Source organism: Mesorhizobium sp. B2-1-3A (assembly GCF_006442655.1).
Taxonomy (GTDB): domain Bacteria; phylum Pseudomonadota; class Alphaproteobacteria; order Rhizobiales; family Rhizobiaceae; genus Mesorhizobium.
On record NZ_VFWK01000005.1, the window covers coordinates 673,184 to 865,271 of the forward strand.

Below are 192,088 nucleotides of genomic sequence, written 5' to 3' on the forward strand. Positions count from 1 at the left end.
CCAGAGTTTCGAACGTGAGCCAGATGCCTTCGCCTTCGCCTTCGCCGAGATCTGCGTTTGCGTCTGGGATTGCAAGTTCTGACGCCCCGACTAGCCGCCTCGTGAGGAGTGACGCCAAGCGCCGCCGCCGCCATGCCGGTAATGCCCAAGGCGCCGAGCCCCATCAGCATCCATCGGGTCACTTCAGCAGTCACTTCCTTGACGCTGGTCAGGTCTGCATTGAGCTTGCTGACCGCGCTTTCGGCGGCGATGACGCGCTCCGCCAACTCGTCGGTATCTGGTACATTTTCGCCCGTCTGGCGGCAGCGCGCTGCTCTGATTGTTCGTAGCGGAGCGCGGCGCGGGATCGCTGTCCTTGATGCAGCTTAGCTGGCACCGGGTTGTTGACACCTGCCTATGAACGGCGTACGTCGCAGGTCGCACCCCACGTCCAGGGCGCGCTGTTACCCGTTGAGGTGCCAAAATGGACGACAATTATACCAATGCCCGTGAACACTTCTTCGTTGCGATCCGGGCGCTAGCAGCCTCCACAGATAGCATTCAGGCCAGGCTGATTGAGGCGAACGAAAACATTCTGAACGTCACGATCGATGAATTCGACGGCGACCGCGAACTCAAAATAAAATTTGCAAAATTGCTGGATCTCCTGGCGATCGATCAGGATGATTTGGAGACGGTCGCTGTCGAAAACGCGGCCCACATGACGGACTTCGAAGCTGTGAAAGTCGCCGATCTGATCTGCGATTTCTACTATGAGATTACCTAGTTTCGGTGGGTGGCTAGCCACCTCGTAGACCCCACCAGATACGCGCAGAACATGCTGTCACTAGGGGACGTAACCGCAGCCGCAACCATGCGCCTACGGTCCAATCCCAGGAACTCCAGCGGGGTCATAACCTGGATTACGCCTGCCATGACTACTCTCGCCCGGAACCTCGTCGCGCGTTGGACGTTGCAGCAAATCTCATTGTCAGGGATATGTCAGATGGTAATGTTCCGCGATCCGATGCACCGCCATACGGCCGAAGACGGAAAGCTGTCGATCGACGAGAAGCTGTCGGTGCTTATTCCTGCCATCCATCACCTCGATCGGCGCCGGCACAGCACCGCGTCGATCTTGTCCGCCAGCTCCTCGATACTGTCATGGATCGTTGCCTGGTTCCTGTTCAAATCACTGAAACGGCATCTCGCGGTGCGCTACGGAGCCAGTCCGGACGGATACCGCGAGAAATGGGGATTGAAGCCGGATTACCCGATGATCGCACCGACCTACGCGGCTCAAAGATCAACGCTCGCTAAAGCTGCGGGGCTCGGACGCAAACCGCAGCCCATCTTCGCCAACAACGGTTCTGCAAACCGCAGGCCGAAGGCCTAATGGCGACAAACCTCTGAGGCGCCTGACCGCGGACGTTCTGTTGTCGACCGGGCGCCGTCGGCGTACCGGCCGCACGCTATCTTGTGCTTGGGATCCTCGGCGAGCTTTGCTATCGACTGAGCTCCTCCGATAGCGAAAAAGCGCTTCTTCAATAGTTGGTTTCACGAGGTGGCGGTCTCCCGCTCGGACGCCCACATAATAGCTTCGATCAAAGTCACAACACTGCGGATCCAAACCGTCAATTTTTCATCAGCGCCCAAAATACAGCGACGGTCAGAAAGCAGAAGTTCGAAAAAGCTAACCTCGGTAGGCGCCGTAAAAGAACAGAAGTTAATTATCTAACTAAATTATGCAAACCATCAAATAGTTGCATTATTATAATATATGTTATGCCAAATCATCATTATAATTTAGATTTTCAAGACCATGCTGAAAAATTCAGCAATAATACTACTTCGCCGGCGTGATCGGTAACATCCATTTGCCATTCTACGCCAGGTTCCAGAGACCCATTCAGATCGCGGATCATATGGTCGCTCGTCTGCGTGGCTTGATCCATGCCATGGCGGCATCAATGACGGTCGAGTACCTCAGCCATACGAGACAATGGTTCAGGGTCGGCGACAAACGGCATCCGTGTCCCCCCGAATTAAAACGGGAGGGTTCCAGTGATGGCGAGCCCTGACAACATCATGCGTTACGAAGAGAGGATTTGATGTCGGGAACTACACACGGATCCTAAAGTTTCTCTTCAGACGACGGAGCGGGACGATGAAGAATCCCAAGTGGAACGCCACCGTACTAGGTCCATGCGGCAACTTACCCCGGGGCCAAGCATGCAAAGAAGCGTTGGTGCCCCACGTCGTGCGTCTCCGTGAACTGGCCCTTCAGTCTGGGTGGACGCCGACCGAGATTGGCATGGGACTTCTAGCAGTAGCGGCGGAGCAGTTGAAGGAATTGGGGTACGGGGAAACGATCAACTAGACCGGGCTGTCCCATCCATAGCCCCACTCAACCAATCCATCGAGAAGTCAAAACCAGAGAACCCTCGAAGATTAGCGAGCCGGCTGAACTTCGCATCCGGACGACGAGTTTGGCAAACGCCTGATCGCTAATTTCGTCGCGGGCGACATCACAAAGGATCCGCATCGCCTCGGCTCGTGCAACCTCTGCGGACATGAAGAGTTGGCCCTCCTGGTCGAGAACCGCTCCTTCGTTGTTGTATACGTCGAAAAAATAGCGGTTCATCGCGGGCGTGCCTTGTCGAGTCCTCAATCTCCGGCTTCACACGCAGTTCCTCTCGTCTGGCTTTTTAGTATCAGTTAGGCCAAAGTCGACATCCTCGTGCGGTTCGCAACCACCGCAGGCGGCTTAGAGGAACCATGCTTGAGCCCTTGTTTTTGCAGCTTGAACAACACGATGTTGTTCTAGAGGCCGAGAGGGCCATCTTGGCCGAAACCGTAGTGGTGGGGCGAGATTTCAAGGTTGGGCAAGACTTGGTCTCGGCTGGTTCGAGGCCGACCTTCAGCACATTGCTGCTGGACGGGATTGCGGCCCGATATAAGGTCTTGGAGGACGGCGGCCGGCAGTTTACCGCCCTGCAGGTCCCCGGCGATTTTGTTGACCTTCACGCCTTCCTGCTGAAGACCATGGATCACGGGATTGTTGCCTTGACACCATGCCGCGTCGCCGTCGCAGAGCACGCGAGGTTGCGAAGGATCACGGAAACGGCACCCCACCTGACCCGTCTCCTCTGGCTCGATACACTCGTTGACGGTGCCATCCACCGGGAATGGATTGTAGCGATGGGAAGAAGGTCGAAAACCGCACATCTCGCGCACCTGATCTGTGAATTGTTCGTGCGCCTGGAGGTCGTGAAAAGAACACAGGGGCGTAGCTTCCGCCTTCCCCTGACCCAAGCTGAACTCGCAGATGTCTTGGGGCTGTCCGTCGTCCATATGAACAGGATTGTCGGAGAACTCCGCAAGATCGGTGTCGTCAGTTGGGTTGACCATATCCTCACCATCATCGATTGGGATCGGCTGCGCGAAATCGCGGAATTTGATCCCACCTATCTCAGCATGGTCCGCGAGCCGCGATAGCCCGCCGAAGTCGACGAAAGCTGGCGGGACGCGGGAACGCGAGGAAAATGATCGTGACCGGAACCGCTCCCCACACGCGACGTTGCCTTCACACCACCGAATAACCGATGGAGCATATGGGCTGAGCAGGCCTAATGCGCAATTTCTCGAAAGGACCTACCGATGGGCTTGTTTTCAAAAGACATCCAGACGCTCAATGACCTGTTCCTGCACACCCTGCAGGACATCTACTATGCCGAACAGCAGATCGAAAAAAACCTGCCGACTATGGTTGAGAAAGCCACGGCTCCAGATCTTAAGGCCGGATTTGAAGAGCACCTCGAGCAGACCAGGGGTCATATTGCCAAGCTTGAACAGGTCTTCGAGCTGATCGGCGAGTCGGTCAAGGGTGTGGATTGCCCGGCAATCGATGGCATCCTTGAAGAGGCCGATGACGTCAGCGGCGATGTCGATGACAAGCAGGTCCTCGACGCTGCCCTGATAGCTTCGGCGCAGGCTGTCGAGCACTATGAGATGACGCGTTACGGCACGCTCATCGCGTGGGCGAAGCAGCTCGGCAACGAGGAGGCGGCTACGCTCCTGGCCGAAACCTTGGAAGAAGAGCGGGAAACCGACCAGAAGCTGACGGAGCTGGCGGAGAGCAGCGTCAACCAGCAGGCCGCATAACTACGCCAAACGGGGTCGCGACAGGGTCGAGGCCCCGTTGGTTATTCTCGACGGGACCCCACGGCTGTGTTTTGTGCGAGCTCGATAATCCGGTACTGATTGTTCGCGGACGCCTCCACCAGCCGGAATTCGCCAACGAGCCCGTCGACAACCAGATCAAGGAACGCGTTGCAGGCGGCCATCCAATCAGCCTCCTTATAAGTATGAAATCCGAAAGTCGCGCCATCGCTATAGTGGGCATGCAAAACCGGAGCGGGCCCGGCTTCTACTGAGATTTCCACCCATGCTCGCTCCCCTGCCCGTTCGTGCGCTGCCTGGGCGGTAAGGCGTCTCCGGCTGCAGCACTCTGCAAGGCTGGATAGCACACGGCCAAATCCGCGCATTTGAATGGTGGGCGTGGCGGCCCCGGACCGTGACGGCGGGCGCCACCAGCCGGTCTGCGCGAGCACCGGATGGTCGTACGGTTGTCCACGCGCAAGCGCGGCGATGGCATCGGCAATAACCGTCCGACGGGGCGGATCCGCGCGGGCGTCGAACACGCCGCATTCGTAGTAGCCATCCGATTGGCGCATCATCGAATTCCAGTCAAACGCGCCGAACAGCGACCAGGCTGTCACAGCCCGGATGTCGGCGCCCGCGCGATTGCAGTCCTCAGCCGCGCGCCAGCCCTCAAGGAACCAACGAAGTTGCTCTTCGCGCGTGCAGCCATTGTGCAGTTCGCCGACCACCAAAGGAATTCGATAGCGGTTCCAGACCTCGTGAAGCCTGGGCCGCAGGCCCAGTTCATCAGCAGGACCATCGCCGCGAAAGGCTGCGATATCGACGTAGGGCTCAACTCCGTTGCCACCCATTGGCTCGTTGGGATGCCGTTCGACAGAGTGGTCGAGGTAGCGGTCACTGGTTAGGTAATAATCGACGCCAAGAAGGTCGGGAGGACACGGTTTTGCGCTGAGGTCAGCGAGATGATCCGCGTCAACGCCCGCCGCGAGGAGCCGGTCGTAAAAATTGTGGGTTTCATCGATGCGCCCGCAGAGCAAATCAAGCGACAGCCAGCGTCGCTCGTTTTCATAATCGGCCTGATACTGAAGCGGCGGCGTCGCGAAGATCTTTCCAACGTCTTCTGTCTGCAGCAATTGGGCCTGCGGGGTGATGCGGCGGATAGCTACCATGGCCTTCGCAATGGCCCGGCATTGCGCAACCAGCAACCGAAAGCAGGTCGCCTCATCGGTGCCGTGAGGTTGCCAGATCCCGTAAAGTCCCGACAGACGTGCCGTCGCGAGTGGCTCGTTGACGGGCGTGAACACCGTAAGCCATGGGTAGCGATGCGCCAGTCGACCCGCGAAATCGGCAAGAGAGTCAGTGAAATCTGGTGCCAGTATGTGCGTCCAGCTCGGGCCGCTTCCATGATGCAGCAGTCCGACCAGAGGCGTGATGCCCAAGGATTGCAATCGGCCTAGCCGTTCGTCCAGCCAGTCCCAATGATACTGTCCCCTGACGGCTTCGACATTCTCCCATAATGCCGGGTAGCGCAGCGTACGAATCCCCAGCGCGGCAATACGATCGAGATCGTCGATGCGATCGGCATGACCGGTTTCAGCAACCTGGTCGCGGACGGTGTCACCGATCCTGACCAAGCTGCATTCGATACCGCCCCAGACGTCGACCATCAGGACCCCGCAGCGCGGCGTGAAGGGGCGTCCTCCGCGTCGCATTTTTGAATGCGCGCGAACGTGGCCAAAGCCTGTCCGATCACCTGATCCATGTTGTAATACCGGTAAGTGGCCAGCCGGCCGACAAAAAGCGTTTCACTTTGCGATGCCAACGCCTCGTATTGCTTGTACAGCGCTTCGTTCTCCGGCCGCGGAACCGGATAATAGGGATCGCCCTCATCTGTGGGGTATTCGTAGCTCAGGCTGGTCTTCGGGTGGTCCTGCCCGGTCAGATGCTTGTATTCGGTAATCCGGGTGAATGCCTCGGTCTGGGGATAGTTGACGACTGCCACCGGCTGGAAATGCGGCCGGTCCAGCGTGACATGCTCGAAACGCAACGACCGATAGGGCAGTTTCCCAAGCCGAAAATCGAAGAATTCATCAATGGGACCGGTGTAGATAAGACGGCGATGCGGGATGACGTCGCGGATTTCACGGTAATCGGTCTGCAGCATCACCTTGATCTTGGAATTCGCCAGCATCCGCTCGAACATGCGCGTGTAACCGCCCGCGGGCATACTCTGGAAGCTATCGCTGAAATACCGGTCATCGCGATCGGTCCGCGTCGGGACCCGTGCCGTCACCGATTTGCTGAGCTGCGAGGGATCAACGCCCCATTGCTTGCGGGTGTAGCCCCGGAAGAACTTTTCATAGAGTTCTCGCCCCACCGTACCGACCACGACGTCCTCGGCCGTGCGCACCTCCGCGATATTCTCGCGCCGCGCGGCGAGGAACGCCTCCATCTGCGAGGAGGTGAGATCCAGCCCATAGAGCCGATTGATCGTATCCAGATTGATCGGAATGGGCAGTAGCTGACTGTCGACATTGGCGAGGACACGGTGCTCGTAGGGCCGCCAGTCGGTGAACTGGGATAGATAGCTAACGATAGAGGCGGCATTGGTGTGGAAAATGTGCGGGCCGTACCGGTGCACGAGAATGCCGGCCTCGTCATACCAGTCAAAGGCATTACCGCCGATATGGCTTCGGCGATCCACCAGCAGGACGGTTTCACCCCGCTGGCTTGCCAGACGCTCCGCCAGCACACTCCCGGCAAAGCCGGCTCCGACGATCAGCCAATCAAACATAGCCGGGCACCGCGCCGGCCGGCGCCGGCGTTGTGATCGTGGCCGTCTCAATGAGGTCCACCATCGCGTTCCACGTCGAATCCCATGATGAGCGGGCCAGGAACGCATCAGCGGCAGCGAGCCCCCGTCCCCGTGTGCCTATTGCCGAGCGCAGGGCGCTGCTCATGGACTCGGCGTCCGCGATCCGGACTAACCCGCGCCGCCCATAGGTCTGGACGACGTCGACGATTGCGGTAGACACAACCGGCAGGCCGCCGGCGAGAAATTCAGGGGTCTTTGTGGGGCTGATGAACCTTGTAGACTCATTCAACGCGAAAGGCATCCAGCCGACGTCCCAGCCCGCCATGTAGGAAGGCAATTCTGCGTAGCGCTTGGGGCCAAGCCAGTGGAGGTTGGGCCGGCGCGGGAGCGAGGCGGGATCAATTTTGACCACGGGCCCAATCGTGATGAACTGCACGTCGGGCATCGCCTCGGCCGTTCGCGCCACCAGATCTGTGTCGAAGCGTTCGTCGACCACGCCCATGAACCCGACGCGCGGCCGCGCGATCGACTGCTGGTCCGCCGGATCAGGCTGCGCACGCCGCGCCTTTTGAAAATGGGCGGTATCGATGCTGCTCGGAAAAGCGTGGACCAACGGATGCTGGCTGCGCTTGGCCTGATAAAGGCTATTGCCACCCGTGAACACGACGTCAGCCCGCGCAAACAGGTCGTGCTCAAGCCTCGTCAGCTCTGGCGGTGCGTTCTTGAACGCCGAGAGCTCATCCATGCAATCATAAACACAGACATCTTCTTGCAGGCCAGCGCTGAATTTCAGTGCCATTGGTGTGTAGTACCAGGTCACGAGCTGGTCGTGATCGATGCCGGCGACTAACGCCTCCACCAGGTCGGTGAGGGCTCGATCGGTCGCCGAAGACGGGTATCCGATCGGCAGGATCGGCGTGACAACCTCGAGGTTCGACGCCACGGAGCGCCTGCGCAAAGCGGGCGTTGTCACGAGCTCGAATAGCGGCTCCTCGAAAAACACCACGCGAAACGCAGCCGCCGCGCGCGTCATGAGATGCTGCGGGCGTTGAAAGACGAAGTCCCACCGCAGGTGCGAAAGACAGAGGAGCAGAGGGGTGCGATGCGACAATAGTAAAGGGTTGGATACAGTCTGATCCATTGAACTCATCCGCATTGAGGGTGGGTGGTCTTCTTGGGCAGGAAGCTCCGTGTAAGTGTCCGGTTCCAACCTCACAGTCATTTTTCGGTTCGTTAGCCGGCGAGTCCCCCGGATGGTGCGATTTCACGCTAAGGCGGGAACCGCCTTGGCCGGCGCAAGTTGAGCGGGCGGAGAGCGCCCATGATCATTGATGCCCACTTGCACACGTCCGGCCAGGAGACGACTGATGGCGTTCTGCAGTCCTTGGATGAAGCAGGCGTTGATATCGCCTTTTTGCTCGCCCCGTTCCTGACTGCCCCCTATTCGCTGGACGACAGGGCGTCCTTGCGGGCCGGCAATCGGTATCTTTCCGAGCTGGTCAAGCACCACCCTGAACGCCTCGTGGGATTTGCGGTCGTCAATCCGCTGCACCCGCAGGCGGCGGAGGATCTCGAGGAAGCCGCAGCCCTCCCGGGAATCCGGGCCCTGAAGATGGTGCCGACCGGGTGGTACCCCTATGATGATTGCGCTCACCGCGTCTATGAAGTGGCTGCTCGGCTTGAACTGCCGATCCTCTTCCACAGCGGGATCTTTATCGACGGACGTTCAGGCCGCTACTGCCGCCCATCTTTTTATGAAGCTGTGCGCGACCACCCCGGCCTTCGTGTCACCTTGGCCCACTTGGGATGGCCTTGGTGCGATGAAGCCAACGCTGTTGGGGTCATTGACCGCATTAACGGCGTTCCTCCAGCCGAAAGCCAGTTCCGGTTCGACCTGTCGTTTGGGCCGCCTCCGATCTACCGGGCGGAGGTATTTCGCAAAGCCTTGGATGTCATCGGGCCACGATCTCTGCAATTCGGCAGCGACCGGTTTTTACCCTGTCCCGGGGCTCATATTCGGAGTGCCATGGATGAGGTGACCGAGCTCCTCGACGAGCTCGGTGTGACACATAATGACCGGGAAGCGATCATGGGCGGGACGGCTGCCGAGTGGCTGCGACTTCCCACAGCAAAGGAAAGTGCTTGATGGGACGGACTCCACGTGTGCTCAGCGGCGGGCAGCCCGACGAGCGACTCCACATCCTTGAGGTCCTTGGCAACGCGATTATCGGCGGTATGGAAAACTACGTACGCAACCTTGCCGCCAACCTGTCGGCCGACGAATTCAGGGTTTCGGTTGTCTGTCCCTTTGAAAGCGCGCTGACCGATAGTCTGCGCGCCGCCGGCCGCGACGTTTACATCGCCCCGCTGCGCGATGATCCGCCGTGGCGATCGATCGAGCTCATCTGTACCCTGGTGCGGGAGACCGGAGTGGATTTGATCCACGCCCATCTCATGAATGCGCACACTGTTGCGGCGATCGCGGGCAGGCTGAGCGGTATTCCGGTGGTGGCGACCCTTCACGGCATGAGCCTCCAGCCCCAGGAAATAAGCGTTGCCCGCACCACGGGAAGTCACACCATTGTGGTGTGCCGCGAAGCCTGGTCACAGGCGCTCGCCGTCGGGCTGCCCTTCGAATCTGTCAGCCTTGTTCCCAATGGGATTGACCTCAGCGTGTATCATCCCCTCTCGGCCGAGCCTGGGGAATTTCGACAGTCGATTGGTGTGGGGCCTACCGACAAGCTTGTCGGCTTTGTCGGTCGGCTGGCGTGGGAAAAGGGGCCCGACAAGTTTATCAAAGCCGCAGAGTTCATCCTTCAACAGAGGCCGGAAGTCCATTTTGCTGTCATAGGCACTGGTTCGATGGAACAAAATCTTCTCGCCCTGGTGCGCCAGCATGGACTTGCGGCGCGTATCCACATGGTCGGGCTCGTGCGCGATCCAAGCCGGATCTATCCGGCGCTCGATGTGCTGCTGCATACGTCGCGCGCCGATGCCATGCCCTTGACCATTCTGGAAGCGATGGCGTCGGGCGTGCCGGTGGTGGCGATCGGGGTTGGCGGTATCCCCGAGATCGTTGCGGCCGGCGAGACAGGCATTCTTGTCGGCACAGCTGAGTGGCCGGGGATCGTGTCCGAATATCCCGGCGACTGGGAGGGGGTCGCCCACGCTCGGATCCCAGTAATCACGGGATAGAGTGGATCGACGATGTCCAGTTTCGCGGGGTCCATTTCTTCAAAGGCAAGACCTTGCAAAAATGCCGTCGCCGCCAGCACATTACCGTACTGAAACACCTGGACGTTCGAGGCCCCGAACTGCTCGGCGAATAGGCGCCGGGCCGCCGACTGGGTCATCGCCCAGAACCACTTCTCAGGACCGTCATAGGCATCAATCGACGTGATCCCGGGTACCGTTGCAAGCAAAGTCCCGCCGGGAGCCAACGCACGGTGGACCGAGCCCAGAGCCCCGCGCAGGTCGTAAATCATATGCAACGTCTGTGTGACGATCAGACAGTCAAAGCCACATCCCGCCAGAGAGTCTTCTGCTTGAAGATCGATCCTGAGGGTTGCATGCGGATTGGAACTCCCGGGAACGTCGATAACGTCGGAGCGTGTCACCTTGTTCGCGCCGAAACGGCGGGTGTAAGCATCGTCGCCGATCTCGGCGACGTGGCCCTTAACGTCTGCGGAGAACTGATCCAGGAAGGCTTCAATGTAGTACCGGTCAACCGGCGCGCCGCGGTCACCGCCGAACGCCCGGCTGATCGGCTCGACCTCATCTAGATCCCCCCAGCGCACCGTGCCCGGCTTCGGAAGGTGGCGACGACCGACAGGCGCGGCACTCATGACCGCCATAGCTCGATGAGCGGTCCCTTGGTCCCAAACACCGGATCGGTCTCGGCAGGAGGCAAAGCTGCGATCGAATGGAGGGCCGCCTCGTGCTGTTTAGGCTTCGTGCACTCGTCATAAGTGCCAAACGGCGGATAAGCGCCGACCACCAGGAAATCGTCTGAAGCCGCTTGACATTGATGACCGGTCCCAGCAGGCAAGACCGCAACGTCGCCGGCCTTAAGGAGGATTGTGCGCCCTTTTTCGCCGCCAAAGCGCACGCTGGCTTTACCTCGCGCCACACCGAGAACCTCGTGAATACGCGAATGGTAATGGACATAGGGATAAATGCCGTTCCGCCAGCTGTCGCCCCATCCGTTGGTTTCAAACACGGCTTCCATTACGGCGGCCGGATCCAGGGATTTCGACAGCGCTACCGGGGTGCGATAGATCAGCAGCGGCCATGCCGGGTGATTGGGAATGAGTCCGTCATCGGCGAAGCGCATAGTGTTGGCTTTGCGGGGCGTCACGAAAGCGGTCACATCGCCGGGCCTTCCCCCGGTAAGTCGCCCCTTCAGAGCTTTGACAGCCTGCACCGTTCTCCTCCTTCCCGCATTTAGTTGTCTTTGGGACGCTTTTTTCTGTTTTGAAGAGGGAACGTCGCATCCCCCTCTTCGTCGCCCGAGATCACCCGAGGCTCGGCGCTTGAAACGCCGTTGTTGTCGCCGCCCTCGTGATTCTTTTCGGATTGCCCTCGAGCATCAGACTCAGCGGACGGTTGGGCGGGAGATTTTCGATTGGCCATGGTTCCAAACTCCGTTTGAAACGAGAACTTAAGACCAACGGCTAGGTTCCGCTGGACCGCACAACGATGATCAGCCGCCTGCCAGATTTCTCTGCCGCGAGCCGGAACTGTCCCTGACACGAGAAGTTGACAGCGAGTCCGTTCCAGCGGGCACAATCACCAACAGGGAGAATCCACATGGCCGCCACGAAGAAAGCGACTGCCAGCACGAAAGGCCTCGAGGATCTGTTCCTCGACGGCCTCAAGGACATCTACTACGCCGAGAAGAAGATCCTGAAGGCCTTACCGAAGATGGCCAAGGGCGCCGACGACGAGCAGCTGACCGCTGCGTTTGAGAAACACCGCGCCGAAACCGAAGGCCAGGTCGAACGTCTGGAAGAGATCTTCGATATCATCGGTGCACCGGCGCGCGGCAAAACCTGCCCGGCGATCGACGGCATTCTCGAAGAGGGCACCGAAATCCTCGAGGAGTACAAGGGCTCACCATCGCTGGATGCCGGGCTCGTCGGCGCCGCCCAAGCCGTCGAGCACTACGAGATCGCCCGCTACGGCACGTTGATCGCCTGGGCCACATCCCTCGGCAAGGATGACGTGGTCGAGCTTCTCAACGCTACCTTGGAAGAGGAAAAGGCCACCGACGAGGCTCTGACGTCGCTCGGTGAGGCTGGTGTCAACGACCGCGCCGCAGAACAAAAGGCAGCCTAAGTACACGGGTCCCGCCCCTTGGGTCGGGACCTTCTCTCCTCCCGGGCGCAGCTTCTGCACCGCGTTTGGGCCACCTTCCCCCGTGCCCGCCATACAGGTAGGATCGCCTGATGCGCTTCTGGATGGAGGGATGTGCTCATGCAAGGCAAGAAAACAGCTTCAGGCGACCTCCCCTATGATGTGTTGGAGTTTGCCGCCAAACATGGCTTGACAGCCAAGGCTGCAGAAGTGGTCCTGACGATCAACGGCCCGTCCAAACATCGCTGCGATGCCGCCGCAGTTGCGTTTCAGGACGCTCTGCGCCAGCGCGCGCAGCGCCGGCCATCAAGTCTTTCGAAGCCGACCGACTGATAGCCGGCAACGGAACCCTTCTGGGTATCGCACATTACCCATTGTTATACCCATTGGAGCAGTGGCTTACTTAATGACGTCGGTTGTCACCAACGCGTCCCGGCGTTCGCTATCGCCGATTGATTATGCGGACTTTTTTGAAAACGGCGGCGTTTGTCTGCATGTGGTCGATGCCGAAGGGCGTATCCTTCATGCCAACAATGCAGAACTCGACCTGCTTGGGGTCACCGCGGACGAATATATCGGCTCGAATATCGTCGCGTACCACGCTGATGAGGCGTCCATTCGGGATATCCTGGATCGACTGAACCGCGGCGAGGCCGTAACCAGGCACCCGGCGACGCTGCGTGCCCGTGATGGATCCCTACGGCAGGTCGAGGTTAGTTCCAGCGGCTCTTATCAGGACGGAAAGCTGGAGCATACGCGTTGCTTCACGATCGACGTCACCCGTTTCAAAGCGGTCGAGGAGGCGATGACGGGACAAAAGTCCCGCTTTCATCAAGTCTTGGACGCTCTTCCGATGGCGGTATACACAACTGATGTTGCTGGCAAAATCACCTATTATAATAGGGCCGCAGCGAATCTTGCGGGTCGCGAACCGGTCATTGGAGTAGATGAATGGTGCGTGACCCTACGCCTGTACACGGCTGAGGGTGAGGAACTGCCACGCGACGAATGTCCGATGGCAATCGCGCTCAAGGAAAATCGCCCCGTCCGCGACGTCGAGGCCATCGGGCAGCGGCCTGACGGGTCGTTCTTTCCGTTTCTGCCGTTTCCGACACCGCTGCATGATGCTGAGGGAAATCTGACCGGTGGCGTCAATATGCTTCTCGACCTCTCCGACCGCAAAGCCGGCGAGGAGGCCGCCCAGCGGCTGTCTGCCATCGTAGAATCCTCTTTCGATGCGATCGTGAGCAAAGACCTGAACGGCGTCATCCAGACCTGGAACAGCGGCGCACAGCGTCTGTTCGGATACCCGCCGGAGGAGGCTATCGGCCAAAATATCACCATGCTCATCCCTCCCGATCATCAGGACGAGGAGCCTCGGATCATCGAGCAGATTCGGGCAGGTGTCCGGGTGGAAAGTTTTGAAACCATCCGCAGACGAAAAAACGGTGAACTGGTCCCGGTTTCCCTTACGATCTCGCCGGTGCGCAATGCCGCCGGGCGCATCGTCGGCGCCTCGAAAATTGCACGGGACGTCAGCGCTGCGAAGGAGAGCGAGCATCGCATCCGCATGCTGATGCGCGAGGTCAATCACCGGGTCAAAAACCAGTATGCGGTCATCTTGTCGATGATCCGGGAAACCAACAAACGCTCGCAGAGCCCGGACGAGTTTGAACGACAGGTCCGGGAGCGGATTATGGCCCTCTCCCGTTCTCACGATTTGCTTGTTTCGGTCGATTGGAAAGGCGCAACACTAAAGGATCTTCTTGAGGTGCAGGCCAAGCCTTTCCCCCGCGGCGAACTGATCACAACAGCGGGTCCTGAGCTCGTTCTCAGTCCTAACGCCGTTCAGTACCTGGGTATTGCCTTCCATGAACTGTGCACGAACTCTGCCAAGTACGGTGTTTTGGCAGGGCATGAAGGGTCTTTGCATGTGACGTGGACCGTGACCGACCAAGGCAGATTCACCTTGGAATGGGTTGAGCGCGATGGGCCCGCCGTGCAGTCGATCAATAAGCCCGGCTTTGGAAGCGTGGTGTTGCGACGTGTGGCCCCGCAAGCCTTGGGCGGAACCGGAGAGCTGGAACACAGCGATCGGAAAATAGTCTGGCGCCTTGAGGCGCCTCTGGCGTTCGTGGGCGCCAACGCACAGAAAGCGCCTTAAGCCAAGTGCTAGGCCAAAGCGTTGGGAGCCCAACGCTCCAGGATGTCTTCTGTCGAAGCCGTCTCGATGTGTTGTCCATACCGGTTGCTGAAAAGGCTCAGCATCGCCTCGTGCGCTTCATCGGAGGCGCTGCACAGCGCGTCGCGAACCACTATGGTGCGCAGCCCGTAGTCTACAGCCCCTAGCACCGTCGACAGCACGCACATGTCGGTCTCACCGCCGGTGACGATGATGGTGTCGCAGCTTCGGGCGGCGAGCCTTGCGCGAAGATCCGAGCCGAGCCACGGGGAGTATATCGGCTTGTCCACGACCAGCGCCGGCGGGACGAATTGCCTGAGTTCAGGTACAAGACGCACCTGGTCGGCAGTCAAGTGGTCCAACGTCATGGTCGCCCAACGCTCATAGTAGCGCTTCCACGTCCCCTGCCCTGCACCGGGCCGTCGTGCCGGGATGAAGCGCGTGAACAAAAGCTGGTTCGGGTGTGCCCTGCAGAGCTCCACCACATTTGGCAGCACGCGCTCCATCCACGGTAGTGCCCAAGGCGTATCCGCGAGGAACATGCCTTGCATGTCGACGCAGATGTGAACGGCCGTCGAGCCGATAGGCTCATCCCGGAGTGTCGAACGGCTCATGCAGCGCCTAGGCGGCAGGAGCCTCGAAGGCGACAGCAAGTCCATGAGCCAATGCCTTAGCCGCCACCAAGGTGTCGAACGCCTTCCCATCCAGCGGGCAGTCCGGCATGACCGTTCGGATCGCTTTCTCCGCCTGTCTTGCGGACACCACGCTGGAACGCTTCTTCTTCACTTCGATGTAATGCTCGACCAGGTCGTCCAGTTGCGGCTGCTTGGTTTGAGGGATCATTGTCCTCCTCCTCTTCTGTCGGCCGCCCGTATCCAACTCAAGCGGGCGGTAGCTTAATTTGCGATGGCGCGGGGTGTTCCCCGCAAGCGACGCATTTGTCGTGGCAAACTGCGCACCTAGGCGCAGACGGCAGGCTCGGGGACTGCTGCGGCCGGGCCTCCATGCCCCGACGGACGTGGTGCAATGAGCGCCGGGCTTGGCGGTGGGTTATCGTCGTCGTCACGGCGGAAGCGTCGCGACCACCAACGCCAACCAGGTGGGGGCGACGAGATCCGGCGGCGCGCGGTGCCCTGTGACGCGCCGCGCAGCTTTGCCGACGGCGCCGCGGTAAAGTCGGCCTCCATGGTCTTCAAGGCCTCGAGGATCGTCTCGACAGGGACTAAGGTTCCTCCCTCAATCTGTCGCAGCGTCGGACAACCAGGTACGGCCTTCGCATCTGATGCCCAGGAGGCCAGCTTTGCCCGTTTATCGGCGAGGCTGATGTCCGGGTTCGATAGCACGTGAGCGACCGCGTTTCCGGCCAAGGGAGAGGTTAAACTTTCCGATAAGAGGTGTTTCGGGTTCATCTCCGTTCTCCGCAATCAGGCCTCCCGGCAAAGCCGGGAGGGACCGCAGGGTTGAAGGTAGGGTTAAGCAGCTTTGCGCGGACGTTCGCGGTCCTGCGCAAGCGACGCTGGCTCGGGACTGGCGATGGAAATACGCCTTGGCTTCATCTGCTCTGGGACCTCCCGGACGATATCGATTGCCAGCATGCCGTTGTCGAGCGTAGCTCCGACGACGTTCATGTAGTCAGCGAGCCTGAAGGCCTGCTGGAAATTGCGGATCGCCAGGCCTTTGTGCAGAAACTGGCGTTCCTCCGCGTCGGGCGCCTTCTGGCCCGAGACGATCAGTTCAGGACCGTGCTGGGAGAGCTCGACCTCCCCAGGGCCGAAGCCGGCGATCGCCATGGTAATGCGGTAGTCGTTATCCGCCTTCTTTTCGATATTGTAGGGCGGCCAGTCGGGCCTGCTGCTGGTGTCGAGCATGTCAAACAGACGGTCAAAACCGACGGTCGAACGGTAGAGCGAGTCGAAGTTTCTCATAGCCATATCCTCTGTTAAGCAACATGGGTACAAGACGCGCCGCGTAGCGACGCAGCCTGGGTGTGCCGAGCCATCTGGCCTCGACGCCCAACGATCTGGGGAATGTGATTTTTGCCGTCAAGAGCCGGCCGAAAAAAATGTGCACCGGAATTCCGGTGCACATTCTCGCTGGCTGGCGGCATCAAATTTAGAGCTTCACGGCCGCCTCTCTGGCCCACAAGCGCAGCTTGCGACAAGCCTCGACGAATGCCACTGCCGCCGCTTCATCTGTGAGAGGGATGAGCCCTTCATCCGCCCCCGGTTCGACGCCGGCCTTGGCGAGAAGCGGCACCGCGCCCGGCGTAAAGGCGATGAACTTGCAATGGGCGAAAGCATCCGCAACGAAATCGCGCGCGGCAGCCTCACCCTTCAAAAGTTCGGCGCCTTCTTCTGTCAGCAGCAGAGCCACCGCATCGAACAGGACTGATGGTCCACCGTCGATCATATGGTGCGCCGGGATTTTGTCGCCATTAGCGGCCGTGGCGCCGCCGACCTTTAAGGCAACGACCTCCATTGTGGCGCCCTCGGCTTCGATGGCCGCCCGCAAAGCTTTGAACAGACCCGCGTCGATGCCATTGCTGACCAGCACGCCGACCTTGCGGCCTTCGAAACTTTCAGGCCCGTTTTTAATGATGCTCAAGGCCGGCGATGGATCGAGGTCCTTGCGCGGCGCGACGGCAGCATCCGCCGGTTCAGGCAGGTCGGCAATGCCGAGCTTGTCGGCGACCGTCGTGGCCAGTTCCTCATCGATGTTCAAGAGATGGGCGATCATCCGCTCGCGGATGACAGGTGTCTCAACCTTGCTCAACTCGAACGTCAGGGCCATAGCGATATGACGTTGTTCGGTCGCGGTCTGGCTTTGGAAAAACTGGGTCGCCTGGCTGTAGTGATCGGCAAAGCTCTCCGGCCGTAGCCTGACCTTTTGGCCGTCCTCGGGATCGGCAAACGACCGAAAGCCGCGCTCCGGTGACTCCCGCGGCCCCGCCCCGAACGAATTGGGCTGGTAATTTGCGCGGCCCGTCGGGTTGCGCATGGCCATGTGGCCATCCTGCTGGAAATGATGGAACGGACACTTCGGGGCATTGATCGGCAAGTGAGTGAAATTCGGGCTGCCGAGGCGCTTCAGCTGGGTGTCGAGGTACGAGAAGTTGCGCCCCTGCAGCAAAGGGTCATTGCTGAAGTCGATGCCAGGCGGGACGTTCTGCGTCATGAACGCCACCTGTTCGGTTTCGGCGAAAAAATTGTCAGGCATGCGATCGAGTACCAGGCGACCGACCGGGATCGGCGGCAGAATTTCTTCCGGTATGAGCTTGGTCGCATCGAGCACGTCGAAATCGAAGCTGTCTGCGAACTCTTGGTCGAAGAGCTGCACGTTCAACTCCCATTCCGGGAAGTTGCCTGCCTGGATGGCGTTCCAGAGGTCACGGCGATGGAAGTCGGGGTCGGCCCCGTTTATCTTGACCGCCTCGTTCCAGACCACCGACTGCATGCCTAGCTTGGGCTTCCAGATGAATTTGACGAAGGTCGACTCGTCGCTGGCGTTCACCAGGCGGAACGTGTGAACGCCGAAACCCTGCATGAACCGGAAAGAGCGCGGGATGGCCCGGTCGGACATGACCCACATCACCATGTGCATGGATTCGGGCGTCAAGCTAATGAAATCCCAAAACGTATCATGAGCCGATTGCGCTTGCGGAAAAGCGCGGTCCGGCTCGGGCTTGACGGCGTGGATGATGTCCGGAAACTTGATGGCGTCCTGGATGAAAAACACCGGGATGTTGTTGCCGACCAGATCCCAGTTGCCCTCCTTGGTGTAGAGCTTCACCGCAAAGCCGCGCACATCGCGGGCCAGGTCGAAAGAACCCTTGCTGCCGGCGACGGTCGAGAAGCGCACGAATGCGGGGGTCTTTTCGCCGGCGCGTTGAAAGATGTCGGCCCGGGTATATTTGGCAAGAGACTCATAGGTCTCGAAGAACCCGTGTGCGCCATAGCCGCGCGCGTGGACGACCCGTTCGGGGATGCGTTCGTGGTCGAAGTGGAAGATCTTCTCTCGAAAATGAAAATCTTCGATCAGGGTTGGACCGCGGGCGCCGATCTTGAGGGTGTTCTGGTCGTCTGCGACAGGGCCGCCTTGTGCGGTGGTCAGGACTTCGGTTTTGCCCTCGGCGACTTGGTGAAGCTCGCCTCCCTGCCCGCGCGACAGGCTCTGATCATGAATGGTTGCAACGGGCGCATTGCCTTGCTTGCTCGATGGTTTACGCGCCATGGCGTCCTCCTAGGGTTCGTTGAATGAAAAGCAGCTGGCGCAGGCCAGTCACAGGTCGAAATGACTAGAGAGTCGAGGGAACAGGTTCGCTGTCAGCAGTGTTCGCTTCGTGCATCTTCCGGACATCTTCGTAGTCAACGCTGGCCACGATCTCGCCCGTTGCATCCCGTGCCCGTACAGCCCAGCCCACCGGCGCTTCACTGCGCGAAAGTGCGTCTTGCCACAGATCGTCGGCTGAACGCCGACATTCTTCCAGAACGGCATCCAGCGTTGGAAACGTGAGGCCTGCGAGGTCGCGAACCTGCCCGTTATCCCGATACTCGAGCGTATAGGAGGAATCGCGTACGGGTTCCGGCCGGTCGGCGGATGGGCCAGCTTCTGCTCCTTCAAAATTCGCCGCGTGCAAGAGGAACACTTTCGCCTTGGCAACGAGTTGCGCGTCGTCCAGCGACGCCTCGAACGCGAGAGAGACCGAAACTGCCTCACCACCCTCCCCCTCAAAACGCACTGTCGGAAACGGTCCGTTATCGACGATCGTCTCTAGAATCTGCATGTTCCGCCTCCCCGCGCAGCTCGGTTAGGAGCGGTCTTTGACATAGGCACCCGGCTGGCGGCCGCCCTTGGGAGCCTTGGCATCCTTGGAGTGCTCGGAAAGGGCAGGCCCGGCACCAGAGACTTTCTCGGTGGCAGGCGACGGCGTCGCGGGCTTTGGTGCAGAGGCGGCCTTGGGGGCCTGGGCATTCTTGTCCGACGAGGTCATGGCGCTATCTCCCATCTCATGAGTCAGGGGGGAACTAGCGACGTGCGCGGAGGTTCCAGCGGCTTGGCGTTTCGTCAGAAACCTCCTATTTGGCCAGCGCGAACCGTCGGCAATGGTCGAGATAAGCCAGTTCATGACTGGCAAGCAGGTCAACTACGCTGGCCCATAGCCAGGTGGGAGCGTCAGCCTTGGCGTCGGCCGTGCGGCGCAAGTCTTTTGTCCAACTTTGCCAGGCCGCGTCCTCCATCTGTTGACGATGCGACAACCCGACGATCGCGCCCAGGTGGTGCGCAATCGTCTGCGTTTGTTCCCCGGTGAGGCTGTCGATTTCGAGCTTCATGTCCTGTGGCGAAATCGCTCTGACAAAGACTGGTTTTCCGTCGAGCAGGCCGCATGCCATGCGGTCGCCGAGATTCGGCGAGATCGCCTTTGCGCCGGCAATTACACGCTCGGCATGGTTTTTGGGCATGGAGGTGTGCGGCGCGGCCGGCGCGGCCGCTGCGGTAGCTTCCTTGACGTCGAGGAGCGCCATGCGGTGGTGCTTGCCGCGCAACAACGCCGCGACGCGAAGATGACCGAGGGAACTGCACCCTTTGATCCAGTAGGCGGCGTCAACGACCTTCCATGTGGCCTTCCCGTGGTGCGCCGTATCGGGGGTCAACGCCAACATATTGAGATTATGACAAAAGGACAGGACCTTGCCCCGCTCCCCGCGATGCAATGGCCAGAACCGGCGGTTTCGCGGCAACGCTCCGTCGCTGCCCTCGAAACGTTCCGTGGCGAGGTTATGCCATCGACGCCGCACGGCGCGCTTGATCAGCTTCTTCAAATCGTCCGATCGGCCCGCCGCCCCGGAAGGGACGGCACGCGCCTCGATATAGCCGGCGAGAAGGTTGTCGAGCATGTGCGCCGTGGTCACGCCTGGCAGATCGGAACTGCGGATGGCGGATGCCAGCGACAAGCCCAGGCGCACGAGGTCGTGAGCCGGGTTTCCGATGACGGTCTGGTCGAAATCCCTGATCTGGATGGCAACGCCACCCTCGAGGTCCGCCAGCGCCCCCAGATTGCCGAGGTGGCAGTCACCGCAAATCCAGATCGCAGGACCTTGCGGCAACCCTTGATCATGCTTTTGAAGCCATTCGTAGAACAGCGACGTGCTGCCGCGCACGAATGCATGCGGTGACTCGGCCATCTTGCGATTGCGCACGCGTTCCAGATACCCTGCCCGATCGGAAAACTTCATGGCTGCAGCCCCCGGCGGCGGCGCTGAAACATCGGCCAGACGTGCCATAGGCCGACCAGCGTCATCATCGAGATAGCGCCGGCGACAATGCCCGCGAAAGGTGAGCCGGTGATTTTGCCGACCACGACATACATCTCGACAGCAAGCCCGATCGCCAGAAAAGCTGTGGCCGCCAAAACCAGCCGGCTCGCCACATCGTAGAAGGCCGGTACTGCCTCTCCGGCATAGACAATCCTGTGGTAGGCTGCGGGCGTCATCAGCAGGACGGTCGAGATTGCAATGCTTGCCAGGGCGACACCATGGAGAGCTTTGTCGAGCTGTGACATGGCCGCGAAGCTTTGGGTGACCACGATCGCCAACTGAATGCCCAGCAAGGCCTGTGCCCCAGGCAGGACTATGCGACTTTCGGTCATCGCAAACTCGATTTTGGTTTCCGTCGACGTGTCATGCATCGTTGCACCTTGATTGTTTTTCTTTGTCATGAAGAGCATTGGCCCGTACCAAAATCCCAGAGCCAGGACGAACCCCAAGATCCCAGCGCCCACCGCGGCCAACATCCCGCCGATGACCTGAGCCGCGATCGCGAGATCGAGGGCCATCGCCGTGGCAAACGGCGCGAGCGTGATTTCGGCAGCCCTCGTAATGATCCGGTCGATGCGTGGTCCTGCAGCCCCGCGCTCAACGATCCGGTGATAAGCGCTCGGCGCGATCAGCAGACCAACCACGACCACCATCAGACACAGCGCCATTGTGTATATGAGCTTGGCAGCGAGCGGCAGCGATGAAAACGCGGTCTGGAACGGGCCTTGAAACTCGAACCCAAGAAGGATTTGCGCGCCCAGCATTAAGGTTCGGGACTCGTCGAGCGCAAGCTTGGTCCGTTTGTCGGGCGTCATGACCTAGACCACGACAATCTGCCCAATCATGACGACCGCTGCGCCGGCCATAACGACAGTAGCGATCCAGCCGATGGCCCGTAGAAAAAGAGGAACAGTTGCCGCTCCCATGATGTCCTGTCTTCCCGCCATCGCCATCATCACGGCCATGACGGGAACAGCGACGACACCGTTGACGACCGCGCTCCAGAACAGAGCCTTGATCGGATTGACTGGCGTAAAATTGAGGCACGCGCCGACGACTGTCGCGACGGCGATCGTGGCGTAAAACGCTTTGGCTTCCAGCGGCTTGCGGTCGAGGCCGATCGGCCACTTGCGGGCCTCTCCCAGGGCGTAGCCGGCCGAGCCGGCAAGCACAGGTATCGCCAGCAGACCTGTGCCTATAACGCCAACCGCGAAAATCGCGAACGCAAAGTTCCCGGCAACCGGTTTGAGCGCCTCCGCTGCTTGGCTGGTCGACTGGATGTCGGTAACACCGTTGGCATGCAGTGTGGCGCCTGCGGTGATCATGATGGCAAGAGCCACGATGTTCGAAAATGCCATGCCGACATAGGTATCGAGGCGAATCCGCTCCACCGCGCTCTGCGTCTGCTGCGGCGCGTCTTTGAGGGGTTGACGCTCCGGCTTCGCTTTCTCGTCTTCGACTTCCTGGGAGGCCTGCCAGAAAAACAGATAAGGACTGATGGTCGTGCCGAGGATTGCCACCACCGAGGTCCAGAAATTAGCATCGGCAGTAAATTTCGGGAGCAGGAGGCCCCGCGCCACCTCAGCCCAGGGTACGGATACGAAAAGCACGGTACCGAAGTAGGCGAACAGCGAGAGCGTCAGCCACTTCAGCACCGAGACGTACCGCGTATAGTTAAGGAAGACTTGCAGAACGACCGAGATGGCACCGAAGGCTACGACATAGAGCAGCGACGGTCCGCCGATGATCAACTTGAGCGCGTCGCCCATGGCGCCGAGATCGGCGCCGATGTTGATGGTGTTTGCGACGAGCAGCAGCACGACCACTGATTGAAGCAGCCAGTTCGGATAATATTTGCGCATGTTGCCGGCAATGCCCCGGCCGGTCGTGCGCCCGATCCTGGCGCTGATTTCCTGGACCACCGACATCAGCGGGTAGCTGAACAGCATCGTCCAGGTCAGTCCAAATCCGAACTGCGCCCCGGCTTGAGAGTAGGTCGCAATACCGCTTGGGTCATCGTCGGACGCGCCGGTGATGAGCCCAGGCCCCAGCACGCCGAGCAATCGTGGTTTAGATGGCCCGACAACCGGGTTCCTGTTCTTGGTTTTTTGCATCTGACCCTCCGCCGGTCTCTTAACGCGCCGCCGTGCACAAAGGTCCGTACTCCCAGCGGCTTATGTATTCATTCGCAAAAGATGCACCGAGGTCTTTAGCTGGGCACACATCCCTGACCTATGAGACGAGTGAAGCCGCAACAGTTGTGGCGGCTGAACTACCCGTGACAGCACTCGTCTGATGATTTGGATAAGCTTGTTGCCGCGTTCGCGCCGGGCCATGCTCCTGAGAGGTTGTCCCAATCCAACGGAGCTCCAGGATGACAGAAGCATCGAGACTGAACATTGCTGCGGTATGGCAGGATCGGGGTTTTCCGATGAGCCAGGCCGTCGTAGAGCCGGATGGTCGGCGGGTCCATCTCACCGGACAAGTAGCCTGGACACCCGAGTTTGAAGTACTCGGGATTGACGACCCGGCCCGACAGGCGCACGTGGCCATCGACAATATCGAACGAGTCCTCCACGAGCTCGGAGGGACGATCGAGGATGTCGTGGCGACCACCATGTATTACGTGCGAGATATCGATCTGGAAGCAATTCAGGCGGCTCGGCGGACCCGCTTTTCCTTGGTAGCCGGGCCCGCTGTCACCGGCGTGAAAGTGGCGGGGCTCGTCGACCCGAGGCTCCTGGTCGAACTCACCGTTGTGGCCGTAATCCCCCACTATCGGTTTCAGGCGCCTACGGCCTAGGTCTCGCTCGGGCAGTGGCTGAGCCACGAGGCTGGTTGAACGATCGGCTTGCCAGTGGAACCGCACGGCTGCGTAACGCTTATGTCGGCATGAGCAAGCGCGGCGCTGAATTTCTCAAAAAGTGGCTGACCAACAACATCCCTGTGCGGGGCACAGGCAGATCCCGACCTGTTATCGGTTGCCGAACTGACCCAAAAGCTCTTTGCCGATGCGAGAGCCATTGGCATTGGGGCTGGCGAGATCGAAGACCAGTTCGGCAGCGCCTACGAGGTCATTCTCAACGCCATTGCTCCTGACGCAAGGGAGGCTGAGTAGTCATCGGTGAGACGGATTTCGCGGGAACTGTTGGGCGGTGCGAAAGTTGATCTGTTTGCTCCCAGAAGGAGCAAACGCACATACGAAGTCACGAGAAACAGGAGAGTGAACAATGCCCCGCGGCGATAAATCCAAGTACACCGACAAGCAAGAGCGGAAAGCCGACCACATTGCAGAAGGCTATGAAAAGCGTGGCGTTTCGGAAAAGGAAGCCGAACGGCGTGCCTGGGCGACCGTGAACAAGGACGATGGCGGCGGGAAGAAGGAAGGCGGCTCCGGACGCGGCAAACACACCGGCCACCCCGCTTCGCATAAGGGCGGTGAAGCAGGCGGGTCAGCGTCGGCCAACCGCTCCTCCGCAGAGAAATCCGCATCTGCCCGCAAGGCCGCTAAAACGAGAGCCCGCCATGAGCATGCCTCTCACTGAACGATCGGGCTGGCCCGGGCCGTCCGACATTCCAACCGCTGCTGTGACCGCAGTACTCGAGGAGCGGCAGCGGTGCATCATGTTGCTGAGGCGGCGTGCGCGTTTTTACGAACAGCGAAAGCTCTTCCCTCTCTCGCGCGCTTTGGCTGAAATCGCGCAGGAGATAGACGCGCAGCCGTCCGCGGACGAAAGCTCCTAGACCTTCTGCCCAAATAGCCAGGGGACGACCATGCCAACGAAACCGGTTTCGAGCAACGCGGAAAGCAAGCAGCGCAGCGTCCAACGTGAAGTTGACGCGACAGATCGGGCCAAACCTAAGACCAAAGTGCCGGCCGCCATGCAGGCCGGTGCGCGCAGATACCCGGCCCCGCCATTTCCGAAGCAGCATCACCACAAACCTGGCGATGAATGGACGATAGAGCCGCGTCCACTCTACGATGCGCCGTTCTGGCAGGGGTCGGGCAAGCTCGCTGGTAAAGTCGCCCTGATCACCGGCGGCGACTCCGGCATCGGCCGTTCGGTGGCGGTATTGTTCGCGCGCGAAGGCGCCGACGTTGCCATCGTCTATCTCAGTGAGGACCGCGACGCCGCAGCGACCAAAGAGGCGGTCGAAGCCGAGGGCAGGCGCTGCATCGTTTTGCGCGGTGACGTCACTAAGCGCGCTTTCTGCCGCAAGGCGGTTGAACAGACGCTGAAGGCTTTCGGCGCCCTCGACGTTCTGGTCAATAATGCAGCTTTTCAGGTGCATTCGACCGAGTTTGCCGATCTTACCGAAAAGCATTTCGACACCACGCTGAAGACCAATCTCTACGGCTATTTCCATATGGCGCAGGAGGCCGTGCCGCACATGAAGCCGGGCTCGGCGATCGTCAACACCGGCTCAATCACTGGCATCGACGGCTCGAAAGAACTGATCGACTATTCGATGACCAAGGGCGGAATCCACGCCTTCACCCGGGCGCTCTCCGGCAACCTCATCAGTAAAGGCATTCGGGTCAACGCCGTGGCGCCTGGCCCGGTGTGGACGCCGCTCAATCCGTCTGAGAAGAGAGCCGAGGATGTTGCGCAGTTTGGGGCTGATACACCCATGAAACGGCCCGCACAGCCGGAAGAGATCGCGCCGGCCTATGTGTTTTTGGCTTCTCCGCAATGCTCGAGCTACATCACCGGTGAGATTTTGCCGATCATCGGAGGGTATTGAGCGGGGCGGCCAAGATGAGAGACGCGTGGCGTAGGATTCGTCCGGGCTCGCACCACAGTAAGCGTCCCAACGTGTCCTGATAACGACCGATAACCGTACGTCGCCGTAGGTGGCGCGCGATTCGCGGTCCGAGAATGGCTTCGTGTACGGAAACCGTGCGCGGAATTCTATTGTGCGGACAACGCTCAGCAAGCCAAACCTCATATGACGTTGATTCATCCTCGGCGGTATTCGTCCGGCGCCTTACTGGGCCATGCCGGCAATCCCAAGCTGCGATATCTAGTCGAATTTTTGTCTAAAGCCGATATTCGAATTACTACCGTAAGCGCATTTAGTTCGGCCTGAGACGCGACCTAATAAGTTCGAAAAAGAAAGGAGGCAGAACTAGCTGTTAGGCGGCATGCCGACGATAGCGAGAGAGTGCCTCTTCAATAGCGGGTATTGCGAGGTAGCGGTCTCCCGACATGAACCCTAAACGCACACAACCGTCCTATTTATACGCTGTGACCACAATTTACCGTAGGGCTTGATCGGCGCCTTCCCGGCAGAGGTTGAGACAATCTAGATCCCGATCTCTGACAGTCCGTGCACCGAAGCGGACTCAGGCCGGCGGCGAGATCATGAAAAGCGACCCTATCTCCTATCCTCCTCGCGGCCTCTCACGCGAAGAAGCCGCCCGATATGTGGGCGTTGGCATAACCAAATTCGACCAGATGGTTGCTGACCGGCGCATGCCGAAGCCGAAGAAAGTTGACGGCCGCGTGATTTGGGATCGCCTCAAACTCGAAGCGGCGTTTGCCGAACTACCTGGAGACGATGACGAGAATATCGTCGACTTTCTGTTGCAAGGGAATCATCGCAAGGAATAGACTCATTCTGCCATGACCGACAAATATCCTGGCCTATCCTCCTACACCGATCGCCATGGAAAACTTCGCTGGCGCTATCGGACGAAAGAGCGCGTAGTCAGTCTGCCAGCGCCCAATCAACCCGGATTCAAGGAGGCGTACCAGGCGGCGGTCGAGGGCCGGAAAGTTTCCAAGGCTCCCGTCGTCCGTATGCCTGGAGCCGCCCTGCCCGGCACATTTGGAGCGGCCTTTCAACGGTTAAAGATCTCAGTCAAGTGGCTGGCGCTGGACGAAGCCACCAAGCGCAAGAACACGCGGCTGATCGAAGAATTTCTGAAACTGCGGGTGGTCGCAGATCACCCGCTCATCTGGCGCGACGTAGCGGTTAAGAATCTCAGACGTATCCATGTCGAAGAGCTGCTTGGCCGCTTCATTGCCACACCTCACAAAGCCAAGCACCTGTTGGTGGGCATACGTAAGCTGGTCTATGTCGCGCTAAGGCAAGACTGGATCGAAATCGATCCCACAGCGGCGGTCGAGTGGCGGCCTGCATATGCCGGTTGGAAAGCCTGGTCGCGCGAAGCGATGGCGCAATTCGAAAACCGTTGGCCGCTGGGCACGGCGGCGCGCACTTGTTATGGTTTGGCACTTTGGCTCGGCAACCGGCGCGGCGACGTCGCGGGCCTGCGCTGGGACCAGAGGGTCACCCGCCGCGTCTTCATCGACGGTGTCGAGCGTCACTTCGACGGGTTTGATATCGTTCAGGCCAAGAACAAGGGACGAACAGGTGGCAAACGGCTTTTTGTGCCAATCACGCCGATGCTGTCTGAGATCCTGGATGCGGCCGACAGGCGCGGCGAGACTGTCCTGGTCAACGGTTACGGCGACCCATTCTCCGCCAAGTCGCTGACTGGAATGATGGCGCACTGGTGCAAGCTTGCGGGCCTGCCGAAGGGCCTGACCCTCCATGGCTTAAGGAAGTCTCTTGGTGTTTATCTGGCGGAGGCCGAAGCCTCGACCCGGCAGCTCATGGACGTGCTCGGTCACGACGATATCGATCATGCCGAGCTCTATTCGCGCGAGGCATCGCAGGTTCGGCTGGCGGTCCAGGGGATGGATCGAGTCGTACGCCTCGTGACGCGCAAGCCGATGCTTGGCGAACCTATTGGCGAACCTCGTGGCGAACCACCCCATACAGCATTGATAAATAACGATAATGGTGGGCCCGGAGGGACTCGAACCCCCAACCAAGCGGTTATGAGCCGCCGGCTCTAACCATTGAGCTACAGGCCCCACGCCGGCTGGATTAATGTTTTTCGCATCGCGGCACAAGGCTTTCGCGACGGGCTTTCGCTGATCGCCCAAATCAACCCATAATCGCGCTCTACGCGACGCTTGCGACCTGATCGCATACCACGGAGATTTTCATGACCAGACATCTTTTGCCCCTCGCGCTCGCCGCTGCAATCGCTTTTCCGGCGATGGCTGGAGCCGCCGATTCGCCGACTCCCGCCCGCATCATCGTATCGGGCGAAGGCGAAGCGACCACGCCTCCCGACCTGGCGTTGCTGTCGCTCAGCGTCATGCGCGAGGCCAAGACGGCGCGCGCGGCGCTCGATGCCAACAACGACGCCATGGCCGCGGTGATCGCGGCGATGAAGGCGGCCGGCATCAAGGATCGCGACCTACAGACCGCCGGCATCCAGATCAATCCGCGCTACAACTTCACCAACAAGCCCGACGGCAGCCAGGAGGCCGAGCTCGTCGCCTACCAGGTCACCAACACGCTGGCGGTTCGCGTGCGCGACATCGACAAGACGGGCGAGATCCTCGACAAGGCTGTGTCTCTCGGCGTCAACCAGGGCGGCGGCATCTCCTTCACCAACGACAATCCTGATGCCACCATCACCGAAGCCCGCAAGAAGGCGGTTGCCAACGCCATCGCCAAGGCCAAGACGCTGGCCGAGGCCGCCGGCGTCAGCATCGGCCGGGTGCTGGAAATCTCCGATCAGAACATCGCTCCGGCGCCGATGGCGATCAACGCCAAGGCATTCGACGCGGCCCGGTCGGCGGTGCCGACCCAGGCCGGCGAAAACGCCTACAATGTCCAGGTGACCGTCACCTTCGAGCTGAAATGACAGCCGGCTGAAGCAACGATCATCCGTCGCCGGCGGTGCCGGGGACGGATGACCTGCAGTCGATACGATGCAAGGAAAAACCCCGCGGGATCGCTCCCGCGGGTTTTTTCGAGCCGCGCCCGTCCGATCGGACGGGGGCTCCGCCATCAAGAGGCTTCAGCGGTTGATGATCGGGCAGCCGCGCTCATTGGCGAAGACGATGACGACGCGATCGCCATACTGGCGGCCCATCACCTTCACCACGCGGCGGTTGGCGTCGACGATGCGGGCACGGCGCAGCCCCATGCGCTCGGCCTTGTCGAGGGCGCGGTCGGGCGAGCAGCCACGGCGCCAGTCGTCGCGGCGCTCGTCACGGCGGTGGCGATAGCCGTCATCACCGGCATAGACGCCGAAGCGCGGATCCTGGTTGTTGCCGAAGCCGAGATAGAGGCTGTCGGCATGGGCGGGAATGGCGGCCAGCGTGCCGAGGCCGACCAGCGCCGAAAGGGCTGCCGTCTTGATCTTGGTGTACATGCTTCTCTCTCCTTGTTGCGGGCTTGCGCCCGTCCTCGTGAAACCGATGGCGGGACAATGCACTGGTCTGTCTGAACTATTTACGAACTCGCCGTTCATCTGCGGTTCATGTGGCGGCAAGAAAAACCTCCGCCGGTCTTCGAACAACAACAATATGGCCCCGATGCCCCGATTCCTGGCGGACACCAGCCTCAAGGCTCGTCGTCGAGTATATAGTCAAAGTAATCTTCGGGCTCGGCCAGTTCAGTCTCGCTCGCCTTGACCCGGCCGCGCATCGAGATACCGGCCTCGTGCACGGTGTCGGCACTGCCCGACACCAGCCGGTGCCACCAATAGAGATCACGGCCCTCGGCCACCAGCCGATAGGCGCAGGTGCTGGGCAGCCAGCTGATGGTGCGCACATTCTGCGGCGTCAGGCCGACGCAATCGGGAACGCGCGCCAGCCGGTTGGCATAGTCGGCGCAGCGGCAACTCTGCGCATCGAACAGCCTGCAGCCGACACTTGTCCAATAGATATCGCCGGTATCCTCGTCCTCGAGCTTCGACAGGCAGCATTTGCCGCAGCCGTCGCACAGCGATTCCCACTCGGCCGGGCTCATCGCTTCCAGCGTCTTTGTTTTCCAGAATGGCGTTTCCATCTCGCGGATGTGGCCCCGGCCGCCGCCGAGGTCAAGCGCGGTAAGGGCTGGAATCGGACCTTAGGCTGGCCTAATGACACGAAGTTGCCTTCAAAAGGCCGGCCAATCGCCCTGTACGGCATCTATCCCCACCAAACTGGAACCAATCGGTCCAAGATCGGTTTCGGCAAGGATGGGACCCCACAAGGAGAGTTTTCGATGAAACGCCAACCACGGATTCTGGCAGGCACAGCACTTGGCCTGCTGATGGCATCCGCGCCGTTGGGCGCGTTCCCGCTTCAGGGAAGTGCCGCGTTCGACCCCATGCAGCGCGGTGGAACGCCGCTGATCCTGGCCCAGGACGCACCCGCCGACGAGGGACAACAGAGCGACCAGGAGCAGCGGCGCAAGAAGAAGCGCGATCAGCAGCAGACCGAGCAGGCCCCCGCCGAGAAGGCAGCGCCGGCAGCCGAGCAGGCAGCTCCAGCCGCTGAGGAACAGCAGCCGCGCAAGAAGAGGCGTGACCAGCAGCAACAGGCCGAACAGGCTCCCGCCGAACAGGCCGCACCGGCCGCCGAGGAACAGCAGCCGCGCAGGAAGAAGCGCGACCAGCAGCAACAGACCGAGCAGGCGCCGGCCGAACAGACCGCACCGGCCGCCGAGGAACAGCAGCCGCGCAAGAAGAAGCGCGACCAGCAGCAGCAGACCGAGCAGGCGCCGGCCGAACAGGCCGCACCAGCCGCCGAGGAGCAGCAGCCGCGCAAGAAGAAGCGCGACCAGCAGCAACAGACCGAGCAGGCGCCGGCCGAACAGGCCGCCCCAGCCGCCCAGGAGCAGCAGCCGCGCAAGAAGAAGCGCGACCAGCAGCAGCAGACCGAGCAGGCGCCGGCCGAACAGGCTCCCGCGGGGCAGGCAGAGCCCGCCAACGACAACCAGCCGACAAAGCCCGGCAGGAAACACAAGGCGGACCAGCAGAAAGAGGCGCCCGCCGTCCCGGCAGTGACGCCGGAAGCCGCTCCGACGCCGAAGGAAGCTCCGGCCGGCGAAGCGACGACGCCCAAGGCTGAAACGGCTCCGGCCGGCGAACAGCCGGCGACACAGGGCGAGCAGCCCCAGGACAAGACAAAGAAGCACGGCAAGAAGCCGACGGGCGAACAGCCCGCGAATGGCGAACAGCCGGCCACGGGCGCACAGCCAGCCACTGGCGAACAGCCGGTCAATGGCGAACAGCCGGCAAATGGCGGCAAGGCCGCGCCTGTCCAGGGCGAAAATCCCGTACAGGGCGAAGCTCCCGCCGACAAGAACGCTGCCCCCCTCCTCGACAGCCAGAAGGACGCCGAACGCAAGGGCGGCGGCCGCAAGCATGGCGACAAGAACGGCCAGCAGAATGGCGAGCAGCAGAATGGTGGCCAGAACGCCCAGCAAGGCGGTGATCAGGGGCAGAAGCCGGTGGTCGCTCCCGTCGACCAGGGGCCGCCTCCAACCGACGACAAGGCAGCCCAGCAGGAGATCAAGCCCGAAAAGTTTGTCCCGGTGACGGAAGAGAAGGGCAAACGCCGCGACCGTGCGCCCGATGAGAACATCCGCGACCGCCGCCGCCCCCAGGGCGTTGACGTGCTCAAGGAGATCGGCAACCGCGTCATCATCCAGCTCGGCGGCCAGACGATCGTCCAGAGCAATGACGGTCCGCGTATGAATCGCGGTGCGAGGGACGTCTACTACGAGGACCTGCCGCAGAACCGTACGCGCGAGACGGTCGAGCGCGACAACGGCATCCGGATCGTCACCATCCGCAACCGCTATGGCGATGTCATCCAGCGTTCACGCATCACGCCTGACGGGCGCGAATATGTTCTGAGCTATGTCGACGAGCAGGACTATCAGGATGAGGGCGACTGGCGCGATCCCGGCGATGACCTGCCGCCGATGCGGCTGACCATCCCGCGCCGTGACTACATCCTCGATTCCGAGGACGTGGAAAGCCCTGACGACTATTACACCTTCCTCGAACAGCCGCCGGTGGAAAGGGTCCAGCGCCTCTATTCGATCGACGAGGTCAAGCGCTCGGCCCGTGTGCGCGACATTGCGCGCCGCGTCGACCTCGACACGCTGAACTTCGAATTCGGCTCGTCCTCGATCTCCGACACCGAGGTGCAGAAGCTTGAGGGCGTCGCCAACGCCATGGAGAAGCTGTTGAAGAAGAACCCGGCCGAGACCTTCCTGATCGAGGGCCACACCGACGCCGTCGGCACGCCGGAGGCAAACCTTGCTCTGTCGGATCGCCGTGCCGAAGCGGTTGCCGAAGCGCTGACCAATGCCTTCGGCATCCCGCCGGAGAACCTGACGACGCAGGGCTATGGCGAGGAGTATCTGAAGGTAAACACCTCGGCGCCCAACCGTGAGAACCGGCGTGTCGCCATCCGCCGTATCACGTCGCTGGTAGCACCCGTTGCCAGCAACAATTAGATCATGATTTCAAAATCATGACCTGATTTGCGGACTCAACGCTGGAAGCGCCCATCCCCGGCTCGGCCGGGGATGGGAAAGGTTCGGATCCGGAGCTTCGGCTCAAGAAGATTTGTCCCGGCATTAAAGCCGGCTCATTGAATCGCGGGCCCGCTCACCCCAGATTCAGGACTGGGCGTTCCCTGCCCCGTCCCGACTCCAGCGGGACGCATTGAGCCCCGCCGGCCCTCTCCGGCGGGGTTTTTTGCTATCTTGCAAAAAGCGTTCGCGTGGTCGAAATACGGCCTGATCACCGACCCGAGAACAACTGGAACCACTCTATGAAGCGTCTCGAACTCGCCATCGAATCGATCATCCTCGCCTCGCGCTGGCTTCTGGTCGCCTTCTATATCGGTCTTGGCCTGGCATTGGCCGTCTATGCGCTGTCGTTCGCCAAGAAGCTCTACGAGTTCATCACCATGGTGTTCCTGCTCGGCGACACCGACACAATCCTGAAGATGCTCGGCCTGATCGACGCCGCCCTCGTCGCCTCGCTGGTGGTGATGGTCATCATCTCCGGCTACGAGAACTTCGTCAGCCGCTTCGACGACCCGGATGGCAGCGGCGTGCATTGGCTGGGCACGATCGATGTCGGATCGCTCAAGGTCAAGGTCGCTTCGACCATCGTCGCCATCTCCTCCATCCACCTCTTGCAGGTGTTCCTCAACTCGTCTTCCTATTCGACCGACCAGTTGATGTGGCTCACCATCATCCACCTCACCTTCGTCGTGTCGGCGCTGATGCTGGCCTATATCGACCGGCTGATGGGCCTGAGCAAAGGCAAGAAGGACGAGATAGGCTGATACTCGACGCGGACTGGCCAAAGCCTCCCCAACTTCGTCATCCCAGAGCCGGGGGTCTGCGCCGCGTCGCTGCGCTCCTTGCTTCGCTCTAGGATGACGAAGCTACGCCTGTTGGAGCCGATCTCGAAATGAAGTGCTCTGCGTCGAAGGGCTAGTAGATATTCTTGATCTTGCTGTCCGTCCGCGCAAAAACCTCGTCCGGCACGAAAAAGTCGCCAGCCAGCGGTCCGGTCGCATCGGGCGCATAGACCGAAAAGTCGCTGACGCCCTCGGCGCGCAGCACTTCCTCGTCGATGTAGAAATTGCCTGATGCCTCGCGCGACGGCCGCATGAAGATGGCATGCGCGGCGTCGGCCATGATGTCGGGCGACCGGCTCATTGCCGCCACCGTGGCGCCACCCAGCAGATTGCGCACCGCCGCCGTATCGATGGTCGAGATAGGCCACAGCGAATTGACCGCGATACCGTCCTTGGCGAATTCGGCGCTCATGCCCAGCGTGCACATCGACATGCCGAACTTGGCCATGGTGTAGGCGGCATGGTTCTTGAACCACTTGGCCTTCATGTCGAGCGGCGGCGCCAGATTCAGGATGTGAGGATTGTTGGCTAACTTCAGGTGCGGAATGCACATTTTGGAGACCAGGAAGGTGCCCCGCGTGTTGATCTGGTGCATCAGATCATAGCGCTTCATGTCGGTCTCCAGCGTGCCGGTGAGCTGGATGGCGCTGGCGTTGTTGACGCAGATGTCGATGCCGCCGAATTTTTCGACGGTCCTTGCAACCGCCTCGGCGACCTGCGCCTCCTCGCGGATGTCGCACAGCACGGGTAGCGCCTTGCCGCCGGCCTGCTCGATCTCTTCGGCGGCGGTATAGATCGTGCCGGGCAGCTTCGGATGCGGCTCGGCGGTCTTGGCCGCGATCGTCACATTGGCGCCGTCGCGCGCCGCGCGCAGCGCGATCGCCAGTCCGATGCCGCGCGATCCGCCGGAGATGAACAGCGTCTTTCCCTTGAGCGACATTCCTTGCGCCTCCCTTGCAACATGGCAGGCGCGAACCTTTGCGCGGCGGGCGACCACAGCGCAAGGCCCGAGATGCCCGCATGTGGGTTACGCAGCGGAGGCTAAACCAGCACCAGCCCCTGCCGCATCGCAATGGCGATGGCATCGGTGCGGTTGGCGGCGCCGAGCTTGATCAGGATCGCGGCGACGTGGAACTTCGCCGTGTGCACGGAGATATTGAGCCGCCGCGCGATCACCTTGTTGGGCGCGCCTTCGGCGAGCAGCGCCAGCACTTCCGCCTCGCGCGGCGAAAGTGCCGGGCGAACGGCATGGTCGTCGGCCGGTTCATCCTCGAACGGCGCACCCTCGCCCGTGTGGAAATCCTCATCGCGTCCGTGGCCGCCATCGCCGGTGACGCGATAGCCGGCCGCCGCCAGCCGCGCCGCCGCGGCGATCAGCAGATCATCGGCGCCAGCGGGCATCATGGCGAACACCTCGCCGGCGGGCCGCTCGCCGCCAGCACGTCCCAGCAACACCCGTGGAACCGAGGCCGGCACGGCATCTCCGCTCCTGTCGTCGATGATGGCGACGTCGGCCCTGCCGCCGCCGGCCACCACCGGCAGCAGGTCATCGCTCGCGGCAAGCGTGGCGGCCAGGCGCTCGGCGCGCGCGGCATCGCCAAGCGCGATCAGCACCACAAGCCGCCGCGAAGCGGCGCCATCACTCATGATCCGGTCGCTGGAGAGCGCTTCCATCAATCCTCTCAGCTCAGCGGCTTTTCGCCGATGGTCAATGTCACATCGCGCTGTTCACCGCCGCGCACCACGCCAAGCGTCACGGAAACCCCGGCGCTGTCAGGGCCGAGCCTGCGGATCAGGTCGCGCGGGCCATGCACCGCCTCGCCATTCCAGGCCACGATGATATCGCCGAGGGAAAGGCCAGCGGCCTTGGCCGGGCCATTGTCGTCGAGGCTCATCACCATCGCGCCCTTCGCGTCACGGTCGCGCACCGGATGCAGGCCCGCACCGAGGTAACCGCGGGCGACGTGCCCCTTCTCGCGCAGGGTCGCGACCGCGCGTTCGATCGTCTCATAGGGCATGACCAGCGCCCGGCCGCGCGGCCCGAACAGAAGCATGCCGATCAGCCCGCCCTTGGCGTCGAGCACCGGACCGCCCTCGAAACGGCCGCCGGCGCCGACGGCCAGATTGATGCGCCGGTCGATCGTGCCGCCGCGCATCGAGCGCCAGGCCGGGCCGACTTCGCCGACCGAGCCCGACACGGCCAGCGCCGAGCCCTGGCTGTTGCCGATGGCAATGGCGACATTGCCGGGCCGTACCGCGTCGGCCTTGGCCAGCGGCGCGGCATTCACGGCAGTGGCCGGCTTCAGCAGGGCAACGCCCGTCGAAGGATCGCGGCCGGTGAGTTCGGCCTTCACCGTCTCGCCCGAAGCCAGCGTCAGCTCGATCTCCTCGCCGGCCTCGACCGCCTCCTCGGCGGTGACGAAATAGCCGTCGCTCCAGTGGAAGGCGCTTGCCGTGCGGTGATGATGGGTCGTGAAGCTCGCGGTCGCCGGCGCCGCTTGTGCCGCAAGGTCGGCAACGGCTTGCGAAAACGCATTCAGATTGAAGTCACTCATGATGGTCTCCTGGGTTCGTCATGTCCCAGATATCGCCCGACGGCGCCCCTGGAGGTACTCGCCTGACGGCTAGTTGGCGGTTTGACTGGCCATCTGGTCAGGTCGCGGCGGTTCCGGCCGCTCCGCACATATAGTGCGTGTTGCCCAAAAGTGCTCAGCGGTTTTGGGACAACGATATGCACAAGACAAAAGGCGTCGTTACGCCTGAAAACACGGAGCCCGCCCATGGCCCTCGCCGCCGCCAAATTCCAATCCGATGACACGCTGCTCGACGCCTACTCCATGACGGTCGCCGACGCTGTCGACCGCATCGGCCCGGCCGTCTGCCGCATCGAACGCATTGGTGGCCAGGGCGGCCATGGTTCCGGCTTCGTGATTGCGCCGGACGGGCTGGTCGTCACCAACTTCCATGTCGTGGGTGACGCGAAAACAGTGCGCGTGTCGATGCCCGACGGCGCCTCCAGCGAGGGCCGCGTGCTCGGCCGCGACCCCGACACCGATATCGCCCTGGTGCGGGCCGACGGCAGCTTTGCCGATGTCGCGCCGCTGGGCGATTCCAAGCGGCTCAGGCGCGGCCAGATCGCCATTGCCATCGGCAATCCGCTCGGCTTCGAATGGACGGTCACGTCAGGCGTCGTCTCCGCACTTGGCCGCTCGATGCGCGCCTCGACCGGCCGGCTGATCGACGACGTCATCCAGACCGATGCGGCACTCAATCCCGGCAATTCCGGCGGGCCGCTGGTGTCGTCGGCGGGCGAAGTCATCGGCGTCAACACCGCCATGATCCACGGCGCGCAAGGCATCGCCTTCGCGGTCGCCTCCAACACGGCCAATTTCGTCATCTCGGAGATCATTCGCTTCGGCCGCGTGCGACGCGCCTTCATCGGCATCTCGGCCGATACCACCAATCTGCCGCGCCGCGCCGCCCTTCTGTCGCAGGTGTCGACCAGCACGGCAGTGCGGTTGCGCAGCGTCGAGAAGAATGGCCCGGCGGACAAGGCCGGCCTCAAGGAGGGCGACATCATCGCGGCAATAGACGGGCGCCCGGTCACCGGCGTCGACGACCTCGTGCGCATGCTCGACGCCGAGCGCATCGGCCGCGAGACGCTGTGCACGGTGGTGCGCCGCACCGGCGTCAGCCAGGTGACGGTGACGCCGGTGGCACGGGCTGGGTGAGACCGTCGCTCACACCCCCGCGGCGCCCTCGGCGTACTGCGCCAGAAATTCCTCGCTGGGCGGGATCGGTTTGATGACGTCGATCAGCACGCCGTTGGGATCCCTGGTGATGAAATGGCGCTGGCCGAAGGGTTCGTCGCGCAGTGTTCGCAGAACCGGCAGGCCGGCGGCCAGGACCCGCTCGTAGACCTCATCGGGATCGCGAACCTCGAAATTGATCAGCAGGCCCGAGGTGCGCCCTCGCCCCTCTTCCGGGATGGTTTCGTGGTCGCCCTGGACGATGCCCAGATTGACCCGCTTGTTCTCGGCGGATTGCAGATGCACGTACCAGTCGCTTTCAAACAGCGGCTGGAAGCCGAAATGCTTGACGTAGAAGGCCGCCGTGCCGGCAACGTCGCCGGTCATCAGCACCGGGTAATAGCTGGTGGTCTTCATCTTTCCTTCTCCCTGGGCATAACATACAGTCTGTATGTAAGTCGAATTAACATACAGGCTGTATGTATGCAACAGGATTTCGGACGCCGTTCCAACCGCGACCGCACCGAGGCAACGCGCGCCGATTTGATCGCGGCGGCGCGGAAGCTGTTCACCGAGAAATCCTATGCCGAGACCGGCACGCCGGAGATCGTCGTCGCGGCCGGCGTGACGCGCGGCGCGCTCTACCACCACTTCGCCGACAAGCAGGCTCTGTTTGCCGCCGTGGTCGAGCAGGAGGCGCAGGCGGTGGCGGACGAGATCGACCGAGCCTCGCCACCCTCGCTCGAAGCCCGCGATGCGCTCATCGCCGGCTCCGACGCCTATCTCGCCGCCATGCGCCTGCCCGGCCGCACGCGGCTGTTGCTGCTCGACGGCCCGGCCGTGCTCGGCCGCGCCGCCATGGATGCGGTCGACAACCGCCACGGCAACCGCTCGCTGCGCGAAGGCCTGGTCGCGGCGATGCGGGCCAACATGGTGGCGAGATTGCCTGTGGATGCACTGACCGCGATGCTTGCCTCCGCCTTCGACCGCGCCGCGCTCGCCATCGAGGCCGGCGCTTCAGCCGAGGATTATCGCGCCGTGCTCATGGCGCTGATTGACGGATTGTCTCCAGCTCCTCGTCAGGCAGCTCGCCCGGCTCGAACTCGTTGAAGCAGCCGAGTTCTCGCTTGAACTGCTCGATCAGCCAGGCGGCGGCGGGCTTCGGGCTGCGATCGGTGCGGTGCATGGCAAACAGCGGCGAATTCACTTCCTTGTAGGGTTCGAGATCAAGTTCAACGAGGCGGCCGGCAGCCAGGTCGTCGGCGATCAGCCAACGCGGCAGCCCGCCCCAGCCCAGCCCCTCGCGCATCAGCATGTGTTTGGTGCGCACGTCCGTCAGCCGCCATGTCCGGTAGGCAAAGACGCCATAGTCGCGCCCCTTGGTGCGTTCGGACTGGTCGGTGACGACAAGCTGGATATGCTCGCGCACATCCTCGATCGCCACAGGCTTCGGCAATTGTGCCAGCGGGTGGCTGGGCGCAGCGGCCGGAACCAGTGTCATGAAGCCAATGCGAATGAGATGCACGTCGACCTCGCCGAGAAGGCCACCAATGCCAAGATCGGCTTGTCCGCTGACGACGTGATCTGGAATCACGCCGAGCGTGCCGATATGCAGGCGCAGCATCACGGTCGGAAACTGCGCCTCGAATGCCTTCAGCACGCGCACCAGCACCGGTGCGGGCAACTGCACATCGACCGACAGCGCGACTTCCGCCTCCAGCCCATGATGGTGGCCGTCGACCCGAGAGCGCATGCGCTGCAGCACGCCGATCATGCGCCTTGCATCCTCCAGCATCGCCCGGCCTATCTCGGTCAGCTGCGGCTCGCGGGTGCCCTCGCGTTCGAAAAGCTTCAGCCCAAGCTGCGCCTCGAGATTGGCGATGCCATAGCTGATGACCGATTGGGCCCGGTTGAGCTTGCGGCCGGCGGCCGAGAAGCTTCCGGTATCGGCGACGGCGACAAGGATCTGAAGCTGATCGAGGGTCGGATTTGGCTGCATCACTGTATCCATTTTGTGGATGGATCGTATAGAAAATATACCAGTTTATCTGATGGGTTAATAGCCCCATATGTGGCGGGACAATTCATTCCACTGGAGAGACCCGCTATGTCCATTCTTCTTGTAACCTCGAGCCCGCGCGGCGCTGCCTCGCACTCAACCCGCATCGCCACCGAATTCGCCGAGAAACTCCTCGCCGCCGATCCGTCGAACACGCTTGTCGTGCGCGACCTCGTCGCCAACCCGCTGCCCCATATCGATGCCGACTATTCAACCGGCATCTACACGCCCGCCGAAGCGCGCACGCCGCGCCAGGCTGAAGTCGTCGGCGTCTCCGACGTCGTGCTCGACGAACTGTTCGCCGCCGACACGGTGATCCTCGCCACCGGCTTCATCAACTTCAACATCTCCTCGACGCTGAAGTCCTGGGTCGATCACATCGCCCGTTCCGGCAGGAGCTTTGCCTATGGCGAGAACGGCCCCAAGGGTCTCGTCACCGGCAAGAAGGTCTATATCGTGCTGGCTTCGGGCGGCATCTATTCGGAAGGCGCTGCCGTCCAGTTCGATCACGCGGTTCCCTATCTGCGCGGCGTGCTCGGCTTCCTCGGCATGACCGATGTCGACGTCATCCGCATCGAAGGCGTCGGCATGGGCCCTGACGCGGTGACATCAGCGCTCGCCAAGGCGACCGCCAAGGTCGACGCCGTGGTGGCTGGCCAGCAGGTTGCCGCGGCTGCCTAAAGCGCCGTGCATCTGAACTCGAAGGCAGGCGCCCGCGCCTGCCTTTCTTTTTTCAGGCGTCCCTTGCCTGAGCGACCATCGCGTCCTGCGTCACTTCGGACCGCGGCGGCAACACAACAGCCGGATGGCGGCCTTCGCGCAGCATCAGCCCAAGGCTGTAATCGACGGCCAGCTTCATCGCGCCGAGCGCCGTGCCGCCGTCTTCGAGCGAGCTGACGGCGATCCGCGTCGGCCATGCGAGTTCCGCCGCGACATGCGCGACATTGTCCGTCATCAGCGGGTTTCTGCCGACACCGCCGCCAAGCACGATCAGCCCGGGGTCGAGCATACCGATGCAGCCCGCCGCCAACCTGCCGATATCGGCGGCATGGCGCGCCACGGCCGCCACCGCCGGCGGCGAGCCCTCCAGGGCACGCGCGAACAGATCCTTGGCCGAGTCCGGCGGTGCTCCTTCCTGTGCTGGCCAGTCGACACGACAGCGCTCGATCAGCGCCCGCGAGCCGAGATAGTGTTCCAGCCCCTCACGATAGGGCGTCTCGCTGGTCGACCACGGAAACGGCATGCGGCCGATTTCGCCGGCCGCACCGCCGGCGCCGCGAAACAGGCGCCCCTCGGTGATGAAGCCGAGGCCGACCCGCACGCCAACCTGCAGGAAGGCGAAGGTCTGGTGGCCTTGCGCGGCGCCAAAATGCATTTCGCCAATGGCCGCGCAGTTGACGTTGTTTTCCAGGATGATCGGCACCTCGATGTTGCGGCGCAGCAGGCCAAGCACGGCCGACGGCCCACCAGGGCGGTCAAAACGATCGTTGGACACGATGCGCGGCACGGCCACCGCAATGGCGCGCAGCGCGCGAAAACTCTTGGCCACCCCAGCCATTGTGGCACGCGCCACCGACAGCACGACGGCACCGACCTCGTCGGCATCGCCGGCTATCGTTTCCGGGATGGGCTGTTCCGCGGACGCCAGCTTCTGTGCGTCCATCGAATAGGCGACGGCGCGCACCTGCGCAGCGCCGACATCGATGCCGATCGCATAGCCCGCACCCGGGCCGATGCCGTAGATCGTCGCCGTGCGGCCGATGGCGCCGCGCTCCAGCCCGCGCGAGGCAACGAGGCCGAGCGCGCTCAGCTCCGAGACCGCCGCCGACATGGTCGGCTTCGACAGGTCGAGCATGGCGCCGAGCTTCGGCCGTGTCACCGGCCCGTGCGAAGCGAGCAGGCGCAGCACGGCGCGGGCGCTGTCGGTCAGATTGGGGATTTCCACAGCCGCCATCTCAGCCGTTCGACCTTTGCCCGAAATCCTGCCTCCAGTCGGTGAAAGCGAGATTGCCGCCCCGACTCGAAAGCCGCATCCCTCCCTCAATGCCCTATTGCCAGCCGGTTTGGCAATTTCCACGCCATCCGAGCAGAGACGTCAGACTTCCGTCGGCGACCACGGCTTCAGCTTGGTGTCGGTCTGACGATAGCGGAAGGTGATGTCGGTGAGCCCGGCCGCATCCTGCATGTCGCCAACGACAAGCTGGATGGCGATGATTTCCAATATCGCGTCCGCCATCGCGTTGCCGAGGGTTGGGATGGAGATCACCACCAGCCTTTCGGCATCGGCGACATCCGTGCGCCTCGTCACCAGCACGCAAGGACAGCCGAAGCCCGCCATGTCCTGCGCGATCTTGACCTCGCGGCCGTCGCCGATGGCGATCACGCCGGTGGCCGCATCCTGCGATTCCATCGGCCCATGCAGATAGTTCAGCGTATCCCATCCCGAGGCAGGCACCCGAACGGCTTCGCGGATCAGCATCGCTGCCTCGCCGGCATTGGCGAAGCCGACACCGGCGCCGACAATATCGATTGACGTGCTGCCCTGCAGCAGCCGCGCCGCTTGCCCGGCCGCCCGCTGCGCGCCGGAGAGGACGGTGGCGACCGCACCGGGCAAACGCGTCCAGTCGAAACTGTTGCCGGCAAGCCTGTCGATCAGCATGCCGAGTGCCAGCAAGGTCCCTGTGTAGCCCGTCGAACTGGCCCCATTGTCGGCGCCCGAATCCGCGGCCAGCACCGCGCCGGTCAGACCAGCCAGCGGATTGTCGCTGCCCCGGCAGACCGCCAGGCGCGGCGCCGCTGATGCCTCGCGCATGACATCGTAGATTTCGCGGCTCTGCCCCGAAGCCGAGAGCGCGATGAAGGCGTCGGCGGCTTCATCCGTGCGGCCATAGAGATCGGTCGGCGTGTAGGCGAAAGCCCTGATGCCGGAAGCGCGCAGGTACAGCGCGCCGGCCAGCGCCGACTGATAGCTGGCGCCGATGCCTGCAAGCCCGATCGTCTTGCCGGCAAAAGCACTGAGATCGAGCCCCTCGAGCGCCGCAGCCACCGAACCCCGGCCGACCTCGAGACTTTCCGTCTGGCGCGCCACCGCCTGGCGATAACCGATACGCTTCTGCATTCAAATGGCTCCAATTTGTGAGGACAACCCTTGGCCGACGAGCAGTCGCCTGGCCAAGGCGACCGCGCCAAGCACCGGCGGCTCGCGCAACAGCAGCACCTGGCTCGACGGCGACACTTTTGCCATGGCCTCGACGAATGCCGTCATCAGCATCGGCTGCTCTGAAATGACACCGCCACCGGCCACGACAAGGGCGGGATTGGCGCCGCGTTCGATCAACAGCTCGACCAGCGCGGCAAGCCCTGCCCCGCCTTCCCGGATGACGCGGGTTGCCAGCGCCGAGCCGGCGATCGCCGCATCGAACACGGCGTTGGCATAGCGACCCCAGACCGCCGCGCCACGCGTTTCGTTGAGCAGGATACCGAGTTTGGTCTGGTCGTCGGTGTTGAGTTCGCGCATCAGCGCGGCAATCAGCGGATCGCCCTGCTGACCCCGATCGAGGCTGTGCCGGATCGCCTTCGCGGCCTCGCGCACCAGGGCCGGCGCGCTGCCCTCGTCGCCGAGGATCCAGCCCCAGCCGCCGGCCGCCAGCATCTTGCCATCGACTGTCCGCGCCACCGCGATGGAGCCGGTGCCGGAGACGACACCGATGCCATCGACATGGCCAGCGGCCGGCACCATCAGCTCGGCGTCGTTGACCACCTGCACCGCGCCGCCGGTCCTGTCTGCCAGCAGCGCCTGGAAGCGCAGGCATTGTTCCCCCGTGTCGCAGCCATGGGCGCCGACCGCCAACGCGGCGGGCGCGACGCCGCCGCACAGATTGGTGACGATGCCGGCCAATGTCGTCGCATCGGTCTCCATCTGGCGAATGCGCCAGCTCTCCGTCACCAGCACCTCGTCGGCGATCATGCGCTCGCCCAGATACGCCATGATGCGCGTCTTGGTGCCGCCGATATCCACGCCTGCAATGATTTTCTGGGTCACCGATATCCACCGCGCACGCCGGACGAAGCGGGCTGCCGCGTCCAATTCACATTAGTTAGGAAACTTTACAAACTATCTTTCCAGACGGCAAGAACTATGATTTGATAATCGTCGTAAAAAGCGCATCAAGCGCGATTGGGAGATTGCAACATGAGCAGGAGAAGGATTGGGCTGGCCCTCGCGGCCGCGTCTTTCGCATGGGGATTGGCAGCCAGTGTGGCGCATGCAACCGACATCTCGTTCTGGACCTGGCGCCAGGAAGACAAGGCCGCCTACAACGAACTTTTCGCCGATTTCACCAAGGAGAACCCGGACATCCATGTGAAGTTCGAGTCGTTCCCGGATGAGAACTATCCGACCATCGTCTCGACGGCGCTGGCCGCCGGCAAGGGCGGCGACGTCATCCACACCCATGCTTACGGTTGGCTGGAGCAGTTCGTGAAGGCCGGCTATTTCGAGCCGCAGGATCTGACCACGGTGCCCTCGCTCGCCAACCAGCCCGCCGATGCGCTGGTGGCCGGCACCTACCGCGCCGACAAGAAGGTCTATTCGCTGCCCTTCGCTTCGCAGACGCTCGGCCTGTTCATCAACAAGGACGTCTTTGCCAAGGCCGGGCTGACACCGCCGACCACATGGGATGAGTTCATTACCGTCAGCAGGGCGCTGAAGGACAAGGGTATTTATCCCCTCGCCAATGGCATGGGCACCAGCTGGTTCAACGAGATGTTCGTGGCCATCTTTACCAACCCGTTCCTCGGCCAGGATTTCGTCAGCGACCTGACGTCGGGCAAGACCACCTTCAAGGACCCCCGCTATGTCGCGGCACTCGGCAAGCTGCTCGAACTGCGCGACTACATGCCTCCCGGTTTCGAAGGCATTGACTACGACACCGCGGGCCAGCTGTTCATCAGCGGCAAGGCGGCGATGCTGGCCGGCGGCAGCTTCGACATCGCCACCTACAGGAGCCAGAGCCCGGCCATCAACATGGACTTCGTCGCCCCGCCCATGGCCAAGGCCGGCGATACGCCGCAGGTGACCAAGTTCTTCGATGGCGGCTATGCGGTCAACGCCAAGTCGGCCAACAAGGAGGCGGCGCTCAAGCTGGTCAACTGGATGGGCACCAAGGAGTTCGGCGACAAGTTCTCCGCCCTTCTCGGCAACATTTCGCCCATCAAGGGCGTCGTCATCAAGGACGAGCTGCTCGCCCACGTCGCCAAGTTGAACGAAACCGCCATGCCGCATATCAATGTCGTCTACTTCCGTTTCGAGAAGCCGACGGGATCGGAACTGCTGCAGGGCGACATCACCAAGATGATGTCGGGTTCGATCACCCCGGACCAGCTGGCCGCCGACCTGACCGACGGCCTCGCCAAATGGTACAAGCCTTTCCAGGGCAAGTGACATGAACATCGGCCGGCGCCACACCACAAAAGCCTTTCCGTGGCGCCGGTCACTCTGGATCGCGTCCCTGCTGACACCGGCGTTGGTGGTCATGGTGCTGTTCGTGCTGTGGCCTCTGCTCTCGGCCTTCCGCCTTGCCTTCTATGAGTTCAACGGCTTGCAGCCGACCGGATTCATCGGCTTTGAAAACTTCCGCAAGGTGCTGTTTGAACAGCCTTATAGCGGCTGGACCTACAATGCGCTGAAGCACAACATCATCGTTTTCGTGGCGCTGATGGTGTTCGAGAACGGCACCGCCTTCCTGCTCGCCTATTCGCTGCTGAAGGCGCTGCCCGGTCACCGCATCCACCAGGTCATCGTCTTTCTTCCGGTCGTGCTGTCGGCGGTCATCGTCGGCTTCCTGTGGAAGCTGTTCCTGCATCCGCTGTTCGGTCTGGTGAATCAGACGCTGGCGCTTGTCGGCATCGGCGCCGTCCCCTGGCTCGGCAATGAATCGACGGCGCTGGGCAGCGTCCTGTTCGCTAACATCTGGCACTGGCTCGGCTTCCCGACACTGGTGCTGCTCGCCGGCATGCAGCGCATCAGCAAGGAAGTGATCGAGGCCGCCCGCCTCGACGGCGCCGGCGACTATGTGCTGATGACCCGCATCATCTGGCCGCTGATCGCGCCGAGCGTCACCATCGTCACCATCCTGACCTTCATCGGCAGCTTCAACTGGTTCGAGATCCCCTATGTCATGGCCGGCCTCACCGGTTCGCCCGGCGGCGCGACGGACGTGCTCGGCCTCTATTTCTACCGCACCGCCTTCGGCTCGACGACGACAGGCATCCAGGATTTCGGCCAGGGCAGCGCGCTGGCGGTGATGATGTTCATCATCGTTGCCGGCGTCACCGCAATCGCGCTTCGCTACCTGCGCCGTCGTGAGATCGAACTGTGAGCACAGCGGTCGGCACCAGGGAACCCGGCGAGCTGTTGAAGAACGGCGCCATCCAGCTGATGCTGGCGATCAACGCCGTCATCATGATCTATCCGCTGTTCATCATGGTGATGTCGTCCTTCAAGACCAATGCCGAGATCTTCAGCTCGCCCTTCGCTTTGCCGGCGCACTTCTCGCTGGCCAATGCCGAGCGGGTGTGGAGCGAAACCAATTTCGTGCGCTACCTCGCCAATTCCGTCGGCATCACGGCGGCCGCGGTGGCGCTGATCCTGGTGTTCAGCACCATGGCCGCCTATGCGATCGCCCGCTACCAGTTCCGGCTGAGCGCGCTGGTGCTGATGTTCTTCCTGAGCGGCATGACCGTGCCGCTGAAGCTGGCGATCATTCCACTGTTCATCCAGCTGGATTCGCTTGGCCTCGTCGACAGCTATGCCGGCCTGGTGCTGGTCTATGTCGCCATGGGCATTCCCTCGGCGGTGTTCATCATGACCGGCTTCCTCAGGACCTTGCCGCGCGAACTGGAAGAGTCCGCGCGCATGGACGGCGCCAGCGAATTCCGCATCATGCGTTCCATCATGCTGCCGCTGGCGCGCCCGGCACTGGTCATCGTCGCGATCCAGAACGCGGTTCCGATCTGGAACGACTTCTTCTTTCCGCTGGTGCTGATCACCTCGGACAATCTCAAGACGCTGCCGCAGGGCCTCACCGTCTTCGTCGGCGAGTTCACCACTGACTGGGGCGTGCTGTTCACCGGGCTGACGCTTGCCGCACTGCCGATCACCCTGCTCTATATCGTGCTGTCGAAGCAGTTCATCTCGGGCATCACCCAGGGCGCGGTGAAATAGGCGCGGTCAAACAAACGAGGATCCTTTCAAGTGGCGAACCAGAACAAGATCATCATCACCTGCGCGGTTACCGGCTCGATCCACACGCCGTCCATGTCGCCGCATCTGCCGGTGAGCGCGCAAGAGATCGCCGACGCCGCGATCGGGGCGGCCGAGGCCGGTGCGGCCATCGTCCATCTGCATGCGCGCAATCCCGCCGATGGCCGGCCCGACCAGTCGACCGAGGCCTTCGCGCCCTTCCTGAAAGTGATCAAGCAGCGCTCCAACTGCGTGGTCAACATCACCACCGGTGGCGCCGCGACGATGAGCGTCGAGGAACGGGTCAAGCCGGCGGCGACCTTTGCGCCGGAAGTTGCCTCGCTCAACATGGGCTCGATGAATTTCGGCCTCTATCCCATGCTCGGACGCTTCAAGACCTTCGAGCACGACTGGGAACGGCCCTATCTCGAAGGCTCGCGCGACCGCATCTTCCGCAACACCTTTGGCGACATCGAACACATCCTGCGCACCTGCGCGGAAAACGGCACGCGCTTTGAAATCGAGTGTTACGACATCGGCCATCTCTACACGCTGGCCCATTTCGTCGAGCGCGGCCTGGTCAAGGCGCCGTTCTTCGTCCAGAGCGTGTTCGGCATATTGGGCGGCATCGGCACCCATCCGGAGGATGTCGCGCATATGAAGCGCACCGCCGACCGCCTGTTCGGCCAGGACTACCGATGGTCGGTGCTTGGCGCCGGCCGCAGCCAGTTGCCGATCGCCACCCAGGCGATTGCGCTCGGCGGCAATGTGCGCGTCGGCCTGGAGGACTCGCTGTGGATCGGCAAGGGCCAGCTGGCGAAATCCAACGCCGAGCAGGTGAAGAAGGTGCGCCAGATCATCGAGGGGCTCGGCGCCTCGGTGGCCACCCCTGACGAGGCGCGGCAGATCTTGCAGCTCAAGGGCGGCGACAAGGTCTCTTTCTGAGGAACAACATATGAGTGCGGTCACCATATCCGATGTCGAGAAGGCCTATGGCAAGGCGCGGGTTATCCACTGCGTGTCGGTCGACATCGCGTCGGGCGAATTCGTCATCCTTGTCGGCCCGTCCGGCTGCGGCAAGTCGACCTTGCTCAGGATGATCGCCGGGCTTGAGGACGTCAGCGCCGGCGAAATCGCGCTCGACGGCAAGGTCATCAACGACGTCGCGCCGAAGTCGCGCGACATCGCCATGGTGTTCCAGAACTACGCGCTCTACCCACATATGACGGTGCGCGAGAACATGGCTTTCGCGCTCACCCTGAAGAAGACAGACAAGAGCGAGACCGACGCCAAGATCACGCGCGCCGCGACGATCCTCGGCCTGCAGGATCTGCTGGACCGCTACCCGCGCCAGCTTTCCGGCGGCCAGCGCCAGCGTGTCGCAATGGGCCGCGCCATCGTGCGCGATCCCAAGGTCTTCCTGTTCGACGAGCCGCTCTCCAACCTCGACGCCAAGCTGCGTGTGCAGATGCGCACCGAAATCAAGGCGCTGCACCAGCGCCTGGGAACCACCATCGTCTATGTTACCCACGACCAGGTCGAGGCCATGACCATGGCCGACAAGATCGTCGTCATGAATGGCGGCATCGTCGAACAGGTCGGCGCCCCGCTCGATCTGTATGACCGGCCGGCCAATCTGTTCGTTGCCCAGTTCATCGGCTCGCCGTCGATGAACATCCTGCAGGGCCGCACGACCGCGGACGGCTTCACGGCCAGCGACGGCACCGTGTTTCCCTTGCCGGCGCTCGAGCAGGGCGAAAGCGCTTCGGCCTGGGGCATCCGCCCCGAACATCTCAGGCTCGCCGATAGCGGCGTGCCGGCCGTAGTCGAAGTGGTCGAGCCGACCGGATCTGAAACGCTGGTCATGGCCAGGGCCGGCAACAACACGCTGAGCGCGCTGTTGCGCGAGCGGATTCCCGTAATGCCTGGCCAGCAGGTTTTCCTGGCGCCGGACCTGACCCAATTGCATCTGTTCAACACCAAGGGTCGGCGCATCACATCCACCATTCAGTGAACGCAGGCGCTGGCCTGGCTGCCGGGGGCTTAGCCTATGAAGTGCCGCAGCAGACCCGCCGAAGCGACCCCGATCAACACGGTCGGCAGCATGGACAACCGCGTCGCGGCGACGAAAGTGATCGCCAGCGCCAGAAGATCGGCCGGGTTCCGCGACACGAAGGCCGGCGCGATGACCGAGATCAGCACGCAGCCGGGAGCCGCCTCCATCACCGCCGTGGCGCGCGCGCTGAGCACCCGATTGCGCAGCACGACATAGCCGCCGATCCGCGTGAGATAGGTGACGCCGGCCATCAGCACGATGGTGAGCAGGGTTGCCATGTCGATCATGCGTCACCTGTCATCAGCCAGGCAGCAAGCAGCCCCGACACCGCGCCCGCCGCGACATACCAGGCGCCGGGAACGAAGAGATAGACAAGGGCGGCAACGACCAGGCTGACCAGCCAGGGCCGCGCCGCCGAAACACTTTTCCACATGCCGCGCATAAGCACCAGGAAAACGGCCGGAAACGCCATGTCGAAACCATAGGTCTCGACATGGCCGAGCATCGGGCCGAGCAAGGCGCCAAGCGTGGTGAAGGCCACCCAGGTCAGATACATCGCCAGGGCCGCGCCCATGTAATAGCGGGGGCTGAAGGCTGGCGTGATGCCAGCCGCCGCACGCCGTTTGGCGTCGGCCAGGCCCAGCGCCCAGCTTTCGTCGCACAGGAAGAACAGCGCCGGAAACACCTTGCTTCGCGGCAGGTCGCGCAGGAATGGCGCGAGCGCCGCGCCCATCAGCAAATGCCGGCTGTTGACCAGCAAGGTGATGGCGACGATGAGCAGGATACGCGGCGGCGACGTCCACAACTGGATCGCCGCGAATTCCGAGCCGCCGGCGAAATTCAGCCCCGTCATCATGGACAATTCGACTGGGCTCAGTCCTTTCTGGGTCGCCTGGGCGCCAAGCACCAGAGCATAGGGAATGGTGCCGAACAGCACCGGCGCGCAGGACGCCACGCCTCGGCGGAACTCTGACCCCGAGCCATTGCCCGCCGCTTCGACTGCCTGTGAAATGCTCATGGCTTGCCACCGGCCAGCCTCGCGGCCGCCGCTTCCCTGCGTTTGAACTCTCGTGATACAGGCGGCAAATATACCCACACTTCTCCGCAATTTGGTTGCGAAGATTGTTGAATCTCGTTCAATTTTGGCATCTGATGTCACGTATGGCCAATAAAATGGAATTGTGAGCCATGAAGCTGGACGACATCGACAAACGCATCCTGCGCGCGCTGCAGCGCGACGGCCGCATGGCCAACAACGATCTGGCCAACGAGGTCGGCCTGTCGCCCTCGCCTTGCCTGCGGCGCGTCAAGCTGCTGGAGGAAGCCGGCGTAATCGACCGCTATGTCGCCGTGCTCAACCCGGCCAGCATCGGCAAGGGCCTCACCTTCTTCACCCGCATCTGGCTGAAGGCGCAGGACGAGGACACGATCGAGCATTTCGCCACCGAGGTCGCCAAACTGCCCCAGGTCATGGAATGCTATCTGATGCTGGGTGACTGCGATGCCATGGTGCGCATCGTGGCGGCCAGCATCGACGACTACCGCCGCTTCCAGTCGGAGCATCTGAGCCGCATCAAGGGCGTCCAGAACGTCAAGACCGACGTCCCCAGCCAGACGATCAAATACACGCTGGAACTGCCGATCTGACGGGTGCCCGCAAGGCGCAGGGGCGCCTGGAAACAGCGCGATTCCAAACTGGATAAAAAATGCAACCAGATTGTAGGATCGGCCCCGACGGAAGCGTCCTTCGGACGCAAGCAGCGCTCGGCGCTGCGCTCTGGCATGGGAGATTTGCATGAACCTTTCCTATCGTTGGGTCATCGTCGCGGCAGGCGCGCTGATGTCCTGTGTCGCCATCGGCACGATGTTTTCGCTGGCGATTTTTCTTGAACCGATGGCACTCGACACACAGTGGTCGCGCGCCGGCATTTCGAGCGCCATGACGCTCAACTTCCTGGTCATGGGCCTTGGCGGCTTCGCCTGGGGTGCCCTTTCGGATCGCTTCGGCGCCCGCGTCGTCGTGACGATCGGTGCGGTGCTGCTCGGGCTGGCGCTGGTGCTGGCCAGCCGCGCCGGCTCGCTCCTGACCTTCCAGATCACCTACGGTGTCCTCGTCGGACTTGCGGCCAGCGCCTTCTTCGCGCCGATGATCGCGCTGACCACGGGTTGGTTCGATACCCACCGCGGCCTCGCGGTTTCGCTGGTCTCGGCCGGCATGGGGGTTGCCCCGATGACGATCTCGCCCTTCGCCCGCTGGCTCATCTCGGCCTATGAATGGCGCGCCGCCATGTTCGACATCGGCATCATGGCCTGGGTGCTGCTGCTGCCGGCGGTACTGTTGGTGCGCCAGCCGCCCAAGCCCGCTGTTGCCGATGCGGCTTCCGCGCCGGCCGCCGAGGGTGCGGGCATGAGCGTCGGCCAGGCGTTGCGCTCGCCGCAGTTCATCGTACTCGGGCTGACCTTTTTCGCCTGCTGCGCGGCCCATTCCGGCCCGATCTTCCATATGGTGAGCTACGCCATGCTGTGCGGTGTCGCGCCCATGGCGGCGGTCACGATCTACAGTGTCGAGGGTCTCGCCGGCCTGGGTGGTAGGCTTCTCTACGGCGTGCTGGCCGACCGGCTCGGCGTCAAGCCGGTGCTGGTCGCCGGCCTCGCGATCCAGGCGATCGTCATCGCCGCCTATCTCTCGATCAGCCAGCTCGACCAGTTCTATATGCTTGCCGTCATCTTCGGCGCCACCTATGGCGGCGTCATGCCGCTCTATGCCGTGCTGGCGCGCGAATATTTCGGCCAGCGCATCCTCGGCACCGTATTCGGCGCCGCCACCATGCTGTCCAGCCTCGGCATGGCCTAGGGACCATTGGCCGGCGGCATGATATTCGACGCCTACGCCAGCTATCAATGGCTGTTCATCGGCTCGGCCCTGATCGGGCTCGGAGCGGCGGGCATAGCAATCGCCTTCCCGCCGCTGCCGCGACGGGAATTGCAGATGGCCTGAAGCAACGGGACGGGCGGAGGTGACAAGTCATCGGCGGCCCGCCTTTGTCGAAGGTCCCCGCCTTTGTCGAAGGTCCCCTTTGTCAAAGGTCAATGCCCGAACCAGCGGGCCTTGCGGCTGGAGCCGAAATTCACCTTGTCGACCCGCAAGGCCTCCGATGGTTCGTAGAAAGCACCGGTGGGTTTTGGACCAGAGAAGAAATCCACATCCACCCTGGCGATCCGGTTGGCACCGAACTCGATGTAGCAGGATCCCGCGCCCGGGTTCCTTGCCGTCGGTTCCTCATGGCGGAGCCTGGCGATCAGGTTCGCCGCAACGGTTCGCGCGGCGCCCTCGGCGAAGACGCCCGCCTTCGGCGCGCCCGTATTGGCCAGATCCCCCAGCGCGTAGACGCCGGGAAAGCGGGTTTCGAGTGTGCGCGGATCGATGGTGACCCAGCCGCCCTCGGTGATACCGGCCTCGACGACGACATCGGGCGCGCGGTTCCGGGGCACGCCCAGGAACAGATCGCAGGGCAGTTCGCCGCCATTGTCGAGCGTCACGACCTTGCGGTCCTCGTCCACGGAAACCACGCGGGTGCTGGGGATGAAGGTGATGCCGCGCTCGGCGAAGGCGGCCAGAAGCGCCTTCGACGTTTCGGGAGAAGGCGGCACCGGGCTCGACATCGAGTTCACATAGGTGATCTGGCAGTCGCCCCGGACGCCCCTCTCGGTCAGGTAATCATGCAGCATCAAGGCGCATTCGCTGGGCGCGGGCGGGCATTTGTAAGGCGCGCCGCAAACACCGATCACGGCATGGCCGTGGGTGAAACCGGGCAGGACCTTGGCCATGTGGGCGGCGCCCGGAACCGAGTAGAATTCGTTGCGGCCGAGCGTGATGCCGGGTGTGGCCGAGACGTCATAGTCGGCGCCGAGAGCGATCACCAATATGTCCGCCTCGTGCACGCCTTTGTCCGTCGTCACGCGCCGCCGTTCCGGGTCGATGGCGGTGACGGTCTCGCGCTTCAACGTGACGCCGGCCTTGGCATAGTCGGCGTAAGGCAGCCGCACGGCCGCTTCGGTTGCGCGGCCGAACATCAGATCAAGCTTGGCAAAGCCGAACACGAAGGAATCCGACTTGTCGATCAGGGTGACAGCAATGCTGTCACCCAAAGCTTCGGACAAGGACGTGCTGAGCTCGAGCCCGCCGAAACCTGCGCCAAGGATAAGGATACGGGGTTTCATAGGTAACCTCCTGTTGCCTGGGTCTTGAGCAAAGCTCAGGCGTTGCCGCGAGGCTGCGGGACGATACGGATATATGGCTTGGGTTGCTTCCAGCCTTCGGGATAGAGCACCTTGGCCTCATCGTTCGAAACCGAACCCGCGATGATCACGTCGTCGCCCTGCCGCCAGTTCACCGGCGTGGCGACGCGATGCTTGGCGGTCAGTTGCATGGAGTCGACCACACGCAGGATCTCGTCGAAGTTTCGCCCGGTGGTCATCGGATAGGCGATCATCAGCTTGATCTTCTTGTCGGGCCCGATGACGTAGACATGGCGCACCGTCTGGTTGTCGGCCGCCGTACGTCCCTCGGCGCTGTCGCCGGCCGTGGCGGGCAGCATATCGTAGAGCTTGGCAACGGCCAGCATCGGGTCGCCTATCATCGGGAAATTCGGCGCGTGTCCCTGGGTCTCGGCAATGTCATCAGCCCATCCGGCATGACGTTCGACCGGATCGACGGAGAGCCCGATGATCTTGACGCCACGCTTGTCGAACTCCGGCTTCAGCTTGGCCATGTAGCCGAGTTCGGTCGTGCAGACCGGGGTAAAGTCCTTGGGGTGGGAAAACAGGATTCCCCAGGATGTACCCAGCCATTCGTGGAAGTTGATCGGGCCCTGTGTGGTCTCGGCGGTGAAATCGGGCGCGGTGTCGGCGATACGAAGAGACATTTGATCCTCCTGTGAGTGGTCGGAATTGACTACGGGTGCAGCTTAGGCAACCTATGTTCCGCCAGCGTTCCCCGCCCCACAGGTGCTTGTGACGGCCGATTTCGGGCGTGCGGGCCTCGCATCCTGGAGGGGGCTTTCGATTGCGTGTCCGAATTCAATTGCTTGGCGGCTTCAGCGTCAGTCTGGGCGATCAGCTCATCCCGGCCACGGCGTGGCGGCGGGACCGTGGCGCGGCACTGGTGAAGCTGCTGGCCGTCACCCGCTCCCACCGCATTCACCGCGAACAGGTGATGGAGGCGTTCTGGCCGGATCTCGATCCCGAGGCCGCGGGTGCCAACCTGCGCAAGGCCATCCATTTTGCCCGCCGCGCGCTTGGCGCCAATGACCTCATCGAGCAGACGGCCGATGTCATCGCGCTCGCCCCCGCTGGCGATCTCGAAATCGACGTCGATGCATTCGAGGCCGCCGCCAGGCTTGCCTTGCGCGGCGAAGATCCCGCCGCCTGCGAAGCTGCCGCCGATCTCTATTTGGGAGACCTGCTGCCGGACGATCCCTATGTCGACTGGTTCGAAACGCCCCGCCAGGCCCTGCGTCAGCGCTATGCCGAGGTACTGCGGGCCGGCAAGCTCTGGCAGCGCCTGATCGGGCTGGACCCGGCCGACGAGCAGGCGCAATGCGCCCTGATGCAGGCGGCGCTCGACGCCGGCAACCGGGCCGAAGCGATCAGGCTGTTCAATCAGCTGAGCGAGTTCCTGCGGATCGACCTCGGCGTCGGCCCCGGCGCGCAGACTGTGAAGCTCTACGAAAAGGCGCTTGCCGTGCCCTCTATCGACCCTGTCGGCCTGAGCGACCGCATCCGCGCCTCGCTGGCCTGGGGCCTGCTGCACCTGCAAAGCGGCGACTTCGCCAAGGCCGGCCAGGTTGGCCGGGAAACTCGCGAACTGGCCATGGGCGCGGGGTTGGCCCGCGAGGTTGGCGAGGCCAGCGCCCTGATCGGCCTGGTGGCCCACATGCAGGGCCAGTGGCGCGAACTGTTCAGGGCGGAGTTCATCGAATGGGTCCGCTCCAAGCCAGCCTTCGTCTCCAACGTTTTTGACGGGCATCTGTGCCTGGCCGAATTCTGCCTCTGCAGTGCCAACGGCCACCACGACATCGCCGCCTCGGCCCGAGAACTCCTGTCGGTGGCCGAGGGCGCCGGCTCGGTCGCCGGGCGCGGCCTCGCCTCGCTCGTGCTGGGCGAAGCAGCGCTCTTCTCGGGCCAGTTGGCCGAGGCCGAACGCATGTTGACCGAGGCCGAGAGACTCTACGCGCAGGTGGGAGCCGTGGCCGGCCGCGTGCTGGCGCTCCAGCGCCTGACGGAACTCGCGCTTGCCCGCCGCCAGAAATGGCAGGCGGGACGGTTGATCCACCGCGCCACCACCCTTGCCCAGTCTTCCTGGCTGGCGCCGCACCTGCTGATCAGCCTGAAAGGGCTTGACGTGCGCGCCGCCACCACCTCCCAGAGGATCGCCGAGACCATTCGCGAAGGCGACCGCATGCTGTCATCGGGCTGCAATTGCCAGCCTTGCTCGATGACGTTTCGCACCGCGGCCGCGATGGCCCTGGCCGAGGCTGGCGAGATCGAACAGGTCAACCGCCGGCTCGACGAGGCTGAGCGGGTCGCCGGCATGTGGAACGGCGGCCCCTGGGTGGCTGCCGTGTGGGAAGCGCGCGGCGTGCAGCGCCGGGCCGAGCGTAACGAAACCAGGGCCGTGGCGGCATTTGAAGAAGCGGCCTCGCGCTTTGCCGCTCTCGGCAGGCCCATCGATGAGGTGCGCTGTCGGGCACGGATGGCAAATCCGGGCTAGCACCGCCCAGAAGCACGAGTCCGCCTTAAAAAAGCGAACAGTGCCAGCTGCTTAACCGGGATTATTCATTCGCGAAAAATAACTTTGCAGCACCGCGCGAAACTTCTGCATCGTCTTTTCGGTGGTCTGCGCATCGGCCGCCGCGAAGCCCATGACAAGACCGTTCTGCTCCGTGCCATGGCGGTACTGGATCGACAGCGCCGAGACGTTGATGCCTTGCTGGAGGGCTGCCTCGGCAACCGCCCTGTCGCTGCATCTGCCGCGGAAAATCCCGACGACCTGGATGCCGGATTCGGTGGTGTGGAAATCCAGCCATTCCCCGAGATGCCGTTGCGCGCTTTCCAGGAAGAACTGGCGCCTCTCCGCGTAGAGGCGCCGCATGCGCCTGAGATGGCGGGTGAAATGCCCCTCATTCATGAAATCCGCGAGCGCGGCCTGGGTTAGCAAGGGGGCGAACTGGCCGCTGACGCTCAGCGCCGAGACGATCGTGTGATCGATCGCCTTGGGCGCCACCATGAAGCCGAGGCGCATGGCCGGGAAGAGGATCTTGGCGAAGGTCCCGACATACACCACGCGGTTTGACGCGCCGATGCCTTGCAGGGCCGGGATAGGCTGTCCCTGAAACCGGTACTCGCCGTCATAGTCGTCCTCGATGATCCACGAGCGCCAGGTCTCGGCCATGTGCAGCAGATTGAGCCGCTGTTCCATCGGCATGGTCATGCCGAGCGGGTGATGGCATGAGGGTGTCACGAAAATCATGCGCGGAATGACAGGCGGCGGATCGAGATTCCAGCCTGCATTGCTGACGCGCAGCGGCGCCAGTTTCGCCCCGGCCGAGACAAAGGCCGAACCGGCGCCATAATATCCCGGCTCCTCCATCCATACCGTGTCGCCCTCATCGATCAGCAACCGGGCCAGCAGATCGAAAGCCGACTGGGCGCCATTGGTCACCACGATCTGCTCGGCGGTGCACTTCACGCCCCGCGAGGCGGTAAGGTAGCGCGCTATCGCCTCGCAAAGCGGCGGATAGCCTTTGACGTGATAGGTGCCGAAAAGATCGATATGCGCGAACTTGGCGCGGCGGCTGAGCAGTTTCGACCAGGTGTTGAACGGAAAATTATCCGGATCCGGCATGCCGGGATGAAAGGCGAGCATTCCCGGCCGGCCATGATGATAGGGTTGGGCGAGCATCGTCTGCCCGCGCAACGATAACGGATTGGCATCCTCGACAGACACATGTTCCGCTGCCACTGAACGGGTCGGCAGGTCCATGACCACCGAAGGCCTGCGTGGCCGTATGGCGAGGTAGCCCTCCAGCGCGAGCTGGTCGCAAGCGGCAATCACCGTGTTGCGTCCCACATTCAGGTCCCGCGCCATGACCCGTGTCGAGGGCAGTGCATGGCCGCTCGGCAGCACGCGCCGTTCGATCAGGCCGCGCAACTGGACATAGAGCTGCCGGTGCAGATTTGCGGGACTGTCGCGATCGAGCGCAATGCCGTCGATGGGAAAACTGGTCTTCATCTGGTTCCCAAAAATCAATGGAATCTGGTTCTAACAATGGAACCAAAGGCGTCCTAGGCTCAAGAAAAAAAGCGTTCGGATTCAGATGGGGCTGGCCGATGCAGTGCATGAAAGTGGGAGTGATCGGGGCGGGTGGCGTCGCCCAGGTCGAGCACATACCGAACCTGCTCAAGCTGCACCGGCAGTTCAAGATCGTTGGCGTCTACGATCCGTCGCGCAAGGTCCGTGCCTTCGTCGGCGAGGAATTCGGCCTCGCGACATTCCCCGATCTCGACGCGCTTCTCGCGATGCCGCTCGATGCCGTGGTCATCGCCTCGCCGGACGCGCTGCACCGCGAACAGAGTCTCGCCGCCTTCGCCCGGGGGCTGCATGTCTTCTGCGAAAAGCCGCTTTGCTACAGCGCCGCGGACATCGACGAATTGATCGCCGCCAGGGATCGCGCCGGAAAGGTGCTCCAGGTCGGCTACATGAAGCGTTTCGACCCGAGCTACGAGACGGCGCTGAAAATGCTGCCGGGCACGGCGCGGACGCTTCGCTACATTTCGGTCGAGGTTAACGATCCCGACGCCTGGCCCTTCATCCGGCACACCTCCACTTGCCGGGGTGACGACGTCGCGGAGGGGTTGGTTGCCTCGACCGAAGCCAGGCAGCGTGAGCAGGTGGACCGCGCGGTGGCCGGCATCGATGATCCCGACGCCTTTCGAGGCTTTGTCGGCGCCTATTGTTCCTCGATCGTCCATGACGTGAACGCCGTCCATGGGCTGCTCGATGCGCTCGGCGTCGCCGACGGCGAAATTGTCGGCGCCTCGCTTTTCGCCAGAGGCGAAGGCGGCCAGGGCACTGTCCGGCTGCTCGACGGCCAGGCGCTGTGGACCATGGTGCATGTCGCCATTCCGAGGCTGCCCGACTATCGCGAGCGCATCACGCTCTACTTCGACGACGCCTCGCTCGAACTGGAATTCCCCTCGCCCTATCTCAACCACCAGCCGACGCGGCTGACGGTTCGCACTGGCAGCGGGCATACGCTTTCCAGCGCGGACATCCGCAGCGGCTACCAGGAGGCGTTCGTCGAGGAGTTGAAAGGCTTCTGGTCGGCGATCGTCGAAGGCACGCCCGTGCGCAACACCGCCGAACATGCCCGTCGCGACATGACGCTGCTGGCCGGCCTCGCCCGCCATCACCTTGCCCAGTCGAAGCAATCAGGAGTTCGCCCGTGAAGGTTCGCATCGGCATCAATCCGATCACCTGGACCAATGACGACGTGCCGGAACTCGGCGGCGACACGCCGCTCGAGGTGTGTCTCGCCGAAACCAGGCAGGCCGGCTATTCCGGCACCGAACTTGGCGGCAAGTTTCCGCGCCGGTCGGCCGAGCTGAAGCCGATCATGCAGCGCTATGGCCTTGCGGTGATTTCCGGCTGGTATGACGGCCGCTGCGACGAGAAGGATGTCAGCGCGGAGATGGATGCCATCACGCCGCATCTCCAGCTCTTGAGGGACATGGGCGCCACCCATGTCGTCTATGCCGACACCTCGCGCGGACGCCACAACGCCATCTGGGGGCCGATCTCGCAGCGCCCTGCGCTCAGCCCGGACGAATGGCCGGCCTATGGCCGCAAGCTGACTGTACTCGCTGAAAGAATGGCGGATTTCGGCGTGCGCATGGCCTTTCACCACCATATGGGAACCATCGTCGAGACCGATGCCGAGGTCGGCCTGTTGATGCGCCACACCGGCGAAGCGGTTGGCCTGCTCTACGACACCGGCCATTCCATCTTTTCGGGCGGCGACCCAGTGGCCCTGATCAAGGCCCATGTCAAACGCGTCGTGCATGTGCATTGCAAGGATGCGCGCAAACCCGTGCTTGATCGTGCCCGCGCCGAGGATATGAGTTTCATGGGTGCGGTCATGGAAGGGATCTTCACCGTTCCCGGCGACGGCTCCATCGACTATCCCGCCATTTTGCGCGTGCTGGCCGACAATGATTATAGCGGCTGGCTGGTCGTCGAGGCTGAGCAGGATCCCAGCAAGGCCAATCCGCTGACTTATGCGACAATGGGCTTCCAGAACCTGTCGCGCATGGCGAAGGGAGCCGGATTTACCGTCATCGAATGATTGGGGCCGCGTGCGGCCCCCAGGGAACCAGTGCTGAGGAATGGAACTGGAATAAAGGGGCAACTGGAACCGTCGACCGTAATTGCGGCGGCGGAAAACAAACAGGAGGTTCTATGTTTTCGCTTGCGAAATTAATAAAGCCTGCGCTCGGCCTGATGGCCGGCTTCACGATGATGGCGGCGGCCACGACCCTTGCGGCCGCCGACGAGACGCGCGTGGTGTTCGTCACCCATGGCCAGAGCGGCGACCCCTACTGGTCGGTGGTCAAGAACGGCATGGACGATGCCGCCAAGACCCTGGGCGTCAAGGCCGAATACCTGGCGCCCGAAACCTTCGACATGGCCAAGATGGCGCAGATGATCGACGCCATCACGGCCTCCAAGCCTGACGGCATGGTTGTCTCGATCCCCGACGCGGCCGCCCTTTCGACGCCGGTCAAGAACGCGGTCGCCGCCGGCATCCCGGTGATCGTCATCGATTCCGGCGGCTCGAAGCTGACCCATGACCTTGGCGGCCTGCTGTTCATGGGGCAGGATGAATTCCAGGCGGGCGTCATGGCCGGCGAGCGCATCAAGGCGCTCGGCCTCACCAAGGCGGTCTGCGCCAACCACGAGGTCGGCAATTCGAGCCTTGACGATCGCTGCGCCGGCTTTGCCAAGGGTCTGGGCGTCGACGTTCCGGTGATGAACGGCGTCATCGACCCGACCGAAATGAAGAACCGCGTGATCGCCTACATGACCGCTCATGCCGACACACAGTTCATCCTCGCCGTCGGCGCCAGCGGTGCCGAACCGACACTGGCCGCCCTTGATGAAATGGGCCTCTCGGGCAAGGTGAAGACCGGCACGTTCGATCTCTCGCCCACGATCCTGCAGGCGGTCGTCGCCGGCAAGATGGAATGGGGCATCGACGCCCAGCAATATGCCATGGGCTATATCCCGGTCGCGATGTTCGACCTCTGGAAGAAGTACAAGATCATGCCGATCGCCGACTATCCGACCGGCCCAGGCTTCGTCACCAAGGACACCGCCGCCTCGGTTGTCGAGCTGTCGAAACTCGGCAAGCGCTGACACTGGCGGCCGGGGCTCCGCTCCGGCCGCTTCATCAGAGCAATTCCAGGAAAGTGTGAGCCGTTTTCCGTCCGGAATTGCGTCAAGGCAGGGAGATAGAGCCGTTCAGCGTTTCCGTGAAACGATGAACGGCTCTATGTGAAGGGTAACGCAGCCATGGTTTCAGAGATTCGCGACGAGCGGGTCCGGTCCGTGTCACGCCTGAGCCGCCTGTTGAGCAGGCCGGAACTTGGCGCGGCGGCCGGCACCGTGCTGGTCTTCGTGTTCTTCGCCGTCACGGCGGGAAGCTCGGGACTTTTCAGTGCCAAGGGCATCGTCAACTTCCTCGAAGTCTCGGCCCAGCTTGGCATTCTCGCCGCCCCCGTGGCCCTGCTGATGATCGCCGGCGAGTTCGACCTGTCGGTCGGCTCGATGATCGGCTTTGCCGGCATCCTCATCGCTATCCCTTCGGTGTTCTGGGGCTGGCCGATCTGGCTTTCGCTGCTGTTCACCTTCGCCGTCTGCGGCGGCATCGGCGCGCTCAACGGGCTCGCCGTCGTCAGGACCGGCCTGCCCTCCTTCATCGTGACACTCGGCAGCCTGTTCATGCTGCGCGGCCTCACGCTTGGCCTCACGCGCGGCATTTCAGGGCGAACCCAGGTCTCCGGAGTGCATGAGCTGGCGTTGCACGATCCGCTCAACAGCCTGTTCTCGGGACAGGTGTTCTCCGGCCTGATCGCCTGGCTTTCCGACATCGGCCTGATCGGCAAGCGGGCCGACGGCCTGCCCTCGATATCAGGCATTCCAGTGTCGATCGTGTGGTGGATCGTGCTGACACTGGCCTGCACCTGGCTCTTGACGCGCAGCCGCTTCGGCAACTGGATCTTCGCCGCCGGCGGGGAAGCCAATGCCGCGCGCAATCTCGGCGTGCCGGTGGCGCGCACCAAGATCACGCTGTTCGTCATGACGGCACTCGCGGCGGCCCTGTTCGCGGCGATCCAGGTGCTGGTCACGGGCTCGGCCGACACGCTGCGCGGCACGCAGAAGGAATTCGAGGCAATCATTGCCGTCGTCATCGGCGGCACGCTGCTCACCGGCGGCTATGGATCGGCCATCGGCGCCATGTTCGGCGCCCTGATCTTCGGCGTGGTGCAGATGGGCATCTTCTACACCGGCATCGATACGGACTGGTTCAAGCTGTTCATGGGCGCCATGATGGTCATCGCGGTGCTGTTCAACAGCTATGTGCGCAACCGCGCCATGAGGAGCCGGTGATGGCCGAGCCCTATGTCGAACTGAAATCTGTCAGCAAATATTTCGGCTCGGTCGTGGCGCTGAAGGACGTGTCCTTCGATGTCTGCCCTGGCGAGGTGCATTGCCTGCTCGGCGACAATGGCGCCGGCAAGTCGACGCTGATCAAGACGCTGTTGGGCGTCTACACGCCGGACGAAGGCGAGATCCGCGTGCAGGGCAAGCCGACACGGTTCGCCTCGCCCGCCGATACGCGCGACAGCGGCATCGCAACGGTCTACCAGGACCTGGCGCTGGTGCCGCTGATGAGCGTGGCGCGCAACTTCTTCCTCGGGCGCGAACCAATGCGCAAGTTCGGGCCGATCAGCCAGTTCGACGCCGACTTCGCCAACCGCACGGCCTATGACGAGATGTCGGCCATGGGGATCCAGCTGCGCGATCCCGAACAGCCCGTCGGCACGCTGTCGGGCGGCGAACGGCAATGCCTGGCCATTGCGCGTGCCGTCTATTTCGGCGCCAAGGTTCTGATCCTCGACGAGCCGACATCGGCGCTGGGGGTCCATCAGGCATCCGTGGTCCTGAAGCTCATCGTGCAGTCCAAGGCACGCGGCATCGGCGTCATCTTCATTTCCCACAACGTCCATCACGCCTATGTCGTGGGCGACCGCTTCACGCTCTTGAAGCGTGGCCGGAGCACCGGCACCTACGCCAAGGGCGAAATCAACCGCGACCAGCTGCTCAACCTGATGGCCGGCGGCAAGGAACTGGTGGACCTGGAACAGGAACTGGCAAAGTCGGCCAAGAACGGTACGGCTTGAGGCGCGGCGCGCCTTTGCAGACAACGAAATGGCGCATGACTGCCCAGCGGCTCGAAGCCATTGGCGCCAGCCGTCACGCGCGGATGCGACGAAAAAGCGTTTCCACAATCACATCGAAGCGTTCCGGGTCATCAAACGCCCGGGCCGCAAGCATGGCTCCGTATACGGTCGCCATGAATGCTTGTGCCTCGACGTCGGGGGATGCCTCGAGACGCACCGCCCCCTGCTCCACACCGAGTTCGAACAGCCGCTCCAGCCATCTGCCGAGATCGGTGAAATGGCCGCGAACGGAAAGCGCCACCTCTTCGGGTAGACCCGGCAATTCGGCGGCCAGCACGGCAGCCAGGCAGAAGGGAGCGGACTGGTCCTTGATACAGCGTTCCCAATACCCGGTGTAAAACCGCAGCTGATCCATCGCCACCGGCGAGCCTTCGTCCAGCGCCGCAAGCTGAGCCCGGATACCGGCGCGCGCTTGTTCGACAACGGCCACCACCAGACCAACTTTCGACGGAAAGTGATGGTGAATGCTGGCCTTGCGGATGCCAAAGCGCTCCGAAAGATCGGCGTAGCTGAAGCCGTTGTAGCCAACACGCATGATGAGCTGGGCGGCTCCGCCAACCAACTTGCCCGCGGTGTCACTGAGTGCGATGTTCATTGTCTACCTTCCAATAGGTCGAGGTAGGAAATTTTGCCGACCCTTGCAAGATTTGTCCGATTGGCGGGCCAAGGGCGCGCCAATCCTTTCGACAGGAAATGCGCCGCCTCTCATGAAGACGGCGCATAACCGGTCAGTGGGAAAAGCAGGGCAGGATGTCGAACGGCTCCTTCAAGGGCGCACCTTAGCTGGCGGTTCGCGGTGACTTGCGAAGGATGTCGCTGACCGTCAGCCATACCGCCGACACCAGGAAGTAGAATGCGCCAAACGCGGCATAGGGTGCGACATTCGTGATGCCGATATCTTCAATGCCCCCGGCCATCTTGACGAAAAAGAGGCCCGCCAACGCCGATTGGGCGCCGCTCAGGATCATCGCCCATTGCGCGCCATTGGTCTTCCAGCGCCGCACCGCGGTAATCAGTTGAAACACGCCGGACAGCACGGCCCAGACGCCATAGACCGCGAGCACTGTGTTCATGCTCCTGGTGAGCGCGACAGCGACCGCCAGGGTGGTAAGCGCGCTGATGACAAAGTTCAGCAACTGGGACTTGTTGCGGCTCAGCCCGCCCGTGCGCTGGGCATCGAGGAAGTTCGCCAGGGCGTCCCAGGCGGGATACGCTACCAGCATGATCGCGGCCAGCGGCGGCATGGTCCTGGCGACGGTGAAGGCCAGTGCGACCCATGCCGCGGAGACGGCGAACCGCACAAAATAATAGCTTTTGAGCCATGTGTTCGAAGCTTGAGCGAGGGTGTCGGGTTTTTGAGAAGGCATGCTTGTTTGTCCAATGCTGGTTGATGATGCCTACCTACTAGAAGGTAGACAGACCGGAGTCAACAAGCAAGATCGGCTGAATGCGAGCCATGTCGGCAGCGGCAACCGCCTCCTGGTCAGGCTCCGTATGTGGCGATCGGCTGGCCGAACATGCCGGGCTCGGGCTTCACGCCGAGGCCCGACCGCTGTGGCACGGCGATATACCCTTCGCGAATGACGACCGGATTGCCGGGGTCGAAATGCCCGTCGATATACTCCTGGGCGATCCATGCGCCTTCCATGCGGCGCGGCTCGACGGTCGCCGCAAGATGAACGCAGGCCGCCGCGATGATGTCGCCTCCCCAGGCATCGTCGCAGCTGTGCGGCAGCGAGCGGATGGCGCAAAGGTCGCGCACGGTGGTCATCTTGGTGAGGCCGCCAAGGCGGGTGACCTTGAAGCCGAAACCATCCGCAATGCCCAGCGAGATCGCGCGCAGCACCGCGTTCTGGTCCTCGGTGCTCTCGTCGAGATAGACCGGATGTGTCACGCGGCCCTTCAGCGTCGCGACCTCGTCCATCGTGTTGCAGGGCTGTTCGAGGACGAACGGGATCGCCTGGCAGAGCCTGTCGAGATGGATTGCCGCGGCCGCCGTCAGGCCTCTGTTGCCGTCCACCGCGATGCGCGCCTTGTAGCCGACCGCTTCCCAGACCTTGTGGACAGTGGCCACGTCCTCTTCGAGATTACGCCCGGAAATCTTGACCTGCAGACGCGGATAGCCTGCCCTCACCTTGTCGGCCGCGATCCTGGCCGTTTCATCCGGCGGGCCGACGATCAGCGAATAGTAGGCCGGCACGCGATCCGTCAGCGCGCCGCCCAGAAGCGTCGACACCGGCACGCCGAGCTTCTGGCCGAGGAGGTCGAGAAAGGCCATGTCGAACGCGGCCTTAGCGTAGCCGTGTCCGTTCAGGCGCTCATCCATCCGCTTCGCCAGAAGCCTGATCGAGGCAATCTCCGCACCGATCAGGCCTGGGGCAATTTCGGCGATCGCGGCGCGGGCGCCGAGCGCGTGATGCGGCTGGTAGACCGGTCCGATCGGACAGGTCTCGCCCCAGCCGGTCAGGCCGTCATCCGTCACGATCTCGACCAGGGTACTGTCCAGCGACTTTACGTCGTCGCTGGCCATCCGGTAGGCGCCGCCCTTGACGGGCAATTGCGTCGTGTAGACGTTGATCCGGTCGATGCGCATCTTCGCTCAACCCTTGCCGATCAACTGCGCGCCCTGGCCGAGCTGGGGTCGTAGGGCGAGTCCGCGATCACCTCGGCGACCTTCCATTCGCCCAGGATCGCCACGTCGAGCTTGGTGCCGGGCTTGCCGACGCGCTCGGGCAACAGCGCCAGCGCCACATCATGCCCTAGCGTATAGCCATAGCCGCCCGATGTGATGCGCCCGACGAGTTCGCCATCGATGTAGAGACCCTCGTTGGCGAGCGTGCTGGCGCCGTCGGTCTCTATTCTGAGCGTCACCGATCGGCGCTGGTCGTTACGATCCTTGTATTTCAGCACCGCCTCGCGGCCGACGAAATCGCCCTTGTCGAGGCGGATGAACCGCTCGAGCCCGCTCTCCAGCGCGTTGAGCTCGGGATTCATGTCGCGGTACATGGCGCGGTAGGATTTCTCCAGCCGCAGCGATTCCAGCGCATGCAGCCCGACGAGCCGCATGCCGTGTTTCTCGCCCTCACTCAGGATCGCATCGAGCAATTGCCGCTGGTAGGCCATGGGATGATAGAGCTCCCATCCGAGCTCGCCTTCGTAGTTGACGCGCAGCATCCGCACGTCGCTGGCAAGCGCCACGCTGCCGGTCTTCACGCCGAACCAAGGAAAGGCGGCGTTCGACAGGTCGATCTCGGTGAGCGCCTGCAGCACGTCTCGCGCCTTCGGCCCGACGACAGTGAAACAACCGCGCTCATTGGTGACGTTCTTCAGGCTGACACCGCCGTCGGCGGGAAGCAGCTTTGAGAGATCGTCGAAATTCCAGCGCTCCGCGCGCGGCGTCGAGATGAGATAGAAGCCGTCATCGGTGAGGCGCGCCACCATGTATTCCGCCTGCACGCCGCCCCCAGGGGTGAGGTGATGCGCCAGGACAGCCTTGCCGACTGCTGGCAGGCGGTTGGCAAGGATCCCGTCGAGCCAGGCGGCCGCGTTTGGTCCCGAGACCTCGAACTTGGTCATCGGCGTCATCTCGACCAGGCCGACGGCATTGCGCACGGCCTGCACTTCCTCGCCGACGAAAACGCCCTTGGCGGTCCAGCGCCAGCTATACTGGTCCTTGGCCTCGACGCCCTTGGGCGCGAACCAGTTGGGCATCTCCCAGCCGTTGAGCACGCCCCAGACCGCGCCCAACTCGCTCAGCCGCGCGTAGGATGGCGCTGTCTTCTGCGGCCGGGCGGCAGGCATGTCCTGCCCGGGATATTTCTGCTCCGCATGCGTGCCCCAGGCCTCGCGGACTTTCTCGCGCGTCCAGGCCTTGTTGGCGTAGTCGCCGAAGCGGCGAGGATCCAGATCCGAGGTGTCGAGACTGTTGCCGCCCTCGACGATCCGCTCCGACAGATAGTAGCCGATCGTGCCGCCCCACAGTATGCCGCCCGGCACGCCCTCGGCCAGCCACACATTGGGCAAGCCCCAGGCCGGTCCCATCAGCGGAAGCTCGTCCGCCGTCATCTGGAAGGGACCGCGGACATTGGCCTTGATGCCAGCGCGTCCCAGTGACGGCACAAGTTGCGTTGCCTGCTCCCAGTTCCATGACACCGCCTCGAAATCCTCTTCGACGAGGTCGGCGCCGAACCAGGCGGGAACGCCATCCTCGGCAAACAGCTTGAGGTGTTCGGTCCGCTCATAGGGCCCGAACATGAAGCCGTCGCCCTCCTCGCGCAGATAGCCCTCAAAACCTTCGTCGCGCAGGATCGGCATTTCCGCCCGTCCCTGCTTTTTGCGCTCCACGACCTCCGGCACCGGCTCGGTGATCCAGTACTGGTGCAGGATCGGGATGGCGGGGATCTCGAGGCCGAGCAGCGCGCCGGTCTGGCGCGCGTAATTGCCGGTCGCGCAGACCACATGCTCGCAGGTGATGTCGCCTTTGTTCGTCTGGACCCGCCATTCGCCGCCCGCGGTCCGCTGAAAGCCGGTGACCTCCGTGTTCAGGTAGATCTTGGCGCCCAGATCCCGCGCGCCCTTGGCCATGGCATGGGTCACGTCGGCCGGCGCGATATGGCCGTCATCGGGATGATAGAGCGCGCCGAGCATATGCTTGTTGTCGAGAAGCGGGCACAGCGCCCTCGCCTCCGCCGGCGACAGCAGATGCGCCCGCATGCCCTGAACGTCGGCGACGCTCATATAGCTCTTGTATTCGTCGAGCCGGTCCCTGGAATTGGCGATGCGCAGCTGGCCGCATTTGTGCCATCCGACAGGCTGCCCGGTCTCGGCCTCCAGCCCTTCATAGATCTCGATGGTCTTGTTGATCATCCGGCCGATATTGATGTTGCGGGCGTAGGATGGGACGAGGCCCGCCGCATGCCAGGTCGAGCCGGCCGTCAGCTGGGTGCGTTCGAGCAGGGCGACGTCGGTCCAGCCGCGCTTTGCCAGGCCATAAAGGATGCCCGCGCCGACGCACCCGCCGCCAACAATCACCACTCGCGCATGTGTCTGCATCGATCCACCAAATCCCTGGCATTTTCAAAGAACCATCGTCGAGGCTACAGGCGGCGAAAGCCCCTGTAACGTCTTCAAAAACTGGGGATCATGATAAGCTGGATTTATGCAGCTGGGTCCTTTCGATAGTGCATATGCACCATCGCTAAAGTCCTTGCCCATGCGTTGCCGCTGCCGGCTGGTAACACTATAGATGTACCATCGTGCGCGAAGACATTCATACGAAGGGCATTCCTGTTCTCTGCGTTTCATGCGAAGCGCGGCATCGCGGCATTTGCGGCGCCCTCACCCCCGACCAGCTTGTCGTCCTGTCCAGGTCGACGAAACGGCACAAGGCGGAGACCGGCAAGGAATTGATGAGCGACGCCGGAAGCGTCGACCGGTTCTCCAACGTTCTTTCCGGTGTCGTGAAACTCACCAAGACGCTGTCCGACGGCCGCCAGCAGATCGTCGGTCTGCAGTTCGCTCCTGATTTCCTGGGCAGGCCGTTCCAGGCCGAGAGCACATTGACCGCGGAAGCCGCGACCAATGTCGAGCTGTGCTCTTTTCCGCGCCAGACGCTGGAGCGGATGATGAAAGAACAACCCGACCTCGAGCATCGGCTGCTCGAACAGAAATTGCGCGAACTCGACCAGGCGCGCGACTGGATGGTGGCACTCGGCCGCAAGACCGCCGCCGAGAAGATCGCGAGCTTCCTGTTGATGATCGCGCGCAACATCGATCCGGCCGCTGGCCCGGAACACCGCGCCGCCGCTTTCGACCTGCCGCTGTCGCGCGCGGAGATCGCGGATTTCCTCGGCCTGACCATCGAAACGGTGAGCCGGCAATTGACCAGGCTGCGGGGCGACAACGTCATTCGCATCGACAACAACCGTCACATTGTCGTCGGCGACCTCGCGCGCCTGGCAGCGCGTTCCGGGGACTGATCGCCAACCAGACGCGATGCGATGAAGCGCTCAGCGCTGCCCGAGAATCCCCGGCAGCACATGGTCGCGCTCGAAGGCGATATGGCGCCGCATGGATTCGAACAGCGCGCGCAGCATGTAGCCGAGCGCCTCGGGGTTCTCGATAGGCCTCCCGTGGCCATGCGCAAGCAGGACCTCACTAAGATCAGCCGCCGCGCAGTCGTCCTCCAGATGCTCCATCTTGAGCCGCGCGACGATGTCTTCCCCGCCCTGGAGCCGCGCGAAGGCGGGGAAGACAGTCTCTTCCTCGAAGCGATGGCACTCTCGCAGCACCGGCAACAGATCGGCCGCCACGGCAAGGCACTGGAAGCGGTCAACCCGCGACGGCAGGTCGTCGGCGATACCTTCAAGCATGTGACAGAGCGCAAGCATCCGCACATGCGCCCGCTTCATGTCCGCCGGCCCGCGCAGCGGCCCGAGATAAGACTCGCTCATGATGCCTCCTCCACCACGGCGGGCTCAAGGCGTGGGCAGGGCGACGGTGTCCTTGGCGGGCTCCTCGCGGACGGTGCGCAGCTCATACCAGAGCGCATTGAGGATGCCGACGGAAGCGGCCAGTCCGAGGCCGAGGATCCAGGCAAAATACCACATGGTCAAAACTCCGGTTGAATCAGTAGGCCGAAGAGCCGGCCTTCTCGACGCTCTTCTCGCCGACCTTGCCCCACAGCACGCTGTAGACCCACCCTGTGTAGGCAAGGATCAGCGGCAGGAAGATCACCGTGGCGATCAGCATGTTGCGCAGCGTGGCGCGGCTCGAAGAGGCATCGAACACGGTCAGCGAATGGCTGGGATTGCTGCTCGACGGCAGAAGGATGGGGAACATGGCAAGCCCCACCGTCGCGATGATCATCGCGACGCCGAACTGCGAGGCAAGGAAGGTCCAGCCTTCACGGCGGGTCCGGAAGCCGATGGCCGCCAGCAGCGGTGCGACGACACCGAGCGCCGGCACGACCCAGAGCAGCGGATGAGCATGGAAATTCGCCAGCCAGGCACCGCTGTCCGCCGACACCGTCTTGAGCAGCGGATTGGACGGCCCGTCCCACACAATCGGCGAGGTCACGCGGTAGCCGCCGAGCAGGCCGAGCCAGACCAGCACGCCACCGCCGGCGAAGAGCAGCGAAGTGATGACAGCGGACCTGGCGCCGATCGCACGCGCACGGTCCTCGACAATGCCTTCCGCCTTGAACGCGAGCCAAGCCGCGCCGTGGGTTATCAGCATGGCGACCGAGACGAGGCCGCAATAGAGCGCGAGCGGGTTGAGCAGGCCGAACAGGCTGCCTTCATAGATGGGACGCAGATCCGGCGTGAAATGGAACGGCACGCCCTGCAGTGTATTGCCAAGGGCAACGCCGAAGATGAGCGCCGGCACCGCGCCGCCCACGAAGAGCGCCCAGTCCCAGCGCCTGCGCCAGGCGGGATCGGGCCGCTTCGAGCGATACTTGAAGGCAACGGGTCGCAGGATCAGCGCCAGAAGCACCAGGAACATGGCAAGGTAGAAACCGGAGAAGCTCAGCGCGTAGAGCGCCGGCCACGCCGCGAAGATGGCGCCGCCGCCGAGGATGAACCACACCTGGTTGCCTTCCCAGACCGGGCCGATCGTGTTGATCGCCACACGCCGTTCGGCATCGGTCCTGGCGACGAAGGGCAGCAGCGCGCCCACGCCCATGTCGAAGCCGTCGGTCGCGGCGAAGCCGATCAGTAGGATGCCGAGCAGGATCCACCAGATCACGCGCAGCGTTTCATAGTCGAAGAGAAAGTCGATCATCGTCGTGATCCTTTTTCACTCTGCGGGTTGCAGTGCGGGGTCGGCGTTCGGGCGCAGTTCGTCGATGACGCTGGCGATCTCGGGCCCCTTGCGGATGGCGGCCAGCATCAGCTTGACCTCGATGAGGGCGAGCACGCCGTAGACGAGCGTGAAGCCTGAGATGGTGAGCGCCAGGTCGGTGACGCCGAGCTCGGACGTGGCGAGGAAGGTCGGCAGCACGCCATCGATGATCCAGGGCTGGCGTCCGAACTCCGCCACGAACCAGCCGACCTCGATGGCGATCCAGGGCAGAGGCATGGCGATGAGCGCGGCCCGAAACAGCCAGCGCGGCGCCTCGGTCTCCCGTGTCGTGTGCCACAGCGACACCGCGAACAGCGCGGCGAGCACGAAACCGCAGGCCACCATCAGCCGGAAGCCGAAGAAGAGCAGCGGCACGTAGGGCACGGTCGACCAGGCGGCATCCTTGATCTGCTGCTCGCTCGCCTGCCTCGGATCCGGGAGGTACCGCTTGAGCAGCAGCGCATAGCCGAGATCCTTGGAGCTGGCATCGAAGGCGGCGCGGGCGGCGGTATCGCTGCGATCCGCCTTGATCTTCTCCAGCGCGTCATAGGCGGCGATGCCGTTGCGGATGCGCATTTCGGCATGGGCGACAAGTTCGTCGATGCCGGCGATCTGCCTGTCGATCGAGCGCGTGCCGATGATGCCCATCACCCAAGGGATGCGGATGGCGAAATGCGTCTGGCGGTCGCTTTGGCTGGGAATGCCGAATGCCGTGAAGGACGCCGGCGCGGGCTCCGTCTCCCACATGGCCTCGATGGCCGCGAGCTTCATTTTCTGGTTGTCGGTCAGCGCATAGCCGCTTTCGTCGCCGAGCACGATCACCGAGAGTGACGACGCCAGGCCGAAGGCCGAGGCGATGACGAAAGAGCGCTTGGCGAGTTCGACATGGCGTCCGCGCAGCATGTACCAGGCCGAAACGCCGAGCACGAAGGTGGCGGCGCAGACATAGCCGGCCGAAACGGTGTGCACGAACTTCGCCTGCGCCACCGGATTGAAGATCACCGCCATGAAGTCGGTGACCTCCATGCGCATCGTGTCCGGGTTGAAGGCCGAGCCGACCGGGTTCTGCATCCAGCCGTTTGCGATCAGGATCCAGAGCGCGGAGAAATTGGTGCCAAGCGCCATCAACCACGTCACGATCATATGCGCGCGCGCCGACAGCCTGTCCCAGCCGAAGAAGAACAGCCCGACAAAGGTGGCCTCCAGGAAGAAGGCCATCAGGCCCTCGATGGCGAGCGGCGCGCCGAACACGTCGCCGACATAGTGCGAGTAGTAGGCCCAGTTCATGCCGAACTGGAATTCCATGGTGATGCCGGTGGCGACGCCGAGGGCGAAATTGATGCCGAACAGCACGCCCCAGAACTTGGTCATGTCGCGCCAGATGGTGCGGCGGGTCATGACATAGACGGTCTCCATCATGGCGATCAGGATGGAGAGGCCCAGCGTCAGCGGCACGAACAGGAAATGGTACAGGGCCGTCAGCGCGAACTGCAGCCGGGACAGGTCGACGAGGAGAAAGTCGGGCATGAGAGCATCCTTTCTGGATACCCGCTCATAACGCGCCGCAAAGATCCGCGGCTTGATCTGGATCAATTCGTTTCATCATTGCGCGTGCGAGAACCGGGGCATGAAAACGTCAGCCGCTACCGCTCCGGATCCGAAGGTCGCCCCCTCCGGCCCCGCCCTTTTCCAGGCACTGTCGACCGGCGAACGGCTGGCAAGGCGCGGCTTGCGTCGGCTGCTCATCCTGCAAGTCGCGCGCACCGGGTTGCGCCTCGGCTTCGCCGCGTCGGCGGCGATCGCCACCGGACGGCTGGTGATGGGCGATCCCGTCTATCCATGGCTGGTCGCGGCTGTGGTCGTGCTTCTCGCTTCTTCCTGCCTCGCCGGGCTCGCGTCCGACAGGGCGCAGGCGTCGGCCGAAACCGCCGTCTCGGCGGGGTTGCGCGGGCATGCGGGCGAGCGCCTGAACGACATGCCGGCGCGGCAACTGCAATCGCTGTCGGTCGGCGGCGTCATCGTCTCGATGCAGCGACATCCCGAGGCGGTGGCCGGCCTTGTCGTCGGCCATCGCGCGGCCAGCACGATGATGGGTGCCGGACCGCTGCTTGCGGCCACCGCACTCTTCCTCGTCTCCTGGCAGGCGGCGCTGCTGGTCATCTGCCTGACGCCGGTGATGATCCTGTTCCTCGCTCTGGTGGGCAATGCCATCCGCCGGCGCGCCGACGCCCAGGAACGCGCCTTCGGCCGGTTGGCGGGCCAGTTCGCCGACCGCATCCGCACGCTGCCCACGATCCTCGCCAACCACGCGATGGCCAGCGAGGACGCCAAGTTGGCCCGCCGCCTCGAAGCCTATGCGGACAAGACGATGGGCGTGCTGCGCATTGCTTTCATCAATGCCGGCATCATCGACTTCTTCGCATCGCTGTCGATCGCCATCCTCGCCGTCTTCCTCGGCCTTGGTCACCTGAAGCTCGCGATGATCCCCGGCTTCTCCAACCTCGCGCTCTGGCAGAGCCTGTTCATCCTGATGATCGCGCCGGAATATTTCGCACCCTTCCGGCGCTTTTCGGAACAATATCACGCCAAGGCGGAAGGCCTCGCCGCGGCGGCCGCACTTGACCGGCTGCTCGGTGACGAGCCGGTCGCGGCAAGGGCCTTGCCGATTCTCGACCGCCTGTCCCTGGCGTTGCCGGAACAGGGCCTCGTCGCCGTTGTCGGCCCGAGCGGATCGGGCAAGTCGACATTGCTGCGCCAACTGGCCGGGCTCGAGCCAGGCGGATCGCTCGACGCCGATGCACTCGCCGGCCGGGAAATCGCCTGGGTTTCCACCGACAGCTGCGTGCCCGAAGGAACGCTTGCCGAAGCCCTTTCATGGAGTATCGCCGCGCCTGCCGGGGACAATCTCAAGGCAGCCGCCGGCGCGATCGGCCTGCTCGACGACGCGCTGTTGCCGGGCGGCCTCGAAGCCAGGCTGGACCGGGGCGGAGCCAACCTTTCCGGTGGGCAACGGCTGCGCATCGCGGTCGCCCGCGCGCAGCTTTCCGGCCGGACCGTGCTTGCCGATGAACCCACGGCAAAGCTCGACCGCCAGACGGCCGAAGCGGTGCGACGCATGCTGCTCGCGATCTCGCGATCGCGGCTGGTCGTCGTGGCCACCCATGACCGCGATCTCACCGCCGCCGCGGACATGACGGTCGATCTCACTCCCAACGATGCCATTGAGGTGGCGGCATGAACACTGTCCTTCACTCCTCGAGCCGGAAGTCGTGGCGGCTGGCGACGGGCTTTGCGTTCTCGGCACTCTGCTGCGGCGTATTGCTCGGCGGTGTTTCCGCCTGGCTGTTGGGATCGGTGGCGATCGCCGGCCTTTCCGCCACCGCCTTCACCTTCAACTTCCACATACCGGCCGCACTGGTCAGGCTGTTCGCGGTGGGCCGCACGGCCGCCCGCTATGGCGAGCGGCTGGCCGGCCACAAGGCAGCACTTGCGGACCAGGTCGCGCATCGCGTCGAACTGTTCGCCGCGATGGCGGCGGCGCCTGCCGTACGCCGGGCCGGGTGGCAGCTCGGCGATGACGCAAGGCTGGCCGACTATCTCGACGATGTCGAGGACCTCGACTACGCCCGGCTGCGTGCCGGACTGCCGGCGCTGACGCTGGCCTGCGGCCTCGCCGTCCTCATCGCGGGTTCGGCGATGCTCGCACCGCTCTCCCTTCTACCGATCATGCTTCTGCTGCTCGCCATCCTGTTCGCGGGGAACCGGGTGGCCAAGGCTGGCGCCATGGCATGGGAGCGCGCTAGGTCGATGCGTCGCGGGGGCGCAGGCAGGCTTGGCACCGCCATGGCGTCAGCCGTTCCGCTCAAGGCCGAGGGTGCCTGGCGCCATGAGTGTGGCGAAGCGCTTGCCGCGCTTTCCCGCGCGGATGGCGAGATGCTTGCGCTTCGCCGCCTGCAGGCCGGGCTCGATACGCTCGGCGCCGCCCTCGGACCGCTTGCCGGCATCAGCGTGATGGCCGCCGCCTGGTATGCGGGACGGCAAGGCACGGAGCTTCTCCTGCCGATGCTGCTCGCGTTCTCGTGGCTGGCGCTGGGCGAAGCGCTGAACGGCGCGTCGCGCATGCTGGTGGCCGTGCTTCGCCGCAATGCCGCCCGGGCCGAGATCGGCAAGTGGACCGAGGTGGCTTCGGCGGACAGGCAAGCGCACATGCCGGACGAACCGCGCCAACTGCGCCACGGCGCCCTGCAGCGCCGCGCGCCGGACGGCCGGCCCATTGGGGCGCCGGTCGCGCTCACACTCGAAAGAGGTCGGCCGACGGTGCTCGTCGGCGCCAGCGGCTCGGGCAAGACCAGCCTGCTCAAGCAGGTTGCCGGCTGGATCGCAGAGGATGGATTTGCCGCCGGCGACCGCATCCTGTCGGCAGGCGAGCGGCGGGCGCTCTCGGCACTGGTGCTGCATGATGCGGTCATCCTCGAGGACACCGTGCGCGCCAACCTGTTCGTCGGCGACGCGCCGGACGCGGCCCTGTGGCGTGCGCTGGAAGCCGTCGAGATGGACAGCCGAATCCGTGAAGCCGGCGGGCTGGATGCCTGGATCAGACAGGACCGGTTTTCGCTCGGCGAGGTGCAGCGCATCAACCTCGCCCGCGCCTGGTTGTCCGCCATGCCGCTGGTGCTGCTCGACGAGCCGACGGAACATCTCGACGACGAGCAGGGCGAGCGCATCCTGGAGCGGCTGCTCGGCCACCTGAGCGACCGGATCGTCGCCATTTCCACCCATCGCGCGTTCCCGCTTCGCGACATAGGCACAATCGAGCTGAAATCTTGACCCCCGGCAAGGATGGGCCTCTCATGGCCTGGTCGATTGCCTCGCATTTCGACGGCTGTCTGGCCTCCGGCAATGCCCGGCATTCGGGTGCGGTTTGAACGGGCAAGGCGTTACAGAGTTTGCTCCGCGAGCAAGCCTCTGGCTAAGCTTGGCCGCGCCAGCATTGGCGGCCTCTGGTGCAATGCGGGCTGTCGCCTCGACCAGTCCGCCTAACCGAAGATCCGATCGCCCTGTTCATCCACCAGTTGGATGCCCTTCTTGATCGAAATGTCGACGGCGTCGTCGAGCCCGGCGAAACGGTCGGCGCGAATGAATTTGTGCTCTTTCATTACGCCGTCGACCTCCTTGGAAACGACACCGCAGGTCTGGTACTGGCCGTCGGTCTTGTAGGGCGTGGCGCTGATCAGGAAACCCTTGTGCTCGACCTGCTTGGCTGGCGCCGCACTTTTGGGCTCGGCCGCCTCACCGCCGCCGCCACCACCGAAAAGACGCTTCAGAAAAGACATTGCTCAAATCTCCTTGTTCGTCCTGCAAACCACGGTCTGTTCGCGATTCACGACGCTGTTGTCCCAGCATGCGCGAATGTGCCGCCACGTTCCAGCCCCCTGATGAAGACGGCGACCAGGAGCTCGATCTGCTGATCGATCTCGTCAGCCTGCCTGCGAACGGATCTGGCCGCATAGCCGCTGGTGACGATGCCATGCACGCTTGACCACAAGGTGCGCGCGGCGATCCGGCGCGTGTCGGCGTCGAGGTCGAAATCGCCGCCGGCGAGCACGCCGGCAATGATCTCGAACAACTGGTCGAGCCGCGCCTCGTAGGCATCCGGTTCGGCCAGTGTCGGACGCCGCCTGTTGAAGGCAAGCAATGCGGGCCAGCTGCCCGGATGCGCCTCGACGAAGCGCACATAGGCGCCGGCCAGCGCCAGCAGGCGCTGGCGCACATCGGTGATGCCGCGCTGGCTGAGATCGGCCATCGCCGCCGCCCCTGCCGCACCCAGCCGGTCGAGCAGCCGCATGTTGACGGCGCGGTGCACCCCGTCGAGATCGGAAAACAGATTGTAGACCGAGCCGACCGAGATGCTCGCCTGCTCGGCGATGGTCCTCGCCTTCAGATTGTCCATGCCGCCCTCGTTGAGTAGCACTTCGGCAATCGCCAGCACCCGCTCGCCCGTCTCTTCCTTGTCCAGTGCCATATCAGTCCTTGTGGATGCGAATGCCTTGCGCGGCACGCTGGTTCGAACCGCGATTTGCCTCTGTTTACCATATGTATGGTTTCGTGAACAGCGTTCAAAAACCTCTTGAACAACGTTCATTTCCTGTTATGTTGGCTTCGTGAACATTGTTCACGCAACAATTCGAAGGGAGAAGAACCATGCTTAGCCTGATCAGAACATTGCTCGACGGCGCCAGCGCGCGGGCCGAGGACGGCCTGAAGGATCGCTTCGCCATCGACCTTCTGGCGCAACGCATCCGCGACGCCGAGGCGGGCCTTGCCGCCGCCAAGCAGACGCTTGCCACGCTGATCGTGCGCCACCGTGCCGAGCAGGCCGGTCTCGACCAGCTCGACCGCCGCCATGCCGATCTGGAAACCCGCACGATCAGCGCGCTCGCCGCCGGCAATAACGGGCTTGCCGAAAGCGGTGCCGCGGCCGTCGCCGAGTTGGAGAATGAACGCGAGGTCCGCCGCGCCACCGTGCAAAGCCTCGGCGAAAAGACGTTGCGGATGCGCGTTTCGGTGGAGCGGGCGCATCGCCGCATCATCGAACTCAACCAGGGCATGATCTCGGCCCGCGCCATCGACGCCGAGCGCAAGGCGCAGTCACGCCTCGTCAGGTCGATCGGCCATTCGGCAAGCCTCAACGACGCCGAGGAGCTTTTGGCCCGCATCAAGGGAGCCGGCGACCCATTCGAGGAGGCCGGCATTCTCGACGAGATCGACGGCGAGCTGCGTCACGAAGCAATCCGCGACCGCCTTGCCGACGCCGGGCACGGCGCGGCGGTGAAGGTACGCGCCAAGGACGTGCTCGAGCGCCTGAAGACCATCAACTGAAAACCCGCCTTGCAGACCTGACTTCATCAAATCCAACATCATCAAACCAACGGAGAACACCCATGAACGCCAATCAGACCTACATCATGTTCAACACCGCTGCGGTCGGTGCCGCCTATTTCATGCTCGGCCTGTCGCTGTGGCTGGCGCCGGTAGACCTGTCGACCAAGGGCTACTGGGCCATGGGCATCCTGCTCTTGACCGGCAGCCTGGTGAACCTGGTCAAGTACCGCACCGACGAGCGCCTGTCGGCCGAGATGACCGCCAAGATCGAGAAGGCCCGCAACGAAAAGCTGATCAGCGAGTATGTCGGCAAGGAATGATGCCGGCCTGCCCTGACGCAGAAAAGCCCGGGTCGCCCCGGGCTTTTTTGTGCATTCTACGCGACGAGATCAGCGGTGCGTCAGCGCTTCCAGCGCTTCCGCCGCGGCTTCGAGGATGGCGATCGCCTCGGCCTGCTTTTCAGCCGGGGCATCGACGATGTCGCCGAGCGCAGCGCGTAGACGGTGGCGGATGGCGCGGAATTCGTCGCGCGTCTCCGAACGCTCGCCACGGCCGCCACGGCCACCGCGACGGTCCTCGCCATCGTCGTTCCAGCCGAACCAGTCGCGCGCCTTGGCCATCTTGCGGCCGAAGCGTTCGAGGTGGTCGAGGACGCCATCGATCATCTCGCGATTATCGGCGAGATGCGCCTGCCCGGCCTCGGTGATGGAGAACACCTTCTTGTTGCCTTCGCTCGACGAGACGGCATAGCCGGCCTCTTCCAGGAAGGTCAGCGTCGGGTAGACCACGCCCGGGCTAGGGCTGTAGATGCCGCTGGTGCGCTCTTCCAGCGCCTTGATGATGTCGTAGCCGTGGCGCGGCGCCTCGGCCAGCAGCGACAGCGTGATCAGCTTGAGATCACCGTCGGCCAGCATCCGCCCGGCGCGGAACATGTCCCCCGGCCCGCCGCGGCCGCCACCGCGACCGCCGTGCCCGAACGGGCCAAAGCCGCCACCCCCTCTGCCACCGAACTTGCCGGCCATGTGCATGAACATGCGTTCGCCGAAATGGCCGCGTCCGAAATGGTTATCCTTGTGCATTGATTGCTCCTTGAGTTCTATCTTACGATATATCTTAATTAGGCGCGCGCCCCCGTCGAGTCAAGATATATCTTACGATGTATCTGGACGCCGTGCCAGAGGCTTGCTTTCGCCGGAACGCGCGGATAGAAGGCGCTTCGAGGGTCGATGACCGCTCCGTAAGCGTCTGACGTCAAGCAACGCATCCAACCCCGGTCCTTCCGGGCAGTTACGCCGAGACCGGCGAATGGATGCCACATGCGAACGACCGGACACTTCAGGGAAACTCCCAAAATGACTGCAAGACATCAGCGCAGGAAGCTGCCTGCGCGCTATGCCGCGATCCTCAGCCCCTTGGTGCTGTCGCTGTTGATGACCTTCATCGTCTCGTTCATCTCGACGCTGAAGAGCCTCGGTCTCCACCCCAGCCTGCCATCCATCTGGATGACCGCCTGGGGCCTGTCCTGGCTGGTGGCGTTTCCGACATTGCTTCTGGTGCTTCCCATGGTGCGCCGCATCGTGGGCGTGCTATGCGAGCCGGCTGGCCGATAAGGCCGGCGGACAAAGGTTCGGGGTCCGGAGACACCCTCCGGCCCCGTGCGCGTCACCGCGTGCTACCAGCGGCCCTTTCGGCGGTTCCAGGCGTAGAGCAGATCAGCGAACCGGTCATAGGCAAGGCGCGTCAGCGGCAAGGTCAACCGGTTGCCGAATAGCGTGGCCAGCCAGCCCTCGCCCGGTGTTATCTGCCACACGGCGATGGCGACATCGGCGCCGATCACCAAGCGGCCATCCGCATCGGTGGCGTGCAGCCGCCGGCGGATGTCCTCCAGCGAGGCGCCGTGTCCGGCCAGGGCCGCCGGCTCCAGATTGATGTCGCGAAATTCGATCCGCCCGGCCCTGACCGCCTCGATCAGCCGCCGCTTCTGCCTGGTAATGCCGGCATCGCAGACGGGGCACCGCGTGTTGTACCAAACGGTCAGGTCAGGCCTTGGGGTTTGCTTGAGCATGATCTTGGCATGCTCAGCCGTGGCCGTGCCTGTGGTGCAGGTCCGGATAATGCGGATGGCGGTGGCGCATCGGCGCATGCCGGTGCCAGTGCGAATGCGGCTCGCTCACCGGCCCGTCATGATCGTGCTGGTGGTGTTCGTCATGCACATGGCTGTGCTCATGGTCCAGCGCCTCGTGGTCATGCTCATGGTCGTGGCGCTCCGACAGATGCAGCCACAGGCCGATGCCCATCAGAAGGCCGGCCAACGCCAGCTTGAAGGTGACGGCATCGCCCAGCATGACGATGGCCAGCAGCGCACCGATGAACGGAGCCAGCGAGTAATAGGCGCCTGTCCGCGCGGTACCAAGATGGCGCAACGCCAGGATGAACATCACAAGGCTGACGCCGATGCCAAGGAAGCCGACGGCGGCCGTGGCAGCGACAATGGATACCGCGGGAAACGACGCTCCGGCAGCAAGCGCCAACCCGACATTGGCCGCGCCCGCCACCAGCCCTTTCAGCATGGCGATCACCACCGGGTCGGTCGCCGAGATCTTGCGGGTGAAATTGTTGTCCAGCCCCCATGCCAGGCAGGCCCCGGCGACGAGCAGCGCACCGAGATTGAAGGCGACACCCTCGCCCTGCCATGACAACAGTACCGCGCCCGCCAGAATGGCGAAGGCGCCAACAAGCAGCCGCCGGTCGACATTCTCGCGATAGACGAGCCAGGCGATCGCCATCGTCGCCAGCCCTTCCAGGTTGAGCAGCAGCGCTGAACTGGATGCCGTGTTGAGGCTGAGGCCGAACATCAACAGCGCCGGCGCGAGGATGCCGCCCATGCCGATCGCCAGCGCCAGCCAGGGGAAATCCCTGGCGGCCAGCTGCGCTTCGCCGGCCGCGGCCTGTTTGCCGCGAAGCAGGCGATAGAGAGCAAGGCCGATGCCGGCGCCGAGATAGAGCAGGCCAGCCAGCATGAAGGGGCTGACGCTGTTGAGCAGCAGCTTGGAAAGGGGCGGCGTGGCGCCAAACAATGCGGCCGAAAACAGGGCAAGCGGCACGCCGGGCCACAGATGGGAATGCGAGTGCGGCTCTGACATGGTCCTATCCTTGTACCCAGGCGGCGACGTGGCTGCTATTTGCGGCGCATCGCGGACTTTGGGCCGATGCATTTGTTGTCGCGAAACAGCGCCCATTCCTCGCACAGGCGCCCATTAGGCAAGCGGCAGAACCCATATTCGTTGCCGCCCTTGTCTTTCCTGATCGTCAGGCGGCCGCCAATCTCGCCGCAATGAACCGAGGCGGGGTTGGCCATGCCGACAGGTTTTTGCGCGGCGCCGACGTCGATCGGCATCAGCGATATCAAGGCAAGAGCACCGGCCAGTATCCAAAAATTGTTCATCGCGATCCCTCCTGGCCGCATATCTACCACGGCGAGGCATCCTGTCCCGAGGCAACTGTCAGATATTTCGGAACGCGCGCCGGATCAGGTGCCATCAAGGCGGCACCTGATCCGGTTTGTCCGCAAACGCTATCCGAGCGAAGTGATGATCTCGCGATAGGCGAATTCGGGGAAGGCCTTGAGCGTTCGCGTCCGGATATTACCGCTCGCCGCCAGCATCAGCGAGAAACGCGCCAGCACCGCGTCGTCGGGGGCTTCGACCACAGCCACCATGTCGTATTCGCCCATGGTCAGATAGAACGACTTGAACGAGCCGCCCATATCTCCCAACTGCTTCCTGGCGGCGTCGAGCCGCTTGGGTGAATCGCGCACGTTTCTGGCGCCCTGCTCCGTCCAGTTCATCAGCACGATGTAGCTTGTCATGGCTCACCTCCCTCCGGGGCCACGGAGCACGGCGGCTTCGCCGGGGCGGGCATCCGGGTTGTCGCCCAGAAAATGCATCCGACGTGAAATTATCCTCCTGCGGCGAACGTCCTGCAAGGACGCATCCACGCCATCATTTGCGGGCTGGAAGTGACACTCGGCGGCGGCCAGGGAAAGCCGGTTTGAAAACCCGCCTGATTGCTGCAATCTCCTTCGTGGCCATGGTGGAAATCCCAGGCTGATGTCCAAGACCGATGTACAAGACCGATCAGCCGCCGGAGGGCTTCATGCGCGAGACAACAGACCTGCCGCCGGCATCGATCGAAATTCCCTCCGCATGGACCGGCGAGGACATGGCGAAGCATCCCGACCGTTGGCTGGTCGAACTGGACGCTCGCGACGTCGCCGAACTGGAATTGGCGGCAACCGGCTTTCTCGCCGGCTCGCACGATATAGGCGGCCTGGCCAAGGCCGATTTCCCCTTGCCCCGGCTTGCCGGCCATCTTGCCGCCCTTCGCGAAAAACTGATCGCCGGCATCGGCTTCGAGGTGCTGCGCGGCCTCCCGGTCGAGAGATATTCCGCTGAAATGGCGGCAACCATCTTCTGCGGCGTTGGCGCGCATCTGGGAAGCGCACGCTCCCAGAATGCCCAGGGCCATATTCTCGGCCATGTCCGCGACATCGGCGCCGACGCCAGGGACGCCACGACACGCATCTACCAGACGGCGGAGCGCCAGACGTTTCACACCGATTCCGCCGATGTCGTCGGCCTGCTCTGCCTGCGCGATGCCATGCAGGGCGGCGAATCCCTGCTGGTCAGCACGGTGACGATCTACAATGAGATGTGCAAAAGCCGGCCCGACCTGGTCCGACTGCTGTTCGATCCGATCGCCACCGACCGGCGCGGCGAGATCCCTGAAGGCGAAAAACCCTACTTCGAAATCCCGGTCCTCAACTGGCATACGGGATTGCTGACCGGCATCTACCAGCGCCAGTACATCGACAGCGCGCAGCGCTTCCAGGATGCCATGCGGCTGAGCGCCGCCCATGTCGAAGCGCTGGATCTCTTCGACAGCCTTGCCAACGATCCGAAGCTGAACCTGTCGATGCGGCTCCGGCCCGGCGACATGCAGTTCGTCTACAATCATTCGCTGCTACACGACCGCATGGGGTTTCGCGATTGGCCGGCCCCGGAGAAGCGGCGCCACATGCTGCGCCTGTGGCTATCGGTTCCCGGCGACCGCCCGCTGCCCGAATGTTTCAGGCAGCGTTACGGCTCGATAGAGATCGGCGACCGGGGCGGCATCATCGTCAAGGGGACGCGGCTGAACGTGCCGTTGTAGAGCAATTCCCACAAAAGTCTGAAAACGGCTTTCCGTTGATGCCTGAAAACGAAAAAGGGCGCCAATCGGCGCCCTCAATTCTTCGCGGCGGATAAAACTCAGCTATCGAGGAAGCTGCGCAGCTTGCGGCTCCGGCTCGGGTGCTTGAGCTTGCGCAGCGCCTTGGCTTCGATCTGGCGGATACGCTCGCGGGTGACTGAGAACTGCTGGCCGACTTCTTCCAGCGTGTGGTCGGTGTTCATGCCGATGCCGAAGCGCATGCGCAGGACACGCTCCTCGCGCGGCGTCAGCGAGGCCAGAACGCGCGTGGTGGTCTCGCGCAGATTGGCCTGGATCGCCGCGTCGATCGGCAGGATCGCCATCTTGTCCTCGATGAAATCGCCCAGATGCGAATCCTCCTCGTCGCCGACCGGCGTTTCGAGCGAGATCGGCTCCTTGGCGATCTTCAAGACCTTGCGCACTTTTTCGAGCGGCATGGCGAGCTTTTCGGCCAGTTCTTCCGGCGTCGGCTCGCGGCCGATCTCGTGCAGCATCTGGCGCGAGGTCCGCACGATCTTGTTGATCGTCTCGATCATGTGCACCGGGATGCGGATCGTGCGGGCCTGGTCGGCGATCGAACGCGTGATCGCCTGCCGGATCCACCATGTCGCGTAGGTCGAGAACTTGTAACCGCGGCGGTATTCGAACTTATCGACCGCCTTCATCAGGCCGATATTGCCTTCCTGGATCAGGTCGAGGAACTGCAGGCCGCGATTGGTGTATTTCTTGGCGATGGAGATGACGAGGCGCAGATTGGCCTCGACCATTTCCTTCTTGGCGATCGCGGCTTCGCGCTCGCCCTTCTGCACCTGGTTGACGATTTTTCTGAATTCCAGGATCGAGATCGCCGTTTCGGTGGCCAGGTGCTGGATCTCGGCGCGCAGGTCCTTGATCGCATCCTTCTCGTTCTTGGTGAATTCCTTCCAGCCACGCGAGGTCAGGTTGGCGATCGAGCGCGTCCAGTTCGGGTCGAGCTCCGAGCCCTGATATTCCTTCAGGAATTCCTCGCGCCGCACGCCGTAGCTTTCGGCCAGCCGCAACAGCTTGCCCTCGTTCTGCACCAGGCGCTTGTTGATGTCGTAGAGCTGCTCGACCAGCGCCTCGATGCGCGCGGTGTTGAGCGACAGCGACTTCACCGCCTTGATCAGCTGGTCCTTCAGCTCCTTCAGCCGGCGGTCCTGGCTGGGCGACAGCGTGCCGGCGGCGGCCAGGCGGTTCTCGACCTGCTGGTCCTGCAGCTTGCGCAGCTTCTTGTAGGTGTCGGCGATGACGTCGAGCGTCTCCATCACCTGCGGGCGCAGTTCGGCTTCCATCGCCGCCAGCGACAGGCTGGCCTCGTCCTCGTCTTCCTCGTCGTCGTCCCCGATGCCGCGCGTATCGGCGCCGACATTGGTGATGTCGTCCTCATCGTCGCGCCCGCGACGCGGCTTTTCCTCGGCCTTGGGCGCTTCCTCGATGCGCTCGACCACCGGCGCCTGCTTGGCTTCGGGGCCGGCATAGGTGGCTTCGAGATCGATGATCTCGCGCAACAGGATCTTGGATTCGTTGAGTTCGTCGCGCCAGATGATGATGGCCTGGAAGGTCAGCGGGCTCTCGCACAGGCCCGCGATCATCGTTTCGCGGCCGGCCTCGATGCGCTTGGCGATGGCGATTTCGCCCTCGCGCGACAGCAGCTCGACCGAGCCCATCTCGCGCAGATACATGCGCACGGGATCGTCGGTGCGGTCGGTCGGCTCTTTCTTGGTGGTGGTGGCGGCGACCGCCGTACCGGTCTGTTCGGCCAGTTCGTTGGCGTCTTCCTCGGCGTCCGCCGCGGTGTCGCCGGCCTCGGCCTCTTCGCCCTGCTCGTCATCCTCGACGACATTGATGCCCATGTCGGACAGCATTGCCATCGTGTCCTCGATCTGCTCGGAGGTCACTTCCTCGGAAGGCAGCACCGAATTCAGCTCGTCCATCGTGACATAGCCGCGCTTCTTGGCGGCCTTGATCATCTTCTTGACAGCATCATCGGAAAGGTCGAGCAGAGGGCCATCGGTGGCGCCTTCGCGTTCGGTCTCGACCTCTTCCTTTTCCTTAGTCGCCATAATTTTTATCTTCTCCTAGCGGCCAAACTTTGGGGCCGCGTAAGCTGTCGGACCAGTCAAATCGGATACGCTCGTTTTTTGAAACGCGCCTCACCGGGCCACTAACCGCATCATCTCTTTTGTTTGGTGCATGCCGTCACCCCAAAAACCGGTTCCACTCTTGGGTGACCACTCTTGGGCGACATGCATTAAGTCCAGATTAACCCTGATATCTGTGGCAGGCGGCCTGCCTGTCCAGTGACCAGTACCTCACATCGCTCATTTCCCGTCGGCGCGGGTGCGGGTTAACGTTTCGAATCGTCCTGATTCCGCCATTCTGTCGGAAGGTCAAGCGCCTCTGGCATGATTCGCATGAAAAAAGCGAATCAATTACCCGACTTAGCGCGCCCTGCCCCTTGGGGAAGCCCGGCCACGCTCTCATTCCTGTACTCAGCTGCACTTAGGCTCGCCCGGCCCTGCCCGACGAAACGCCAAATCCTTCGATCAGCGCTTCCGTCGCCTGTACATCCTGAAATTGCGCCTGAATTTCGATCAGATGGCGGAAGTTTTCGTCCGAAGGATCCGCTTCGAGAGCCGCTTCCGCCTGTTTCAGCTCCTTATGTAAGGTGCGCGCGCTGCGCTGCAAGTGCAGGGCCTGGTTCAGAGCATCGCGGGCATCGTCGAGTGCGGCCGTCTCCAGCGCCGGCCATTGCCGCGCCCGCCGGATCAGGCCGACGGCGCGCTCCCAGATCTCCGCGCAGCCGGCGCGCTCGATCGTCGTCACCACGGCATGGCGGTCATTGGCCATGTCATGCGCCATCGCGTCGAGGATGGCGGCATGCAGCCGCTGCAGCTCGGAATTGGCGAGGTCGAGAAATTCGACATGGGCGAAGTTCTCGTCGATCAGCGCCGGATGGTTGACCAGCGCCACGATGATCGTCGCCTCGCGCACCGACATGCCCTCGCTGCCGCGCTTGACCAGCGCCGACTGGCCGAGGCTTTCGGTGATCGCCATGCGGCCGCCGCCAGGCTTGGCGAATTGTCCGCCGGGTGCGGCTGCCTTGCCCTGCCCCGGTTTCCACTCCTGGCGCCCTTGCCGCACATCGCGCTGTGAGCCGAAAAAGCTCTTTTCCCGCTCACGCATTTCCTGCTGGTAGTGATAGCGCGTGCTTTCGTCGCGGATGCGGCTGGTCAACTCCCGCAGCGTCTTTCCCAGTTCCGCCCGCCGTTCCGGCGTGTCGAAGACACCGCCCGCTGTCTCGCGCATCCACAACAGGTCGACCAGCGGCCGTGCATCGGCAAGCACCGCGCGGAAAGCGTCCGGCCCCTCGGCCTTGACGAGGTCGTCGGGATCCTTGCCTTCCGGCAGCAGCGCGAAGCGCGCCGAGCGCCCGGCCTGCACCGAGGGCAATGCCAGATCCGCGGCACGCCACGCCGCCTTCAACCCGGCCTTGTCGCCGTCGAAGCACAGCATCGGCTCCGGCGCCATACGCCACAACAGCTCGAGCTGGTTTTCGGTAAGCGCGGTGCCGAGCGGCGCCACGACATTCTCGAAACCGGCCTGCGCCAGCGCGATCACGTCCATGTAGCCTTCGACGGCAATCACCGTGCCGCCCTTGGCCAGGGCCTTGCGGGCACGGGCGAAATTGTAGAGCACATTGCCCTTGTGGAAGAGCTCCGTGTCGGGCGAGTTCATGTATTTGGCCAGCGCATCGGGGGCCAGCGCCCGGCCACCAAAGGCGATGATCTTGCCGCGCGAATCCGGGATCGGAAACATGATGCGATCGCGGAACCAGTCATAGGAGACCGGAATGTCGTCGCCATGGCGCACCAGCCCGCAGGCCTCGATATCGGCTTTCGGCACGCCCTTTGCCGCGAGATGCTCTTTCAAGGCATTGCGGCTGTCGGGCGCGAAGCCGAGCCGGAACGAATGCTGCGTCGCCGGCGTCAGCCCGCGGTCGCGCAGATACGCGCGGGCCTTGGCGCCCTCGGGTCCCTGCAGCCGTTCCTGGAAGAAGGCGGTCGCCATTTCCATGACGTCGGTCAGGCTGGCGCGTTCCTTCTCGCGCCGTTCCTCCTGGACGTCGCGGACTGGCATCGGGACACCGGCCATGTCGGCGATCTTCTCGACCGCTTCGGGAAAGCTCATTCCGTCGAGTTCGGTGAGGAACTTGAAATGGTCGCCCGAGACCGAGCACCCGAAGCAATGGTAGCGGCCCTTCTTGTCCTCGCAGTGGAAGGACGGGCTCTTCTCGCCATGGAACGGACAACAGGCCCAATAGTCGCCGCGCGACGTATTGGTCTTCTTGCGATCCCACGCGACGCGCTGGCCGACAACAGATGAAATCGGCACGCGATCGCGGATCTCGTCGAGAAAGGCGGGCGGAAAGCGCATTGAGGGAACTCGTTTCCCCACCATATAAGCATACCAGCGAAATCCGACGACCCCCAATACGGGCCATACCCGGTTTCCACAGGGCAAAAGGCGGCGGCGCAGAGATTCCGTCGATCAATCGCCTTCGTCGACCAGACTCTCGACCGGCAGTTCGAGAGCACGAGCCAGCCGCAGCCAAAGCGCGACGTCCCCGCCGCGCTTTCCATTCTCGATTTCCGAGAGATAGTTCTGGGTCACGCCAACGGAGGCGGCAAGCACGGCCTGGGTCTGCTTGCGATATCTGCGCCAGAAGGCGAGTGGAGAGGTTGCGACCACAAGATCGCGTGCCTCATCCGGCGCAAGGCCAGGAAGCTGACCCGCACGAAACCCACCAAGCGCCTGCGCATGCTCCAGTGATTCACGCAAAGCGTCCAGTTCGCTGCGCGGCAGGATAGCCAGTTCCTCGCCGCCCGGGGTCGTAACATAGGCAATGTTGCTCATCTCGGTATTCCTTCAATCATAGACCGATCCGCGCGGTCCGATCTTGGTGACGATGATCTCCTGATCCGTCTCCTCGAACACCACCCGATAGTCGCCGACCCTCAAACGCAGGGCAGTCGACCCTTGCAAGGCCTTGACCATATTGGCAAGGCTGCTCGGGTCATCGGCGTATGCCTCTATCTTCGACAGGATTCTCTCCGCGTCCGCCCGATGCTTTCGCAGTGCCTTGGCAGCCAGAGGGAGAAGGATAACCCGCTTCACTCCCAGAATATCGCATATTGCGATATTTGAGGCAAGCCGACTTCATCCTGCAAAAGGCCGGATGCAAACGGAAAAAAGAAAGGCGGCCTTTGCGGGCCGCCCTTCCCAGCTCAATCCGGCGATCGAACCTTACTGCGCGGCAAGCGCGCCGAAGATGACGCCGGAGAGGATGCCGACCAGCACGTAGTCGTTGCCGACGCGGATCCATTCCTGGCCGCGCCCGGGACGATGCAGGCCGTAGCGGCCATAGTCGCGGATCGGCTGGTGCTGCCTCCAGCCGGAATATTTCTGGCCGTTGCGCCAGTTGTTGCGCTTCACGACGACCTTTTTCTTGTAGACGCGCTTCCTCACGTCGTTGTGGTGGCCCGGCTTCTGCCAGTCGACCTTGGTGTAATTCGACTGCGGCGCGACCGGCGCGTTCATCGGCGCGGCCTGACCGGTCATGGAGGTGGCGGCCAGCATCGCGACAGCGAGAGCGGAAAGGACAATGCGTTTCATGAGAAGTCTCCTTGGTTGTCGATGCCCGAGGAATAGCGGCCAAGGGATGAACTGAAACTGAACGGCAGCATTACAATTGTGTAATGAAATCCTCCGCTTATTTCGAATATTTGAACATGATCGCAAAGACGGCGGCCACAAGCATGGCAAACCGGCCGCCGCCCCGCCCCGCCGCGACCCGGCGATGCAACCATTTGCGCACCCGTCCATTTCCCGACACGGCCTGTCGCCCTGCGGCGGCCCCTTGAAATCGACAAGATTTTATTATCCGGCTAAAATATTTCGGCTATAGATGACGACTGCCATGACCATGATTCGTACCCTCGCTTTCCTTCCTGATCGCCGCGCCGTCCGCACCGCGCGCCCCGCCCGCTTGCAGGCGCCGCAATGAGCGGTTCCGTCGTCCTTCTGCATCTGGCCGGCGCGGTCGCGCTGATGCTGTTTGCCACCCGCATGGTCAAGACCGGCGTCGAACGCGCTTATGGTGATGTGCTGCGCCATCGTCTGCGCGCCACCATGCGCAATCCAATCATGGCGGTGCTGGCCGGCACCGGCCTTGCGATAGCGCTGCAAAGCTCGACCGCCGTGACGCTTCTGGTGGGCTCCTTCGCCGGTTCCGGCATCGTTTCGGGTGCCGCCGGCCAATTGGCCGTGCGTGGCGCCGAGATCGGCTCGGCGCTGGTGGTCAAGCTGCTGACCTTCGACCTCACGCTTTTGGTGCCGCTCTGCCTGATCACCGGCACGGTGATGTTCATGGCCACCGAACGGCGCGACTGGCGCCAGACCGGCCGCATCCTGGTCGGCATCGGCCTTTTGATCCTGTCGCTGGAAATGATCGGCCAGGCGTCGGAGCCGCTGCGCAACAGCCAGCTCATGCCGGTCATCATCAATTACTTCTCCAGCGATTCCATCACCGCCTACCTGCTGGCGGCGCTGATCACCTGGCTGTTCCAGTCGAGCATCGCGGCGGTTCTGCTGATGGCGACGCTGGCCGGCCGTGGCCTGATCAGCCCGGAACTCGGCGTCGTGCTCATCCTCGGCGTCAATCTCGGCTCCTCCATCATCGCGCCGATGCTGACCCGCTCGGCCGGACCCGGCGTACGCGTCGTGCCGATCGGCAATCTCCTGATGCGCGGGCTTGGCTCGCTGGTAATGCTGATCCTGTTCATGATCTTCCGGCCGCATGTCGGCTTCCTCGGCGCGACGGCCGCCGATCAGATCGTCAACGCCCACATCCTGTTCAACGTCATCATCCTGTTGGCGGGCCTGCCGCTGGCCGGTTTCGTCTACCGCGCTTCGGAGAAGATCGTGGCGCTTGGCACCAAGCCGGAGCCGACGGCCTCGCTCGACGTCGTCGAGTTGTCGGCGCTCAACGAGAGCGCGCTCGACGTGCCGAGCCAGGCGCTGGCCAACGCCACGCGCGAGGTGGTGCGGGTCTGCGAGACGGTCGAGATCATGCTGAAACGCATCATCGAGCTCTATGAGAGCGCCGACGCCGACAAGATCAAGGCGCTGGCCGCCCTCGACGACCGCGTCGACCGCAAGCATGCCGCCATAAAACTCTACCTCGCCAAGGTCACCAAGAACCCGCTGACCGAGGACGAGGCGCTGCGTTGCCAGGAACTGATCGGCGCCTGCGTCAAGCTCGAGCAGGTCGGCGACATCATCGTGCGCAACATGCTGGTGCATGTGAAGAAGAAGTTCGATCGCGGGCTGGAATTCACCGACGAAGGCTGGAGCGAATTGTGCGCCTTCCACAGCTCGGTGCTGGCCAATGCAAGGCTTGCCTTCAACGTGCTGGTCTCGCGCGACCCCGAAACCGCCCGCCAGCTGGTGCTGGAAAAGGACCAGTTGCGCGACCGCGAGAAGGAAACCAGCGCCAGCCATTTCCTGCGGCTGCGCGAAGGCACTGCCAAGAGCGTCGAGACCAGTTCGATCCATCTCGACACCATTCGCGACCTGAAGCAGATCAACTCGCTGCTGGCGTCGATGGCCTACCCGGTGCTCGAAGAGCGCGGCCTGCTGACGGGGTCAAGGTTGAAGGCGAGCTGAAGTCACCCCACCGGCTGCCGTCCTCACTTGACGGCAAAATACCTTTGCTCCGCTTCCGCCAGTCAGGATAAGGATCGGCTGCCCAGGCTTTCGGAGGAATCGATGGACACCCATTCGCGCAGTTTTGCCAAGGCGCTGTCCTGGCGCATGACCGGCACCATCGACACGCTGATCATTTCCCTGGTCGTGACCGGAAGCGTCAAGCTCGCCGCGGCCATCGGCATAACCGAGGTCTTCACCAAGTCCCTGCTCTACTATTTCCACGAGCGGGCGTGGCTGAAGATCCCCTATGGCCGCAAGACCACAGCCTGAAGCTGCCGGTCAAGAAAACCTAAAGTCGCGACAAAAATTTCTGGATTGCCCCCGCGGTCCATCCGTGGTTTGAGGCCGTTCCAGCCAAGGCTTCCCCATGTCGCTTCCGCTTATCGCCCTGTTCATCGCCGCTTTCGCTTTCGGCACCACCGAATTCGTCATTGCCGGCGTGCTGCCGCAGGTGGCACAAGGGCTTGGCGTCTCGGTCCCATCCGCCGGCTATCTCGTTTCCGGCTATGCTTGCGGCATCGCCATTGGCGGCCCGCTGCTGACGCTCGCGACCAAGTCCTTGCCGCGCAAAACCTTGCTGCTCGGCCTCGCCGTCGCCTTCACCATCGGCCAGGCGGCCTGCGCGCTGGCGCCAGACTTCACTTCCATGCTGCTTCTGCGCATTGCCGTCGCGGTTGCGCACGGCGCCTATTTCGGCGTCGCCATGGTGGTCGCTGTCGGCCTCGTTCCCGAAGACAAACGCGGCATGGCGGTGGCGGTCATCCTGTCCGGCCTCACCGTCTCCAACGTCATCGGCGTGCCGGCCGGCACTGCGATCGGCAACATCTGGGGCTGGCGCGCCACCTTCTGGGTGATGTGCGGGTTGGGCGTGGCGGCAACTCTTGCCATGGCCGCCCTGTTGCCGCGCACCACCGGCTCATCGGCCAAGCCCGCCGGCCTTGCCCGTGAGGTCCGCGTGCTCGCACGCCAGCAGGTCTGGACCTCGTTGATCCTGATGCTCATGCTGATGCTCGGCCAGTTCTGCCTGTTCACCTATATCACCCCGACTTTGCTGGAGGTCACCGGACTCGACGAGAACCTGGTGCCGTGGGTGTTGCTGCTCAACGGCGTCGGCGCCACGCTCGGCGTCTTCCTCGGCGGCAAGCTGTCCGACTGGAAGCTGATGCCGTCGCTGATCACGATGCTTGGCCTACAGGCGGTGACGTTGGCGGTGATCTACGTCGTCAGCCCCTACCCCGTGCCGATGGTCATCGCGATCGTCATCTGGGGCGGCCTCAACTTCGCCATCGGCACGCCGATCCAGACCCGCATCCTGGCGTGGACGGCGGATGCCGCCAACCTCGCCTCCTCGCTGATCCCGTCCGGGTTCAATGTCGGCATCGCGCTTGCCGCGTCGCTGGGCGCCGCCATGCTCAATGCCGGCTACGGCTACCGCAGCCTGCCGGTGGTCGGAGCTTTGGCGATGCTGGTGGCCGTGGTCGTGGCCGTCGTCTCCCAAATCTGGGAAGCGCGCAGCAACGCCACGCCGCCGCTCACGGCCCCGGCCGAGTAGCCCACCACAAACCCTCACCCGCGCCAGCGCAAGAGGCGCATGGCGTTGGCGGTGACCAGCACCGTGGCGCCGGTGTCGGCCAGGATCGCCGGCCAGAGGCCGGTGATGCCTAAGATGGTCGTGACCAGGAAGACTGCCTTCAGCCCCAGCGCCACGGTGATATTCTGGCCGATATTGGCCATCACCGCACGCGACAGCCGTACCATCCGGACAACGTCCGTGACGCGGCCATGCAGGATCGCCGCATCCGCCGTTTCCAGCGCCACATCGGTGCCGCCGCCCATGGCGATGCCGATGTCGGCGGCGGCGAGCGCCGGTGCGTCGTTGATGCCGTCACCGACCTTGGCCACTGTCAGCCCTTCGCGCTGCAACTCGCCGATCATCCGCTGCTTGTCTTGCGGCAGCAGTTCCGCTCGCGCCTCGATGCCGAGCGAGACGGCGATGGCTTCAGCAGTACGACGATTGTCGCCGGTCAGCATCACCGCGCGGATGCCCTCGGCCTTCAGCGCCGCGATGCCCGCCGCCGCGTCCGGCCGCGGCTCGTCACGCATGGCGATCAGCCCGGCCACCACGCCATCGGCCACCAGCACCGACACGGTCTTGCCTTGGCCGTTGAGGCTGTCGATGGCAAGGCGCTGCGCTTGCGTCATGTCGGCGCGTTCACCCGCCGCCGGGCCGGAACCGAGGAAGACGGCGACGCCGCCGACGCTGCCCTCGACCCCCTTGCCGGAGATCGCCTTTGCCGAGAGCGCCGGCGGCACCGGTGCCTTGTCCGCCTTGGCCCTGTCCAGGATCGCCACCGCCAGCGGATGGCTGGAGCCCTGCTCGAGTGCCGCCGCCAGCGCCAGCACGCTGCGTTGATCGCGATCATACGCGACGATGTCGGTCACGACAGGCTTGCCCGCGGTCAGCGTGCCGGTCTTGTCGAAGGCCACCGCCGTGATCCGGCGGAAACCTTCCAGCACCGCGCCGCCCTTCATCAGCAGGCCCCGCCGGGCGCCGGTGGCCAGACCCGCGGCGATCGCGGCCGGCGTCGAGATGACCAGCGCGCAGGGACAGCCGATCAAAAGGATCGCCAGGCCCTTGTAGATCCATTCGTTCCAGTCGCCGCCGGCGACGAGCGGCGGCAGCACCGCCACCAGCGCGCCGACCACCAGCACACCGGGCGTATAGTATCGTGAAAAGCGGTCGATGAAGCGCTCGGTCGGCGCCTTGGCCTCCTGCGCCTCCTCCACCAGCCGCACGACGCGGGCGATGGTGTTGTCGGAAGCGGCCGCAGTGACCCGCACCTTCAGCACGCCGTCGCTGTTGATCGTACCGGCGAAGACGGGCTCTCCAACGCTCTTGCGCTTCGGCGTGCTCTCGCCGGTCACCGGCGCCTCGTCAATGTCGCTCGAACCCTCCGTTATCTCGCCATCGGCCGGGATGCGGTCGCCCGGCCGCACCGTGATGACGTCGCCGACAGCAAGCTGTTCGGCGGGAACTTCAACCGTGCCGCCTTCCCGCTCGACCAGCGCCGTCTTCGGCACCAGATCGGCAAGACCCTGGATGCTGGCCCGCGCACGGCCGGCGGCGACACCCTCGAGAAGCTCCCCGATCAGGAACAGCACCACGACAGCTGCCGCTTCTTCCGTGGCACCGATCATCACGGCCCCAACAGCGGCGATGGTCATCAGCATCTCGATCGAGAACGGCGTGCCGGCCAGTGCCGCCATCAGCGCACGCCGCGCGATCGGAACGAGACCGACCAGCAAGGCAGCCAGGAAGACCCAGCGCTCGGTCGTGGGATACAGATGACCGATGCCATAGGCGGCCAGAAGCGCTGCCGCGCAGGCCAGCGTCAGCGCCGCGCGACGGCTGCGCCACCACGCCTGCCCAGGCTCGGCATGGCTGTGGAGATGGGATGACCCTGCGGCCTCCTTGGTGATTTGTTGGCCGCCGCCATGGTCGTGACCTTCGTGGTCATGGCTTTCGTGGTCATAGCCTTCGTGGTCATGAGCGGCATGATCATGCGCCCTGGCCGCCGGCCCACCGGTCCGGGCCTCCGCCTTGACGATGCCGTAGCCCAGCCGCGCCACCTGCTGCAGCACCTTGTCATCGTTGAGCGGACCGCCATGGCTGACGGTCATCGAGGCGCCGGTCACCGAAACCGAGACATCGGCCACACCGTCGAGGCGGCGCACCGCCGTATCGATCTTGGCCGCGCAGGAGGCGCAATCCATGCCGCCGATCCTGAACCGTGTCTGCTTTAGAGGAGCCGTCATCACATCACCTGTCTGCTCTTTCACCGGCTTGACGCGCCGGGCCTTGAACCTTGATGTCAGCCAATGTAATTGCTCTAGTCACTAGAGCTTCAAGAGGCAAAAACATGTTTTCGATCGGTGATCTCTCCCGCCGCACCGGGGTCAAGGTGCCGACCATCCGTTATTACGAGCAGATGGGCCTCGTCGCGGCCCCCGAGCGCTCGGAAGGCAACCAGCGTCGCTACTCCAGGCAGGAACTGGAACGGCTGGCCTTCATCCGCCACGCCCGTGACCTGGGCTTCGCCGTCGAGGACATCCGCTCGCTGATCGAGCTCAGCAGCCATCCCGAGCAGCCTTGCGGCAATGCCGACAAGATCGCGCAGGAGCAGCTGGTTTCCGTGCGCGAAAAGATCGCCCAGCTGAAGCGGCTGGAAACCGAGCTGGAGCGTATCGCTTCTTGCTGCGACGGCAACACGGTCGGCGACTGCTACGTCATCCGCGCGCTGTCCGACCACGCGCTCTGCGCCGATGAGCACATCTGACGCATGACCGGAACTGTCAGGGATTTCGGCTTGACCTGTGGCACCTTGCCGCCGGGCGCGCTGAATGCGATCACCGACGTGCCCGGTGTGCGCGTCGGCCACCGCACGCTGCGCGGCGGCGACATAAACACCGGCGTGACCGCTATCCTGCCGCATGGCGGAAATCTGTTCCGCAAGAAGGTGACGGCGGCAAGCCATGTCATCAATGGTTTCGGCAAGACGGTCGGCCTGACGCAGGTGCAGGAACTCGGCACCCTCGAAACGCCTGTTCTCTTGACCAACACGCTCTCGGTCGGCACCTGCGCCACGGCGCTGATCCGCGACGCCATCCGCCAGAATCCGGATATCGGCCGCACCACCGGAACCGTCAATCCGGTGGTCGGCGAATGCAATGACGGTCCGCTGAACGACATCCAGGCCCTGGCGGTAACCGAAGAACACGCCCTCGCCGCACTGGCGGATGCTCACGAAGGCGCGGTCGAACAGGGCAATGTCGGCGCCGGAACGGGAATGAGCTGCTTCGGCTTCAAGGGCGGCATCGGCTCGGCGTCCAGGAGAATCGCGCTTGGCGGCGAACATCACCTTGGCGTTCTCGTGCTCTCGAATTTCGGCAGGCCGGGCGACCTCATTCTGCCCGATGGGCGCCGGCCCGATCCCAGACGGCTGGCCGGGGCCGAACGCGGCTCGATCATGGTCGTGCTGGCAACCGATGTGCCGCTCGAACACCGCCAGCTCGAAAGGGTAGCACGCCGCGCCGGAGCAGGCATCGCCACGCTTGGCTCCTTCTGGGGCCATGGCAGCGGCGACATCGCCATTGCCTTCAGCACCGGCAATCTGGTCGACCACGATGAAGGCCGCGATCTTGTACCACTGCTGGCGCTCAACGAAGCGCGCATCGACCTCCTTTTTCGGGCGGCGGCGGAAGCCACCCAGGAGGCCGTGCTGAACTCCATGCTGTCGGCCGAGGCCTTCACCGGCAGGGCCGGCAAGCACCGCGCATCGCTGGCCGACTGGCTGCGCGCTCAGGCCTAAAGCAATTCCAGGAAAAGTGTAACGGTTTTTCCGGGACAAGCACGTAGCGCTTAGAGCGGTTCTGCGATTCCGTGAAACGCTGAACCGCTCTGGCGACGAGGCGGCCTACAAATCGATCCGGAACCGCAGGCTCTCCACCCCGCCATAGGCGGCGTCCTCGAAGAAGCGCTCGACGAGCTTGCCGCCATTGGCCAGGATCACCTTGTGTGACGCCGGATTGCCCGGCTTGGCGGTGATCTCGACATAGGGAAGCCCGACCGCCCTTGCCTCGTCGAGCATCAACCGCAAGGCTTCGGTGGCGTAGCCGCGCCGCTGCTTCCAGGGCACTACCGCATAGCCGATATGGCCAAGCACATGCGACGGCAGCATCGCCGTCCCCTTCTGCCAGCGAAAGCCGATCGAGCCTGACGCCTCGCCATCCCAGATCCAGCGGCGGAATCCCGGCAGGCGCGGCACTTGCGTGCCATCGGGCAAGGAGATCGGGGCGCCCCTGGCTTCGGGATCATCGAGGCTGGCCAGGAAGGCCACCGGATCATCCTCTATCGCCGCAAGTTGCTCGCGCGTTGCCTCCATGAGCCGGACATTGTCCGGCGACCAGCCGCGCTCGAGCGCCGCCTTGTAGGACGGCAGATGTTCAAGCGCCGGTTTGACGATCTCGACCATGATCCACGCTCTCCCAGTCACGCAGGGATAGCCTTGGCCGCTGGAGCGCTCAAGCCGCCTGGAAGCGGATCTCGCCCTCGTTCAGGAAGCAGGCCTTGTCGAACAGGGACAAATCAAGCGGGTTGGGCAGGCGAACATCGCTGATATCCGGGACCGGCTTCTTCGCGGGATCGTAGGACCGGTCGATCTGCGAGATGAAGACCAGGATCACGCCGCTATCGCGCGCGAAAGCCTTCAGCGTGCGCACCTGGTCCATCAGGCCGGGGTTCTCTCGTTTCTGATCGAGCAGTTGCAGATAATCGATGACCGCCAGCGTGCCGCGCGGCGCCGACCCCAACACCCTGACGATATAACCGGCGCTGATGGCATCGGAAGTGTCGAACTCGAACAGCCGGTCGAAACGGGACGGGTCGACGCCGATGGCGCGGAACCGCTCCAGCACATCGCGTTGCGTATATTCCAGCGTGAAGAACACGCTGCGATGGCCCGACTTCATCGCTTCGACCGCCAGTTCGAGGCTCATCAGCGTCTTGCCATGGCCCGGTCGCGCGCCGACCAGAACAAGATTACCAGGTGTCAGTTGCGCGAACAACCTGCTGGCGGGCGCCGTCTCGGACAGCTTCGCCGCAAGCAGGCTCCAACTGGCGAATCCCTCTTGCGCGGCAATCCGGTCAAGCGCCTGGTGGAGCGGGATTTTTGCCTCGCGCGACAACAGCCTGGCTTGACGTTTCAGATGGTAGACGGGCGCGGATAGAATCATCTCAAAAACCTCCTGGTGCGAGCAGTTTCCGCAACCCCTCCTTATGCCTGGTGCTCGAACAGTCGGTTCGGTGATGAGAGTGCCCCGCATGAACGAATGCTTTCCCGGTGGAGGGAGGAGGCGTGGGCCACGCCAGAATCAGATGATAGCCCAATCCGAACCGACGTAGAATTGGCGGAGCGAAAATCGTTGCACCCCGCACGGGCACCGGGAGACTTCAGCCAGCGTTTGCCAGGGCGACCGCATCCTGGCCTGCCGGAAAACGGAGTTTGCCCGAAGTGTCGTGGACAGCGGCCCAGATGGCCTCGGCAACGTCGCTTTCCTTGGTGGTCAGCGCGGGCTGGGCGAAGGCCGCGAAGATAGGGGCCGCGAAATCGGCATAGGCCTCCGGGATCATGTCTTCGATGCGCACCGAAGTATTTTGCGTAAACCGTGTTGTCGGCGCGTATCCCGGCTCGACCAGCTTTGCGCGGATACCGAAATAGGCAAGTTCGTGCGCGAGCGATCCGGTGAAGCCCTCGATGGCCTGCTTGCTGGCGGTGTAGGCGGCCGCCAGGGGCATTGCAGCGAGGGTGACGCTTGAGGTGACGTTGACGATCGCGCCGGACCGGCGCTCGCGCATCTGCGGAATCACGGCCTGCGCCATGGCCATCACGCCAAGCGTATTGGTCTCGAAGACCTTGCGGATGTGCGACATGGGCGTCGCTTCAAAGGCGCCGACCACGCCGATGCCCGCATTGTTGACAAGAACATCGATCGGACCCGCGGCTTCGACGGTCGCCGAGATGCTGGCCTCGCTGGTGACGTCCAGCGGCAGGATCCTCAGGCGCTCCGAGCGCGGCAGTATGTCCTCCCGCGGTGTCCGCATGGTGGCGATGACGTTCCACCCGTTGACGAGAAAATGGCGGGCTGTCTCAAGGCCATAGCCAGATGAACAGCCGGTGATCAGGATCGTTTGCATGCTAAGCTCCGTTGGTTTCAATGCGCCTTTTTTAGGCTTGCCAACGCAGACGATCTATAATCAATAGTCCTATTTTTATTTCCAACTGTCCAAAAATAACTCATACTGGGCGGGAGTAAGTGAACTTTTGAAGAGGCCAGCCGCGCGAGGCACGGCTTATGCGGTCAAGCGAGCGCCACCGTCGCGGGCGAACTTTCCCGGTGAACAACCAAGCCGTTTCCTGAAAGCAGTGCTGAAGGCGCTGGCGGACTCGTAACCGATCTCACCGGCTATTTTGTCCAGGGTTTTTGAGCCGCGAATGAGAGCATCCTTCGCCAGCGCCATGCGCCAGCGGGCCAGGTACTCGATCGGGCCGCAACCGAGCACGTCCACGAAGCGAGCCGCGAAGGCCGACCGCGAGAGTCCCGCGATCCTGGCGAGTTCCGCGACCGTCCAACCCGCCCGGACATCCTCGTGCATGGCGCGGAGCACGCGCGCCAGCGCCGGATCCCGCATCCCGTCGAGCAGGCCGGCCGCGCCGGAACCAATGCCACGCCATCGCAGCGCTTCGACGAGCAGAACCTCGAGCAGTCGCTGCAAGACCATTTCCTTGCCCGGATCTTCGTTCTCGCATTCCTCCATGATGAGGCCGATGACCCTGCCAAGCCTGGAGGAGCGCCCCTGCGATCCCGGCACGTGGATGACGCTCGGAAGGAGCGCGAGCAGGAGCGCGGCATTGACCGGCTCGATTCGAAACGTCCCGCCGAGCGCGACAAAATCCGGGTCTCCATCTTGCTCGCCATGCTGGATGGCAACGTCCATCGGCGTCCGAAGCTCACAGTCGATGCCTGGGTGGCTGCTGAGCGAGAAAGCCGGCGTGGAAGGCAGAAGGAGGAAGTCTCCCTTTTCGAACTTGACCGGATCCTGCCCCGCAAAGGCGATCCAGCACGCGCCCTCCACGATTATTGTAAAGCCAGGCGCGTCATAAGCGGCGTAACGCACGCCCCATCGGCCACGCCCCTTGATGGGCTTGGAAATCGCCGTGCTGGGCTGCAAAAGGGCAATAATGTCACTGAGGGGATCCATTTCAGACGATCCATAATTATTTTGCGCTCGGTAGTTATAGATCGTCCTCCCAGCCTGTCCAGTTTGGCTTGGTGGCGCGCAGGCGTCCCCGCAGTGCGCCATCCCGCTGGCCGATGGCAAAACGATCGCTGCAGGCAAGCTAAACAAGATGTGTCTCGCAGATGGGCGCGGGACATTTTATGATTGGTCGCGGACATGACGCCGCAAGGATTCGCATGGCTTCGGCAGGAGGATTGATCCGGTGCGGTTGAGATCTATCCCATTGGGTGTGGTCGTCACCCTGAGCCTTCTTGTCATCGTCATCGCCTTGACGGCGACGGCCCGATCCTTCGCCGCTTTGCAGCCATCAGCTGTTCCGGCCTGGCTGCAGGCCCATGTCGGCGACAACGACGGCCAGATCTCGGCCGTGGTGCTGGAGCGGGCGCGTGCGCTCTACCTGAAAAAGGTGGCGCAAGGCGCGGTCAGGAATCCCTGTTACTTCGCCATGGACGCGACACGTCCCGGCGATCTCGGCAATGGCGTGCTGGGGCGCCGGTATTATGTCGTCTGCGAGGCCAGCCAATCGTTTCGCGCCATCGCGTCAGGTCACGGCAGCGGAAAAAACCTGAAAGGCACGGCCGATTTTTCAAATGGCAGGCGCTGCTCCAAGAACTTCGGCAATGCCATGGATTCGGAGCTGACCGCCGGCGGCGCCTATGTCACCCGCGAGGCAAAAACCTCCTTCAAGGGCTTTTACAGCACCGGCGCGAAACAGGATGCCGCCTTCCTGCGCACCTTCATCCAGTTCGACGGCGAGGGCGAAGCCGCCAATGCGAGACAACGGGTGATCGGCGGCCATGCCGCGCAAGTGCTGCGCGCCACGTGCATGCGCAAAAGCCCGAACAGCTCCTATGCCGACCATGATGGCCTGGTACCGTTCGGCAAGCTGGTCGAGTATGCCGGTGGCCGCAGCAATGGCTGCACCAGCTGGTCGCCGGCGGACGCGCGGCAGATCATCGCGATGGTGAAGGACAATCCGACGACACTCTACATCTATCCGGAATCGCGCGACATCGCCGCCGTCGCGCAGGCGGCCAAAGGCCATTCGCCATCCGGCGAGGCGCCCTATTGGAACGCATCATGCCTCAAGGAAATCGGCGCGCCGAAATTCTGGCCGCGAAAAACCCTCGAGCCGGTGATCGCCCAGTACAAGAAGGATCACCCCGCCCCACCCGTGCAGCCGCTGCCGATGTGCAAGGCGCCGTGAGGTCGCTGCTCCAGGTCGCGAGACAGCAGACCTCACGAGACCAGACTCTCGGTCAGCGCAAGAAATCGAGTACGGCCTCTATGAACTCTGCCCGATACTCCACGTTCGACAGGTAACCGCAGGCAGGAAAAGCAGCTTCGCGCCGGCACGGCTGCGGCGATCAATTCGCCATGCCGCCGTCACCGTGTCGTGCTGGCCGGCGATCACCAGCGCCGGCCGGTTGATCAGCGCTACCGTACTCCGAAGCTCGGCATCGCGAACGGCGGCGAACAGGCCAGCCAAACCTTTCCGGTCGAGACCGATGACCGGTTCGTTGGCCGTCGCCGATCATCGTGCTCGCGCGACAGTTTTCGGGGTAGTGCCAAAGGCGCGGCGAAAGGCGTGGGTGAAAGCACTCTGCGACATGTAGCCGAGCTTACTGCCGATGCCTGCTATGTCAGCATCGCCACGGGCCAACGCCGCATGAGCGAGAGCAAGGCGCCACGCCCGCACATAGCCGAGCGGCGGCTGTCCCACTTGGCGGGTGAACGCTGCCGAGAAGGCTGCTCGCGACATGCCGGCCACACTGGCGAGTTGCGCCACCGTCCATGGCCGGGCAACATCTCCATGAACGGCGCGGAGCACGCGGCCGAGCCCTGGATTCGAGAGTGCGCCAAGCCATCCGGTCTGGATGCCCTGTGCTCCTTCCGCGTAGGCGCGGATCGCCTCCACCAGAAGCACATCGGCTAGGCGGGCACTCACGATCTGACTTCCCATGGCGGCCCGTTCCATTTCGCCATTCAAAAGCGTGAGGATTGTCGTCACCGCACCAGATGCCGTCGAGGACCGAGGAACCAGCAGGAAGCCCGGCAGCATGTCGAGCAGGAAGTCCGCGTTTCCCGGCGAGAACGTGACGCTTCCACCGAGGACGATTGTCTCGTCGCCACCAAGACGCACGGCGTCGCGGCCGTCATAGAGGGCTCGACCGTCGAGAGGCGGCAGTGTCGGGTCGCTGGCCACCGCGTAGGTCGTGCGTCCGATCAGGCAGACGTCACCTGCGCTCATCGGTTGAGCGTCTTGCCCCGGCACGATCAACCAGATGGTTCCTCTCAACAGCGCCACGAACTTCAGTCGATCAAGAGCCGGAAATTCGAGGGCCCACTGTCCCGTGGCTTCCAGCCGGGTGCGGCGAGTCACTGTCGCGCCGAGGGCGAGCAACACGTCGGATAGAGGATCAGTCGTCGTGTTAGACGATTGCGATAAAATCATGGACATTCCGTTATATAAAATCTTGACCGATGCCTTATCTCTGTCGTGAAGGAGAATTGCAATGAGCATAGTGGACAAGGTCATCGCCATCACAGGCGCAAGCAGCGGGATTGGGCGTGCGACAGCAAAACTTCTCGCGCGACGTGGGGCGTTCGTCGTGCTCGGCGCCCGCCGCAAGGATGAACTGGCCGCCGTAGTCGACGAGATCGCGGCCGCGGGGGGCAAGGCCGTATACAAGACGACCGACGTCCGCCAGCGCGGCGATCTCGAGGCCCTCGTCGGTTTGGCGATCGAGCAGTACGGCAAGCTCGACGTCATCGTGAACAATGCAGGGATTGGGCCCATATCGCGCTTCGATGCTCTGCGCGTGGAAGACTGGGACGCCATGATCGATGTCAATCTGCGCGGCACGCTCTATGGCATCGCTGCTGCGCTGCCAGTGTTTCAACGTCGGCAGTCAGGGCACATCATCAATATTGTCTCGACGGCCGGGATCAAAATCCTCCCGACCATGGGCGTCTATGCGGCGACGAAGAATGCCGTGCGCACCATCACCGAAGCCCTGAGGCAGGAGAGTGGACCACACCTCAGGGTTACCGAAATATCACCAGGCATGATCTCGACGAACTTTGCAGATTCAATGACTGATCCGGCCGTCAAGGAAGCCATGGGCAGGCGCATCGGCCACCTCGCCATCTCGCCCGATGCTATCGCTCGCGGTGTCGCCTACGCGATCGAGCAACCGGCCGATGTGGACGTCGGCAGCATCGTCATACGGCCGACGGCTCAGGATTGATGATTGGTTTCATGTGATGGCTCGACAGCCGCTTCCTGCCTCCCTCGGCAAGCGGTCAAAGTTTCACGACCGATCAAGGCGTTGAAAATGAACCGACGTGATATGACAGGCGCAACGTTGGCGGCAACTCCGCTGCTGGGGATCACTGCGATGAGCACCGTACAGCCGACGCAGCGGAGAACCTGCGAGAGACACGACCACTCGCGCACAGATGGATCCAGGTCGAGAAGGTAACCGACATCGCGGACCAGGTGGCTCCTGAACATTGGTGGCGCCTACGGCCAGAACGCCTGGGCTCACTGCAGAAGCCCTTTGACGATGCCGCTCGCCTTGCCGAAATCCATCTGGCCGGCATATTTCTGCTTCAGCGCCGCGATCACCTTGCCCATGTCCTTCTGGCTGGCGGCACCGGTCTCGGCAATCGCTTGGCGCGCCGCGGCCGTGATCGCGGCATCATCGAGCTGGGTCGGCAGGAAACCGCGGATGATCTCCATCTCGCCGCGCTCCTGCGCCGCCAGTTCCGGCCGCTTGCCGTCTTCGAACGCCTTGGCCGATTCCTCGCGCTGCTTCACCATCTTGGCCAGGATCTGCAGGATCTCCTCGTCGCTGGCGGGATCCTTGCCGGCACCGCGATTGGCGATGTCGCGATCATGGATGGCGGCCTGGATCAGCCGCAATGTCGGCAGACGGTGCTTGTCCTGCGCCTTCATCGCGCTCTTCAGGGATTCGGCGATTTTTCCGCGCATGATGCTTTCTCCTTCGGTCGGCGCGGACAATAGCGCCGGGGCCTGGCCAAGGCAAACCCAGATATTGTGGTTCAAGCCTCTGATATTGCTTGATGAAATAAATCAGGGCGGCATTTCGCATGATCATTGACCGCCCTGCCCCCTTCCCCTATGTACTGGGCCTTGCATGAACTGAAGCTTGAATGCGTGGAGGCCGCGAAATCGCCGCTCCGCGCCGTTTGCTGCGCGGATGGCCCGCCGGGCCTTTGCAGCGCGCAGCCTGATAGGAGTGCCGCCATGGCCGAGACGACGCCCGCGCTGACCCCACCTTGGGCCACCGAAAAGCCGACCGCCCTTCTGGTGCTGGCCGACGGGACCGTCATCGAGGGCCGCGGGCTCGGTGCCACCGGCTCCGCCGTCGCCGAGGTCTGCTTCAACACCGCACTCACCGGCTATCAGGAAATCCTCACCGACCCCTCCTATGCCGGCCAGATCGTCACCTTCACCTTCCCGCATATCGGCAATATCGGCACCAATGGCGAGGACATCGAGGATCTCAATCCGGCCGCCCGCGCCGGCGCCGTCGGCGCCGTGTTCAAGGCCGATGTCACCAATCCGTCCAACTACCGCGCCGCCGGCGATCTCGATCAGTGGCTGAAGAGGCGCGGCATCGTCGCACTGTCGGGCATCGACACCCGCGCGCTGACCGCGCTGATCCGCGAAAAGGGCATGCCCAACGCCGTCATCGCGCATGCGCCGGACGGCGTCTTTGACCTCGACGACCTGAAGCAGCGCGCCGCCGCATGGTCGGGTCTGATCGGGCTCGACCTCGCCAAGGAAGTCACCTCGGGCCAGTCCTCGGTCTGGCGCGAGACGCCCTGGGTGTGGAACGAAGGCTTTGGCGAACAGACAGATCCGTCGCTGCACGTCGTGGCCATCGACTACGGCGTCAAGCGTAACATTTTGCGGCTGCTCGCCGGCCTTGGCGCCAAGGTGACCGTGGTTCCGGCCAAGACTGGTGCCGAGGAAATCCTCGCAATGCAGCCCGACGGCATCTTCCTCTCCAACGGCCCCGGCGATCCGGAAGCCACCGGCGACTATGCCGTGCCGGTCATCCAGGATCTGTTGAAGACCGACATCCCGGTGTTCGGCATCTGCCTCGGCCACCAGATGCTGGCGCTGGCGCTCGGCGGCAGGACCGCCAAGATGCACCAGGGCCATCATGGCGCCAACCATCCGGTCAAGGACCACACCACCGGCAAGGTCGAGATCGTGTCGATGAATCACGGCTTCGCCGTCGATGCCGACTCGTTGCCCGAGGGTGTCGAGGAAACCCATGTCTCGCTGTTCGACGGCTCGAACTGTGGCATTGCGCTCACCGGCCGTCCGGTGTTCTCGGTCCAGCATCACCCCGAGGCCTCGCCTGGCCCGCAGGATTCGCACTATCTGTTCCGCCGCTTCGTCAACCTGATCCGGCAAAAGCGCGGCGAGGAATTGCTGGCCGAGCGGGCTTAACTCGATCCGAGCGGCGATACAGCGTCTTTCTCCCCGTCACTACACGGGGAGTTGAGGAGCGGTGCGCGAAGCGGACGAAAAGCCAATTGCTTGGCTTTTCGAGTGACGAACGCCCGGCAGGGCAATGAGGGGCGGCGCGAACGCCTCACAACCTCGGCAAATGCCCACCCTCACGCCACCGGCCGGCCTTCGCTCGCCTCCAGGATCGCGAACCATTGCTGGCGGTCGAGCACGATACCGAGCGCCTTGACCATGGCGGCCAACCGTTCCGGCTTCATCGAACCGAGCACCGGCACCAGCCGGGCCGGATGGCGTAGCAACCAGGCGATGGCAACAGTGGCGAGATCGCCGGCCCCGACTTCGGCGGCAACCTCCGCCAGTGCTGCCCGCACGCGAGCTTCCCTGGCTTCCTTGCCGGTGAACAGCGAGCCGCCGCCGAGCGGCGACCAGATCATCGGTGCGTAGCCCAGGCGCTGCGCGTGGTCGAGACTGCCATCGGTCAATGCGGATGTCTTCAGCACCGACATCTCGATCTGGTTTGTGGCGAGCGCAAACGGCAGCCGCGAGGCCAGCAGATCGAACTGCGACGGCGTGAAATTCGAGACGCCGACCGCCCTCACCTTGCCCGCCTTGACCAACGCGGCCAGTGCCGACGCCGTCTCGTCGGCATCCATCAGCGGATCAGGCCGGTGTAGCAGCAACAGGTCGAGATAGTCGGTGCCGAGATTGCCGAGCGAGCGGTCGACCGAGGCGGTTATGTGGGCGGCGCTGGTGTCGTAGTGTTTCAGCCGGTTCCGCGGCCGGTTGGCCGAGGCCAGCATGATGTCGCATTTCGAGATCAGCTCGATCTCCTCGCGCTTGCCTGTCCAGCGCGCCAGCCCGGCGCCGAACGCCGCCTCCACCTCGTAATTCCCGTAGATGTCGGCGTGGTCGAAACTGGTCAGGCCGAGATCGACAGCGGCACCGATCAGCCTCCCGACCTGATCGGCATCAGGGCGGGCGTCGCCGTCGAGCAGGCGCCAGGCACCGAAGACCAGCCGCGACAGCGACACCCCGTCTGTGGTCAGCACCATGCGGTTGTCATGGCTCATGCCTGTGCTCCATCTTCCGCGACGTCGGTCGTGGCATTTGTGATCGTCGCCGGTCTCGCCACCCTGGTGACGAAGACGATGAGCGCCAGCACCAGGAAGCACGCACCGACCAGATAGGGTGCACCGCCGAAGGTCACGGGCGCGCCGGGCCCCGTGAACCAGGAAAAGATCGCCGTGTAGAGCAGCGGCGTGATGATGGAGGTGATCGAGAAGATCGAGGTCATCGCGCCCTGCAGTTCGCCTTGTGCGGAAGGCGGCACCTTGGCGGCGGCGAGGCTCCTCAAGGGCGGATCGGCCAAGGCCTCCAGGCAACCCACGACGATCACCGCGTAGACCATCCAGCCCTGCGTGGCGAAGGCATAGCCGAAGGCGCTGGCAGCCGTGAAGGTCAGCCCGATTGCCGCCGTCTTCCATTCACCGAGCTTCGTGACCACGCGCGGCAGCACCGTTGCCATGACGATCGCGCCACACAGGCCAAAGGCGCCGAGCGAGAAGCCGATCTGCTGCTGGCTCCAGCCATAACGATAGCTGGATACGAACGACCACACCGCCGGGTACATCATGTGGCCGAGCGTCATCAGGAAGAAGACGAGCCCGATCCAGCCGATGCCTTGATATTGGCGCATCTGCAGAAGCGTGCCGACCGGGTTGGCGCGTTTCCACTCGAAGCGGCGGCGATGCTTTTCATCGAGCGTTTCCGGCAGAAAGACCATCGCGATCAGGAAGTTCACGAAAGCGAGCCCGGCGGCGAAATAGAACGGCACGCGCGGTCCGAACGTGCCGAGCAATCCGCCCAGCACCGGTCCGATGACGAAGCCGACGCCGAAGGCGATGCCAAGCAGGCCGAAATTCTTTGCCCGGTTCTCGTCGTTCGAGATGTCGGCGATGAAGGCCGATGTCGTCGAATAGCTGGCGCCTGAAATGCCGGCCAGAACACGCCCGATGAACAGCATCGGATAGGACCAGGCGATAGCGCAGATCAGATTGTCGATGGAAAAGGTCAGCACCGAGGCAAGCAGGATCGGCCGCCGCCCGAAGCGGTCGCTCAGGCCGCCCATGATGGGTGCGAAGAAGAACTGCATGGCGGCATAGACGAAGAACAGCCAGCCACCCTCGATGGCCGCCTCGCTGACGCCGACCCCGGTCAATTCCTGCAAATAGGCCGGCAGCACCGGCATGATGATGCCGAACCCGATAATGTCGAGCAGCAGCGTGGTGAAAACCAGCGCGAGGCCCCGCCTGGCGGTTTTGGGGTCGATCATGATGGTCAAGCTCCTCCGGCCGCCCTGGGGCGCAGGCGGACGCACCTTATAGGCGAGCCCGCCAAAAGGAACAATGCAAGAACAGGCGGAAATCGCCGATCCTGACACTCACTGACGCCGTCTTCGCCGTCAGTGTATTGCCATGATGCGAGTGCTCAGATCGGGCCGCTCAGCGTGTTGCAGTCCGAAAGCTTGCCGCTCTTGTAGCCGCGCGCCAGCCAGGTCTGGCGCTGCTGCGAGGTGCCGTGGTTGAAGCTTTCCGGCACGACATAGCCCTGCATCTTCTTCTGCAGCGTGTCGTCGCCGATCTGCTTGGCGGCATTCAGCGCGCTTTCGATGTCGCCCTGTTCCAATATGCCCTTCTGCGCGGTGTAGTGAGCCCACACGCCGGCGAAGCAATCGGCCTGCAGTTCGATGCGCACCGACAGCTGGTTGGCGTCGGCTTCGCTCATGCCTTGCCGCATCTGGTTGAACTTGGACATGATGCCGGTCAGGTTCTGCACGTGGTGGCCGACCTCATGGGCGACCACATAGGCCCGGGCGAACTCGCCGGAAGCGCCGAACTGCTGGTCGAGCTGCTGGAAGAAGGTCATGTCGAGATAGACCTTGTGGTCACCGGGACAATAGAACGGCCCCGCGGCCGCCGAGGCAAAGCCGCACGCCGAACGCACCTGGCCGGAAAACAGCACCAGCTTGGGGTCCTCATAGGTCAGCCCTTGCGACTTGAAGATGCCGGTCCACGTGTCCTCGGTCTCGGCCAACACGGTTGCGACGAACTGCTTCATTTCGTCATTGGCGGGTGCCGTGCCGCTGTCCTGGCCACCGCTGTTGTCAGTGATCTGGCCGCCACCACCCGGCAACAGGCCACCATCGCCACCGCCCAGGATCGCCGAGGGATCGAAGCCGAAATACCATCCGGCGATCACCACCAGGATGACGAAGAGGATACTGCCGCCGCCACCGGTACGGCCGCCGATCGGGAGACGGAACTGGCCGCCGCCGCCGATCCCACCACCGCCGCTGTCGCTGCGGTCGTCCTCGATATTGTCACTCTGACGACGGCCTCTCCAGAGCATGGCAACTCCTCGCGCTGCAAACTTTCCCGTTGCTCCGGCAGGCCGGCTCAACCCAACAAACAATTAGCCCAATGGTTGCGCCAAGTCACAGCATTTTTCGAGACCGCCGGGGTGCCTGGCATGGTGCTCTGGCCGAGAGCCCGCAAGGCCTGTAGCATCGCCCGCAAACCGGGGGCGTGCGAGACTTGAAGAGGGTCGGTCAATTCCTGTCGCTGCTGGCAGCGCTGTTCTGCCTTGGCCTGCCAGGCGCCGGCGCGGTGACGCTGGATTCCAGCGTTGCCGTCACCGACCCCGCCACCTTGCAGGCACTTGAGCGTGGCGGCCTGTCGATCAGCCGGCTGCTCGGACCCGCGCTCGGTCTCACTCGCGACGTTGACAATCACGGCCTGTTTTCAGTGCCGGCGCTGGCCACGGTACGCGACACGGTCAAGCAGGAGATATCGGACGAGCCGAAGACCAGCCCCGACCCCTATGTCGCCGCCATGGCCAGATCGAAGGACACCAGCCAGAAGTTCAATCCCAAATACATCGACGACGACGGCTCGACGCTCGACCTGACAGGCGTCGTCAACCGCATGGATCGCGGCTATCTCGGCCACACCGAATGCGGCGAGATCAGGCTGATCTACCGCTTCCACTATTCGGTCGCCGAGAAGCCGGCCAAGGGAAAGGTCGCACAGCGCATCTCATCGCGCCTGCCGCTGACCATGAGCCTGGTGTTCAATGCCAAGCCGACACGAGCGCAGGCCCGTGCCTCGAAGGATTTGCCACGTGCCGCCGACGTATCCTGCGCCGACGTCGCTCAGCGCTGGCTGGCAGCCGGCCAGAAGGACCTGCCGCCCGAGCAGTTGGCGGCCTGGCTGCGTTCCGACGAAGGGCCGCTGTCCGGCGCGATGCTGAATTCCTCGCAGATCATGCGGCTCGAACTCAACATGCAGGTGCTGCGGCTGTCGGCCTCGACGCGGCGCGATTTCGGCGGCCATGCCGAATATCTCCTGAAGATCTTCAAATGGGACCCGGCGACCTCGAGCTTCCATGAAGCGAAGATGGAGAACCAGATCGACCGGGCAACGGTGCTGGCCGACGTCAAGTCCTTCGCCAAATGGCTGCTCACCGACCGCAACATCTACGACCTCGACCATGGCCGGCTCGTGATCGACGAGAAGTTCCTGAGCAAGAGCGCCGTATCCGTCGCGCCCGGAGGCTTGAGCCGCTCGCAGAACAACATCGCCTATGGGCTGGTCGACGACGCCGATATCGACAAGGCGCTGCGGGACTATGTCGCCCGGGGCAACACGCTCGCCAGCATCAAGTCGGTGGCCGGCTTCAATCTACGGCTCAACGAAATGAGCTGCACCGGCTGCCACCAGACGCATGGCATTGCCGGCTTCCATTACACCGGCGCCGACCCCGCCAGTGAACCGCGCCGCAATGCCGTCTTCGTGCCGGGCTCGGCGGTGTTCTTCGCCGACCTGCCGCGCCGCCGCGCCATCGTCGAGCAATTCGCCGCCGGCGGCCATCCGGATTTCACTAGAGGCTTCGCCGCCCGTCCGGACCAGAAATATGCCGAAGCGCTGAAGGGCACCGACCTCTACAATGGCTGGGGCTCGATCTGCTATCGCGGTGACGACGCAAGCTTCAAGGACTGGACCTGCGGTGCCGGCCTGCGTTGCGCCGGCGTCCATGAAAGCGCCATCCATCCGGGCTTCGGCACCTGCGTCAGCGAGAAGGGCACCGCGGTCGGCGATCCCGTCGAGTTCGGCGAGATAAAAATGTCGACATGGGGCAACGACCAGTATTGCCGCCTGTCGCCGGCCACCGCCAAGGCATGCGGCATCGACCCCGCGCGGGACAAGAAGCCGTTGGTGAAACTCGCCGGCTATGGCGCCGCGCGGCAGCGCTACGACAACCCCGAACAGAAGACCGGCGGGTTTCCCGGCGGCATGCTGCGCAAGGCGACCTGCGACAAGCTTCCCGACGAAGCGACATGCGGCCGGCTGGCCAAGACCGGCTTCAACGACTGCGTCGCATCCGGCAAGGACCACAAATTCTGCACCAGGGAATTCACCAAGACCGCCGGCCTGCGCGCCTGCGACAAGGCACACCCTTGCCGCGAGGACTATATCTGCACCGCCGGCTATGACGATTTGCCGGAGGCCAAGCCTGGCGAGGGCACCTGCATCCCGCCCTACTTCATCTTCCAGTTCCGCGTCGACGGCCATCCCAGAAGCTGGGTGCAGGATGTGCGGGAGTGAAGATGCGGGCGCCTTGAGGCCGGCCCGGCCTCAGCCCTTCTGCTTTGCACCGGCACTCTTGCCGTCGGAGCTTTTCGAGCGTTCCTCGAAGCGCGCGGCGCCCTTCTTCAGGGGATGACCGGTCTCGGCCTCGGTCTTGCGCTCGTCCTTCGCCGCCGCCTGTTTCAACCCTTTGGCGGCTTGCTTGCCCTTGGCGGTCGGTGCTTGTTCAACGCCCATTGCTTCCTCCCTTTGTGCGACATCAGCGCGATGTCAGGAGCAACGTGCGTAAGGTGCGGTGGTTCCGGCCGCCGTCCGAGAACGGCTGAGCGGCCTAGCGCGGCGCGGTCATCGCCTTGCGAAATGCTTCCAGCGTCTCGGCGCTGACATGGTGCTCGATGCCCTCGGCATCGATGCGCGCCGTTTCGGCGCTGACGCCCAGCGAACGCAAGAAGGCTTCCACCGTCTGGTGGCGGATGCGGCTTTCTTCCGCCACCTTGCGGCCGGCATCGGTCAGGAACACGCCGCGATAGGGTTTTCTCGAAACGAGCCCGTCGGCGCACAGTCGCGTCAGCATCTTGGCCACTGTCGGCTGGGCGACGCCGAGCCGCGCAGCGATGTCGACCTGGCGCGCCTCGTTGCCATCCTCGATCAGGTCGGCGATCAGCTCGACATAGTCCTCGACCAGCGCGCTGCGGCGCGCTTCGCGCGTCTGCCTGAACCCTTCCGAATGGACATCGGCGTCGGGCAATGGCTCGCGCGGAACCGGTCTGTTCTTTAGCGCCAATGCGCGCTCCTCCTCGGGAGTTTGGCCGTCGGCGCTTTTATAGCACGGGCTCTGATTCTTCAGGCCGTTTATTTGCATTCCCCCACGGGCGCAACCAGCGTTTCAGATTGGCGCTTGCACACGCGGTTCGGAGCATCCGCTAAAAAGCACCGACAATGAAATATAGCCTATTGCATAATGTTGAGCCATGGCATAGGTTGCGGACATCCCCCGGAAGTCGCGGAAAGCCTTTCCATGTCAGAAACAGACGTTACAGCCACCCGGTCCGAATGGCGGTTCGCCGGACGGGACGAGGATGACCAGCCCAGCCTGCGCGAGGTCAATTCCTCCGTCGCGGTGCCGAGTTCCGGCGTCTGGTTCCGCCGTCTGTTCGCCTTCATGGGCCCCGGCTACATGGTTTCGGTCGGCTATATGGACCCCGGCAACTGGGCGACCGACCTCGCCGGCGGCGCCCAGTTCGGCTACACGCTTTTGTTCGTCATCATGCTGTCCAACCTGATGGCGATCCTGCTGCAGGCGCTGGCCGCACGCCTCGGCATCGCCACCGGCCGCGATCTCGCCCAGGCCTGCCGCGCCTATTATCCGCGCCCAGTCAATTTCGTGCTGTGGATCGCCTGCGAACTCGCCATCATCGCCTGTGACCTCGCCGAAGTCATCGGCACGGCGATCGCATTGCAGCTGCTGTTCGGCATTCCGCTGATCGGCGGCGCCATACTCACCGCGCTCGACGCCTTCCTGGTGCTGCTCCTGATGAACAAGGGGTTCCGCTATCTCGAAGCTTTCGTCATCGCGCTTTTGATCATCATCTTCAGCTGCTTTGCCATCCAGATCTTCGTCGCCGCCCCACCGGCCGGCACGATCCTGCATTCGATGTTCGTGCCGTCACCGGAGATCGTCACCAATCCGGCGATGCTCTACATCGCGATCGGCATCATCGGCGCCACCGTCATGCCGCACAATCTCTATTTGCACTCCTCGATCGTGCAGACCCGCGCCTATGAGCGCACGGAAAAAGGCAAGCGCGACGCCGTCAAATGGGCGACGATGGACTCCACCATCGCCCTGATGCTGGCGCTGTTCGTCAACGCCGCCATCCTGATCGTGTCGGCTGTCGCCTTCCACGATACCGGCCACCAGGATGTCGCCGAGATCGGCCAGGCCTTCGAGTTGCTGTCGCCACTCCTGGGCCTGGGCATCGCCTCGATCCTGTTCGCCGTGGCGCTGCTTGCCTCCGGCCTCAACTCGACGGTGACGGCGACGCTTGCCGGCCAGATCATCATGGAAGGGTTCCTGCGCCTGCGCATCCCCAACTGGGCACGGCGGCTTCTGACGCGCGGCCTCGCCATCATCCCGGTGGTGGTCGTCACCGCGCTCTACGGCGAAAAGGGCACTGGCCAGTTGCTGGTGTTCAGCCAGGTCATCCTGTCCATGCAGTTGCCCTTCGCGGTCATTCCGCTGGTGCAGTTCGTCTCCGACCGCAACAAGATGGGCAGCCTCGCCATCCCGCGCGCCGTGGCGGCCCTCGCCTGGGTGGTCGCCGCGGTCATCCTCGTGCTCAATTTCAAGCTGCTCTACGACACTATGTTCGGGGTCGGCTAAGGCTCCACCGGACCGCGAGACAAACCGCCAAATCGCGCTATCTTGCCGCTATGAGCACGATAGAAGACATCAGGAGATTCTACGCGCGACTGATGGCGGCCAATGCCGCCTCATCGGATCCACGCCTGGAAGAGGTTTTCGCCAGCGTGCCGCGCGAGGCCTTCCTCGGCCCCGGACCATGGACGATCGTCGCCGGCAACGGCAGGGTCACGACGCCCAGCGCCGACCCCTCCCATATTTACCAGAACGTGCTGGTGGCGCTCGATGCCGACAAGGGCATCAACAATGGCGAGCCGTTTCTGCACGCCATGTGGATCGGAAAACTGGCACCGAAACTCGGTGAGACCGTCACCCATATCGGTGCCGGCACCGGCTACTACACAGCCTTGCTCGCCAGGCTGGTGTCGCCCGGCGGCACCGTCACCGCTTTCGAACTCGACGACAAGTTGGCCGATCTGGCGCGCAGAAATCTCAAAGCTTACGGCAACGCGACTGTCGTCCATGGCGATGCCGTGACCACGCCCTTGCCGCCATCCGACATCATCTATGTCAACGCCGGCGTCGTCGCCCCTCCGGCCGGATGGCTGAAGGCATTGCGCCCCGGCGGCCGCATAATCTTCCCCTGGCGCCCGGCTGAGCGCGTCCCGCTGGCGGTGATGGTGACCCGCACCCAGAAGGGCTTCGCCTGCGATCCCTTCATGCGCTCCTGGTTCATCCCATGCTTCGGCGCCTCGGTTGCGGATCTTGCGGCGAAGATCCCGACCCGGGAGCAAGCCGCGCGCAGCCGCTCGATATGGCTGACGAGCGACAAGGCGCCGGACCGCACCGCCACGGCCATCTTCGGCGACGTCTGGTTCTCATCGAAAAATCTCCGCGCCAAACCCGGCACCTGACGGATCGATGGGCAGGCTTTTCGGAAATTTCGCGAACCCTGTCGGGATGGCCGAGGGCGGCCCGTCCTTGGGCCATGGTCCGGCCGCGACGGCGTGGATGGAACAAGGGAGAGTACCATGAGGAAGATCATCGCCGCCACCTTCGTCAGCCTGGACGGCGTCATGCAGGCGCCGGGCGGGCCGGAGGAGGATCCGGTTGGCGGCTTCAAGTTCGGCGGCTGGACCTTCCATTACTTCGACGAGGTGGGCGGCGCGGCAATGGAGGAACTCTTCTCCAAACCCTTCGCCCTACTGCTCGGCCGCAGGACCTATGACATCTTCGCCGCGTACTGGCCGTATCAGAAAGATCCGATCGCCGATGCCTTCAACCCGGCGACCAAATATGTGGCGACGCATCGGCCTGACACCCTCACCTGGCAGAACACGCAACCGCTTGGGCCCGACATCGTCGCGGCATTGCGCCGCCTCAAGCAGGAGGATGGTCCTGACCTGCTCATCCAGGGATCCGGCAATCTGATCCAGACCCTGCTCGCCAACGGGCTGATCGACGAGATCCGGCTGATGATCTTCCCGCTGCTGCTTGGCAAGGGCAAGCGGCTGTTCGGCGATGACGCCATGCCGGCCGCCTTCAGGCTTGCCAGGTCGCGGACCTCCAGCACCGGCGTCATCATCGCGACCTACGAGCGATCAGGCGAAATCGAGGTCGGCTCCTTTGTCACCGGGGAGCCGTCCGACGCCGAACTCGAACGGCGCAGGAACTGGAAATAGAGGAGCATAAAACAAACCTGAAGTGTGTCGCGATGCGCTTCAGGACAGGCTTGCCTGGGCGTAGGGCGTGCCTGCCATGGCGGCTTCGATACCCCTGGTTCCCTTGTCTATAACCGAGAGAAAGATGGATTTCGCCTTCTCGGCATCCTGGCTCTCTTGATAGACCCGATGCGCCTGGATGAAAGCCACGGTCCAACTTGCCAGGACCAGATTGGCCGCCAAATGAGCATCGGGATCAGTCGGTTCTCTCCCCACGCTTTCGGCGAGTGCCACCGTGACGATCTGTGCGAGTTCGTCGCGTATTGCCCTTGCCCGCGCAATAAGGGTCGGGCTTTTCTCGATCGTCTCCACGAAGCTCTGGCTTCCTGGAAAGAAGACTATGTAGATCGGGTCTTCCGTAGCGGCCCGATGAGCGAACCGGCGTATCGCCTCGATTGGAGCGACATTGGTATCACGCTGGCGCAAGGCATCGAGAAGCTTCTCGCGGCCTTCTTCGTCGCGATCGAAGAACATGTCTTCCTTGCGCGGAAAATGATTGAACACCGTCATCCGCCCGACGTCGGCGGCCTCCGCGATCTCGTCCACCGTCACATTGTCGAAGCCGCGTTCAATGAACAGGAGCGTGGCAGCATCGGAGATGGCTTGCCGCGTCACAAGGCGCTTCCGGGTCCGGCGGTCAATCGGCATTGACAAGCTTCAAGGCTCCATTTATGTACTCAGTACAACATAAGATTCGATATATATTTATCTTACGTACATGATCGGATGGAATATATGAAAACGCAAGCCGCGACGGTAACCGCGCCAGACAGAGCCGTACTCGTTTCAGGTGCCAGTTTCGCAGGACTGGCAACCGCATATTGGATGAATAAGCTCGGCTACGCCGTGACGGTTGTCGAGGTCTCAAAAGGCCTCAAGAAAGGCGGGACGCCAGTCAATATCGGTGGTGATGTCATAGACATCGTGAAGCGCATGGGCCTGTTCGAACAGATCCAGGCAAACTGCCTGGTGATGGAAGGCACCGAATTCAAAAATTCCGACGATGCCACCGAAGGATGGTTCCATCGTGAGCCCGGCAACGAAGGATCCGACGAGGACTGGGAAATCGAGCGCGATACCTTGCTGGATATCATGTTCGATGCCGTGAAAGACGACGTTGAATTCGTTTTCAACAACAGCATCGAAGGGCTGGAAGAAACAGCGGACGATGTCCGAGTCTCCTTCAGGGACGGCACTCGACGCTCATTTTCCTTGATATTCGGCTGCGACGGCAATCGTTCCCTTGTTCGAAAAATCCAATTTGGCGACGAATCCGGGTACACGCATTTCCTTGGTCAATATTTCTCCATAACGATCATCAACAAGCTGCTGATCAAGGAAAATACCACTCAGATGTATAACGTCCCGGGCAAGGCAGTGATGCTTAACGCCTACAACAACAAGACGGACATAGTTCTTTGCTTTTCATCCGCCAGCGAGATTCCGTACAACTATCGCGACGAGAAGCGACAGAGGGAAATTATCGCCCAACAGTTCGCCGGACAGGATTGGAGAATACCGGAGCTGTTGGAGGAAGTGGAGCATTCCAGGACGTTCTACTTTGACAAGGTATGCCAGATAAAAATGCCGTCATGGACAAAGGGCCGGGTGGCGCTGGTAGGCGACGCCGCGTACTGCGCCTCACCAGCCGCGGGCATGGGTGGATCGCTGGCCATAATCGGCGCAGCCGCCTTGGCCGGCGCATTTGAGAAGCATGGCGGGAACTTCGAACTGGCATTCCAGCACTACAACCAGACCTTTCGCCCCTATATCGAGAAGGTGCAAGCGGACGCCGCACACAATCTGGACGTGCTTGTTCCACAAACCGAAGAAGCCATTCGCGAAAGAAACACGCAGCCTAAACCCTGGTAATGGATCCTGGCGGCAGCCCTTCTCGACAACCTTCAGGCCGCGACAGGCCGTCGCGCCAGCCCATCGCGAATATGCCGCGCGAATTCCTGCACCGCCGGCCCGACGCCGTGCCTTGGCAAATGCAGATTGATTGAAAAATTCGGCAGTGGCGGCAGGCCGGTCTCGAACGGCAGGATATCGAGATCGGCCGGCACGGTCGAAGCCAGCCATGTGGTGACGGCAAGGTCGGAGCGCACCGTTGCGGTCGTCGCGTCGATATTGCCGTTCTCGAACACGGTACGCCATTCCAGCCCATGCTCGTTGAGCGCCGACAGCACCGCCGGCCGGAAGGCGCAGGTGTCGGCGACGATCGACACCGGCAGCGGCCGCTTGGCGCGCGCAGTGCCGCCTCTGGCGCCGACCCAGACCAGCCGGTCCACGGCCAGGCATTCGCCTGATGTCGGGCCGACCCGTTCCTCGATCACCGCGAGGTCGATGGTTCCGGCCGCGAGCGCTGACGCCAGTTCCGGCGACGAGGCGCAAACCAGCGAGATCTCGACCTGCGGATAGGTCTCCGCATAGGCCTTCAGCACCGGCGCGAGCAAGGTTCCGACCAGATCATAGGGCACGCCGAGCCGCACCTGCCCCGCCACCGCCGAGCCCGCCATCTCCGCCCAGATCTCGTCGTTGAGGCTGAGCAGGCGCTTGGCCTTGTCGAACAGCCGCTCGCCCGACCGCGTGAGGCGCAGGCCGCGCCGGTCGCGCTCGAACAGGTCGCAGCCCAGCGTCTGCTCCAGCCGCTTCACCTGCTGGCTGACGGCGCCCTGCGTCAGGTGCAGCGCATTGGCGGCCGCCGTCATGCTGGCCTTGTCGGCGACGGTGACGAAGGTGCGCATCAGCGCCGTATCGAGATTGCGGATCATATCCGCATTATAAATGCTAATGCCTGATATCACAAACATTGCATTTACTGATGTTGGTCCAAGCCTACCATGGAGCCTCCGAGAAGGACGCCCCATGCTCCAGCCCATCCTGCCGCTCATCCTGTTCGCCTTCGTGGCCACCGCCACACCAGGCATCGCCACGACCTTGTCCACCGCTTCGGGCGCACAGTTTGGCTTTCGCCGGTCCGTTCCGCTGATGATCGGCAGTGCCGCCGGCCTCGCCACCGTGACGGGCGCGGCCGCCGCTGGGCTCGCCGGCCTGCTGCTTGCTGTCCCTTCGCTGCAACTGGCGATGAAGATCGCCGGCTCGCTCTATCTCCTTTGGCTGGCGCTCAAGATCGGCCGCGCCGGGCCGCCCAATCTCGACGTGACCATGGCCAGGCCGAACAGCTTCCTCGGCGGTGCCGGTATACAGTGGATGAACCCCAAGGGCTGGGCGATGGGGCTGGGCGCGGCAGCCTCGTTCGCCGCCCTGGCCGACGGCCCGGGACAGCTGGCCTTGCTGCTCGGCTCGACCTTCGGTCTCACCGCCGCCATCTCGCTGTCCGTCTGGTGCGTGGCCGGCATGGTGCTGGCCCGGTTGCTCAAGACCGAGTGGCAATGGCGCGCGCTCAACATCGTGCTGGCGCTGGTGCTGGCGGCGTCGATCATTCCGATGTGGCGGTCGGTTTAGAAACGCTCAAGCCAAATCCGCGCCAGTGCCCCCACCCGGACCTGCGGTCCGACCTCCCCACAAGGGGGAGGTAGGGAGCGCGCCTTTTCCACGCCTCAAAGGGGGTGCCGCAGCTCGTCCTCGCCCTTGTGGGGGTCCGAAGGACGGGCGAGACCCGTGGCTCGCCCCGGCAAGTCGCGAACGAAGTGAGCGGGGTGGAGGTGCTGGTTCGCGGAGCGAACCAGCCTCTTCGCTCACCTCACACCCCGTAACGCGCCGCCGGCTTGTCGGCGTGCAGGCTGCCGTAGAAGGCTTGCCGGGCACCAAGGAAAGTGTCCAGCTTGCCGGCATCGGCAAGGGCGGGCACGGTGACGGCTTCGCCCTTGGCCAGGCCGACGAGCGCCGCATCGACCATATCGTCGGCGGACATGATGATTTCCTTCGGGAGCTGGTCGATATCGCTGCCGGCGAGTTCCCAGAAATCGGTCCGGGTCGCGCCCGGCAGCACCACCTGCACCTTCACATTGGTGCCCGCGACCTCGCGGTGCAGGGCCTCGGTGAAGTTGACGACATAGGCCTTGGTGCCGCTGTAGATGCCGCCGAACGAGGTCTCATAGGCAAGCACCGAGGCGATGTTGACGATGGCGCCGCGGTTGCGCGCCAGAAGACCCGGCAGCACGGCACGGGTCAAACGGGTCAAGGCGATGACATTGACCTTGATCATGCGTTCGGCCGCGTCGGCGTCGGCCGTCGCCACCACCTGCTGGCCGCCAAGGCCGGCATTGTTGACGAGCAGCGTCACGCTGTCGTCGGCCGATATCAGCCGCTCTACACGGCGCACGTCGTCGTCATCGGACAGGTCGGCTGTGATGAAGCTGACCTTGCGATCGTAGGCGTAGCGCAGCTTCTCGGCCAGTTCCTCGAGCCGGTCGGCGCGGCGCGCCACCAGAACGAGATCATAACCCTGCCCGGCCAGCCGGTCCGCATAGACCGCGCCGATGCCCGATGACGCGCCGGTGACGACCGCCGTGCCCTTGTTTGCCTGTCCACTCATTGTCCTGTTCCTTCTATCTCGAACTGTTCGCTTCGATCTGGCCGCCAGCACCGTGGACGTCAGCCCTCACCTTGCCGGCAAGCCGCCTGATTGATTTAGTGGTATATGCCACTATTAATGAAGTAGGCATATGCCACTATCTTGTCAATGAGCGCATCCGGGATTATTTGTCAGCCAGCAGCCGGACATCATGTCCGCGCCGCCGAGGGAATCGCCATGTCGAAAGAGGCCCTGCCCGGACTGTCGCTCTGCAACAACGCCATGCTGCGTCGCGCGACGCGCAAGATTGGCCAGTACTACGATGATGTGCTGGCGCCCTCGGGCCTGAAAGCCACGCAGCAGGGCCTGCTCTATCAGATCCACATCTCCAACGAGCCGGCGATGGGCGCCATCGCGTCTGCCCTGATCATGGACCTGTCGGCGCTCGGCCACACGCTGAAGCCGCTGATCCGCGACGGCTATGTCGAGACCTTCGCCGATCCGTCCGACCGCCGCATCAAGCGGGTGCGGCTGACGCCCCGAGGGTTGGTCAAGCTCGATGAGGCGATGAAGCTGTGGCAGGTCGCCCAGCAGCGTTTCGAAGACATGGTCGGCAAGGAGAAGGCAGCGAAGTTGCGCGCGGCGCTGGATGATATTTCCGCGCTGGATTTTGATCTTCCGCCAGCCAGCTGAGCTGGCCGGCGGGTTCAAGACAGGTCCTACTCAGCCGGCATCGCGACCGGCCGTGCCGCCCAGCGGCCGGCCAGCACGATGCCAAGCCCGATCAGCGGGAAGGCGGCGGCTACCAGGCCGAGGTCGGCCGGCGCGCCGTAGCGCAGCACGCCCCCGCCAACCACCGCGCCCAGCGCCACGCCGAGATAGAGCGCCGAACCGTTGAGCGACAGCACGATCGGGGCCGCATCGGGCGCCAGCTTGATGATGCGGCTGGCCTGCGCCGGCGGGAAAGCCCAGCCGACGATGCCCCACGGCACCATCATCGCCATCAGCGCCGGGCCGGCAATATGCTGCGGCAGGAAGGTCGGCACGACCGACAGCATCACCAGCATGGCCGCGCTCAGCGTCAACGACCAGCCGACGGTGCGCGTGGCGCCGAAACGGTCGGCCGCCTGGCCGCCGGCGATGTTGCCGATGACCGCGCCGACGCCGAAGGCGAGCAGCATGCCGGGCAGCGCGATCTGGCTCAGTCCGGCGCCTTCGATGGCAAGCGGCGCGACATAGGCAAAGACGGTGAAGGCGCCGGTCAGCGCCAGCAATGTCGTCACAAGGATCGGCATCACGCCGGGCCGCATCGCCGCGGCAAGCCGGCGCCTGAGCGGCAGCCTGGTGCCGACGATGCCGCGCGGCAGCCGATACCACAGGATCGCGCCGGCGAGCGCGCCAAGCCCGGCAATGGCATCGAAAGTGCCGCGCCAGCCGGCGAAGGCCGCGACCAGGGCGCCAAGCGGCGCGCCGACAGCGACGGCCACGGTGGTGCCGCCGACGACGACGGCGATGGCGCGCGCCCGGTGATGGTCATCGACCAGCGCCACAGCCGTGCCCTGCGCGGTCGCGGCGAACAGGCCGGACGACAACGCCATGATGATGCGCGCCGCCAACAGCACTTCGAAGGATGAGCTCAAGGCGGCAACAACGTTGCCGATGACGAAGAACACCAGCGTCCACAGGATGACGCGGCGCCGGTCCCATTCGCCCGTCAGCGTCGCCAGGATCGGCGTGCCGACCGCATAGGCGAGCGCGAAGGCGGTGATCAGCGAGCCGGCGAGCGGGATGGAAATGCCGGCATCCCTGGCGATGTCGGGCAGAAGGCTGGAGATGACGAAGCCTTCGGTCGAGATCGTGAACGATCCGAGCGCGAGCCAGAAGAGCCGCTTGTCCATGGCAGATGTCCTTAGTTCAAAAGTTATTGAACAATTGGACATAACAGGCCATGATGTCAATGAAGCCAGCGGAAAATAGCTGAACCATCCTGACAGCCCTGTGTCAGCACGGGTCCCAGAACGGAGAAACACTGTGCACGGCCACGGCGGGACAGACGCGTTGAAATCGGCCCGAACTGTGCTTAGGTTCCAGTCATGACCTTGCCACACCCCAATACGGACCAGATCAGCCTGCCCATCGTGCTTGGCGTGCTCGGAGACCCGACGCGACTGGCCATCGTGCGCTATCTCGCCAGCAAGGAAGGCGTGCCGCTGAACTGCAGCCAGTTCCTCGACCTCGCTTCCAAGACCAATCTCAGCTACCACCTCGCCAAGCTGCGCGAGGCCGGCGTCACCCGCGCCGAAGTGGTCGGCACCAACCGCATGATCACGCTGCGCCGCGCCGACCTCGATTCCCGCTTCCCCGGCCTGCTCGACAGCGTCATCGCCGCGGCCGTGGACGACCCCGCACTGCCTGCGGTCGGCGGCCACGATATCGAGATGCCGGCCTGACGACAGGCCTCGCCGGTCGCGGAACGGCTTGCTGCGACAGCCAATGCCCTTATGCTGCCCAGATCGGGTAAACAATCCGCCTAGCTTTGGGGGTTGCGGTGTGAAGCGGCGGCTTTGCGAACAATCTTGGTTCCTTCTCTGCCTGGCGGCGGTCATGGCCTGCGGCTGCTGGCTTGCCACTGGGTCGGTCACTGAGGCCGCCAGGTTGCGCGGTGTGGCGCTGGTTATCGGCAACAGCGCCTATGAGCATCTGAAGCCGCTGCCCAATCCGCGGAACGACGCGCACGCCATCGAGGATCTGCTCGATAGCCTTGGCTTCGACACCTCCGTCTCCACCGACCGTGATGCATCCCGCCTCGCCCGCGATCTCCAGCGTTTCGCAGAGGATACCAGGGATGCCGATGTCGCAGTGCTCTACTATTCGGGCCACGGAATAGAGGCCGGCGGCGAGAACTATCTGGTGCCCATCGATGCCGACGTTTCCGCGCTCGACGCGGCGGACGAAAGACTGGTGCCGCTCTCGGCGCTGGTCGCCAAACTCCAGGCGACGGTTCACGTCACCATCGTCATGCTGGATGCCTGCCGCACCAGCCCATTCCCGTCCGGTGCTGTTGTCCGCGCCGCGCCAGGAGCGGCGCCCGCGCCCATCGGCACCGGCCTGGGCGAAGCACGTGGCGCTGCTCCCTTGCAACCCGCCGCCGGCGCCACGCCAGCCGATGAGAGCGTCGGTGCGGTCGTTGCCTTCGCCGCGGCGCCCGGCCACACCGCGCTCGACGGCGCCGCCGGCGGCAACAGCCCCTACGCCGCCGCCATCCTTCGCCACTTCGACGCAATGCAGGGCGAGGAATTCGGTACCGTCATGCGCATGGTCGCCGAAGAGGTCTATCTCAAGACCAACGGCCAGCAGCGGCCCTGGGTCAACGAAAGCCTCCGCCGGCTGCTCTATTTCGGCAAGGCACCGGCCGAACCAACCGGCGACGATGGCGACATCCTCAAGGAGCGCCGCCAGCTTCTGCTCACGATCGCCGCCCTGCCCGACGCCGACCGCAAGCAGATCGAAGCCACCGCCGCCGACCGCGGCGTGCCGATGGACGCGCTCTACGCCATGCTGCGCGCCATGGGCGCCGAGACGCCGAGGGATCCGGCCGAACTCGAAAAACTGCTGCGCGACCAGGCCGATCGGCTTAAGGGCATTATGGCGGAGCGCTCGGCACTGAAAAGCCAGGATCCCGAGATCGTGCGGCTCTCCGCCCTGGCCGACAAGGCGCTCTCCGAAGGCGCGCTCGATGCCAATCTGCGTTTGCGCGAAGCAGCGAAAGCCCGTTTCACGGCCGTCTCGGCAAGCCTTGACGCCGCCGAGGCAAATTTGGAGGCCCGTCGGCTCGAAGGCGGCGCGATCTTTGCCAGCACGGCCGACGCAAATGAACTCAAGGGGGACTATCTGCCGGCGGCCGGCGACTACGCCAAGGCCTTCGAACAGGTCGAGCGCTGGGATAAGAGGCTGGCCTTACGATACAAGCTCGCCCAGGGGGCGGCACTCATGAACCATGGCGACTACCGTGGCGACAATGCTGCGCTGGCAGATGCCATCGCCGTGATGCAGGAGGCATTGGCGCTCGCGCCGCGTGACACGGCACCGGACGATTGGGCCACGACCCAGAATAATCTTGCCAATGCCCTTCTGGCTCTCGGCCAGCGAGACACCGATACGCGGCGTCTCACGCAAGCGGTCGCCGCCCACCGAGCGGTGCTTGAGGTCAGCACCCGCGAACACGCCCCGCTTGAATGGGCGGGCACCCAGTCCAATCTCGCCAGCACCCTGGCTGCTCTTGGCGAACGCGAGAGCGGCACGGCACATCTGGAGGAGGCCATTGTCGCTTTTCGCGCGGCACTCGAGGAAAGCACCCGTGAACGAGCGCCTATTCAATGGGCCACGATACAGAACAATCTCGGCAGCACGCTGATCGCTCTTGGCGAGCGCGAGAACGGCACGGCGCGGCTGGAGGAAGCCATCGTCGCCTTTCGCGCGGCTCTTGAGGAACGTCCACGAGAGCGCGTGCCGCTGGACTGGTCGAGAACGCAAAACAATCTCGCCAACGCGCTGGTGGCGCTTGGGCGGCGCGAACCCGACAACACGCGGCTGGAGGAAGCGGTAACCGCCTATAGGGCGGCGATCGAGGAGCAGACGCGCGAGCGCTATCCCGTGCAATGGGCCGGAATGCAGAACAACCTCGGCAATGCACTATCGGTGCTGGGCGCGCGTGAACGCGGCGCCGTGCGGCTGGAGGAAGCGGTCATCGCCTATCGTGCTGCGCTCGAAGCGCAGACACGCCAACTCGCGCCGCTGCAATGGGCGGAAACGCAGACCAATCTAGGCACCGTCCTGATGACCCTGGGCGAGCGCGAAAACGGCACCACGCGGCTGGAGGAGGCGGTCATCGCCTTCCGCGCTGCACTGGAGGAGCGCACGCGCCAACGCGTGCCGCTCGGTTGGGCCGCCACGCAATCCGATCTTGGCCGTGCTCTGGCGGGAATCGGCCTGCACAATGGCGACACGACATTGCTGGAGCAGGCCGTCACCGCCTACCGGGCGGCCTTGGAGGAAATGACGCGCGAGCGCAAGCCGTTCGACTGGGCGACGACGCAGAACAATCTCGGCATCGCCCTGGCGGCGCTCGGACAACGCGATAACGGCACGGAGCGGCTGGAAGAGGCGCTCGCCGCCTATCGCGCCGCGCTCCAGGAGCGCACCCGGGAACGCGTTCCGCTCGATTGGGCAGCGACGCAGACAAACATCGGCAGCGTGCTTGAACTGCTCGGCGAGCGCAGCGACACAACAAGGTTGGTGGACGCCGTTGCGGCGTTTCGCGCGGCGCTCGAAGAACGCACCCGTCAGCGCGTGCCACTCGATTGGGCGCAGACACAGTACAATCTCGGCAATACGCTTCTTGCCATCGGCAAGCATGTCGACGGCACGCCTCAACTGCAGGAGGCCACCGACGCCTATCGTTCGGTTCTTGAAGTCGTGACCCGCGAAAACGTGCCGTTCTATTGGGCACAGACGCAGTACAATCTTGGCGATGCGCTTCAGCTCCTTGCCGATCGCACGGGTGATGCCGCGGTTCTCGAACAAGCCATCACCGCCTATCGTGCCACGCTCGAAGTGCGCACGCGCGATAGCCAGCCGCTCGACTGGGGACAAACGCAGGCCAATCTCGGCCGGGCATTGATCGGTCTTGGCGTGGGCAGCCGCTCGCGCGATCTGGTTCTTGAAGGACGCAACGCCGTGCAGGCCGCCAGGGACTTGTATCAAGCCGCGGGCTATAGCCAGTATGACACGTTCTTCACCAGCCTTCTGAACTATGCGGACAACGAATTGGCTAGCTTGAACTGATCGGCGGGCCACTCCAGGCGCCAACCTGCCGGGATTGGTTCACGATTGTCATGCTGCTATGCGATGTCTCGGATTAGCGGAGCCTCCCCTCATGCGCATTGCCGTCCTCGCCGATATCCACGGCAATGTCCTGGCGCTCGACGCCGTGCTGGAGGACCTGGTGCGTCGTGGCGGTGCCGACCTCACCGTCAATCTCGGCGACAGCGTTTCCGGCCCGCTGTGGCCGCGCGAGACGTTTGCCCGGCTTGAGGCGCTGAACCTGCCGACGGTGCGCGGCAACCACGACCGCCGCGTCGCCGCCGATCCCGCGGACGAGACCATGTGGGCGTCCGACGTCTACGCAAAGGAGCGGCTGACCGAGGCGCAGCGCCAGGTCCTCTTCGCCCAGCCGCTGACGCTGGAGATCGCGCCCGGCATCGTCGCCTTCCACGCCCGCCCCGACCACGATGAAAAATATCTGCTCGACGCGGTCGTTGATGGCCAGCTGGTGCGCGCACCGCTGGCTGCGATCCGACGGCGGCTGAAGGCGCTCGACCCGGCCTGCCGCATCGCGCTCTGCGGCCACAGCCACCGCGCGGAGCTGGTCCGCATCCCCGACGGTCCCGTCATCTTCAATCCGGGCAGCATCGGCTGCCCCGCCTATGATGATTCCACCCCGCCGGCGCATGTTTCCGAACAGGGCTCGCCGCATGCGCGCTACGGCATCGTCACATTGGGCGGCGAAGGCCGGCCGGACCGTTTCGAGGCCATTGCCGTCGACTACGACCATGGGGCGGCGGCGCGACAGGCCGAACAGGCGGGACGTCCGGAATGGGCCCATGCGCTCCGGACCGGCTTCATGCCGTAAGCCTCCCCGCACGGCCAAAATCCATGATCCTGACCCATGAATCCGCACCGCCGCCGGGGCTTTGGAAGCAACGGCAGGGCTCCTTCCGCCCGACCAGCAGCATGGCTCGCTTGAATTTTCGGACTTACATGGCGGCGCTTCGTCCCTTATAAAACCGGCCGGGCACGCGGCGGAACCGCCACGGCATGGTGATTTGAGTATCGGCGCACGGCCAAATGAAGAGGCGCACAGTTACGCTCCGAAAAAGTTTGCATGCGCTGATTGCGGCTCCGTTGCTGATGGCGGCGTGGCCGGCTGTCGCGCCTGCCCAGGCCGAAGAGGCGCCGTTCATCTCCATCGTCACCGGCCTCGCCCCCGACGACCTGCTCAATATCCGCGCCAAGCCATCGGCGATCGGCAAGACCGAAACCCGTCTGGCCGCCGGTGCAAGCGTCAGGAACCTTGGTTGCAACGACATTGGCGGGCACCCATGGTGCAAGGTCGAGTCGGACAATCCCAAAGCCACCGGCTGGGCGCCCGCGCGCTACCTCGTTCCCGTCAATCCGGCAACCGTGCCAACCCCCGACCAGGCAGCGGATGCGCCAACCACCGCGAGCGCCGCTGCCGATGCAGCCGTGCCCGCTGCCGGCGACCCAGCCGCGGCGACACCTCCTGCCGCCCAGGCATCGAGCAGCGCCACGACGCCGCCCGACCTGACGGCAAGGCTGGGCGGCGTGGCCCAACCCGTTGCCCCTGAAGCTCCGGTGAAATCCGCCGCCACCATCGCCATGCAGGATGCCTACGGCCTGGCCCTGGCGGCGAGCGAAACGCCGCCGACCGGGGAAATCCCGGCCCCCGATGGCGATGCCGGCACGGCCGCGGACAGCGGCTCGGCGGCGGGATCCGTTCCCGTTCCCACGCCGCGGCCGGAATCCGCCGATGCCGCGCCCGCCGTCGACACGCAGACCGTTGCCGAACTGCCGCCACAACCCGCCGCCCTTGCCTCTGGCGGCACCCTCGCGATTCCCTGCGCCCGCTATGTCGGCCAGCCAATGACGCCCTGCGCGGCAACCGTCGTGCACAAGGGCGCCGACAAGGCCGACGTCACCGTGACATGGCCTGACGGCGGCAGCCGCGTCATCTCCTTCTATGCCGGCCTGCCGGCCGGCTCGAACGCCAAGAGCGATTTCCGCTTCACCCGCGAGGGCAGCCTCAGCATGATCCGCATCGGCGTCTCCGAACGGTTTGAGATCACGGACACGGTGGCCTTCGGGCACTAAGTGCCAGGGGAGTAAGGCAGTAGGGCAGTAAGGCAATATGTTTAAAGGGCACTCGAGCCCCTACCTACTGCCCTACTGCCCTACTGCCCTACTGCCCTACTGCCCTACTGCCCTACTGCCCTAATCCCTCATTTTCGGGGTTACATCTCCCAAAACTCTTCCCTATAAGGCCCACCTAGCCTGATACCAGAATCGCGAGCACAACCGGCCGGGTCTTCCCGTCCCGGTTTTTTGTGCAAGCCGCCCGCCGAACGGACCTATGACATGCCAAGACGCACCGACATCAAGTCGATCCTGATCATCGGGGCCGGCCCCATCGTCATCGGCCAGGCCTGCGAGTTCGACTATTCCGGCACCCAGGCCTGCAAAGCGCTGAAGGAAGAAGGCTTCCGCGTCATCCTGGTCAATTCTAACCCGGCCACCATCATGACCGACCCGGAACTGGCCGACGCCACCTATATCGAGCCGATCACGCCCGAGGTGGTCGCCAAGATCATCGCCAAGGAGCGGCCCGACGCGCTGTTGCCGACCATGGGCGGCCAGACCGCGCTCAACACCGCGCTGTCGCTGCGCCGCATGGGCGTGCTCGAGCGCTACAATGTCGAGATGATCGGCGCCGACGCCACGGCCATCGACAAGGCCGAGGACCGCGCTCTGTTCCGCGAGGCGATGAGCAAGATCGGCCTGGAAACGCCGAAGTCGATGCTGGCCAACGCCACCGACGTCAAGAATGCCGACCGCAAGACGCATGAGGCCGAGCGCGCGGCACTGAAAGCCGAGAAGCCGGCCGATCTCGATACCGCGCTCGACGCGCTGGAAACCCGCTGGAACCTCGGCGAAGGCGACCGCAAGCAGCGCTATATCAGCCATGCCATGGCGATCGCCGCCCAGGCGCTCGACCATGTCGGCCTGCCCGCCATCATCCGCCCCTCCTTCACCATGGGCGGCACCGGCGGCGGCATCGCCTACAACAGGGCCGAATTCTACGAGATCGTCCAGTCCGGCCTCGACGCCTCTCCGACCACCGAAGTGCTGATCGAGGAAAGCGTGCTCGGCTGGAAGGAGTATGAGATGGAGGTCGTCCGCGACAGAGCGGACAATTGCATCATCGTCTGCTCGATCGAGAACATCGACCCGATGGGCGTGCATACGGGCGACTCGATCACCGTCGCCCCTGCCCTGACGCTCACCGACAAGGAATACCAGATGATGCGCAACGCCTCGATCGCGGTGCTGCGCGAGATCGGCGTCGAGACCGGCGGCTCCAACGTGCAGTTCGCCGTCAACCCTGCCGATGGCCGCCTCGTCGTCATCGAGATGAACCCGCGCGTCTCGCGCAGCTCCGCCCTGGCCTCGAAGGCGACCGGCTTCCCCATCGCCAAGATCGCCGCCAAGCTTGCCGTCGGCTACACGCTGGACGAGTTGGAGAACGACATCACCGGCGGCGCCACTCCCGCCTCCTTCGAGCCGTCGATCGATTACGTCGTCACAAAAATCCCGCGCTTTGCCTTCGAGAAATTCCCCGGCGCCGAGCCGGTGCTGACCACCGCGATGAAGTCGGTCGGCGAAGTCATGGCCATCGGCCGCACCTTCCAGGAATCGCTGCAGAAGGCACTGCGTGGTCTGGAAACCGGCCTCACCGGCCTCGACGAGATCGAGATCCCCGGTCTCGGCCATGGGGCGACAGTTGCCAACCATGCCGATGACCGCAACGCCATCCGCGCCGCCCTTGGCACGCCGACGCCCGACCGGCTGCGCATGGTGGCGCAGGCGATCCGCATGGGCACCTCGCTGGAAGACGTGCACGCCATGTGCAAGATCGACCCGTGGTTCCTCGAACAGATCGCCGGCATCCTGGCCATGGAAGCCCGCATCCGCGAGCACGGCATTCCGCAGGATGCGGTCAATCTGCGCATGCTGAAGGCCATGGGCTTCTCCGACGCCCGCCTCGCCTCGCTGACGAAGACCGACGCGGAAGTGATTCAGAAGATTCGCGAAAAGCTCGACGTTCATCCAGTTTATAAACGCATCGACACCTGCGCGGCCGAGTTCGCCTCGCCCACCGCCTATATGTACTCGACCTATGAAGTGCCCTTCGCCGGCGCGCTCGCCAACGAGGCCCAGGTCTCGTCGCGCAAGAAGGTCGTCATCCTCGGCGGCGGCCCGAACCGCATCGGCCAGGGCATCGAGTTCGACTATTGCTGCTGCCACGCCGCCTTTGCGCTGCGCGACGCCGGCTATGAAGCGATCATGATCAACTGCAACCCGGAGACGGTCTCGACCGACTACGACACGTCGGACCGGCTCTATTTCGATCCGCTGACGGCGGAGGACGTGCTGGAGATCCTGCGCGCCGAGCAGGCGTCGGGCGAACTGGTCGGCGTCATCGTGCAGTTCGGCGGCCAGACGCCGCTGAAGCTGGCGGATGCGCTGGAGAAGGCCGGCATCCCGATCCTCGGCACCTCGCCCGACATGATCGATCTGGCGGAAGACCGCGACCGCTTCCAGAAGCTGTTGCACAAGCTCAACCTCAGCCAGCCGAAGAACGGCATCGCCTATTCGGTCGAGCAGGCCCGCCTCGTCGCCGGCGAGCTCGGCTTCCCCCTGGTCGTGCGCCCATCTTACGTGCTTGGCGGCCGCGCCATGCAGATCATCCATGACGAGGGCATGCTGCAGACCTACCTGCTCGACACCGTGCCCGGCCTGGTGCCGGAGGACATCAAGCAGAAATACCCCAACGACAAGACCGGCCAGATCAACACGCTGCTGGGCAAGAACCCGCTACTGTTCGACACCTATCTCTCGGGCGCCATCGAGGTCGATGTCGACTGCCTCTGTGACGGCAAGGCGACCTTCGTCTCCGGCATTCTCGAACACATCGAGGAGGCCGGCATCCATTCGGGCGACTCGGCCTGCTCGCTCCCCGTTCACTCGCTGCCTTCCGAGCTGGTCGACGAGCTGGAGCGCCAGACGGCGGCGCTGGCCCGCGCGCTCAATGTCGGCGGGCTGATGAACGTGCAGTATGCGATCAAGGACGGCACGGTCTATGTGCTGGAGGTCAACCCGCGCGCGTCGCGCACCGTGCCCTTCGTCGCCAAGACCATCGGCCGCCCGATTGCGAAAATCGCCGCCCGCATCATGGCCGGCGAGACGCTGGAAGACGCCTTCGCCCATTACGGCGCCATGCCCGATCCGCGCAATCCCGGCCACATCGCGGTCAAGGAAGCCGTCTTCCCCTTCGCCCGCTTCCCCGGCGTCGACATATTGCTCGGACCGGAAATGCGCTCGACCGGCGAGGTCATGGGCCTCGACCGCGACTTCGCGCTGGCCTTCGCCAAGAGCCAGCTCGGCGCCGGCGTCGACCTGCCCCGCTCCGGCACACTGTTCGTCTCGGTGCGCGACGAGGACAAGAAAGGCATATTGCCGGCGGTCAAGCGCCTGGCCGGCCTCGGCTTCAAGGTGCTGGCCACCTCAGGCACCGCCCGCTTCCTCGCCGAAAACGGCGTCGACGCCCAGAAGATCAACAAGGTCCTGGAAGGCCGCCCCCACATCGAGGACGCCATCCGCAACCGCCAGGTCCAGATCGTGTTCAACACGACCGATGGCCAGAAGGCGGTGTCGGACTCGAAGTCGCTGCGTCGCGCGACGCTGATGCAGAAAGTGCCGTATTATACGACGCTGTCCGGTGCGGCTGCAGTTGCGGAGGCGATTGCGGCGCTGAAGGCGGGGAGCCTGGAGGTCAGGCCGCTGCAGGAGTATTTTGCTTGACGCTGTTCAAGTCGAGCTTGGTTGTCATCATGTCGACCGGCGGCGTTGCCGAGATGAACACGAAGCCATTGGCCTTCACCGCTGTCGAGCAAGGCAGGCCGAGCGCCCGCACCTTGGCCGACATGACCGGCACTTCGATGACTTCCTTCTTCATGGCAATCTCGCCCCGTTTGCGGGGAGCTTATAGCGCTACCGGCCGAACGCCAGCGCCGAGGCATGGTCCAGAACTCACGCCACTGCCACACACTCGATCTCGATATCGAACTCCATTGGCCATGACGCCACCGGCACAAAACTCCGCGCTGGCGGGTTCGTGGAGAAGTACTTCGCATAGACCCGGTTGATGGCGGTGTAGAAGCCGGAATTGACGGCGTAGATACGCACCATCACCACATTGTCCAGCGAGGTGCCCGCCGCTTCCAGGCAATGTTTCAGCGCTTTCAGCGACGCCTCGGTCTGAGTCTCGATGTCGCCGCGCACCATCTCGCCGGTCACCATGTCGACCGGGGGCGTTGCCGAGATGAACACGAATCCATTGGCCTTCACCGCCGTCGAACAAGGCAGGCCGAGCGCCCGCACCTTGGCCGACATGACCGGCACTTCGATAACTTCCTTCTTCATGGCAATCTCCCCGTTTGCGGGAGCTTATAGCGCTGCCGGCCGAACGCCAGCGCCGAGGCTTGGTCCAGGGCTCACGCCACCGCCACACACTCGATCTCGATGTCGAACTCCATGGGCCATGACGCCACCGGCACGAAAGTCCGCGACGGCGGGTTTTCGGGAAAGTGCCTGAAATAGACCCGGTTGATGGCGTTGTAGAACCCGGAATTGACGGCGTAGATGCGCACCATCACGACATTTTCCAGCGAGGTGCCCGCCGCTTCCAGGCAATGCTTCAGCGCCTTGAGCGAGGCTTCGGTCTGCACCTCGATGTCGCCCTTGACCAATCCGCCGGTCGAGATATCGAGCGGCGGCGTGCCGGACACGAAGACGAGCCCCGCGCCCTTGGTCACCAGCGATAGCGGCACGCCGAGCGCCCGCACGGCCGCCGACAGCACCGGCACTTCGACAACTTCCTTCTTCATGGTGGTTCTCCCTGGGTTGGCAGGGAGCTTAGCATTGGCGGAACGCCAGCGCAGTTCTTCCCTTCTCCCACAAGGGGAGAAGGAAGAAGCGCTGCCTTCACCCCTGCCCCGGATAGGGCGTGCCGTCCTTGTGCAGGAAGCGTCCATCCGAACTCGGGCTCATCATGTCGATGTCGGAGCACGTGATGACATCGGCCGGGTTGCGCGAGCCGACTTCGAGGTAGCGGGCTGTAACCGACGACCGGTTGATCATGTGATGGCCGTTGCCACTGTTCTTGGCGAAGGCAGCACTATCGCCCGCCTTGAGCAGCGTCTCGCCGCCATCCTCGACCAGCGTCAACTCGCCTTCCAGCACATAGACAAGCTCATCCTCATGGCTGTGCCAGTGGCGCTGGCTCGACCAGCCGCCGGGCGGGAGTGTCATCAGGTTGACGCCGAAATCGCTGAGGCCGCCGGCGTCCCCCAGGCGCCGGCGCGTGCGGGTGGCGCAAGGGGCGTCGAAAGGCGCGGGATAGCCGGAGCCCTTGCGGACGGGCACGGCCGAGAGGTCGATCTTGGGCATGGGTGCCTCCTCGGACTGGTGGCGGCAGTGTAATGCACCGCGGGCGTGGGCACAGAGCCACTTTGCGGCAGCGGTTTGCCAGGGGCTGATGGAGCGGTGAAGGTTCACGTCGCGCTCTACGGCGCCCCCTCTGTCCTGCCGGACATCTCCCCCACAGGTGGGGAGATCGGCAGCTTTGGCGCCGGCTCTTTTCTTCGCGATGATGAAATTGGCGAAGCTCGTGATGACGGCCAATCTCCCCCCTCGTGGGGGAGATGTCCGGCAGGACAGAGGGGGGCGCCGTAGAGCGCCGGGCCTCGTTCTCCAATCCACCGCCACCAGAAAGGAAAAACAGGCTCACGACTGCAGCGTCACCTCGCCCTCATCCTCGCCGTCCCAGTAATGCGCGCGCGTGGCCTCGATCTTGATCATCGCCAGTCCCGGCGTGTCGGTGCCCTGCTCGAACCATTCGTCGATGTCCTCGTTCCAGTGTTCCTCGAACGCGGCCTTGTCGCGGATGATCTGGGCCTTGCCCGCGACGGCGACCCAGAAACCATCGTCGCCCTTGAAGGCCAAGGACACATTGGCGTCGCGCTCGATCTCGGCCACCACCTCCGACTTTTCCCAGGTGAAGTAGTAGGACGAGCCGTCATACTCGACGTCCTGGTTGTTGCTCATCGGCCGGCCGGCAATGGCGCCGTCTTCGGAATGGGTGGACAGCATGGCGACATCGATGTCGCGCATCTTCTCGGCAATTTCGGCAAGGCTGCGGTTGGGCATGGTGTGCTCCTGTCAAAGGGGTTGGCTAGGGCAACGTGCGATCTCCCCTTTGGTTCTCAGGAATTTCCCGGGCGCCGAACATTCATCCGCCAACAATCATTGGCGCGGCAATGCGGGCATGCGGAAGCTGCGCACCGTCACACGCATGGCCTGTCCATCTTGACGCTATGGGCGACGAGGCCCCAGCAGAAAGGCTGTCATCACTGCAGTCACGCATGCCACCGCCAACAACGCAACGGCGCCCGAAGAGCTGGCCTCCTGGCAAACTGAAACAGTTTGTCCTGGAGTGGGCGCATTTTGAACCAGCCCGTTCAGGTCGGACCTGCTGCCATGTCGAACGGAATAGGCGCGGGTCAACTCTGCGCCGAACAGAAAGATTTCCGATGAATAGTAGACCCAGAGCAGTATGACGAGCAGCCCTCCGGCCGCACCATATGACGATGCGATCGCACTTGTGCCGATATACCAACCGATAAGCGACTTCCCCAATGTGAACAGTGCGGCGGTCACGACGGCACCGATCCCGACATCCCGCCATTCCAAGGCACGATCCGGCAAGACTTTGTAGATGGCGGCAAACATAACGGAAATCAGGGAAAAGGAGATCAAGGTGTTGGCCGCGCTCAGAACAAACTCGCCGAATGGCAATTGAGCGCTGATCATGTTGCCCAGAGCCGAGATCGCGGCGCTCGCCACCAGGGATACAAGCAACATGAAGCCGAGTGCGGCGACCAGGCCGAGACTTGCCGCACGCGCACGCAGGAGACGCGACAGCGAACTCCCTTTCGTTTCAACTTTCCATATCGCATTCAGGGCTTGCTGCATCTCGCCAAAGACCGCGGAGGCGGTGACGAGCAAGGTGGCCACGCCAACGATGGCCGCCAGGGTCCCCGATGATTTGCTGGATGCCCCTTCGAGCGCTGTCTGAAGCAGTGCCGCGCTTTCTGAACCCATCAGCCCCGATATCTGGGCAGACAAAGCCAACTGCGCTGCGTCATGACCAAAGGCGATGCCAGCTATCGCAACGACAATTATCAGGACTGGGGCCAGCGACGTGGCGGCATAAAAGGCCATCGCCGCGCCATGACTAAGGGCATTGTCGTCGACAAAGCCAACCACGCTCTCGCGCACCAGGTCCCATACGTTTCTAGTTGTGAGTCGCACTTCGAATCCGTGAAGGGGTCGCAAACCGTCTACTATCAATGCGGCGCATCTTCCGATGTTCCGGCCGACCTGAGCGACAGCTTCACCAGCGATGTGAGGCGCACGATCAATGGTGCGGAAACCGTGCGCAAGGCGAGCCAGGAAGAACCCGCCTATCTCATCGAGCAGGTGGAAGCCGCTTCGAACTGAAGCGCAAAGGCTGAAGCGGATGCCTAGTGGCAGCAGGCCTCGCCATACTGCAGCTGCTCATTCCAATCCGGCCTGCCCTCCGGTGTGAAATCCATCAGGTTCCACAGGATCTCGCAGGTGCCGATGGCGCGCGGGTCCTGGCCGGGCTCCGTTGGCGCGAAGCCGAGCTCCGACGACCAGAAATGCCTGATGCCGTCACCGTCCCGATGGAACACCGACAGCAGCGGGATCTGCGCGCCGTCTGCATCCTCGGCATTGTAGTCGCGCTTGAAGCTGTTGGCGGCCGACGACACCAGCCGCATGTTGCGCCAACCGCGATCGCGGCCGAGCGTGACGAGGTTTTCCAGCGCGGTTCTCGCGACCACGGCGAAATTGAAGCCCGCCGCTTCGAGATGCCCGACCGCGCCGTCGAACTGGTCGAGCAGCGCCGTGCAGGACGGGCATGGCTGGTCCGGCCGGGCGAGCCTGGCCGTGCCGCCTGATATCGCCACATCGCGGGTTTCCAGCGGATGGCGCGGAAACATCATGTTGTACAGGATGAGCGAATCCCTGCCGGGCGCGAACAGCTCCGACAGTTTCACCTTCGCCGGACTGCCGCCGGCATCGAGCGCATCGAAGACATAGTCCTGGCGGATCAGCCCGCCCGGCGGCAGCGCACGGCGCGCCTCGGCCACGGCTTCCATGGCACGGCGCAACTCGATTTCCTTCTTCAGGAGCTTTTCGCGTGCGGTGCGGTATCTGGCGGATTCGTTGGGAAAGGTGATCATGACCGGCTCCTTGGGTCCGCGCGCCGGCGTCCCGGCGCGGTTGCTCTGCGACCCAAGGACGTCTGGCCGCGATCGGTTCCGACATTCTTGCGCGGCTTGCGGCGACGAGGCAGCACGCCTTCCCGAAGACCCTACTGCGCCGTCGGCACCGGACAGTTCAATTCGCCCTCAGGGCAGTTGAGATAGCCCTGGAAATCCTTGAGCCTGTTGTTGGTGAGCGATGTCCGGCAATTGGTGACGACCATCGGATAGACGCTGCCCGCCATGTCGATCGGGCCGCCCTGGAACTTGCATTCGGAGTCGCGGAAGGCGACCCAGGCACGTTGCGCATCGACCAGCAATTTCTTCGATGCCGCATCGTCCTTGAACCGCGTCTGGATCTGCTTGTAGGCCTCGTTGAGTTTCTTGTCGGCCGCATCGAAATCCTTGCCGGCGCATTGATCCATCGTCGCCTGGTCCTGCGCATTGGCGCAGTCGGCGGCCCGCGCGGCGCCGGCGAGGAGCGGGGCCGCAAGGACCAGGGTGGCAAGGGTGGAGAGCAGAAGCCGCATCATGTTTCCTCCGGTTTCAGTCGAGACCGGAGCTTAACCGTCAAGCCACCTCGGGCAAGATGCGACGTGCCACCTTGGTGGATAGTTTCTTTCGCCTGTTGGAACCCCTCCGCCTTTCCCGCATTGCTTCCATCGGCTAGGGCTTGCGGGACTGGGGAGAAGAATGCACGACGCCGACGAGATCGACCTGCGCTGCCCGCAAGTGGTGGCCGACAATGCCGCCAAGGGTCGAGCGGTTCGGCCGTGGCGGCACCGAGATCGGCGTGGCACGGGCGACGGAACTGAAGAACCGCGAGAAGCTCGCGCCGTCCACCATCCGCCGCATGGTCAGCTATTTCGCGCGCCACGAGGTCGACAAGCGCGGGAAAAACTATGGCAATGAGGACAACCCGTCAGCCGGCCACATCGCCTGGCTGCTGTGGGGCGGCGATGAGGGCCGCGCCTGGGCGCTCGAGCTCAAGAAGAAGATCGGCAATGCGCCGGATATCTAGAAAGAAGGCCGCGCAGTACGGCAGGCCCCGGAACCCCGCACCGGGACCTGCCGTGGAGGGGCAGGCACATGCCGGTGCGGCCTCCTCCTGTGCCCAGCTGATCTGCGGTCCCGGATCAGCTGAAGGCGTCATGGCGCTTCGTTAGCATGGGCAGGCAACCGCCTCTGTGAAGCAGTTCACAGAGCGCTGGGGTTTCCGCTCGGCGGCGGGAAAATTGGCCGGCACCAATTGACGGGAAGCGATCAGGAAGAGCGTGAACGGTTGTTCCCGGGAAAAACGCGGTGCGCTTTCCCTAGTCTAGCCTTCCCAGGCGACCGGCGTCATCCCCAGCCGCTCGTAGAGCCGTACCGCGGCGGGATTCTCGACCGTATTGGTCTTCAGGTCGACACGGTCAGCGCCCCGGTCGCGAAAGCTGGCAAAGGCATGCCACATCAGCGCTTCGCCGATGCCCTTGCCGCGCGCCTCGGGATGAACGGCGAGGTCCTTGACGAAGGCCGACGTCCAGCACAGTGCTGCCGCCGCCAGCCGGCCCTTGGCGTCGATGACGAGGAAGCACAATTCCGGGTCGAATTCGGGGTCGCCTGAGATGCGCGGCCACCATTCGTCGAACGGGCCGTCGGCGTCGTCGTCGAACACCTCGCTCAGCAGCGCATGCAAGGGCGGCGCGTCACCGGGCTCGAAGCTGCGCATCACAAAACCGTCCGGCCAATGCGGTGCAACGAGCGTCTCGTCGAGGATCTTGCGCAGCCGGATGTCGTTGAGGGCCGGCGGGCGCGGTTCAGGCATCGCGCTCAGGCGTCTGGCTGCAGACGCCGCCGCTTGCGGTCGACACCGAGGCCGGTCGCCTCGAGCAGGCCCTTGCGCTTGGCGTCGAAATAATAGCCGGTCTGGTAGAGCCAGTCGGCCTTCTTGGCGTTGCCATCGGACACCAGCCAGGCGCCACGCAGATATTTGACCGCGTATTTGAGATTGGTCTCGGCGTCGAACAAGCCCTTGGCCGGCCCGTCATAGCCCATGCCGCGCGCCGTCGCGTGCTTGATCTGCATCAGTCCCCAATGGCCATTGTTGTAGGCCTTGGGGTTGTAGGTGCTTTCGCGGTTGACGACATGGCGCACCAGATCCACCGGCACCTCATAGAGCGCGGCGTATTTGACGATCAGCCGGTCCACGTCGCCGCGCATGCCCGTGTGCTCTTCCGGTGCGGCAGGGCTGAGCGGCGCCGACGGGAACTGCACGAGGGAAGCCGGGTTCTGCGGCACGACATAGGCCACCTGCTGCACGCCGGGCATGGCTTTCTGGCCGCCAGCGACCGCCGGCACGACGAGGCCGGCTGTCGTATAGGTCTCGGCGGACTTGATCACGGGCTGAGCTGCCTTCACCGGCTGGCCTGCCTTGGAGGGCGGCGGCGCCTGCCAGGCACTGGGGCTGGCGATCATGATGGCGGGCACGGCCGGAGCCGTCGGCGTCGCGCCGGCAAAGGCCGCGGTCGCGGCGGCCGGATGGCTGGCTGGCGCGACTGCTGCCTCGCCTTCCGAAATGACGGCCCCAGGTGCGAGTTCGGCGGTCTGGACGGGGGCGATGCCGGAGGATTGCGGCAGCACCGAAACAGTGTCCGGCAGCGGTATGGTGAAGCCGGCATCGGTACCGGCGACAGTCGCGGTCTCGGTCAGGGCGGGCGCGGCTTTCATCTGCGAGGTCGAGGTGCAGCCGCTCATGCTGGCCGCCGCCATGATCACGCCGATCGCGATAAGGGTATGTTTTGCTGGCAAGCCGCGCTCTGGTCCGGTTTGTCGGGTCGTTAAGATTTCCCTTACACCAGCGATTCCTGGGGGGCAATCGGGGCCATCTGGTGGTTTTCGGGTGGCGGGGCGCGGGCGGCGATGCCATATTGTTCCTGATATGTACTGGATGGAATCCCGGATTTCGCCGCTTTGCGGAAAGGAGCGCATCATGGAAACGACATCTTCGATCACAGCCGGCCACGCAGTGTTAGAAACAGTGATCGGTTTCATGGGCATTGCCTGGAGCGAAAAGGGCCTGATCCGGCTCTGCCTGCCGGAACGCAGCCGCGAAGCGGTGGAGCGTCGGCTGATGCGCCATGCCGGCGTTTCCGCCTCCACCGCCCAGCCGTCTTGGGTGGTCGACCTGATCGCCTCGATCAAGGCTTACGCCGCCGGCGAGGACGTCGATTTCTCCGGCGTCCCGGTCGATCTCGACGGCGTCGACGAGTTCCGCCTCGCCATCTACGACGCGGCACGCAAACTCAGCTATGGCGAGACCACCACCTATGGCGAACTGGCCAAGCGCGCCGGCCATGCCGGCCTGCCGCGCGAAACGGGTGCCGCCCTTGGCGCCAATCCGGTGCCGCTGGTCATTCCTTGCCACCGCATCCTTGCGGCCGGCGGCAAGATCGGCGGCTTCTCCGCGCCCGGCGGTTCGGTCACCAAGGAGAAGATGCTGGCCATGGAAGGCGTGCGCGTCGGCCCGCCGCCTCCGGCGCAGGTGTCCTTCGGGTTCTAGAGGGCCTTGGTCTTGAGGCGTGTTGAGATTCAGGTCCGGCCGAGCCGAGAGCGCTCGCAGACCGGCGTCACCTGAACGTCAGTACAGCTTAGTGACGGCGCGGGAAGCGGCGGCGGAAATGCTCATTGTCCGGACGCTTGCAGTTGTAGACCGGGCAGGACTTGGTGTCGGCGCTCGGCACATAGGCCCGCGTCCTCACCTCGCCCATGGTGCAGAACTGCTGGCTCTGCACATAACGGTCGTAAAGCGGCAGCCCCGGCACGCGCGTCGACTGGTAGCGCAGGATGACCGCGCCCTGGCGCGCGATCGTCGACTGCACCTTGCCGCAGCTCATATGCGTCGGGTCGTAGCGCGAGATTGCCTGCGCCTCGGCGGCCACCAGCGTCAGGCAGGCGGCAAGCAGAATGGTTTTCATGGTCCTCTCCCCTGATCCGCGACCCAAGGACAGCGCGATCTGTGGCAACGGTTTCACCAGATTGGGGCGGCCGTTGGGCAGTCCCGCAATCACGGCTTTCTCACACAGTCTTGTTTTTGGTGCGAAAGCAGCCTATATCAGCCCCATTGATATTTCGGCCGATCGATCCGGGCCTCGCGATCTTCGCGTTTGCTGACGTCTATCTCCAAAATCTCGATGCACACCGGCTGGACTTCGGTCTGGTCAAACCAAAGCAAATGCAAGGACTATTTTTATGGCAACTGGAACGGTCAAGTGGTTCAACGCCACCAAGGGCTTCGGCTTCATCCAGCCTGACGCGGGCGGCGCGGACGTTTTCGTCCACATCTCCGCTGTCGAGCGCGCTGGACTGTCGACCCTGGTCGAAGGCCAGAAGATCAACTTCGAGATCGAGCAGGACCGCCGCACTGGCAAGTCGTCCGCTGGATCTCTGAGCAAGGCAGCCTGATTTTGCGAATGGCGCGCGCCGGGCGATAGCTCGGGGCGCGCGGCAAGTCACGGATGTACTGACGGTCGCGCGAGAAGCGCGCCCGGAGCGGAAAGACCCGATACGCTGGAACAGCAGATAGCTGCCAGCCCGGACCGGACGCTCCCGATCAGGCTACCAAGCATGGAAGGCGGGATTTATCCCGCCTTTTTTGTTTGTCTGGGGTTGAGCCATTTCGCTTCGCAACGCCGATCATGTTATTTTCAATTCATGACCAAGCTCGAACAGATCGAAAGAGCCATCGCAGCCCTAAGCCCCGAAGAGCTGAAGGCCTTTGCCAAATGGTTCGCGGCGTTCCAGGCAGACGTATGGCACACGCAGATCGAGGCCGATGAAAAGCAGGTCGACTGGACGGGTTTGCCGAAAAGGCGTTGGCCGAGGTTCGAGCCGGAAACTTTCGACGTCTTTAGCCGCGGCGCCGAGACCTTTTCAAGAATTCGCTCTGGCGAGTCAGATAGCGTGGTTTTCGAGAACCGGAGCGGAGCGTACATTTAAGTACGTGAGCACCGGAAGCACAGAAAACCGCGCTAGGTGGCCGCCAGAGTAGAATTATTGAGAAGGTCTCAACCCACCCACTCGATCGGCACATGCTCCGGATCCGCCTCGACGCGGCCAAGCCAGGTCACGACCGCCGGATAGGCGCCGAGCTGAAAGCCGCCCTGCTCGGCCGTATGCGTGTAGGCATAGAGCGCGATGTCGGCGACGCTGAAGGCGTTGCCGGCGAAGAAGGCGTTGTGCTCCAGATACTTGTTCATCACGCCCAGCGCCTTGTTGCCGCGCTCCAGCGTCACGGCCAGCCGCTCGGGCGTGGCGTCCCTGGCCCGCTCGGGAAAGGTCAGCAGCGCCTTGCGCACGGCGATGTAGGGCTCGTGGCTGTATTGCTCGAAGAACAGCCATTGATAGGCGAGCCCGCGCTCGTATCTGTCCGCCGGCAGGAAGCGCGTGCCTTCGGCCAGATAGAGCAGGATGGCGTTGGATTCGGCCAGCCGGCGGCCATCGTCGAGTTCGAGCAGCGGCACCATCGCGTTGGGGTTCTTGGCCACGAAGTCGGCCTTTCGTGTGTCGCCGGTATGCGAACTCACCTCGATCGTGGTGAAGGCGAGGCCAAGCTTGGCCATCAGCAGGCGCGGCTTGTAGCAATTGCCGCTGTCGATCATGCTGTAGAGTATCATGGACGATCCCCGGAGCTGCCTTGAGCAGGCGATTATCGCAGCCGCCGTGCCTTCAACCAATGATTTGTTTTGGCGCGACCATCAGCGGCGCTGATGAGAGCGCACCGCTTTCGCCAATCGTCGAGGTCGCCTAGCCGAACAGCGGCACGACATTGTTCTCCTTGCCCAGCAGCGCATCGATGGCGATCGGCTTTTCGTCGAAGATGGTGCCGGCCAGCGCCGGCCGGGCCAGAAGGAAACCCTGCAGCAGGTCGACACCGCCGTCGAGCGCGACGCGCAGATGGGCGGGCTGCTCGATGCCTTCGACCAGCACCCTGGCGCCGCGATCGTGCAGGCTGGACACAAGCGGCCTGAAGAAGCGTTCTGCGGCGGCGTGGCGACAGAACTCACCAAACCAGCCGCCATCGATCTTCACGATATCGGGCTGGAGCAGGCTCACCCGCTCCTCGGTCGAGTGGCCGGTGCCGAAATCGTCGATGGCGATGCGGATGCCGTCGCGCCGCATTTCGCGCACCAGCCGGGCCAGAAGCGCGTTGTCCGCCGCCTGTTCGGTGATTTCGCAGACCAGCATGCCGGGGGCAAGGCCGAGCTCGCCAAGATGCCGGCTCATCAGCCGGATCTCGGCCAGCGCCCGCCCGGGGTGGTCGTTGACCATCGGATTGTAGTTGAAGAACAGGTCGAGCCCGTCGACGCCGATGTTTTGGAAATTCCTGAGATGCAGAACCCGGCACATGGTTTCGACAAACAGCCTGTCCGATGCCGCAATGCTTTCGAAGAACGCCCGCGGCGACCCTGCCCGGCCGTCACGGTGCGGCTCGATCAGCCCTTCGACCGCCACCGCGTGCAGCGTGCCGCCGAGCGGCGCGAAAATCGGCTGGTAGGCGCTGCGCAGGCGGAAGTCGCCATGGACGCCGTATTCGATGCCGACCTCGTCGACGAAGATCGCGTCGCCGACATTGCGCCGTCGCTCGATCCTCATGGCGTTACCCGGCGCCCGAAGGCTTTCGTCGGTCGCGCCGTACGCGGGGCGACGGTGTGGGCAGTGGGCGCATCACTTGCAGCGGCAACAGAGCCCGGACTGCTTTTTGCGAAAACACGGAAACTCGTCGGCGCCAGCTCGGGCCGCGCCAGTACGAAGCCTTGCACCATCGAGGCGCCGGACTTCTCGGCGAGTTCCAGTTGCCACCCCTCTTCGATACCCTCGAACACCGTGCGGATGCCTTGCTCTTCGAAGCTCTTCACCATGGAGGTCAGCAGGGCGAAACCGGCGCCGGATTCCATCAGCTGCGTGATCCAGAGGGCATCGAACTTGACGATGTCGGGCCTCAACTCCTTGATACGGTTGATGTCGGAATCGTCGGCGCCATAGTCGTCGACGGCGATGCGAAAACCGTTGCCGCGCAGCGCCGCGACGAAACCGTGCAGCGTCTCCTGCGATGCCGACCTCTGCTCGGTCACCTCGCACACGACGCGGCCCGGATCGATGCCGGCCTCGTGCAGCACCAGCCGCATTTCACGCAAGGCATTGTCGGCGACCGCCCGCTCGGTGAACACCGACGGGTCGAAATTGACGAAGATCGATGCCTCCCGCGGCAGGCAGGCGCCGGCGTTGAGGAGATGCAGCGTCCTGGTCAGCGCCTCGACATGCAAGCGGTCGGCGGCCGGACAGGTCGAAAAGAAGGTCATCGGCGATTGCGCCTCGCCGTCACGGAACGGCCGGATCAGTCCTTCGAAGGCGGCAACCGACAGCCTGCCCTCCTTGAAGGCGAAGATCGGCTGGAACGCACTTTGCAGCGTGTAGAGGCCCCAGACACCTGACGAGGTGCCGTCATCATGACGGATGATGTGGGCAAGCCCGATGCTGCGCGACACGGTTCCTCGCTCCGCGGATTGGCGGAATGGATTGCGATCCTGCCATGCAAGCCTCTACCGCCCGTTAATGAATTAAGTGTTGCAGATCTCGCCTCATTGACCGCGCCGTCGCACCTGGCCCAGCCGAGAAGGCTTGCACTGGCGGGAATGATGCGACATGAGAAGCGCCGCGGCCGCTCCTGGCCGCGCCGATCTTCTCAGGAGAGATAAAAGGTCATGGCCTTTCTTGCCGACACCCTTTCCCGCGTAAAGCCTTCCGCCACCATCGCGGTGACGCAGAAAGCGCGCGAGCTGAAAAATGCCGGCCGTGACATTATCGGCCTTGGCGCCGGCGAACCGGATTTCGACACGCCAGACAACATCAAGAACGCGGCGATCGAGGCGATCCGGCGCGGCGAGACCAAGTACCCGCCCGTGTCTGGTATCGTGCCGCTGCGCGAGGCGATCGCGAAGAAATTCAAGCGCGAGAACAATCTCGATTACAAGCCCGAGCAGACCATTGTCGGCACCGGCGGCAAGCAGATCCTGTTCAACGCTTTCATGGCGACGCTGAACGCCGGCGACGAGGTCGTCATCCCCCGCCCCTACTGGGTCAGCTACCCTGAAATGGTGGCGATCTGCGGCGGCACGTCGGTGTTCGCCGACACCTCGATCGACAACGGTTTCAAATTGACGGCAGAGGTGCTGGAGAAGGCGATCACGCCGAAGACCAAATGGCTGCTTATGAACTCGCCGTCCAACCCGTCGGGCGCGGCCTACACCGAGGCCGAACTGCGCGCATTGGCCGATGTGTTGCTCAAGCATCCGCATGTCTGGACGCTGACCGACGACATGTACGAGCACCTGACCTATGGCGACTTCGTCTTCAAGACCATAGCCGAGGTCGAGCCGAATCTGTACGAGCGCACGCTGACCATGAACGGCGTGTCGAAAGCCTATGCCATGACCGGCTGGCGCATCGGCTATGCGGCTGGTCCGGTCCAGTTGATCAAGGCGATGGACATGATCCAGGGCCAGCAGACGTCGGGCGCCTGCACCATCGCGCAATGGGCTTCGGTCGAGGCGCTCAACGGCCCTCAGGACTTCATCGCCAGGAACAAGGCGATCTTCCAGGGCCGGCGCGATCTGGTCGTGTCGATGCTCAACCAGGCGCGCGGCATCACGTGCCCGTCGCCGGAAGGCGCCTTCTATGTCTATCCGTCCTGCGCCCAGCTGATCGGCAAGAAGACCAAGGCCGGCAAGGTGATCGACACCGACGAAGCCTTCTGCTCGGAATTGCTCGAGGCGGAAGGTGTGGCGGTGGTGTTCGGCTCGGCCTTCGGCCTCGGCCCCAACTTCCGCATCTCCTACGCCACCTCGGACGCGCTGCTGGAGGAAGCCTGCACGCGCATCCAGCGTTTCACGGCATCGCTGACCTGATCAACCCCATCTGAAGACAACAGAAAACCCGGCGTCATCGCCGGGTTTTGCGTAAGCTCAGCCTCGGCGCTCAGTTGCCGTACTGCTCGCCCGAAACCGCTTCCAGCCAGTCGACTGCAACGCCGTCGAGCGCTTCCTGCATGGCGATATGCGTCATCGCCGATTTCGGCGCTGCACCATGCCAGTGCTTCTCACCAGGCGCGAACCAGATGGTGTCGCCGGCCCTGATCTCCTGCATCGGGCCACCCCATGCCTGGGCAAGGCCGGCGCCAGAGGTGACGTAGAGCGTCTGGCCGAACGGATGCGTGTGCCAGTGGGTGCGCGCGCCCGGCTCGAAGCTCACCAGCGTCGCCCTCAGCCGCGCCGGAGCCTCCGTCTCGATGATCGGCGTCTGCAGAACCCGGCCGGTGAAGTATTTGTCCGGCGCTATGATGGTCGGCACGCTGCCGCAAGCAATGATCTTCATCGTCTGATCCTGAAATTGGTGGTGAAGCGACCCGCTCATCGGGGCAAACCGCATTCTCGGCCGATATCACCCAAGGCGCAACCGGCCGTTCGGCCCGCCATCACGAAGACGCGGTTTTCTCTCCTTAACCATGAACCTTTCCCGCATGGCGCAACAAGGCGAAACAAGGGCGAATTCAATGTCTTCTTAACGGCTGCGCACTAGCCGTGAGCCTGCATTGCAGGGGGCGATGAGATGAGCATACTGGCGACGATCAAGGACCATAGCGGCCGGATCTACCGCGCCATCCAGGCTCTGCTTTTGATCAGCATCGGCGCCGCGTTGCTTGGCACCGCCGAGATGTCGGAAAACCTGCCCTCCAACAGCGCCTACGCGGTCTCGATCCTGGCCGGGGGCTCGCCTTGCTGGCGCTGATGTACATGCGCAGCAGCGTCGTTCACAGCCTGAGATCCGCCGCCGCCGCCGAGGCGAAAAAGCATCATTTCCTGACCAGGGACGCGATGACCGGGGCGATGACCCGCCGCTATTTCCTGGAAGCGCTCGGCAACAGCCTGGGCACCATGCGCGACCGGCGCGATGCGGCCTTGCTTTTGATCGACCTCGACCATTTCAAGCAGCTCAACGACACCTTCGGTCATCAGTTCGGCGACCGCACCCTGGCGCATCTCGTCAAGACCACCGAGCGCATCTTTGCCGGCGGCATGGTCGGCCGGCTCGGCGGCGACGAATTCGGCGTCATCATCCCGCACGGCGATCTCGCCGCCATCAACAAGGATATCAGGCAATTGCTGGATGCCATGCGGGCCGGCAAATCACACGAAGGCAAGATCATTCCGCTCTCCATCTCGATTGGCGTGGCACTGGCGCCGGCCCATGCCTCGAACACGACGGAACTGATGCTGGTTGCCGACCTGGCGCTCTATGAGAGCAAGGCGGCAGGCCGTGGCCGCGTCACCGTGTTCGACGAGGAGATGCTGTCCGACAAGCGCTACCGCCGCCTGGTCGAGCGGGAATTGCGCGCCGCGGTCTATCTCGGCGAGCTCGAACTGCACTACCAGCCTATCGTTAACCCGGACGGGTCCATTTATGCGTTCGAGGGCCTGATCCGCTGGCGCCATCCGGTTCGCGGCCTGATCTCCCCGGCCGAGTTCATCCCCATCGCCGAACGCTCGACCCTGATCGACATGCTCGGCGAATGGGTGTTCAAGCGGGCTTGCGCCGATATCGGCCATTTCCCCGGGCGCCGCATCTCGATCAATGTCTCTGGCGAGCAGCTGAAGCGCGACGAGATCGTCACCATGTGCGACCGCGTGCTGAAGGAAACCGGCCGTTCGGCGGCACAATTCATCATCGAGATCACCGAGACGGTGGCAACCGCCGCCACATCAGAGATCCTGCGGCGCCTCGAAGCGTTGCGCGGCCTCGGCTTCCACATCGCGCTCGACGATTTCGGCACCGGCCATTGCGGCTTCAATTATCTGAAGACCTTGCCCATCGACAGCATCAAGATCGATCGCTCCTACATCCGCAGCCTTGCCCATGACCAGGTGGCGCAGATCTTCGTTTCGGCGCTGGCGCAGATCGCGCGCATCCAGGACGTCACCATCGTGGCGGAGGGTGTCGAGACACAAGAAGAGTTCACGCTGGCCAAGGCCGCCGGCTGCAACCGTTTCCAGGGCTATTTCTTCGGCAGGCCGGCGCCGCGCGACAAGATGGGCCCCTTGCGCGCCATCGATGATGCCGGACCCATGGCGCTGAGTGCCTGAGGGCACTGTGCGGGCACCCGATTTCTATTTTCCTTGCCCTGCCGGCAAACAAGTGGGACGATGCGACAGGGCAGGTGGCGACAAGAAAAGAACCCCGCCCGCGACGGTCGAACAGGCCGGCCGCCGCTCAGGACCGATTGACCACGCCTGAACCATGCATGCCAGTCGGTCCCTAGGGAAACGCCTGAGTGGAGGTCAGCCATGGGTACTCGCGCCGGAGGACGACGCACGGGACCGAAATGCATTGCCATAGTCGGTCCCTTTGCAAGCGGTAAGACGACACTTCTCGAAGCCATATTGGCCCGTACGGGCGCCATTCCCCGCCAGAACCCGGTCTCCTCGGGCAGTACTGTCTCAGATCATTCGCCGGAAGCACGCGCCCACGCCATGAGCGTCGAGGCGACCGTCGCCACCACCGAATTCATGGGCGAGCAGATCACCTTTGTCGATTGTCCCGGCTCGATCGAATTCTCCTTCGAGGCCGAGCCGGTGCTGGCCGCCTGCGACCTCGCGGTGGTTGTGGCCGAGGCCGACGAAAAGAAGATTCCCGCCCTGCAGCTCATCATGCGCAAGCTCGACGATCTCGGCGTGCCGCGCATCCTGTTCCTCAACAAGGTCGACAAGGCGATAGCGGGCGTGCGCGACACGCTGAAGATGCTGCAGCCGGCAAGCTCGGTGCCGCTCCTGCTGCGCCAGATTCCACTTCGCAAGGACGGCGTCGTCATCGGTTCGATCGATCTGGCGCTGGAGCGTGCCTACATCTACCGCGAGTACGCCGAAAGCGAGGTGGCCCAGATACCGGGCGACGACAAGGCGCGCGAACTGGAGGCACGCTTCTCCATGCTGGAGACCCTGGCCGACCATGACGACCAGCTGATGGAACAGCTGCTCGAGGAGATCGAGCCGCCGAAGGACGCCATCTTCGACGACCTTGCCGCCGACCTGCGCGATGGCGTGGTGACGCCGGTGCTGATCGGCACCGCCGAGAAGGGCAACGGCGTGCTGCGCCTCTTGAAGACGATCCGCCACGACGCACCCGACATCGAGGCGACCCGCAAGCGGCTTGGCGCCCCCGACGGCGGCGCCACCCTGGTCCAGGTGATGAAGACAATCCACACACCGCATGGCGGCAAGCTGTCGGTGTCGCGCATCCTGTCCGGCCAGGTCGCCGACAGTTCCGAACTCTGGCTGCCCGGCGGTGAGACGGCGAAGGTTTCCGGCATCTACAAGATGCTTGGCAAGGACCAGTTCAAGCTCACCGCCGCCAAGGCTGGCGACACCGTGGCGCTGGGCAAGCTTGACGAGGTCAAGACCGGCCAGACGCTGACCTCGGCCAAGGGCGGCACCAAACAGCTGTTCGCATTCGAGCCACCGCAGCCGGTATTCGCTTTCGCGCTGCGGCCGAAGGAGCGCAAGGACGAGGTCAAGATGTCGGCCGCCATCCAGCGGCTGGCGGAGGAAGATCCCTCGCTCAGCCTGCGCCACAACCAGGACTCGGCCGAGACGGTGCTGTCTGGCCATGGCGAGATGCATCTGCGGGTCGTGCGCGAGCGGCTGGAGGGCAAGAACCAGATCCCGGTCGAAGGCCATGCCCCGGCCGTGCCCTATCGCGAGACGATCCGCAAATCGGCGCAGCAGCGTGGCCGCCACAAGAAGCAGTCGGGGGGCCATGGCCAGTTCGGCGACGTGGTGATCGAGATCAAGCCGCTGCCGCGCGGCTCCGGCTTCCAGTTCACCGACACCATCACCGGCGGCGTCGTGCCCAAGACCTACATCCAGTCGGTCGAAACAGGCATACGCGATTACTTGAAGACCGGCCCGCTCGGCTTCCCCGTGGTCGACGTCGCCGTCAACCTGTCGGACGGCTCCTATCATGCGGTCGATTCTTCCGACATGGCCTTCCAGATGGCTGCGAAGCTCGCCATGAAGGAGGGCATGGCCGCCTGCTCGCCGGTGCTTCTGGAGCCGGTGATGAAAGTCGAGATCGTCACGCCGTCGGACGCGACCTCGAAGATCATCGCGCTCATCCCGCAGCGGCGCGGCCAGATCCTCGGCTATGACGCCCGGCCCGGCTGGCCCGGATGGGATGTCGTCGAGGCGACCATGCCGCAAGCCGAGATCGGCGACCTGATCATTGAGCTGCGCTCGGCAACGGCGGGCGTCGCCAGCTATCGCGCCGCCTTCGACCACATGGCCGAACTCACCGGCCGTCTCGCCGACGAAGCGATGAACACCAACGGCAAGGCCGCCTGATTTCGCCGCTATCCGCCACCTCTCGCCGTTTACGGGGAGAGGTGGCTGGCGGGACAGTGAGGGGCGGCGTCAAAGTTGGGGAAGCTCATGACCAGCGGGACCGACGCATGCCGCCCAAAAGTGAGCCGCGGCCTCGGGACAGTGACATACATAAAACCAAAAACGACGCCCGGGGGGCCGGACGCCGTTTTGTTTGCGGACCGTTTTCTTGGGAGGAGAAACGGCAGGTCCGCCGCATATGCCGTCGCCGGATTTCGGCGGAAAGAGGTTCGGACGCGGTAGCCGCCTGAGCCCGGGCCGTCCGAGTGATGCCCCCATCCCTCGTCCGAACCACACCGCGTCCTAGCCTCTACATAGCATCGGAAGGCTTCGTTGTCATGTTACCAGAGGTTACATGACACTGTTACGTGGCAATTCTGGTGAATTCCTCGGTCGCCCCGGCAAGGTCCGGGCAACAAAAAAGCCGGATCAACGAAGATCCGGCTGAGTTTGATTGGAAGTGCCTGTTAAGGCTAACCTCCAGAGGGGAACACTCGAGGGCGCTAATGGGAGGAGAACGCGCCCAGGAGATGATCTATATATCTGCTCATCATGCCCAAGAAACAAGCATCTATTTTGCAACACACGCATGCAAAAAGACGCAGGCTGTGGTCTAACCCATTCCGAAAGCCAATAGGACCAGCAGAATTCGCAGAACGGAGCGCGCCGGGGACCATTTGTCGTTGTGAAAAACGTCAATCCAGGCCGATTTTGCTCCAAAATGCCGAAAACTCCTGATGACCTGGAATCAGGCAGCGGCCGTTCAATTCTGAGGCAACCAGGCGGGAAGCAGCCAATGCGTCCTTTTTCAGCCATTGCCGGCAGCGGCGTTTTCCTGATCGCAGCGCCCGGTGTGGTTGCCGGACTTGTCCCCTGGCTGCTCAGCGACCGTTGGGGCTTGCCGTGGTCCACCATACCGGGCTTTGTTCTTGCCGGCGGCCTCCTCATCGTCGCCGCGGCCGCCGTGCTGCTGCATGCCTTCGCCCGCTTCGCGCTGGAGGGGTTGGGCACGCCGGCCCCCATCGCGCCGACCGAGAAGCTGGTGATCGGCGGCGTATATCGCCATGTCCGCAACCCAATGTATGTCGCCGTGCTGTCGATCATTCTTGGCCAGGCGCTGCTGTTCTCGAGCTGGACGCTTGTCGCCTATGCCGTCATCGGCGCGATAGCCATGGGCTCCTTCGTCAGGTTTTACGAGGAGCCGACGCTCGCAAGCCGCTACGGCGCCGACTATGAAACCTACCGCAGCAACGTCCCTGGCTGGCTGCCGCGCCTGACACCCTGGCGCGGTTGACGAGCAGCGAGCAGCGCTGTCCAGGGCATGTCGAGGCTCAGGTCAGGCCGAATGCCCTCAGAAGGACCAGCTTCTGGCCTTGGCAATGATGAAGTCGCGGAACACGTGCAGCTTGGCCTGGTTCTTCATCGCGTCGGGATAGGCGAAATAGGTGTCGAAGGACGGCACCTCGGTTTCCGGCAGCAACTGCACCAGGCCGGAGTCCTTGCTGATCACATAGTCCGGCAACATGGCGATGCCGGCGCCGCCCTGCACGGCGCGCTTGATCGACAATATGTCGTTGATCTGCAGCGACGGCACGCGCTGGCCGCCCTCGAAATCGCCGACCGTCTCCAGCCAGTTCAACTCCGACAGATGCGACGGCACCGGCAGGCCAAAGGTGACGATGCGATGGTTTCTGAGCTCGGCGACCGAGGCCGGCTTGCCATGCTTGGCGACATAGGACGGCGCCGCGTACAGGTGGAAATGCACGGTGAACAGGCGGCGCTGGATCAGGTCCGGCTGCTGCGGCTGGCGCAGCCGGATGGCGCAGTCGGCCTGGCGCATGGTGAGGTCGAGTTCCTCGTTGGCGAGGATCAGTTGCAGGCTGATTTCGGGATAGAGCTCGATGAATTCCTGCACCCGCTCGGTCAGCCAGCCCGCGCCGAGGCCGACGGTCGTCGTCACGCGGAGCACGCCGGAAGGCCGATCCTTTGTCTCGGTCAGGCGTGACTTGATGGTCTCGAGCTTCATCAGCACGTCATGCGCCGTGCGGAACAGCATCTCGCCCTGCTCGGTCAGCACCAGGCCGCGCGCATGCCGATTGAACAGCGGCACGCCCACATCATGCTCGAGCGCACTGACCTGCCGCGATATCGCCGATTGCGACAGGTGCAATGTCTCGGCCGCGTGCGTAAACGACCCCGCTTCCGCCGCAGCGTGAAACACGCGTAGCTTGTCCCAGTCCAACGCCATGATTCCCCTCGTTCTGTTTGGCGTCTGAATGAAAAATCAGGCTTTTACACGGCGTCTTTAAGCCGTTTTTTTAACAACCTACAGCGGCCTCTATTCCGCTGCTTCGCGATGCACCTCGATGCCGGCCAGATACTTTTCCGCCTCGAGCGCGGCCATGCAGCCGAGCCCCGCCGCCGTCACTGCCTGGCGATAGACATCGTCGGTCACGTCGCCGGCGGCGAACACGCCGGGCACGTCGGTGCGGGTCGAATCCGGTGCCGTCCAGAGGTAGCCGTTCGGCTTCTGCTTCAACTTGCCGACGAACAGTTCGACGGCCGGTGCGTGGCCGATCGCCACGAACACGCCATCCACCTTGAGGTGGCTTTCGGCGCCGGTCACCGCATGCTTGAGCTTCAGCCCCTCGACTGAAGGTGGCAGCGGCGCCTTGCCGGGGCGGCCGGTGATCTCGTCGACGATCGTGTCCCAGATGACGCGGACATTCTCCTTCTGCAGCAACCGCTCGCGCAGGATGCGCTCGGCGCGGAAGTCGCTGCGCCGGTGGATGACCGTCACGCTCTTGGCGAGGTTCGACAGATAGAGTGCTTCCTCCACCGCCGAATTGCCGCCACCAACCACAGCGACATCCTTGCCGCGATAGAAGAAGCCGTCGCAGGTGGCACAGGCCGAGACGCCGAAGCCCATGAAATCCTGCTCGGTCGGAATGCCCAGCCACTTGGCCTGCGCGCCGGTGGCGATGATCAGCGCGTCGGCGGTATAAGTCGTGCCGGAATCGCCCTTGGCGCGGAACGGCCGCACGTTGAGGTCGACCTCGGTGATGATGTCGTTGATGATGTCGGTGCCGACATGCTCGGCCTGCTTGAGCATCTGTTCCATCAGCCACGGGCCCTGGATCGGGTCGGCGAAACCGGGATAGTTCTCGACATCGGTGGTGATCATCAGCTGGCCGCCCTGCTGCAGGCCGGCGACGAGCATCGGCTTCAGCATGGCGCGCGCGGCGTAGACCGCCGCGGTATAGCCGGCAGGGCCGGAACCGATGATGAGAACAGGCGCGTGCTTGGTGTTCATTTAGAGCCTCAGCGGGGCGGACAATCGGGGGTGCCTTGGAGAAAGACGTGGAATTCGCGCTTAATGTAAGGGTTGCCAACCACGCCAGCAAGACGAACGGGCCGTCGTCCCCGGAAAGCTTCGGCCCAAGCGGTTATTCGCATGATCGCCGCTTTCGTTACGGTTCAAAAATCGCGTTGATGAGGGCTGGCGCCAACACAAAAGTCGTTTAATTACAAAATCGCGAAAGATTCTTGCGCCGAGCAGAGACAACCATGCCCCTGAAAGCCGACCTCGACGCCATCGACTGGAAGATCCTGCGCGAATTGCAGGCCGACGGACGCATGACCAATGTCGAGTTGTCGAACCGCGTTGGCATTTCCGCCCCACCCTGCCTGCGCCGGGTCAAGCGGCTGGAGGAAGCCGGCATCATCCGCGGCTACCGCGCGCTGCTCAACGCCCCGGCGCTCGGCCTCGATGTCGTCGCCTTCTGCCTGGTCGGCCTGCACCATCAGGCCGATGCCGAACTGCGCACCTTCGCCGAACGCACGCGCGGCTGGCCGATCGTGCGCGATGCCTGGATGGTCTCGGGCGAATCCGATTTCCTGCTGCACTGCGTGGCAAGCGACCTCGGTGCCTTCCAGACCTTTGTCATCGAGGAACTGACCTCGACGCCGAATGTCGACACGGTGCGCACCGCGCTCACCATCCGCCGAGTCAAGGATGAAGGCCTGGTCTCTTTCGAGCGCCCCTGAACCGGACGACCGCCCGCGCCCCCGCGAATTCCTGGTCTCCGCCACACCGGTGCCGCGTTGGTATTCGACAGAGGCTGATGTACAAGGCTGGACGGCTCTGCCGGACTTCGCCGCTGAACTGACCGCCTGATTGGTTTCTCAAGCAATTGCTGGAAAAATGTGTAACGGTTTTCCGCCCGGGATTGCGTAAGAACAGATGGCAAAAGCAGCGTCTGCTCCGGGGACGGCCCGCCATGGGAAGGGGACCATGACTCGATTTGCAAGCCCGGTCTCGGCGCTCATCATCTGCGTGGACGAGGCCGATATGATCGGCCCGTGCCTGGAAAGCATCGATTTCTGCGCCGAGATCATCGTTGTCGATTCCGGCTCGACCGACGGCACCGTCGAATGCGTGAAAGGCTATATCGCCAAGGGCTACCCGATAAAGCTGCTGCACAATGACTGGCCGGGCTTTCCCCGTCAGCGGCAATTCTCGCTCGACCATGCCACGCAGCCCTGGTGTCTTTCGATCGACCCGGACGAGCGTGTCGATGACCAGCTACGGCAGTCGATCGTGGCCATCACGCAGGCGGCCGACAACAAGATCAGCGGTTGGTACATCCGCCGCCGCGATTGGCTGAAGGGCTACGGCTATGCGCACCGCTGGGTGCTGCACAACAGGCTGATGCGGCTTTTCCGCCGGGAAGGCGCCACCATGGATCTCACCGCGCGGGTGCACGAAGCTTTCCACGTGCCGGGCGAGACCGGCACGATCGAAGAGGGCGTCCTGCTGCATCGCCGCGAAATATCGGTCGAGGAGGATCTTGCCCGGGCCAACGCCTATTCCGGCCTCAAGGCCGTCACGCTGGTCGAGAAGGGCAAGAAGCCCGGCCTGGTGCGGCTGGTGCTGTCGCCGTTCGGCAATTTCCTGAAATTCTACCTGGCCAAGCGCTACTTCCTGTGCGGCCGGCACGGTTTCGTCTACTCGATGTCCGTGATGATCTATTCCTTCGCTACCGAAGCCAAGCTCTACGAAGCCTCTGAACGCAACGATCCTGTATGAGTTGCCTGTCCTGGCTCAGGACCTGTTGTACCGGCCGAGCATTTCAATGGCTGCGAGCAGGCCACCGAGGTCGCTGCTGTCCCGCAGGGGCCTGATGGCGAAGCCGGGTTGAACCGCCGCCTGGCCGTCTACCAGCCAGCCCTGTGCCAGGCCAGCACGCTTTCCCGCCTGCATGTCGGCCAGCTTGTCGCCGACGATCAGCGAGCGCTGGAGATCTAGGTCAAGGCGTTTGCCCGCCTCGATCAGCATGCCCGCATTGGGCTTGCGCATTGGATGATCCGATACGCCCAGTGGCCCGACACCCGCCTCGTGGTAGGCGCAGGCAAGCACCATGTCGACGAACACGCCCTGATCGTGCAGCAGATCGAGAACGCGGCCGTTCACCGCGGCGAAGACGCTCCAGCCGAAATAGCCGCGCGCTATGCCGGATTGGTTGGTGACCACGACAACCGGAATCCCGGCCTCGTTCGCGGCTGCGATCGCCGGCAGCATCGGCGGCCTGAGCTCGATCTCGGCCGGATCGCTGGGATAGTCGGTATCGATGTTGATGGTGCCATCGCGGTCGAGGAACAGCGCCGGCACGTGCTGCGGAAAAACCCGGTCGCCGATCCGCTCGATCCACACCCCCGGCTCGACCAGCGGGTGCGATACCCCGTCAGCCATTGTGCAGGCGCGTTTCGACCACCTCGCACAGATGGTGGTAAAGGCACAGATGCCCCTGCTGGATGATCGGCGTCGAGGTCGACGGCACGTTGAGCAGGATATCGCACAGCGGCTTGAGCTTGCCGCCGGTGTCGCCGGTCAGGCCGATCACCGTCATGTCCATCATCCGCGCTTGTTCGGCGGCGGCGAGAATGCTCGGCGAATTGCCGCTGGTCGAGATCGCCAGAAGCACGCCGCCGGCCGAGCCATGCGCCTCGACCTGGCGCGAAAACACCGTGTCGAAGCCGTAATCATTGCCCCAGGCGGTCAGCACCGCCGCGTTGGCCGGCAGCGCTATGACATTGTAGGCCTTGCGCTCCTTGAGGAAACGGCCGACGAGTTCGCCGGCTATGTGGATGGCATCGCTGGCCGAACCGCCATTGCCGGCGATCAGGAAGGCCTTGCCCGACGCAAGCGCCGTCACCACGGCGCTCGCCGCGCGCTCCATCTCGCCGGTCAGGTCACGCTCGACCATCGCCGTGATCGCGGCCGCCGAGCGGACCAGATAGTCATTCAGTTCAGACATGAAACCCTCAGTTGGTGCTGCCGCCCGCGCGCAGTTTTCCGATGGTGCCGGTGGTGCTCTTGCCGGCGACGAGATCGACCAGCACGACGCGTCCGCCGGCCTTCTGCACGACATCGGCGCCCACCACTGTCTCGATCGTATAGTCCGCGCCCTTGACCAGTATGTCGGGCAGAAGCGCCTCGATCAGCGCCAGCGGCGTATCCTCCTCGAACACCACTACCGCGTCGACCGAGGCCAGGGCCGCGAGCACGCAGGCTCGGTCATGCTGGTCATTGACCGGTCGGCCCGGCCCCTTCAGCCGCCGCACCGAGGCATCGCTGTTCAGGCCAAGCACCAGCCGGTCGCACTGGCTGCGCGCCGCGTGCAAGAGGCTGACATGGCCGGCATGCAGGATGTCGAAACAGCCATTGGTGAAGCCGACGCTCAGGCCCTCTTCCTTCCAGGCCGCCACCATGCGCGCGGCCGACGCGGCATCGAGGATGGCGTCCTTGTGGGCGGTCGGTCCATGCGAGCGGAACAGCGCGCCGGTGAGTTCCTCGACCGTCAGCCGCGCGGTGCCGCGTTTTCCCACGACAACCCCGCCGGCGGCATTGGCGATCGAGGCCGCCGCGACCGGATCGGCACCCGACGCGAGCGCCAGCGCGAACGTTGCAATCACCGTATCGCCCGCGCCCGAGACGTCGAACACCTCGCGCGCCTGGGTGGCGATGTGGCGCGCCTCATCCGGGCCGACGACGCTCATGCCTTTTTCGCTGCGTGTGGCGACGACAAAGTCGAAGCCATGCGCAGAGATCAGCTCACGGGCCGCCGCGACGATCTCGTCATCGGCGAACACCGAACGGCCGACGGCCTCGCCAAGCTCCTTGCGGTTGGGGGTGATGGCGGTCGCGCCCGCATAGCGCGCATAGTCCCTGCCCTTCGGGTCGACCAGCACCGGTTTGCCCGCCTCGCGGCAGATGGCGATCAGTTCGGCGGCGACGCCATCGAGCAGGATGCCCTTGCCGTAATCGGACAGGATGACGATGTCGGCCGCCGCGAGTGCGGCGCGAAAATGCCGGATCAATCCGGCCCGCTCCGTTTCGCCGAGCGGCTTGATCTCTTCTTCGTCGAAGCGCAGCACCTGCTGGTTCAGTGCGCTGAAACGGCTCTTCGACGAGGTCATGCGGCCACCCTGCTGCGCCAGGCCTGCTGTGTCGGCGCCAAGCTCGCCCAGCATCCGCACCAGGCTGTTGCCGGCCGTGTCGGTACCCATCACCGAAACCGGAATGGCGCGCGCGCCGAGCGAGATGATGTTGGCCACGACATTGCCGGCGCCGCCCATCGCCGAGGTCTCGCCGCGCCCGTGCAGCACCGGGATCGGCGCTTCCGGAGAGATGCGCTCGATGACGCCGTTGACGAAGCGGTCGAGGATGATGTCGCCGACCACCAGCACGGCGACGTCGCCAAAGCGCGCAATGGCACGGTGCAGGGGTTCAGGGGAAGGCGGATTGTGCTTGATCATGTCACTGGCAACGCGCTTGGAAAACCGTCTCTGGAATATAGGGGTCGGCTGGCGGCCGTTCATGCCTGCCGATATACCGCAATTCGAGCCGGCGCAACGGCGATGCCCGTCAGCTCTTCTGCAGGGCAACGTGGACGCCGAGCCCGACCAGCACCGCGCCACCGGCCCGCTGCATAAGGCGCTGCGCCCGGCTCGACCGCCGCAGCCGGCCGATCACGAGGCCGGCCAGGAACACGCAGACAACGTCGGCCGACGAGAACATCAGGTTGACTATAGTGCCCAGCACGACGAATTGCAGCCAGACCGGGAAGGCCGCCGAGGCGTCGATGAACTGCGGCAGGAAGGCCATGAAGAAGATCGCGGTTTTCGGATTGAGCACCTCGACGGTGATGCTTTCGAAAAAAGCGCGTCGCGCCGATTTGCGCTCGATCGCGGGCAGTGCCACGTCGCCCTCGACGCGCTTGCGGAACAGCGAGACACCGAGCCAGATCAGATAGAGCGCGCCGACCAGCTTGACCGCCATGTAAAGTGGCGGCACGGCGTGGAACAGCACCGACAGGCCGGCGGCGGCGGCGAAGACATGCACGTAGCCGCCAAGATGAATGCCGAGTGCGGCCGTCAGGCCTGACCAGCGCCCACGCGCCATCGTCTGCGCCGCGGCATAAAGCATGGCCGGACCCGGGATATAGGCGAAGATCGCCGTCGTGGCGAAAAATGCGATGAGCAATTCGGTCGACGGCATTTTTGTCCCCTATGATCCTGGCCTGCGGATCGAATTTACAGAAGCGAAAGCCTTGGGGCGCCACTGTGATGCGCGCCCGCCCTCCCGCACCTGCTTTGTCGACAGCCCGGCTGACCTCCCTTATAAGGACCGGAATCGCAAGCAACCAGAGGCCTTCATGATCATCGTCACGGGCGGCGCCGGCATGATCGGCTCCAACATCGTCGCCGCGCTCAACGCCGAGGGCCATGACGACATCCTCGTCGTCGACGATCTCACCGACGGCCACAAGATCGCCAATCTCGCAGATCTCAGCATAGCCGACTACCTCGACAAGGATGACTTCCTGCCACGTCTGGAGGCCGGCGAGCTCGGCCGCATCGAGGCCGTCTTCCATCAGGGCGCCTGTTCGACCACCACGGAGTGGAACGGCAAGTTCATGATGGAGGTGAACTACGCCTACTCGAAGCGGCTGCTGCATGAGTGTCTCGCGCTGCGCGTGCCCTTCCTCTACGCCTCTTCCGCGTCCGTCTACGGTGGCGGGTCCGAGTTTCGCGAGGAAGCTGAGCTGGAGCGGCCGCTCAATGTCTATGCCTATTCCAAGAAACTCTTCGACGACTATGTCAGGCGCACCGTTTTCGACACCGATCATTCGCCTGTGGCCGGCTTGCGCTACTTCAACGTCTACGGACCGCGCGAGGCGCACAAGGGCGCCATGGCCTCGGTTGCCTTCCATCTGTTCAACCAGGTCGAGCAAGGCCAGAACCCGAAACTGTTTGGCGCCTATGACGGCTTCGGACCCGGCGAGCAAAGCCGCGACTTCATCCATGTCGGCGATGTCGCGGACGTTAATCTGTGGCTTTGGAACCGCGGTTCGAGCGGCATTTTCAATTGCGGAACCGGCCGCGCCCAGCCTTTCCGTGCCATCGCCGAGACGGTCATCGACACGCTTGGCAAGGGCGAGATCGAGTTCATCCCCTTCCCCGACCACCTCAAGGGCAGCTACCAGAGCTTTACGCAAGCTGATATGTCCCGTTTGCGCGCGGCCGGTTATAATGGCCAATTCCGGACAGTGGAAACCGGTGTCAGAGACTATGTCGAATGGCTGAAAGCCCAACGATCCTCGTGATCGGCCCACGCTGGGTTGGCGACATGGTGATGGCGCAGTGCCTGTTCTCGGCGCTGAAGGAGCTGCATCCCAACGCCGCGATCGACGTGCTGGCGCCGGCCTGGGCCGCACCGCTGGTCAAGCGCATGCCCGAGATCCGCCAGCAGATCGACTTTCCGCTGAAGCCCGGCGCGCTCGAATTCACCCATCGCCGCCGCTTCGGCCGCCTGCTGCGCGGCCGCTATGACATGGCCTATATCCTGCCGGGCAGCTGGAAATCGGCGCTGATCCCGTTCTTTGCCCGCATCCCGCGCCGTTTCGGCCATCTGCGAGAAATGCGCTACGGCCTTCTGACCGACATCGTGCCGCTGCCGGACGCTGTGAAACGGCGCACCGCGCAGGCCTATTTCAGCCTCGCCAAGGGCGGCAGTTTTCGCGCGCCTCATCTGACCGTGGATGCAGGCAACCAGGCCACTTTGCTCCACCGTTTCGGGTTGACCCCACAGGGATTTGTGGCCCTGATGCCTGGCGCCGAATTCGGCCCGGCCAAGCGTTGGCCGAGTGAAAGCTATGCCGGCCTGGCCCGCGAGTTCATGGGCAAGGGATTGAAGGTCGCCCTGTTCGGCTCGAAGAACGACCGCGCCGTGACGGCGGAGATCGCAGCCCTTGCCCCCGGCGCCGTCGACCTCGCCGGCCAGACGCGACTGGAGGACGCCATCGACCTGATCGCGGCGGCAAGGCTCGCCGTATCCAACGACAGCGGGCTGATGCATGTCGCGGCGGGCGTCGGCACGCCGATCGTCGCCGTCTATGGCTCGACCTCGCCTGACAATACGCCACCGCTGGCGGAACGCCGCGAACTGGTCTGGCTTCACCTCTCCTGTTCGCCCTGCCACCAGAAAGTCTGCCCCCTCGGCCATCTCAACTGCCTGAAGACATTGGAAGTCGGCCAGGTCGCCGCGGCGGCGGACCGGCTGCTGGAACTTCCGGCAGCGGCATGAAGGTCCTGATCGTCAAGACATCGTCGATGGGCGATGTCATCCACACCTTTCCTGCCGTCGAGGATGCCAGCCTGAACCGGCCGGACGTATCCTTCGACTGGTGCGTCGAGGAAGCGTTCGCCGGCATCGTCGGCCTGCACCCGGCGATCGCTGGGATTCACACGGTGGCGATCCGGCGCTGGCGCAAGGCGCTTTTCAATGGCGGTACCTGGCGCGAGGCAGCCGCGTTGCGCCGCACGTTGCGCGAATGCCGCTATGATCTGGTCATCGACGCGCAGGGCCTGCTGAAATCGGCCCTGGTGGCGCGGCAGGCCGGCGCGCCGATCGCCGGCTTCGACCGGTCGAGCGCGCGCGAACCCTCGGCAACGCTGTTCTATGACGTCACCTACACCGTGCCGCGCGAGCTGCACGCCATCGAGCGGACAAGGCGGCTGTTCGGGCTGGCGCTCGGCTATCAGCCCTATCTGTCGACGCTCAACTCCGGCATCGTGCCGCCACCCGGCACTCTGGCCAACGCCATCGGAAAAACCGCTTTCCTGCTGCACGGCACCAGCCGCGAGGACAAGAAATGGCCCGTCGAAGATTGGATCGGAACGGCCCGCCTGCTGGTCGAGCGCGGCATGATTCCGGTTACCACCTGGTCGAACGAACGTGAAAAGGCCGTGGCGGAAGCGATCGGCAAGGCCGTGCCGTCCACGGTGGTAGTGCCAAGGTCACCGCTGGCTGACATCGCCGCCATCCTCGGCCGCTCGACGCTGGTGATCGGCGCGGATACCGGATTGACCCATCTCGCCAGCGCCTTCGGCCTGCCAACCGTCGCGGTATTCCTGGCGACGGAGCCGGGTTTGACCGGTCCGCGCGGACCCTATGCATCGACACTGCTTGCCGCTCCTGGTGGGCGTTTGGCGCCGGCTGAGGTGGTGGCGGAGGCGGAGAGATTGCTGGAGCTTGGACAGGTAGCCAGTAGAAGTTGATTTGCTCAATCAATTCAATCCGAAGGCCAGCGCCGCCCCTCATCCGCCTGCCGGCACCTTCTCCCCGTATAGTGACGGGGAGAAGGCAGCTGTGCGCAGCGCCCGGCGCACCTTCTTGCAATGTTGAAAAATTAGCGAAACCGCCGATGAAGGCGTCTTTCTCCCCGTCACTATACGGGGAGAAATGCCCGGCAGGGCAATGAGGGGCAGCGCCAACCTTGGATTGGCATAACGCAACTCAGGGCCAAGCCCTGCCCAAATCCCTTAAATGAACTGCACCTGGACGATCTCATAGCCCCTGGCACCGCCGGGCGCATTGACCTCGATGGCGTCGCCGACTTCCTTGCCGATCAGCGCACGCGCGATCGGCGAGGAGATTGAGATACGGCCGGACTTCACGTCGGCTTCCTGGTCGCCGACGATCTGGTAGGTCTTCTTTTCCTCAGTGTCCTCGTCGACCAACACCACCGTGGCGCCGAACTTGACCTTGTCGCCGCTGAGCTTGGTGACGTCGATGACTTCGGCGCGCGCGATCAGGTCCTCGAGCTCGTTGACGCGGCCCTCATTCAGGCTCTGCGCCTCTTTCGCGGCATGATATTCGGCATTTTCGGACAGGTCGCCATGCGAGCGCGCTTCCGAGATCGCCTCGATGATGCGCGGCCGCTCTTCCTGCTGGCGCCAACGCAGTTCTTCCTTCAATGACGCGAACCCCTCGCCTGTCATCGGGACCTTGTTCATGATGCCTGACCTTTCCTGCCGCCACCCCCGCGTTTCGGGGAAAGCCTTGTCGATGGGTACAAAAAGAAAACGGTCCGGCAGCCTCGGGCTAACGGAACCGTTTCACCACAATTTCCCCCAATATAGCAATGTCAGCGGGTTTTTCACGCCCAAAAATCGGTTTTGCAAAAATCATCCCCGCTTTCACCGAGAGGAGGCAGCCAATGAGGCTGGAGGCAACAAAAAAGCGGCCGCGATCGCTCGCGGCCGCTTCGACAAGCCCTGGGAGCCTGATCAGCTCCGCATGAAATGCTCGATCTGCTCGGACAGCATGCCGTATTCGCGCGAATCCTTGCCGGTCCGCTTCTCGATTTCCATCAGCTGCTGCTGGGCACCGGCCAGGTCACCGATCTGCAGGTGCGCCTCGCCGAGATATTCACGCACCAGCGTGTAGTTCGGGTCGATGCGCAACGCTTCCTCGTAGTAGCCGAGGCCAACGGTGACACGTCCGGAATGGCGGTGTGAATAGCCGAGATAGTTGAGAATGCGCGGATCCTGCTTGTTGGCGGCAAGGGTAAGCACCGAGATCGCCTCGTCATAGCGCCCGGCCATAGCCAGCGCATGGCCTGCATCATAGATGCTATCGTCGTCCAGCATGCCTTCCTGGGGGGCGACACACTTTTTCTTCTTCTTGTCCCACACCTCTCCCTTCTTGCACTGGGTGACGGTCTGGTCGCTGCCACCACTGCTACTGCCCGCCGCGAACACCGGGACAGCGAAGAACTGCAGCGCGACAAGGGCAGTCGCGGCCTGGATCAGCATTCTTTTATGCATCGAAGCCTCCTTGAGGGGTGAGAATGCAACACTAACGCCAAGCGCCCCGCGTTTCATCCCGGAAAAAAATTCGAGTGGAGAACATCAGGTGACGGATGCCGCAAATCCGCTATCATCCGGCAAACGACTGACGGAGATGCCCGTGCAGCGGCGGCGTGAAAAGGACTGGGAACTCTCGATCGGCCCCGATACCGTGCGCCTGTTCATCCTCAAGGCCAAGGCGCTGAGTGCCGCCGTCAACGAGGATTATGTCGACGGCGCCGAACACGAGATCGAGTTCGATGGCGACACGCGCGACAACCATCATCATGACGGCCTTGCCGAGGAAAGTTCGGAAAACCTGACCGAGGAAGAGCTGCGCGAACTGATCAACGACCTTAACGTCGACGAAGCGGCTGAACTCGTCGCTCTCGCGTGGGTCGGCCGCGGCGACTACGATGCCGCCGAATGGGCGGATGCGCTTGCCGCGGCGCGCGAACGCGCCAACAAGCGCACGGCAAAATACCTGCTTGGCATGCCGCTGCTCGCCGACTGGCTGGAGGAAGGCCTCGAAGCGATCGGCGCGTAACGCCGAAGTAACCGATTGTGATCGCCGCAAGCGCCCATCCAGGCAACTTCGGCATGCCGGCGCCGTTTCGGAGCGATGGCAACGCTGAGCTTTTCCCGATTTTGTATCCTGGCGCTGCCTCTGGCGGCGGCGGTCCTGCTGGTGACGCCGGCCGACGCCAGGCATCGTCACAGGTATAGCCAGCCGCAATCACCCAGGATGGCGCAGCCATTGACGCAGCACCTGGACCAGCCGCTTAGGCCGAAGGGCAAGCAGCGCGTGAGATCAAGGGGCAAGCAGCCGCAAAATACACAACAGGAAACGCCGGGCGAGCGGAATTCGCCCGCCGATGTCCCGGTGCCCGAGCCGCGTCCCGCGGACGCTCAAAAGACCGGCGCCGCAACGGGGGAAGAGCAAAAGACGGAAAAGGCCCCGGACGCATCCAGCCAGCTTAATGAAGAAAAGTCTCGTCAGGCAAGGGAGGCACGTCCCGAGCCGTCAACCCCCGAACCTTCAGCCCGAGAGCCATCAGCCGAAACCGAAAGCGAGCCGGAGCCGCCACCGGAGGTGCCGATCCCGACACAAAGGCCCGACAACACCGCGGAACCTCAGGCCGAGCCGCCTGATGTGGCACCGCAGCCGCCAGAAAAACCGGCGGATGCCGGCGACAGGAAGATGCTTCCCGACCCGCGCTCGGCCGACCGGCCCGGTGAAAACATGCCTGCCGAGGAAGTCGCCTGCCGCGAGCGGCTGAAGGCGCTTGGCGTCGAATTCGAGGAGCACAAGGCTGAAAGCGATCCCGAGATCGGCTGCTCGATCCCCTATCCGATCGTCATCAAGACGCTCAACAAGTCGGTCGCCATCGGTCCCGGCACCGAGCTGAATTGCTCGATGGCCGAGGCAGCCGCCCGCTTCACCGCCGATGTTGTTCAGCCGGCAGCCAAGGCCGAGTTCGGCACGGAGGTGAAATCGATCAGCCAGGCCTCGGCCTTCGTCTGCCGGCCGCGCCACGGCACCAGGAAACTGTCGGAGCATGCCTTCGGCAACGCGCTCGACATCGCCGGCTTCACCTTGTCGGACGGCAGGAAAATCGAGATCAGCCCATCACCGCCGGAGAAGGACGCCAAATTCCTCAACGCCGTGCGCAAGGCCGCCTGCGGGCCGTTCAAGACGGTGCTCGGGCCGGGCGCCGACGCCGACCACGCCTTGCATTTCCATCTCGATCTCGAACCACGCAGGCATGGCAGCACGTTCTGCCAATAGGGCGCACAGGCAGCGCGCCGCAATTCAGCCTCAGGAATGAACGCGGGCGCTGAGTTTTCCTTTACCGTTGATCGTTAAAATACCGGATATCTGGGAACAGGGATTCCGCCGATGGCCGGAACATTCCGCGCCGCCGCCAGGGTTGCGCGCCGATCAAAATCCGTAATCATGGCGGCCGCCAGTCTGGCGCTGGCCGCGGTCTCGGCCTGCAACACCGGCAGCGTGCTGTCATTGCAGCCGGCCGTCGATGTCGGTGCGCAAACGTCGGCGGTGCCGCAATATACGGGCATGCAACGGCTTGTCCCCTCCAACCCCTACATGACGCAGGCCGCCTATCCGCGCATGGATGAGCCGATGTCGCCGGTCGAGCAGATACCGGCCAGCGAAACCGATTGCCGCCAGCAGCTGAAACGCCTCGACGTCGCCTATACCGACCTGGCGCCGATCCACGAAGGCCAGTGCGGCATCGACTATCCGGTCAAGGTCACTTCCATCGGCAGCATCCAGATGAAGCCGGCCGCGACGCTGACCTGCGACATGGCCGCCACCTTCGCCGCCTGGACGAAGAACGAACTCGTTCCTTCCGCCCGCTGGCGTTACTTCTCCGGCGTCAAGACCATCCACCAGGGCTCCAGCTATTCCTGCCGCAACATCGCCGGCGAAGGCGTGCTGTCCGAGCACGGCAAGGGCAACGCGCTCGACGTCATGAGCATCGAGCTCAACAATGGCGACGACATCGACGTGCGCAAGCCCGGCCTCTTCGCCTTCCGCACCCGCGGCTTTCTCAACAATGTGCGCGCCGACGGCTGCCAGTATTTCACCACGGTGCTCGGCCCCGGCTACAATTACGATCACCGCAACCATTTCCACTTCGACATCAAGAACCGCAAGAACGGTTATCGCGCCTGCCGGTAAGAAGAAATCACTCGGGATCGGCGCCTGAGCTTGAAGCAGTGATCTGCTGAGCCACCAGATTCTGGATGCGCCAGAGATTCCTGTCCCGGATGCCGCTTTCCTCAAGCTTGCTGACGGTTCGGAAAAGATACTGCGCCGATGAGCCCCAGTGCCCGGCTGCCCGCGAGAGCGTATCCGCTACCTGCTCCAACGGCAGTCGTCCTGCATAGGCCCTGCCGTCTGGAGCAGCGACGAATGCCAGGGCACGCAGCGACCCTTCGTTTGTCCTGACCTTGATCCAGCAAGGCACGTTGGTTGGTGGGTTGGCATCGATCTCCCGGCGCATCAGGAGGCCGAGTTGCCCGAAATGATCTTCGTCGGGCAGCCGGTAGACGATTCCATTGCAACTGCCGCCACGGTCCAGCGCCAGCATCAAGGCAGGCAATTCGCGCGTCCCACGCCAACGTGTCAGTTTGAGGCAGAATGAACGATGCCATCCCGACGCCGTGGCGGGACGCTGCTCGACATGGACGAACTCGGGATTCCAGATCAACGAGCCATAGGCGAAGACCCAGAGAGTTTCGGGCCGGTACTGCGAAAGCAGCTGTTCGACCAAGGCATCGAACTCCGCATCGGTGTGCTCGCTGGTTCCAGGTTCGGGACCGGGGTCGTGTTCGACGCGCTCGACCCGCGCGACAAGATCGGCGGTCAACGCCATTGACCTGCGCCCCAGCCTCATTCCTGCCCACCCAATGCAAAAGATGGCCGACGATAGACCAACCGCATGCGGTTGGCCATTGATTTTCAAGGCCTGTCAGAGGACAGCTACGCACGGATCGAGCCGCAGCAAATGGGCCAACGAAGCATAAAGCGCCGTATAGCAATCTGGGTAGCTGCCTTGCTGGCCGCCTGGCTCGCGCTTGCCTATTTCGCGGCGCCGGAATTCTGGACATTCCGAGAGCGCGGCTTTCGCGACCAGCGCTTCGAGATGGTGACGCACACGCCGCAAGGCATTCCCGGCGACCCGATCAATGTCGGCCTGGTCGGCACCGAGAAAGAGGTGGTCCATGCCTTCGCCGTCGCCGGTTGGGACACCGCCGATGCCGTCACCTTGAGAACCGCCATCGATATCGGCGAAAGTGTCCTGTTTTCGCGCCCCTATCCCGATGCGCCGATGAGCCGCCTCCTGTTCGAAGGCCGCGCCCAGGATCTCGCTTTCGAAAAGCCGGTCGGCGGCAGTGCGGACCGACGCCACCATGTCCGTTTCTGGCAGACGGAAACGGTCGGCGATGACGGCCGTCCACTCTGGTTGGGAGCCGCCAGCTTCGATCGCGGCGTCGGCCTCAGCCACGACACGGGCGCGATCACCCATCACATCGGTCCCGACATCGATGCCGAGCGCGACTTCCTGATCAGCGACCTGAACGCGGCCGGTCTGCTGGCATCGACCAGCGATATGGCGGGCATCGGCGCCACCAGGACCGGCCGCAATGGCGGCGGCGACCCCTATTTCACCGATGGCAAGGCAATCATTGGCGTGCTGAAACAGCCACGGTGAGAGACGGCAAGGTCAGGCCGTGCTGATCTTGTCGAACGACCCCTTTTCCGGATGCTGAAAGGCCCGCGAAACCTTGTCAAAGCCGAAGACCGCCTCAGGCAGGGCGATCTCGAAATGGTCCTGCCGGACTGTCCGGTTCAAAACGTCATCGTGCACGCCGTCTGGCCAGTGACGCGTGCGCTTGCGCCAAAAGTACGGGTTGTCGTCGACGCTCTCGTCGAACATTTTTCGGCGCCGTCGTGGGATAATGTCTGAAAGACACGCGTCATATTCTAAAAATGATGACCCGCTATTTTCGAGCGCCCCGCCGCAATGCTATTGAGCCCTCATGCTATACGTTGAAATCGCTATCGTGGTCGTCCTCATCTGTGTGAACGGCCTTCTGGCAATGTCAGAACTCGCCATCGTTTCATCGCGCCCGGCACGGCTCAAGGCGATGATCGACCGTGGCGTCAACGGCGCCGGCCGGGCGCTGGATCTTGGCTCCAATCCCGGCAAGTTCCTGTCCTCGGTGCAGATCGGCATCACGCTGGTCGGCGTGCTTTCCGGCGCCTTCTCCGGCGCCACGCTGGGCGACAGGCTGTCTGTGTTCCTGGCCTCGGCGGGCATGCGCGAAAGCGTCGCCGATCCGCTCGGCGTCGGCATCGTCGTTGCCATCATCACCTATTTCTCGCTGATCGTCGGCGAACTGGTGCCCAAGCAGATCGCGCTGCGCGACCCCGAGCGCGTCGCCGCCCGCGCGGCGCCGGCCATGACCATCCTTGCCACCATATCGGCACCGCTGGTCTTCCTGCTCGACATTTCCGGCCGCGCCATATTGTGGTTGCTTGGCCAGCGCGGCGAAAGCGAGGAGAAGGTCACCGACGAGGAGATCAAGATGCTGGTCGCCGAGGCCGAGCATCACGGCACCATCGAATCCGACGAGCGGCGCATGATCGCCGGCGTCATGCGGCTTGGCGACCGTGCGGTGCGCGCGGTCATGACGCCGCGCACCGAGGTCGACTGGATCAATCTGCAGTCCGACGACACGACGATCCGCAAGCTGCTGATGGAAACCCAACATTCGCGCCTGCCGGCGGGCGATGGCGGCGTCGACGTGATGGTCGGCGTCGTCCAGACGCGCGACGTGCTGGCCGCGATCCTTGCCGGCCGCACGCTCGACCCGCGCAAGCATGTGCGCGCCGCCCCCATCGTCTACGACCAGGCCGACGCGCTGGACGTGCTGCATAAACTCAAGGAATCCGATGTACCGATGGCGCTGGTGCATGACGAGTACGGCCATTTCGAAGGCATCGTCACGCCCGCCGATATTCTCGAAGCCATCACCGGCGTGTTCCGCGCCGACCTCGATGCCGGCGACGAGGAAAACGCCGTCAAGCGCGAGGACGGCTCATGGCTGCTCGCCGGCTACATGCAGGCCGACGAGATGGCCGAGATTCTGGGCTTCGACCTGCCCGAAAACCGCGACTACGAGACCGTCGCCGGCTATGTGCTGTCGCACATGCACCATCTGCCGGCGACCGGCGAATGCGTCGACGCCCAAGGCTGGCGCTTCGAGGTGGTCGACCTCGACGGCCGCCGCATCGACAAGCTGATCGCCACCCGCCTGCCCGGCACCCACCGCGAAGCGGTGCGGTGACCGCCAAGAATATGCATTCGGCTTGATCAAACCGCGGCTTCGATCGGCTCGGCCAGCCTGGGGTTCGAGCGCGCGGCGATCAGGCAGCTTGCCACGATGAGGCCGGCTCCGGCCAGCGTGGTCCAGGTCACCGCCTCGTCGAAGAAGAACCAGCCGAGCGCGATCGCCCAGATGAAGGCCGAATATTCGGTCGGGATCAGATATTGCGCTTCGGCACGCGCATAGGCCCAGCTCATCAGGAACTGGCCGGCGAGCGACAGTGCCGTCACCCCGGCGAGCGGAAGCCAGAGATCGCCAGGCAGCGCAATGGCGAGCCAGGGTGCTGCAAGTCCCAGGGTGACCGCAACGCCAAGGTTCTGGAACAGCATGATCTCGACCGGCTTGGCCAACAGCGCCTGTTGCCGGGCGAGGATCAGATTGTAGGCATAGAACACCGTCGACGCGAGCACCGCCGCGGTGCCGAGCAGGGCATCCCCGGCATAGGTTTTCTGCCCGAACTGGCCGGCCACGATGATCACGACACCCGCAATGCCGGCAAGAGAGGCCCAGATCGCCTTGCGTTGTATCCTTTCGCCGAGCAGCAGCACGGCCAGCAGGAGCGCGAACAGCGGCGCCACGAAACTGAGCCCGATCGCCTCCGCCAGCGGCAGCCTCGCGAGCCCCCAGAAGAAGCACAGCAGGACAAAGCTGACGACCACCGCACGCAGCACATGCAGCCTCAGCACCGAGGGTGTTGGAAGCGAGCGCGGCCCCGCCAGCCAGCCCGCGCCGGCGACCAAGGTCGCCAGCATGCTGCGCCACAGCACTGTGTTGTACACGCCGACCGCGATGACCAGCACCTTCATCGCCGCGTCCATGCCGGACAGCAGGAAGATGCCAAACACGCAGACAAGCACCGGGATCGTTGGGGAGATTGCGCCGGCCAGGCTGGATGACTTCACGGATTTGCTCGAGTGAGGGATCGCAGCCTGACATATCAGGGCAAACTGGCAGGGCCAGATGGCAGCCTCGCCCATATGGCGGTCCAACACCCTCGGCCTTTGGCGTGACCGGGGATTTGAACTTTTTTGCCACTCCTGTCGATTTCGCCATCCCCCGTTCGTCGTATGATCGAACCAACCCAACCAAGGAGAAGACCATGCGGTTCATGATGCTGATGATCCCCGGCGGCTACGCAGAGGCGGCGCCCGATGTCAGGCCCGGCGCCGAGGCGGTGGACGGGATGATGCGATACAATGAGGAGCTCAAGAAGGCTGGCGTGCTGCTGGCGCTCGACGGGCTGCATCCGCCGTCCGAAGGAGCGCGGGTCAGCTTCAAGGGCGGAAAGCCTGTTGTCACCGATGGGCCCTTCGCGGAGGTCAAGGAAGTGCTGGGCGGCTATTGGGTGATCGACGTGCGCTCACGTGAAGAGGCCATAGAATGGGCTCGCCGCTGCCCCGCCGGCGCGAATGACTTGATCGAGGTTCGACGCGTCTTTGAGATGAGCGATTTCCCCGAGGACGTCCAGAAGGTAGCTGAAGGTTTTGGCGAGCTGAAGAGTTGACGGCTACAGCCACCATCGAAGCGGTTTGGCGGATCGAGCAGCCGAAGCTCACCGCCAGGCTCGCCCGCTATCTCAGGGATATCGGACTGGCCGAGGAGATCGCGGGGGATGCCTTCCTGCTGGCGCTGGAGCGCTGGCCCCGGGACGGCATTCCGCGCAATCCGGCCGCCTGGCTGACCCGGGTCGCGGGGAATCGGGCGCTCGACCGGCTGCGCCGCACCACCATGATCGATGGCAAGCACCGCGAACTTGCCATCGACCTCGCCGGTCTGGAGCGCGAGATGCCCGATATCGAGGCCGCGCTCGACGAGGATATTGACGATGATCTTTTGCGGTTGATCTTCACCGCTTGCCATCCCGTATTGCCCGCCGAGCAGCGCGCGGCACTCGCTCTGCGGCTGCTGGGCGGGCTGTCGACGCCTCAGATCGCCCGCGCCTTCCTGGTGCCCGAGGCCACCGTCGCCCAGCGCATCGTGCGCGCCAAGCGGACCCTTCGCGATGCCGCCATCCCGTTCGAGACGCCGCGTGGCGAGGAGCGGCGCGGACGCCTCGCCGCGGTGCTTGAGGTGGCCTACCTCACCTTCAACGAAGGCTATGTGGCGACCACGGGGCCGGACTGGCTGCGCGCCGATCTCTGCGGCGAAGCGCAGCGCCTCGGCCGTTCGCTTGCAGCGCTGATGCCTGATGAGCCCGAGGTGCAGGGGCTGGTGTCGCTGATGGACCTCAACGCCTCGCGCTTCCCCGCCCGCACCGGCAAAGCGGGCGAACCAATCCTGCTGCTTGACCAGGACCGCACCCGATGGAACTGGTCGCTGATCCGGCGCGGCCTCGACGGCCTGAACCGGGCGCTGGCCCTGGCGCCGACACCGGGGCCCTATCTCTTGCAGGCGATGATCGCCGCCTGCCATGCCCGCGCGGCAACCGCCGCCGACACCGACTGGATCGCGATATCAGCCTATTATCAGGCCCTTGCCTTGGCGTCCCCCTCGCCCATCGTCGAAATCAACCGCGCGGTGGCCGTCGGCATGGCGTTCGGACCCGCGCAGGGGCTGGCCATCGTCGAGGCGCTGAAGGACGAGCCGCGGCTGAAGGACTCGCATCTCTTGCCGACGGTGCGCGGCGATCTCCTGGAGAAACTGGGATATCGGGCGGAAGCCCGTGCCGCGTTCCGCCAGGCCGCGGAATTGACCGGCAATGACAGGGAGCGCGCGCTGCTGCTTACCCGCGCGGGCGACTAGCCCAAGTGCCCGCACTCGGCCGGTGCGGTGGAGTTTGGCCTCAATGGGCGTCCGGCGGCGGCGCCTTCGGCGCGACATTGCGCAGGAACGGAACCAGCGCGGTCGCGATGACGAAGGCGACCATGATCACCAGGAACGCATCCGCGTAAGCCATGGTCGATGCCTCGCGGTAGGCCAGCGCCCAGAGTTGCTTCAGCGAAGCCGTGTGACCATCTGCGACGGCGCCGGGCAATTGGCCATAGCGCAGCGCGACATTGTCGACGAGCCGCATCGCGGCCTCGTTCTGTGGCGTCAGATGCGAGGCGATCGTCAGGAAATGGAAGTTGGTGCGGTCGTTCAGGATCGCGCCGCAAATGGCGATGCCGACAGCACCGCCGAGATTGCGCATCGTGTTGAACAGGCCGCTGGCATATTTCAGCCGTTCGGGCGGCAGGCTGCCGAGGCCGAGATTGACGCTCGGCGCCACCGCGAAGACCTGCGGGAAGCCACGGAACAGTTGCGGGATAAGAAGCTCGGCCGCGCCCCACTGGCTGGTGATGGCGCTGAAACTCCACATCGACGCGCCGAAGGAGGCAAGCCCGAACATCATCAGCCAGCGCGTGTCGAAGCGCTTGGCCAGAAAGATGTAGACCGGAACGCCGATCATCGAGGCGACGCCGGTGGAGAACACCGCCACCCCGGTCTGGAATGCGTCGTAGCCACGGACATAGCCGAGGAACAGCGGCGTCAGGTAGATCGTGGCGAAGATGCCGATGCCGGTGACGAAGGACAGGAAGCAGCCAATGGCGAAATTGCGGTTGCCGAAGGCGCGGAAGTCGACCACCGGCTGCGAGTAGGTCAGGCTGCGGATGATGAACAGAACCATGGTAACGCTGGCAACGATGGCGCCGTTGCGGATCGTCGCATCGTCGAACCAGTTCCAGCGCGTACCCTCCTCCAGAACGTATTCCGCGGTGCCGAGACTGACGGCCATCAGCACCATGCCGATATAGTCGGCGCCCTTCAGCAGCGACGGATCGGCCTTGTCGATCTTGACCAGCAACGCGACGAGCACGGTGATGATGGTGCCTGGAATGACGTTGACATAGAACAGCCAGTGCCAGCTCAGCGTGTCGGTGATCCAGCCGCCGATGACGGGCCCGAGCGTCGGCGCGATCGAAGCGATACTGCCGACCACCGCGGCCGCGTAGACCCGCCTTGGCCCCTGGAAATAGTGGAACGACGAGGTGAAGACCGTCGGGATCATCGACGCGCCGAGCAGCCCCTGCAGCGCGCGGAACACGATCATGCTTTCGATGCTCCAGGCGAAGCCGCACAGCATGCTGGCGAGCGTAAAGCCGGCCGCCGAGAAGGTGAACAGCCAGCGTGTCGAAAACACCCGGGTGAGCCAGCCCGACAGCGGAATGACGATGATTTCCGCCACCAGATAGGAGGTCTGCACCCAGCCGATCTGGTCCTGCGCCGCCGACAGGCCGCCGCCGATATCCTGCAGCGATGAGGCGACGATCTGGATGTCGAGCAGCGCGATGAACATCCCCACGCACATCACCATGAACGGCAGGATGCTGGCGATGAAGGATTGTGGTTCGGCGCGCTCGGGCATGGCGTCCTCAGTGCGAGCCGGTATCGACCGTCACGACGGTGGACAGGCCCGGCCGCAGCGCGACCTTGTGCGCCTGATCCGGATCGATGGTGATCCGGACGGGAACGCGCTGGACGATCTTGGTGAAATTGCCGGTCGCGTTCTGCGCCGGGATGACGCTGAAGATCGCTCCGGTCGCCGGTCCCAGGCTGGTGACATGGCCCTTGAGCGGCGCGTCGGGGGCAATGTCGGTATAGACCGTCGCCGTCTGGCCGTTCGCCATGCTGCGCAGCTGGTCTTCCTTGAAATTGGCATCGACCCACAGGCCCGTCTCCGGGACAATCGTCAGGAGATAGCTGCCCGGCGAGACATAGGTGCCGACCTGCGCCAGCCGGTTGCCGATGAGGCCGTCGATGGGCGAGCGGATCTGCGCGAAGCCGAGATCGAGCTCAGCCGTATCGAGATCGGCCTTGGCGGCCGCCACGGCGGCGGTCGCCTCCGTAATCTGCGTGTTGAGCACGTTGAGCTGTTGTTTGGCGGCTGCAAGCCCGGCGCGCGAGGCGGCGACGGAAGCCTTGGCCTGGCCGTCGGCGGCGAGACTTCTCTGCGCGTCCTGCTGCGAGCCGGTCTTGGTGCTGGCCAGCACCGCATAGCGTTGAGCGTCCTGTGTGGTGAACGTTGCGGCTGCACTCTTGGCTTCGAGATCAGCCTGCGCTTGTTCGATCAGCGAATTCTGCAGCGAGACCTGGGCGCGGAGATTGTCGAGCGCCGACTGCTGCTGCTGGACGGATGCCTGCGCACGCTCCACCGCCGCCTTGAAAGGCCGGTCGTCGATGCGGATGATGAGCTGGCCGGCGGCGACATGCTGGTTGTCCTCGACGAGGATCTGATCGATGTGCCCGGCGACTCGTGGCGCCAGCGGCGTGACATTGCCGCCGACATAGGCATCGTCGGTCGACATCAGGAAACGGCCGGCCTGCCACCACTGAAAGCCATACCAGCCGGCGACGCCGATCGCGATCGCGGCGCCCAGCATGACGAACGGCTTGCGCCGGTTCTTTGCAGGTGCGGGAATCTGGACGACCGACGCCTGCGCTGGCTGCAACTCGGCAGCGGAGAGAACCTTGTTCATTTGCCCCGCGCCTCTTCGCGGCTTTGATCAACCAAAGTGTTGTCGATCAGCGGCAGGCCGGAGCCCTCGCTGCTGAAGCGATAGCGCCGCCGCATGCGATCGGTGGCCTTGGGCGCCGTCGCCATGGTGAAGCCCTCGCTGTCGAGTTGCCTGCCGCTCTCGCGGTCGACCAGCACGGGCTCGGCCCAGCGCCCGTCGGCCTTGTCCACCACCACCAGGCTCGGGCCCTCGGGCGCGAGATGCTTGTTGCCCCAGGCGAGCAGGGAGAGCAGCACCGGGCGGAAATCGCGCGCCTTGGCGGTCAGCACATATTCATGGCGAAGCGGCCGCTCGCAGTAGGCGCGTTTTTCGAACAGCCCACGCTCGACCAGGCTGTTCAGGCGGCGCGTCAGAATGTTGGGCGCGATCTCCAGGCTCTTTTGAAACTGATCGAAGCGCGTCAGCCCCTGGAATGCGTCCCTGAGCAACAGGATGCTCCACCACTCGCCAACCTCGTCGAGGCTGCGCGCTATGGGGCACGGGCGTGTTTCGAAGCTTGTTTTTGCAACCATGGCCGGAGTCTCTTTCAATATGAAAGTGACTATTAGCCAAGTTAGTTGCATTATGCAAGTCACTCAGGCGTGATCACTGGACCGGGCACGGTGTGGCGACTTCGAATCGGCAGGAAAGATGCCCGTGACGTGCCGTCAGGATGACGTGGTCAGATGCTGGCGGGCTTGACGCAGGACGGTGTCCGAAAGGCCGGGGTCGTTGACGAACCGTGCAATGGTCACGGCACCGATCATCGTCGACAGCATCACCAGTGCCTCATTCCTGGCGTCGGCAGGCGACAGGCCCTGAAGCCGACCGGCAATCGTGTCCACCAGATCGAGAAAGCCCGACGTCGCCACCTCGCGAACGGCGTCGCCCCCACGCGCCACATCGCTGCCCAGCGCGACAAACGGACAACCGCCCGCCAGATTGTCGCGATACTCGGGCGACAGATAGTCCGTAATCGCCTCATCCAGTCCGTCCTTTCCGGGCGCGGCCGCGATGGTGTCCCTGATCCCCGCCACCATCGTCTCGATGGCCAGCGCCAGTGATTCCTCGACCACCTGCTCCTTCGATCCGAAGTGCTTGTAGAAACCGCCATGCGTCAGTCCGGCAGCGCCCATCAGGTCGGCCAGGCCGGTTCCGTCAATACCGTTGCGGCGAAACTCGGCGGATGCGGCTGCCACGATGCGCTTGCGGGTTTCCGCCGCCTCTTCTCTGGATTTTCTCATGCCGTTCACCCTTTCGCCGCGCCGCGGCAACAGCGGCCGCCGCTATAGATGCCAAGTGAAATCTAATCCCGGGAACGTCCCTTCGCCAGTGCCAGCGCGGCTTTTTCGTGCCCGGCTGGTGAAGATCACGACGCCGCTTGACATTTTAGATTTCATACAACATCTAATTTAGATGTCGACCACCCTCTAAGAGGCTCGACTGTCGTCCCCTCCCCAGCCCTTGAAAGGCAGTCATCATGTCCCAGACCATCCTCATCACTGGCGCCAGCACCGGCTTCGGCCGCGACACGGCGGAGACGCTTGCCAGCACTGGCCACCGTGTCTTCGCCTCGATGCGCGACATTGCCGGCCGCAACCGCTCGCATGCGGAAGCGCTACGCGCCAAGGGAATCCAAACCGTGGAGATCGACGTGACCGACGACGCCTCCGTCGAGCGCGGCGTGGCCTCGGTGCTGGCTGAGGCGGGGCGTCTCGACGTCCTCGTCAACAATGCCGGAATCGGTTCCGCCGGCATCTCCGAATCCTTCACCACCGAGCAGCTGCGCGCGCTCTTCGATGTGAACGTGCTCGGCATCCAGCGGACAATGCGGGCGGTGCTGCCGGCATTCCGCCACCAGGGTGAAGGCCTGGTGATCAATCTCGGCTCGATCCTCGGCCGGCTGGCCTTCCCGTTTTTCGGTCTCTATGGCGCGTCGAAATTCGCGCTCGAGGCGTTGACGGAAGGTTATCGCTACGAGCTGTCGCAACTGGGCATCGACGTCGTCCTCGTCCAGCCGAGCAACTATCCGACGAGCATCTTCGCCAGCGCCCAGCAGCCCGGCGACCCTGCCCGCGATGCTGGCTATGGCGAGATCGCCGGCATTCCGGCCAAGATGGTGGGCACGTTGATGGAGCTCTTCCAGAGCGAGAACGCCCCCGACCCGCTCGACGTGGCCGAGGCCATTCTACGCATCGTGGAATTGCCCAGCGGAGCACGTCCGCCGCGCGTGGTCGTGGGCCAATCCTTCGGCGCCGACGACATCAACGCCCAGGCGGCGCCGATTCAGGCCAAGCTGCTTGAGGGTCTTGACCTCGGCTTTCTCGACGGACCCCGGAAGGTTCCTGCGGCGGCTTGAGTGCATAATGCGGGCTGGCACCATGCCGGCCCGCACCGCATATGACCACAAGCTGTGGATGGTGTAGCCGCGGATTAGGCTAAGGCACCAGCACCACCTTCCCTGTCGCGCGGCGCTCCTCCAGCAGTCGGTGCGCCGCGCCGGCCTGGTCGAGTGGGAAGCGGCCGCCGATCGCGATCCGCAGCCGCCCGCTCGCCGCCAGTTGGAACAGCTCGGACAGGCTGGCTCGCAGCACATCCGCGGACAATAGCGGCAGCAGCGCGAACCCCCTGAGCGACTGGTTGCGGCCGATCATGGCATCCAGATCGGACGCCGCGAGCCCGTAGCGGCCGAGCGCCGCGAACACCAGGTCGCCGCCCGCAGCCAACGCCTGCAACGATGCCGCCGTCAGCGCGCCACCGACTGTGTCGTAGATGATGCCGACGCCGTCGCCGCCCGTAAGCTCGCGGACACGGGCCGGCCAATCCGGCTGGCTGTAGTCGACCACGCTATCGGCACCGAGCGACAAGGCAAAATCCAACTTGGCCTTGTCGCTGGCGGCCGCGATCACCTTGCTTGCCCCCTTTTGTCTGGCAAGCTGGACAAGCAGCGATCCGACGCCGCCCGACGCGGCCGGCACCAGCACCGACTTGGCCCCCGGCGGGCTTTGGCGCAGCAGATGCAAGGCCGTCAGCCCTTGCACCATGAGGGCTGTCGCCTCTTCGAACGGGACGGCGTCCGGCAGCGGCACAACGAGATCGGCCGGCACCGTCACCTGCTCGGCATAGCCGCCATGTGGACGCTGCGAGACGAACAGCGGCACCGCCACGCGGCGTCCGAGCAGCCCCGCATCGACCTCTTGGCCAATGGCCTCGACCACCCCCGCCACTTCCACGCCGGGAAACATCGGCAGTTGCGGCGTTACGGCGTAGCGGTCCGCGCGCATCAGCACCTCGAAGAAGTTTATGCCCGCCGCCTTCACCCGGACCAGCACCTCGCCGGCCTGAGGCGCCGGTTCCGGCAACTCGACGACCTCCAGCACCTCGGGACCGCCGAAGCGGCTGAATTGAACGGCTTTCACGGCAAACTCCAATCGCACTGGCATCGCTGGTGGTTTGCCACTATCTGCGAGGCCGCGACTACACACTCATTTGTCCGCTGCTGACCAGGAGGTGACCATGGCCGGTCCAGCCAGGAAGATGCCGATCAAGCGACTGCCTATGCTGCCGGCCGAACGAGCGCTGAAGGTGATCGCCGGGCGCTGGAAGGCGGTCATCCTCTACCATCTCTTCGATGGTCCAAGGCGGCTGTCGGCGCTGAAGGCGATGATGCCTGATATCACCCAGAAAGTGCTGATCCAGCAGCTGCGCGAAATGGAGGAGCACGGGCTGGTCAGCCGCGAGATCTTCGCCGAAGTGCCCGCCCGCGTCGAATACTCGGCGACCAGCCTCGGCCTCAGCCTCGAGCCGATCCTGCTTGCGCTCTGTCAGTGGGGCCAGCACCACGCCGACGAGCTAAACGAGAAGCATCGCCTCGCCGACTGCATCATCCGGCCACGGCGGGCGCAGCACGCACACACGGCCTGAATCGAATTGACAGGACGGGTTGCCGACGCCGGTTGCCCATCGCAGACTGTCTCCCGAAAGGATCGGCAAATGCACCGCATGACTTCGGGCGAACTTCATTCCACCTACACTCTTGGCGACCTGCGCATCACCGCCTTGCGCGATGGCTATGTCGACATGCCGGTCGGACGGCTTCGGCAACGCGGCGACAAACCATTTGGCGATGACTTGCCGCCACAGCTCACGTTGGTTGGCGGTCAGCTCAGGCTCTCCGTCAACGCCTTCGCGATCGACGATGGGAATGAGATAATACTCATCGATACCGGCGCCGCGAATGCCTGGCACCCGACCATGGGCCGGCTTCCCCAGGCGCTGGACGAAGCCGGCATCGATGTCGAAAAAGTCCGCACCGTCTGCTTCACCCATACGCATCTCGACCACATCCATGGCCTTGTGCTTGCCGACGGCCGGGACGCTTTCCCGCGCCTGGCGCGCCTGCTCGTTCCCAGGGAGGAACTCGGCCTCTTCCGCACCGAAGCGCGGCTCGAGCGATTTCACGAGATGGCGCAACCTTTCGAAGCCGGAGACCGTCTCGGAACCCATGTCGACATTATCGGCGCTCATGGCCACGAGGTCGGTCACAGCTGCTTTCGCGTTTCGAGCGGCGGCGAACACATTTTGATCTGGGGCGACACCGTCCACGTCCCATCGCTTCAGTTCGACCGGCCTGAGGTGACGTGGGAGTTCGATGAGGATCAGGACCAGGCGCGCGAGAGCCGGTTGCGGCTGCTGGCGCTTGCGGCCGACGATCAATGCTTCGTTGCCGGCGCGCATCTGGACTCGCCCGGCATTGGCCGTGTCGTGCGGTCTGGCGGCGGCTTTCGATTTGAGCCGCTATAGCCGCTATAATTGAAAAGGGCGGCGCAAGCGCCGCCCCGCATCCTTGGGAGGATAATTCGATCGGCGGTCAAGCCGCCTTGATTTCTTCGTCGACCACGTCGGCGTCGCGCGCCTTCTTCAGAGCCTTGGCCCACCAGGCGACGTCATTGACCAGCGCGGTGGCGGCCTGGTTCAGGTGCTCGAGGTCTTCGAGTTTCTTCTCGCCCTGGCGCACAGCGAGGAAGTCGCCCCAGGCGATATGGACAGCCGACTTGACCGGCGCCATCTGCAACTCGACGGCATGGAGACGGAGCTGCTCGACGGCGCGGGCGCCACCAACGCTGCCGTAACCGACGAAGCCGGCCGGCTTCTTGTTCCATTCGTTGGCGGCGTAGTCGATGGCGTTCTTCAGCACGGCCGTCGGGCCGTGATTGTATTCGGCGGCGGTGAAGATGAAGCCGTCATATTCGGCGACCTTCTTCTGCCAGCGCTGCGCCACCTCGTTGGTCGACGGCACCCAGGCGGAAGAGGCCACTTCGTCGAAGAAGGGCAGCGGGAAGTCACGCAAGTCGACGATCTCGACGTCGATGTCGGCATGCGACTTGGCGATCTTTGCGATCCATTGTGTGGGCACATCGGCGAAGCGCGCGGCGCGCGTCGAACCGACGATGATGGCGATTTTCGGCTTTGACATGGGGGCTCTCCATTCCAGTAAAATGCTGGTATCGTTTAGATACCGGAGCTATATGAGATACTGTCAACTCGCGACGCAAGGAGGCACCTTTTTGTTACTGAGGCACCCGCACCGCACCGAAGACTGCCGCGCCATTTCCGAAATCCTGCAGCGCGTCGGCGACAAATGGACCGTTCTTGTGGTCGGCAAACTTGGCGACGGACCGTTGCGTTTCAATGAGCTGCGCGCCGCTGTCGGCGGCATCTCGCAAAAGATGCTGACCACGACCTTGCGCGGGCTGGAACGCGACGGCTTCGTCACCCGTACCGTGTTTCCGACCATCCCGCCGCGCGTCGACTACGAGCTGACGGAACTCGGCCACGAACTGCTGATCCCGGTCAGCGCGCTTGGCGAATGGGCGCGCAGGAACACGCAGCGTGTGCGGGCGGCACGCGAGAAATTCGACGGCATGCACGGCTGAAACCCTTGCACGGCAAGGTGTCGGGTGCTTCGCGTTGCGTGAAGTTGTCTGATGGCCGGGAATTCGTGGCTCTCTAGACGAGGCCTCGCAACCTTGTCCAATGGCGCTTGTGGCCGACCAATGCTCGGCGCTGCTTCGATGAAGACAATCGTAAATCCAAGATGACCATTCAGCTTCCTGGCGCCAAGCTCTCGCAAGGCGCCGGGCTGCAGATCGCGCATGTCGCGGCTGGCTGCCTGACGCCCTTGCTGGCACGCAGGCAGGAGGTGCGCGGAAGGTCCTCTTTGACTGCCGCATAGGCGGTTACGCCAAGCAGGCAGATCACGGCGACAAGGGCTGCCACCAGCCAGCTGTTCAGTATGTGTTGACGCATTGTCGCCCCTCCAACGCCGGCACAATCAGACGTGAAGGCAACCATTGGATGTCGCGGAGCGCATCGTCCGCGCGGATGATGTTACAATTGCCCCTGGACTGGGAGAACGGGGACTGGGAGAACGGGGGGCTTTTCGTCAACTCTCGGCCGGCACGGCCTTCGGCTTGCCCTCGCCGTCCAGCGCCACCATGATGAAATCGGCGTGCGTCACCTTTTCCATCAGGTCGGAAAGATAGCGCTGCGCCCAGGCCTCGACCTTCAGCGTCATCGAGGTACGGCCGACGCGTTCGACATGGGTGTAGATGCACAGCGTGTCGCCGATCTTCATCGGCTTGGCGAAGGACATCTCCTTGACCGCCGCCGTCACCACGCGGCCCCTGGCCCGCTCGGCGGCACGGATGCCGCAGGCAAGGTCCATCTGCGCCATCACCCAGCCGCCGAAAATGTCGCCGGCCGCATTGGCATCCGAAGGCATGGCGAGCGTGCGCAGCGTCAGGTCTCCGATCGGCCGTCCGTCCGCGTAGTGCACCATGCGAGAAATCCCCTGAGGTCGATGGCTCGAGATCGATTGCCCTCGATCCCGTAGCGTCACGGCGCGAACGCGTCAACGCGCCATCGGCGGCCGGTCGACGCACACCGTATTTGCAGCCCGCCTGACCGCTAGAAATAGCGCGCGAGGTTCGCCCGGATGCGGTCGAGAACCGTGGCGCCGGAAACGTCGGGAATGAACACCTTGCCTGTGATCGCCTCATAGGCCTGCGCATAGATGTGAGAAGCCTGTTCGACGATCTCGTCCGGAATCGTCGGGATCGGGTCCTTGTAGGGATCGCAGCGCGCCGCCACCCAGGAGCGGATGAAATCCTTGTCGAAGCTGTCCGGCCGGGTGCCGCTGGCCAGGGCCTGTTCGTAGCTCGCCGCGATCCAGTACCGGCTGCTGTCGGGCGTGTGGATTTCGTCGGCCAGGATAATGTTGCCGTTCTTGTCGGTGCCGAATTCGTACTTCGTGTCGGCGAGGATCAGGCCGCGCTCGGCCGCGCGTGCCTGGCCGCGGGCGAACAGCCGCAAGGCGTAATCCGAGACAGCGTCCCATTGCGCCTGGGTGAGCAGGCCCTGCCCGATGATCTCGGCCCGCGACAGCGGCTCGTCATGGGCGCCATCCGCGGCCTTGCTGGTTGGCGTGATCACCGGCTCGGCCAACTTCTCATTGTCGCGCAGGCCGTCCGGCAGCCGCATTCCATACATGTCGCGTTCGCCACGCTTGTAGCGGGTCAGGATCGAGGTGCTGGTGGTTCCCGCCAGATAACCGCGCACGACGATCTCGACCGGCAGGATGTCGAGCCTTGTGCCGACGACGACGTTCGGGTCGGGGTATTCGAGCACATGGTTCGGGCAGATATCGGCGGTTTCCTCGAACCAGTAGCGTGCCGTCTGGGTGAGGATCTCGCCCTTGAACGGGATCGAGGTCAGGATGATGTCGAACGCGCTGAGACGGTCGGTGGCGATAATGATGCGCCGCCCGTCCGCGAGGTCGTAGTTTTCGCGGACCTTGCCCTTGTAGTGGCCCGGCAGCTCGGGAATGAAGGCATCCGACAGGGTCCGCATATGATTTCCTGCCTTCCGCAGAGTGGCCAGAACAAACGAATGCCCTCGCATAAGCTGTCGACCCCATGCATATCAAGCGCGATTGTCGGGATTCCCCGCAACTCGACCCGGCATCCCAGTCGCATTTTTCACAACGCATGCCGGAAGGCGCGGCGACGCGGCGAACCCGTCGCGTCTAGGCTGCGGCCAGTTTTCCGGAGCCGCCCATTTCCATCATGCAGACTTTTGACTTCATCATCGTCGGCTCCGGCTCGGCTGGCTCGGTGCTCGCCGACAAACTCTCGGCCTCGGGCCGTTTCTCGGTGCTGGTGCTGGAGGCCGGCGGCACGGACCGCCGCTTCTACGTGCAGATGCCGCTCGGCTACGGCAAGACCTTCTTCGATCCCGCCGTCAACTGGAACTACAAGACCGAGGCTGATCCCGGCCTTGGCGGCAATGTCGACCACTGGCCGCGCGGCAAGCTGCTCGGCGGGTCGAGCTCGATCAACGCCATGGTCTGGATCCGCGGCGCGCGCGAGGATTTCGACGACTGGCGCGCCGCCGGCAATCCCGGCTGGGGTTATGACGATTTGCTGCCCGCCTTCAAGGCGCTCGAGGACAATGAGGCGGGCGCCGATAGGTGGCGCGGCACCGGTGGCCCCCTGCACATCAGCAACACGGCCAACGCCGTCCACCCGCTGACCAAGCGCTATCTCGCCGCTGGCCAGCAGGCCGGCCTGCCGCTCAACCCTGATTTCAATGGTGCTGCCCAGGAAGGCGTCGGCACCTACCAGATCTCGACCAGGAACGGCCGCCGCATGTCCGCCGCCCGCGCCTTCCTGCGCCCGGCCATGAAGCGCGCAAACGTCCGCGTCGAGACCAACGCCCTGGCGACTCGCATCCTGTTCGAGGGCAAGCGCGCCGTCGGCGTCGAATATCTGCAGAACGGTCAGACGAAGACGGCTCGCGCCGGCCGCGAAGTCATCCTGTCCGCCGGCTCGATCAACTCGCCGCAGCTCATGCAGCTCTCAGGCATCGGTCCGGCGGCTTTGCTCAAGGGGCTGGGCATCCCGGTCGTCCATGCCAACGAGAATGTCGGCGCCAATCTGCAGGACCATGTCGGCATCAACTACACCTTCAAGGGCAATGTGCCGACACTGAACCAGATCCTGCGCCCGTGGTGGGGCAAGCTGCTGGTCGGCATGCAGTACATCCTGACCCGCTCCGGTCCGCTGTCGCTGTCGATGAACCATGGCGGCGGCTTCTTCCGCACCGACCCGGCATTTACGCGCCCCAACATGCAGCTTTATTTCCAGGCGTTCTCGACCGTCATCCCGAAGAGCGGCGAGCGGCCGATCCTGACGCCCGACCCCTGGCCGGGCTTCTCCATCGGCCTGTCCAACTGCCGTCCGTCTAGCCGGGGCGAGATCATGATCCGCTCCAGCAATCCGCTGGAATATCCAAGGATCGTCGCCAACGCCTATTCCACCAATGCCGACGTCGAGGAGATGCTGGCGGCGGTGAAGTTCGTGCGCAAGATCGCCTCGATGCCGGCCATGGCGGAAATCATTCGGGAAGAGGTCCTGCCCGGCCCGTCGATCCAGTCCGACGCCGACCTGATCACGGATTTCAGGAAACGCTCCGGCACCGTCTATCATCCGGTTTCGACCTGCCGCATGGGGCCTGATCCCTCGCGCTCCGTCGTCGATCCGCGCCTGAAGGTGCACGGGCTCGAAAGCCTGCGCGTCATCGACGCCTCGATCTTTCCCGACAACATCACCGGCAACACCAACGCCGCCTCGGTCATGACCGGATGGAAAGGCGCCGAACTGGTTCTGGAGGACCAAAAATGAAGATCACCGACGTCAAGACCTGGGTTGTCGGCAACCCGCCGCCCGGCATCGGCGGCAAGTATTTCATCTTCGTCAAGCTGACCACCGACGGCGGCGTGGTCGGCTATGGCGAGGCCTACAACGCCACCTTCTCCGCCCATGTCACCGCCAAGCTGGTCGAGGACATGGCCGAACGCTATCTGATCGGCCACGATCCGCACGACATCGAGAACTTCTTCCGCCGCGCCTATTCCTCCGGCTTCACCCAGCGTCCCGACGTGACCGGCATGGGCTGTTTCTCGGCACTCGAAATGGCCTGCTGGGACATCGTCGGCAAGGAAGCCGGCAAGCCGGTCTACAAGCTGCTCGGCGGCCAGGTGCATGAGACGCTGCGCTCCTACACCTATCTCTACCCGCACACCGGCAGCGTCCATTCCGAGGACGCGCCGGACGGCAGGAACGTCTACAACGATCCCGAAATGGCGGCCGCCTGCGCGCTCGAATATGTCGAGCAGGGGTTCAATGCCGTCAAGCTCGACCCGGCCGGTCCCTACACCGCCTTCGACGGCCATCAGCCGCGCCTGCTCGACATCGACGTCTCCACCCGCATGGTCAAGGCGATCCGCGAGGCGGTGGGAAACCGAGCCGACATCCTCTTCGGCACGCACGGTCAATTCACCGCTTCCGGCGCGCTGCGCATGGCCCGCGCCATCGAGCCCTATGATCCCCTGTGGTTCGAGGAGCCGGTGCCGCCCGACATGCCGGAGGTTATGGCCCAAGTTGCCCGCGCGACCTCGATCCCGATCGCCACCGGCGAACGGCTGACGACCAAGTTCGAATTCGCCCGCGTCATCGAGAACCGCGCCGCGACCATCCTGCAGCCGGATCTTGGCCGCTCCGGCGGCATTCTCGAAACCAAGAAGATCGCCGCCATGGCCGAGGCCTATCACATCCAGGTCGCGCCGCACTGCTATTGCGGACCGATCGTCGGTGCCGCCAACATTCAGCTGGCGGTGACACTGCCCAACTTCCTCATCCTGGAATCGCTGAAGCAGTGGGACGGTTTCCACGCCACGCTGCTGAAGGAGAAGATCGAGTGGCAGGACGGCAATGTCATCCCGTCGAAGGAACCGGGGCTGGGCGTCGAGCTCAATGAGGCGGTGTGCGAGGCGCATCCCTATACCGGCAAGGACCTGCATCTGCAGATGATGCAGACGCCGCTGATGCCGTGAGCGAAAGCTACGCCTTCATCGGCCTCGGCCATCTCGGCGGCAACCTTGCCGCCAGCCTGATCCGCAACGGCTTTGCGGTCACGGTCTTCGACCGCGACCCGGCGGCGGTCGAGCGCCTCGTTGCGCTCGGCGCCACCGCCGCGAGCAGTCCCGCGGAAGCGGCCGCCCGCGCCGGCAACGCCATCTCTTGCCTGCCGTCGCCAAAGGTCAGCGAAGCAGTGCTGGCCGGCCCAGGCGGGCTGCTCGAAGGCCTGCCTGCGGGCGGGACCTGGATCGAGATGTCGACCAATGGCCGCGACGAGATCGTGCGGCTTGCCGCCCTCGCCTCGGCCAGGGGCGTCGACACACTGGAGTGCCCGGTCACCGGCGGCGTGCATCTGGCGGCGGTTGGAAAAATCACCGCACTGGTCGGCGGCGACGCCGCGCTCTACGAACGCCATCGCGCGGCGATCGAGGCGATGTGCGCGCGCTCCTTCCTGATGGGACCGATCGGCTCGGCGGCGGTGATCAAGGTCATCACCAACATGCTGGCCTTCATCCATCTCGTCGCCGCCGGCGAAGCGCTGATGCTGGCCAAGCAGGGCGGGCTCGACCTTGCCCAATCCTATCACGCCATCGTTGCCTCCTCCGGCAACAGCTTCGTCCATGAGACCGAAAGCCAGCTCGTCCTCAACGGCTCCTACGACATCGGCTTCACCATGGACCTGGCGCTGAAGGACCTTGGCTTCGCGCTGGGCATGGCCGAACAATCCGGCGTGCCGCTCGACCTCGCCACGCGCGTCAACGCGATTTTTGAGCAAGGCAAGGCGGCTTATGGCGGCGGTGCCTGGTCGACCCAGATCGTCAAATTGCTTGAGGATGCCGTCGGTACCGACCTGCGCGCGCCGGGTTTCCCGGCCAAATTGGAAATCTGACCAGCAGCCAGAAAACCAAGCGATTTCAACAGCTTGAATCGATAGCCGGATTCAGGTTCGAAAACACTTGAATCAATCTGGCAACGCCTTGACTCAATATCTGAGCGTCAGCGCTCCGGGCAGGATCTCGAAGGTTGCCGGTATGCGCCCGGGCGACTCGCCGTCTATGTCGACCAATGCGCCGTTCTCTGCCCCATCACCCAGCGGTTCGACAACCACTTTCTTGCCGCGCAGGATCGTGATTGCCGGGTGGTTGCGATGCCGGCCGCCATAGAGCAGCCTGATATCCCAGATCAGCTTCAGCTTGCCCGCCGCGCGCAGGATGACGATGTCGAACTCTCCGTCGGTCAGTTCGGCATCGGGCGCGATCATCATGCCGCCGCCGAAGAACCTGCCGTTGGCCACCGCCACCAGCGCCATGCGTGCTTCGACAGGTGTGCCGTCGTCGACCGTGATCCGGACATCCTGGAAGCGGTAGCGGATGAACTCGACCACGGTGCGCCACAGGAACAGCGTCTTGGCCGACATCTTGCCCTTGCGCTTGTCGGCATTGACGGCGCGGTCGGTAGCGCCTGACAGACCAAGGCTGGCGATGTTGATGAAGTGGCGGCTCGCCAGCGCCCCGTGATCGTCGATGTAGCAGATGCGGCCGGCATCGACGGCCCTGGCCTTCGCCTCCGCGATCCGCTTCAGGGTCGCGTCCACCGCCTTCGGCAGACCGAGCCCGCGCGCGAAATCGATACCGGTGCCGCATGGCAGAAGGCCGAGTTCGGTCGTCCTGCCGCTCTCCTGGAATGCCTGCAGCAATCCATCGGCCACCTCGCTTGCCGTGCCGTCGCCGCCGGCAGCGATCACCAGGTCAAAGCCACTTGCCGCGAGGTCGATCGCCAGGCGTTCGGCGTCGCCCTCGGCCTGCGTCTCGCGCAGCTCGAAATCGCCAAAATGCTTTTTCAGCGAGGCAGCAACGTCAGGCCAATGCCGCTTCAGCCAGCCGCCACCGGCAATCGGATTGAGAACCACCCCGACCTTCAATGCGTATCCTCCCCCGGACGGCGCCTTGCAGGCGGCACCCGATCCTTTGCCGGCATTGAAACCCGCCCCCGCCGGCGGAGCAAGGGGCGCTGTCGTTGCGAGCGTTGAAAAGCGGGCAGGCTGTCTAAGGCAGCCAGCGCCGGAATTCCGGGCTTGTGGCAAACGGTCCCCGATAATCCCGCTATCCACAGGCCCTTGGCCATTTCCCGAGACCCTTACCCGGCGTACGTTAAACCCATCTCAGGCGGCTACCGATCGCCAAGCCGAAAGGCGGAAGTGAAAGGCGGATTTCCTGAGGCCCGTACGGCCCGAAGCGAGAGCAGGCTTGCCTGTTTTGAGGGACGGTAGCCGAGACCTACGGGGCCGCGGAAAGCGTGCCAACGCCGACGGCGGACCGATGCTGCCATGAAGGACGGCAAGAACCTTCGATGGCACGCAGGGCAAGGCCTGCAAGGGCCAAGACCGGCGTGGTCTGGAACGGACGCTGCCTTCGGGTAGTGGCTGGCAGGACCGTCAAAATCAAGGCCGGCATGGCGCGACGACTTTACGGAAGTTGCTGCCGCGACCGCGTCCTGATCTGACAGGGAGGCGCTGGGAGAAATCCCGGCGCCGACTGTCTTTGAGGTCTATTCCCACAATTTTTACGGTGTTTTCGGCTGGGGCTGCAACCGGCGGCAAAATCGGCTAACGTTCGATGTCGTCAGAGTCCGTTTGAAAACGAGCTCGTAGAAGGGGGAGACTTCATGACGCTCATCCAGAAGCTTGCCGTTGGCTATGCCTTCCTATTCTTCGCCGTCGTTGCCATCGGCTACATACCGGCGTTCAACGATGCCAACGGCAATCTGTTCGGCCTGTTTTCGCTGCAATGGTATGACGACCTGCTGCACGCCTTCTCCGGTGTCTGGGCGCTGGCCGCTGCCTTCATCTCGCATCGCCAGGCGGTGTTCTATTTCAAGCTGTTCGGCTCGGTCTATCTGTTCGACGGCGTGCTCGGACTGATCACCGGTTCCGGCTGCCTCGATGCCGGCATCTTCATCAACGGCTTCCGCTCCCTCAACGACATCGAATTCCCCGCCCGCTTCTTCGCCAACCTGCCGCATATCGTCATTGGCGGCTTCGCCGTCTATGTCGGCTTCTGGCTGTCGAAGCGCATACACGACCACTTCGCCACGGCCTGACCGGCCATGTTCGTGTTCCGCTGGCTGAAGCGCCTCATCAAGACGATCCTCTGGCTGATCGTCATCGTCATCCTGATCCCGGTCGCGGGGCTCGCCTACGGCTTCCTGACCACCCCGTCGCTCGACAAGACGCCGCTTCCCGGCATCGCCGATGGCGCGCCACCCAAGGCGCTGGCCGACAAGGTCCGCGCTGAGATCCCCGGCTACCAGCGGCCGGAGGAATCGACCTTCCTCACCTATCCGGAATGGGCGATCGTCTACGCCGCGCGCGAATATGCCGGCTTCGTCGCCAAGGACCAGCCGAGCGGCTTTCCCTACTGGTCCTATGTCGGCCGCTTCTGGCAGGACTACGCCACGGTGATCCGCGCCAGTTCTCCCTACAAGTTCAACTACGCCAACCACCAGATGCTGGTCATCATCGGCACCAGCCACTCGATCGAGCATATCCTGCAATGGGCCTATGAGAACACGGTCGGCCGCATCACCGAGGCGACATCGGCCAAGCGCACCGCCGCCGACATCTATCAGGCCAAGGTGGCGGCCGAATACGCAGGCTTTCTCGACCAGATGCCGTGGTACCAATTCCCCTATGGCGAGAAACGCGCCGGCCTGTTTGCCGTGCAGCCGGCGCCAGGAGACAGCTCCGTACGCACCAGCGAGCGCAAGCTCGCCTTCGGTCTCGCCGACACCATCAAGCAGGGCTATGCCGACCTGATAAAGCAGGCGCTCGCCGCGACCTCCGACCCGGCCTTCCTCGACATCCATGTCTGGGCCAAGGGATCGGTCGGCGAGGCCACCCGCAACGAGCCCGACACCTTGCTGGAACGCGACATGGGAGCCGACGGCACCGTCTTCGTCACCAAGCGCTATCAGGTCTTCACCGACATGATCCCGCGGCTGATCGACAAGGGCGTCTCTTTCGTCGAGATCGGCGGCAATGACGAGATCATGGTCACGATGCTCTCGACCGACGCGATCACCGTTCCCGAAGGCATGCGCATCCTGTTCAGCTATCCGCTTCCGGCCGATCCCTCGACGCGCCGCACTGGCATGGTCGTTGCCGTGCGCAAGCTGCACCTGGTGCTGCCGTCGCTGATGAAGGCCGGCGCCAGGCTCGAACACGTCTACGACTACTGAGGCGACAGCCCAATGCATGTCGCCCAAAAGTGACCTCGGTTTTGGGAGAACGACATGCATAAAAACAAAGATCTAAAGCGCGTCGCATGAATCCGTTTCAACGCGACGTGCTTTAGCCATGCGTCGACTGATCCGGATTGTCGGCTGGCTCGCACTCACGCTGGTCGTGCTGATCGTTGTCGCGCCCATCGGCTTTCGCGGCGCCGCGGCCTTGCGCGAAACACGGTCACCACAGGAGGCCGCTCCGCCGGGAGCCCTGTTCGCGACCGTCGGCGGGCTGAAGATGCACTATCAGGTCTGGGGCTCGCAGGACGGGCCACCGCTGCTTCTGTTCCACGGGACGGTCTCCTGGGCCGAAACCTACCGCGATATCGCCGCTCCGCTGGGCGAACAGGGCTTTCGCGTGATCGCCGTCGATATGCCGCCCTTCGGCTATTCGGAAAGACCGGCCAACCAGGACTATTCACGCGCCGCCCACGCAAAGCGCGTCCTCGGCTTCGCCGACGCGCTCGGCCTTCGCCATTTCAGCGTCGGCGTCCACTCCTATGGTGGCGGCGGTGTGATCGAGGCCGCTTTCTCGGCCCCGGATCGCATCGACGCGCTGATCGTGCTCGACGTGGCGCTTGGTCTCGGCCAGACCGAGGCGCCGGCCTTGCCGTTCGCATCCCTGCTCGACAGGGACTGGCCGCGCCAGCTCCTGACCGCCTCGACCTTCACCAATCCGTTCATGACCGGATTCGGTTTGCGCCAGTTTATCGAGAATGACGATCTCGTCACGGCGGAGCGCATTGCGATCTACAAGCGCCCGTTGAACGTCGAGGGCACCACCAATGCCGTTGGCCACTGGCTGTTCAGCGGCCTCTACAATGACGAGCGGAAATCGCTTGCCGCCAATCGGGCGAATTATCGCGCCTTCATGCCGCCGGTTCTCGTCATATGGGGGCGAGATGATACGACCACGCCCCTCGCACAGGGCCAGGAGATCGCCTCGCTGTTTCCACATGCCGAGCTGGCCGTTCTCGATGGCGTCAACCACATACCGCAGGTCGAGCGCCCGCAAGACGTGGTGCGGCTGATCGCCAATTTTCTCAAACGGGCCTTGCCGGCAGCCCAATAGACACGCGCCGCCATGCTCATTCCACAATCGCGGCCAAATCCCGCCTTGTTCGCGCGCGATGGAGGGTGCAAGCCGCCTGAAAGCCCGGCATGCACCTGAAATGGGCGCCCGGGCGGGCATCTCGAAGGGACAAGACCGTGATCAAGACCGCCCTTGTCGCCATGACCATTGTCGGCTGCGACTGCGACGCCAAATTGTGCGAATATATCGGCGAGACGCCCGCCAAATGGTCGACCATCGCCGAATGCGAAGCCGCGATGAAGAGCCAGATCCTGCACGAGCGCAACTTCGACTATCCGCTGGTCTCCGGCATCTGCCGCGCCAAGGGTTCGTCGTCGTCCTCGCATCTGGCCGCGATTGCATCCCAGCCGGAACTGAAGCCGGCCAGCAGGGTCGTCAGGACAGAAAGCCCGCTGCCGCCGGAACTGAGCCACCGGCCAAGCGTCCCGGTCGGCTCGCCGACAACGGCGGTCGAAGCGGACGCTGCTCGGCCTGTCGCCTATGAACAGGTGGTCGATGGCGGAACCGGTGTGCTCTACCGCACCAAGAACGGCTATGCCGTGGTCAAGACCGATCTCGGCCGCGCGGCTTCCGCGACCGCCGACGCGGCAAAGCGTTCCGTGAACTGGCTGGCCGGCCTGGTGCCGACGGGACTGTAGCCCCCTACATCTTCAGCTTCAGGCTCTCCCAGAACTTGTCGATCAGTGGCTGTTCGGTGGCCGCATCCTCGCCGGCGACGCGCGTGATGAACAAGAGCCCCTGATCGGCGAGGCCGTAGCCGACGATCTCGAAATGAGCGGTATCGGTGCGCGTCTTCACCTCGGCGCGGATGCCGGTCAGTTCCTTGCCGTCGGCAAGCTTGCGCGTCGTCGGCTGTTGCGTCAGCTCCGCACCGGCCTGCACCGATTCCCTCGTCATCTCCTGCAGCATCAGCTGGTTGAGCGACACCGGGTTCATCTTGCCGTATTCCTGCACCACGACGATCGTGCCCAGCGCCGAGGCCATCAGATATTGCGTGATGTTTTCGCCCAGATCGGTCTTGGTCACCGAAATGCCGCTTGGATGGACGAAGGAGAAACTGTCGCCGGAAAAGGTGGCGAAGTCGTTGCGCTCGAGCGTCACCTTGCTCTGCTTGCCGCCTGGCAGCGTAATGGTCGTGCTCTCACCGGGATCGATATCGACCGCCACGCCGTCGATGGTCAGCCTGAACGCCTTGAGATCCTCGGCCCCTGCCGGTCCAGCGCACAGCGCGATAAGAGTGAGGGCTGCCGCTGATACCATACGCATTGATTGTTCTCCTGCTCTATTCCTGAGCAGTTCCCCAGGGAAGCGCTTCACACTTTTCCTGGAACTGCTTCCTGCGCCACCCCGCTCAGCGCCTTGATGGCACGGTAGAAGGTCGAGGAAAACAGTTCCGTAGGGTCATGTTGCCGCTTCGCCGCCAGGAAGGCCGGCAGTTCGGGATAGGAGGCCAGCAACTCCCTGGCCGTGTAATGCAGCTGGTAGGGCAGGAAGAAGCGCCCGCCATGCTTGATCGTCACATCGATCAGCGCCCGTGTCAGCGCCCGCATCCTGGCATTGCCGTCGGCATCGGTGGGCTGGTTGATGTAGAGCACCAGCGAATAGGCGGGCTCCGGCGCGTAGGTCAGCGCCACATCCTCCTTGTGGACGATGCGCACCGAGGCATTGAGCACCGGCAGTTGCTGGTTGCGCAGGATCTCACGCGCTTCGCTGATGAACCCGACATAGGCAGCGCGTGGAATAAAATATTCGTGCAGGATGTCGGTTTCGTCAGCCAGATCGTTGAACAGATACGGCACCGAATCGTGCATCGGATTGTTGCGGGTGACGAAGCAGGCCTCGCCTTGCGCCATGGCGGAGGTGCGCGCCACCGTGCAGCTTTCGAACTTCGGCTCCAGCGTCTTTTCGGTGAACCACTTCAGCTCCTGGAACACGCTGCCCCATTTCGCCAGATTGATGATCACCCGCTTCAGTCCGACGCCCTCCGGCTCGCCGATTTCAGGCTGATCGGTCGGCGGCTGGTCAGCCACCTTGTCGTAGCGATAGACGATCATGTCCTCGAGGAAATTGCCCGGTGCCGTCGACAAGTGGCCGTAGAACAGGCCGATATCCTTGTTCGGCTCCAACACCTCGGCGAAGAATTTCGGGAAATCGTCGGATTTGATCATTTCGCGCGAGGTGCGGTAGACGGCGTTGTCGACGATATCGAGCGTCGCCTCCAGCACCACGCCGAACAGGCCGTAACCGCCGACGACATGGCGGAACAGGTCCGTATTCTCGCTCGGCGAGCACGTGGACACCGACCTATCGGCCAACATCACCCGCATCGAGCGGATCGAGCCGGCCACTGAGCCCGCCTGATGGTCCATGCCATGCGCGTTGACCGACAGCGAGCCGCCGACCGAAAAGATGTCGGTCGATTGCATCGCCTTCACCGCGAAGCGCGGATGCAGCAGGTTCTGGATGTCATGCCAGCGCGCGCCCGGCTGCAAGGTCATGGTCCTGGCCGCGGCGTCGACGGTGACCTTGTTGAATTTCCTGAGGTCTAGCACCAGGGCGTTGTCGTCGAAGGCATGCCCGCCCATCGAATGACGGATGGCGGCCAGCGATACTTTCAGCCCGTTGGCGCGTGCGAAGGCCAACGCCTTGGCGATATGATCTTCCTCGCTGACCTCGACCACGCCATAGACCGGCGTCCGCGACAGGCCGCTGGCATCATTGATATCGCCGCCCCTGGCCGACCAGGGCAGCGAGGGGTCATAGGCTGGCGGACTGGCGATCGGCTTCAGCGGCAGGGCAATGCCGTCGATATCGGCGATGCGTCCGGCATTCTTCGGCCCGGAAGGCCCGCGCGCCAGCCGCGCCATGGTGGTGCCACCCCACAGCACCGCGCCGCCGACCACCGCCGCGCCGAGCACCAGCCGACGCGACAGGCGAAACCCTTTATGTTCGTCAGCCATGCGGATCCCCCATTGCCCAAGGGATAGCGCGGCTCTTTGGCGAAAACCATAGGGGCGCCGGGCAGAGCCATGGCGCCAGTTCGGCATCAGGGTGGCTGATGTTGCGATATCACAGGGCTAGTCTCGCACGTTGCGCTGCCCTCATCCGCCTGCTGGCACCTCTCCCTGTTTACGGCAGGGCTATCGGATATGGATTCTTTCGAAGAGGGACCCCCACCCTAACCCTCCCCACAAGGGGGAGGGAACGCTGCCGCGCGCCCTGACATCTTCCTGATCAAGCCTCGGTAACTTCCTGAAATCAGCGCTTACAGAGTCCCCCTCCCCCTTGTGGGGAGGGGTTAGGGGTGGGGGTACGTGCCGGGCA

At 63.6% G+C, this 192,088-nt stretch carries 198 protein-coding genes, 1 tRNA gene and 3 pseudogenes (1 of these 202 only partly in view); 94 read left to right on the plus strand and 108 right to left on the minus strand.

Annotated features, from left to right (window positions below; genetic code table 11):
- Positions 1-266, minus strand: the 5' portion of a protein-coding gene (locus FJ977_RS36405; RefSeq protein WP_246683292.1) for a DUF1515 family protein. It extends 97 nt beyond the left edge of the window; only the first 266 of its 363 coding nucleotides appear in the window; it begins with the start codon at positions 264-266; its stop codon lies off the left edge, out of view.
- A gap of 197 nt (positions 267-463) precedes the next feature.
- Here FJ977_RS36405 and FJ977_RS23575 point away from each other — a divergent pair, with 197 nt between their 5' ends.
- Together FJ977_RS23575 and FJ977_RS23580 are read left to right on the plus strand one after the other, a co-directional pair.
- Positions 464-766 (plus strand): hypothetical protein, encoded by a 303-nt coding sequence (locus FJ977_RS23575; protein WP_140774555.1) that lies wholly within the window; start codon positions 464-466, stop codon positions 764-766.
- A gap of 219 nt (positions 767-985) precedes the next feature.
- Positions 986-1,375, plus strand: a complete 390-nt coding sequence (locus FJ977_RS23580; RefSeq protein WP_244735370.1) for a MucR family transcriptional regulator — start codon at positions 986-988, stop codon at positions 1,373-1,375.
- Positions 1,376-2,386: 1,011 nt separating this feature from the next.
- Here the strand turns inward: FJ977_RS23580 and FJ977_RS23585 are convergent.
- On the minus strand, positions 2,387-2,623 hold the full coding sequence (locus FJ977_RS23585; protein ID WP_140774556.1) for a hypothetical protein: 237 nt from the start codon (positions 2,621-2,623) through the stop codon (positions 2,387-2,389).
- A gap of 134 nt (positions 2,624-2,757) precedes the next feature.
- On the opposite strand from FJ977_RS23585, the gene FJ977_RS23590 reads away from it, so the two are divergent.
- A complete protein-coding gene (locus FJ977_RS23590) occupies positions 2,758-3,477 on the plus strand; it encodes a Crp/Fnr family transcriptional regulator (protein WP_140774557.1) in 720 nt (239 codons plus the stop codon).
- A gap of 162 nt (positions 3,478-3,639) precedes the next feature.
- Positions 3,640-4,143, plus strand: coding sequence for a ferritin-like domain-containing protein (locus FJ977_RS23595; RefSeq protein WP_140774558.1), 504 nt, complete (start codon positions 3,640-3,642; stop codon positions 4,141-4,143).
- Positions 4,144-4,184: 41 nt separating this feature from the next.
- On the opposite strand, the gene FJ977_RS23600 is transcribed toward FJ977_RS23595, so the two are convergent.
- The 3 genes from FJ977_RS23600 to FJ977_RS23610 are packed head-to-tail and all read right to left on the minus strand — an operon-like array spanning position 4,185 to position 8,099.
- Positions 4,185-5,810 (minus strand): dTDP-4-dehydrorhamnose reductase, encoded by a 1,626-nt coding sequence (locus FJ977_RS23600; RefSeq protein ID WP_140774559.1) that lies wholly within the window; start codon positions 5,808-5,810, stop codon positions 4,185-4,187.
- Positions 5,810-6,937 (minus strand): UDP-galactopyranose mutase, encoded by a 1,128-nt coding sequence (gene glf, locus FJ977_RS23605; RefSeq protein ID WP_140774560.1) that lies wholly within the window; start codon positions 6,935-6,937, stop codon positions 5,810-5,812. The genes FJ977_RS23600 and glf overlap by 1 nt, the downstream gene beginning before the upstream one ends.
- Complete coding sequence (locus tag FJ977_RS23610) at positions 6,930-8,099, minus strand: glycosyltransferase family 1 protein (RefSeq protein WP_246683294.1); 1,170 nt, start codon at positions 8,097-8,099, stop codon at positions 6,930-6,932. Before FJ977_RS23610 ends, glf begins: the two co-directional genes overlap by 8 nt.
- Positions 8,100-8,279: 180 nt before the next feature.
- Here FJ977_RS23610 and FJ977_RS23615 point away from each other — a divergent pair, with 180 nt between their 5' ends.
- The 3 genes from FJ977_RS23615 to FJ977_RS23625 all read left to right on the plus strand — a co-directional run bounded on the left by FJ977_RS23615 (position 8,280) and on the right by FJ977_RS23625 (position 10,740).
- Positions 8,280-9,104, plus strand: a complete 825-nt coding sequence (locus FJ977_RS23615) for an amidohydrolase family protein (RefSeq protein ID WP_140774561.1) — start codon at positions 8,280-8,282, stop codon at positions 9,102-9,104.
- Positions 9,104-10,153, plus strand: coding sequence for a glycosyltransferase family 4 protein (locus FJ977_RS23620; protein WP_140774562.1), 1,050 nt, complete (start codon positions 9,104-9,106; stop codon positions 10,151-10,153). The genes FJ977_RS23615 and FJ977_RS23620 overlap by 1 nt, the downstream gene beginning before the upstream one ends.
- A gap of 350 nt (positions 10,154-10,503) precedes the next feature.
- Positions 10,504-10,740, plus strand: a complete 237-nt coding sequence (locus FJ977_RS23625; protein WP_140774563.1) for a hypothetical protein — start codon at positions 10,504-10,506, stop codon at positions 10,738-10,740.
- A 59-nt stretch (positions 10,741-10,799) separates the two neighbouring features.
- Here FJ977_RS23625 and FJ977_RS23630 read toward each other — a convergent pair whose 3' ends face one another.
- Positions 10,800-11,381 carry a cupin domain-containing protein gene (locus FJ977_RS23630; protein WP_246683297.1) on the minus strand — a complete coding sequence of 194 codons (582 nt, stop codon included), beginning with the start codon at positions 11,379-11,381 and terminating at the stop codon, positions 10,800-10,802.
- Positions 11,382-11,401: 20 nt separating this feature from the next.
- The gene (locus FJ977_RS23635; RefSeq protein ID WP_140774564.1) at positions 11,402-11,590 is read right to left on the minus strand and encodes a hypothetical protein; all 189 of its coding nucleotides are present in this window, start codon (positions 11,588-11,590) and stop codon (positions 11,402-11,404) included.
- Between the two features lie 177 nt (positions 11,591-11,767).
- Between FJ977_RS23635 and FJ977_RS23640 the strand changes: the two genes are divergently transcribed.
- From FJ977_RS23640 to FJ977_RS23650, 3 genes are all read left to right on the plus strand, one after another.
- The gene (locus FJ977_RS23640) at positions 11,768-12,295 is read left to right on the plus strand and encodes a ferritin-like domain-containing protein (RefSeq protein WP_140774565.1); all 528 of its coding nucleotides are present in this window, start codon (positions 11,768-11,770) and stop codon (positions 12,293-12,295) included.
- A gap of 138 nt (positions 12,296-12,433) precedes the next feature.
- Positions 12,434-12,646, plus strand: coding sequence for a hypothetical protein (locus tag FJ977_RS23645; RefSeq protein ID WP_140774566.1), 213 nt, complete (start codon positions 12,434-12,436; stop codon positions 12,644-12,646).
- A 73-nt stretch (positions 12,647-12,719) separates the two neighbouring features.
- Positions 12,720-14,477, plus strand: a complete 1,758-nt coding sequence (locus FJ977_RS23650) for a PAS domain S-box protein (protein WP_140774567.1) — start codon at positions 12,720-12,722, stop codon at positions 14,475-14,477.
- An 8-nt stretch (positions 14,478-14,485) separates the two neighbouring features.
- On the opposite strand, the gene FJ977_RS23655 is transcribed toward FJ977_RS23650, so the two are convergent.
- The 9 genes from FJ977_RS23655 to FJ977_RS23695 all read right to left on the minus strand — a co-directional run bounded on the left by FJ977_RS23655 (position 14,486) and on the right by FJ977_RS23695 (position 22,923).
- The gene (locus tag FJ977_RS23655) at positions 14,486-15,109 is read right to left on the minus strand and encodes an isochorismatase family cysteine hydrolase (RefSeq protein WP_140774568.1); all 624 of its coding nucleotides are present in this window, start codon (positions 15,107-15,109) and stop codon (positions 14,486-14,488) included.
- A 7-nt stretch (positions 15,110-15,116) separates the two neighbouring features.
- The gene (locus FJ977_RS23660; protein ID WP_140774569.1) at positions 15,117-15,338 is read right to left on the minus strand and encodes a hypothetical protein; all 222 of its coding nucleotides are present in this window, start codon (positions 15,336-15,338) and stop codon (positions 15,117-15,119) included.
- Positions 15,339-15,967: 629 nt separating this feature from the next.
- A complete protein-coding gene (locus FJ977_RS23665; protein WP_140774570.1) occupies positions 15,968-16,420 on the minus strand; it encodes an Hsp20 family protein in 453 nt (150 codons plus the stop codon).
- 187 nt (positions 16,421-16,607) lie between these two features.
- Positions 16,608-18,725 carry a catalase gene (locus FJ977_RS23670; RefSeq protein WP_140774571.1) on the minus strand — a complete coding sequence of 706 codons (2,118 nt, stop codon included), beginning with the start codon at positions 18,723-18,725 and terminating at the stop codon, positions 16,608-16,610.
- 64 nt (positions 18,726-18,789) lie between these two features.
- Entirely contained in the window at positions 18,790-19,278 is a 489-nt protein-coding gene (locus tag FJ977_RS23675) for a hypothetical protein (protein ID WP_140774572.1), read from the minus strand.
- A gap of 24 nt (positions 19,279-19,302) precedes the next feature.
- Positions 19,303-19,485 carry a hypothetical protein gene (locus FJ977_RS23680; protein WP_140774573.1) on the minus strand — a complete coding sequence of 61 codons (183 nt, stop codon included), beginning with the start codon at positions 19,483-19,485 and terminating at the stop codon, positions 19,303-19,305.
- Between the two features lie 85 nt (positions 19,486-19,570).
- On the minus strand, positions 19,571-20,776 hold the full coding sequence (locus FJ977_RS23685; protein ID WP_348643226.1) for a DUF2252 family protein: 1,206 nt from the start codon (positions 20,774-20,776) through the stop codon (positions 19,571-19,573).
- On the minus strand, positions 20,725-21,624 hold the full coding sequence (locus FJ977_RS23690) for a DUF6328 family protein (protein WP_140774575.1): 900 nt from the start codon (positions 21,622-21,624) through the stop codon (positions 20,725-20,727). Before FJ977_RS23690 ends, FJ977_RS23685 begins: the two co-directional genes overlap by 52 nt.
- 3 nt (positions 21,625-21,627) lie before the next feature.
- Positions 21,628-22,923, minus strand: coding sequence for an Nramp family divalent metal transporter (locus FJ977_RS23695; protein ID WP_140774576.1), 1,296 nt, complete (start codon positions 22,921-22,923; stop codon positions 21,628-21,630).
- 260 nt (positions 22,924-23,183) lie between these two features.
- Here FJ977_RS23695 and FJ977_RS23700 point away from each other — a divergent pair, with 260 nt between their 5' ends.
- The 4 genes from FJ977_RS23700 (at position 23,184) to FJ977_RS23720 (ending at position 26,424) form a co-directional block, all read left to right on the plus strand.
- Complete coding sequence (locus tag FJ977_RS23700) at positions 23,184-23,612, plus strand: RidA family protein (RefSeq protein WP_140774577.1); 429 nt, start codon at positions 23,184-23,186, stop codon at positions 23,610-23,612.
- 427 nt (positions 23,613-24,039) lie between these two features.
- Complete coding sequence (locus FJ977_RS23710) at positions 24,040-24,354, plus strand: plasmid stabilization protein (protein WP_140774578.1); 315 nt, start codon at positions 24,040-24,042, stop codon at positions 24,352-24,354.
- 229 nt (positions 24,355-24,583) lie between these two features.
- Positions 24,584-25,555, plus strand: coding sequence for an SDR family oxidoreductase (locus tag FJ977_RS23715; protein ID WP_140774579.1), 972 nt, complete (start codon positions 24,584-24,586; stop codon positions 25,553-25,555).
- 620 nt (positions 25,556-26,175) lie between these two features.
- Positions 26,176-26,424 carry a hypothetical protein gene (locus FJ977_RS23720; RefSeq protein WP_140774580.1) on the plus strand — a complete coding sequence of 83 codons (249 nt, stop codon included), beginning with the start codon at positions 26,176-26,178 and terminating at the stop codon, positions 26,422-26,424.
- 246 nt (positions 26,425-26,670) lie between these two features.
- Here FJ977_RS23720 and FJ977_RS36410 read toward each other — a convergent pair whose 3' ends face one another.
- Complete coding sequence (locus FJ977_RS36410) at positions 26,671-26,811, minus strand: hypothetical protein (protein WP_246683299.1); 141 nt, start codon at positions 26,809-26,811, stop codon at positions 26,671-26,673.
- Between the two features lie 177 nt (positions 26,812-26,988).
- Here FJ977_RS36410 and FJ977_RS36415 point away from each other — a divergent pair.
- Positions 26,989-27,429, plus strand: a pseudogene (locus tag FJ977_RS36415) (tyrosine-type recombinase/integrase); the annotation flags it as partial.
- 191 nt (positions 27,430-27,620) lie between these two features.
- Here FJ977_RS36415 and FJ977_RS23730 read toward each other — a convergent pair.
- A tRNA-Ile gene (locus FJ977_RS23730) sits at positions 27,621-27,696 on the minus strand.
- 134 nt (positions 27,697-27,830) lie between these two features.
- Here FJ977_RS23730 and FJ977_RS23735 point away from each other — a divergent pair.
- Positions 27,831-28,541 (plus strand): SIMPL domain-containing protein, encoded by a 711-nt coding sequence (locus tag FJ977_RS23735; RefSeq protein ID WP_056578449.1) that lies wholly within the window; start codon positions 27,831-27,833, stop codon positions 28,539-28,541.
- A 156-nt stretch (positions 28,542-28,697) separates the two neighbouring features.
- Here the strand turns inward: FJ977_RS23735 and FJ977_RS23740 are convergent, their stop codons facing one another.
- Entirely contained in the window at positions 28,698-29,054 is a 357-nt protein-coding gene (locus tag FJ977_RS23740; protein WP_081295150.1) for a hypothetical protein, read from the minus strand.
- Between the two features lie 191 nt (positions 29,055-29,245).
- Positions 29,246-29,692, minus strand: coding sequence for a YcgN family cysteine cluster protein (locus tag FJ977_RS23745; protein WP_140774581.1), 447 nt, complete (start codon positions 29,690-29,692; stop codon positions 29,246-29,248).
- 198 nt (positions 29,693-29,890) lie between these two features.
- Here FJ977_RS23745 and FJ977_RS23750 point away from each other — a divergent pair, with 198 nt between their 5' ends.
- Entirely contained in the window at positions 29,891-32,137 is a 2,247-nt protein-coding gene (locus tag FJ977_RS23750; RefSeq protein ID WP_140774582.1) for an OmpA family protein, read from the plus strand.
- Positions 32,138-32,457: 320 nt separating this feature from the next.
- Entirely contained in the window at positions 32,458-32,979 is a 522-nt protein-coding gene (locus FJ977_RS23755; protein WP_140774583.1) for a TIGR00645 family protein, read from the plus strand.
- 151 nt (positions 32,980-33,130) lie between these two features.
- On the opposite strand, the gene FJ977_RS23760 is transcribed toward FJ977_RS23755, so the two are convergent.
- The 3 genes from FJ977_RS23760 to FJ977_RS23770 form a co-directional block, all read right to left on the minus strand.
- Positions 33,131-33,997, minus strand: coding sequence for an NAD(P)-dependent oxidoreductase (locus FJ977_RS23760; protein ID WP_140774584.1), 867 nt, complete (start codon positions 33,995-33,997; stop codon positions 33,131-33,133).
- A gap of 101 nt (positions 33,998-34,098) precedes the next feature.
- Positions 34,099-34,731 carry a helix-turn-helix transcriptional regulator gene (locus tag FJ977_RS23765; RefSeq protein ID WP_140774585.1) on the minus strand — a complete coding sequence of 211 codons (633 nt, stop codon included), beginning with the start codon at positions 34,729-34,731 and terminating at the stop codon, positions 34,099-34,101.
- Between the two features lie 8 nt (positions 34,732-34,739).
- On the minus strand, positions 34,740-35,612 hold the full coding sequence (locus tag FJ977_RS23770) for a S1C family serine protease (protein ID WP_140774586.1): 873 nt from the start codon (positions 35,610-35,612) through the stop codon (positions 34,740-34,742).
- A 225-nt stretch (positions 35,613-35,837) separates the two neighbouring features.
- On the opposite strand from FJ977_RS23770, the gene FJ977_RS23775 reads away from it, so the two are divergent.
- On the plus strand, positions 35,838-36,788 hold the full coding sequence (locus tag FJ977_RS23775) for a trypsin-like peptidase domain-containing protein (RefSeq protein WP_140774587.1): 951 nt from the start codon (positions 35,838-35,840) through the stop codon (positions 36,786-36,788).
- Positions 36,789-36,797: 9 nt separating this feature from the next.
- Here FJ977_RS23775 and FJ977_RS23780 read toward each other — a convergent pair whose 3' ends face one another.
- A complete protein-coding gene (locus FJ977_RS23780; protein WP_140774588.1) occupies positions 36,798-37,223 on the minus strand; it encodes a VOC family protein in 426 nt (141 codons plus the stop codon).
- Between the two features lie 66 nt (positions 37,224-37,289).
- Here FJ977_RS23780 and FJ977_RS23785 point away from each other — a divergent pair, with 66 nt between their 5' ends.
- Positions 37,290-37,916: a TetR/AcrR family transcriptional regulator gene (locus FJ977_RS23785; RefSeq protein WP_140774589.1), complete on the plus strand. Its 627-nt coding sequence runs from the start codon at positions 37,290-37,292 to the stop codon at positions 37,914-37,916.
- Here the strand turns inward: FJ977_RS23785 and FJ977_RS23790 are convergent.
- Complete coding sequence (locus FJ977_RS23790) at positions 37,849-38,805, minus strand: LysR family transcriptional regulator (protein WP_140774590.1); 957 nt, start codon at positions 38,803-38,805, stop codon at positions 37,849-37,851. The two genes, FJ977_RS23785 and FJ977_RS23790, sit on opposite strands and share 68 nt — an antisense overlap.
- Before the next feature lie 108 nt (positions 38,806-38,913).
- On the opposite strand from FJ977_RS23790, the gene FJ977_RS23795 reads away from it, so the two are divergent.
- Positions 38,914-39,546, plus strand: coding sequence for an FMN-dependent NADH-azoreductase (locus FJ977_RS23795; RefSeq protein WP_140774591.1), 633 nt, complete (start codon positions 38,914-38,916; stop codon positions 39,544-39,546).
- Between the two features lie 52 nt (positions 39,547-39,598).
- Here FJ977_RS23795 and FJ977_RS23800 read toward each other — a convergent pair whose 3' ends face one another.
- From FJ977_RS23800 to FJ977_RS23810, 3 genes are all read right to left on the minus strand, one after another.
- On the minus strand, positions 39,599-40,819 hold the full coding sequence (locus tag FJ977_RS23800) for an ROK family transcriptional regulator (RefSeq protein ID WP_140774592.1): 1,221 nt from the start codon (positions 40,817-40,819) through the stop codon (positions 39,599-39,601).
- 141 nt (positions 40,820-40,960) lie between these two features.
- The gene (locus tag FJ977_RS23805; RefSeq protein ID WP_140774593.1) at positions 40,961-41,983 is read right to left on the minus strand and encodes a sugar isomerase; all 1,023 of its coding nucleotides are present in this window, start codon (positions 41,981-41,983) and stop codon (positions 40,961-40,963) included.
- A complete protein-coding gene (locus FJ977_RS23810; protein ID WP_244735364.1) occupies positions 41,984-42,907 on the minus strand; it encodes a BadF/BadG/BcrA/BcrD ATPase family protein in 924 nt (307 codons plus the stop codon).
- A gap of 150 nt (positions 42,908-43,057) precedes the next feature.
- Here FJ977_RS23810 and FJ977_RS23815 point away from each other — a divergent pair, with 150 nt between their 5' ends.
- Genes FJ977_RS23815 through ugpC form a run of 5 tightly spaced genes read left to right on the plus strand, consistent with a single transcriptional unit; the run spans position 43,058 to position 48,122 of the window.
- Entirely contained in the window at positions 43,058-44,308 is a 1,251-nt protein-coding gene (locus FJ977_RS23815; protein ID WP_140774594.1) for an extracellular solute-binding protein, read from the plus strand.
- A 1-nt stretch (position 44,309) separates the two neighbouring features.
- Positions 44,310-45,245, plus strand: coding sequence for a sugar ABC transporter permease (locus tag FJ977_RS23820; protein ID WP_140774595.1), 936 nt, complete (start codon positions 44,310-44,312; stop codon positions 45,243-45,245).
- A complete protein-coding gene (locus FJ977_RS23825; protein ID WP_140774596.1) occupies positions 45,242-46,090 on the plus strand; it encodes a carbohydrate ABC transporter permease in 849 nt (282 codons plus the stop codon). The genes FJ977_RS23820 and FJ977_RS23825 overlap by 4 nt, the downstream gene beginning before the upstream one ends.
- A gap of 30 nt (positions 46,091-46,120) precedes the next feature.
- Complete coding sequence (locus tag FJ977_RS23830; protein WP_140774597.1) at positions 46,121-47,053, plus strand: 3-keto-5-aminohexanoate cleavage protein; 933 nt, start codon at positions 46,121-46,123, stop codon at positions 47,051-47,053.
- A 10-nt stretch (positions 47,054-47,063) separates the two neighbouring features.
- The gene (ugpC, locus tag FJ977_RS23835) at positions 47,064-48,122 is read left to right on the plus strand and encodes a sn-glycerol-3-phosphate ABC transporter ATP-binding protein UgpC (RefSeq protein ID WP_140774598.1); all 1,059 of its coding nucleotides are present in this window, start codon (positions 47,064-47,066) and stop codon (positions 48,120-48,122) included.
- A 29-nt stretch (positions 48,123-48,151) separates the two neighbouring features.
- On the opposite strand, the gene FJ977_RS23840 is transcribed toward ugpC, so the two are convergent.
- Positions 48,152-48,451 (minus strand): AzlD family protein, encoded by a 300-nt coding sequence (locus FJ977_RS23840; RefSeq protein ID WP_140774599.1) that lies wholly within the window; start codon positions 48,449-48,451, stop codon positions 48,152-48,154.
- Positions 48,448-49,182, minus strand: coding sequence for an AzlC family ABC transporter permease (locus FJ977_RS23845; protein WP_140774600.1), 735 nt, complete (start codon positions 49,180-49,182; stop codon positions 48,448-48,450). The genes FJ977_RS23840 and FJ977_RS23845 overlap by 4 nt, the downstream gene beginning before the upstream one ends.
- A 170-nt stretch (positions 49,183-49,352) precedes the next feature.
- On the opposite strand from FJ977_RS23845, the gene FJ977_RS23850 reads away from it, so the two are divergent.
- Together FJ977_RS23850 and FJ977_RS23855 are read left to right on the plus strand one after the other, a co-directional pair.
- Positions 49,353-49,811, plus strand: coding sequence for an Lrp/AsnC family transcriptional regulator (locus FJ977_RS23850; protein WP_056578518.1), 459 nt, complete (start codon positions 49,353-49,355; stop codon positions 49,809-49,811).
- A 148-nt stretch (positions 49,812-49,959) separates the two neighbouring features.
- Positions 49,960-51,162: pseudogene (locus tag FJ977_RS23855) on the plus strand (MFS transporter).
- Positions 51,163-51,251: 89 nt separating this feature from the next.
- Here FJ977_RS23855 and FJ977_RS23860 read toward each other — a convergent pair.
- Positions 51,252-52,385, minus strand: a complete 1,134-nt coding sequence (locus FJ977_RS23860; RefSeq protein ID WP_140774601.1) for an FAD-dependent oxidoreductase — start codon at positions 52,383-52,385, stop codon at positions 51,252-51,254.
- A 35-nt stretch (positions 52,386-52,420) separates the two neighbouring features.
- On the minus strand, positions 52,421-53,089 hold the full coding sequence (locus FJ977_RS23865) for a peroxiredoxin (protein WP_140774602.1): 669 nt from the start codon (positions 53,087-53,089) through the stop codon (positions 52,421-52,423).
- A gap of 140 nt (positions 53,090-53,229) precedes the next feature.
- Here FJ977_RS23865 and FJ977_RS23870 point away from each other — a divergent pair, with 140 nt between their 5' ends.
- Positions 53,230-54,936: a BTAD domain-containing putative transcriptional regulator gene (locus tag FJ977_RS23870; protein WP_140774603.1), complete on the plus strand. Its 1,707-nt coding sequence runs from the start codon at positions 53,230-53,232 to the stop codon at positions 54,934-54,936.
- 51 nt (positions 54,937-54,987) lie between these two features.
- Here the strand turns inward: FJ977_RS23870 and FJ977_RS23875 are convergent, their stop codons facing one another.
- Positions 54,988-56,457: a PLP-dependent aminotransferase family protein gene (locus FJ977_RS23875; protein WP_140774604.1), complete on the minus strand. Its 1,470-nt coding sequence runs from the start codon at positions 56,455-56,457 to the stop codon at positions 54,988-54,990.
- Between the two features lie 107 nt (positions 56,458-56,564).
- Here FJ977_RS23875 and FJ977_RS23880 point away from each other — a divergent pair, with 107 nt between their 5' ends.
- From FJ977_RS23880 to FJ977_RS23900, 5 genes are all read left to right on the plus strand, one after another.
- Positions 56,565-57,674 carry a Gfo/Idh/MocA family oxidoreductase gene (locus FJ977_RS23880; RefSeq protein WP_246683300.1) on the plus strand — a complete coding sequence of 370 codons (1,110 nt, stop codon included), beginning with the start codon at positions 56,565-56,567 and terminating at the stop codon, positions 57,672-57,674.
- On the plus strand, positions 57,671-58,570 hold the full coding sequence (gene iolE / locus FJ977_RS23885) for a myo-inosose-2 dehydratase (RefSeq protein WP_140774606.1): 900 nt from the start codon (positions 57,671-57,673) through the stop codon (positions 58,568-58,570). The genes FJ977_RS23880 and iolE overlap by 4 nt, the downstream gene beginning before the upstream one ends.
- Before the next feature lie 113 nt (positions 58,571-58,683).
- Positions 58,684-59,640 (plus strand): sugar ABC transporter substrate-binding protein, encoded by a 957-nt coding sequence (locus FJ977_RS23890; protein WP_140774607.1) that lies wholly within the window; start codon positions 58,684-58,686, stop codon positions 59,638-59,640.
- Between the two features lie 156 nt (positions 59,641-59,796).
- Positions 59,797-60,894, plus strand: a complete 1,098-nt coding sequence (locus FJ977_RS23895) for an ABC transporter permease (RefSeq protein WP_056578534.1) — start codon at positions 59,797-59,799, stop codon at positions 60,892-60,894.
- Positions 60,894-61,688, plus strand: coding sequence for an ATP-binding cassette domain-containing protein (locus FJ977_RS23900; RefSeq protein ID WP_140774608.1), 795 nt, complete (start codon positions 60,894-60,896; stop codon positions 61,686-61,688). The genes FJ977_RS23895 and FJ977_RS23900 overlap by 1 nt, the downstream gene beginning before the upstream one ends.
- 73 nt (positions 61,689-61,761) lie before the next feature.
- Here FJ977_RS23900 and FJ977_RS23905 read toward each other — a convergent pair whose 3' ends face one another.
- From FJ977_RS23905 to FJ977_RS23920, 4 genes are all read right to left on the minus strand, one after another.
- Complete coding sequence (locus FJ977_RS23905; RefSeq protein WP_140774609.1) at positions 61,762-62,343, minus strand: TetR/AcrR family transcriptional regulator; 582 nt, start codon at positions 62,341-62,343, stop codon at positions 61,762-61,764.
- Between the two features lie 184 nt (positions 62,344-62,527).
- A complete protein-coding gene (locus tag FJ977_RS23910; protein WP_140774610.1) occupies positions 62,528-63,115 on the minus strand; it encodes a DUF308 domain-containing protein in 588 nt (195 codons plus the stop codon).
- 116 nt (positions 63,116-63,231) lie between these two features.
- Positions 63,232-64,341, minus strand: coding sequence for a mandelate racemase/muconate lactonizing enzyme family protein (locus FJ977_RS23915; RefSeq protein ID WP_140774611.1), 1,110 nt, complete (start codon positions 64,339-64,341; stop codon positions 63,232-63,234).
- Positions 64,342-64,361: 20 nt separating this feature from the next.
- Positions 64,362-66,800 carry an FAD-dependent oxidoreductase gene (locus FJ977_RS23920; protein WP_140774612.1) on the minus strand — a complete coding sequence of 813 codons (2,439 nt, stop codon included), beginning with the start codon at positions 66,798-66,800 and terminating at the stop codon, positions 64,362-64,364.
- 203 nt (positions 66,801-67,003) lie between these two features.
- On the opposite strand from FJ977_RS23920, the gene FJ977_RS23925 reads away from it, so the two are divergent.
- On the plus strand, positions 67,004-67,726 hold the full coding sequence (locus FJ977_RS23925) for a Crp/Fnr family transcriptional regulator (protein ID WP_348643227.1): 723 nt from the start codon (positions 67,004-67,006) through the stop codon (positions 67,724-67,726).
- A gap of 30 nt (positions 67,727-67,756) precedes the next feature.
- Here the strand turns inward: FJ977_RS23925 and FJ977_RS23930 are convergent, their stop codons facing one another.
- The 4 genes from FJ977_RS23930 to FJ977_RS23945 are packed head-to-tail and all read right to left on the minus strand — an operon-like array spanning position 67,757 to position 71,117.
- On the minus strand, positions 67,757-68,200 hold the full coding sequence (locus FJ977_RS23930) for a hemerythrin domain-containing protein (RefSeq protein WP_244735361.1): 444 nt from the start codon (positions 68,198-68,200) through the stop codon (positions 67,757-67,759).
- A 24-nt stretch (positions 68,201-68,224) separates the two neighbouring features.
- A complete protein-coding gene (gene cydX, locus FJ977_RS23935; protein ID WP_096449042.1) occupies positions 68,225-68,356 on the minus strand; it encodes a cytochrome bd-I oxidase subunit CydX in 132 nt (43 codons plus the stop codon).
- Positions 68,357-68,375: 19 nt separating this feature from the next.
- Positions 68,376-69,530, minus strand: coding sequence for a cytochrome d ubiquinol oxidase subunit II (gene cydB / locus FJ977_RS23940; RefSeq protein ID WP_140774614.1), 1,155 nt, complete (start codon positions 69,528-69,530; stop codon positions 68,376-68,378).
- Positions 69,531-69,545: 15 nt separating this feature from the next.
- A complete protein-coding gene (locus FJ977_RS23945; RefSeq protein WP_140774615.1) occupies positions 69,546-71,117 on the minus strand; it encodes a cytochrome ubiquinol oxidase subunit I in 1,572 nt (523 codons plus the stop codon).
- 100 nt (positions 71,118-71,217) lie between these two features.
- On the opposite strand from FJ977_RS23945, the gene FJ977_RS23950 reads away from it, so the two are divergent.
- Both FJ977_RS23950 and FJ977_RS23955 read left to right on the plus strand, forming a co-directional pair.
- Entirely contained in the window at positions 71,218-72,828 is a 1,611-nt protein-coding gene (locus tag FJ977_RS23950; protein WP_140774616.1) for an ATP-binding cassette domain-containing protein, read from the plus strand.
- A complete protein-coding gene (locus tag FJ977_RS23955; RefSeq protein ID WP_140774617.1) occupies positions 72,825-74,417 on the plus strand; it encodes an ATP-binding cassette domain-containing protein in 1,593 nt (530 codons plus the stop codon). The genes FJ977_RS23950 and FJ977_RS23955 overlap by 4 nt, the downstream gene beginning before the upstream one ends.
- 209 nt (positions 74,418-74,626) lie before the next feature.
- Here FJ977_RS23955 and FJ977_RS23960 read toward each other — a convergent pair whose 3' ends face one another.
- Positions 74,627-74,923 (minus strand): HlyU family transcriptional regulator, encoded by a 297-nt coding sequence (locus FJ977_RS23960; RefSeq protein ID WP_140774618.1) that lies wholly within the window; start codon positions 74,921-74,923, stop codon positions 74,627-74,629.
- Between the two features lie 47 nt (positions 74,924-74,970).
- Positions 74,971-75,612, minus strand: a complete 642-nt coding sequence (locus FJ977_RS23965) for a TetR/AcrR family transcriptional regulator (RefSeq protein WP_140774619.1) — start codon at positions 75,610-75,612, stop codon at positions 74,971-74,973.
- A gap of 179 nt (positions 75,613-75,791) precedes the next feature.
- Between FJ977_RS23965 and FJ977_RS23970 the strand changes: the two genes are divergently transcribed.
- Together FJ977_RS23970 and FJ977_RS23975 are read left to right on the plus strand one after the other, a co-directional pair.
- On the plus strand, positions 75,792-76,469 hold the full coding sequence (locus FJ977_RS23970) for a PspA/IM30 family protein (RefSeq protein WP_140774620.1): 678 nt from the start codon (positions 75,792-75,794) through the stop codon (positions 76,467-76,469).
- Between the two features lie 62 nt (positions 76,470-76,531).
- The gene (locus FJ977_RS23975; protein ID WP_027058679.1) at positions 76,532-76,792 is read left to right on the plus strand and encodes a YiaA/YiaB family inner membrane protein; all 261 of its coding nucleotides are present in this window, start codon (positions 76,532-76,534) and stop codon (positions 76,790-76,792) included.
- Positions 76,793-76,861: 69 nt separating this feature from the next.
- On the opposite strand, the gene FJ977_RS23980 is transcribed toward FJ977_RS23975, so the two are convergent.
- Positions 76,862-77,551, minus strand: coding sequence for a PadR family transcriptional regulator (locus FJ977_RS23980; RefSeq protein ID WP_056578565.1), 690 nt, complete (start codon positions 77,549-77,551; stop codon positions 76,862-76,864).
- Between the two features lie 273 nt (positions 77,552-77,824).
- Between FJ977_RS23980 and FJ977_RS23985 the strand changes: the two genes are divergently transcribed.
- Positions 77,825-78,082, plus strand: coding sequence for a DUF2798 domain-containing protein (locus FJ977_RS23985; RefSeq protein ID WP_140774621.1), 258 nt, complete (start codon positions 77,825-77,827; stop codon positions 78,080-78,082).
- Between the two features lie 62 nt (positions 78,083-78,144).
- Here the strand turns inward: FJ977_RS23985 and FJ977_RS23990 are convergent, their stop codons facing one another.
- The 4 genes from FJ977_RS23990 to FJ977_RS24005 all read right to left on the minus strand — a co-directional run bounded on the left by FJ977_RS23990 (position 78,145) and on the right by FJ977_RS24005 (position 80,340).
- On the minus strand, positions 78,145-78,537 hold the full coding sequence (locus FJ977_RS23990) for a DCC1-like thiol-disulfide oxidoreductase family protein (RefSeq protein ID WP_140774622.1): 393 nt from the start codon (positions 78,535-78,537) through the stop codon (positions 78,145-78,147).
- A 13-nt stretch (positions 78,538-78,550) separates the two neighbouring features.
- Positions 78,551-79,615, minus strand: a complete 1,065-nt coding sequence (locus FJ977_RS23995) for a DMT family transporter (RefSeq protein WP_140774623.1) — start codon at positions 79,613-79,615, stop codon at positions 78,551-78,553.
- A gap of 35 nt (positions 79,616-79,650) precedes the next feature.
- The gene (locus tag FJ977_RS24000; RefSeq protein WP_140774624.1) at positions 79,651-79,917 is read right to left on the minus strand and encodes a DUF333 domain-containing protein; all 267 of its coding nucleotides are present in this window, start codon (positions 79,915-79,917) and stop codon (positions 79,651-79,653) included.
- Between the two features lie 129 nt (positions 79,918-80,046).
- Positions 80,047-80,340 carry a GYD domain-containing protein gene (locus FJ977_RS24005; protein WP_056578573.1) on the minus strand — a complete coding sequence of 98 codons (294 nt, stop codon included), beginning with the start codon at positions 80,338-80,340 and terminating at the stop codon, positions 80,047-80,049.
- Between the two features lie 287 nt (positions 80,341-80,627).
- Here FJ977_RS24005 and FJ977_RS24010 point away from each other — a divergent pair, with 287 nt between their 5' ends.
- Entirely contained in the window at positions 80,628-81,683 is a 1,056-nt protein-coding gene (locus tag FJ977_RS24010; RefSeq protein WP_140774625.1) for a TauD/TfdA family dioxygenase, read from the plus strand.
- A 98-nt stretch (positions 81,684-81,781) separates the two neighbouring features.
- Here FJ977_RS24010 and rpoD read toward each other — a convergent pair whose 3' ends face one another.
- From rpoD to FJ977_RS24035, 5 genes are all read right to left on the minus strand, one after another.
- The gene (gene rpoD / locus FJ977_RS24015; protein ID WP_056578576.1) at positions 81,782-83,806 is read right to left on the minus strand and encodes an RNA polymerase sigma factor RpoD; all 2,025 of its coding nucleotides are present in this window, start codon (positions 83,804-83,806) and stop codon (positions 81,782-81,784) included.
- Positions 83,807-84,245: 439 nt separating this feature from the next.
- Entirely contained in the window at positions 84,246-86,180 is a 1,935-nt protein-coding gene (gene dnaG, locus FJ977_RS24020; protein ID WP_140774626.1) for a DNA primase, read from the minus strand.
- A gap of 114 nt (positions 86,181-86,294) precedes the next feature.
- Positions 86,295-86,660: a helix-turn-helix transcriptional regulator gene (locus FJ977_RS24025; RefSeq protein ID WP_140774627.1), complete on the minus strand. Its 366-nt coding sequence runs from the start codon at positions 86,658-86,660 to the stop codon at positions 86,295-86,297.
- 12 nt (positions 86,661-86,672) lie between these two features.
- Positions 86,673-86,921: a type II toxin-antitoxin system RelE/ParE family toxin gene (locus FJ977_RS24030; RefSeq protein ID WP_027026768.1), complete on the minus strand. Its 249-nt coding sequence runs from the start codon at positions 86,919-86,921 to the stop codon at positions 86,673-86,675.
- 129 nt (positions 86,922-87,050) lie between these two features.
- Entirely contained in the window at positions 87,051-87,419 is a 369-nt protein-coding gene (locus FJ977_RS24035) for an RcnB family protein (protein WP_140774628.1), read from the minus strand.
- 387 nt (positions 87,420-87,806) lie between these two features.
- Between FJ977_RS24035 and FJ977_RS24040 the strand changes: the two genes are divergently transcribed.
- The 3 genes from FJ977_RS24040 (at position 87,807) to FJ977_RS24050 (ending at position 91,065) form a co-directional block, all read left to right on the plus strand.
- Positions 87,807-89,471, plus strand: coding sequence for a Na/Pi cotransporter family protein (locus FJ977_RS24040; RefSeq protein WP_140774629.1), 1,665 nt, complete (start codon positions 87,807-87,809; stop codon positions 89,469-89,471).
- Positions 89,472-89,573: 102 nt separating this feature from the next.
- A complete protein-coding gene (locus tag FJ977_RS24045; protein ID WP_140774630.1) occupies positions 89,574-89,783 on the plus strand; it encodes a DUF2061 domain-containing protein in 210 nt (69 codons plus the stop codon).
- A gap of 97 nt (positions 89,784-89,880) precedes the next feature.
- A complete protein-coding gene (locus FJ977_RS24050; RefSeq protein ID WP_140774631.1) occupies positions 89,881-91,065 on the plus strand; it encodes an MFS transporter in 1,185 nt (394 codons plus the stop codon).
- A gap of 14 nt (positions 91,066-91,079) precedes the next feature.
- Here the strand turns inward: FJ977_RS24050 and FJ977_RS24055 are convergent, their stop codons facing one another.
- Positions 91,080-93,329 carry a heavy metal translocating P-type ATPase gene (locus tag FJ977_RS24055; RefSeq protein WP_140774632.1) on the minus strand — a complete coding sequence of 750 codons (2,250 nt, stop codon included), beginning with the start codon at positions 93,327-93,329 and terminating at the stop codon, positions 91,080-91,082.
- A 104-nt stretch (positions 93,330-93,433) separates the two neighbouring features.
- On the opposite strand from FJ977_RS24055, the gene FJ977_RS24060 reads away from it, so the two are divergent.
- Both FJ977_RS24060 and FJ977_RS24065 read left to right on the plus strand, forming a co-directional pair.
- Complete coding sequence (locus FJ977_RS24060) at positions 93,434-93,850, plus strand: helix-turn-helix domain-containing protein (RefSeq protein ID WP_140774633.1); 417 nt, start codon at positions 93,434-93,436, stop codon at positions 93,848-93,850.
- A gap of 3 nt (positions 93,851-93,853) precedes the next feature.
- Complete coding sequence (locus tag FJ977_RS24065; protein ID WP_140774634.1) at positions 93,854-94,882, plus strand: P1 family peptidase; 1,029 nt, start codon at positions 93,854-93,856, stop codon at positions 94,880-94,882.
- 105 nt (positions 94,883-94,987) lie between these two features.
- Here FJ977_RS24065 and FJ977_RS24070 read toward each other — a convergent pair whose 3' ends face one another.
- From FJ977_RS24070 to FJ977_RS24085, 4 genes are all read right to left on the minus strand, one after another.
- Complete coding sequence (locus tag FJ977_RS24070) at positions 94,988-95,545, minus strand: GNAT family N-acetyltransferase (RefSeq protein ID WP_140774635.1); 558 nt, start codon at positions 95,543-95,545, stop codon at positions 94,988-94,990.
- A gap of 49 nt (positions 95,546-95,594) precedes the next feature.
- Positions 95,595-96,305, minus strand: a complete 711-nt coding sequence (locus FJ977_RS24075; RefSeq protein WP_140774636.1) for a DNA helicase — start codon at positions 96,303-96,305, stop codon at positions 95,595-95,597.
- A gap of 217 nt (positions 96,306-96,522) precedes the next feature.
- Positions 96,523-97,266 carry an SDR family oxidoreductase gene (locus FJ977_RS24080; RefSeq protein WP_140774637.1) on the minus strand — a complete coding sequence of 248 codons (744 nt, stop codon included), beginning with the start codon at positions 97,264-97,266 and terminating at the stop codon, positions 96,523-96,525.
- 156 nt (positions 97,267-97,422) lie between these two features.
- Entirely contained in the window at positions 97,423-98,331 is a 909-nt protein-coding gene (locus FJ977_RS24085) for an AraC family transcriptional regulator (RefSeq protein ID WP_140774638.1), read from the minus strand.
- A 241-nt stretch (positions 98,332-98,572) separates the two neighbouring features.
- On the opposite strand from FJ977_RS24085, the gene FJ977_RS24090 reads away from it, so the two are divergent.
- Entirely contained in the window at positions 98,573-99,577 is a 1,005-nt protein-coding gene (locus FJ977_RS24090; RefSeq protein WP_140774639.1) for a hypothetical protein, read from the plus strand.
- A 78-nt stretch (positions 99,578-99,655) separates the two neighbouring features.
- On the opposite strand, the gene FJ977_RS24095 is transcribed toward FJ977_RS24090, so the two are convergent.
- Complete coding sequence (locus FJ977_RS24095) at positions 99,656-99,859, minus strand: hypothetical protein (RefSeq protein WP_246683303.1); 204 nt, start codon at positions 99,857-99,859, stop codon at positions 99,656-99,658.
- A 45-nt stretch (positions 99,860-99,904) separates the two neighbouring features.
- Complete coding sequence (locus FJ977_RS24100) at positions 99,905-100,894, minus strand: AraC family transcriptional regulator (RefSeq protein ID WP_246683323.1); 990 nt, start codon at positions 100,892-100,894, stop codon at positions 99,905-99,907.
- Here FJ977_RS24100 and FJ977_RS24105 point away from each other — a divergent pair.
- Complete coding sequence (locus FJ977_RS24105) at positions 100,887-101,621, plus strand: SDR family oxidoreductase (protein WP_140774640.1); 735 nt, start codon at positions 100,887-100,889, stop codon at positions 101,619-101,621. The genes FJ977_RS24100 and FJ977_RS24105 overlap by 8 nt on opposite strands.
- A gap of 296 nt (positions 101,622-101,917) precedes the next feature.
- Here FJ977_RS24105 and FJ977_RS24110 read toward each other — a convergent pair whose 3' ends face one another.
- Entirely contained in the window at positions 101,918-102,367 is a 450-nt protein-coding gene (locus FJ977_RS24110; RefSeq protein WP_140774641.1) for a GatB/YqeY domain-containing protein, read from the minus strand.
- Positions 102,368-102,643: 276 nt separating this feature from the next.
- Between FJ977_RS24110 and carA the strand changes: the two genes are divergently transcribed.
- Positions 102,644-103,861 (plus strand): glutamine-hydrolyzing carbamoyl-phosphate synthase small subunit, encoded by a 1,218-nt coding sequence (carA, locus tag FJ977_RS24115; RefSeq protein ID WP_140774642.1) that lies wholly within the window; start codon positions 102,644-102,646, stop codon positions 103,859-103,861.
- A 170-nt stretch (positions 103,862-104,031) separates the two neighbouring features.
- Here carA and FJ977_RS24120 read toward each other — a convergent pair whose 3' ends face one another.
- The 3 genes from FJ977_RS24120 to FJ977_RS24130 form a co-directional block, all read right to left on the minus strand.
- The gene (locus tag FJ977_RS24120) at positions 104,032-104,952 is read right to left on the minus strand and encodes an aldo/keto reductase (protein WP_140774643.1); all 921 of its coding nucleotides are present in this window, start codon (positions 104,950-104,952) and stop codon (positions 104,032-104,034) included.
- Positions 104,949-106,214, minus strand: a complete 1,266-nt coding sequence (locus FJ977_RS24125; RefSeq protein ID WP_140774644.1) for a TCR/Tet family MFS transporter — start codon at positions 106,212-106,214, stop codon at positions 104,949-104,951. The genes FJ977_RS24120 and FJ977_RS24125 overlap by 4 nt, the downstream gene beginning before the upstream one ends.
- Positions 106,215-106,369: 155 nt before the next feature.
- Positions 106,370-107,290, minus strand: coding sequence for a neutral zinc metallopeptidase (locus FJ977_RS24130; protein ID WP_140774645.1), 921 nt, complete (start codon positions 107,288-107,290; stop codon positions 106,370-106,372).
- Positions 107,291-107,466: 176 nt separating this feature from the next.
- Here FJ977_RS24130 and FJ977_RS24135 point away from each other — a divergent pair, with 176 nt between their 5' ends.
- The gene (locus FJ977_RS24135) at positions 107,467-109,545 is read left to right on the plus strand and encodes a hypothetical protein (protein WP_246683305.1); all 2,079 of its coding nucleotides are present in this window, start codon (positions 107,467-107,469) and stop codon (positions 109,543-109,545) included.
- 30 nt (positions 109,546-109,575) lie between these two features.
- On the opposite strand, the gene FJ977_RS24140 is transcribed toward FJ977_RS24135, so the two are convergent.
- A complete protein-coding gene (locus FJ977_RS24140; RefSeq protein WP_140774647.1) occupies positions 109,576-109,764 on the minus strand; it encodes a hypothetical protein in 189 nt (62 codons plus the stop codon).
- Positions 109,765-109,858: 94 nt separating this feature from the next.
- Entirely contained in the window at positions 109,859-110,311 is a 453-nt protein-coding gene (gene mntR, locus FJ977_RS24145; protein ID WP_056578997.1) for a manganese-binding transcriptional regulator MntR, read from the minus strand.
- 234 nt (positions 110,312-110,545) lie between these two features.
- Between mntR and FJ977_RS24150 the strand changes: the two genes are divergently transcribed.
- From FJ977_RS24150 to FJ977_RS24160, 3 genes are all read left to right on the plus strand, one after another.
- The gene (locus FJ977_RS24150) at positions 110,546-111,910 is read left to right on the plus strand and encodes an Nramp family divalent metal transporter (RefSeq protein ID WP_140774648.1); all 1,365 of its coding nucleotides are present in this window, start codon (positions 110,546-110,548) and stop codon (positions 111,908-111,910) included.
- 50 nt (positions 111,911-111,960) lie between these two features.
- Complete coding sequence (locus FJ977_RS24155; RefSeq protein ID WP_140774649.1) at positions 111,961-112,803, plus strand: protein-L-isoaspartate O-methyltransferase; 843 nt, start codon at positions 111,961-111,963, stop codon at positions 112,801-112,803.
- 117 nt (positions 112,804-112,920) lie between these two features.
- Positions 112,921-113,571 carry a dihydrofolate reductase family protein gene (locus tag FJ977_RS24160; RefSeq protein WP_140774650.1) on the plus strand — a complete coding sequence of 217 codons (651 nt, stop codon included), beginning with the start codon at positions 112,921-112,923 and terminating at the stop codon, positions 113,569-113,571.
- A gap of 39 nt (positions 113,572-113,610) precedes the next feature.
- Here FJ977_RS24160 and FJ977_RS24165 read toward each other — a convergent pair whose 3' ends face one another.
- Entirely contained in the window at positions 113,611-114,258 is a 648-nt protein-coding gene (locus FJ977_RS24165; protein ID WP_140774651.1) for a TetR/AcrR family transcriptional regulator, read from the minus strand.
- Between the two features lie 87 nt (positions 114,259-114,345).
- Between FJ977_RS24165 and FJ977_RS24170 the strand changes: the two genes are divergently transcribed.
- Positions 114,346-115,482: an FAD-dependent monooxygenase gene (locus FJ977_RS24170; protein WP_140774652.1), complete on the plus strand. Its 1,137-nt coding sequence runs from the start codon at positions 114,346-114,348 to the stop codon at positions 115,480-115,482.
- Between the two features lie 32 nt (positions 115,483-115,514).
- Here FJ977_RS24170 and FJ977_RS24175 read toward each other — a convergent pair whose 3' ends face one another.
- Complete coding sequence (locus FJ977_RS24175) at positions 115,515-116,384, minus strand: LysR substrate-binding domain-containing protein (protein WP_140774653.1); 870 nt, start codon at positions 116,382-116,384, stop codon at positions 115,515-115,517.
- 94 nt (positions 116,385-116,478) lie between these two features.
- Here FJ977_RS24175 and FJ977_RS24180 point away from each other — a divergent pair, with 94 nt between their 5' ends.
- Positions 116,479-117,078 carry a LysE family translocator gene (locus FJ977_RS24180; protein ID WP_140774654.1) on the plus strand — a complete coding sequence of 200 codons (600 nt, stop codon included), beginning with the start codon at positions 116,479-116,481 and terminating at the stop codon, positions 117,076-117,078.
- A gap of 238 nt (positions 117,079-117,316) precedes the next feature.
- On the opposite strand, the gene FJ977_RS24185 is transcribed toward FJ977_RS24180, so the two are convergent.
- Positions 117,317-118,111 (minus strand): SDR family oxidoreductase, encoded by a 795-nt coding sequence (locus FJ977_RS24185; RefSeq protein ID WP_140774655.1) that lies wholly within the window; start codon positions 118,109-118,111, stop codon positions 117,317-117,319.
- A gap of 216 nt (positions 118,112-118,327) precedes the next feature.
- On the opposite strand from FJ977_RS24185, the gene FJ977_RS24190 reads away from it, so the two are divergent.
- Positions 118,328-118,783 (plus strand): winged helix DNA-binding protein, encoded by a 456-nt coding sequence (locus FJ977_RS24190; RefSeq protein ID WP_140774656.1) that lies wholly within the window; start codon positions 118,328-118,330, stop codon positions 118,781-118,783.
- 26 nt (positions 118,784-118,809) lie between these two features.
- Here FJ977_RS24190 and FJ977_RS24195 read toward each other — a convergent pair whose 3' ends face one another.
- Positions 118,810-119,988: an MFS transporter gene (locus FJ977_RS24195; protein ID WP_140774657.1), complete on the minus strand. Its 1,179-nt coding sequence runs from the start codon at positions 119,986-119,988 to the stop codon at positions 118,810-118,812.
- Positions 119,989-120,183: 195 nt separating this feature from the next.
- On the opposite strand from FJ977_RS24195, the gene FJ977_RS24200 reads away from it, so the two are divergent.
- The 5 genes from FJ977_RS24200 to carB all read left to right on the plus strand — a co-directional run bounded on the left by FJ977_RS24200 (position 120,184) and on the right by carB (position 129,808).
- Positions 120,184-120,540 carry a helix-turn-helix transcriptional regulator gene (locus tag FJ977_RS24200; protein ID WP_140774658.1) on the plus strand — a complete coding sequence of 119 codons (357 nt, stop codon included), beginning with the start codon at positions 120,184-120,186 and terminating at the stop codon, positions 120,538-120,540.
- Between the two features lie 154 nt (positions 120,541-120,694).
- Positions 120,695-123,934, plus strand: a complete 3,240-nt coding sequence (locus FJ977_RS24205) for a caspase domain-containing protein (RefSeq protein ID WP_181180043.1) — start codon at positions 120,695-120,697, stop codon at positions 123,932-123,934.
- Between the two features lie 91 nt (positions 123,935-124,025).
- Positions 124,026-124,781 carry a metallophosphoesterase family protein gene (locus FJ977_RS24210; protein WP_140774660.1) on the plus strand — a complete coding sequence of 252 codons (756 nt, stop codon included), beginning with the start codon at positions 124,026-124,028 and terminating at the stop codon, positions 124,779-124,781.
- A 215-nt stretch (positions 124,782-124,996) separates the two neighbouring features.
- Positions 124,997-126,040 (plus strand): SH3 domain-containing protein, encoded by a 1,044-nt coding sequence (locus tag FJ977_RS24215; protein WP_140774661.1) that lies wholly within the window; start codon positions 124,997-124,999, stop codon positions 126,038-126,040.
- Between the two features lie 264 nt (positions 126,041-126,304).
- On the plus strand, positions 126,305-129,808 hold the full coding sequence (carB, locus tag FJ977_RS24220; protein WP_140774662.1) for a carbamoyl-phosphate synthase large subunit: 3,504 nt from the start codon (positions 126,305-126,307) through the stop codon (positions 129,806-129,808).
- On the opposite strand, the gene FJ977_RS24225 is transcribed toward carB, so the two are convergent.
- From FJ977_RS24225 to FJ977_RS24255, 6 genes are all read right to left on the minus strand, one after another.
- Positions 129,780-129,962 (minus strand): hypothetical protein, encoded by a 183-nt coding sequence (locus tag FJ977_RS24225; protein WP_246683307.1) that lies wholly within the window; start codon positions 129,960-129,962, stop codon positions 129,780-129,782. The two genes, carB and FJ977_RS24225, sit on opposite strands and share 29 nt — an antisense overlap.
- A gap of 74 nt (positions 129,963-130,036) precedes the next feature.
- Entirely contained in the window at positions 130,037-130,429 is a 393-nt protein-coding gene (locus tag FJ977_RS24230; protein ID WP_140774663.1) for a RidA family protein, read from the minus strand.
- A 71-nt stretch (positions 130,430-130,500) separates the two neighbouring features.
- Positions 130,501-130,893, minus strand: a complete 393-nt coding sequence (locus tag FJ977_RS24235; RefSeq protein WP_140774664.1) for a RidA family protein — start codon at positions 130,891-130,893, stop codon at positions 130,501-130,503.
- A gap of 97 nt (positions 130,894-130,990) precedes the next feature.
- Positions 130,991-131,455, minus strand: coding sequence for a cupin domain-containing protein (locus tag FJ977_RS24240; protein WP_140774665.1), 465 nt, complete (start codon positions 131,453-131,455; stop codon positions 130,991-130,993).
- Positions 131,456-131,791: 336 nt separating this feature from the next.
- On the minus strand, positions 131,792-132,214 hold the full coding sequence (locus FJ977_RS24250) for a pyridoxamine 5'-phosphate oxidase family protein (protein ID WP_140774666.1): 423 nt from the start codon (positions 132,212-132,214) through the stop codon (positions 131,792-131,794).
- Positions 132,215-132,379: 165 nt separating this feature from the next.
- Positions 132,380-133,345, minus strand: a complete 966-nt coding sequence (locus FJ977_RS24255) for a YihY/virulence factor BrkB family protein (protein ID WP_246683309.1) — start codon at positions 133,343-133,345, stop codon at positions 132,380-132,382.
- A gap of 42 nt (positions 133,346-133,387) precedes the next feature.
- On the opposite strand from FJ977_RS24255, the gene FJ977_RS24260 reads away from it, so the two are divergent.
- Entirely contained in the window at positions 133,388-133,567 is a 180-nt protein-coding gene (locus FJ977_RS24260; protein ID WP_140774668.1) for a hypothetical protein, read from the plus strand.
- 23 nt (positions 133,568-133,590) lie between these two features.
- Here FJ977_RS24260 and FJ977_RS24265 read toward each other — a convergent pair whose 3' ends face one another.
- Both FJ977_RS24265 and FJ977_RS24270 read right to left on the minus strand, forming a co-directional pair.
- The gene (locus FJ977_RS24265) at positions 133,591-134,334 is read right to left on the minus strand and encodes a DUF899 family protein (RefSeq protein WP_140774669.1); all 744 of its coding nucleotides are present in this window, start codon (positions 134,332-134,334) and stop codon (positions 133,591-133,593) included.
- A gap of 131 nt (positions 134,335-134,465) precedes the next feature.
- A complete protein-coding gene (locus tag FJ977_RS24270) occupies positions 134,466-134,888 on the minus strand; it encodes a lysozyme inhibitor LprI family protein (RefSeq protein WP_348643228.1) in 423 nt (140 codons plus the stop codon).
- 160 nt (positions 134,889-135,048) lie between these two features.
- Between FJ977_RS24270 and FJ977_RS24275 the strand changes: the two are divergent.
- Positions 135,049-135,376: pseudogene (locus FJ977_RS24275) on the plus strand (hypothetical protein).
- Between the two features lie 297 nt (positions 135,377-135,673).
- Here FJ977_RS24275 and FJ977_RS24280 read toward each other — a convergent pair.
- Both FJ977_RS24280 and FJ977_RS24285 read right to left on the minus strand, forming a co-directional pair.
- The gene (locus FJ977_RS24280) at positions 135,674-136,162 is read right to left on the minus strand and encodes a GNAT family N-acetyltransferase (RefSeq protein WP_140774670.1); all 489 of its coding nucleotides are present in this window, start codon (positions 136,160-136,162) and stop codon (positions 135,674-135,676) included.
- Positions 136,163-136,167: 5 nt separating this feature from the next.
- Positions 136,168-137,145, minus strand: coding sequence for a lytic transglycosylase domain-containing protein (locus FJ977_RS24285; protein WP_140774671.1), 978 nt, complete (start codon positions 137,143-137,145; stop codon positions 136,168-136,170).
- Between the two features lie 181 nt (positions 137,146-137,326).
- On the opposite strand from FJ977_RS24285, the gene FJ977_RS24290 reads away from it, so the two are divergent.
- The gene (locus tag FJ977_RS24290) at positions 137,327-137,896 is read left to right on the plus strand and encodes a methylated-DNA--[protein]-cysteine S-methyltransferase (protein ID WP_140774672.1); all 570 of its coding nucleotides are present in this window, start codon (positions 137,327-137,329) and stop codon (positions 137,894-137,896) included.
- 88 nt (positions 137,897-137,984) lie between these two features.
- Here the strand turns inward: FJ977_RS24290 and FJ977_RS24295 are convergent, their stop codons facing one another.
- A complete protein-coding gene (locus FJ977_RS24295; protein WP_140774673.1) occupies positions 137,985-138,311 on the minus strand; it encodes a hypothetical protein in 327 nt (108 codons plus the stop codon).
- Between the two features lie 274 nt (positions 138,312-138,585).
- Here FJ977_RS24295 and FJ977_RS24300 point away from each other — a divergent pair, with 274 nt between their 5' ends.
- Entirely contained in the window at positions 138,586-138,798 is a 213-nt protein-coding gene (locus tag FJ977_RS24300) for a cold-shock protein (protein WP_010910991.1), read from the plus strand.
- A 162-nt stretch (positions 138,799-138,960) separates the two neighbouring features.
- The gene (locus FJ977_RS36420) at positions 138,961-139,332 is read left to right on the plus strand and encodes a hypothetical protein (protein WP_246683311.1); all 372 of its coding nucleotides are present in this window, start codon (positions 138,961-138,963) and stop codon (positions 139,330-139,332) included.
- 68 nt (positions 139,333-139,400) lie between these two features.
- Here the strand turns inward: FJ977_RS36420 and FJ977_RS24310 are convergent, their stop codons facing one another.
- The 3 genes from FJ977_RS24310 to FJ977_RS24320 all read right to left on the minus strand — a co-directional run bounded on the left by FJ977_RS24310 (position 139,401) and on the right by FJ977_RS24320 (position 141,881).
- Positions 139,401-140,009, minus strand: a complete 609-nt coding sequence (locus FJ977_RS24310; protein ID WP_140774674.1) for a glutathione S-transferase family protein — start codon at positions 140,007-140,009, stop codon at positions 139,401-139,403.
- Between the two features lie 130 nt (positions 140,010-140,139).
- Positions 140,140-140,988: an EAL domain-containing protein gene (locus FJ977_RS24315; protein ID WP_140774675.1), complete on the minus strand. Its 849-nt coding sequence runs from the start codon at positions 140,986-140,988 to the stop codon at positions 140,140-140,142.
- Positions 140,985-141,881 (minus strand): EAL domain-containing protein, encoded by an 897-nt coding sequence (locus FJ977_RS24320; RefSeq protein WP_140774676.1) that lies wholly within the window; start codon positions 141,879-141,881, stop codon positions 140,985-140,987. The genes FJ977_RS24315 and FJ977_RS24320 overlap by 4 nt, the downstream gene beginning before the upstream one ends.
- Before the next feature lie 216 nt (positions 141,882-142,097).
- Here FJ977_RS24320 and FJ977_RS24325 point away from each other — a divergent pair, with 216 nt between their 5' ends.
- Complete coding sequence (locus FJ977_RS24325) at positions 142,098-143,300, plus strand: pyridoxal phosphate-dependent aminotransferase (RefSeq protein WP_140774677.1); 1,203 nt, start codon at positions 142,098-142,100, stop codon at positions 143,298-143,300.
- 70 nt (positions 143,301-143,370) lie between these two features.
- Here FJ977_RS24325 and FJ977_RS24330 read toward each other — a convergent pair whose 3' ends face one another.
- Complete coding sequence (locus tag FJ977_RS24330; RefSeq protein ID WP_140774678.1) at positions 143,371-143,766, minus strand: cupin domain-containing protein; 396 nt, start codon at positions 143,764-143,766, stop codon at positions 143,371-143,373.
- A gap of 234 nt (positions 143,767-144,000) precedes the next feature.
- Between FJ977_RS24330 and FJ977_RS36425 the strand changes: the two genes are divergently transcribed.
- From FJ977_RS36425 to FJ977_RS24345, 4 genes are all read left to right on the plus strand, one after another.
- On the plus strand, positions 144,001-144,180 hold the full coding sequence (locus FJ977_RS36425) for a hypothetical protein (protein WP_246683312.1): 180 nt from the start codon (positions 144,001-144,003) through the stop codon (positions 144,178-144,180).
- Complete coding sequence (locus FJ977_RS24335; RefSeq protein ID WP_246683313.1) at positions 144,168-145,532, plus strand: EAL domain-containing protein; 1,365 nt, start codon at positions 144,168-144,170, stop codon at positions 145,530-145,532. The genes FJ977_RS36425 and FJ977_RS24335 overlap by 13 nt, the downstream gene beginning before the upstream one ends.
- A gap of 201 nt (positions 145,533-145,733) precedes the next feature.
- Complete coding sequence (locus tag FJ977_RS24340; protein WP_140774679.1) at positions 145,734-147,785, plus strand: elongation factor G; 2,052 nt, start codon at positions 145,734-145,736, stop codon at positions 147,783-147,785.
- A gap of 835 nt (positions 147,786-148,620) precedes the next feature.
- Complete coding sequence (locus tag FJ977_RS24345; RefSeq protein ID WP_140774680.1) at positions 148,621-149,118, plus strand: isoprenylcysteine carboxylmethyltransferase family protein; 498 nt, start codon at positions 148,621-148,623, stop codon at positions 149,116-149,118.
- A gap of 57 nt (positions 149,119-149,175) precedes the next feature.
- Here the strand turns inward: FJ977_RS24345 and FJ977_RS24350 are convergent, their stop codons facing one another.
- Positions 149,176-150,072 carry a LysR family transcriptional regulator gene (locus FJ977_RS24350; protein WP_027044146.1) on the minus strand — a complete coding sequence of 299 codons (897 nt, stop codon included), beginning with the start codon at positions 150,070-150,072 and terminating at the stop codon, positions 149,176-149,178.
- A 90-nt stretch (positions 150,073-150,162) separates the two neighbouring features.
- Complete coding sequence (trxB, locus tag FJ977_RS24355) at positions 150,163-151,137, minus strand: thioredoxin-disulfide reductase (RefSeq protein WP_140774681.1); 975 nt, start codon at positions 151,135-151,137, stop codon at positions 150,163-150,165.
- Positions 151,138-151,391: 254 nt separating this feature from the next.
- Here trxB and FJ977_RS24360 point away from each other — a divergent pair, with 254 nt between their 5' ends.
- Complete coding sequence (locus tag FJ977_RS24360) at positions 151,392-151,871, plus strand: Lrp/AsnC family transcriptional regulator (protein ID WP_019860544.1); 480 nt, start codon at positions 151,392-151,394, stop codon at positions 151,869-151,871.
- A 247-nt stretch (positions 151,872-152,118) separates the two neighbouring features.
- Positions 152,119-152,913, plus strand: coding sequence for a glycosyltransferase family 2 protein (locus FJ977_RS24365; RefSeq protein WP_140774682.1), 795 nt, complete (start codon positions 152,119-152,121; stop codon positions 152,911-152,913).
- Between the two features lie 15 nt (positions 152,914-152,928).
- Here the strand turns inward: FJ977_RS24365 and gmhB are convergent, their stop codons facing one another.
- The 4 genes from gmhB to FJ977_RS24385 form a co-directional block, all read right to left on the minus strand.
- Positions 152,929-153,576 (minus strand): D-glycero-beta-D-manno-heptose 1,7-bisphosphate 7-phosphatase, encoded by a 648-nt coding sequence (gene gmhB, locus FJ977_RS24370; protein WP_140774683.1) that lies wholly within the window; start codon positions 153,574-153,576, stop codon positions 152,929-152,931.
- Complete coding sequence (locus FJ977_RS24375; RefSeq protein WP_140774684.1) at positions 153,569-154,141, minus strand: SIS domain-containing protein; 573 nt, start codon at positions 154,139-154,141, stop codon at positions 153,569-153,571. Before FJ977_RS24375 ends, gmhB begins: the two co-directional genes overlap by 8 nt.
- A gap of 7 nt (positions 154,142-154,148) precedes the next feature.
- Entirely contained in the window at positions 154,149-155,642 is a 1,494-nt protein-coding gene (rfaE1, locus tag FJ977_RS24380; protein WP_140774685.1) for a D-glycero-beta-D-manno-heptose-7-phosphate kinase, read from the minus strand.
- Between the two features lie 109 nt (positions 155,643-155,751).
- Positions 155,752-156,384 carry a LysE family translocator gene (locus FJ977_RS24385; protein WP_140704947.1) on the minus strand — a complete coding sequence of 211 codons (633 nt, stop codon included), beginning with the start codon at positions 156,382-156,384 and terminating at the stop codon, positions 155,752-155,754.
- Between the two features lie 157 nt (positions 156,385-156,541).
- Here FJ977_RS24385 and rfaD point away from each other — a divergent pair, with 157 nt between their 5' ends.
- From rfaD to waaC, 3 genes are read left to right on the plus strand one after another with little or no spacing between them, the layout of a single operon-like run.
- Positions 156,542-157,492 carry an ADP-glyceromanno-heptose 6-epimerase gene (gene rfaD, locus FJ977_RS24390; RefSeq protein WP_140774686.1) on the plus strand — a complete coding sequence of 317 codons (951 nt, stop codon included), beginning with the start codon at positions 156,542-156,544 and terminating at the stop codon, positions 157,490-157,492.
- On the plus strand, positions 157,465-158,472 hold the full coding sequence (waaF, locus tag FJ977_RS24395) for a lipopolysaccharide heptosyltransferase II (RefSeq protein ID WP_140774687.1): 1,008 nt from the start codon (positions 157,465-157,467) through the stop codon (positions 158,470-158,472). The genes rfaD and waaF overlap by 28 nt, the downstream gene beginning before the upstream one ends.
- Positions 158,469-159,446: a lipopolysaccharide heptosyltransferase I gene (gene waaC / locus FJ977_RS24400; RefSeq protein WP_140774688.1), complete on the plus strand. Its 978-nt coding sequence runs from the start codon at positions 158,469-158,471 to the stop codon at positions 159,444-159,446. The genes waaF and waaC overlap by 4 nt, the downstream gene beginning before the upstream one ends.
- A gap of 264 nt (positions 159,447-159,710) precedes the next feature.
- Here the strand turns inward: waaC and greA are convergent, their stop codons facing one another.
- Positions 159,711-160,184 carry a transcription elongation factor GreA gene (gene greA, locus FJ977_RS24410; RefSeq protein WP_008877613.1) on the minus strand — a complete coding sequence of 158 codons (474 nt, stop codon included), beginning with the start codon at positions 160,182-160,184 and terminating at the stop codon, positions 159,711-159,713.
- A gap of 273 nt (positions 160,185-160,457) precedes the next feature.
- On the minus strand, positions 160,458-160,997 hold the full coding sequence (locus FJ977_RS24415) for a tetratricopeptide repeat protein (protein ID WP_140774689.1): 540 nt from the start codon (positions 160,995-160,997) through the stop codon (positions 160,458-160,460).
- Positions 160,998-161,139: 142 nt separating this feature from the next.
- On the opposite strand from FJ977_RS24415, the gene FJ977_RS24420 reads away from it, so the two are divergent.
- The 3 genes from FJ977_RS24420 to FJ977_RS24430 all read left to right on the plus strand — a co-directional run bounded on the left by FJ977_RS24420 (position 161,140) and on the right by FJ977_RS24430 (position 163,722).
- Positions 161,140-161,565: a DUF3775 domain-containing protein gene (locus tag FJ977_RS24420; RefSeq protein ID WP_140774775.1), complete on the plus strand. Its 426-nt coding sequence runs from the start codon at positions 161,140-161,142 to the stop codon at positions 161,563-161,565.
- 654 nt (positions 161,566-162,219) lie between these two features.
- Complete coding sequence (locus tag FJ977_RS36430) at positions 162,220-162,807, plus strand: extensin family protein (protein WP_246683314.1); 588 nt, start codon at positions 162,220-162,222, stop codon at positions 162,805-162,807.
- Positions 162,808-162,918: 111 nt separating this feature from the next.
- On the plus strand, positions 162,919-163,722 hold the full coding sequence (locus FJ977_RS24430) for an extensin family protein (RefSeq protein ID WP_140774690.1): 804 nt from the start codon (positions 162,919-162,921) through the stop codon (positions 163,720-163,722).
- A gap of 7 nt (positions 163,723-163,729) precedes the next feature.
- Here FJ977_RS24430 and FJ977_RS24435 read toward each other — a convergent pair whose 3' ends face one another.
- The gene (locus FJ977_RS24435) at positions 163,730-164,419 is read right to left on the minus strand and encodes a gamma-glutamylcyclotransferase (protein WP_246683315.1); all 690 of its coding nucleotides are present in this window, start codon (positions 164,417-164,419) and stop codon (positions 163,730-163,732) included.
- A gap of 132 nt (positions 164,420-164,551) precedes the next feature.
- On the opposite strand from FJ977_RS24435, the gene FJ977_RS24440 reads away from it, so the two are divergent.
- Positions 164,552-165,259 (plus strand): LssY C-terminal domain-containing protein, encoded by a 708-nt coding sequence (locus FJ977_RS24440; RefSeq protein ID WP_140774691.1) that lies wholly within the window; start codon positions 164,552-164,554, stop codon positions 165,257-165,259.
- Between the two features lie 12 nt (positions 165,260-165,271).
- Here FJ977_RS24440 and FJ977_RS35955 read toward each other — a convergent pair whose 3' ends face one another.
- The gene (locus FJ977_RS35955; protein ID WP_181180044.1) at positions 165,272-165,484 is read right to left on the minus strand and encodes a hypothetical protein; all 213 of its coding nucleotides are present in this window, start codon (positions 165,482-165,484) and stop codon (positions 165,272-165,274) included.
- A gap of 103 nt (positions 165,485-165,587) precedes the next feature.
- On the opposite strand from FJ977_RS35955, the gene FJ977_RS24450 reads away from it, so the two are divergent.
- Positions 165,588-166,898 carry a hemolysin family protein gene (locus FJ977_RS24450; protein WP_095792834.1) on the plus strand — a complete coding sequence of 437 codons (1,311 nt, stop codon included), beginning with the start codon at positions 165,588-165,590 and terminating at the stop codon, positions 166,896-166,898.
- Positions 166,899-166,924: 26 nt separating this feature from the next.
- Here the strand turns inward: FJ977_RS24450 and FJ977_RS24455 are convergent, their stop codons facing one another.
- On the minus strand, positions 166,925-167,839 hold the full coding sequence (locus FJ977_RS24455; RefSeq protein ID WP_181180045.1) for a DMT family transporter: 915 nt from the start codon (positions 167,837-167,839) through the stop codon (positions 166,925-166,927).
- A gap of 197 nt (positions 167,840-168,036) precedes the next feature.
- Between FJ977_RS24455 and FJ977_RS24460 the strand changes: the two genes are divergently transcribed.
- On the plus strand, positions 168,037-168,441 hold the full coding sequence (locus FJ977_RS24460) for a YciI family protein (RefSeq protein WP_140774692.1): 405 nt from the start codon (positions 168,037-168,039) through the stop codon (positions 168,439-168,441).
- Positions 168,438-169,679 carry an RNA polymerase sigma factor gene (locus tag FJ977_RS24465; RefSeq protein WP_140774693.1) on the plus strand — a complete coding sequence of 414 codons (1,242 nt, stop codon included), beginning with the start codon at positions 168,438-168,440 and terminating at the stop codon, positions 169,677-169,679. The genes FJ977_RS24460 and FJ977_RS24465 overlap by 4 nt, the downstream gene beginning before the upstream one ends.
- A 40-nt stretch (positions 169,680-169,719) precedes the next feature.
- Here FJ977_RS24465 and FJ977_RS24470 read toward each other — a convergent pair whose 3' ends face one another.
- From FJ977_RS24470 to FJ977_RS24485, 4 genes are all read right to left on the minus strand, one after another.
- Entirely contained in the window at positions 169,720-171,282 is a 1,563-nt protein-coding gene (locus tag FJ977_RS24470) for a DHA2 family efflux MFS transporter permease subunit (RefSeq protein WP_140774694.1), read from the minus strand.
- 7 nt (positions 171,283-171,289) lie between these two features.
- Positions 171,290-172,393 carry an HlyD family secretion protein gene (locus tag FJ977_RS24475; protein WP_140774695.1) on the minus strand — a complete coding sequence of 368 codons (1,104 nt, stop codon included), beginning with the start codon at positions 172,391-172,393 and terminating at the stop codon, positions 171,290-171,292.
- On the minus strand, positions 172,390-172,944 hold the full coding sequence (locus tag FJ977_RS24480) for a helix-turn-helix domain-containing protein (RefSeq protein ID WP_140774696.1): 555 nt from the start codon (positions 172,942-172,944) through the stop codon (positions 172,390-172,392). The genes FJ977_RS24475 and FJ977_RS24480 overlap by 4 nt, the downstream gene beginning before the upstream one ends.
- A 135-nt stretch (positions 172,945-173,079) precedes the next feature.
- Positions 173,080-173,655, minus strand: coding sequence for a TetR/AcrR family transcriptional regulator (locus tag FJ977_RS24485; RefSeq protein WP_140774697.1), 576 nt, complete (start codon positions 173,653-173,655; stop codon positions 173,080-173,082).
- A gap of 236 nt (positions 173,656-173,891) precedes the next feature.
- Here FJ977_RS24485 and FJ977_RS24490 point away from each other — a divergent pair, with 236 nt between their 5' ends.
- Positions 173,892-174,770: an SDR family oxidoreductase gene (locus FJ977_RS24490; RefSeq protein WP_140774698.1), complete on the plus strand. Its 879-nt coding sequence runs from the start codon at positions 173,892-173,894 to the stop codon at positions 174,768-174,770.
- Between the two features lie 79 nt (positions 174,771-174,849).
- Here FJ977_RS24490 and FJ977_RS24495 read toward each other — a convergent pair whose 3' ends face one another.
- Positions 174,850-175,830, minus strand: a complete 981-nt coding sequence (locus FJ977_RS24495) for a zinc-binding dehydrogenase (protein WP_140774699.1) — start codon at positions 175,828-175,830, stop codon at positions 174,850-174,852.
- A gap of 70 nt (positions 175,831-175,900) precedes the next feature.
- On the opposite strand from FJ977_RS24495, the gene FJ977_RS24500 reads away from it, so the two are divergent.
- Positions 175,901-176,335 carry a helix-turn-helix domain-containing protein gene (locus FJ977_RS24500; protein ID WP_246683316.1) on the plus strand — a complete coding sequence of 145 codons (435 nt, stop codon included), beginning with the start codon at positions 175,901-175,903 and terminating at the stop codon, positions 176,333-176,335.
- 69 nt (positions 176,336-176,404) lie between these two features.
- The gene (locus tag FJ977_RS24505) at positions 176,405-177,214 is read left to right on the plus strand and encodes an MBL fold metallo-hydrolase (RefSeq protein ID WP_140774701.1); all 810 of its coding nucleotides are present in this window, start codon (positions 176,405-176,407) and stop codon (positions 177,212-177,214) included.
- Between the two features lie 67 nt (positions 177,215-177,281).
- Here the strand turns inward: FJ977_RS24505 and FJ977_RS24510 are convergent, their stop codons facing one another.
- Positions 177,282-177,887 carry an NADPH-dependent FMN reductase gene (locus FJ977_RS24510; protein WP_056578821.1) on the minus strand — a complete coding sequence of 202 codons (606 nt, stop codon included), beginning with the start codon at positions 177,885-177,887 and terminating at the stop codon, positions 177,282-177,284.
- A gap of 91 nt (positions 177,888-177,978) precedes the next feature.
- Here FJ977_RS24510 and FJ977_RS24515 point away from each other — a divergent pair, with 91 nt between their 5' ends.
- Positions 177,979-178,347, plus strand: coding sequence for a helix-turn-helix domain-containing protein (locus FJ977_RS24515; RefSeq protein WP_172349001.1), 369 nt, complete (start codon positions 177,979-177,981; stop codon positions 178,345-178,347).
- A gap of 169 nt (positions 178,348-178,516) precedes the next feature.
- On the opposite strand, the gene FJ977_RS24520 is transcribed toward FJ977_RS24515, so the two are convergent.
- From FJ977_RS24520 to FJ977_RS24530, 3 genes are all read right to left on the minus strand, one after another.
- A complete protein-coding gene (locus FJ977_RS24520; protein WP_140774703.1) occupies positions 178,517-178,720 on the minus strand; it encodes a hypothetical protein in 204 nt (67 codons plus the stop codon).
- Positions 178,721-178,856: 136 nt separating this feature from the next.
- Positions 178,857-179,252 carry an acyl-CoA thioesterase gene (locus FJ977_RS24525; protein WP_140774704.1) on the minus strand — a complete coding sequence of 132 codons (396 nt, stop codon included), beginning with the start codon at positions 179,250-179,252 and terminating at the stop codon, positions 178,857-178,859.
- A gap of 128 nt (positions 179,253-179,380) precedes the next feature.
- A complete protein-coding gene (locus FJ977_RS24530) occupies positions 179,381-180,322 on the minus strand; it encodes a phosphoribosylaminoimidazolesuccinocarboxamide synthase (RefSeq protein ID WP_140774705.1) in 942 nt (313 codons plus the stop codon).
- 215 nt (positions 180,323-180,537) lie between these two features.
- Here FJ977_RS24530 and FJ977_RS24535 point away from each other — a divergent pair, with 215 nt between their 5' ends.
- From FJ977_RS24535 to FJ977_RS24545, 3 genes are read left to right on the plus strand one after another with little or no spacing between them, the layout of a single operon-like run.
- Positions 180,538-182,154 (plus strand): GMC family oxidoreductase N-terminal domain-containing protein, encoded by a 1,617-nt coding sequence (locus FJ977_RS24535; protein ID WP_140774706.1) that lies wholly within the window; start codon positions 180,538-180,540, stop codon positions 182,152-182,154.
- A complete protein-coding gene (locus FJ977_RS24540; protein WP_140774707.1) occupies positions 182,151-183,365 on the plus strand; it encodes a mandelate racemase/muconate lactonizing enzyme family protein in 1,215 nt (404 codons plus the stop codon). The genes FJ977_RS24535 and FJ977_RS24540 overlap by 4 nt, the downstream gene beginning before the upstream one ends.
- Positions 183,362-184,279 (plus strand): NAD(P)-dependent oxidoreductase, encoded by a 918-nt coding sequence (locus FJ977_RS24545; protein ID WP_140774708.1) that lies wholly within the window; start codon positions 183,362-183,364, stop codon positions 184,277-184,279. Before FJ977_RS24540 ends, FJ977_RS24545 begins: the two co-directional genes overlap by 4 nt.
- 93 nt (positions 184,280-184,372) lie before the next feature.
- On the opposite strand, the gene FJ977_RS24550 is transcribed toward FJ977_RS24545, so the two are convergent.
- Entirely contained in the window at positions 184,373-185,311 is a 939-nt protein-coding gene (locus tag FJ977_RS24550; protein ID WP_140774709.1) for a diacylglycerol kinase family protein, read from the minus strand.
- Between the two features lie 743 nt (positions 185,312-186,054).
- Here FJ977_RS24550 and FJ977_RS24555 point away from each other — a divergent pair.
- The 4 genes from FJ977_RS24555 (at position 186,055) to FJ977_RS24575 (ending at position 189,402) form a co-directional block, all read left to right on the plus strand.
- On the plus strand, positions 186,055-186,489 hold the full coding sequence (locus FJ977_RS24555; protein WP_056578846.1) for a hypothetical protein: 435 nt from the start codon (positions 186,055-186,057) through the stop codon (positions 186,487-186,489).
- Between the two features lie 6 nt (positions 186,490-186,495).
- The gene (locus FJ977_RS24560; protein WP_140774710.1) at positions 186,496-187,626 is read left to right on the plus strand and encodes a hypothetical protein; all 1,131 of its coding nucleotides are present in this window, start codon (positions 186,496-186,498) and stop codon (positions 187,624-187,626) included.
- 118 nt (positions 187,627-187,744) lie between these two features.
- Positions 187,745-188,743: an alpha/beta hydrolase gene (locus FJ977_RS24570; RefSeq protein WP_140774711.1), complete on the plus strand. Its 999-nt coding sequence runs from the start codon at positions 187,745-187,747 to the stop codon at positions 188,741-188,743.
- A gap of 137 nt (positions 188,744-188,880) precedes the next feature.
- Positions 188,881-189,402 (plus strand): hypothetical protein, encoded by a 522-nt coding sequence (locus tag FJ977_RS24575; RefSeq protein ID WP_140774712.1) that lies wholly within the window; start codon positions 188,881-188,883, stop codon positions 189,400-189,402.
- A 4-nt stretch (positions 189,403-189,406) separates the two neighbouring features.
- Here the strand turns inward: FJ977_RS24575 and FJ977_RS24580 are convergent, their stop codons facing one another.
- Together FJ977_RS24580 and FJ977_RS24585 are read right to left on the minus strand one after the other, a co-directional pair.
- Positions 189,407-190,030 carry a hypothetical protein gene (locus tag FJ977_RS24580; RefSeq protein WP_140774713.1) on the minus strand — a complete coding sequence of 208 codons (624 nt, stop codon included), beginning with the start codon at positions 190,028-190,030 and terminating at the stop codon, positions 189,407-189,409.
- 47 nt (positions 190,031-190,077) lie between these two features.
- Positions 190,078-191,724 carry an FAD-binding oxidoreductase gene (locus tag FJ977_RS24585; RefSeq protein ID WP_140774714.1) on the minus strand — a complete coding sequence of 549 codons (1,647 nt, stop codon included), beginning with the start codon at positions 191,722-191,724 and terminating at the stop codon, positions 190,078-190,080.
- Positions 191,725-192,088: the final 364 nt, after the last annotated feature.

Bases quoted from the DNA above. Each gene is read 5' to 3' on its own strand.
- waaF (WP_140774687.1), top strand. From the start codon at position 157,465: ATGGCTGAAAGCCCAACGATCCTCGTGATCGGCCCACGCTGGGTTGGC.
- FJ977_RS24460 (WP_140774692.1), top strand. From the start codon at position 168,037: ATGCGGTTCATGATGCTGATGATCCCCGGCGGCTACGCAGAGGCGGCG.
- FJ977_RS23995 (WP_140774623.1), bottom strand. From the start codon at position 79,615: ATGTCAGAGCCGCACTCGCATTCCCATCTGTGGCCCGGCGTGCCGCTT.
- FJ977_RS23695 (WP_140774576.1), bottom strand. From the start codon at position 22,923: ATGCAAAAAACCAAGAACAGGAACCCGGTTGTCGGGCCATCTAAACCA.
- FJ977_RS23770 (WP_140774586.1), bottom strand. From the start codon at position 35,612: ATGAGTGACTTCAATCTGAATGCGTTTTCGCAAGCCGTTGCCGACCTT.
- FJ977_RS24520 (WP_140774703.1), bottom strand. From the start codon at position 178,720: ATGCGTCAACACATACTGAACAGCTGGCTGGTGGCAGCCCTTGTCGCC.
- greA (WP_008877613.1), bottom strand. From the start codon at position 160,184: ATGAACAAGGTCCCGATGACAGGCGAGGGGTTCGCGTCATTGAAGGAA.
- FJ977_RS23880 (WP_246683300.1), top strand. From the start codon at position 56,565: ATGAAAGTGGGAGTGATCGGGGCGGGTGGCGTCGCCCAGGTCGAGCAC.
- FJ977_RS24085 (WP_140774638.1), bottom strand. From the start codon at position 98,331: ATGGATCCCCTCAGTGACATTATTGCCCTTTTGCAGCCCAGCACGGCG.
- FJ977_RS24290 (WP_140774672.1), top strand. From the start codon at position 137,327: ATGGAAACGACATCTTCGATCACAGCCGGCCACGCAGTGTTAGAAACA.
- FJ977_RS23765 (WP_140774585.1), bottom strand. From the start codon at position 34,731: ATGGAAGCGCTCTCCAGCGACCGGATCATGAGTGATGGCGCCGCTTCG.
- FJ977_RS24235 (WP_140774664.1), bottom strand. From the start codon at position 130,893: ATGAAGAAGGAAGTTGTCGAAGTGCCGGTGCTGTCGGCGGCCGTGCGG.
- FJ977_RS23675 (WP_140774572.1), bottom strand. From the start codon at position 19,278: ATGCAGATTCTAGAGACGATCGTCGATAACGGACCGTTTCCGACAGTG.
- FJ977_RS23970 (WP_140774620.1), top strand. From the start codon at position 75,792: ATGCTTAGCCTGATCAGAACATTGCTCGACGGCGCCAGCGCGCGGGCC.
- FJ977_RS24190 (WP_140774656.1), top strand. From the start codon at position 118,328: ATGTCGAAAGAGGCCCTGCCCGGACTGTCGCTCTGCAACAACGCCATG.
- FJ977_RS23715 (WP_140774579.1), top strand. From the start codon at position 24,584: ATGCCAACGAAACCGGTTTCGAGCAACGCGGAAAGCAAGCAGCGCAGC.
- FJ977_RS23585 (WP_140774556.1), bottom strand. From the start codon at position 2,623: ATGAACCGCTATTTTTTCGACGTATACAACAACGAAGGAGCGGTTCTC.
- FJ977_RS24065 (WP_140774634.1), top strand. From the start codon at position 93,854: ATGACCGGAACTGTCAGGGATTTCGGCTTGACCTGTGGCACCTTGCCG.
- FJ977_RS24530 (WP_140774705.1), bottom strand. From the start codon at position 180,322: ATGCGGACCCTGTCGGATGCCTTCATTCCCGAGCTGCCGGGCCACTAC.
- FJ977_RS24230 (WP_140774663.1), bottom strand. From the start codon at position 130,429: ATGAAGAAGGAAGTTATCGAAGTGCCGGTCATGTCGGCCAAGGTGCGG.
- FJ977_RS23640 (WP_140774565.1), top strand. From the start codon at position 11,768: ATGGCCGCCACGAAGAAAGCGACTGCCAGCACGAAAGGCCTCGAGGAT.
- FJ977_RS24185 (WP_140774655.1), bottom strand. From the start codon at position 118,111: ATGAGTGGACAGGCAAACAAGGGCACGGCGGTCGTCACCGGCGCGTCA.
- FJ977_RS24225 (WP_246683307.1), bottom strand. From the start codon at position 129,962: ATGAAGAAGGAAGTCATCGAAGTGCCGGTCATGTCGGCCAAGGTGCGG.
- FJ977_RS23815 (WP_140774594.1), top strand. From the start codon at position 43,058: ATGAGCAGGAGAAGGATTGGGCTGGCCCTCGCGGCCGCGTCTTTCGCA.
- FJ977_RS23800 (WP_140774592.1), bottom strand. From the start codon at position 40,819: ATGGCGGCTGTGGAAATCCCCAATCTGACCGACAGCGCCCGCGCCGTG.
- FJ977_RS24580 (WP_140774713.1), bottom strand. From the start codon at position 190,030: ATGCGTATGGTATCAGCGGCAGCCCTCACTCTTATCGCGCTGTGCGCT.
- FJ977_RS23900 (WP_140774608.1), top strand. From the start codon at position 60,894: ATGGCCGAGCCCTATGTCGAACTGAAATCTGTCAGCAAATATTTCGGC.
- FJ977_RS23865 (WP_140774602.1), bottom strand. From the start codon at position 53,089: ATGTCTCTTCGTATCGCCGACACCGCGCCCGATTTCACCGCCGAGACC.
- FJ977_RS24330 (WP_140774678.1), bottom strand. From the start codon at position 143,766: ATGAAGATCATTGCTTGCGGCAGCGTGCCGACCATCATAGCGCCGGAC.
- waaC (WP_140774688.1), top strand. From the start codon at position 158,469: ATGAAGGTCCTGATCGTCAAGACATCGTCGATGGGCGATGTCATCCAC.
- FJ977_RS23645 (WP_140774566.1), top strand. From the start codon at position 12,434: ATGCAAGGCAAGAAAACAGCTTCAGGCGACCTCCCCTATGATGTGTTG.
- FJ977_RS24055 (WP_140774632.1), bottom strand. From the start codon at position 93,329: ATGACGGCTCCTCTAAAGCAGACACGGTTCAGGATCGGCGGCATGGAT.
- FJ977_RS23740 (WP_081295150.1), bottom strand. From the start codon at position 29,054: ATGTACACCAAGATCAAGACGGCAGCCCTTTCGGCGCTGGTCGGCCTC.
- FJ977_RS24005 (WP_056578573.1), bottom strand. From the start codon at position 80,340: ATGACAAGCTACATCGTGCTGATGAACTGGACGGAGCAGGGCGCCAGA.
- FJ977_RS24470 (WP_140774694.1), bottom strand. From the start codon at position 171,282: ATGCCCGAGCGCGCCGAACCACAATCCTTCATCGCCAGCATCCTGCCG.
- FJ977_RS24490 (WP_140774698.1), top strand. From the start codon at position 173,892: ATGTCCCAGACCATCCTCATCACTGGCGCCAGCACCGGCTTCGGCCGC.
- FJ977_RS23960 (WP_140774618.1), bottom strand. From the start codon at position 74,923: ATGTCTTTTCTGAAGCGTCTTTTCGGTGGTGGCGGCGGCGGTGAGGCG.
- FJ977_RS24140 (WP_140774647.1), bottom strand. From the start codon at position 109,764: ATGGGCGTTGAACAAGCACCGACCGCCAAGGGCAAGCAAGCCGCCAAA.
- FJ977_RS23635 (WP_140774564.1), bottom strand. From the start codon at position 11,590: ATGGCCAATCGAAAATCTCCCGCCCAACCGTCCGCTGAGTCTGATGCT.
- FJ977_RS23660 (WP_140774569.1), bottom strand. From the start codon at position 15,338: ATGATCCCTCAAACCAAGCAGCCGCAACTGGACGACCTGGTCGAGCAT.
- FJ977_RS23615 (WP_140774561.1), top strand. From the start codon at position 8,280: ATGATCATTGATGCCCACTTGCACACGTCCGGCCAGGAGACGACTGAT.
- FJ977_RS23805 (WP_140774593.1), bottom strand. From the start codon at position 41,983: ATGCAGAAGCGTATCGGTTATCGCCAGGCGGTGGCGCGCCAGACGGAA.
- FJ977_RS23670 (WP_140774571.1), bottom strand. From the start codon at position 18,725: ATGGCGCGTAAACCATCGAGCAAGCAAGGCAATGCGCCCGTTGCAACC.
- FJ977_RS23930 (WP_244735361.1), bottom strand. From the start codon at position 68,200: ATGAGCGAGTCTTATCTCGGGCCGCTGCGCGGGCCGGCGGACATGAAG.
- FJ977_RS24215 (WP_140774661.1), top strand. From the start codon at position 124,997: ATGAAGAGGCGCACAGTTACGCTCCGAAAAAGTTTGCATGCGCTGATT.
- FJ977_RS24385 (WP_140704947.1), bottom strand. From the start codon at position 156,384: ATGCCGTCGACCGAATTGCTCATCGCATTTTTCGCCACGACGGCGATC.
- FJ977_RS23720 (WP_140774580.1), top strand. From the start codon at position 26,176: ATGAAAAGCGACCCTATCTCCTATCCTCCTCGCGGCCTCTCACGCGAA.
- FJ977_RS23955 (WP_140774617.1), top strand. From the start codon at position 72,825: ATGAACACTGTCCTTCACTCCTCGAGCCGGAAGTCGTGGCGGCTGGCG.
- cydX (WP_096449042.1), bottom strand. From the start codon at position 68,356: ATGTGGTATTTTGCCTGGATCCTCGGCCTCGGACTGGCCGCTTCCGTC.
- FJ977_RS23775 (WP_140774587.1), top strand. From the start codon at position 35,838: ATGGCCCTCGCCGCCGCCAAATTCCAATCCGATGACACGCTGCTCGAC.
- FJ977_RS24295 (WP_140774673.1), bottom strand. From the start codon at position 138,311: ATGAAAACCATTCTGCTTGCCGCCTGCCTGACGCTGGTGGCCGCCGAG.
- gmhB (WP_140774683.1), bottom strand. From the start codon at position 153,576: ATGGCTGACGGGGTATCGCACCCGCTGGTCGAGCCGGGGGTGTGGATC.
- FJ977_RS23860 (WP_140774601.1), bottom strand. From the start codon at position 52,385: ATGAAACCCCGTATCCTTATCCTTGGCGCAGGTTTCGGCGGGCTCGAG.
- FJ977_RS23820 (WP_140774595.1), top strand. From the start codon at position 44,310: ATGAACATCGGCCGGCGCCACACCACAAAAGCCTTTCCGTGGCGCCGG.
- FJ977_RS24365 (WP_140774682.1), top strand. From the start codon at position 152,119: ATGACTCGATTTGCAAGCCCGGTCTCGGCGCTCATCATCTGCGTGGAC.
- FJ977_RS24010 (WP_140774625.1), top strand. From the start codon at position 80,628: ATGCGCGAGACAACAGACCTGCCGCCGGCATCGATCGAAATTCCCTCC.
- FJ977_RS24350 (WP_027044146.1), bottom strand. From the start codon at position 150,072: ATGGCGTTGGACTGGGACAAGCTACGCGTGTTTCACGCTGCGGCGGAA.
- FJ977_RS23620 (WP_140774562.1), top strand. From the start codon at position 9,104: ATGGGACGGACTCCACGTGTGCTCAGCGGCGGGCAGCCCGACGAGCGA.
- FJ977_RS23600 (WP_140774559.1), bottom strand. From the start codon at position 5,810: ATGGTCGACGTCTGGGGCGGTATCGAATGCAGCTTGGTCAGGATCGGT.
- FJ977_RS23680 (WP_140774573.1), bottom strand. From the start codon at position 19,485: ATGACCTCGTCGGACAAGAATGCCCAGGCCCCCAAGGCCGCCTCTGCA.
- FJ977_RS24110 (WP_140774641.1), bottom strand. From the start codon at position 102,367: ATGCGCGGAAAAATCGCCGAATCCCTGAAGAGCGCGATGAAGGCGCAG.
- FJ977_RS23745 (WP_140774581.1), bottom strand. From the start codon at position 29,692: ATGGAAACGCCATTCTGGAAAACAAAGACGCTGGAAGCGATGAGCCCG.
- carA (WP_140774642.1), top strand. From the start codon at position 102,644: ATGGCCGAGACGACGCCCGCGCTGACCCCACCTTGGGCCACCGAAAAG.
- FJ977_RS24585 (WP_140774714.1), bottom strand. From the start codon at position 191,724: ATGGCTGACGAACATAAAGGGTTTCGCCTGTCGCGTCGGCTGGTGCTC.
- FJ977_RS24510 (WP_056578821.1), bottom strand. From the start codon at position 177,887: ATGTCAAAGCCGAAAATCGCCATCATCGTCGGTTCGACGCGCGCCGCG.
- FJ977_RS23895 (WP_056578534.1), top strand. From the start codon at position 59,797: ATGGTTTCAGAGATTCGCGACGAGCGGGTCCGGTCCGTGTCACGCCTG.
- FJ977_RS24180 (WP_140774654.1), top strand. From the start codon at position 116,479: ATGCTCCAGCCCATCCTGCCGCTCATCCTGTTCGCCTTCGTGGCCACC.
- FJ977_RS23875 (WP_140774604.1), bottom strand. From the start codon at position 56,457: ATGAAGACCAGTTTTCCCATCGACGGCATTGCGCTCGATCGCGACAGT.
- FJ977_RS23980 (WP_056578565.1), bottom strand. From the start codon at position 77,551: ATGCACAAGGATAACCATTTCGGACGCGGCCATTTCGGCGAACGCATG.
- FJ977_RS24535 (WP_140774706.1), top strand. From the start codon at position 180,538: ATGCAGACTTTTGACTTCATCATCGTCGGCTCCGGCTCGGCTGGCTCG.
- FJ977_RS23915 (WP_140774611.1), bottom strand. From the start codon at position 64,341: ATGCGCATCGACCGGATCAACGTCTACACGACGCAATTGCCCGTCAAG.
- FJ977_RS24475 (WP_140774695.1), bottom strand. From the start codon at position 172,393: ATGAACAAGGTTCTCTCCGCTGCCGAGTTGCAGCCAGCGCAGGCGTCG.
- FJ977_RS24325 (WP_140774677.1), top strand. From the start codon at position 142,098: ATGGCCTTTCTTGCCGACACCCTTTCCCGCGTAAAGCCTTCCGCCACC.
- FJ977_RS24315 (WP_140774675.1), bottom strand. From the start codon at position 140,988: ATGAGGATCGAGCGACGGCGCAATGTCGGCGACGCGATCTTCGTCGAC.
- FJ977_RS24555 (WP_056578846.1), top strand. From the start codon at position 186,055: ATGACGCTCATCCAGAAGCTTGCCGTTGGCTATGCCTTCCTATTCTTC.
- FJ977_RS23780 (WP_140774588.1), bottom strand. From the start codon at position 37,223: ATGAAGACCACCAGCTATTACCCGGTGCTGATGACCGGCGACGTTGCC.
- FJ977_RS24025 (WP_140774627.1), bottom strand. From the start codon at position 86,660: ATGAGCAACATTGCCTATGTTACGACCCCGGGCGGCGAGGAACTGGCT.
- FJ977_RS36420 (WP_246683311.1), top strand. From the start codon at position 138,961: ATGGAAGGCGGGATTTATCCCGCCTTTTTTGTTTGTCTGGGGTTGAGC.
- FJ977_RS23710 (WP_140774578.1), top strand. From the start codon at position 24,040: ATGCCCCGCGGCGATAAATCCAAGTACACCGACAAGCAAGAGCGGAAA.
- FJ977_RS23945 (WP_140774615.1), bottom strand. From the start codon at position 71,117: ATGCCCGACTTTCTCCTCGTCGACCTGTCCCGGCTGCAGTTCGCGCTG.
- FJ977_RS24205 (WP_181180043.1), top strand. From the start codon at position 120,695: ATGGCCTGCGGCTGCTGGCTTGCCACTGGGTCGGTCACTGAGGCCGCC.
- FJ977_RS23750 (WP_140774582.1), top strand. From the start codon at position 29,891: ATGAAACGCCAACCACGGATTCTGGCAGGCACAGCACTTGGCCTGCTG.
- FJ977_RS24155 (WP_140774649.1), top strand. From the start codon at position 111,961: ATGAGCACGATAGAAGACATCAGGAGATTCTACGCGCGACTGATGGCG.
- FJ977_RS23840 (WP_140774599.1), bottom strand. From the start codon at position 48,451: ATGATCGACATGGCAACCCTGCTCACCATCGTGCTGATGGCCGGCGTC.
- cydB (WP_140774614.1), bottom strand. From the start codon at position 69,530: ATGATCGACTTTCTCTTCGACTATGAAACGCTGCGCGTGATCTGGTGG.
- FJ977_RS23580 (WP_244735370.1), top strand. From the start codon at position 986: ATGGTAATGTTCCGCGATCCGATGCACCGCCATACGGCCGAAGACGGA.
- FJ977_RS24345 (WP_140774680.1), top strand. From the start codon at position 148,621: ATGCGTCCTTTTTCAGCCATTGCCGGCAGCGGCGTTTTCCTGATCGCA.
- dnaG (WP_140774626.1), bottom strand. From the start codon at position 86,180: ATGCGCTTTCCGCCCGCCTTTCTCGACGAGATCCGCGATCGCGTGCCG.
- FJ977_RS23610 (WP_246683294.1), bottom strand. From the start codon at position 8,099: ATGGATCAGACTGTATCCAACCCTTTACTATTGTCGCATCGCACCCCT.
- FJ977_RS24505 (WP_140774701.1), top strand. From the start codon at position 176,405: ATGCACCGCATGACTTCGGGCGAACTTCATTCCACCTACACTCTTGGC.
- FJ977_RS24430 (WP_140774690.1), top strand. From the start codon at position 162,919: ATGGCCGGAACATTCCGCGCCGCCGCCAGGGTTGCGCGCCGATCAAAA.
- FJ977_RS23665 (WP_140774570.1), bottom strand. From the start codon at position 16,420: ATGAGAAACTTCGACTCGCTCTACCGTTCGACCGTCGGTTTTGACCGT.
- FJ977_RS23990 (WP_140774622.1), bottom strand. From the start codon at position 78,537: ATGCTCAAGCAAACCCCAAGGCCTGACCTGACCGTTTGGTACAACACG.
- FJ977_RS36410 (WP_246683299.1), bottom strand. From the start codon at position 26,811: ATGGATACGTCTGAGATTCTTAACCGCTACGTCGCGCCAGATGAGCGG.
- rfaD (WP_140774686.1), top strand. From the start codon at position 156,542: ATGATCATCGTCACGGGCGGCGCCGGCATGATCGGCTCCAACATCGTC.
- FJ977_RS23795 (WP_140774591.1), top strand. From the start codon at position 38,914: ATGTCCATTCTTCTTGTAACCTCGAGCCCGCGCGGCGCTGCCTCGCAC.
- FJ977_RS24200 (WP_140774658.1), top strand. From the start codon at position 120,184: ATGACCTTGCCACACCCCAATACGGACCAGATCAGCCTGCCCATCGTG.
- FJ977_RS23590 (WP_140774557.1), top strand. From the start codon at position 2,758: ATGCTTGAGCCCTTGTTTTTGCAGCTTGAACAACACGATGTTGTTCTA.
- FJ977_RS24150 (WP_140774648.1), top strand. From the start codon at position 110,546: ATGTCAGAAACAGACGTTACAGCCACCCGGTCCGAATGGCGGTTCGCC.
- FJ977_RS23700 (WP_140774577.1), top strand. From the start codon at position 23,184: ATGACAGAAGCATCGAGACTGAACATTGCTGCGGTATGGCAGGATCGG.
- FJ977_RS23685 (WP_348643226.1), bottom strand. From the start codon at position 20,776: ATGGCACGTCTGGCCGATGTTTCAGCGCCGCCGCCGGGGGCTGCAGCC.
- FJ977_RS23950 (WP_140774616.1), top strand. From the start codon at position 71,218: ATGAAAACGTCAGCCGCTACCGCTCCGGATCCGAAGGTCGCCCCCTCC.
- FJ977_RS24060 (WP_140774633.1), top strand. From the start codon at position 93,434: ATGTTTTCGATCGGTGATCTCTCCCGCCGCACCGGGGTCAAGGTGCCG.
- FJ977_RS24240 (WP_140774665.1), bottom strand. From the start codon at position 131,455: ATGCCCAAGATCGACCTCTCGGCCGTGCCCGTCCGCAAGGGCTCCGGC.
- FJ977_RS23650 (WP_140774567.1), top strand. From the start codon at position 12,720: ATGACGTCGGTTGTCACCAACGCGTCCCGGCGTTCGCTATCGCCGATT.
- FJ977_RS24165 (WP_140774651.1), bottom strand. From the start codon at position 114,258: ATGCCGATTGACCGCCGGACCCGGAAGCGCCTTGTGACGCGGCAAGCC.
- rpoD (WP_056578576.1), bottom strand. From the start codon at position 83,806: ATGGCGACTAAGGAAAAGGAAGAGGTCGAGACCGAACGCGAAGGCGCC.
- ugpC (WP_140774598.1), top strand. From the start codon at position 47,064: ATGAGTGCGGTCACCATATCCGATGTCGAGAAGGCCTATGGCAAGGCG.
- FJ977_RS35955 (WP_181180044.1), bottom strand. From the start codon at position 165,484: ATGTTCGACGAGAGCGTCGACGACAACCCGTACTTTTGGCGCAAGCGC.
- FJ977_RS36425 (WP_246683312.1), top strand. From the start codon at position 144,001: ATGAGCATACTGGCGACGATCAAGGACCATAGCGGCCGGATCTACCGC.
- FJ977_RS24360 (WP_019860544.1), top strand. From the start codon at position 151,392: ATGCCCCTGAAAGCCGACCTCGACGCCATCGACTGGAAGATCCTGCGC.
- FJ977_RS23845 (WP_140774600.1), bottom strand. From the start codon at position 49,182: ATGAGCATTTCACAGGCAGTCGAAGCGGCGGGCAATGGCTCGGGGTCA.
- FJ977_RS24175 (WP_140774653.1), bottom strand. From the start codon at position 116,384: ATGATCCGCAATCTCGATACGGCGCTGATGCGCACCTTCGTCACCGTC.
- FJ977_RS24120 (WP_140774643.1), bottom strand. From the start codon at position 104,952: ATGAGCCATGACAACCGCATGGTGCTGACCACAGACGGGGTGTCGCTG.
- FJ977_RS24195 (WP_140774657.1), bottom strand. From the start codon at position 119,988: ATGGACAAGCGGCTCTTCTGGCTCGCGCTCGGATCGTTCACGATCTCG.
- FJ977_RS24300 (WP_010910991.1), top strand. From the start codon at position 138,586: ATGGCAACTGGAACGGTCAAGTGGTTCAACGCCACCAAGGGCTTCGGC.
- trxB (WP_140774681.1), bottom strand. From the start codon at position 151,137: ATGAACACCAAGCACGCGCCTGTTCTCATCATCGGTTCCGGCCCTGCC.
- FJ977_RS36430 (WP_246683314.1), top strand. From the start codon at position 162,220: ATGCTTCCCGACCCGCGCTCGGCCGACCGGCCCGGTGAAAACATGCCT.
- FJ977_RS24000 (WP_140774624.1), bottom strand. From the start codon at position 79,917: ATGAACAATTTTTGGATACTGGCCGGTGCTCTTGCCTTGATATCGCTG.
- FJ977_RS23985 (WP_140774621.1), top strand. From the start codon at position 77,825: ATGACTGCAAGACATCAGCGCAGGAAGCTGCCTGCGCGCTATGCCGCG.
- FJ977_RS23655 (WP_140774568.1), bottom strand. From the start codon at position 15,109: ATGAGCCGTTCGACACTCCGGGATGAGCCTATCGGCTCGACGGCCGTT.
- FJ977_RS24435 (WP_246683315.1), bottom strand. From the start codon at position 164,419: ATGGCGTTGACCGCCGATCTTGTCGCGCGGGTCGAGCGCGTCGAACAC.
- FJ977_RS23965 (WP_140774619.1), bottom strand. From the start codon at position 75,612: ATGGCACTGGACAAGGAAGAGACGGGCGAGCGGGTGCTGGCGATTGCC.
- FJ977_RS23905 (WP_140774609.1), bottom strand. From the start codon at position 62,343: ATGAACATCGCACTCAGTGACACCGCGGGCAAGTTGGTTGGCGGAGCC.
- FJ977_RS24070 (WP_140774635.1), bottom strand. From the start codon at position 95,545: ATGGTCGAGATCGTCAAACCGGCGCTTGAACATCTGCCGTCCTACAAG.
- FJ977_RS23575 (WP_140774555.1), top strand. From the start codon at position 464: ATGGACGACAATTATACCAATGCCCGTGAACACTTCTTCGTTGCGATC.
- FJ977_RS24525 (WP_140774704.1), bottom strand. From the start codon at position 179,252: ATGGTGCACTACGCGGACGGACGGCCGATCGGAGACCTGACGCTGCGC.
- FJ977_RS24310 (WP_140774674.1), bottom strand. From the start codon at position 140,009: ATGATACTCTACAGCATGATCGACAGCGGCAATTGCTACAAGCCGCGC.
- FJ977_RS23975 (WP_027058679.1), top strand. From the start codon at position 76,532: ATGAACGCCAATCAGACCTACATCATGTTCAACACCGCTGCGGTCGGT.
- FJ977_RS23735 (WP_056578449.1), top strand. From the start codon at position 27,831: ATGACCAGACATCTTTTGCCCCTCGCGCTCGCCGCTGCAATCGCTTTT.
- FJ977_RS24485 (WP_140774697.1), bottom strand. From the start codon at position 173,655: ATGAGAAAATCCAGAGAAGAGGCGGCGGAAACCCGCAAGCGCATCGTG.
- FJ977_RS24375 (WP_140774684.1), bottom strand. From the start codon at position 154,141: ATGTCTGAACTGAATGACTATCTGGTCCGCTCGGCGGCCGCGATCACG.
- FJ977_RS23755 (WP_140774583.1), top strand. From the start codon at position 32,458: ATGAAGCGTCTCGAACTCGCCATCGAATCGATCATCCTCGCCTCGCGC.
- FJ977_RS23760 (WP_140774584.1), bottom strand. From the start codon at position 33,997: ATGTCGCTCAAGGGAAAGACGCTGTTCATCTCCGGCGGATCGCGCGGC.
- FJ977_RS23595 (WP_140774558.1), top strand. From the start codon at position 3,640: ATGGGCTTGTTTTCAAAAGACATCCAGACGCTCAATGACCTGTTCCTG.
- FJ977_RS24160 (WP_140774650.1), top strand. From the start codon at position 112,921: ATGAGGAAGATCATCGCCGCCACCTTCGTCAGCCTGGACGGCGTCATG.
- FJ977_RS24035 (WP_140774628.1), bottom strand. From the start codon at position 87,419: ATGAAACGCATTGTCCTTTCCGCTCTCGCTGTCGCGATGCTGGCCGCC.
- glf (WP_140774560.1), bottom strand. From the start codon at position 6,937: ATGTTTGATTGGCTGATCGTCGGAGCCGGCTTTGCCGGGAGTGTGCTG.
- FJ977_RS24250 (WP_140774666.1), bottom strand. From the start codon at position 132,214: ATGCCCAACCGCAGCCTTGCCGAAATTGCCGAGAAGATGCGCGACATC.
- FJ977_RS24080 (WP_140774637.1), bottom strand. From the start codon at position 97,266: ATGCAAACGATCCTGATCACCGGCTGTTCATCTGGCTATGGCCTTGAG.
- FJ977_RS23910 (WP_140774610.1), bottom strand. From the start codon at position 63,115: ATGCCTTCTCAAAAACCCGACACCCTCGCTCAAGCTTCGAACACATGG.
- FJ977_RS24105 (WP_140774640.1), top strand. From the start codon at position 100,887: ATGAGCATAGTGGACAAGGTCATCGCCATCACAGGCGCAAGCAGCGGG.
- FJ977_RS24130 (WP_140774645.1), bottom strand. From the start codon at position 107,290: ATGCTCTGGAGAGGCCGTCGTCAGAGTGACAATATCGAGGACGACCGC.
- carB (WP_140774662.1), top strand. From the start codon at position 126,305: ATGCCAAGACGCACCGACATCAAGTCGATCCTGATCATCGGGGCCGGC.
- FJ977_RS24270 (WP_348643228.1), bottom strand. From the start codon at position 134,888: ATGATGCGGCTTCTGCTCTCCACCCTTGCCACCCTGGTCCTTGCGGCC.
- FJ977_RS24170 (WP_140774652.1), top strand. From the start codon at position 114,346: ATGAAAACGCAAGCCGCGACGGTAACCGCGCCAGACAGAGCCGTACTC.
- FJ977_RS24415 (WP_140774689.1), bottom strand. From the start codon at position 160,997: ATGCATAAAAGAATGCTGATCCAGGCCGCGACTGCCCTTGTCGCGCTG.
- FJ977_RS24540 (WP_140774707.1), top strand. From the start codon at position 182,151: ATGAAGATCACCGACGTCAAGACCTGGGTTGTCGGCAACCCGCCGCCC.
- FJ977_RS24045 (WP_140774630.1), top strand. From the start codon at position 89,574: ATGGACACCCATTCGCGCAGTTTTGCCAAGGCGCTGTCCTGGCGCATG.
- FJ977_RS23850 (WP_056578518.1), top strand. From the start codon at position 49,353: ATGAAGCTGGACGACATCGACAAACGCATCCTGCGCGCGCTGCAGCGC.
- FJ977_RS24040 (WP_140774629.1), top strand. From the start codon at position 87,807: ATGAGCGGTTCCGTCGTCCTTCTGCATCTGGCCGGCGCGGTCGCGCTG.
- FJ977_RS23890 (WP_140774607.1), top strand. From the start codon at position 58,684: ATGTTTTCGCTTGCGAAATTAATAAAGCCTGCGCTCGGCCTGATGGCC.
- FJ977_RS24450 (WP_095792834.1), top strand. From the start codon at position 165,588: ATGCTATACGTTGAAATCGCTATCGTGGTCGTCCTCATCTGTGTGAAC.
- FJ977_RS24100 (WP_246683323.1), bottom strand. From the start codon at position 100,894: ATGCTCATTGCAATTCTCCTTCACGACAGAGATAAGGCATCGGTCAAG.
- FJ977_RS24340 (WP_140774679.1), top strand. From the start codon at position 145,734: ATGGGTACTCGCGCCGGAGGACGACGCACGGGACCGAAATGCATTGCC.
- FJ977_RS24480 (WP_140774696.1), bottom strand. From the start codon at position 172,944: ATGGTTGCAAAAACAAGCTTCGAAACACGCCCGTGCCCCATAGCGCGC.
- FJ977_RS24075 (WP_140774636.1), bottom strand. From the start codon at position 96,305: ATGATTCTATCCGCGCCCGTCTACCATCTGAAACGTCAAGCCAGGCTG.
- FJ977_RS24560 (WP_140774710.1), top strand. From the start codon at position 186,496: ATGTTCGTGTTCCGCTGGCTGAAGCGCCTCATCAAGACGATCCTCTGG.
- FJ977_RS24280 (WP_140774670.1), bottom strand. From the start codon at position 136,162: ATGCCTGAACCGCGCCCGCCGGCCCTCAACGACATCCGGCTGCGCAAG.
- FJ977_RS24440 (WP_140774691.1), top strand. From the start codon at position 164,552: ATGGGCCAACGAAGCATAAAGCGCCGTATAGCAATCTGGGTAGCTGCC.
- rfaE1 (WP_140774685.1), bottom strand. From the start codon at position 155,642: ATGATCAAGCACAATCCGCCTTCCCCTGAACCCCTGCACCGTGCCATT.
- FJ977_RS24265 (WP_140774669.1), bottom strand. From the start codon at position 134,334: ATGATCACCTTTCCCAACGAATCCGCCAGATACCGCACCGCACGCGAA.
- FJ977_RS23920 (WP_140774612.1), bottom strand. From the start codon at position 66,800: ATGCAGACACATGCGCGAGTGGTGATTGTTGGCGGCGGGTGCGTCGGC.
- FJ977_RS23690 (WP_140774575.1), bottom strand. From the start codon at position 21,624: ATGACGCCCGACAAACGGACCAAGCTTGCGCTCGACGAGTCCCGAACC.
- FJ977_RS23790 (WP_140774590.1), bottom strand. From the start codon at position 38,805: ATGCAGCCAAATCCGACCCTCGATCAGCTTCAGATCCTTGTCGCCGTC.
- FJ977_RS24125 (WP_140774644.1), bottom strand. From the start codon at position 106,214: ATGATCGACCCCAAAACCGCCAGGCGGGGCCTCGCGCTGGTTTTCACC.
- FJ977_RS24050 (WP_140774631.1), top strand. From the start codon at position 89,881: ATGTCGCTTCCGCTTATCGCCCTGTTCATCGCCGCTTTCGCTTTCGGC.
- FJ977_RS24210 (WP_140774660.1), top strand. From the start codon at position 124,026: ATGCGCATTGCCGTCCTCGCCGATATCCACGGCAATGTCCTGGCGCTC.
- FJ977_RS24570 (WP_140774711.1), top strand. From the start codon at position 187,745: ATGCGTCGACTGATCCGGATTGTCGGCTGGCTCGCACTCACGCTGGTC.
- FJ977_RS23785 (WP_140774589.1), top strand. From the start codon at position 37,290: ATGCAACAGGATTTCGGACGCCGTTCCAACCGCGACCGCACCGAGGCA.